This window comes from Streptomyces sp. enrichment culture (genome assembly GCF_964272855.1).
Taxonomy (GTDB): Bacteria; Actinomycetota; Actinomycetes; order Streptomycetales; family Streptomycetaceae; genus Streptomyces.
In genome coordinates this window covers 3372425-3598387 of record NZ_OZ186847.1, presented here as the reverse complement: position 1 = coordinate 3598387, position 225963 = coordinate 3372425, and the positions used below count along the sequence as shown (strand labels likewise).

Here is a 225963-nt window from a genome sequence, read left to right as displayed (position 1 = left end):
GCCGACGGCGTCCTCGGCTGGAAGGACGGGGTCACCGGCACCCTGACCATCACGTACACCGGTGGCGCGCTGGCCGACACCATGCGCCGCCTCGGGAGCGACTCTATGGAGGCCCGCTATCTGCCGGACGCTTACTACGCGCGGATGGGCGACGAGTTCGCCGCGCAGGCGGACGGCCGGCACTGGCTGAGATACGGCTACGAGGACCTGAAGGACGTCGCGGGCGGCTCCGGGGCCCAGCTGGGCGACCAGATGCGCGACTCGACGCCCGACCGGTCCCTGCGGCTCCTGCTGTCCTCCTCGGATGTGCGGGAGGTCGGCGAGGAGCGGGTGCGCGGACGGCGGACCACGCACTACTCGGGCACGGTCGAGGCGGCGGACGACGGCGTCTTTGAGCAGACCGTCGACGTGTGGATCGACGACCGGGACCAGCTGGTCAAGAAGGTGGAGAAGGCGCGGACCGCCGACGGCGAGCTGACCCAGACCGCCTTCTACGACGACTACGGCGCCGAGGTGAGGGCGGAGAGACCCCCGGCGGAAGACACCCGGGACGTTACCGAGCTGCTGCGGGGGACCGCCGGGAATTCGGGGGAGCCCGGTAAACCTCTGGGCTAAGCTCACTCCGCTTGCTTGTATTCGACAATCTGTTCCTTGTGTCCCTTGGGGGGAATCGATGGGGCTTTCCGTACGTACGCGGGGCGGGGCGACTCTCGCCGGGATCGCGGCACTGGTGCTGGCCGGCGGAGCCGTCGGCTGCGGTGCCGAGAAGAAGGACGGGGCGTCCGGCTCCGAGCGCACCGTTCAGCAGGTCCTGACGGCGGCCTACGAGAAGACCGCCGAGGCGAAGTCCGCCAAGGTGGAGATGTCCATGTCGATGCCGGCCGCGCTGGACGGCGGCGGCGACATGACCATGTCCGGCGTGATGGGCTGGGACCCGACCATCATGGACCTGACCATGAAGGGCTCCATGCTCGCCACCGAGCCGGACGCCCCGGAGCAGGTCCGGATGATCTGGCAGGACAACGTCATGTACATGGACATGGGCGCCGAGTCCGCCAAGGACATGGACGGCAAGCGCTGGATGAAGCTCGACCTGGGCGCCGCGGCGGAGGCCTCCGGTGACGAGGAGCTCACCAAGCAGATGACCTCCGGCCTGGAGAACATGAACCAGAACCCGGCCGAGCAGCTCGCCATGCTCATGGAGTCGCCCAACCTCAAGCACGTCGGCGGCGAGAAGATCGACGGCGTCGACACCGAGCACTACAAGGGCACGCTCACCGTCAAGGAGATGATGGAGAGCAACGAGAGCCTGGACGTCCTGAAGCCCAAGGAGCGCGAGCAGCTCCTGAAGAACATCGAGGAGTCGGGCATCAAGGGCTACGACACCGAGGTCTGGGTCAACGAGGACGATCTGCCGGTCCGGATGGACGTCACGATGGAGTCCCCGCAGGGCGACGTCGACATGAGCATGAAGTTCTCCGACTACGGCGCCAAGGCCGAGGTCGAGCTGCCGCCGGCCGACGAGACCTTCGACCTGTTCCAGATGCTCAAGGAGCTGGGCGAGATGTCCGGCGAGGAGGGCGCCTTCGACGAGGAGAGCACCTTCGACGAGGAGATGATCGACCTGGAGGGGCTGGAGTCGCCCTCCGGCGTGTAAGCCCCGCGGCCGCTCACTCGGGTGTCCGGTGGCCGGATTTGCTTGACGGCGATCCGGTCGGGTACCTTCCTTCAGAAGCCAAAGACCGCTGGTCGTTGCCGTGTGCTCGTTCGAGGGCACGGTGGCCGAAGGATCCGCTGAACTGCGGACGACCCGCGCAGGTGACAGTGGAAGTGCTCCCGGACCGGTTCTGTTCGACGGAACCCGACTGGTCGAGCTACGCCCCGTGCGCCTGCGCCGGGGCGTTTCGTTTTCCCCAGTCCTCCTTCGGGTCCGCGCGGTCCGAATCACCCGGAAGGAGGCCGAGGCTCTATGGCGAGGCCCGACAAGGCTGCCGCGGTTGCCGAGCTGACGGACAAGTTCCGCAGCTCCAACGCCGCCGTGCTGACCGAGTACCGCGGTCTCACCGTGGCGCAGCTCAAGACGCTGCGTCGTTCGCTCGGTGAGAACGCCCAGTACGCCGTGGTGAAGAACACGCTGACCAAGATTGCGGCCAACGAGGCCGGGATCACGCTGGACGACCAGCTCTTCGCTGGTCCGACGGCCGTCGCCTTCGTCACCGGTGACCCGGTGGAGTCGGCGAAGGGTCTCCGTGACTTCGCCAAGGAGAACCCGAATCTCATCATCAAGGGCGGTGTCCTTGACGGCAAGGCGCTGTCCGCCGATGAGATCAAGAAGCTTGCGGACCTCGAGTCCCGCGAGGTTCTGCTCAGCAAGCTGGCCGGCGCGCTCAAGGGCAAGCAGTCCCAGGCTGCCTCTGTCTTCCAGGCGCTGCCGTCGAAGCTCGTCCGCACCGTGGACGCGCTCCGTGCCAAGCAGGACGAGCAGGGCGGTGCCGAGTAATTCGGCTCGCTTTCTGATCCTCGCCGCCTGAGCGCGGCAAGGGTCGCAGCGGGCCCGACGTACGCCCGCCTTACCCAGTACATCCGGCACCTGCCGATTTAGTGGAAGGACCGCCATCATGGCGAAGCTCACCCAGGACGAGCTGCTTGCCCAGTTCGAGGAGATGACCCTCATCGAGCTCTCCGAGTTCGTGAAGGCCTTCGAGGAGAAGTTCGACGTCACCGCCGCCGCTGCCGCGCCGGTCGTCGTCGCCGGTGCCGCCGGTGCCGGTGCGGGCGCCGAGGCCGTCGAGGAGAAGGACGAGTTCGACGTCATCCTCACCGGCGCCGGTGACAAGAAGATCCAGGTCATCAAGGTCGTGCGTGAGCTGACCTCCCTCGGCCTGAAGGAGGCCAAGGACCTGGTCGACGGCACCCCGAAGCCGGTTCTCGAGAAGGTCAACAAGGAGGCCGCGGACAAGGCTGCCGAGGCCCTCAAGGGCGCCGGCGCCTCCGTCGAGGTCAAGTAAGACCTCGCGGGCTGTCCCGCATCTCCTGCGCGCTGAGTACGGCCTCCTAGGGCTGTAACGCGAACGCACCGAAGAGCGATCATCCATCCGGGTGGTCGCTCTTCGGCGTTCTCAGGGGAGGGGCCGCGGTTGCCTTGCGGCCTTCGTGACGGGGGGTAAGGTGATCTTCGTCGTGTCTCCGGAGCTCCTGGTTCCGGCCAAGGGGGCCTTGACGAACCGCACGCAGCGCGCAATTCTCAGGACGCGTCGTCACAACGGTCCGAATCCGAGGCATGGATCGACGACGAAGAGGGCAGTATCAACGTGCGTTGAGGGCAGGCATGGCGCAGGCGTTGAGAACAGATGGGTCTCCGAAATGTGGGACTGGACATCAGTGTGCCGAGTGGCTACACTGACCCTTTGCGCTGCCTGTTAGCTGTCCCCTGCCCGTCACCAGGGGTCTGCCCTCACCCGAGCACCGGCGACCGGATTCCCCCTGACCTGGGGATTCGAGTCCCACGCCTGGGGGAGGGGCCGGTACGCGCGTAGTGAGTCCGAGCCCTCGGAAGGACCCCCTCTTGGCCGCCTCGCGCAACGCCTCGACCGCGAATACGAACAACGCTGCCAGCACCGCCCCGCTGCGCATCTCCTTTGCAAAGATCAAGGAGCCCCTCGAGGTTCCGAACCTTCTCGCGCTCCAGACCGAGAGCTTCGACTGGCTGCTCGGCAATGACGCGTGGAAGGCTCGCGTCGAGGAGGCCCTCGAGAACGGTCAGGACGTCCCCACCAAGTCCGGTCTGGAGGAGATCTTCGAGGAGATCTCCCCGATCGAGGACTTCAGCGGGTCGATGTCCCTGACCTTCCGCGACCACCGCTTCGAGCCGCCGAAGAACTCGATCGACGAGTGCAAGGAGCGCGACTTCACGTACGCCGCGCCGCTCTTCGTCACGGCCGAGTTCACCAACAACGAGACCGGCGAGATCAAGTCCCAGACGGTCTTCATGGGCGACTTCCCGCTCATGACCAACAAGGGCACCTTCGTCATCAACGGCACCGAGCGTGTCGTGGTGTCGCAGCTGGTCCGTTCGCCGGGTGTGTACTTCGACTCCAGCATCGACAAGACGTCCGACAAGGACATCTTCTCCGCCAAGATCATCCCGTCCCGGGGTGCCTGGCTGGAGATGGAGATCGACAAGCGCGACATGGTCGGTGTCCGCATCGACCGCAAGCGCAAGCAGTCCGTGACCGTCCTCCTGAAGGCGCTCGGCTGGACGACCGAGCAGATCCTCGAGGAGTTCGGCGAGTACGAGTCCATGCGCGCCACCCTGGAGAAGGACCACACCCAGGGCCAGGACGACGCGCTGCTCGACATCTACCGCAAGCTGCGCCCGGGCGAGCCCCCCACGCGTGAGGCCGCGCAGACGCTGCTCGAGAACCTCTACTTCAACCCGAAGCGCTACGACCTCGCCAAGGTCGGCCGCTACAAGGTCAACAAGAAGCTGGGTGCGGACGCTCCGCTCGACGCGGGCATCCTGACCGTCGAGGACGTCATCGCGACGATCAAGTACCTGGTGAAGCTGCACGCCGGCGAGACCGAGACGGTCGGCGACAGCGGCGAGACGGTCGTCGTCGAGACGGACGACATCGACCACTTCGGCAACCGTCGTCTGCGCAGCGTCGGCGAGCTCATCCAGAACCAGGTCCGTACGGGTCTGGCGCGTATGGAGCGTGTCGTCCGCGAGCGCATGACGACCCAGGACGTCGAGGCGATCACGCCGCAGACCCTGATCAACATCCGGCCGGTCGTCGCCTCCATCAAGGAGTTCTTCGGCACCAGCCAGCTGTCCCAGTTCATGGACCAGAACAACCCGCTGTCCGGGCTGACGCACAAGCGTCGTCTGTCCGCGCTCGGCCCGGGTGGTCTGTCCCGTGAGCGGGCCGGCTTCGAGGTCCGTGACGTGCACCCGTCGCACTACGGCCGTATGTGCCCGATCGAGACGCCCGAAGGCCCGAACATCGGTCTGATCGGCTCGCTCGCGTCCTACGGCCGGGTCAACGCGTTCGGTTTCGTCGAGACCCCGTACCGCAAGGTCGTCGACGGCCAGGTCACCGACGAGGTGGACTACCTGACCGCCGACGAGGAGGACCGCTTCGTCATCGCGCAGGCCAACGCCACGCTCAACGAGGAGCTGCGGTTCTCCGAGGCTCGCGTGCTGGTCCGCCGCCGTGGCGGTGAGGTCGACTACGTCAGCCCCGAGGACGTCGACTACATGGACGTCTCGCCGCGCCAGATGGTGTCGGTCGCGACCGCCATGATCCCGTTCCTCGAGCACGACGACGCCAACCGTGCCCTCATGGGCGCGAACATGATGCGCCAGGCCGTTCCGCTCATCAAGGCGGAGGCCCCGCTCGTCGGCACCGGCATGGAGTACCGCTCCGCCGTCGACGCCGGCGACGTCGTCAAGGCCGAGAAGGCCGGTGTGGTCCAGGAGGTCTCCGCGGACTACATCACCACCGCCAACGACGACGGCACGTACATCACGTACCGCCTGGCCAAGTTCGCCCGCTCCAACCAGGGCACCTCGGTCAACCAGAAGGTCATCGTCCACGAGGGCGACCGGATCATCGAGGGCCAGGTCCTCGCCGACGGTCCGGCCACCGAGAACGGTGAGATGGCCCTCGGCAAGAACCTGCTCGTGGCGTTCATGCCGTGGGAGGGTCACAACTACGAGGACGCGATCATCCTGTCGCAGCGCCTCGTGCAGGACGACGTCCTCTCCTCGATCCACATCGAGGAGCACGAGGTCGACGCCCGTGACACCAAGCTCGGCCCCGAGGAGATCACCCGGGACATCCCGAACGTCTCCGAGGAGGTCCTCGCCGACCTCGACGAGCGCGGCATCATCCGCATCGGTGCCGAGGTCATCGCCGGTGACATCCTCGTCGGCAAGGTCACGCCCAAGGGTGAGACCGAGCTGACGCCCGAGGAGCGCCTGCTGCGCGCAATCTTCGGTGAGAAGGCCCGTGAGGTCCGTGACACCTCGCTGAAGGTGCCGCACGGCGAGACCGGCAAGGTCATCGGCGTGCGCGTCTTCGACCGCGAGGAGGGCGACGAGCTGCCGCCGGGCGTGAACCAGCTGGTCCGCGTCTACGTCGCGCAGAAGCGCAAGATCACCGACGGTGACAAGCTCGCCGGCCGCCACGGCAACAAGGGTGTCATCTCCAAGATCCTGCCCATCGAGGACATGCCGTTCCTCGAGGACGGGACCCCGGTCGACATCATCCTCAACCCGCTCGGTGTGCCGTCCCGAATGAACCCGGGACAGGTCCTGGAGATCCACCTCGGCTGGCTCGCCAGCCGCGGCTGGGACGTCTCCGGCCTCGCCGACGAGTGGGCGCAGCGCCTCCAGGCGATCGGCGCCGACTCCGTCGCCCCCGGCACCAACGTCGCGACCCCGGTCTTCGACGGTGCCCGCGAGGACGAGCTGGCGGGTCTGCTGCAGCACACCATCCCGAACCGCGACGGCGAGCGCATGGTGCTCCCGTCCGGTAAGGCACGGCTGTTCGACGGCCGTAGCGGTGAGCCGTTCCCGGACCCGATCTCGGTCGGCTACATGTACATCCTGAAGCTGCACCACCTGGTCGACGACAAGCTGCACGCCCGTTCGACCGGTCCGTACTCGATGATCACCCAGCAGCCGCTGGGTGGTAAGGCCCAGTTCGGTGGCCAGCGGTTCGGCGAGATGGAGGTGTGGGCACTCGAGGCGTACGGCGCCGCCTACGCGCTCCAGGAGCTGCTGACCATCAAGTCCGACGACGTCACCGGCCGTGTGAAGGTCTACGAGGCCATCGTCAAGGGCGAGAACATCCCCGAACCCGGCATCCCCGAGTCCTTCAAGGTGCTCATCAAGGAGATGCAGTCTCTCTGCCTGAACGTGGAGGTGCTGTCCAGCGACGGTATGTCCATCGAGATGCGCGACACCGACGAGGACGTCTTCCGCGCTGCGGAGGAGCTCGGCATCGACCTGTCCCGGCGCGAGCCGAGCAGCGTCGAAGAGGTCTGACGGGAGTACGGCCGGGGCTCACAAAGCCCCGGCCGGCCCCAGGACCCCCGTATCAGACCCCAAGACTCACGACCCTGAGAGGGATTGACGCATAGTGCTCGACGTCAACTTCTTCGACGAGCTCCGGATCGGCCTGGCCACCGCTGACGACATCCGCCAGTGGAGCCACGGCGAGGTCAAGAAGCCCGAGACCATCAACTACCGCACCCTCAAGCCCGAGAAGGACGGACTCTTCTGCGAGAAGATCTTCGGTCCGACCCGGGACTGGGAGTGCTACTGCGGCAAGTACAAGCGCGTCCGCTTCAAGGGCATCATCTGTGAGCGCTGTGGCGTCGAGGTCACGCGCGCCAAGGTGCGCCGCGAGCGGATGGGCCACATCGAGCTGGCCGCCCCCGTCACGCACATCTGGTACTTCAAGGGCGTTCCGTCGCGGCTGGGCTACCTGCTCGACCTCGCCCCGAAGGACCTGGAGAAGGTCATCTACTTCGCGGCGTACATGATCACGTACGTCGACGAGGAGCGCCGTACCCGCGACCTGCCCTCGCTGGAGGCCCACGTCTCCGTCGAGCGCCAGCAGATCGAGCAGCGCCGTGACGCCGACCTGGAGGCCCGCGCCAAGAAGCTCGAGTCCGACCTGGCCGAGCTGGAGGCCGAGGGCGCCAAGGCCGATGTGCGCCGCAAGGTGCGCGAGGGTGCCGAGCGCGAGATGAAGCAGCTGCGCGACCGCGCGCAGCGCGAGATCGACCGCCTCGACGAGGTGTGGAACCGGTTCAAGAACCTCAAGGTCCAGGACCTCGAGGGCGACGAGCTGCTCTACCGCGAGCTGCGTGACCGCTTCGGCACGTACTTCGACGGCTCGATGGGTGCCGCGGCGCTGCAGAAGCGCCTGGAGTCCTTCGACCTCGACGAGGAGGCCGAGAAGCTCCGCGAGATCATCCGTACCGGCAAGGGCCAGAAGAAGACCCGTGCGCTCAAGCGCCTGAAGGTCGTCTCCGCGTTCCTGCAGACCAGCAACAGCCCCAAGGGCATGGTGCTCGACTGCGTGCCGGTCATCCCGCCGGACCTGCGTCCGATGGTGCAGCTGGACGGTGGCCGCTTCGCGACCTCCGACCTGAACGACCTGTACCGCCGTGTCATCAACCGGAACAACCGACTGAAGCGCCTTCTCGACCTCGGTGCGCCCGAGATCATCGTGAACAACGAGAAGCGCATGCTCCAGGAGGCCGTCGACGCGCTGTTCGACAACGGCCGTCGTGGCCGCCCGGTCACCGGACCCGGCAACCGCCCGCTGAAGTCCCTCAGCGACATGCTGAAGGGTAAGCAGGGCCGCTTCCGTCAGAACCTGCTCGGCAAGCGTGTGGACTACTCCGCGCGTTCCGTGATCGTCGTCGGTCCGCAGCTGAAGCTGCACCAGTGCGGTCTGCCGAAGGCGATGGCGCTGGAGCTGTTCAAGCCGTTCGTGATGAAGCGCCTGGTCGACCTGAACCACGCGCAGAACATCAAGAGCGCCAAGCGCATGGTCGAGCGCGGCCGCACCGTGGTGTACGACGTCCTCGAAGAGGTCATCGCCGAGCACCCGGTGCTGCTGAACCGTGCGCCCACCCTGCACCGCCTCGGCATCCAGGCCTTCGAGCCGCAGCTGGTCGAGGGCAAGGCCATCCAGATCCACCCGCTCGTCTGCACCGCGTTCAACGCGGACTTCGACGGTGACCAGATGGCCGTGCACCTGCCGCTGTCCGCGGAGGCGCAGGCCGAGGCCCGCATCCTGATGCTGTCCTCGAACAACATCCTCAAGCCCGCCGACGGCCGTCCGGTGACGATGCCGACCCAGGACATGGTGCTGGGTCTGTACTTCCTCACCACGGACGCCGAGGGCCGCGACATCAAGGGCGAGGGCCGTTCCTTCGCGTCCGTCGCCGAGGCGATCATGGCCTTCGACGCCGGCGAGCTGTCGCTGCAGGCGCCGGTCGACATCCGCTTCCCGGTGGGCACCATCCCGCCGCGGGGCTGGGAGCCGCCGGTCCGCGAGGAGGGCGAGCCGGAGTGGCAGCAGGGTGACAGCTTCACGCTGCGCACCACGCTGGGCCGCGCGCTCTTCAACGAGCTGCTGCCCGAGGACTACCCGTTCGTCGACTACGAGGTCGGCAAGAAGCAGCTCTCCCAGATCGTCAACGACCTGGCCGAGCGCTACCCGAAGGTCATCGTGGCGGCGACGCTCGACAACCTGAAGGCGTCCGGCTTCTACTGGGCCACCCGTTCCGGTGTCACCGTGGCCATCTCCGACGTCGTCGTTCCCGAGGCGAAGAAGGAGATCGTCCGCGGCTACGAGGCGCAGGACGAGAAGGTCCAGAAGCAGTACGAGCGCGGTCTGATCACCAAGGACGAGCGCACCCAGGAGCTCATCGCGATCTGGACCAAGGCGACCAACGAGGTCGCCGAGGCGATGAACGACAACTTCCCGAAGATCAACCCGATCTTCATGATGGTGAACTCGGGCGCCCGAGGAAACATGATGCAGATGCGCCAGATCGCCGGTATGCGCGGTCTGGTGTCGAACGCCAAGAACGAGACCATCCCGCGGCCCATCAAGGCCAGCTTCCGTGAGGGTCTCTCCGTGCTGGAGTACTTCATCTCCACGCACGGTGCCCGTAAGGGTCTGGCGGACACCGCTCTGCGTACCGCCGACTCGGGTTACCTCACCCGTCGTCTGGTGGACGTCTCCCAGGACGTCATCATCCGCGAGGAGGACTGCGGCACCGAGCGCGGTCTGCGGCTGCACATCGCCACCCGTGGCGAGGACGGTTCGCTCCTCAAGGAGGAGAACGTCGAGACGTCCGTGTACGCGCGCTGCCTCGCCGAGGACATCGTCGTGGACGGCAAGGTGCTGGCACCGGCCGGCACCGACCTGGGCGACGTGCTCATCGACGAGCTCATCCGCAACGGTGTCTCCGAGGTCAAGACCCGCTCGGTCCTGACCTGTGAGTCCGCGGTCGGCACGTGCGCCATGTGCTACGGCCGTTCGCTGGCCACCGGCAAGCTGGTCGACATCGGTGAGGCGGTCGGCATCATCGCCGCCCAGTCCATCGGTGAGCCCGGTACCCAGCTGACGATGCGTACCTTCCACACCGGTGGTGTGGCCGGTGACGACATCACCCAGGGTCTGCCGCGTGTCGTCGAGCTCTTCGAGGCCCGTACCCCGAAGGGTGTCGCCCCGATCTCCGAGGCCTCCGGCCGCGTGCGGATCGAGGAGACCGAGAAGACCAAGAAGATCGTCGTCACCCCGGACGACGGCAGCGACGAGATGGCTTACCCCATCTCCAAGCGTGCCCGTCTGATGGTCAGCGAGGGCGAGCACGTCGAGGTGGGCCAGAAGCTCACCGTGGGTGCCACCAACCCGCACGACGTGCTGCGCATCCTGGGTCAGCGTGCCGTCCAGGTCCACCTGGTCGGCGAGGTCCAGAAGGTGTACAACTCGCAGGGTGTGTCGATCCACGACAAGCACATCGAGATCATCATCCGGCAGATGCTGCGCCGCGTGACGATCATCGAGTCCGGCGACGCCGAGCTGCTGCCCGGTGAGCTGGTCGAGCGCTCGAAGTTCGAGACCGAGAACCGTCGTGTGGTCCAGGAGGGCGGTCACCCGGCCTCCGGTCGTCCGCAGCTCATGGGTATCACCAAGGCCTCGCTGGCGACCGAGTCGTGGCTGTCGGCGGCGTCCTTCCAGGAGACGACCAGGGTCCTCACGGACGCGGCGATCAACGCCAAGTCCGACTCCCTGATCGGCCTCAAGGAGAACGTCATCATCGGTAAGCTCATCCCGGCCGGTACGGGTCTGTCCCGCTACCGCAACATCCGGGTCGAGCCGACCGAGGAGGCCAAGGCCGCGATGTACTCGGCCGTCGGCTACGACGACATCGACTACTCGCCGTTCGGCACGGGCTCCGGCCAGGCCGTTCCGCTGGAGGACTACGACTACGGTCCGTACAACCAGTAAGCGAGTCGCTTGAGTCGCTCGAGTGGCTTGAGACGAAGGGCGGTCACCCTCAGGGTGGCCGCCCTTCGGCGTGTCCGGGTTTTCTCCGGGTGGGACCCCGATGCCGGAAATGCCGCCTCGGCGGATGATGGAGGGACTTCGCGTTCCGGGAGGTGCCCGTGTCGCAGTCGTCGTATCCCTCGTGGCAGCACAGTGCCCCGTCGATGCTCGCCTCGCACGCCGACCGGGAGCGTGCCGTGGACGTGCTCAGAGCTGGTTACGGGGAGGGGCGGATGGAGCAGACGGAGTTCGAGCAGCGGGTCGCGCGGGCCTGTTCGGCTCGTACGGTGGGGGAGTTGGCGCTGCTGGTCGCCGACCTGCCGCAGGGCCCCGCACCGCATCCCTCGGCCCTCATGGCGGTGCCCCGGACCTTCATGCCGGTCCACCGGCCGAAGACGAACGGGAAGGCGCTCGGCGCCGCCGTCTGCGGGCTGCTCTGCCTGCCCACCATGGGCCTGACCGGCATACCGGCGGTCGTGCTGGGGCACGCGGCGCGATCCGAGATACGGCGCTCCGACGAGGGCGGCGACGGGCTCGCGCTGATCGGGCTGGTGCTCGGCTGGGTGTCCGTCGTCGGCTGGGCGCTGCTGGTGGGCCTGGTCGCACTGGTGACGGCCCTGTCGGGCCCGGGCTGAGCCCGGGCGGGCGGACCGGTCAGCGGTGCGGCTGGAGGTAGGCCTGCAGGTGGTGCAGCCGGGTGTGGTAGTCGGGGTGTGAGGCCAGCAGCTTGCTGACCGGGCTCTCGGCCAGCGGGACACCGCCGTTGGCGGCGGCGAGAGCGGCGGCCTGCTGCTGCTCCTCTTGGTGCAGCTTGTCCAGTACGGCGACCAGCATCGGGGCGAAGCCGAGCGCGGCGGCGTGCTGGTCGGCCCGCAGCTCGGCACGCCGGCCGACCGCCGCGAGCGCGTACGGCATGCCGAGGATCAGCAGCGGCAGTCCGTACAGGGTGCTGATGGTGGCCAGGGCGATACCGCCGACGAACAGGCCGAAGAACAGCACGCCGAAGCAGGAGAACACACGGGAGACCCGGAACAGCAGGCCCGTGGCCACGCGGAGCACCCGCCAGGCGATCCGGCCGGGCAGCGCGTACCAGTAGCCGAGCAGCCCCGACCAGGCGTGCCCGCCGACGTGGTGGCCCAGCTCGTGCGCCATGACGGCGGCCAGCTCGCCGTTGGGCAGCTCGTTCATGGCGAAGCGGGTGACGCCGACGATGTGGCCGGCGGCGGCGACCGCGTTGAGGCTGTCGCTGTCCTCCACCCACAGCTCGTAGTTCCGGCCCTCGACGCCGGCCCGGGCGGTGACCTCGCGCCAGACGGGTTCAAGTCTGGCTCGTTCTTGTGGAGTGGGGTAGCGCAAGCGGAGCAAATGGCGCGCGAGGGCGCTTTCGGTCGGCCGGTGGAAGACGAGTGCGCCGCTCGCGAGCCAGGCGAGCACGAGCAGGAAGCCTAGGTCGCCGAAGACGAGGGAGAGGAGGCCGACGACGAGGAGGCTGCACAGGAAGTTCGGCAGGTAGAGGAGCAGGTTGCCGACGGCGGTGGCGTCGGTGCGGCGCTGCTGGGCGGAGATGTGGATCCGGCTGCGGTCGGTGCTGATGTGGTGGGGGTGCGCGGGGTCGTCGGCGGAGAGGGTGGCCGCGGGAGCGGTTCCGGAGGGCGCGGGGGGTGCCGGGGGCGGGGTGATGCCGGGGGCGGGGTAGGCGGGGGCAGGCCCCGATGGGGTCGCGGTCGGGTATTGGGGAGGCGGAGGGCCGTATGCGGGGTGGGGCTGGGACTGGGTGGGGTGTTGCGGCTGGGGCTGCGCGTACGGCGGCTGCGGCTGTGGGTACGGCGGCTGGGGGTGGGGGTACTGCGGTGGGACCTGGGCTTGGGGCTGTGAGGGCTGTGGCTGCGGGTACTGCGGGGGCATGTGGGGCGGCTGCGCCTGGGTTGGCTGCTGCGGGTACTCCGGTGGGGACGGTGGAGGCTGCTGGGTCATCGTGGTTCCTTCACTTGGCCTTCGTTCGACTGGGGTGGCGGCGGACTCGGGGTCAGCCGATCAGCAGGGATGCGGGCAGCAGGAGCGTGCCGGTGCAGAAGGCGATCAGCCCGGCACGGATCCACTGGTGCTTGCGCCAGGCGATCCGGCTGGTCTCGGTGAGCGCCGCGACCAGGCCGGCCGTGGGGTCGGCCGCGGTGTCGGCGAGCGCGTCGTCCAGCCGGCCCGTCTGGACGGCCCGCCGGATGTCGCCGAAGTACGACAGGGGCTGCCCCGGCGCCCAGGACCCGGCCCGGTACCGGGGCAGCACGGCCAGGAGCAGCGCGACCAGGGAGAACGCGAGGGACGCGGTCCCGGCCCACCACAGCGCGGTGCCGGGCGCCGCGAGCGCGTTCGGGGTCCAGTCCCGCCCGGCGAGCAGGCCGCTGAACACGCCCGCGGTCATGCCGAGCGCGGCGACCAGGACCGCCGCCTTGCTGTCGGCCCGGGCGATCTCGGTACGGAGGTCGGCCAGCAGCCGCTCGCACACCTGGGTGCGGGCCGGACCGGTCGCGGGTGGGGTGGGCGTGCCGGTGGTCGGTGAGGGCACCGGGTCGACCGTGGTCATGAACCGGGGGTCTCCTTCGGGGTGCCGTCTTGGGGGGTGCCGTGCTGTGTGGTGCCGTCCTGCGGAGCGTCCGGTGCGGAGGCGACGGGCGGCGTCGCCGGGTCCGGCTGCGGAGGCGCGGTCGGGGTGGTGCCGTAGCCGGGCGGGGGCTGCCAGGCGGCAGTCGGCACGGGAGCTGCGGGAGGGGTGCTCGGCGTGGCCGGGATACCCGGCATCGGCCCGCCCGCGTAGGGCGGGTACGGGGCGGCGGGAGGGGCGTACGGGGCGGTCGGCTGTGCGTGCGGCACGACCGGCGGCTGTGCGTACGGCATGGGCGGCGGGGCGTAGGGCGTCGGCGTCGGTGTGGGGGGTGCCGGCTGCTGCGCGTACGGCGTCGGCGGACCGAATACCGCGCCGACCTGCGGTGGCGCGTCACCGGGAACGCTGGGAACGCTCGGAACCCCTGGAACACCTGGAGCCGACGTCTCGGGTGTGGCCTGCCCCGGCGCGGTGTCGCTCGCCCCGTCGGCCTGCCCCGCGTCCGGATGGGTGGGCGCCGCCGGAGGCAGCAGAGGGGGGTTCTGCGGTACGCCGGGGAGGCGTTGGTTGAGGATGTCGCTGACCGTGCGCAGGGCGAGCTGCTTGGGGCCCTCCAGTTCGAACTTCTCGGCGCCCTCGCCGCTCAGCAGTTCCTTCACCAGGTCCATCTGGGCCTGGATCATGCGGAGCTGGTCCTCGCGCATGCTGCTCATGACCAGCCCGGAGTCCTCGGGGTGCTGGGCGAGGTGCAGCGCCCACGCCTGGACGCCGCCCTGCTGGAGGTGCCACTGGTAGAAAGCGATCTTCTGGGCCTCGATCTGCTGGAGTTCCACCATGTGCTGCCCCTGGAGCAGCGCCTGCTCGTGCTGCCAGCGCTGCTGCTGGAGGATGAGTTCCTGCTGCTGACGGCCGTAGTCCATGGCCCGGCCGAGCTGGAGGGCGTCCTGCTGGCGGTGGCGGTGGTCCATCTCGACGTCGACCCGCATGCCCTGCTGCGCCGTGTGGATCTGCTCGGTCGCGGAGTGGTCGATGGCCTGGAGCCGCTGCTGGTGCTCGATGTTCGCCTGGTCGCGCCGCAGCCGCAGGGTCCAGGTGACCTGGAGTCCGGCGGGGGCGCCGAGTGGGCCGACGAGGTGGACCGCCTTCAGCAGTTCCGCCTCGGCCGCCGCGCTGTCGGCGATGCTGAAGCGGCGGGTGACGGGCCGGGCCGTCTGCTGCAGTTCGCCGAGCAGCAGCCCGGGTACGTCCCGGATCCCGCTGGCCACGAACCGGGCCGGGTCGAGCACCTGCCAGGAGACGTCCACCTCGGCGGTGAACTCGAACGCGTCGTTGTCGCTGGGCAGCGTCAGGGTGTCGGTGAAGGGATGCACGCCCATGTCCACCTCGTACACGGCGGTGTACCGGTGGGCCATGATCTCGCTGCGGGACGGCCGCTGGGGCGGCGGATAGGCCTCGTAGCCGCCCTTCGGGGTCGAGAAGACCAGCGCGTGGTCGATGCGGACCACATGCTTCAGCGACAGCTCGAAGCGCGACAGCTGCCGCACGGTGAGCACCGGGTCGATCAGCCGGGTGTGCCGGTCCGCCGGCTGCTGCCACTCCGGCTGGCGGTGGAAGGTGGGCATGGTGCGTGTCTCCTCGGGGACGTGCCGGGTCCGTCAGCGGACCGGGAGGGTGGTCTGCAGGCGGGCGGCGACCGGCGGCGGGGGGTTGCCGTCCTCGCCGGGCATGGTGCGCAGCAGGTGGCTCAGCCGCTGGTACTCGGGCGTGGTCGTGACGAGCCGTGGCAGGAGCGCGGCGAGCGCCCACTCGGTGGCCGTGGAACGGGCGGCGATCAGCACCCACTCCCGCAGCAGGTCCAGGGCGGGCCGGGTGGCGTTCGGGTCGCCCAGCGCCCGGCGCCACAGGAGCGCGATGCCGTCGGCGGCGGCCTCGTCGTCGGTCGTGGCGCGGGCGTACCAGCCGAGGACGAGCGGCAGGCCGTACCGCTCGTCGCCCTCGGTGCGGCGGCAGGCGTTGATGAAGCCGCCCAGGGTCAGATCGTGCACGGCCCGGTCGTCGTCGAGGTGTTCCCGCAGTTCGGCGAGGACCTGGGCGGCGGCGGGCGACAGCAGCAGCAGTTCCACGGCCTCGGCCAGCTCCGCCGCCATCTCCCGGTCGAAGTCGTCGGGGTCGCCGAGGTCGGCGTACAGGCGGCGGGCGGCCTGCCGCAGCGCGGCGAGGGCCTGCTCCGGCCGTTCCGGTCCGATGAGCGCGTAGGCGCGGACGGCGACCCAGCGCAGCCGGCGGTCCCCGTCCTCGGACCAGCCGTCGAGGATGCGCGGGATGTTGGGCGTGTCGATGAGGTGGGCGAGGGTGAGCGAGTTGACCGCGACGAGCCGGTGCCGGAACCGGTTGGAGAGCGCCCACGGTTCGATGACCAGCGCCATCGCGGACGGCAGGTCGGTGCGGGCGAGGACGGCGACGGTGGACGCGGCCCGGGTGCGGACCAGGGGGCGGCCGTCGTCGGCGAGCCGGCGCAGCCATTCGATCAGCGCGGGCCGGGCGGACGGGTGGCCCGTCCACACCTCGCGCAGCAGCACCAGCGAGACCCGGTCGTCGGCGAACGCCGCCTTCGTCTGGGTGACCGGGCCCCACTCGGTGTGCTCGTCGCCCTCGTACCGCTCGGCGCGCGCCAGTTGCAGGCGCTTGCCCATGTGGGTGCCGAAGACGGGGACCTCGGGGACGCGGGCCGGGTTCTCGGTCTTCTGGAGGAAGCGGTAGAGCAGGTCGCTGAGTTCGGCGGTGAGCGCGTACGGGCCGCCGTCGAAGGCGGCGAGAGCGACGAGGAACGCCTTGTCCCGCAGGTGGACGGCGCTCTCGTCCTCCTCGAACCACTCCTGGACCTGGTTCTCCAGGGAGACGAGGGAGAAGTCGGCGACGGCCTGCTCGGTGACCTCCCCGGCGGCGTACCGGCCGAGCAGCCGGGCGAACGCGGCGATCTCGCGCAACTGGTGGCCGCGGCCCAGGAACTCCTTGACGTCCGGCAGGCCGAGCAGGCGCCCGGCCGTCTCCTCGTCCGTGACGGCACGCAGGTGCGCGCTCAGCACGTCCTCGGCGGCGGGCGCCCGCCACTCGACGGCGGGCACGTCCTCCAGTACGGCGGTGGGACCGACGGTGATCACCAGGTAGGCGTCCTGCTCGGCGAGCCGGTCCCGGGCGGCGAGCACGTGCGGCTCGCGCAGCGGGCTGCCGCGCCGGGTCCCCAGGTCGCACAGGACGTAGCCGCGGGCGCCGCCGGCACCGTCGGCGGGTGCGGTCAGGCGCTCGGAGAGCGCGCCGGGGGACGTGTCGCGGTCCAGGACGTGCACGGGGGACGCGCCGAGCCGGTGCAGCAGCATCAGCGCGGCCGTGCGGCGGCCGGTGAAGCGGGCGCCGGACAGCACCAGGACGCGTTCGCGGCGCAGCCGGTCCAGCAGGCCCTCGACGGTCTCCTCGGCGGCTACGAAGGACTCGGCGAGCCGGTCCAGCCTGGCACGGGGGATCTCTCCGGAGGCGGTGACGGAGGCGGCCGCGGAGAGCCCGGAGAACGTCCAGTGGTGGATCTCCGTCTTGCTGCCCATGATGACGTCGCCGGTGACCCGGCCGCCGCTGACGCCGTGCTGGTCGCCGGCCGCGTAGCCGCCGCCGAAGCTGGTGCGGGCGCCGACGTTCATGGTGCGGGGGCTGTGGTCGACCAGGTCGCGCCGCGCCGACCAGGCGTTCTGCGGCTGGTCCCGCTCCTCGGACTCCTCGGCGCCGCCCTCCTTGCGGGCCTCGTCCGGGGCCGGGTCGCCGCCCTGGTCCGGCACGGGCCCGCCGCCGGGCGCCGCCGGTGCCGGGCCCTGCGGCTCCTGCCCGGCGGTCACGGCCGCTCACCCCGCTGCGCCTTGTCGCCCATGACGACCTGTTTGCCGCCCATCACGACGTCGCCGGTGACCTGCCCGCCGGACACCGCGTGCTGGTCGCCCGCGGCGTAGCCCCCGCCGAAGCTGACCGAGCCGCCGCTGATGTGCAGCCCGGAGCCCGGCGCCGGGGCTCCCGATCCGCCCGACGCGGGGCCGCTCTGGTGCCGCCCGTCGGCAGCGGAGGCCGCAGGTGCACGCCGCCCGTCACCGCCGGCGGCCCCCGGCGCGCGCTCGCCCTCGCCGGCCGCGGCCCCATGCGCCTGCCCCCCGTCGCCGACGGCAGCCGAGCGGGCCCGCTCGCCGTCGGCACCCGAAGCCGAAGCCGAAGCCGAAACCGAAACCGGAGCCGAAGCCGCAGGCGCCTGCGTGCCGTCAGTCGTGGGAGGCGCCGGGCGGTCCCCCGATCCGCCCGGCGCGTCCCCCTTCCCCCTCTCACCGTGGTCCGTGTGGGCCGCTCCGAAGTCGCCGGCGGGGAGCGGACCGTGCAGCCAGGCCGTCAGCGGCCCGTTCTTGCTGGCCACCGTCACCGCGTGGAAGCCGTCGGCCGGGATGCCCGGGTGGTCGTGCCGTACGACACCGGCGTACAGGCCGTCCGAGACGCACAGCGCGAAGTCGTCGGCGCGCTCGCGCAGCGCGGCGCGCAGCACGTCGGCGTCGAGCAGACGGCAGGCGTGGTTGAGGTCGGAGCCGACCCAGCCGTCCCGGTCGTCGACGGCGACCCAGCCGGAGGCGACCACACCGCGCAGCCGGATCTGCGCGGAGCGGGACGCCATGCGGTTGACCGCCCGCAGCTGGGCCGGCACTTCGGTGAGCAGGGCCCGCAGCAGTGCCGTGACGGGGGCGTTCGCGTCGATGAGCTCCATCACCGAGTCCCCGCGGTCGGCCCGCAGCCGCCGGGTCTCGTCGATGCCGGCGCGTTCCAGCGTGCGGTCGGTGATGTCGTAGAGCATGCGCCGCAGGTACGCCTGTTCCACGTCGTCCCGGTCGCTGAACCTCTCGATGTCCAGCAGCAGGATCGTGCGGCTCACGGGGTCGCTCATGGTCGCCTCTCGAACGGGGGTGGCGGGCATGCAGCAGAGTGGTCGTCCGGGGCGTGTGGTGGTGAGGGCGGATGACCCATTCGGAGTGTGACCGTGTGCACAGAAGGGCCCGTGGGACCTGCGGGTCACTGCTCGCGCGGCCCCGGCGGCGAGGGGATCCCGGGCGCCGGGGCCGCCGCGCCGATGCGGCGCAGGACGTCCGGACGGCGGATCAGCAGGGTGCGGCGGCCGGTGATCACGGCCTCCTTGTCCCGGAGTTCCTTCAGCAGCCGCTGCACCATCTCGCGGGAGGCGCCCACCGAGCCGGCCAGCTCCTGCTTGCTGAGCGGTACGGCGAGTTCGACGCCGTCGGGGGTGCGCCGGCCGTGGGTGCGGGCGAGTTCGAGGAGCAGGACGGCGAGCCGTTCGCGGACGCTCATCGACGCGAACTCCAGCCGGCGCCGGTCGGCCGCCCGGGTGCGGTCCGCGGTGAGGCCGAGCAGGGCGAACGACGCGGCGGGGGAGCGGCCCAGGAAGTCGCGGAAGCGTTCACGTTCCACGGCCACCGCCCGCACCGGTTCCAGCGCGGTGACCGTGGCGGAGCGCGGCCGCCCGGTCAGCGCCGCCGACTCGCCGATGATGTCGCCGGGGCCGCGCAGCGCCAGCAGGGCCTCGTAGCCGTTGGCGGCCGACGCGGTGACCTTCGTCCAGCCGTCCACCAGGAAGAGCACGTGGGAGGACGGCTCGTGCTGGTGCAGCAAAATCGTGCGCCGGGTGAAGGAGAGGGTGCGGCCGAGGGCCAGCAGCGCGGAGCGGTCCTCGCTCTCCAGCCGTGCCAGGAACGGCACCCGGTCGTCCAGGCCGCCGTCGTCCGGAGCGTACGTCCGTATTGTCATGCGCATTCCCCCGTTTGTCGCCGCGGGCGGATCAACGTACTGAACGTGCAAGACCGCCGACGCGGAAAGAGCGGGTTTCGGCCATCGGCGCGACGGGAGGACGAAAGGCAGGTATGGAGGTGAGAAGTCCGGCGTGTCGGGGTGGGCTCCATTTGTTTTGACCGAAGTCCGTGAGGTAGGTACGCTCAGACCTTGTGCCTGGGGTGTGCCTTGGCTCTCCTGCGTGCCTTCAACCGCATAGGGAGCTGTGACCGGCCACCGTGATCCGCGCCTCTTTCTGCCTTGCGGCGGGAGTCCGCAGGATTCGACACACCCGACCGCGTGGGTCGGCGACGTTCCAGGTTAGCTGTACCCATCGGCACACAGAAACCGGAGAAGTAGTGCCTACGATCCAGCAGCTGGTCCGTAAGGGCCGGCAGGACAAGGTCGAGAAGAACAAGACGCCCGCACTCGAGGGTTCCCCTCAGCGTCGTGGCGTCTGCACGCGTGTGTTCACGACCACCCCGAAGAAGCCGAACTCGGCCCTGCGTAAGGTCGCGCGTGTGCGTCTGACCAGCGGCATCGAGGTCACGGCCTACATTCCGGGTGAGGGACACAACCTGCAGGAGCACTCCATCGTGCTCGTGCGCGGCGGCCGTGTGAAGGACCTGCCGGGTGTTCGCTACAAGATCATCCGCGGCTCCCTCGACACCCAGGGTGTCAAGAACCGCAAGCAGGCCCGCAGCCGTTACGGCGCCAAGAAGGAGAAGTAAGAATGCCTCGTAAGGGCCCCGCCCCGAAGCGTCCGGTCATCATCGACCCGGTCTACGGCTCTCCTCTGGTGACCTCCCTGATCAACAAGGTGCTGCTGAACGGCAAGCGCTCCACCGCCGAGCGCATCGTCTACGGCGCCATGGAGGGCCTGCGCGAGAAGACCGGCAACGACCCGGTCATCACGCTGAAGCGCGCTCTCGAGAACATCAAGCCGACCCTCGAGGTCAAGTCCCGCCGTGTCGGTGGCGCCACCTACCAGGTTCCGGTCGAGGTCAAGCCCGGCCGTGCCAACACCCTGGCGCTGCGCTGGCTGGTCGGTTACTCCCGCGCCCGTCGCGAGAAGACCATGACCGAGCGTCTGCTCAACGAGCTCCTCGACGCGTCCAACGGCCTCGGTGCCGCTGTGAAGAAGCGCGAGGACACGCACAAGATGGCCGAGTCCAACAAGGCCTTCGCGCACTACCGCTGGTAGTCGCAGACCCCATCGAGACCGAGAGAAGACTGAAGCCTTATGGCTACCACTTCGCTTGACCTGGCCAGGGTCCGCAACATCGGGATCATGGCCCACATCGACGCGGGCAAGACGACCACCACCGAGCGGATCCTGTTCTACACCGGCGTTTCGTACAAGATCGGTGAGGTCCACGACGGCGCTGCCACCATGGACTGGATGGAGCAGGAGCAGGAGCGTGGCATCACGATCACCTCTGCTGCCACCACCTGTCACTGGCCGCTGGAAGACGTCGACCACACCATCAACATCATCGACACGCCGGGCCACGTCGACTTCACCGTCGAGGTGGAGCGTTCGCTCCGCGTGCTCGACGGTGCCGTGACGGTGTTCGACGGCGTCGCCGGCGTTGAGCCGCAGTCCGAGACCGTGTGGCGTCAGGCGGACCGCTACGGCGTTCCGCGTATCTGCTTCGTCAACAAGCTCGACCGCACCGGTGCCGAGTTCCACCGCTGCGTCGACATGATCTCCGACCGCCTGGGCGCGCAGCCGCTGGTCATGCAGCTGCCGATCGGTGCGGAGGCGGACTTCAAGGGCGTCATCGACCTCGTGACGATGAAGGCCCTGGTCTGGTCGGCCGAGGCGACCAAGGGCGAGATGTACGACACCGTCGACATCCCGGACACCCACATCGAGGCTGCCGAGGAGTACCGCGGCAAGCTGCTCGAGGCCGTCGCCGAGAACGACGAGGAGCTCATGGAGCTGTACCTGGAGGGCACCGAGCCCTCCGTGGAGCAGCTCTACGCCGCGATCCGTCGTATCACCATCGCGTCCGGCAAGGGCGGCGGCACCACCGTCACCCCCGTGTTCTGCGGCACCGCGTTCAAGAACAAGGGCGTCCAGCCCCTGCTCGACGCCGTCGTGCGCTACCTGCCCTCCCCGCTCGACGTCGAGGCCATCGAGGGCCACGACGTCAAGGACGCGGAGCAGGTCATCGCCCGCAAGCCGTCGGACGACGAGCCGCTCGCCGCGCTGGCGTTCAAGATCATGAGCGACCCGCACCTCGGCAAGCTCACCTTCGTCCGCGTGTACTCCGGTCGCCTGGAGTCCGGCACCCAGGTGCTGAACTCCGTCAAGGGCAAGAAGGAGCGCATCGGCAAGATCTACCGCATGCACGCCAACAAGCGTGAGGAGATCGAGTCGGTGGGCGCCGGCGACATCGTCGCCGTCATGGGCCTGAAGCAGACCACCACCGGTGAGACGCTGTCGGACGACAAGGCCCCGGTGATCCTGGAGTCCATGGACTTCCCGGCGCCGGTCATCCAGGTCGCCATCGAGCCCAAGTCGAAGGGCGACCAGGAGAAGCTGGGCGTCGCGATCCAGCGCCTGGCCGAGGAGGACCCGTCCTTCCAGGTCCACTCGGACGAGGAGACCGGCCAGACCATCATCGGTGGTATGGGCGAGCTGCACCTCGAGGTGCTGGTCGACCGTATGCGCCGTGAGTTCAAGGTCGAGGCCAACGTCGGCAAGCCGCAGGTCGCGTACCGCGAGACCATCCGCAAGTCGGTCGAGAAGGTCGAGTTCACCCACAAGAAGCAGACGGGTGGTACCGGCCAGTTCGCGCGCGTCATCATCGCGATCGAGCCGATCGAGGGCGGCGACGCCTCGTACGAGTTCGTGAACAAGGTGACCGGTGGCCGTATCCCGAAGGAGTACATCCCTTCGGTCGACGCCGGTGCGCAGGAGGCCATGCAGTTCGGCATCCTCGCCGGTTACGAGATGACCGGTGTGCGCGTGACGCTGCTCGACGGTGCCTACCACGAGGTGGACTCCTCCGAGCTCGCGTTCAAGATCGCCGGTTCGCAGGCCTTCAAGGAGGCCGCGCGCAAGGCCAGCCCCGTGCTGCTCGAGCCGATGATGGCCGTCGAGGTCACCACGCCCGAGGACTACATGGGTGAGGTCATCGGCGACATCAACTCCCGCCGTGGTCAGATCCAGGCCATGGAGGAGCGGGCCGGTGCCCGCGTCGTGAAGGGCCTCGTGCCCCTGTCGGAGATGTTCGGCTACGTCGGAGACCTCCGCAGCAAGACGTCGGGTCGCGCAAGCTACTCGATGCAGTTCGACTCCTACGCCGAGGTTCCGCGGAACGTCGCCGAGGAGATCATCGCGAAGGCCAAGGGCGAGTAACGCACAGCGTTCCCACGCTTTAGGCTTGACTCCGGAGCCTCACGGGGCAAACAGCCGCAAACACGGATGTTCGCCCCGGGTTTCCGGGCTTTAACAGCAAAGATCACCTGGCGCCGATGAAGTAAGGCGTACAGAACCACTCCACAGGAGGACCCCAGTGGCGAAGGCGAAGTTCGAGCGGACTAAGCCGCACGTCAACATCGGCACCATCGGTCACATCGACCACGGTAAGACGACCCTCACGGCCGCCATTACCAAGGTGCTGCACGACGCGTACCCGGACCTGAACGAGGCCACCCCGTTCGACAACATCGACAAGGCTCCTGAGGAGCGTCAGCGCGGTATCACCATCTCCATCGCGCACGTCGAGTACCAGACCGAGGCGCGTCACTACGCCCACGTCGACTGCCCGGGTCACGCGGACTACATCAAGAACATGATCACGGGTGCGGCGCAGATGGACGGCGCCATCCTCGTGGTCGCCGCCACCGACGGCCCGATGCCGCAGACCAAGGAGCACGTGCTCCTGGCCCGCCAGGTCGGCGTTCCGTACATCGTCGTCGCCCTGAACAAGGCCGACATGGTGGACGACGAGGAGATCCTGGAGCTCGTCGAGCTCGAGGTCCGTGAGCTCCTCTCCGAGTACGAGTTCCCCGGCGACGACGTTCCGGTCGTCAAGGTCTCCGCTCTGAAGGCCCTCGAGGGCGAGCAGCAGTGGGTGGACTCCGTCCTCAACCTGATGAACGCCGTCGACGAGTCGATCCCGCAGCCGGAGCGCGACGTCGACAAGCCGTTCCTCATGCCGATCGAGGACGTCTTCACGATCACCGGTCGCGGTACGGTCGTCACCGGCCGTATCGAGCGTGGTGTCCTGAAGGTCAACGAGACCGTCGACATCATCGGCATCAAGACCGAGAAGACCACCACCACGGTCACCGGCATCGAGATGTTCCGCAAGCTGCTCGACGAGGGCCAGGCCGGTGAGAACGTCGGTCTGCTCCTCCGTGGCATCAAGCGCGAGGACGTCGAGCGCGGCCAGGTCATCATCAAGCCGGGCTCGGTCACCCCGCACACCGAGTTCGAGGCCCAGGCCTACATCCTGTCGAAGGACGAGGGTGGCCGCCACACCCCGTTCTTCAACAACTACCGCCCGCAGTTCTACTTCCGTACCACGGACGTGACCGGCGTTGTGCACCTCCCCGAGGGCACCGAGATGGTCATGCCGGGCGACAACACCGAGATGCGCGTCGAGCTGATCCAGCCCGTCGCCATGGAGGAGGGCCTGAAGTTCGCCATCCGTGAGGGTGGCCGGACCGTCGGCGCCGGCCAGGTCACCAAGATCGTCAAGTAAGTTCCGCTTGCTTGAGGGTCCTGTGACCCGGTAGCTCCAGCTGCGAGCTCCTGAAGGGGCCCGTACGACTTCGGTCGTACGGGCCCCTTTGTCATGGGCTACGAGGCGTTACGAGGTCTCCGGTGCGGGCTGGGGGCCAAGGGCCATCAGGGCCAGGACAGTCCCCCGGACGATGACGCCGCCGAGCAGGGCGGTGAGGAAGCCGTCCACATGGAGGCCGTAGTCCATCTGGGAGCCGATCCAGGAGACCAGCAGCCACAGCAGCGTGTCCTGGACGACGCCGAACGCGGCGAGGAGCAGCAGCGCGACCGGCGGGGCGCTGCGGATGGCGCTCGGATAGCTGTAGATCAGCTGGTTGACGATGAGGAAGACGGCGCCGGCCAGGATCGCTTCCCAGGGCGGACTGTCGAGTATCGAGGTGATGCCGGGGAGCAGGGCGGCGGCCGCGGCGACTCCCAGATAGGTGCCCAGAAGGCGTCTTCGCTTGTACATGGCCGGATCTTGAGGTCCCGGCGCCGCCGCTGACAAGGCCCGGGGATGAAACCTGATGAAACCTTCTGCGGCGGTTTGGGGAGAGTTCCGTCAACTTCCGTGACCGTGTGGGGGGATTGTTCTTTTCTGTCCTCGTGGGGGCGGATCGTGCGGTCGTAGCGTGAGCCGTCGGCATACGACACGAGGTTTGCTGGGGTTTCTTGATGCACGGGGTTGCACTCGCCGATCGGCCGGCACGGACGGTGCCCACGGCCGCGCGGAAGCCGGTCACAGCGTCCGGCGGCCGGACCCGTCCCCGCCTGTACGTCCTCGACGGCATCCGCCTGCTCGCCGCGCTGCTGGTGGTCCTGCACCACTACGCGGGGACGAACCGAGTGAACCAGCCCGGCAACGCGATCTGGGGCCGGCCGGTCTCGGAGCTGATGCCGAGCTGGTTCCGGGTGGCGTCGTTCGGCTGGATCGGCGTCGAGATCTTCTTCGTCATCAGCGGCTTCGTCATCTGCATGTCCTGCTGGGGCCGTACGCCGAAGGACTTCTTCGTCTCGCGGGTGATCCGCCTGTACCCGGCGTACTGGTTCGGAGTCCTGTTCACGACGGCGGTGCTGGTGGCCCTGCCCGGTGTCTGGGAACGCCTTCCGGTCCGCGAAGTCCTGTTCAACCTGACCATGCTCCAGCAGGGCTCCGACATCCCCAACGTCGACCTCGTCTACTGGACCCTCTGGTCGGAACTCCGCTTCTACCTCCTCTTCCTCGTCGTCGTCGCCATGGGCCTGACCTACCGGCGGGTGGTGGTGTTCTGCTGCGTCTGGGGCGCCGCCGCGATGCTCGCGCCGGTGTCCGAGTTCCCGCTCCTCGTGCTGGCCGCCGATCCGAGCGGCGCCTGGTACTTCATCGCCGGCCTCGCCCTCTACCTCATGCACCGCTTCGGCCAGGACCTGCTGCTCTGGGGCATACTCGCCATGTCCTGGCTGATGGGCCAGCTGGAGCTGGGCGAGCGGGTGGCGTACGAGCAGGTCAGCAGCTGGCGGGGCGCGGTGCTGATCTACACGGCGTTCCTGCTGTTCATGGCCGCCGTGGCGCTCGGCCACACGGACCGGGTTCGCTGGAAGTGGCTGGCGACGGCGGGCGCCCTGACGTATCCGCTGTACCTCACCCACTACCTCGCCGGTACGGCGATCATCCACCGCTTGCGCGACACCACGGACCCACGTCTGCTGGTCGTGGGCGTGACGGCCGGGTTCCTGATGCTGAGCTGGTTGGTGCACCGGGTGGTGGAGCGGCCGGTGGCGCGGGTGCTGAAGCGAGGGCTGGACAGGTCGTTCACGCGGTTGCGGGCGTTCCAGCGGGCTGCCTGAGGCACTGACCCGGCGCGGGGATCGTGGGCTCGGGGCGCCGGGATCGAGGTGTCGGGATCGAGGACGCGGGGCTCAGGGCGCGGTGGAGGCGGTGGCACCCTCGCCGGTGACGCCGTACTCGTGGCGGACGCAGCCGCCGTCGGCGCGCAGGACGGGCTGCTCCGAGTACCAGTCCGGGGCCAGGGTCAGTTCGATCCCGCCGTCGGTGGCGGTGACGCCCGGGAGGCCCGAGTCGTCGTCCGGAGCCAGGCGCCGCACGTCGACGCCCCGCGCGGTCCAGGTCCGGCGGAGGTCCTCCACGGCGGCGAGATAGGCGGCGCGGTCGGCGAAGTCCAGCTTCCACTCGTAGGCCGGCCGGTCGCGGGTGACCCCGGTGTCGTCGAAGCCGAAGTCGTCGACGCAGGAGCCGTCGGCCTCCTCCAGGGAACCCTCGTCCGCCGTGGGCAGCGGGTCCAGGTCCCGAAGGACCCGCTCGCCCGCCGCCTCCGTACGCGCCACCCGCTCCCGGTACTCCGCCGCCGACAGCACCGGCCCGCCCGCCAGCTCCTGGCAGGCGGCCGAGCCGAAAGCGATCAAGAGGGCGACGGCGATGCCGGTCGTGGCCGGGATGACGCCTCGGGGGAACGCGGGATGGAGCCGGGACCTGGGTGCGGGCATACGTCGATCCAAGCCGCGGGGCGGGTGCGACGGGAGGGCGGAGATACCCGGTCCGGATGAGTAGAAGTCCCCATGTTTCCGAAAGCGCTTGTGCGAGCGGTGGTACTCGCCTAGGAATGATCACGGACAGGCCGGGTCCGTCCGATCCACCGGACATCCCCCGGACCCTCCCGGCCGCCCCTCCCGAGAGAGTGAGCCCGTGAGCACCGTCCCGCCGTCCGAGCAGCCCGACGAGCAACCGTCCATATCAGACGAGCAGTTGGCAGCCTTCCTGCGCGAAGCCGCGGAGGGCGGCGGCACCGCCGCGCCGAAGGAGCCCTCGGCGCGGGCGCGGATGGTGACCCAGCGGCTGCGGGAGCAGGGCGACGCCCCGCCGCCGGGCTGGCGGACGGGCCCGGCGTCGCACGAGGTGAACGGCCGCACCCGCCGCAGACGCAGACTGGGTGCCGTGCTCGGCGTACTGCTGGTCGCGGGTCTGGCAGTCGTCGCGATCCGCCCCTCGCTTCTGCTGGACCAGCTGCCCGGCGCAAGCGACGACAAGCCGGAGGCCGGCGCTTCCGTTTCCGCGTCCCCCGTCACCGGGGGCGGGCCGACCCTGGATGCCCCGTTCCGTGGCTCCCCGGCCCGCTCCTGGGCCGAAGGCGCGGACGCGATCGAACTCCCGGCCGCCAAGGCGGTCGGCGACATGAGCGAGGAGCAGGTGGAGCAGGCCCTGCGCCGGACCAAGGACTTCCTGGTCGCCTCCAACCTCGACCCGGCCGTACGGCGCGGCGCCCAGCCGGCGAAGGCACTCTCGTTCCTCGACCCGAAGCAGCCGGACATGCTGCCGGACGCACGCCGGGCCCTTCGCTCGCCGGACCGCGAGCACGACCCCGTGAACCTGTTCACCCGCTTCGACCCCGACGAGGTGCGCCCGGTCGGCGACGTGGTCAAGGTGCGCGGCCGGATGACGTACGAGGCCGGCGAGCCCGGCCAGGTCCGGGTGCGCGCCGACTACACCTTCGTCTACCCGATGGCGAAGGCCGAGTCCGGCGCCGACCGCATCTCCCGCACGATCGTCCGCCGCGGCCTGACCATGGTCCTGTCCGACCCGGCCCGCTGGGATGTCACGGCGGGGAAGCTCCTCGTGGAGCGCTACGACGCGGCGTACTTCAACGTCGCGTGCGAGAACGACGGCGGCTTCCTGCACCCGTCCTTCCCGACGGTCGCCCCCACCGACAGCCCGCCGACCGGTGAGGCCCGCGACCCGTACGACCTGGACACGCCGCTGGGTGAGGTGTTCGACGGGGAGGCGTGCGGGACGGTCACGCGGAGCTAGTGCTGTGACCGCGTAGGTTCGCCGGGCCAGGGCATGGCCCTGCCCCGAAGGCACGGAGCACTCGTGCAGGGAACCCTTGTGACGGGGACGGCAGGTGTCACCGAGAGTCAGGTGACACCTGGTGTCGCGAGAGGGTCAGCCTGCGCCGTTCTCGGTCGACGTCCGTGACGACGACGGTCACCTCGTCGCCGGCCTCAACGACGTCCCGTGGAGTTGCCGCGGGCGTCGAGGTGAGTTCTTGAAGATGGACCAGTCCCTGAACGCCGTCGGCGACCTGGACGAAGACGCCGAACGGGACCACTTTGGTGACCTGTCCCTGCAGAGTCTGGCCAACCGCGATGCTGTCGGCGAATGCCTGGAAGGGGTCCGGCTGCGTCGCTTTCAGGGACAGCCTGGCCTCTCCGTTCCATGTGTCGAACTGGAGGAACTCGCACGAGACGCGCTGCCCGACCTGAACGACGTCCGAAACTGCTTCGATGTGTCGCCACGACAGTTCGGGAATCGTGATGAACCCGACGCCGGGGAAGACCGGATGGTCGGGGCCGTCGTCCAGCGCCACGAACACCCCGAACGGTTCGACGGCCGTGATCGTGCCGGAAAGGATCTCGCCGCGGTGACGTGATTTCAGGAACGCCCACAGTTCCGGGTTCTCGGTGGCGGTCATTGCCAGCCGGGCGTGGCCCTCATCCAGATCAATGGCGATCACCTCGGCGGTGATCCGCTGGCCGACCTTCACGGCCGCAGACTGATTCCAACTCCAGGAGACGTCCAAAGGCCAGATGGTCCCCAGCGGGCGTGCGGAGAATCCGTCCAGGGTGACCGTCACCCCGCGAGATCGTGTCACCTCTGCCACAGTCCCGCTGCAGAGGTCACCGATGCGGATTCCTGCCAGGAACTCCCGACAATCCTGATCGCCCGACGCTGCCCCCATGCCGTCCAGCCTCTCATGAAGAGCCGTGCGCTGGCTCGGCGATGGGTGTCAGGCTGCGGGCTTGCGGGCGCGTCCGCCCCAGCGGCTGCCTTTCTCACTGAGGACCCGGGCGCGCTCACGGCGTTCGGCAGCCAGGACGTCCCGGTGGCGGGCGTTGGCGTTGCGCCACCGAAGGTATGCGTGCAGTGGTTAACCGGTGGATCACGTCCCGGACGGTGTCCTCATCGGCCTGCACCAGCTGGGCGATCACCGCTCACTTCCCTGCCACGGTCAAGACATTGTCATGCGGCTGAAGTAGTCAGGCGAGCGTTGCGGCAGTCGCGGCAGTAGGTGCCTGGGCGCGGAGTCCGGATTGCGCGTTCGCAGCCCTCGCAGTTGTGGAAGGGGGGAGGGGCGGCCGGCCTGTCGGCGGGTGGTGGTGCCGTGGGTGCTGATGGTGGCAGTAGGTCGGTGAGGCGGTGGGCCAGTAGGGCCGGCGGGTTGCGCAGGGGCTCGCGTGGGAGGTTCGCGGCCAGGGTGTGGCGTACGGCGTCGGGGTGGGCGCCGCGTTCGAGCCAGGCGCCGACGGCTGGGGCGAGACGGCGGACGGCGCGCTCGGAGAGGAGCAGGCGGGGGTCGTGGTGGTGGAGTGTGGCGAGGAGGGCCGTGGCCGTGCGGTGACGGTCCAGGTCGGGTGCTTCGGGTTCGGGGAGTGGTGGCTTGAGTGAGGGTGAGGGTGCGGTTGCGGCCTCGTCCTCCGGCTTCGGCTCGGGTTCACGTCGGTGCGGCTGCGGCGGCGTCGTGTCCCTCGGCGGTGGTGGGGGAGTGGGAGTGGGAGTGGCCTCGATGGGCTGCGGCTGGTTGTACGACACCGTGTGCGTGACGATGCGGCCGCTGGGAAGGCGTTCGCGGACTCGGGCCAGGTAGCCGTGGGCCTCCAGCTCCCGCAGGGCTGCGGCGATGCGGGTCTCGCCCTCGGGGAAGCGAGCGGCGAGGGTCTTGATGTCCACGCGGGCGCGGTCGGGCAGCGACTGGATGTGGGCGGCCAGGCCGATCGCGGTCAGCGAGAGGCTGCGGTGTTGGGTCAGGTGGTTGCCCACGACCGTGAAGCGGTTCGTGTGCGGGGTGTTGATGTGGGTGATACCGCGCGGATTCAGCGGCTGCGCGCACGCGGGCGCGCTAGGGTGCTGCGTATCCATCGGGAAGTCCTCCAACTTCCTCGGTGGTCAGGCCCTCGATCGGGATGCCAGTCCCGGCCGGGGGCCGTCGCATGTCTGCTGTTGTGGTCGCCGCGGCGAGCATATGCCAGCCAACCAGGCGCGAATCCAGCCGAGTCGGGCAGCGCCACTCTTCCGGGTGACAGGGGTGCCTGGGGACCTTCGGTGGGGTCGGGTGGGGTGGGGTTTGGTTGGTTCTTCTTCCCAGGCGTTATGGAAAAGCTTTGATCACGCGCCGGGCCGGGCCGCGGCTGACCGGGACGGGGTCGGTCGCGATCCGGTCTCTCCGGTCCTCACTTCCGCCCATACGGTCTTGCGCGGAGGCGGGCCCTCCGTGACTCCCCAGCGGTCCGCAAGTGCGTCCACGATCAGCAGGCCGCGGCCCGATTCGGCGTCGGGCGCGGCCGGGGCGGTCTGCGGCAGGCGGTCGGCCCGCGTGTCGGTCACCTCGATACGCAACGTGTCGTCGACGACGTAGAGCAGCAGCCGGAAGTCCCGGCCGGGGGCGCGGCCATGCGTCGCGGCGTTGGCCGCCAACTCCGCCACGATGTGCTCCGCCGGGTGCAACGGCAGTCCCCAGGACCGGAGTTGTTCCGTTGCCAGCAGGCGAGCCAGGCGGGCGCCTCGTGGCGTGGGGGACAGTTGCAGGCTGAAGTTGCGGACGGCGATTTCCTGATTCACGTCACTCAGCGTTGCGGGACTTGCCTACCGTGTTGAGTGACAGCGGCGATACGTAGAGTCACTGTCCAGCCCTTGTCCGGCCGTGTCCAAGCTTGTCGGCTCGGGCGACGCGGGTAGTGCGGCGTTGAAGTGGCGCGGGCGACGGAGGGGCGCGGCATGGTGGCGGTCGACAGTGACGCGGGGCGGGTCAGCGGCATCCGCGAGGCGGACGAGCCGGGGTGGGAGGTGGACCCGGACGACGAGTGGGGGCTCGCGGTCATCGCCACCGTCGGGCGGCAGCTCAGGCTGCGGCGCGAGGCGGTGGGCATGCGGGTCGCCGAGTTCGCGACAGCGGTCGGGTACGGGGAGGACCTGGTCTACAAGATCGAGGCCGGGAAGCGGATTCCCCGCCCTGAGTACCTGGACAGGGCCGATGAGGTGCTGGGCGCGGGCCGCTTGCTTGCCGCGATGAAGGAGGACGTGGGCAAGGTCCGGTACCCGAAGAAGGTGCGGGAACTGGCGAAGTTGGAGGCCCAGGCGGTCGAGATCGGCGTCTACGAGTGCAACATCATCGCCGGGTTGTTGCAGACGCCCGAACACGCGCGGGCGGTGATCGGTGCGGCACAGCCGCCGTACTCGCCGGACGACGTGGACCGCATGGTCGCGGCTCGTCTGGCCCGGCAATCGGTCTTCGCACGTGACCCGGCGCCTGCGCTCAGTTTCGTCCTGGAAGAGGGGGCCGTGAGGCGCCCCATCGGGGGCACAATGGTTTGGCGTCACCAGCTCGAACGGCTGCTGGAGGTGGGGCGGTTGCACAACGTCGTGCTCCAAGTGATGCCGATGAATTGCGACACCCACTCCGGTTTGGACGGCCGTATCGAGCTGCTGAAGTTCGCGGATGGCGCGGCGGTGGGCCGCTCCGACGGCGCGTTCAACGGTCGACCGGTGCACGACCCAAAGCACCTGCGCATCCTTGAGCTGCGGTATGGCACCATCCGGGCTCAGGCGCTCTCGCCCCGGGAGTCGCTGGCCTTCATTGAGCAACTGCTGGGAGAGACATGATGCGCAAGCCCGCTGCCGGGGACGCCTCCGAGCTGGTGTGGTTCAAGAGCAGCTACAGCGGTGGCAACGACGGCAACTCCTGCGTCGAGGTCGCCATAGCGCCCCGCACCGTCCACGTCCGTGACTCCAAGAGCCTCGCCGGCCCCGAGCTCGCGCTCCCCGCGGCCGCGTGGACCGACTTCCTCGCCTACGCGTCACGGGGTGCCTGAAGCATGATCGGCGAGCCCACCGCCGGAGACTCCTCTGCACTGGCCTGGTTCAAGAGCAGTTACAGCGGCGGCACCGATGGCGAGTCCTGCGTCGAGGTCGCCACAGCGCCCCGCACCGTCCATGTCCGTGACTCCAAGAGCCTCGGCGGCCCCCAGCTCGCGCTCCCCACGGCCGCGTGGACCGACTTCCTCGCGCACGCCCGTCAGTCCCAGTAAGCGGACTCCGCCGGCAGCTTCACCCCCGTGCAACCACGCCGCTCCGCGACATCGGCGACGTACGCCTCGAACAGCGCCTCGCGGCGGTCCGCGATGACGCCGTCGTAGGTGTAGCTGATCGTCAACGTGTGCAGTGCGGGCTCGCCGGCGCAGGTGGAGGACGCCCACAGGATGCCGCTCTCGTGGCCGCCGGCGGTGCCGGGGCGGAGGTGTCGCAGGTCGCCGCCGTAGTCCTCGTAGCCGACCGACCGCGCGTCCGCGCCGAAGTACGAGGCCGTCCGCATCCACCAGGGCGAGTGCGTGAGCGCGCTGTCGCCGTAGTCGGCCGCGTCCTCAGGGCCGCTCCACCGCACGGCTCGGGCGCGGTCGGGGCTCATGGCCAGCAGGCAGGTCTCCTCGGTGGCCCGGGGCGCGGTGGGCAGGCCCAGGGCGCGGTCGGGGAGCCGGCTCTGCCCCGTGCGGTCGAGGTACGGGCCGTACCAGGCGCATGAGCCCTTCGCGGTGTCCGCCGCGCGAAGGGTCCGGGACGGCGGGTTCAGGCGGTCCGGGAGGTCTGGGAGGCGGGTCTCGCAGCCGAGCGCTGTGGCGGCCCGTTCCGCGGCCCCGTGGGTGATGGACGCCAGCCGGGAGAGGTCCTCGCCGGAGACGTCGTCGTAGTCGGCGCGCGCCGTGACGGTCAGCAGGTCGGGGGTCTCGTCCGAGCCGGGGGAGGCGCAGTCCGCGCGTACGGTGACGGACTGGTCCGTGTACGAACCGAGCGTCCCCTCGCCCAGGGACCGGCCCTCGGGCCGGTCGGCGCGCCGTGTCACGTCCTGCTCACCGGAGTCGTAGGAGAAGGGCTCCGAGGCTGTCTCGTCCCCCACCGTGTGCACCGGCGCCCCGTCGGACGACGTGCGGACGCTCAGCGTCAGCAGGCCGTCGGACCGGTCCGGTCCCGGCACGCCGTAGACGCGGCACCAGCCGGGCGCGGGCGCCTCCAGGTCGATGGTCCGGTCGGTCGTGGCCCGCACCGTCCCGCCGTCGAGGTCCATCACGTCCTCGCCGGACACCAGCCCCGCGCACGCCTGCGCGATCTCCCGTTCGCTCGCCGCGCGGTCGCGGCTGTCGTCGTACGTCAGCCAGAAGGCCCAGAGCGAGGCTCCGATGCCCAGAACCGCCGTGCCGCACCACAGCCGGGTAAGCATGCTCATGCCCGTCAGACTGCCAGGTGTTTGACCTGCGTCACGCTCGGGGTATTCTTCCCGGCTCGATTGGCGTCTGCCGTGCCTGCTATGGCAGACTGTCCGAGTTGCTCGGTCGAGTGTTGATGCTGCGCGCCTCCCGCCGGGAGGACCGGAAGCGAGTCCCACAGTACTCGTCGCCCCTGATCAGGGGCGGACGTACGGGAATCTTCCGGGAAGTGTCGGTGCGGCACCGGCCAGGCACCCGGTGGGCTTCTCGTCCCCGGCTTGCGGTTCCGGCAGGGCCGTGTGCATTCCCCGCAGGGATGTTCGAACAAGGGACATCTGTGTCAGCGGGAGCGCGACACGCCCGACCGCGTGGGTCGGAGAAGAGCAACGGAACACCGGGTTCCAGAGCGTTAGAGAGACAGGACTACTGAGTAGCCATGGCGGGACAGAAGATCCGCATCCGGCTCAAGGCCTACGACCACGAGGTCATCGACTCCTCGGCGAAGAAGATCGTCGAGACGGTGACCCGCACTGGTGCGTCGGTCGCGGGCCCGGTGCCGCTGCCCACTGAGAAGAACGTGTACTGCGTCATCAAGTCGCCGCACAAGTACAAGGACTCGCGCGAGCACTTCGAGATGCGCACGCACAAGCGCCTGATCGACATCCTCGACCCGACCCCCAAGACCGTTGACTCTCTGATGCGACTCGACCTCCCGGCCGGTGTCGACATCGAGATCAAGCTCTGAGGCCGGTGATCTGAGAGATGGCTAAGCAGATCAAGGGCATCCTGGGCGAGAAGCTCGGCATGACGCAGGTGTGGGACGAGAACAACCGTGTTGTTCCGGTCACCGTCGTCAAGGCCGGCCCCAACGTCGTCACCCAGGTCCGCACGAACGACGTCGACGGCTACGAGTCCGTCCAGATCGCCTTCGGCGACATCGACCCGCGCAAGGTGAACAAGCCCCTCAAGGGTCACTTCGCCAAGGCGGACGTCACCCCGCGTCGTCACCTCGTGGAGATCCGCACGACGGACGCCGCCGAGTACACCCTCGGCCAGGAGATCACCGCTGAGGTGTTCGAGGCCGGCGTGAAGGTCGACGTCACCGGCAAGAGCAAGGGCAAGGGCTTCGCCGGTGTCATGAAGCGCCACAACTTCCGTGGTCTCGGCGCCGGTCACGGCACCCAGCGCAAGCACCGCTCCCCCGGTTCCATCGGTGGCTGCGCCACCCCGGGCCGTGTGTTCAAGGGCCTCCGCATGGCGGGTCGCATGGGCAACGAGCGGGTCACCACCCAGAACCTGACCGTCCACGCCGTTGACGCGGAGAAGGGTCTGCTGCTCATCAAGGGCGCGGTTCCCGGTCCGAACGGCGGCCTCGTCCTGGTCCGCACCGCGGCCAAGGGGGCCTGAGGTAACCGATGAGCACTGTTGACATCCTTTCGCCGGCGGGCGACAAGGCCGGTTCCGTCGAGCTCCCCGCGGAGATCTTCGGCGTTGAGAAGGTCAGCGTTCCGCTGATCCACCAGGTCGTCGTCGCGCAGCTGGCCGCTGCCCGTCAGGGCACGCACAAGACCAAGACCCGTGGCGAGGTCCGTGGTGGCGGCAAGAAGCCGTACCGCCAGAAGGGCACCGGTCGCGCCCGTCAGGGTTCGACCCGCGCGCCGCAGTTCGCCGGTGGTGGCGTCGTGCACGGTCCCGTGCCGCGCGACTACTCGCAGCGCACCCCGAAGAAGATGAAGGCTGCCGCTCTGCGTCACGCCCTCACCGACCGGGCGCGTCACAACCGCATCCACGTCGTCACCGGCGTGGTCGAGGGCGAGACCCCCTCCACGAAGGCCGCGAAGAGCCTGTTCGGCAAGATCAGCGAGCGCAAGAACCTGCTCCTGGTCGTCGACCGCGCCGACGAGGCCGCGTGGCTGTCCGCCCGCAACCTGCCCCAGGTCCACATCCTGGAGCCGGGCCAGCTGAACACGTACGACGTTCTCGTCTCCGACGACGTGGTCTTCACCAAGGCCGCTTTCGAGTCCTTCGTGTCCGGCCCGAAGGCTGCTGACACCGAAGGGAGCGAGGCCTGATGGCTATCCGTCACCCCGCCATTGCCTCCAAGGCCGCCAAGGCCGCCAAGGCCGCCCGCGTCGCCAAGGCGCGTCGCCACGCCGCCGAGGGCAAGAACACCGTCGTCACTCCGGCGAGCAAGGCGTACACGGACCCCCGTGACGTCCTGATCAAGCCGGTCGTGTCCGAGAAGAGCTACGCGCTGCTCGACGAGAACAAGTACACGTTCATCGTCGCGCCGGGCTCCAACAAGACCCAGATCAAGGAGGCCGTCCAGGCGGTCTTCTCGGTCAAGGTCACCGGGGTCAACACGATCAACCGCCAGGGCAAGCGCAAGCGGACCCGTACCGGCTTCGGCCAGCGTGCGGCGACCAAGCGCGCGATCGTGACCCTCGCCGAGGGCGACCGTATCGACATCTTCGGCGGTCCGACCGCCTAAGGGCGGTCCGGATCGTCCGATATCGGACGAGGACTGAGAAATGGGAATCCGCAAGTACAAGCCGACTACGCCGGGCCGCCGTGGCTCCAGCGTCGCCGACTTCGTCGAGGTCACGCGGTCCACGCCGGAGAAGTCGCTGGTCCGTCCCCTGCACAGCAAGGGCGGCCGTAACAATTCCGGTCGTGTGACCGTTCGCCACCAGGGTGGCGGGCACAAGCGCGCCTACCGCGTGATCGACTTCCGTCGTCACGACAAGGACGGCGTGCCGGCGAAGGTCGCGCACATCGAGTACGACCCCAACCGCACCGCGCGCATCGCGCTGCTGCACTACGCCGACGGCGAGAAGCGCTACATCCTCGCCCCGCGCAACCTGCAGCAGGGTGACCGCGTCGAGAACGGTCCCGGGGCCGACATCAAGCCGGGCAACAACCTGGCCCTCCGCAACATCCCGGTCGGTACCACGATCCACGCGATCGAGCTCCGTCCCGGTGGCGGTGCCAAGTTCGCCCGCTCCGCCGGTGCCTCCGTGCAGCTGCTCGCGAAGGAGGGCGCCTACGCCCACCTCCGCATGCCGTCCGGAGAGATCCGCCTGGTCGACGTGCGCTGCCGCGCCACCGTCGGCGAGGTCGGCAACGCCGAGCAGAGCAACATCAACTGGGGTAAGGCCGGCCGTAAGCGCTGGCTGGGCGTTCGCCCGACCGTCCGTGGTGTGGTCATGAACCCGGTCGACCACCCGCACGGTGGTGGTGAGGGTCGTACCTCCGGTGGCCGCCACCCGGTCTCCCCGTGGGGCAAGAAGGAAGGCCGTACTCGTTCGCCCAAGAAGGCGTCGAACAAGTACATCGTCCGCCGCCGCAAGACGAACAAGAAGCGCTAAGGACGGGTTGAGATGCCTCGTAGCTTGAAGAAGGGGCCCTTCGTCGACGACCACCTGATGAAGAAGGTGGACGCCCAGAACGAAGCGGGCACCAAGAACGTCATCAAGACCTGGTCCCGTCGCTCGATGATCGTGCCGGCCATGCTCGGCCACACGCTCGCGGTGCACAACGGCAAGACCCACATCCCGGTGTTCGTCACCGAGTCGATGGTCGGCCACAAGCTCGGCGAGTTCTCGCCGACGCGCACCTTCCGGGGCCACGTCAAGGAAGACCGGAAGTCGAAGCGCCGCTAGTAGCGGATCGCATTCAGACACGTAAGTAACTGAAGGGACAACCATGGAAGCCAGGGCCCAGGCGCGGTACATCCGCGTCACGCCCATGAAGGCCCGCCGCGTGGTGGACCTCATCCGTGGCATGAACGCCACGGAGGCCCAGGCTGTTCTGCGATTCGCTCCGCAGGCAGCCTCCGTGCCGGTCGGCAAGGTGCTCGACAGCGCCATCGCCAACGCCGCGCACAACTACGACCACACCGACGCTGACAGCCTCTACATCTCCGAGGCCTACGTCGACGAGGGCCCGACCCTGAAGCGGTTCCGTCCGCGTGCCCAGGGCCGTGCCTACCGGATCCGCAAGCGGACCAGCCACATCACCGTGGTCGTCGCCAGCAAGGAAGGAACCCGGTAATGGGCCAGAAGGTAAACCCGCATGGGTTCCGGCTCGGTGTCACGACCGACTTCAAGTCGCGTTGGTACGCCGACAAGCTGTACAAGGACTACGTCAAGGAAGACGTCGCCATCCGTCGGATGATGACGTCCGGTATGGAGCGCGCCGGCATCTCGAAGGTCGAGATCGAGCGCACCCGTGACCGCGTCCGCGTCGACATCCACACCGCGCGTCCCGGCATCGTCATCGGTCGCCGCGGCGCCGAGGCCGACCGCATCCGCGGTGACCTGGAGAAGCTGACCGGCAAGCAGGTCCAGCTGAACATCCTCGAGGTCAAGAACCCGGAGACGGACGCTCAGCTGGTGGCCCAGGCCGTCGCCGAGCAGCTGTCCTCCCGTGTCTCCTTCCGCCGCGCCATGCGCAAGAGCATGCAGTCGGCGATGAAGGCGGGCGCCAAGGGCATCAAGATCCAGTGCGGTGGCCGCCTCGGCGGCGCCGAGATGTCCCGCTCGGAGTTCTACCGCGAGGGCCGTGTGCCCCTGCACACGCTCCGCGCGAACGTGGACTACGGCTTCTTCGAGGCCAAGACGACCTTCGGCCGCATCGGTGTGAAGGTCTGGATCTACAAGGGCGACGTCAAGAACATCGCCGAGGTCCGCGCCGAGAACGCTGCCGCCCGTGCGGGTAACCGCCCGGCCCGCGGTGGCGCCGACCGCCCGGCCCGTGGTGGCCGTGGTGGCGAGCGGCGCGGTCGTAAGCCGCAGCAGGCTGCCGGCGCCGAGGCCCCCAAGGCCGAGGCCCCCGCGGCTGCCGCTCCGGCTGAGAGCACCGGAACGGAGGCCTGACCGAAATGCTGATCCCCCGTAGGGTCAAGCACCGCAAGCAGCACCACCCGAAGCGCAACGGTATGTCCAAGGGTGGGACGCAGGTTGCGTTCGGCGAGTACGGCATCCAGGCGCTGACCCCGGCGTACGTCACGAACCGCCAGATCGAAGCGGCTCGTATCGCCATGACCCGTCACATCAAGCGTGGCGGCAAGGTCTGGATCAACATCTACCCGGACCGTCCCCTCACCAAGAAGCCTGCCGAGACCCGCATGGGTTCCGGTAAGGGTTCGCCGGAGTGGTGGATCGCCAACGTCAAGCCCGGACGCGTCATGTTCGAGCTGTCGTACCCCAACGAGAAGATCGCCCGTGAGGCGCTGACTCGTGCCGCGCACAAGCTGCCGATGAAGTGCCGGATCGTCAAGCGCGAGGCAGGTGAAGCGTGATGTCGGCCGGTACCAAGGCGTCCGAGCTGCGCGAGCTGGGCAACGAGGAGCTTCTGGCGAAGCTCCGCGAGGCCAAGGAAGAGCTGTTCAACCTCCGCTTCCAGGCGGCGACGGGCCAGCTCGAGAACCACGGTCGGCTCAAGGCCGTCCGTAAGGACATCGCGCGGATCTACACCCTGATGCGCGAGCGCGAGCTGGGCATCGAAACGGTGGAGAACGCATGAGCGAGAACAACGTGACTGAGCAGAACACCGAGGCGCGCGGCTTCCGTAAGACCCGTGAGGGCCTGGTCGTCAGCGACAAGATGGACAAGACCGTCGTCGTCGCCGTCGAGGACCGCGTCAAGCACGCGCTGTACGGCAAGGTCATCCGCCGTACGAACAAGCTCAAGGCGCACGACGAGCAGAACGCCGCGGGTGTCGGCGACCGCGTCCTCCTCATGGAGACCCGGCCGCTGTCCGCGACGAAGCGCTGGCGCGTCGTCGAGATCCTCGAGAAGGCCAAGTAGGTAATTCCCGCAAGGGAATTCCAAAAAGTACGTTCCTGCGGGGCATCCCTCGCAGGACAGTTCCGCCAGGCTCCGGGGGCCGCTCGCTGAGCGGCCCCCGGGGAACCGGCAGACAAACAGGAGATAGACGTGATCCAGCAGGAGTCGCGACTGCGTGTCGCCGACAACACTGGTGCGAAGGAGATCCTTTGCATCCGTGTGCTCGGTGGCTCCGGTCGCCGCTACGCGGGCATCGGTGACGTCATCGTCGCCACCGTCAAGGACGCGATCCCCGGTGGCAACGTGAAGAAGGGTGACGTCGTCAAGGCGGTCATCGTTCGCACCGTCAAGGAGCGCCGCCGTCCGGACGGCTCGTACATCCGCTTCGACGAGAACGCCGCCGTCATTCTGAAGAACGACGGCGACCCTCGCGGCACCCGTATCTTCGGCCCGGTGGGCCGTGAGCTGCGCGAGAAGAAGTTCATGAAGATCATCTCGCTCGCGCCGGAGGTGCTGTAAGCATGAAGATCAAGAAGGGCGACCTGGTCCAGGTCATCACCGGTAAGGACAAGGGCAAGCAGGGCAAGGTCATCGCGGCCTACCCCCGCGAGGACCGCGTCCTGGTCGAGGGTGTCAACCGGGTCAAGAAGCACACCAAGGCCGGTCCGACCGCTCGCGGTTCCCAGGCCGGCGGCATCGTGACCACCGAGGCGCCGATCCACGTCTCCAACGTCCAGCTGGTCGTTGAGAAGGACGGCAAGAAGGTCGTCACGCGTGTCGGCTACCGCTTCGACGATGAGGGCAACAAGATCCGCGTTGCCAAGCGGACGGGTGAGGACATCTGATGGCTACCACCACCACTCCGCGTCTGAAGCAGAAGTACCGCGAGGAGATCGCGGGCAAGCTGCGTGACGAGTTCAAGTACGAGAACGTCATGCAGGTGCCCGGCCTCGTCAAGATCGTGGTCAACATGGGTGTCGGCGACGCCGCCCGTGACTCGAAGCTGATCGAGGGCGCGATCCGCGACCTGACCACCATCACCGGTCAGAAGCCGGCCGTCACCAAGGCCCGCAAGTCCATCGCGCAGTTCAAGCTGCGTGAGGGCCAGCCGATCGGTGCCCACGTCACGCTCCGTGGCGACCGCATGTGGGAGTTCCTGGACCGCACCCTGTCGCTCGCGCTGCCGCGCATCCGCGACTTCCGCGGCCTGTCCCCGAAGCAGTTCGACGGCCGTGGCAACTACACCTTCGGTCTCACGGAGCAGGTCATGTTCCACGAGATCGACCAGGACAAGATCGACCGCGTCCGGGGTATGGACATCACCGTGGTCACCACGGCGACCAACGACGCTGAGGGCCGCGCGCTCCTTCGTCACCTCGGCTTCCCGTTCAAGGAGGCGTGAGCGAGATGGCGAAGAAGGCTCTGATCGCTAAGGCTGCTCGCAAGCCCAAGTTCGGTGTGCGTGGCTACACCCGCTGCCAGCGCTGCGGCCGTCCGCACTCCGTGTACCGCAAGTTCGGCCTCTGCCGCGTGTGCCTTCGTGAGATGGCTCACCGTGGCGAGCTGCCGGGCGTGACCAAGAGCTCCTGGTAATCCCCGTACATAGGGATTCCTGGACCTCTCGGTAAGCAACTGGGTCGGCGGAGGCCCACACCTTCCATGCCTTAGGCTAGGAGGGTTGGGCCTCTGCCGCCCTGGATCGACTTACTACGCCGTAGGTCCCCGCGCCGCACCCGTCCCGTCTGAAGAAGTACGGGGAGAGGGATGGCGCATATAGGAAACCCCGGCGAGAAAGGCCACAGGCCAATTCATGACCATGACTGATCCGATCGCAGACATGCTGACGCGTCTGCGGAATGCGAACTCGGCGTACCACGACTCGGTGTCGATGCCGCACTCCAAGATCAAGTCCCACATCGCGGAGATCCTCCAGCAGGAGGGCTTCATCACGGGCTGGAAGGTCGAGGACGCCGAGGTCGGCAAGAACCTCGTCCTCGAGCTGAAGTTCGGCCCGAACCGTGAGCGCTCCATCGCGGGCATCAAGCGGATCTCCAAGCCCGGTCTCCGGGTGTACGCGAAGTCCACCAACCTGCCGAAGGTGCTCGGCGGCCTGGGCGTGGCGATCATCTCCACGTCGCACGGGCTCCTCACCGACAAGCAGGCCGGCAAGAAGGGCGTGGGTGGGGAAGTCCTCGCCTACGTCTGGTAGCAGAAGGGAACGGAGGAAACAGCTATGTCGCGCATCGGCAAGCTCCCCATCGCGGTTCCCGCCGGCGTGGACGTCACCATCGACGGCCGCACGGTCAAGGTCAAGGGCCCCAAGGGCGAGCTGACCCACACCGTTGCTGCTCCGATCGACATCGCCAAGGGCGAGGACGGCACCCTGCAGGTGACCCGCCCCAACGACGAGCGTCAGAGCAAGGCCCTGCACGGCCTGTCCCGCACGCTGGTGGCGAACATGATCACCGGCGTGACCCAGGGTTACGTGAAGAAGCTCGAGATCAGTGGTGTCGGTTACCGCGTGACCGCCAAGGGCGCCAACCTCGAGTTCGCGCTCGGTTACAGCCACCCGATCGTGGTCGAGGCCCCCGAGGGCATCACCTTCAAGGTGGAGACCCCGACTCGTTTCCAGGTCGAGGGCATCGACAAGCAGAAGGTCGGCGAGGTTGCGGCCAACATCCGCAAGCTGCGCAAGCCCGACCCGTACAAGGCCAAGGGCGTCAAGTACGAGGGCGAAGTCATCCGCCGCAAGGTCGGAAAGGCGGGTAAGTAAGCCATGGCATACGGGCAGAAGATCCTGAAGGGCGACGCCTACAAGCGCGCCGCGATCAAGCGCCGTCACATCCGGATCCGCAAGCGGATCTCCGGTACGGCGGAGCGTCCCCGTCTGGTCGTGACCCGCTCCAACCGCCACATCGTGGCGCAGGTGATCGACGACCTGAAGGGCCACACCCTGGCGTCGGCGTCCACCCTGGACGCTTCGATCCGCGGTGCCGAGGACAAGTCCTCGCAGGCCAAGAAGGTCGGCGCCCTGGTCGCCGAGCGTGCCAAGGCCGCCGGTGTCGAGGCTGTCGTGTTCGACCGTGGTGGTAACCAGTACGCCGGGCGCATCGCCGCCCTGGCGGACGCCGCCCGCGAGGCCGGACTCAAGTTCTGAGTCCTGGTTCCGTAGCTAGCGGAGACAGAGAGAGGTAATTCCAATGGCTGGACCCCAGCGCCGCGGTGGCGGTGCCGGTGGCGGCGAGCGGCGGGACCGGAAGGGCCGTGACGGCGGCGCAGCTGCCGCCGAGAAGACCGCGTACGTTGAGCGCGTTGTCGCGATCAACCGCGTCGCCAAGGTTGTGAAGGGTGGTCGTCGCTTCAGCTTCACCGCGCTGGTCGTGGTGGGCGACGGTGACGGCACCGTGGGTGTCGGATACGGCAAGGCCAAGGAGGTGCCGGCCGCCATCGCCAAGGGCGTTGAGGAGGCCAAGAAGCACTTCTTCAAGGTCCCCCGGATCCAGGGCACCATCCCGCACCCGATCCAGGGTGAGAAGGCTGCCGGCGTCGTGCTGCTCAAGCCCGCGTCCCCGGGTACCGGTGTTATCGCCGGTGGTCCGGTGCGTGCCGTGCTCGAGTGCGCCGGTATCCACGACGTGCTGTCGAAGTCGCTCGGCTCCGACAACGCGATCAACATCGTGCACGCCACCGTGGAGGCCCTGAAGGGCCTGCAGCGTCCCGAGGAGATCGCGGCCCGCCGTGGTCTGCCGCTCGAGGACGTCGCTCCCGCGGCCCTGCTGCGTGCGCGTGCCGGGGCGGGTGCGTAATCATGGCGCAGCTCAAGATCACGCAGGTCAAGTCCTACATCGGCAGCAAGCAGAACCACCGTGACACCCTGCGGTCGCTTGGTCTCAAGGGGATCAACACCGTGGTCGTCAAGGAGGACCGCCCCGAGTTCCGCGGCATGGTGCACACCGTCCGCCACCTCGTGACGGTCGAGGAGGTCGACTGATCATGGCGGAGCAGAACCCGCTGAAGATCCACAACCTCCGTCCGGCCCCCGGCGCCAAGACCGCCAAGACCCGTGTCGGTCGTGGTGAGGCGTCGAAGGGTAAGACGGCCGGTCGTGGTACCAAGGGCACGAAGGCCCGCTACCAGGTTCCGGAGCGCTTCGAGGGTGGCCAGATGCCGCTCCACATGCGCCTCCCGAAGCTGAAGGGCTTCAAGAACCCGTTCAAGACCGAGTACCAGGTCGTGAACCTCGACAAGCTGGCCGCGCTGTACCCGGAGGGTGGCGAGGTCACCGTCGAGGGTCTGGTCGCCAAGGGTGCCGTTCGCAAGAACAGCCTCGTCAAGGTGCTCGGCCAGGGCGAGATCTCCGTGGCGCTGCAGGTGACGGTCGACGCCGTCTCCGGCTCCGCCAAGGAGAAGATCACCGCCGCCGGCGGTTCCGTCACCGAGCTCGTCTGAGTCCTTCAGGCGTCTCGATGACTTGAGCGATCCCGACCGGGGATACCCCACAAATGGGGTATCCCCGGTTGGTCGTTCCTAGGGTGGCAGTCTCGCCGGTAAGGTGGCCTGCACTGCCAACTTTCACCGGGTGCCGCACCTTCGGGCACTCGGAGCGGCAGTCGACCGTTACGTATTTCGTTGTCCATCGGAATCTCAAGACCGTCACCCTTGACGCAGATGCGCGGGGGTCGCAGGAGGCACCGTGCTCACCGCGTTCGCCCGGGCGTTCAAGACGCCCGACCTGCGCAAGAAGCTGTTCTTCACGCTCGGCATCATCGTGATCTACCGGATCGGCACACATATCCCGATCCCCGGCGTCGACTACAAGAGCGTCCAGATCTGCATCGACCAGGCGAACGCCAACCAGGGCATCTTCGGTCTGGTCAACATGTTCAGCGGCGGCGCGCTCCTGCAGATCACGATCTTCGCGCTCGGCATCATGCCCTACATCACGGCGAGCATCATTCTGCAGCTGCTGACCGTGGTGATCCCGCGCCTGGAAGCCCTCAAGAAAGAGGGACAGTCGGGTACGGCAAAGATCACCCAGTACACCCGCTACCTGACGGTCGCGCTGGCGATCCTCCAGGGCACCGGTCTGGTGGCCACCGCCCGCAGCGGCGCGCTCTTCGCGAACTGCTCGGTCGCCGGCCAGATCGTGCCGGACCGCTCGATCTTCGCGACCGTCGTCATGGTCATCACCATGACCGCGGGCACCGCCGTCGTCATGTGGCTGGGTGAGCTGATCACCGACCGCGGCATCGGCAACGGCATGTCGATCCTGATGTTCATCTCGATCGCCGCGACCTTCCCGTCCGCGCTGTGGGCGATCAAGCAGCAGGGCACCCTGGCCGACGGCTGGATCGAGTTCGGCACCGTGATCCTCGTCGGCCTGTTCATGGTCGGCCTGGTGGTCTTCGTCGAGCAGGCCCAGCGCCGCATCCCGGTCCAGTACGCGAAGCGCATGATCGGCCGCCGGTCCTACGGCGGTACCTCGACGTACATCCCGCTGAAGGTGAACCAGGCCGGTGTGATTCCGGTCATCTTCGCGTCGTCGCTGCTCTACATCCCCGCGCTGATCGTCCAGTTCTCCAACTCCACTGCTGGCTGGGCCGGCTGGATCCAGGCGAACCTGGCGGACACCGGGGCGCCGGTTCACATCACGATCTACTTCTTCCTGATTGTCTTCTTCGCGTTCTTCTACGTGGCCATCTCGTTCAACCCCGAGGAAGTCGCGGACAACATGAAGAAGTATGGTGGCTTCATCCCGGGCATCCGGGCTGGCCGACCGACCGCTGAGTACCTGTCGTACGTGCTCAACCGGATCACCTGGCCGGGTTCGCTGTATCTGGGTCTGATCGCTCTCGTGCCGACAATGGCGTTGGCTGGTTTCGGGGCAAACCAGAACTTCCCGTTCGGCGGGACCAGCATCCTGATCATCGTGGGTGTCGGTCTCGAGACCGTGAAGCAGATCGAGAGCCAGCTCCAGCAGCGCAATTACGAAGGGTTCCTCCGCTGATGCGAATCGTCCTCGTCGGGCCGCCGGGTGCCGGTAAGGGAACGCAAGCCACGCGCCTTGCCGAGAAGCTGTCGATCCCGCACATCTCCACGGGCGACCTGTTCCGCGCCAACATCAGCCAGCAGACGGAGCTCGGCAAGCTCGCGAAGTCCTACATGGACGCCGGCAACCTCGTGCCGGACGAGGTCACCATCGCCATGGCGAAGGACCGCATGGAGCAGCCGGACGCCGAGAACGGCTTCCTCCTGGACGGCTTCCCGCGCAACGTCTCGCAGGCGGAGGCGCTGGACGAGCTGCTGACCACCGAGGGCATCCAGCTGGACGCGGTGCTCGACCTGGAGGCTCCGGAGGACGAGGTCGTCAAGCGGATCGCCGGCCGCCGGATCTGCCGCAAGGACTCCAGCCACGTCTTCCACGTGACGTACAGCAAGCCGAAGACCGAGGGTGTCTGCGACGTCTGCGGCGGCGAGCTCTACCAGCGGGACGACGACTCCGAGGACACCGTCCGCACACGGCTCGAGGTCTACCACACGCAGACCGAGCCGATCATCGACTACTACAAGGCCCAGGGGCTGGTCGTCACCATCTCCGCGATGGGTGCGGTGGACGAGGTCACGGGGCGCGCCCTGGAGGCGCTGAAGCGTGAGGACGACGGCAAGTAGCCGTCGGAGCGGTAGCGGCCGTGGCACCCCGAGGGGCGTCACGGCCGTACTGTTGTGTAGGTAACCGGTTGACGTGAGTGACGGAGAGCGCAGGGCCCCCATGGTGCAGATCAAGACCCCCGAGCAGATCGCCAAGATGCGTGCGGCGGGGCTGGTCGTCGCAGCCATCCACGCGGCCACCCGGGAGGCCGCGGTGCCCGGCGCCTCCACGAGGGATCTCGACCAGGTCGCCCGCAAGGTGCTCGCCGAGCACGGGGCGAAGTCGAACTTCCTCGGCTACGGCGGGTTCCCCGCGACCATCTGCACCTCCGTGAACGACGTCGTCGTCCACGGCATCCCCTCCGAGGACGTCGTCCTCAAGGACGGGGACATCATCTCCATCGACTGCGGCGCGATCGTCGACGGCTGGCACGGTGACGCCGCCTACACGGCGTTCGTGGGCTCCGGTCACGCCCCGGAGCTTGTCGAGCTCTCCCGGGTGACCGAGGAGTCGATGTGGGCCGGCATCGCGGCCATGAAGCAGGGCAACCGGCTCGTCGACATCTCCCGGGCCATCGAGACCTACATCCGCCGCCAGCCGAAGCCGGGCGGCGGCCGTTACGGGATCATCGAGGACTACGGCGGCCACGGCATCGGCACCGAGATGCACATGGACCCGCACCTGCTGAACTACGTCGACCGCCGCCGCGGCAAGGGCCCCAAGCTGGTCCCCGGCTTCTGCCTCGCCATCGAGCCGATGGTCTCCCTGGGCACCCCGAAGACGGAGGTCCTGGAGGACGACTGGACGGTCATCACGACCGACGGCACCTGGTCCTCCCACTGGGAGCACTCCGTGGCGCTCACCGAGCAGGGCCCCCTGGTCCTGACCGCCCCGGACGGCGGCAAGGCGAAGCTGGCGGAGTACGGGGTCACCGCGGCGCCGGACCCGCTCGCATAATGATCTCCGGCGTGGGGCAGACTGCCTCGATTCGTGTTTCCGGGTGCGCTGACGTAGACTGACTCGTCGGCTCTTGTGTACCCGCATGTCTGCATGCGCTCGCACTGAGTCGATCAAGGTAGTCGATTCGAAGGGCGAAGCGTGGCCAAGAAGCAAGGTGCCATCGAGATCGAGGGCACTGTCGTCGAGTCTCTGCCGAACGCCATGTTCAAGGTCGAGCTCCAGAACGGCCACCAGGTCCTGGCACACATCAGCGGCAAGATGCGTATGCACTACATCCGCATCCTCCCTGACGACCGGGTCGTGGTGGAGCTGTCTCCGTACGACCTGACGCGTGGCCGGATCGTCTACCGGTACAAGTAGATCTTGCCCGAGCCCCGTGCTCTCCCTGTGCACGGGGCCGCCGGCAACTGACCCGGAGAACCTCACATCCCATGAAGGTCAAGCCGAGCGTCAAGAAGATCTGCGACAAGTGCAGGGTGATCCGCCGTCACGGCCGGGTCATGATCATCTGCGAGAACCCGCGCCACAAGCAGCGCCAGGGCTGATCGCAACCTGATCACACCCTCTGCATCGACATCGCAGAGACTTCGCGCGACGCGAGCTGAATATGTTCATACGCAGGACCCAAGCCCTCGGCTTGACACCCCCGGTTCGGAGGCCGGGGACCCAGTTCGTACCTGGTACGGCGGCTGGGATCCGGTTCTGTGGAAGACCTCCGAAGATCAACTGGAGCCATTGAATGGCACGCGTTTCCGGTGTTGACATCCCGCGCGAAAAGCGCGTGGAGATCGCCCTCACCTACGTGTTCGGCATCGGCCGGACCCTCTCCCAGCAGACGCTGGCCGCCACCGGCGTGGACCCGAACACCCGTGTTCGTGACCTCTCCGAGGAGCAGCTGGTCGCGATCCGCGAGTACGTCGACAACAACATCAAGACCGAGGGTGACCTCCGTCGCGAGATCCAGGCCGACATCCGCCGCAAGGTCGAGATCGGTACCTACCAGGGTCTGCGTCACCGTCGCGGTCTGCCCGTCCGCGGTCAGCGCACCAGCACCAACGCCCGTACCCGCAAGGGTCCGCGTCGCGCCATCGCCGGTAAGAAGAAGCCGGGCAAGAAGTAGTCCACAGCGGACGCCTGTCCACGGTCTTCGCTGTAGGACCGACCACCTCCCGTAGGAGTTATAGATGCCCCCCAAGGGTCGTCAGGGCGCTGCCAAGAAGGTGCGCCGCAAGGAAAAGAAGAACGTCGCTCACGGCCACGCGCACATCAAGAGCACGTTCAACAACACGATCGTCTCGATCACGGACCCGTCCGGCAACGTGATCTCCTGGGCCTCCGCCGGCCACGTCGGCTTCAAGGGCTCCCGGAAGTCCACGCCGTTCGCCGCGCAGATGGCCGCCGAGTCGGCTGCCCGCCGCGCCCAGGAGCACGGCATGCGCAAGGTCGACGTGTTCGTGAAGGGCCCGGGTTCCGGTCGTGAGACCGCGATCCGCTCCCTGCAGGCCACGGGCCTCGAGGTCGGCTCCATCCAGGACGTCACCCCGACCCCGCACAACGGCTGCCGTCCGCCGAAGCGCCGCCGCGTCTGACGCGAGGCTGCTTCGCGCAGACCGAGGTTCCGGGCGGTACGGCTCCGAAAAGGGCCGTATCGCCCGTACCCTTGCAGTACCCGCCTCTTCTTGTCGGGGGCGGTTCAAGTCGGGCGTCAAATAGCGGGCGCCCACGACTGAAGGATCTGATCCACACATGCTGATCGCTCAGCGTCCCTCGTTGACCGAAGAGGTCGTCGACGAGTTCCGCTCCCGGTTCGTGATCGAGCCGCTGGAGCCGGGCTTCGGCTACACCCTCGGCAACTCCCTCCGCCGTACCCTCCTCTCCTCGATCCCGGGTGCCGCCGTCACCTCGATCCGGATCGACGGTGTCCTGCACGAGTTCACCACTGTGCCGGGCGTCAAGGAGGACGTCACCGACCTGATCCTCAACATCAAGCAGCTGGTCGTCTCCTCGGAGCACGACGAGCCGGTCGTGATGTACCTGCGCAAGCAGGGTCCGGGTCTGGTCACCGCCGCCGACATCGCGCCCCCGGCCGGTGTCGAGGTGCACAACCCCGACCTGGTCCTCGCCACGCTCAACGGCAAGGGCAAGCTGGAGATGGAGCTGACGGTCGAGCGCGGCCGCGGTTACGTCTCCGCCGTGCAGAACAAGCAGGTCGGCCAGGAGATCGGCCGCATCCCGGTCGACTCCATCTACTCGCCGGTGCTCAAGGTCACGTACAAGGTCGAGGCCACGCGTGTCGAGCAGCGCACCGACTTCGACAAGCTGATCGTCGACGTCGAGACCAAGCAGGCGATGCGTCCGCGTGACGCCATGGCCTCCGCCGGTAAGACGCTGGTCGAGCTGTTCGGTCTCGCCCGCGAGCTGAACATCGACGCCGAGGGAATCGACATGGGTCCGTCCCCGACGGACGCCGCGCTCGCCGCCGACCTGGCGCTGCCGATCGAGGAGCTGGAGCTCACCGTTCGGTCGTACAACTGCCTCAAGCGTGAGGGCATCCACTCCGTGGGTGAGCTCGTCGCCCGTTCCGAGGCGGACCTGCTCGACATCCGCAACTTCGGTGCGAAGTCGATCGACGAGGTCAAGGCGAAGCTGGCCGGCATGGGCCTGGCCCTCAAGGACAGCCCGCCCGGATTCGACCCGACCGCTGCCGCGGACGCGTTCGGCGCGGACGACGACGCGGATGCCGGGTTCGTCGAGACCGAGCAGTACTGAGAGCTCGGGCCAGACGGTCCGTTTTCGGGTGCGGGTGCGCTGTGCTTGATCGCGCCGTTCCCCGCGCCCCTTCCGGAGGCGCCCCTTGGGGGCCGCCTCCGGATCTCCGACAGGCGACCGCCTGCTCGGATACTGACCCCGGTACCTGATACGGCCGGGGCAGACACACAGGAGAAGAACCATGCCGAAGCCCACCAAGGGTGCCCGTCTGGGCGGCAGTGCCGCGCACGAGAAGCTGCTGCTCGCGAACCTCGCGAAGAGCCTCTTCGAGCACGGCAAGATCACCACGACCGAGGCGAAGGCCCGCCGCCTGCGCCCGTACGCCGAGCGTCTGATCACCAAGGCGAAGAAGGGTGACCTTCACAACCGCCGTCAGGTGCTCCAGGTCATCACGGACAAGAGCATCGTCCACACGCTCTTCACCGAGATCGGCCCGCGTTACGAGAACCGTCCGGGTGGCTACACCCGCATCACCAAGATCGGTAACCGCCGTGGCGACAACGCGCCCATGGCTGTCATCGAGCTGGTCGAGGCGCTGACGGTGCAGCAGAAGGCCGTGGGTGAGGCCGAGGCCGCCACCAAGCGTGCGGTCAAGGAGGCCGACGAGGCCAAGGCCGAGGAGACCAAGGTCGACGAGACCGAGGTCGCGGAGGCTCCCGCCGAGGAGTCGAAGGACGCGTAAGCGTTCCTCGCGCGCCTACAGGGCGTTGGCGGGCCCGTTCCTTTCGAGGAGCGGGCCCGCTTCTGTGTTCTGAGAGGATCAGTACGTGAGTGAAGAAGCAGCGCCGGGCCGCGTCCGTGTCCGCCTCGACGTGTCCTACGACGGCACGGACTTCCACGGCTGGGCCAAGCAGGCCGGCGGGAAGCGGACCGTGCAGGGGGAGATCGAGGACGCCCTGCGGACGGTCACCCGCTCCCGGGAGACGTACGAGCTGACGGTCGCCGGACGCACCGACGCCGGGGTGCACGCGCGCGGGCAGGTGGCGCACGTGGATCTGCCCCGGGAGGTCTGGGCCGAGCACAAGCAGAAGCTGCTCAAGCGGCTGGCGGGGCGGCTGCCGAAGGATGTGCGGGTGTGGGCGCTGCGGGAGGCGCCCAGTGGCTTCGACGCGCGGTTCGCGGCGATCTGGCGGCGCTACGTCTACCGGGTCACCGACAACCCGGGCGGCGTGGATCCGCTGCTGCGGGGGCACGTGCTGTGGCACGACTGGCCGCTGGACGTCGCCGCGATGGACGCCGCGGCCAAGTCCCTGATCGGTGAGCACGACTTCGCGGCGTACGCGAAGAAGCGCGAGGGCGCCACGACGATCCGCGAGATCCTCGACTTCGGGGTGAGCCGGGGCGCGGACGGCGTCGTCGCGATCGAGGTGCGCGCCGACGCCTTCTGCCACAACCAGGTGCGTGCCATGGTCGGCGCGCTGCTGTTCGTGGGCGACGGGCACCGCGGCGTGGAGTGGCCGCGGAAGGTGCTCGACGCGCGGGTCCGGGACAGCGCCGTGCATGTCGTCCGGCCGCACGGGCTGACGCTGGAGGAGGTCGGCTATCCGGCGGACGAGCTGCTCGCGGAGCGGCAGCGGCTGGCGCGCCGGCGGCGGGACGAGGCGACCACCGAGAAGGCGATGTGACGAGGGCCCTGCGGCGAAGTCGCCGCGGGGCCCTGTCCGGGCGCGTGGAGCCGCGGCGGGTCTACCCCTCGGCCGCGGCGGCGGACGCCTGGGCCTCGCCGCGGCGGCGGATCTGGCGGAAGGTGAACTCCGCCAGGTCGTCGCCGGTCTGGAAGACCTCGGTGTCCTTGGTGGTGACGTCCTTGCCGTCGGTGAAGCCGGCGATGGTGAAGTAGGCGTACCTGCCGTAGGAGTTGGTCGTGGTGCGGCAGACGGCGGACTCGCAGAAGGCCTTCACACCGCCCCCGTTCAGGGACTTCACGATGCTCTTGTCGTCGGCCTGGGTCTTGGCCTTGGCGGCCTGCGCCTCGGTGTCGAAGACGGCCACGCCGACGGTGACCGCCATGCCGTCCTTGGTGTAGGTGACCCGGAGCATGCGGGTGCAGTCGTTGGCGTCGAGGACCTTCGGCAGGGTCTGCCGGGCGGCCGACGCGCAGCTCTTGGTGTCGGCGGTCGGGCCCTTCTTGTAGACCGTGTCGCCCATGGTCAGCTGGGTGCCCGGGAAGAGGATCTGCGGGCTGAGCGGGGCGGTGTCCTTCTTCGCGCTGGAGACGAAGTCCTTCGGGTCCAGGGGCGGCGGGGCGCTGGTGGGGGCGAAGGAGGGGGCCGGGCCGGTGGACTCGCTGGGTATGTCCGCGGTCGCGGGCAGCTGGGAGGTCTGGTTGCCCGCCTGCCCGCCGTCGCCGTTCGCCGAGACCACGGCCATCGCCACGGCCGTGCCGATCGCGACGGTGGCCAGCGCGCCGCCGCCGATGAAGAACAGGCGGCGCCGCTTGTGACGGGCCTCGGAGGCCTCGGCGAGCGCGGCCCAGTCCGGGGTCTGGTCGGCCCCGCTGTTCCAGGGCTGCTGCGATTGCGGTGTCCAGGGATCCCACTGAGACTGGGGTCCCCCCTGCCCAAAGCTCATGGGGCGCATCTTAGACGGGCCGGGCGGCGTGCTGGTCCGCCTCGGGCGGCCCCGGAACCCCTAGCGTGCCCTGCATGAAATCCGGCAAAAACAGCAGTAAGTACGACATCTCCGGGTGGCTGGCGCGACGGGCGACCTGGCATCTGTGGGCGGTGCCGGCGATCGTGCTGGGCGCCCAGGCGGTGCGGGTGGCACGGCTGACCTCGGACGGCGGCATGGACAACGCCATCGTCGTCCGCGCGGCGCGGACCTGGCTGGCCGGCGGCTCCCCGTACGACGACCCGCACTTCCTCTATCTGCCGAGCGCGGTGCTCGCGGCCGCCCCGCAGGCCCTGCTGCCCCAGGTGTGGCTGCGGGTGCTGGTGCCGCTGACGGTGATCGCCCTGCTGACCGGTGCCTGGGCCTGCGCGCTGCGGCTGCACCGCCTCCCGCTGGGCAGCCGGTTCGCGGCGCTGGGGCTGGCCGGGCTCGCGGCCGGGTTCGCGCCGTTCGCGCATCTGGTGTCGCTGGCGAACTGGACGGTCACCGCCGCACTGGCCCTGCCGCTGGCGCTGCTGCTCGCGGCCCGCGGGCGGTGGACGGCGGCGGGCGTGGTGATCGGCGCGGCGGTGGCGCTGAAACCGCTGCTCGCGCCGATGGCCCTGCTGTTCCTGTTCGCCCGCCGCTGGCCGGCGCTGGCGGCGACGCTCCTGGTCCCCGCGGCGGCCTCGGCCGGGGCGGGGCTGCTGATGCCGGACCCGGCGGGCTTCCTCACCCGCACCCTGCCCTTCCTGCTGCGCGGCGACGACGCGTTCGTACGGCTCTACGAGGCGTCCCCGGCCGCCGTGCTGCCGCGCCTCGGGGTGCCGCCGACGCTCGCCGGGCTGCTCGCCGCGGCGGCGGCCGGGGTGGGCGTGCTGTGCGCGTACCACCGGTGGCGCCGGGCCGACGCCGGCCCGCTGCGGCTGACGGAGACCGCGGCGGGCCTGATGCTCTCCGCCTTCCTGGTGTCCAGGCCGTCGTACGACCACTACCTCGTGGTCGTGCTGCCGCTGCTGCTCGCCGGGCTGCCGTACCCGGGGTCGGTCGCCCGGCGTCCCTGGTTCTGGCTCGCCCTGGCCCCGCAGCTGCCGTCGCTGACCCTGCCCTACCTGGAACCGCCCCGCCGCCGTGCCTTCAAGGACGCGCTCACGCTCTGCGTCCTCGCCGCCACCGTCGCCGCGCACGGCGTCCGCAACGGGCCGGCCGGCGCGCCCGGCCGTCTCGTCACTCCGCGACGGGAGCGGTCCGGTGGTGCGGCTCGCGTACCCTGGAAGCGTGCAGGCGCCGGGCTCGACGCCCGGTGATCGCGCGTTTTGACCCGTCCGGGCCGACGCGGGTATCCTGCATGTTCGTTGTGTATTGGCTTGCTCATTCTCACGGGACGGGCCCTTACACCGGTCCACCGGGCCGATGACCAGCGACCAGCACGCGGTTTGCGTCACCGCAGTGCGGTCAAGGCTGTCGTGATCGTTTCGGTGACCTGTTCAGGACCATTCACTCGAAGCGAAGGCTACGAACCGTGCGTACGTACAGCCCCAAGCCCGGCGATGTGACGCGCCAGTGGCACGTCATTGACGCTCAGGACGTCGTCCTGGGCCGTCTCGCCTCCACTGCCGCGACCCTCCTCCGGGGCAAGCACAAGCCGATCTACGCGCCGCACGTCGACGCTGGTGACTTCGTCATCATCATCAACGCCGACAAGGTGCACCTGTCCGGCAACAAGCGGACCCAGAAGATGGCGTACCGCCACTCCGGCTACCCGGGTGGTCTGCGCTCCGTCCGTTACGACGAGCTGCTCGACAAGAACCCCGAGAAGGCCATCGAGAAGGCCGTCAAGGGCATGCTCCCCAAGAACTCCCTGGGCCGTCAGATGCTCTCGAAGCTGAAGGTCTACAAGGGTGACCAGCACCCGCACGGCGCGCAGCAGCCGCAGCCGTACGAGATCACCCAGGTCGCGCAGTAAGTCCGGCCACCCCCTAAGACTGAAGAGAATCTGAGGAGAATCGTGGCCGAGACCACTGCCGAGCAGCCGCTCGAAGAGCTTGACATCGACAGCTACACCACCGAGTCCGAGGTCCCCGTCGAGGGCGAGTACACCTCGGAGTCCCTGGCCTCCCGCTTCGGCGAGCCGCAGCCGGCCGCCGGCCTGGGCCGCCGCAAGAACGCCATCGCCCGCGTCCGGATCGTCCCGGGCACCGGCAAGTGGAAGATCAACGGTCGCACCCTCGAGGACTACTTCCCGAACAAGGTGCACCAGCAGGAAGTCAACGAGCCCTTCAAGGTGCTGGAGCTCGAGGGCCGTTACGACGTCATCGCCCGCATCGCCGGTGGCGGTGTCTCCGGTCAGGCCGGTGCGCTCCGTCTCGGTGTCGCCCGTGCGCTGAACGAGGCCGACGTCGACAACAACCGCGGCCCGCTGAAGAAGGCCGGCTTCCTCCGCCGCGACGACCGCGCGGTCGAGCGGAAGAAGGCCGGTCTGAAGAAGGCCCGCAAGGCTCCGCAGTACAGCAAGCGCTAATCACAGCTGCCTGCTCGTACTCCGAACGCCCCGGCGGCACGCCACTGTGCCGCCGGGGCGTTCGTTTATCACAACCACAGGCGTATAACGGCACAAGACGCTCAAAGGCTTGTGTGATCGGATGGCCGGGCAGGGTGTCGCTTCGCCCGGGATCACGGGAGCCGCCTGCCCGGGCCGCACCGGCGGTGGCTTTCCGGAACTGATGCTTCCTCAGGAGGACAAGTGGGACGACTCTTCGGCACGGACGGTGTGCGCGGTGTCGCCAACGCGGATCTGACCGCCGAGATGGCGCTCGGACTGTCCGTCGCGGCGGCCCACGTACTGGCCGAGGCGGGCACCTTCGAGGGTCACCGGCCGAAGGCGGTGGTCGGACGGGACCCGCGCGCGTCCGGGGAGTTCCTGGAAGCCGCCGTCGTCGCCGGCCTCGCCAGCGCCGGCGTGGACGTACTGCGCGTCGGCGTGCTGCCGACCCCCGCCGTGGCCCACCTCACCGGCGCCCTCGGCGCCGACCTGGGCGTCATGCTCTCCGCCAGCCACAACGCCATGCCCGACAACGGCATCAAGTTCTTCGCCCGGGGCGGCCACAAACTGCCGGACGACATCGAGGACCGCATCGAGTCCGTCTACGAGGAGCACCGCACCGGCGCGCCCTGGGACCGGCCCACCGGGGCCGGCGTCGGCCGGGTGCGGACCTACGAGGAAGGCGCCGACCAGTACGTCGAGCACCTGCTCGCAGTGCTGCCCAACCGGCTCGACGGGCTGAAGATCGTCCTCGACGAGGCGCACGGCGCGGCCGCGCGGGTGTCGCCGGAGGCGTTCACCCGGGCCGGCGCCGAGGTGATCACCATCGGCGCCGAGCCGGACGGGCTCAACATCAACGACGGCTGCGGGTCGACGCACCTCGGGCAGCTCAAGGCCGCGGTCGTCGAGCACGGCGCGGACTTCGGCATCGCCCACGACGGGGACGCCGACCGGTGCCTCGCCGTCGACCACACCGGTGCGGAGGTCGACGGGGACCAGATCCTGTCCGTGCTGGCCCTCGCCCTGCGGGAGCGCTCCGAGCTGCGGGCCGACACCGTCGTCGCCACCGTCATGTCCAACCTGGGCTTCAAGCTCGCCATGGAGCAGGCGGGCATCCGGCTCGTCCAGACCGCGGTCGGCGACCGGTACGTCCTGGAGGAGATGAAGCAGCACGGCTTCGCACTCGGCGGCGAGCAGTCCGGGCACGTGATCATCCTCGACCACGCGACCACCGGCGACGGCACGCTGACCGGGCTCCTGCTGGCCGCCCGGGTCGCGGAGACCAAGCGGTCGCTGCGGGAGCTGGCGGGCGTGATGGAGCGGCTGCCGCAGGTGCTGATCAATGTGCCGGACGTGGACAGGTCCCGGGTCGGGACCTCGGTCGAGCTGGGTGTGGCCGTCGCCGAGGCCGAGCGGGAGCTGGGGGCGACGGGACGGGTGCTGCTGCGTCCCTCCGGGACCGAGCCGCTGGTCCGGGTGATGGTCGAGGCGGCGGACATCGAGCAGGCGCAGTCCGTCGCGGGGCGGCTGGCCGATGCGGTGAAGTCCGCGCTGGGGTAGTCGTCCGCGCCGGGTTCGGGGTGCCGGGTTCTGCCGTCGCCCCTGACCGGCGTTCCGCTACACGGCGATCTTCTTGCGGACCTTCTTCGACCACAGGGCCTTCTGGGCCAGGAGGGTCAGGGTGCCCGCGAGCATGATCCCGGCCAGGTTCAGCAGGAGCTGTTCCGATGAGCCCCAGGCCTGGCGGTACTCGTCGTAGCTGAAGGCGACCGCCGCGTTGGCCGCGGCCGGGACCGTGGTGACCGAGATGGCGACGCCGACCAGGGCGCCGGACTTCGCCGAGGTCAGGGAGAGGGTTCCGGCACAGCCCGCCAGGACCGCCACGACGAAGGAGAACCAGTCGGGGCGGTAGATGAAGTTGGTGTTGGGGCGTTCGGCGTCCAGGGCCTCGGCGGTGAACAGGTCGACGGCGTCCATGAAGTGGCTGAAGCCGACCGTCACCAGCATCGCCACGGCGAAACCGGCCAGCAGGGCGACCAGGGAGCGCAGCGCCAGGCGGGGGCGGCGCTGGACGAGAGACGTGCAGACGCCGGCCAGCGGGCCGAACTCGGGGCCCACCGCCATCGCGCCCACGATCAGGATCGCGTTGTCGAGGACCACACCGCAGGCCGCGATCATCGTCGCCAGGGTGATGAACGCGAGGTAGGTGACGGAAAGCGTCGATTCCTCGTGCGTCTCCTCCACGAGGTGCTCCCACAGGACGGCGTCCGCGGCCTCGCCAGGGGCCTCCTCCTCCGCCTTCTCGGCGCGTTGGGAGAGAGACAGGTCGATGTTCTCGACCGCGATCGAGCCGGACTCGTCGAGCCCCAGCCGACTCAGTGCCGTGATGAGTTCGTCGGCGGCCTCACGGGCGACGTCGCACAGCACGACGTCGCCGACCGGGTCGCGGGCGGCGCCCGGCAGCACGACCAGGTGCGCGGTGCCGACCGTGTCCTCGATCAGGCGGGCCACGGCGTCCGTCCGGTCGGACGGCGTGATCAGGCGCAGATGCAGCATGCCGCCCTTTCTAACAGCCCTCGGTGACGGGGTTACAGCTTTCGCAGGCTCAGGCGCTGCACCTTGTGGTCCGGTCCCTTGCGCAGGACGAGGGTGGCCCGGCCGCGGGTGGGGGCGATGTTCTCCACCAGGTTGGGCTTGTTGATGGTGCGCCACATCGTGCGGGCGTAGTCCAGGGCCTCCTCCTCCGACACCTGCGTGTACTTGCGGAAGTAGGAGGAGGGGTTCTGGAAGGCGGTCGCGCGCAGCTTGCGGAACCGGTCGAGGTACCAGTGCTCGATGTCCTCGGTGCGCGCGTCGACGTACACACTGAAGTCGAAGTAGTCGGCGAGGCCGACCCGGGTGCGGCCGTCCTTGCCGGGCAGGGCGGGCTGGAGGACGTTCAGGCCCTCGACGATCAGGATGTCGGGGCGGCGCACCACCAGGCGCTCGCCGGGCACGATGTCGTAGATGAGGTGGGAGTAGACGGGGGCGCCGACCTCGCCCTTCCCGGCCTTGATGTCGGCGACGAAACGGGTCAGGGCGCGCCGGTCGTAGGACTCGGGGAAACCTTTCCGCGACATCAGGCCGCGGGCCTGGAGCTCCCTTGTCGGCAGCAGGAAGCCGTCCGTGGTGACCAGCTCCACGCGCGGGTGCTCCGGCCAGCGGGAGAGCAGGGCCTGGAGCAGGCGGGCGACCGTGGACTTGCCCACGGCGACCGAGCCGGCGACCCCTATGACGAAGGGGGTGCCGGACTGGGAGCCCTGTTCGCCGAGGAAGGTGTTCAGCGCGCCGCGCAGGCCGTCGGTGGCGCCGACGTAGAGGTTGAGGAGCCGGGACAGCGGGAGGTAGATGTCCCGCACCTCGTCGAGGTCGATGACGTCGCCCAGGCCGCGCAGCTTCTCGACCTCCTCGGCGGTCAGTGGCAGCGGCGTCTTGTCACGCAGCGCGCTCCACTCGGCGCGGGTGAGATCGACGTAGGGAGTCGCCTCCGGGCGGGGCCGGTGGGCGCTCCGGGGCATCGAGGAGACCGGAGAGATCACAGTCCATTGTTACGGGAGTACGAACGGAAGGTGGGGTGGCATCCGTCACGCGGGGCTCCGGAGCGCTCCGACGGCCTCGTACCCCCGTGGGAATTTCCGATTTCGGGCACGCTACGGCAGGTTCGGAGCGCGAAACGACCGTAGGCTGCCGCTCATGTGCGGAATCGTGGGATACGTGGGAGCGCAGTCGGCGCTCGATGTCGTGATGGCCGGACTGAAGCGGCTGGAGTACCGGGGCTACGACTCGGCCGGTGTCGCCGTGCTCGCCGACGGCGGGCTGGCGGCGGCCAAACGGGCCGGGAAACTGGTCAACCTGGAGAAGGAGCTGTCCGAGCGACCGCTGCCGACCGGCTCCACCGGCATCGGACACACCCGGTGGGCCACCCACGGCGGACCGACCGACGCCAACGCCCACCCGCACCTCGACAACGCGGGCCGGGTCGCCGTCGTCCACAACGGCATCATCGAGAACTTCGCCGCCCTGCGGGCCGAGCTGGCCGAACGCGGACACGAGCTGGCCTCCGAGACGGACACCGAGGTCGTGGCGCACCTGCTCGCCGAGGAGTTCTCCTCCTGCGCCGACCTCGCCGAGTCGATGCGGCTGGTGTGCCGGCGGCTCGAAGGGGCGTTCACGCTGGTCGCGGTGCACGCCGACGAGCCGGACCTGGTCGTCGGCGCGCGCCGCAACTCGCCGCTCGTCGTCGGCGTCGGCGAGGACGAGGCGTTCCTCGCCTCGGACGTCGCCGCGTTCATCGCCCACACCCGCTCCGCGATCGAGCTGGGCCAGGACCAGGTGGTGGAGCTGCGCCGGGACGGGGTGACCGTGACCGGCTTCGACGGCAGCCCCGCCGACGTCCGCTCGTACCACGTCGACTGGGACGCGTCCGCCGCCGAGAAGGCCGGCTACGACTACTTCATGCTCAAGGAGATCGCCGAACAGCCCAAGGCGGTCGCCGACACCCTGCTCGGACGCATCGACGCGGCGGGCTCGCTGACGCTGGACGAGGTCCGCATCCCGCCGGGGGTGCTGCGGGAGGTCGACAAGGTCGTCATCGTCGCCTGCGGTACGGCCTTCCACGCCGGGATGATCGCCAAGTACGCCATCGAGCACTGGACGCGGATCCCCTGCGAGGTCGAGCTGGCCAGCGAGTTCCGCTACCGCGACCCGATCCTCGACCCGCAGACGCTGGTCATCGCGATCTCCCAGTCCGGGGAGACCATGGACACCCTGATGGCGCTGCGGCACGCCCGCGAGCAGGGCGCCAAGGTGCTGGCGATCTGCAACACCAACGGGTCGACGATCCCGCGGGAGTCCGACGCGGTGCTCTACACGCACGCCGGGCCGGAGGTCGCCGTCGCCTCGACGAAGGCGTTCCTGACCCAGCTGGTCGCCTGCTACCTGGTCGCCCTGTACCTGGGCCAGGTGCGCGGCACCAAGTGGGCCGACGAGGTCCGGGACGTCATCCGGGAGCTGTCGAAGATCGCCGACGGGGTCGAGCGGGTCCTGGAGACCATGGAGCCGGTGCGGACGCTGGCCCGCAGCCTGGCCCACAAGAACACCGTGCTCTTCCTGGGCCGGCACGTCGGCTACCCGGTGGCCCTGGAAGGCGCCCTCAAGCTGAAGGAACTCGCCTACATGCACGCCGAGGGCTTCGCGGCGGGCGAGCTGAAGCACGGGCCGATCGCGCTGATCGAGGAGGACCTGCCGGTCGTGGTGGTGGTGCCGTCACCGCGCGGCCGGTCCGTCCTCCACGACAAGATCGTCTCCAACATCCAGGAGATCCGCGCGCGCGGCGCCCGCACCATCGTCATCGCGGAGGAGGACGACGAGGCGGTCGTGCCGTACGCCGACCACCTGATCAGCGTCCCCGCCACCCCGACGCTGCTCCAGCCCCTGGTGGCCACGGTGCCGCTCCAGGTCTTCGCCTGCGAGCTGGCCACGGCCCGCGGCAACGAGGTGGACCAGCCGCGGAACCTGGCGAAGTCCGTGACCGTGGAGTAGCGGCCGGGCGGGCCGCGCCGTCAGCGGGCTCCGCGGCGCGGCTCGCGCAGCAGCTTCCACGTCACGAACAGCAGCGGCAGCTCCAGCGCCCAGATGCCGATCACCGCGTCCCACTCGGGACGGGCGGCACCCGCCTCGTCGAGCGTGACCAGGGCGCACAGCAGACCCCACACGAAGGTCAGCGCCGAGCTGATCCAGAACCCGGTCTGCCAGGCCCAGGCGGTTTTGCTCCGGCCCCCGGGCGCGCGGCCGGAGCCCTTCGGGCGCTCGCTCGGCCGGGGGATGTCCTCCGGGTCCCTGGCGGGGAGGCGGACCACCACACCCGGCGGGACGGCCGCGTCCAGGGCCGCGATCCGGTCCGGGGTGACACCCCGGTAGAGGGTGGGCTCCACGGTCACGGAGAAGCCGTCGTGCCCGGTGAGGCCGCGTGCCCCGTCGGGCCGGACGGACATCGCCGCGCACGCGTCGTACCGCACGGTCACCGGGCCGCCCGGCGTCAGCAGGCTGACGCCCTCCGCGCCGATGACCAGGGTGACCCGCTCGTCCTCCAGCGAGGCGTGCCGGGTGCCGGTGACCGCGTCCGGCGAGTACTGCGGGGCCAGGGTGAGGCCCGCCCAGTCGGCGCCCCGGCCCGGCACCTGGAGCAGGCCCGCGTCCCAGGCCTCCCGGGCCACCTCGCGCAGATCGTCGACGGTCACCGCATCCAGCTCGGCCCGGTGCTGGTCCGGGGAGAGGATGCGGTGGCCGAGCAGCAGGCTCAGCGCGTACGACGGCAGCGCGGCGGCGCCCAGGTCCGGCACGTCGTACATCTTCAGGATCTTGGCCCGTACGGCGTCCAGCTCCGCCTGCTCGATGCGGCCGGCGCGCAGGCGCGCGAGCGTGTCGACGAACCCGCCGACGACCGCGTCCTGCTTCTGCGGCAACGCGTCCGCGTACGCGGTGAGCGTGGCGAAACCGGCGTCACGCGGGCTGTAGTCGGCCTCCGCCGTGTACGAGTAGCCGCCCTCCTGGCGCAGGTCCTGGAACAGGGCGCGGCCGAGGACGTCGGCGAAGACGGAGGCGGCCGTGGTCCGGCGCAGCACCGAGGTGAACACGACATGGCCGTCGTCGCCGTGGATGTACGCCGGGGTGACCGGCAGGGCGCTCGTCGCGGCCGGGGCCGGGATGCGGGTGCCGGCCGGGAGCGTGAGGTCCAGGCCCGCCGGGACGTGGTCGCTGGTGATCCACAGCACTGCGTTGTCCCGGGTGAACCGGGTCTGCGCCCAGTGCCGGACCTGGTCGGCGGTCAGGTTCCAGGTGCCGAGCTCGCGGTAGCTGGACAAGCCGTAGCCCTGGGCGCCGTAGCGCCACAGCGGCATCTGCGAGTTGGGTCCCTGGCCGCGGCCGGCGGCCTCCGTCCGAAGGATCTCCTTCTCCGTCTCCAGCCGGTCCAGCGGCAGGTCGCGCAGCGCCGCGCAGACGGCGTTCAGATGGGCGACGACCTCCTCCTCGCTGCCGGTGACGTGGAAGAGGGTGTACGCGTTGGCCGTGGCGCCGTTGTAGTGCAGGTCGGACAGGCCGAGGCGGTGCAGCGCCAGATGCTCCACCAGGTGGGTGATGCCGCTGGTGGCGAGGGTCTCGTCGGCGCGGCCCACACGGAAGAAGAGGCCGGCGGTGATCTCGCTGCCCTGGGCGGGGGCGTGGAGAGTGGGGATGCCGTGGGTCGTGGTGTGCGAGATCAGGCCGGAGAGGGCGTCGAGGCCGCCCGCGATGTCGGTGGTCATGTGTGCCGCCCCCTCAGAACGTCGCCAGCGCGGACTTGCGGTACTTGATGAACGCGGCCTTCGGATCCGACATGTACGACCAGGGGAACTCGCTCGCCCGGTCGCCGAGGACCGCGAAGTGCCGGTGGGCGTCCTCGAAGTGGCCGCCGAGGGAGAAGGCCATCGCGAACGCGCTGTGCGCGCCGATCCAGTGCCAGCCCGGCCGGTAGTCCGCGTGCAGCACGGAGACCTGCGCCGCCAACCGCAGGTCGTCGCGGACCGGGACGCCCCGCATGTACGCGGTGCCCTCGGCGCCGTCCAGGTCCAGCCAGCGCTCCAGGTGGGCGAGCGCCACCAGGGCGCCGGTGTGCGAGCCGTCCGGGGCGGCGGTGGTGGCCTCGCGGGCGAAACCGTGCGCGGCGTCCCAGGAGCCGCTCCACTTCGGGCACAGCTGCTGGAGCAGCTGCATCTGCGCCGGGTAGTGGTGCGGGTGGTGCGCGCTGAGCCGGTCGTAGCGGCGGCGGGCCTCGGCCTGGCCGAGCTGCAGCCCGCGCGCGGTGATCAGCCGTACGGTCCAGGCGGGGGCGTACCAGGGATGCTGGGCGCACACCTCGATGAGGATCTGCTCCGCCTTGCGCAGCCAGTCGTGGAACTGCGCGAACTGGTCCCGGGAGACGTGCTGGGCGCGCAGATCGCTGCGGATCGCCCAGCCGATGCGGACATAGCGGTCGGCGAGCAGGGTGCGCGGCAGCGGATCCGCCGGATGCTCGGCGGCGACCCGCTCCAGCATCGCCTCCACACCGTCCTCCTCGGCGAGCAGGCCGACGGCATACGTCACCTTCTCAGGCGAGTCGAGCGAGGCGAAGTACGCCCGCACGGCGGCCCAGTCGCCGTCGCGGGCGGCGGTGCGCAGCGGGAGGAGTTCGGGGAGGGTGTCGTACGGGTCGAAGTACGGCCCCGTCCCGGGCACCGCGCCCGGTATGCCGCTGGTGGTCCTGCTCATGCCTCCGCCCCCTGGCGTGCCGTGACAACGCCGGGTGCGCGAACTGGCCCCCCAGGGCGCGCCGGCGTGTGAAGTGTGAAGTCGCCGCAGGCTAGCAGCCCGGAGCGGGGGCGTCCGACCGTAGGGTGCTCGGCATGAGCATCATCGGAGTCGGTATCGACGTCGCCGAGATCGACCGCTTCGCGGCGGCCCTGGAGCGCACCCCCGGCCTGGCGCAGCGCCTCTTCCGGGACAGCGAGTTGCTGCTGCCCGGCGGCCAGCGCCGGGGCATCGCCTCCCTCGCCGCCCGCTTCGCGGCCAAGGAGGCCGTCGCCAAGGCCCTGGGCGCACCGCCCGGCCTGCACTGGACGGACGCCGAGGTGTACGTCGAGGACAGCGGGCAGCCCCGGCTACGGGTGACCGGAACCGTGGCGGCCCGCGCGGCGGAACTCGGCGTACAGAGCTGGCATGTGTCCCTCAGCCACGACGCGGGGGTGGCTTCGGCGGTGGTGGTGGCGGAGGGGTGAACGTTTCCGCTTGCCTCGAAAGGATGAACGGACGCTGATCGCCGGGGCGGAGTGCGCGGGACCCGGCAGAGTTCCGCGCATGGTGACATCCACCCACGAGGCATCACACCGGATCTTCCAGGACCATCCGGAAGTCCTCGCCCCCATCTTCGAGGCGTTGGGCCTGCCGCCGCCGGCGAAGGCGGTCATCGAGCCGGTCACGCCCGACACCACGGAGATCAAGCCACTCGAACGGCGCGTGGACACGGTCCTGAAGGTCGAGCCGTCGGACGGCGACGGCTTCCTGCTCGCCATCGAGGCCCAGACGCGCAAGGCCGGCACTGGCGACGTTCAGCGCGATCGTGCACAGCGAGAGCGACGGAGTCGACGCCATACTGGAGCTGCTGGCTCGCGGAATGCGGTCGTTCGACCCTGAGACCGTCGGCTACTGGGCGGAACTGATCGAAGTCGGCCTGGAGGGCACTCCGGCCAGGGAAACGTGGAGAGAGCTGGGGAAAATGGTCGTCAGTCACTTCCCGGGTAGGGGCACCCTCATCGAAGAGGCGTATCTGGAGGGCGAGGCCGCGGGGAAGGCCGCGGGGAAGGCCGCGGGGAAGGCCGTGGGCAGGGCGGAGGCGGTCGTGGCCGTTCTGGAAGCACGCGGGCTCGCTGTCCCGGAGGCCGTGCGGGATCGCCTCTTCGCCTGCGCGGATCTCGCCAGCCTCGACACCTGGCTCGCCCGGGCCGTGACGGTCGGGCGGGCGGAGGAACTGTTCGGGGAGGACTGAGCCCTGCGCGTCGCCGGTCGCCCCGCGGCACGGGGCGACCGGCGGGGCGTCAGCAGATCGACTGGGTGCTGTTCACCAGGGTGATGTTGCGGAAGTTGGTGTTCTCGCCGCAGGGGCTCTCCCGTGTCGACGAGTTCGTCACCGTCAGGTTCTGGAGGGTGATGTCCTTGTTGTTCGGGAACTCCGAGCGGGCCGCCAGGCGAACTTCGCCGCCGCCGGTGATGGTGCGGGACTGGGCGGCGAGGGTGACGTTGTAGCAGTTCTCCACGAGGACCGCGTTGTTGCCGGTGCCGGAGAGGGTCACCCGGTCGATGACCGCGCCGCCGCTCTCGGAGACGCAGAAGACGCCGCGTCCGCCGCCGCGGGCGACGACCTCGCCGACGCGGATGTTCGTCGGGTACGAGCTGCCGACGCGGCCGTTGCGGTTGGCCATGCGGAAGGCGGCGTAACCGGTGCCGGTGCCGGCGTTCTGGGCGTCGACCTCGGTGACGGTGGCGTTGACGGTCTGGTTGAGGAGGAGCCCCGACTCGCCGACGTCGCGGGCCGTGACCGTGCCGACGGTGAGGCCGTCGACGCCGTAGGTCTCCACGGCGTGGCTGGAGGCACCGGAGACGTACACCCTGTCGATGCGCACGTTGCGGGTCCACTGGCTGGTGTCGCCGCGGTTGTCGATGCGTACGCCGAGGCCGGAGGAGAGGCGCATGTCGATCTCGCCGAGGGTGGCCTTCTGCCCTGTCGAACCGGTTCGACTGAATCGATTCATATCGGGGGGGCGGCGAGTGTGGCGATGCGCTGGAGGGCGTCAATGGGTACGACGTGACCGAAGTGGTCGACGAGGTGCTGGAGAGGTGGACGGATGCGGACCGCGTACGGCGTGGAGACGGTCAGGGCGGCGGAGCGGGAGCTGATGGCCCGGTTGCCGGAGGGGACGCTGATGCAGCGGGCGGCGGCCGGACTCGCCACCGCCTGCGCGCAGGTGCTGGGACGGGTGTACGGCAGCCGGGTCGTGCTGCTGGTGGGCAGCGGTGACAACGGGGGTGACGCCCTGTACGCCGGGGCGCGGCTCGCGCGGCGCGGTGCGGGTGTCACCGCCGTGCTGCTGTCGCCCGGGCGGGCGCACGCCGGAGGGCTCGCGGCGCTGCGGCGGGCCGGAGGCGCCGTCGCGGAGGCCGGTGCCGGGGAGGCGCTGATCGAGCGGGCCGACCTCGTCGTCGACGGGATCGTCGGCATCGGGGGGAAGGGCGGGCTGCGGGCCGAGGCCGTACCGCTCGCCGAGGCCGCCGCGCGGGCCCGGGCCGCCGTCGTCGCCGTCGACCTGCCGAGCGGCGTCGACGCGGACACCGGAGAGGTGCGGGGCGCGGCGTTGCGGGCCGATGTGACGGTGACGTTCGGGACGCACAAGCCGGGGCTGCTGATCGATCCGGCGCGGGAGTACGCCGGGTCGGTACGGCTCGTGGACATCGGGCTGGAACTGCCCGCCGACGCCGAGGTGGAGGCGCTGCAGCACGCGGACGTCGCGGCGCTGCTGCCGGAGCCGGCGGGGGAGAGCGACAAGTACCGGCGCGGAGTCGTCGGCGTCGCCGCCGGGTCGGCTCGGTACCCCGGGGCGGCGGTGCTGGCCGTCGCGGGCGCGCTGCGGGGCGGGGCCGGGGCGGTGCGGTACGTGGGGCCCGCCGGGGACGCGGTCATCGCCCGCTTCCCCGAGACGCTGGTGTCGGACGCGGGGCCGAAGCGGGCCGGGCGGGTGCAGGCCTGGGTCGTGGGGCCGGGGGCCGGGGACGACGCGGGGACGGTCGCGGAGGTGCTGGCGGCCGACGTGCCGGTGCTGGTCGACGCGGACGGGCTGCGGCTGGCCGACGCCGGGGTGGTACGGGCGCGCACCGCACCCACCCTGATGACGCCGCACGCCGGGGAGGCGGCCGCGCTGCTCGGGGTGAGCCGTGAGGAGGTCGAGGGGGCTCGGCTGTCGGCGGTGCGGGAACTGGCGGGGCGGTACGGGGCGGCCGTACTGCTGAAGGGGTCGACGACGCTGGTCGCCGGGGCGGGGGGCCGGGGCGTGGTGCGGGTGAACCCGACCGGCACCGCCTGGCTGGCCACCGCCGGCAGCGGGGACGTGCTGTCCGGACTCGCCGGGTCACTGCTGGCAGCCGGGCTGCCGGCGGTCGACGCGGCCAGCGTGGGCGCGTACCTGCACGGCCTCGCCGGGAGGTTCGCGGCGGAGGGGGCGCCGGTGGGGGCGGGGGATGTGGCGGAGGCGGTGCCCAGGGCTTGGCGGGGGGTCAGGGGGGATTGAGCTGGGCTCGGGGGTGGGGTTGGCCGGGGGTTGTCGGGTGGACGGGTCCGTGTGGGCGTGTTGTGCGACACGCCCATGTCGTGCCTGGCCTGTGCGGCCGCCCGGGCCGGTGGGGGCCTCTGAGAGACTGGCCCCGATGAGTACGACTGCACATCTGCCGACCGCCCCGTTGCGCGCTCGTGCCGAGATCGATCTGGGCGCGCTGCGCGCCAATGTGCGGGCCCTGCGCGGCCATGCTCCCGGTGCGGCTCTGATGGCCGTGGTGAAGTCCGACGCGTACGGGCACGGGGCGGTGCCGTGTGCCCGGGCGGCCGTCGAGGCGGGGGCGACCTGGCTGGGTACCGCCACGCCCGAGGAGGCGCTGGCGCTGCGCGCGGCCGGGGTGGTGCCCGCGGAGGTGCGGATCCTGTGCTGGCTGTGGACGCCGGGCGGGCCCTGGCGGGAGGCCGTCGAGGCCGACGTCGACGTGTCCGTGAGCGGGATGTGGGCGCTGCGGGAGGTCACCGAGGCCGCTCGGCTCGCGGGGCGGCCCGCGCGGGTGCAGCTGAAGGCGGACACCGGGCTCGGGCGTAACGGGTGCCAGCCCGGCGGCGACTGGCGGGAGCTGGTCGGTGCGGCGCTGCGGGCCGAGCGCGAGGGGCTGGTGCGGATCACCGGGCTCTGGTCGCACTTCGCCTGCGCCGACGAGCCCGGCCATCCCTCGATCGCCGCGCAGTTGACCCTGTTCCGGGAGATGGTGGGGTACGCGGAGGAGCAGGGGGTGCGCCCCGAGGTGCGGCACATCGCCAATTCTCCGGCGACCCTCACCCTGCCCGAGACCCATTTCGACCTGGTCCGTACGGGTATCGCTCTCTACGGCGTCTCGCCCAGCCCCGAGATCGGCACCCCGGCCGACTTCGGACTGCGCCCGGTGATGACCCTGGTGGGCTCGCTGGCCCTGGTGAAGCACGTTCCCGGCGGGCACGGCGTCAGTTACGGCCACCACTACACGACTCCCGGGGACACCACTCTCGGTCTGGTCCCGCTCGGTTACGCGGACGGCATTCCGCGGCACGCCTCGGGGACCGGTCCGGTGCTGGTCGGCGGCAAGTGGCGCACGGTCGCGGGGCGGATCGCGATGGACCAGTTCGTCGTGGACCTCGGCGGCGACGAGCCCGCGCCGGGTGACGAGGCCGTGCTGTTCGGGCCGGGTGACCGCGGGGAGCCCACCGCCGAGGACTGGGCGCAGGCCGCGGGGACCATCGCGTACGAGATCGTCACCCGCATCGGAACCCGTGTTCCCCGCGTCTATGTGGACGGCGATGTGAACGGCGATGTGAACGGCCCGGGGAACGGGTAACCGATAAGCGACCGGTCAGTAGTGCGTGAGTCCGTGAGGAGCGGTACGTGAGCGAGAGCAGCGCGGAGGCCGTCGCGGACGTCGTCTCCGCCGCGGGGGCGGCCGGGAACTGGCGCCGGGCGACCGGGATCGCGGGCGCCGCGATAGGCGTACTGGCCGCCGGCGCGGCCGCCGGCGTCGCGGTGGAGCGGATGACGGTCGGGCGCGGCATGCGCCGCAGGGCCCGGCTCGCCCTCGACTCGGCCGGGCCGTACGGGGCGCTGCGCGGCACTCCCAGCAAGGCGTACGCCGACGACGGCACCGAGCTGTACTACGAGGTCGACGACGTCCAGCCGGACACGGGTGCCGCAGTCAGCCCGCGCCGGCGACGGCTCTTCGGCCGCAAGGCGCCCGCTCCCGTCACCGTCGTCTTCAGTCACGGCTACTGCCTGACCCAGGACTCCTGGCACTTCCAGCGGGCCGCGCTGCGGGGCGTCGTACGGACCGTGCACTGGGACCAGCGCAGTCACGGGCGGTCCGGGCGCGGGGCGGCGCAGCTGACGGAAGGGGTGCCGGTCAGCATCGACCAGCTGGGCCGCGACCTGAAGGCCGTCATCGACGCGGCCGTGCCCGAGGGGCCGATCGTGCTGGTCGGGCACTCCATGGGCGGGATGACCGTGATGGCGCTGGCCGACCAGTACCCGGAGCTGGTCCGGGAGCGGGTGGTCGCGGTGGCGCTCGTGGGGACGTCGTCGGGACGGCTCGGCGAGGTCAACTTCGGGCTGCCGGTCGCCGGGGTGAACGCGGTGCGGCGGGTGCTCCCGGGGGTGCTGAAGGTGCTCGGGCAGCGGGCCGAGCTGGTGGAGAAGGGGCGGCGGGCGACCGCCGATCTGTTCGCCGGGGTCATCAAGCGGTACTCGTTCGCGTCCCGGGACATCGACCCGGCCGTCGAGCGGTTCGCCGAGCGGATGATCGAGAGCACGCCGATCGACGTGGTCGCCGAGTTCTACCCGGCGTTCACCGAGCACGACAAGACGCAGGCGCTGGCCCATTTCGCGGAGCTGCCGATGCTGGTGCTGGCCGGGGTCCGGGACCTGGTGACGCCCAGCGAGCACAGTGAGGTCATCGCCGATCTGCTGCCGGACGCCGAGCTGGTGCTGGTGCCGGACGCCGGGCATCTGGTGATGCTGGAACACCCGGAAGTGGTCACCGACCGGCTCGCCGACCTGCTCACCCGCGCGGGTGCCGTGCCCGCAGGGGCTACCGTGGGTGGCTATGGAAGCACCAGCGGCACCGCACGACCCGGCTGAGACCGAGCTGACCGTCACCTCCCCCGACCAGATGCGCGAGCTGGGCCGCCGGCTCGCCAAGCTGCTGCGCGCCGGCGACCTGGTGATGCTCACCGGTGAGCTGGGTGCCGGCAAGACCACGCTGACCCGCGGACTCGGCGAGGGGATGGGCGTGCGCGGCGCGGTCACCTCCCCGACGTTCGTGATCGCCCGGGTGCATCCCTCGCTCGGCGACGGCCCGCCGCTCGTCCACGTGGACGCCTACCGGCTGTCCGGCGGGCTGGACGAGATGGAGGACCTGGACCTCGACGTGTCGCTGCCCGACTCGGTGATCGTCGTGGAGTGGGGCGAGGGCAAGGTCGAGGAGCTGACCGACGACCGGCTGCACGTCGTCATCCACCGGGCCGTGGGCGACACCACCGACGAGGTGCGGCACGTGACGTTCACCGGGATCGGGGAGCGCTGGACGGCGGCCGACCTGAGCGCGCTGTCCGCCTGAGCGGGGATTCCGAGCGGCCCGACGGCGGTTTCCGATGGCCCGGTGACGGTTTCCGACAGGACGTCGGGAAGATATTGCGCTGGGCCCGTCGGGCGTGGTCACATGGTATCCCGTCCGTAGTTAGGTCTACCTAACTACGTCCGCCCCCAGAATCCAGGAGGCGTCCATGTCGGCCACGGAACGAGACGAGACACCGCCGCGCGCGGCTGCCCCCCTGTCCCCGGTCCCGCCGTTGTCCATGCGTGACCTGCTGGCGTCCTGCGCCGCGGCCACCGCCGTCTCGACCCCGCCCCGCGAGCCCCGCCTGCCGGAACCCGAACGGCTGACCCGGCAGCGGAAGGCCGCGTAGGGCAGGCCCTGGTCGCCCTAGCGGATGACGACAACCTGCTGGCCGATCGTCGCGAAGTTCCACATCGCGTTCCCGTCGGCGCGGGACTGCCGGATTCCGCCGGTCAGCGTGCCCGGCTCCGGGGGCGGGGTGGAGCCGTCCACCGCCGCGCTGAAGCCGATGGTCACGTGGTCGACCGAGGCGAACCGGACGACGTGCTCGACGGGGGTGCCGTCGGAGCCGGTGGTGCGGTTCGAGCGGGACGTCACCTCGTACACGCCGGGAACCGGGTCCAGCTCGCTCGGGGTGACCTCGAAGGTGCGCCGGACCTTGTTGTCCGCGCCGACCAGCCACACCCGGTCGTCGTCCAGCGAGTACACGACGCGCTTGCCCCGGCCGGAACCCGCGGGCAGCGCGGCCGGGTTCAGCTCGTCGCGGGGCGCCTTCGAAGCCGCCGCCGGGAGGGTGCCGCGCGCGTGCTTCCCCAGCACCGGAGGCACCGTCGCCGCCGCCTGGAAGGCGAGGAACCCGATCGTCCCGATCGCCGCCGCCGTCAGCCCGGTCACGATTCCGGCGCTGCTGCTGGCCACGGGCGTCCACCTCCGCCTCGTATGTCCACAGACGTACCGTAACGGGACGTGACGGTAGCAGTCGGTGAGTGAGGGAACCGGGACTTCCGACACGGGCCGCCGGGAGCCGTAGGCTGTTGGCGTGCTCTTGCTCGCTCTGGATACCGCCACGCCCGCCGTCACCGTCGCCCTGCACGACGGAACGGATGTCATCGCCTCGTCCAGCCAGGTGGACGCGCGACGGCACGGTGAGTTGCTGCTGCCCGCCGTCGACCGTGTGCTCGGCCGCGCGGGGCTCGCGCTCGACGCCGTGACCGGCATCGTCGTAGGGACCGGGCCCGGCCCGTACACCGGGCTGCGCGTCGGCCTGATGACCGCCGACACCCTCGGGCTCGCCCTCGGCGTCCCCGTGCACGGCGTGTGCACGCTCGACGGCCTCGCCTACGCCACCGACCTCGAAGGCCCCTTCGTCGTGGCGACCGACGCCCGGCGCAAGGAGGTCTACTGGGCGCGGTACGCGGACTCCCACACCCGGGTCACCGACCCGGCGGTGGACCGCCCCGCCGACATCGCCGAGCAGGTCGAGGGCCTGCCCGCGGTCGGCGCCGGGGCGCTGCTGTACCCGGACACCTTCCCCAGCGCGCACGAGCCCGAGCACGTCTCCGCCGCGGCGCTCGCCTCCCTGGCCGCCCGCAGGCTGGCCGCGGGGGAGGAGCTGCCCGCACCCCGGCCGCTGTACCTGCGCCGGCCCGACGCCCAGGTCCCCAAGAACTACAAGGTGGTCACCCCCAAGTGACCGGCACCGAGACCCCCCGACTGCGTGAGATGCGCTGGTGGGACATCGACCCCGTACTCGAACTGGAGCGGGACCTCTTCCCCGAGGACGCCTGGTCGCGGGGCATGTTCTGGTCCGAACTGGCCCACTCCCGCGGGCCCGAGGCCACCCGGCGGTACGTCGTCGCCGAGGAGGAGACGGAGCAGGGCGGCAGCCGGATCGTCGGCTACGCCGGACTCGCCTCCGCCGGTGACATCGGCGACATCCAGACCATCGCCGTCGCCCGCGACCAGTGGGGCACCGGCCTCGGCGCCCGGCTGCTCACCGAACTGCTGCGGGCCGCCACCGCGTTCGAGTGCGCCGAGGTGATGCTGGAGTGCCGGGTGGACAACGTCCGCGCGCAGAAGCTGTACGAGCGCTTCGGCTTCGAACCCATCGGCTTCCGGCGCGGCTACTACCAGCCCGGCAACGTGGACGCCCTCGTGATGCGCCTGACCACAGCGCCTGACAGCGGCCCGGCCGCGGGCACCGAAACCGAAGAAGGAACCCAGAGCAATGGCTGACGAACCCCTCGTCCTCGGTATCGAGACCTCCTGCGACGAGACCGGCGTCGGCATCGTCCGCGGCACCACCCTGCTCGCCGACGCCGTCGCCTCCAGCGTCGACGAGCACGCCCGTTTCGGCGGTGTCGTCCCCGAGGTCGCCTCCCGCGCCCACCTGGAGGCGATGGTGCCCACCATCGACCGCGCCCTGAAGGACGCCGGGATCAGCGCCAGGGACCTGGACGGCATCGCCGTCACCGCCGGTCCGGGCCTCGCGGGCGCGCTCCTGGTCGGCGTCTCGGCGGCGAAGGCGTACGCCTACGCCCTCGGCAAGCCGCTCTACGGCGTCAACCACCTCGCCTCCCACATCTGCGTCGACCAGCTGGAGCACGGCCCGCTGCCGGAGCCGACGATGGCGCTGCTGGTGAGCGGCGGACACTCGTCCCTGCTGCTCTCCTCCGACATCACCTCCGACGTCCGCCCGATGGGCGCCACCATCGACGACGCGGCCGGCGAGGCCTTCGACAAGATCGCCCGAGTGCTGAACCTCGGCTTCCCCGGCGGCCCGGTCATCGACCGGTACGCCCGCGAGGGCGACCCGGAGGCGATCGCCTTCCCGCGCGGGCTCACCGGGCCGCGCGACCCCGCCTACGACTTCTCCTTCTCCGGTCTGAAGACCGCCGTGGCCCGCTGGATCGAGGCCAAGCGGGCGGCGGGCGAGGAGGTGCCGGTGCGCGACGTGGCAGCCTCCTTCCAGGAGGCGGTCGTGGACGTGCTCACCCGCAAGGCCGTGCGGGCCTGCAAGGACGAGGGCGTCGACCACCTGATGATCGGCGGCGGGGTGGCCGCCAACTCCCGGCTGCGGGCGCTCGCCCAGGAGCGGTGCGAGGCGGCCGGGATCCGGCTGCGCGTGCCACGCCCCAAGCTGTGCACGGACAACGGCGCGATGGTGGCCGCGCTGGGCGCCGAGATGGTCGCCCGCAACCGGGCCGCGTCCAGCTGGGACCTGTCGGCGGACTCGTCCCTGCCGGTGACGGACCCGCACGTCCCCGGGCACGACCACGACCACGTGCACGAGGTCAGCAAGGAGAACCTGTACTCGTGACGGTCGCGTTGATGTGGGAGGCGCGGGCGGTCCCCGGCAAAGGCGGGGAACTGCTGGCCTGGGCCCGCGCCCAGGAGCTGACCCCGGCCCCGCTGCGGCGGGAGACCTTCCGAGCCCCGCAGGACCGGGTGCTCGTCGTCACCTGGTGGGACGCCGGCTACGACGCCGAACTGCCCGAGCTGCCGGAACCGGCCGGTGAGCTGGTGACCCGCGCGGTGCACCGCTGGCGGTTCGAGTCGGTCGGCGTCGCCCCCGCCGGCTGACCGCCGCTCAGCCCCCCGGCAGCCGGCCCAGCGAGGTGACGAGGGCGACCACGCCCGCGCTGGTGGCGGCGCCCTCCCGGGTCATGATCAGCCAGTTCCGCACCCGGCCCCGGTCCACCGGCTCGCCCGCGATGCCCGCTGCACCTTCGATATGAACGCGTCAATCCAGCCGGTGCACCTCCGTCTCGCAGCGCAGTCGCCGCTCCGGCCCCAGCACCCGTTCCGGCCCGGTCAGGGTCAGGTCCGCCGTGTGCCGTACGTCCGCGCTGGACGCCGCCAGCCGGAGCTGGAGGGCACCCGGTTCGACCACGCGGCGGCCGGTGCGGTCGGTGAACGCGGAGAGGTCGGCGGGGAAGCGGAACGTCACGCGGGCCGCCTCGCCGGGCTCCAGGGCCAGCCGCTGGTAGCCGACCAGCCGCACGTCCGGGCGGGTGACGCGGGCGACCGGGTCGTGCAGGTAGAGCTGGACGACCTCCGCGCCCGCCCGGTCACCCGTGTTGCGGACGGTGACGGACAGGTCGTACGAGCCGTCCGTGCCGATCTCCGGGCTGCCGCCGGTGACGTCCTCCCAGGAGAACGTCGTGTACGAGCGGCCGTGGCCGAAGGGGTACAGCGGCGTCGGGTCGAGGTTGCTGACCTCGCCCGCCAGGCCCAGCGGCGGCTGGAGGTACGTCCACGGCTGGCCGCCCGGGTCGCGGGGCACGCTCACCGGGAGCCGGCCGGACGGGTTCACCCGGCCCGACAGGACGCCCGCCAGCGCGGGGCCGCCCTCCTCGCCGGGGAAGAAGGCCTGGACGGCCGCGCCGAGCCGGCCGTGCCAGCGGCCGAGCGCGTAGGGGCGGCCGGTGAGCAGGACCAGGACAACCGGGACGCCCGTCGCGACCAGGGCGTCCAGCAGTTCGCCCTGCACGCCGGGAAGCGCGAGGTCCAGGGCGTCGCAGCCCTCGCCCGAGGTGCCGCGCCCGAACAGGCCCGCCCGGTCGCCGAGCACGGCCACGCAGACGTCGGCCTCGGCCGTCCGGGCCACCGCCTCCTCGAAGCCGGAGGTGTCCGGGTCGGAGGTGTCGCAGCCCCGCGCGTGGGTCACCTTCGCGTCGGGGAGTTCGGTGCGCAGGGCCTGGAGCAGGGTCGGGATCTCGATGCCCATGGGGGTCTCGGGGTGATGGGCGCCCACATGGGAGGGGAAGGAGTAGCAGCCCAGCATGGCCAGCGGGTCGTCGGCGCGTGGGCCGACCACCGCGATCCGGGTGTCCGGCGGCAGCGGCAGCAGGCCGTCCGGGTCGGACAGCAGCACCACCGACTCCTCCGCCAGGCGGCGGGCCAGGGCGCGGTTCGCCGCCGAGTCCAGGTCGATGGGCCCGGCCGGCTCGGGCGTCCAGTCCTCGTCGAGCAGGCCCAGCTCGCACTTCTGGGTCAGCACCCGGCGCACGGCGCGGTCGACGAGTTCCTCGGGGACCTCCCCCGCCCGGACCGCCTCCAGCAGCGGCTTGCCGTAGCACTTCACCGTCGGCAGCTCCACGTCGATGCCCGCCGCGAGCGCGGCGTGCGCCGCCTCGGCGTCCGAGCCGGCGACGCGGTGCAGGCTCTGCAGGAAGCCGACGGCGAAGTAGTCGGCGACCACCGTGCCGGTGAAGCCCCACCGGTCGCGCAGGAGTTCGGTGAGCAGCCCGGGGTCCGCCGAGGCGGGCACGCCGTCCGTCTCGGTGTACGCGGCCATCACCGAGCGCGCCCCGCCCTCGCGCAGCGCGTGCTCGAACGGCGGCAGGGTCACGTCCGCGAACTCCCGGATCCCGGCCCGGACCGGGGCCAGGTTGCGGGCGCCCGCCGAGGACGCGTACCCGGCGAAGTGCTTCAGCGTGGCCACGATCCCGGCCGACTCCAGGCCCCGCACATAGGCGGCGCCGACCGTGCCCACCAGGTACGGGTCCTCGCCGATGGTCTCCTCCACCCGGCCCCAGCGCAGATCCCGTACGACGTCCAGGACCGGGGCGAGGCCCTGGTGGACGCCGACCGAGCGCAGGTCGCGGCCGATGTGCCGGGCCATCTCCTCCACCAGTGCCGGGTCGAAGGCGGCGCCCCAGGCCAGTGGCACCGGGTACGCCGTCGCGCCCCACGCGGTGAAGCCCGCCAGGCACTCCTCGTGGGCCAGCGCCGGGATGCCGAACCGGCCGGCCGCGGCGATCCGGCGCTGGGCGCTGGCCAGGGAGCGGGCGCCGGCCTCCGGGTCGACGGGGGCGGTGCCGAAGGGGCGGGTGAGCTGGCCGAGGCCGTGGGTGATCAGCTCGTCCCAGTCATAGTCGACGGTCATGTCGTGCTGGTGGGGTGCGACACCGGCGCCGTCCGTGGCCGCGCCCACCCACACGCCGTACAGCTGAGCCGTCTTCTCCTCGAGGGTCATCCGTGCGAGCAGGTCCTCGACGCGGGCGGCGGTGGGCAGAGCGGGGTCACGCCAGGGGCTGGTCATGAAACTCCTGTCGGTAAGGGCGGATGCGCGGGCCGGGTTCACTTGCCGCCCACTCCCATCAGGCCGCTGACGAGGGCTCGGCGGGCCACCAGGTAGACGGCGAAGATGGGGATGCCGGAGAGGACGACCGAGGCGAGGAGCGCGGGGACGTCGACCCCGAACTGGCTGACGTAGTTGAAGAGTCCGAGGGTGAGGACCCGGGGGCCGTCCGACTGGGTGAAGATCAGCGGGAAGAGGAAACCGTTCCAGGCCTGGAGCGCGGAGTAGATCACCACGGTGCTGATGCCGCCCTTGGCCAGCGGGATCACCAGCTGGAACAGCATCCGCAGCGAGGAGGCGCCGTCCAGGGCCATCGCCTCGTACAGCTCCTCCGAGATGTCCCGCAGGGTGCCGGTGAGGATCAGCACCGAGACGGGCATCGCGAACGCCGCCGTCGGCAGGATCACGGCGGGCAGGGTGTCGTACAGGCCCAGCTTGGCGATCAGCAGGTACAGCGGGACGACGACCGCCTGCGCCGGGATCGCCACGCCCAGCAGGAACAGCCGGAACGCGGCCCCTGACCAGCGGTTGCGGGTGCGGACCGCCACGTACGCCAGCGGCACCGCCAGCACGAGGACGAGGCCGACGACGGCGATCGCGGCGATCGCCGTGTTGCCCAGCAGCTGGCCGAAGCCGCTGTTCAGGACGGTGCCGTAGTTGTCGAGGGTGGGGTCGCCCGGCGGTTTGAGGGGGTTGCCGGTCAGGGACTGGTCCTGCCGGGTCAGCGAGGCCGAGAGCATCGCGTAGATCGGGACGAGGACGACCACCAGCCAGATCAGGGCCCCGAGGCCCGCGACCGGGTTGGGGCGCTTCGTCCAGTGCCGTCGGCGGCGGTGGGACCTCACCGGCTGCCGGGCGGGCTCCCGGAGCTTCGCGGGACGCGGCAACGTATCGTGTGACACTCCGTCACATCCCTTCGCGCGTGCTGCGCATGGTGCCGAAGCCGGTCAGCCTGACCAGCAGCAGTGACAGACCGGTGGCCGCCAGCACCAGGAACGAGGCGATGGCGCTGGCGTAGCCGAAGTCGTACGTCTTGAAGCCCGCCTCGTACATCAGGTACGGCAGGATCGCCGTGTCCGTGCCGGGGCCGCCCTTGGTGAGGATCAGGACCGTCTCGAAGTACGTCAGGGAACCGACGACGATCAGCACGCTGGACGTGGTGACGGTGTGCCGCAGCTGCGGCAGGGTGATCGAGAAGAACTGGCGGTAGCGGCCGGCGCCGTCGATGGCCGCCGCCTGGTAGAGGACCGCGGGGATCTGGCGGGCGCCGCCCTGGTAGATCAGCGTGTGCAGCGGCATGAACTGCCAGCCGCCGACGAACACGATCGCCAGGAACGCGCCGCTCGACGAGCCCAGGGTGTCCTTCTGGATGATGCCGAAGTTCGGGTCGAGCAGGGCGTAGAACAGCACCGCGATCGCCGTGGAGGACAGCAGCAGCGGCAGGAAGAAGATCGCGGAGAGGACCGCCCGGTTGCGCTGCGGGCCGGCCGCCCAGACGCCGAGGAGCAGGGAGACGACCGTCTGGAAGAGCCAGCTGCACACCGTCAGCAGGACCGTCAGCCACAGGGACTGGGTGATCCGGGGATCGTCGAGCAGCTTCCGCCAGTTGTCGAGGCCGACCGGCCGGGGGTCGCCCAGGCCGTCCCACTCGGTGAAGGACAAGTAGAAGGCCAGCGCCATCGGGACGACCGCGAAGAAGGCGAAGAAGAGCACCCCGGGCAGGGCCCAGGCGGCGTGTGGACGCCCCGCCCGGGCCTTGGCCGTCCGCGTCGGCGTGGACTTCACGGGGGTGGTGCCGCTCACTTCAGCCCCTTGCAGGCCGCAACGAACTGGCTCGGCGACGACTTCCCCGCGAACAGCTTGCCGATCTCGGTGTGCATCCTCGTGCCCAGCTCATCGCCGAGCGCCTGGTCCCAGGACAGGGTGAACGCGGGGGCGCTCTCGACCATCTGGTACTGGAAGCGGGCGTACTCCGGGTTGGGCGCGTCGCCCAGCAGCAGCGCCGCGTTCGAGGTCGTCGGCACGTCGCCGTTGGCCACCAGCGCCTTGGCGTACTCGCGGGACGCGCTCTCCTTCAGGAAGGCGATCGCCGCGTCCTGGTTGCCGGCGCGGGCGTTGACCGACCAGTAGTTGGTGGGGTTGCCGACCACGTTGCGGGCGTCGCCGGAGCCGTCCTCGATCTTCGGGAACGCGGCCCAGCCCAGGTGCTTCTTCGCGAAGTCGGGGAACTTGCCGAGCTGCGTGGAGTACTCCCACGAACCCATCAGGTGCATCGCCGCCTTGCCCTTGGCGAACACGGCGGGGGCGCCGCCGTTGACGTACGACACCGAGGTGAACTTCGAGCCGAACGCGTCGGCGTCGATCAGCTCCTTCACCATCTCGGCCGCCTTCAGCACCGCCGGGTCGCCCCAGCCCTCGGCGTCGCCGTCCTGGATGCGCCGGAAGACCTCCGGGCCGCCGAGGCGGTCGACCAGGTACTCCAGCCACATCAGTTCCGGCCAGATGTCGGAGCCGCCGAGCGCGAAGGGGGTGATGCCCGCCTTCTTCAGCTTGGTGTTGACGTCGAGCAGCTGGTCCCAGGTGGTGGGCGGTTGCAGCTTGTGCTCGGCGAACACGGACTTGTTGTAGAACAGGATCACGGGCTGCATGCCGCGCATCGGGATGCCGTAGTGGCGGCCCTTCAGGTCGCCGGCCGCGAGCACCGAGGGCAGGAAGCCGTCCTTCAGGACCGGGTCGCCTTCGATGATGTCGGTCAGGTCGACGAGCTTGTCCGCCTCCACGTACGGCTTGATCGAGCCGCCGCCCCAGTTGAAGAACACGTCCGGGGCGCTGGGCGAACCCATGGCCGTGCGCAGCTTGGGGGCGTAGTCCGAGCCGGGGATCTTCTGCAGCTTGATCTTGCCGCCCGCCTTCTCGGCGGCGGCCGACTTGTTGAACCGGTCCACGGCCGCCTGCTGCACCTTCACCGCGTCGTCGCCGTAGACGAAGGCGGTGAGCGTGCCGCCGTCGCCGCCGGAGCCGCTGCCGGAGCCGCAGGCGGTCAGACCGGTGGTGAGCAGGGTGGTGGCGCCGGCGCCGAGCACCCAGCGTCTGCTGAACGAACGTCCGCCGTTGGACGTGTGGGACCCCATGGCAGCAACCTCTCGGCTTGCGTGGACGCCCGGATCGGGCGAGATCGGGCGACTGTTTCGGCGAATGTTTCGGACTGGATGTCGAATGTTCCGGGAAACTATGGCGCCGCGCGGGGTCCGTCAAGAGGTCGCGCAGAGATACGATCGCGGGCATGACTCCACCGGAACGCGCTCGAACCCAGACGGCACGGCGGTCCACGCAGACCGCTACGCTCGCGGAGATCGCCCGCGAGGCGGGCGTGTCCGCACCGACTGTTTCGAAGGTCCTCAACGGGCGGGCGGACGTCGCCCCGGCGACCCGCAACCGCGTGGAGGAGCTGCTGCGCGCCCACGGATACCGGCGCCGCCGGGCCGAGGCGACCCGGTCACCCCTCATCGACCTCGTCTTCCACGAGCTGGAGAGCGCCTGGGCGCTGGAGGTCATCCGGGGCGTGGAGAACGTGGCCCGGGACGCCGCGCTGAGCGTCGTGCTGTCCGAGAGCGCGGGACGGCTCAGCCCCGGCCGGACCTGGGCCGACCAGGTCGCGGCGCGGCGGCCGCACGGGGTGATCCTGGTGCTGTCCGAGCTGGACGAGTCGCAGCGGGCGTTGCTGACCAGCCGGTCGATCCCGTTCGTGGTGATGGACCCGGCCGGCGACCCGGGGTCCGACGTGCCGTCGATCGGCGCGACGAACTGGCAGGGCGGCCTCGCCGCCACCCGGCACCTCGTCGACCTGGGGCACCGCCGCATCGGGGCGATCAGCGGGCCGTCGCGGATGATGTGCAGCCGGGCCCGGATCGACGGGTACCGGGCGGCGCTGGAGACCGCCGGGGTGCCGGTGGACCCCTCGCTGATCAAGGGCGGGGACTTCCACCACGAGTCCGGCTACCGGCTGGGCCTCGAACTGCTGCGCCGCCCGGACCGCCCGACCGCTGTCTTCGCGGGCAACGACCTCCAGGCGCTCGGCCTGTACGAGGCGGCGCGGGAGCTGGGCCTGCGGGTGCCGGAGGACCTGAGCGTGGTGGGCTTCGACGACCTGCCGGTCGCCCGCTGGGTGGGCCCACCGCTGACGACCGTGAAGCAGCCCCTGACCGAGATGGCGGAGGCGGCGGCACGGCTGGTGCTGGAACTGGGCCGCGGCGGCGACGCGACACCGGCCGCCACCCGCGTGGAACTGGCCACGAGCCTGGTGGTCCGCAGCAGCACGGCGGCACCGGCGGGGCGGTGAGCCGGGGGCTGCTGCCGAGCCGGGGGCTGTGCCTGAGCGGGCGGCGCGGCCCGTGCAGGCGGCTTGGCCGAAAGTTGCCGTATTGACGCCTGGCCGCTCGCACCCAACACTCCTCCGCAGCCAATCGGTTATACGACCGAAACTTTCGGAGGCACCCGCATGAGATCTCTGAGATCCGGCTTCTCCCTGGCGTCCGTGGTGGCCGGCGTCGCCGCCACTCTCGGCGCCCTGCTCACCGCCGCTCCCGCCGCGCAGGCCGCCGACGTGCCGCTGCGCGATCTGGCCGACGCCAAGGGCAAGGTCATCGGCACGGCCATCGGCGGATCCCACCTCACCGGTACCCGCGGCGAGATCGCCGCGCGGGAGTTCAATTTCGTCACCCCCGAGAACGCCATGAAGTGGGAGGCGGTGGAACCCAGCCGCGGCTCGTTCAACTGGGCCGAGGCCGACCAGATCGTGAACTTCGCCCAGACCAACGGGCAGCAGGTGCGCGGTCACACCCTCGTCTGGCACAGCCAGAACCCCGGCTGGCTGGCCAACGGCTCCTTCACCCCCGCCGAACTGCGGACCATCCTTCAGGACCACGTCACCACCGAGACGACCCGGTACAAAGGCAAGATCGCCGCCTGGGACGTCGTCAACGAGGCGTTCAACGAGGACGGCACCTACCGGCAGTCCCTCTGGTACAACAACCTCGGCACCGACTACATCGCCGACGCCCTGACCTGGGCCCGCGCCGCCGACCCGAACGCCAAGCTGTACATCAACGACTACAACGTCGAGGGCGTCAACGCGAAGAGCACCGCCCTGTACAACCTGGTCAAGTCGCTGAAGGAGCGCGGCGTCCCGATCGACGGCGTCGGCCTCCAGGCGCACCTGATCCTCGGCCAGGTCCCCTCCACCCTGCAGCAGAACATCCAGCGCTTCGCCGACCTCGGCGTCGACGTGGCCATCACCGAGCTGGACATCCGGATGCAGCTCCCGGCGACCGAGGCCAAGCTGACCCAGCAGGCCGCCGAGTACAAGGCGGTCATGAACGCCTGTCTCGCCGTCGACCGCTGCACCGGCGTCACCGTCTGGGGCTTCAACGACGCCGACTCCTGGGTCCCGGACGTCTTCGACGGCTACGGCGCGGCGACACCGTACGACGAGAACCTGGCGGCGAAGCCGGCGTACCACGCCATCGCCGAGTCGCTGGGCGGAACCGGTCAGGAGCCCGGCCCCGGCGACGGGTGCACGGCGACGTACAGCGTCGTCAACCAGTGGAACACCGGCTTCACGGGCCAGGTGCGGATCGCCTGCGACGGTGCCGCGCTGTCCTCCTGGAAGGCGAACTGGACGTTCACCTCGGGCCAGCGGATCAGCCAGGCCTGGAACGCGAACTGCACCCAGTCCGGCACCGCCGTCAGTTGCTCGAACCTGTCCTACAACGGAACGGTCCCGTCCGGAGGTTCGGTGACATTCGGGTTCAACGGCACCTGGAGCGGGAGCAATCCGGTGCCCGCGGTGACCCTGGGCTGACGCGGAATCTGAGATTTTCCCAAGAAAAGGCGGCCTGGCGTTCCTGCTCGTAATAATTCGGACTTACGTTCCTGTCTGTGGCGGGACTTGACGAACACGGGGACGAGGGCAGACCAGTGGGCCGGCGGTCGACATTGCTGAAGACCGCCGGCCTCACCCTCGCGGCCCTGCTGGTGCTGGGCGCCGGAGCGGCCGGCTGGGTCTACTGGCAGCTCGACGACAACATCACCGGCGTCGACATCAACAGCGCCCTCGGCGACAACCGCCCCCCGCGGCCCCTGGTCACCCCGTCCGCCGACGCCTCAGCCTCCGCGCTGCCCAGCGGCGCCCTGAACATCCTGGTGCTGGGCTCGGACTCGCGGGACGGCGCCGGGAACCGGGAACTGGGCGGCGGCGAGGGCGGCAGCGCCCGGTCCGACACGGCGATGGTCGTCCACCTCGACGCGGGGCGCACCGCGGCGACCGTGGTGAGCATCCCGCGCGACACCCTGGTCACCCGGCCGTCCTGCCCGCTGGAGTCCGGCGGCGAGTCGGCCGAGACGTACGGCGCGATGTTCAACAGCGCGTACACGGTGGGCGGTCCGGTGTGCGCGGTGAAGACCGTGGAGACGCTGACCGGCGTCCGCATGGACCACTACCTGGAGATCGACTTCTCGGGCTTCGCCGAGCTGGTCGACGCCCTCGGCGGGGTCACCGTCACCACCGAGGAGGACATCGACGACGAGCAGAGCCATCTGCGCCTGGACGCCGGCACCCACCACCTCGACGGCGAGCAGGCCCTGGGCCTGGCCCGCACCCGGCACGGCATAGGCGACGGCAGCGACCTGGGCCGGATAGAGCTCCAGCACACCCTGGTCAAGGCCCTGCTGGAGCGGATCTCGGCCCTCGGCCTGCTCACCGACGCCGCGCGGCTCTACGACGTCGCCGACGCGGTCACCGGCAGCCTCACCACCGACACCGGCCTCGACTCGCTCGGCGAGCTGATCGACCTGGGGCGGAGCCTGCACGGTCTGTCCGCCGACGACGTCACCACGGTGACCATGCCGGTCGTCCCGGCCCCCGCCGACCGCAACCGGGTCGTCGCGGACGAACCGGAGGCGGGCGAGCTGTGGGAGTCGCTGCGCTGAGCCGAGCGGGGAGGACTCAGGCGGGCCGGCCGAGCAGCATGGCCGGCGCGCCCGCGACCCGGGTGAGGAACACCGTGGCCGACCCGGGCCCGTGAGGCTTGGGCAGAACCTTGCGGCGCAGCTCCTCCGGCTCGACCGCCGAGCCGCGCTTCTTCACGGTCAGCACGCCCACCTCCCGTTCCCGCAGCAGCGCCTTCAGCTTCTTGACGTTGAAGGGCAGATGGTCGGTGATCTCGTACGCCGAGGCGTACGGCGTCGGCCGCAGCTCGTCGGCCGTGACGTACGCGATGGTCGCGTCGAGCAGCCCGCCGCCGACCTCCTCGGCCACCTCGGCGACCAGATGCGCGCGGATGACGGCCCCGTCCGGCTCGTACAGGAAGCGTCCGACGGGCCGTACGGCCGGGTCGGCGAGGCCGCGTCCGGTCAGTGTGCGCGGCCCCGGCAGCAGGGTGGCCCGCACCAGTCCGGGCTCCGTGCCGAACCACAGCACGGCCTCCTTCACGTCCCCGCCGTCCGAGATCCACTCGGCCTCGGCGGTGTCCGGCACCGCCTCGTGCGGGATGCCGGGCGCCACCTTGAGGGCGGCGTGCCGGGCCTTCCCGGCGGCCTCGACGGCCCAGGACAGCGGCGGCGAGTAGGCCTCCGGGTCGAAGATGCGCCCACCCGCCGCCCGGCCACCGCCCCTCACGGACGCGCTGCGCGCGGCCCCTCTCGATGGTCCGCCGCGCCTGGCCGGGTCGACGAACACGGCGTCGTAGCCGGCCGTGTCCACCTCGGTGACGTCCGCCTCCCGCACCTCGACCAGGTCCGCCAGCCCCAGCTCCTCGGCGTTCGCCCGCGCCACCGCCGCCGTCAGCGGGTCCCGGTCGACGGCGAGCACCCGGATCCCGGCCCGCGCCAGCGCGATCGCGTCGCCGCCGATCCCGCAGCACAGGTCGGCGACGGAGGCCACGCCGAGCTCGCGCATCCGCCGCGCCCGGTACGCGGCGACGCTCGCCCGGGTGGACTGCTCGACTCCGTTCGGCGTGAAGAACATCCGCCCGGCGTCCTCGGCCCCGAACTTCGCCGCCGCCCGCTGCCGCAGCCGCGCCTGGCCGAGCGCCGCCGAGACCAGCTCGGCCGGGTGCTCGCGGCGCAGCCGGGTGGCGACGGCGAGTTCGTGGGCGGGGTCGGTGCCGCGGACCTCGTCGAGGAGGGCGGTGCCTTCCGGGGTGCGCAGGGCGTTCAGGTCGTTCACCGGGTTGTTCACCGGCTCATTGTCGGCCAGTCGGTGGACGGTGGCCCGTCGGTGGCGGTGTCGGCGGGGGATCGGGAATGCCTGCTGGGAAGATCCGGCCTCATGCGACTAGTAGTACAAAATGAAAAAGGCGGGGCATATGCCCGTCGTCTCCGTGCCGCCGCCACCGTCCTCGCCGCCGCGGCCGTCGCCTCCGGCTGCACCCTGATCGGCGACACCAGGCGCGGCAACCCCGCCCCCGAGCGGGAGAAGCCCCTCCAGGCGCCCGAGGCCCGCGCCCTCGACCGCTACGCCTCCCGGCTGCGGACCGACCACGCCGCCCGCGCGGCCGCCGCCAGACGCTGGGGCCTGGAGCAGGTCCCGCTGCAAGCCCCGCCACCCCCGGCGAGGAAGCCGGAGATCACCACCCGCGAAGGCTTCGAGGTCACCGGACACGACGAACTCGGCCTCCCCCCGGTCTTCACCACCGTCCCCACCGAGCACAAGGTCGTCTTCCTCACCATCGACGACGGCGCCGAGAAGGACCCGGCGTTCCTGCGGATGATGAGCGAACTGGACATCCCGTACACCGCCTTCCTCAGCGACTACCTCGTCAAGGACGACTACGGCTACTTCAAGCGCATGCAGGAGCGGGGCGCGCCCCTCAACAACCACACCCTCCACCACCCCTACCTGCCGGGCCTGTCCCGCTCCGGCCAGCTGCGTGAGATCTGCGGCATGCAGGACGTCATGGAGGAGAACTTCGGCAAGCGCCCGCGCCTGTTCCGCCCGCCCTTCGGCAACTACGACCGGGACACCCTGCGTGCCGCCAAGGCCTGCGGGATCACGCATGTGCCACTGTGGAACGAGGAGGTCTTCGTCGATCGCTGGGAGTACCGCGAGTGGGACCAGCGGATCCGTCGCGGCGACATCGTCCTCACCCACTTCCGGGGCGAGGACCACTGGGAGGGATCCATGCCCGACATGATCCGGCGGTTCCTCGACAAGGTCACGGCAGAGGGGTACGCCGTGGCCCGCCTGGAGGACTACCTGTGAGGCCGCGCCGGTCCGGTCCGGCCGTCGCCCTGCTGCTCCTGCTGTGCGGCTGCACGGCCACGCACGGGCTGCGGGGCGCACCGGGCCCGGCGCCCGACCGTCCGGAGCCGTCCTCGTCCCCGTACCTCCGCTGGGGCCTCACCGAGCCGCTCCGCACACCCCCGAAGACCCCACGGCGGCCCACCCTGCCCGCCGACGGAGACCTCCCCCCGGTCCTCGACCGCGTCCCCACCCGCGACAAGGTCGTCTTCCTCACCTACGACGACGGCGCCGAGAAGGACCCCCGCTTCGTCGACCTGGTCCGCGAACTGCGCCTGCCCGTCACCATGTTCCTCACCGACAGCGTCGCCGGCCCCGGCTACGGCCACTTCGCCCGCCTGCGCTCGGTCGGCGCCGGCCTGCAGAACCACACCCTCGACCACGCCGCCCTGCGCGGCCTGCCGTACGCCGGGCAGCGCGCCGAGATCTGCGGCCAGCAGCACAAACTCCGCGCCCGCTTCGGGGTGCGCCCCCACCTCTTCCGCCCGCCCTACGGCACGTACGACCGCACCACCCTCCGCGCGGCCGCCGACTGCGGTGTCCGGGCGGTGATCCTCTGGCGCGCCACGATGACCGGCACCGACCTCACCTTCACCACCGGCACCCACCGCCTCCGCCCCGGCGACATCATCGCCGTCCCGGCGACGGAGACGCTGACGCCGAGTCTGAGGGAGCGGACGGTACGCCTGCTGCGCCGCGTCCAGGAGGCGGACCTGACGGTCGGAAACCTGGAGGACTACGTGGGCGTTCACGGGCGGCCCCGCGGACGCGCCGCACGGTAATTGGCACTCCGCTTGACCGAGTGCTAACCACGGTCATAGTCTCGGCTCTGGCACTCCCCCCTGGAGAGTGCCAAACACGCGACGGGCAGGTCCGGCACCCGCGACGACGGATCCACCTGGTCGCCACCTCAGACAGTTAACCCCGTGAGATCTCCGAAGGGGGAGGTCGGATCGTGACGACCGCCAGCTCCAAGGTTGCCATCAAGCCGCTTGAGGACCGCATCGTGGTCCAGCCGCTCGACGCCGAGCAGACCACGGCCTCCGGCCTGGTCATTCCGGACACCGCCAAGGAGAAGCCCCAGGAGGGCGTCGTCCTGGCCGTGGGCCCGGGCCGCATCGAGGACGGCAAGCGCGTCGAGCTCGACGTCAAGGTCGGCGACGTCGTGCTCTACAGCAAGTACGGCGGCACCGAGGTGAAGTACAACAACGAGGAGTACCTCGTTCTCTCGGCTCGCGACGTCCTCGCGATCATCGAGAAGTAAGCCGCTTCACCGAAGCACATTTGCCTTGAGCTGCGCCCCTGGCCCCCGCGACCGATAACGAAGCCGGGCGCCCGGGGCGCAGTCGCTTTACACCCGAGATTTCCGAGAGGGCTCCCGCTGCCATGGCGAAGATCCTGAAGTTCGACGAGGACGCCCGTCGCGCCCTCGAGCGCGGCGTCAACAAGCTTGCCGACACGGTCAAGGTGACGATCGGCCCCAAGGGCCGCAACGTCGTCATCGACAAGAAGTTCGGCGCCCCCACCATCACCAACGACGGTGTCACCATCGCCCGCGAGGTCGAGGTCGAGGACCCGTACGAGAACCTCGGCGCCCAGCTGGTGAAGGAGGTGGCGACCAAGACCAACGACATCGCTGGTGACGGCACCACCACCGCCACCGTCCTGGCCCAGGCCCTGGTCCGCGAGGGTCTGAAGAACGTCGCCGCCGGCGCCTCCCCGGCCGCCCTGAAGAAGGGCATCGACGCCGCCGTCAAGGCCGTCTCCGACGACCTGCTGGCGACCGCCCGCCCGATCGACGAGAAGTCCGACATCGCCGCCGTGGCCGCGCTGTCCGCCCAGGACCAGCAGGTCGGCGAGCTGATCGCCGAGGCGATGGACAAGGTCGGCAAGGACGGCGTCATCACCGTCGAGGAGTCCAACACCTTCGGTCTGGAGCTGGACTTCACCGAGGGCATGGCCTTCGACAAGGGCTACCTGTCGCCGTACTTCGTGACGGACCAGGAGCGCATGGAGGCCGTCCTCGACGACCCGTACATCCTGATCCACCAGGGCAAGATCTCCGCCATCGCGGACCTCCTGCCGCTGCTGGAGAAGATCATCCAGTCGAACGCCTCCAAGCCGCTGCTGATCATCGCCGAGGACGTCGAGGGCGAGGCCCTCTCCACCCTCGTCGTGAACAAGATCCGCGGCACCTTCAACGCCACCGCCGTGAAGGCCCCCGGCTTCGGCGACCGCCGCAAGGCGATGCTCCAGGACATGGCGGTCCTCACCGGCGCCACGGTCATCTCCGAGGAGGTCGGCCTCAAGCTCGACCAGGTCGGTCTGGACGTCCTCGGCACCGCCCGCCGCGTCACCGTCACCAAGGACGACACCACGATCGTCGACGGCGCCGGCGCCAAGGCCGACGTCGAGGGCCGCGTCGCCCAGATCAAGGCCGAGATCGAGGCCACGGACTCCGACTGGGACCGCGAGAAGCTCCAGGAGCGCCTCGCCAAGCTGGCCGGCGGCGTGTGCGTGATCAAGGTCGGCGCCGCCACCGAGGTGGAGCTGAAGGAGAAGAAGCACCGTCTGGAGGACGCCATCTCCGCGACCCGCGCCGCGGTCGAGGAGGGCATCGTCTCCGGTGGTGGCTCCGCCCTGGTCCACGCCGTGAAGGTCCTGGAGGACAACCTCGGCAAGACCGGCGACGAGGCCACCGGTGTCTCCGTCGTCCGCCGCGCCGCCGTCGAGCCGCTGCGCTGGATCGCCGAGAACGCCGGCCTCGAGGGCTACGTCATCGTCTCCAAGGTGGCCGAGCTCGAGAAGGGCAACGGCTACAACGCCGCCACCGGCGAGTACGGCGACCTGGTCAAGGCCGGCGTCATCGACCCGGTGAAGGTCACCCGCTCCGCCCTGGAGAACGCCGCCTCCATCGCCTCCCTGCTGCTCACGACCGAGACCCTGGTCGTCGAGAAGAAGGAAGAGGAGCCGGAGCCGGCGGGCCACGGCCACGGTCACGGCCACGCGCACTGACGCACCGCTCACGCAGGAAGGCCCGGCACCCGATGAGGTGCCGGGCCTTCCCGTTTCCCCTCGCGGGTCTCTCCGGCAGCTCTCAGCGCTCCATCTCCTCGAAGACGCCGAGCTGCTCCATCAGCCCCATCCGGTCGTACTCCCACCAGCCCTCGGCGAGCTTCCCGTCCACACCGCACCGGAAGACGGTCGTACCGCTCATCGAGACTTCCTTCCCGGTGGCCGTGATCCCCAGGAACTCCCCCTTGTGGGTGCCCTTCCAGAACCACCGCGCGCACACCCGGTCGGCCTCCGCGATCAGGTCCTCGATGCTGAACTCGAAGTCGAAGCCGTCCCGCCACACCCGGATCTCGCGCCGGATGTGATCCATCCCGATCGCGTCCTCCGGGTTCGCCGGATTGTGGTCGTGATAGTGCTCCACCATCACCTCGTCCAGCGGCGGCAGCTCCCCGGGCGCGGCCACCAGCTCGAAGAACCGCCGGACCGTCGCCGTGGACAACTGCTCGTCCCGCACCACGTCCAGATCCGTGAACGTCGGCGTCTCGTCACAGATCGAGACCATCTCCCGGAAGATCCGATCGGTCTCCGGCAGCTCGGAGTTCCGCATCGCCTCCTCGTACGACGGAAACTCCACGATCTCGATGAAGTGCGACGCGTCCGACCGGTCCTTCCCGATCAGACTGTGCGTCGCCGTGCGTTTTCCCTTGGTCTGCTCGACCCACCTGTCCATCAGCCGGTCGATCTCCTCGAAACGGCTGGTCTTGCAGTCGATGACCTGCACAAATGTCATGGCGCAGCCTCCGGCCCCCCTGGGTCCGGGTGAACAGCTACATTCTCCCACCGGCCCGGGCAACCGGCGGCCGGGCCACGAACCGGTGCGGGCCGGAAGCGCGCTAGCGCTGCCCCCGGTGCTCCGGCCCGTACTTGCGCCCCGCCCGCGAGCTGATTCCCCCGAGCATCCCCCGCGGCACCAGCTTGGTCGCGCCCATCAGGACCTTGTAGCGGGGGTCCGGGATGGACAGGGACTTGCCGCGGGAGAGGTCCGTGAGCGCCGACGCGACGAGTTTGTCCGCGTCGAGCCACATCCAGCCGGGGATGTTGTCGGTGCCCATGCCGGCCCGCTGGTGGAACTCCGTGCGGACGAAGCCGGGGCAGAGGGCCATGAGGCGGACGCCGCTGCCGGCGAGGTCCTTCGCGGCGCCCTGGGTGAACTGCACGACCCACGCCTTGGAGGCGCCGTAGGTCCCGCGCGGGAGGAAGGCGGCCACGGAGGCGACGTTGATGACGCCGCCCCGGCCGCGCTCGCACATGGCCTGCGTCGCGGCGGAGGTGAGGCGCAGCACCGCCTCGCAGTGCACCTTGAGCATCTTCAGCTCGTCGGCCATCGGCACGTCGAGATAGCGGCCCTTGTTGCCGAAGCCGGCGTTGTTGACCAGCAGGTCGACGGGGTTCTTGCGGTCGGCGAGGCGCGCGGCGACCGCCTCGATGCCGTCATCCTGCGCCAGGTCCGCCGTCAGCACCTCCGCCTCGATGCCGTGCCGGTCGTGCAGTTCGGTCGCCTGCTCCCTGAGGCGCTTGGTGTCCCGCGCCACCAGGACGAGGTCGTGTCCGTCAGCCGCCAGCCGTCGTGCGAAGGCGGCACCGATTCCCGCGGTCGATCCCGTAATCAGAGCCGTTGTCATGCGCCAAGGGTAGTGACCTGGACGGACGGCGTCCGCTCCCGTGACGTCCGTTCAGGAGCTGTTCGCGCGAGGGTGCTTCGCCACGTACGTCCGGGCCGCCGCCAGCGACTCGGGGTGCAGCGCCTCGCCCGCCGCGAGCAGGCGCGGCAGCAGCTCCCGCTCGGTGGTGACCGCGCGGAACTGGAGCGCGACCGTCACCTCGTGGCCGGGGCGGTGGACGATCCCGACGGGATCGCCCGCGCGGATCTCGCCCGGTTCGATCACCCGCAGGTACGCGCCCGGCGCCCCGCGCAGCGTGAACCGCTTCACCCAGCCCTGTTCACCCAGATGGCCCTGGAAGGTGCGGCAGGGTATCCGGCCGCAGGTGACCTCCAGGACCACCTCGCGGCCGATCCGCCAGCGCTCGCCGATCAAGGCACCGGAGACGTCGAGGCCCGAGGTGGTCAGGTTCTCGCCGAACGCGCCGTCGGCCAGCGGTCGGCCCAGCTCCCGCTCCCACTCGTCGAGGTCCTCGCGGGCCACCGCGTACACGGCTTGGTCGTTCCCGCCGTGGTGGCGGGTGTCGCAGACCGCGTCCCCGGCCAGTCCGCTCGCCCCGACGCCCTTCGGACCGGGCGCCGCCACCCGCACCGGCCCGTCGACCGGGCGCTTGTCGATGCCGGTCAGACCCTGCGGGTGGTCGGTGTAGGGAACGGTCCGCGGCCGGCCCAGGTTCACGGAGAGAAGCCTCATGGCGGCACGGTAGGCCGCGTCGACCAAAGTGTCGACGCATTATTCGCCCTCGTATCCAAGATTCGCTTATGCTCGAAGGGTGATCGAGGCCCGTCATCTGCGCGTGCTGCGCGCCGTCGCCGCCACCGGCTCCTTCTCCGCCGCGGGGCGCGAACTGGGCTGCACACAGCCCGCCGTCAGCCAGCAGATGAAGGCCCTGGAGACGTCCGTGGGCACCCCGCTGCTCGTGCGCAGCGGGCGGGAGATGCGGCTCACGCAGGCCGGTGAGGCGCTGGTGCGGCACGCGGCCGGGATCCTGGCCGGGCTCACCGCGGCGGAGGAGGAGGTCGCCGCCATCGCGGGCCTGCGCGCGGGCCGGGTGCGGCTCGTGTCCTTCCCGAGCGGCAGCTCCACCCTGGTCCCCACCGCCCTCGCCGCGCTGCGCGCCGCGCACCCCGGCACCCGGGTCTCCCTGGAGGAGGCGGAGCCGCCGCGTTCGGTGGAACTGCTCCGCGAGGGCGACTGCGACATCGCGCTCGCCTTCCGTTACGAGGGGGCCGCGGGCGCCGAGGAGTGGGACGACCTCGTCGTACGGCCGCTGCTGACCGACCCGCTGGTCGGTCTGGTCCCGGAGCGGCACCGGCTGGCCGGTGCGGCATCCGTCCCGATCGCCGAGCTCGCCGACGAACCGTGGATCGCGGGCTGCCCGCGCTGCCGCGGTCAGCTGGTGGAGGTGTGCGAGGCGGCCGGCTTCACGCCCCGCATCGACTTCGCCACCGACGACTATCCGGCGGTGGTGGGCCTGGTGGGCGCCGGTCTCGGCGTGGCCGTCCTGCCCCGGCTGGCGATCGAGTCGGTACGGCCCCGGGGGGCCCGGACGGTGTCGCTGGAACCGGCGGTGCGGCGGGAGATCGTCGCCCTCACCCTGCCCGACCTGGCACAGGTGCCGGCGGTGGCGGCGACGCTGCGGGAGCTGGGGCACGCCGCGGCGCGCTGACGGCGGGCCCGAGTGCGTGCAGAAACGTTCCTTCAGGTGTTCGAGGCGGCGCTCCCGCCGGCCGTCGACGCCGACACCAGGCGGTGGCGCGCCCGCCCCATGAGCTCTTCTCGCTCGTCTTCGGTCAACCCGCCCCACACGCCGTACGGTTCGCGTACCGCCAGCGCGTGAGCCGCGCACTGCGCGCGGACCGGGCACCTCATGCATACCTCTTTGGCCGAGTTCTCGCGGGCGCTCCGTGCAGCCCCGCGCTCACCCTCCGGATGAAAGAAGAGTGAGCTGTCCACCCCGCGACAGGCAGCCAGCAGCTGCCAGTCCCACAGGTCCGCGTTCGGTCCGGGAAGGCGGGAGAAATCTGCCATTGCGTGACCCCTTGCAGCCGTTCTGAGCGGATACGGTGCCCACGACCGTACATCTACGATCTAAGGAGATGAAAATATGACTCATTGCGAATCTAGCCCCAGACACCACCAGATAGGAAGAAATAGGGCTAAATGGGGCATGGTTGTGATGAAACCTTGAGGGTCTGCCCCGCGTGTCTGCACCGTGTCCGCGCCCTCACGTAGAGTGCCGAAGATGACACACAGCCCCGTAACTCTTTCGAGTGACCATCGTTGAGAGGGCGGAGGCGGTTGAAAACACAAGCGCTCGGGCAGGCGTCCGAGACGGTCGACCGCACAGGTGACGATTTCGTACCAGCCTGGAGGCTCAAGGTGACGCGCATCAGCTGCGGAGGGCGGCCATGACTTCCGTCCTCGTCTGCGACGACTCCCCGCTTGCCCGAGAGGCGCTTCGCCGCGCGGTCGCGACCGTGCCCGGCGTGGAGCGCGTGACGACGGCGGCCAACGGCGAGGAAGTCCTCCGCCGCTGGGGCGCCGACCGCTCGGACCTGATCCTGATGGACGTACGCATGCCCGGTCTGGGCGGCGTCGAGACCGTGCGGCGGCTGCTGTCCGCCGACCCCGGTGCGCGCATCATCATGCTCACCGTCGCCGAGGACCTGGACGGCGTGGCCCTCGCGGTCGCCGCCGGCGCCCGCGGCTACCTGCACAAGGACGCGTCCCGCGCGGAGCTGCGGGCCACGGTGACGCAGGCCCTCGCCGACCCGACCTGGCGCCTGGCGCCGCGTCGGCTGCGCTCCGCCGAGATGGGGGCCGCGCCGACGCTCACCGCGCGTGAGATCCAGGTCCTCGAAGGCATGAGCCACGGCCGCTCCAACGCCGAGATCGGCCGCGAGCTGTTCCTCTCCGAGGACACCGTCAAGACCCACGCCCGACGGCTCTTCAAGAAGCTCGGCGCCTCGGACCGGGCGCACGCCGTGGCACTCGGCTTCCGCTGGGGTCTGGTTCGCTGAGGCGCCGCGTTCGGCCGGACCGACCGCGGTCCGGGCCGGCGACGCCCGGCCGCGCGGTCGAGCGGGGGCCATCGGCCGCCCCCGCGCGAGCGGTCCGTACGGCGCGGGAGCATCCGGCCGCGAGGCGGAGGAGGGAGTCGACGCGATGGGGACATCCCTCTGCGCCGGCCGCGCCGCGAGCGGGCGCGCGACGGCACCCGCCGATGACCCGCGCGGGGCGGGCCGCGGACGCGGCGGCGTCCGCGCGGTGTGTGTCCGAGCCCCGCGAGGCGCACCCGGTGGTGCTCCGCCGAAGCCGGATGACCGCTGGTCGGCGGCGTGCGGGGGCCGTGGGAACGGGGCCGGTGAGAGGGTGCTGAGGGTGCCCGCTGCTCGTTTCGCCGCGGATGCCGCATCCTTGAGGTGTGGAGTTCCTCGGGGACGAGTCGGTCGAGCGGAAGGGGAGGGCGCAGGGGATGAGTTCCGGCGCACCTGCTCATAACGCTTCGGTGCACAACAACGGAGGCGGTGCCGCGGAGCGCGCGGCCGCAGGGCACGATGGACCGATGCGCGACGACGAGGCGGTCACTGCCCCCGGATCGTTCGGTGCGCTCGTCCACCGCGCCGTCGACGGGGACGAGCAGGCCACGCACGATCTGCTCGCCCATGTCCATCCGCTCGCGCTGCGCTACTGCCGGACCCGGCTGTCCCGGCTGCCGGGCGATGCGCGGCACTTCGTGGAGGACCTGGCGCAGGAGGTCTGCGTCGCCGTCCTGCTCGCCCTGCCGCGCTACAGGGACACCGGCCGCCCCTTCGAGGCGTTCGTGTTCGCCATCGCCGCCCACAAGGTCGCCGACCTGCAGCGGGCCGCGATGCGGCACCCTGGTTCCACGGCGGTGCCCTCCGACGAGATGCCGGAGCGCCCCGACGACTCCCTCGGGCCCGAGGAGCGGGCGTTGCTCAGCAGTGACGCCGAGTGGGCCAAGAAGCTGCTGGCCAACCTCCCCGAGAACCAGCGCGAGCTGCTGCTGCTGCGGATCGCGGTGGGCCTCACGGCGGAGGAGACCGGCCAGATGTTGGGAATGTCACCCGGCGCCGTCCGGGTCGCCCAGCACCGCGCGCTGAGCAGGCTGCGCGCACTCGCCGAGCAGTAAGCGGCGCCGTACCGGCCCCCGATGAACCGGCCGGACCATATTTCCGTACGAACATACGAAGCCGCAGGGTGCCTCGTACCGTGGAATGAGACGGGTTCATCTCCCGTTAGCATGGACATCCGCACCGATCAAGGCCATTTGGGGAAGGTGTCATGACTGCCAACGTCGACGGAGTGCCCGGAAAATTCGCGACACTCGGGCTGACCTACGACGACGTGCTGCTGCTGCCGGGCCCGTCGGACATGGCACCCGACGAGATCGACACCGCCTCGTACGTCTCCAAGAACGTGCGGGTGAACATCCCGCTGCTGTCCGCCGCCATGGACAAGGTCACCGAGTCGCGCATGGCGATCGCGATGGCCCGCCAGGGCGGTGTGGGCGTGCTCCACCGCAACCTGTCCATCGAGGACCAGGCAAACCAGGTCGACCTGGTCAAGCGCTCCGAGTCCGGCATGGTGACCGACCCGATCACCATCCACCCGGACGCCACGCTCGCCGAGGCCGACGCGCTGTGCGCCAAGTTCCGCATCAGCGGCGTCCCGGTCACCGACGGCGACAAGAAGCTGCTCGGCATCGTCACCAACCGCGACATGGCGTTCGAGAGCGACCGCGCCCGCCGGGTGCGCGAGGTCATGACGCCGATGCCGCTGGTCACCGGCAAGGTCGGGATCTCCGGCACGGACGCGATCGAGCTGCTGCGCAAGCACAAGATCGAGAAGCTGCCGCTGGTCGACGACGACGGCGTCCTCAAGGGCCTGATCACGGTCAAGGACTTCGTCAAGGCGGAGAAGTACCCGAACGCCGCCAAGGACGCCGACGGCCGCCTCCTCGTGGGCGCCGCGGTCGGTGTCGCCGGTGACGCGTTCGAGCGCGCCCAGGCGCTGATCGAGGCGGGCGTCGACTTCATCGTCGTCGACACCGCGCACGGTCACTCCCGGCTGGTCGGCGACATGATCGCCAAGATCAAGTCCAACTCCTCCGGCGTCGACGTCATCGGCGGCAACGTCGCCACCCGCGACGGCGCCCAGGCCCTGGTCGACGCGGGCGCGGACGGCATCAAGGTCGGTGTCGGCCCCGGCTCCATCTGCACCACCCGCGTGGTCGCCGGCGTCGGCGTCCCGCAGGTCACCGCGATCTACGAGGCCGCCCTCGCTGCCAAGGCGGCCGGCGTCCCGGTCATCGGCGACGGCGGTCTGCAGTACTCCGGCGACATCGCCAAGGCCCTGGTCGCGGGCGCCGACACGGTGATGCTGGGCTCGCTGCTCGCGGGCTGCGAGGAGTCCCCGGGCGAGCTGCTGTTCATCAACGGCAAGCAGTTCAAGTCGTACCGCGGCATGGGCTCGCTGGGCGCCATGCAGACCCGCGGCGACCGCCGGTCGTTCTCCAAGGACCGCTACTTCCAGGAGGGCGTCGCCTCCGACGAGCAGCTGATCCCCGAGGGCATCGAGGGCCAGGTGCCCTACCGCGGCCCGCTCGCCTCCGTCGTCCACCAGCTGGTGGGCGGTCTGCGCCAGTCGATGTTCTACGTCGGCGGCCGGACCGTGCCGGAGCTCCAGGACAACGGCCGGTTCGTGCGGATCACCTCGGCGGGTCTGAAGGAGAGCCACCCGCACGACATCCAGATGACGGTCGAGGCGCCGAACTACAGCCGCAAGTAGTCACGAGGCTCGGTCAGGGGCGGCTCCGGGAACTCCGGGGCCGCCCTTGTCGTACCCGTCGGGGATACTGGAAGGCGCTGAAACGCATCAGGGAAAGGCCACACACGTGACTGAGATCGAGATCGGGCGCGGCAAGCGCGGCCGCCGGGCGTACGCCTTCGACGACATCGCCGTCGTCCCCAGCCGCCGTACGCGGGACCCGAAGGAGGTCTCGATCGCCTGGCAGATCGACGCCTACCGCTTCGAGCTGCCCTTCCTGGCGGCCCCCATGGACTCGGTCGTCTCGCCGGCCACGGCCATCCGGATCGGCGAGCTGGGCGGCCTCGGCGTGCTGAACCTCGAAGGCCTGTGGACGCGGTACGAGGACCCGCAGCCGCTGCTGGACGAGATCGTCGGCCTGGACGCCGAGACGGCGACCCGCCGCCTCCAGGAGATCTACGCCGCGCCGATCAAGGAGGAGCTGATCGGGCAGCGCATCAAGGAGGTGCGCGACGCGGGCGTGGTCACCGCCGCCGCGCTCTCTCCGCAGCGCACCGCGCAGTTCTCCAAGGCCGTGGTCGACGCGGGCGTGGACATCTTCGTCATCCGCGGTACGACCGTGTCGGCGGAGCACGTCTCCGGCTCGCACGAGCCGCTGAACCTGAAGCAGTTCATCTACGAGCTGGACGTCCCGGTGATCGTCGGCGGCTGCGCCACCTACACCGCCGCCCTGCACCTGATGCGCACCGGCGCGGCGGGCGTGCTCGTGGGCTTCGGCGGCGGCGCGGCGCACACCACGCGCAACGTGCTGGGCATCCAGGTCCCGATGGCGACCGCCGTGGCGGACGTGGCGGCGGCCCGCCGCGACTACATGGACGAGTCCGGCGGCCGGTACGTGCACGTGATCGCGGACGGCGGCGTCGGCTGGTCCGGCGACCTGCCCAAGGCGATCGCCTGCGGCGCCGACGCGGTCATGATGGGCTCCCCGCTGGCCCGCGCGACCGACGCGCCCGGCCAGGGCCACCACTGGGGCATGGAGGCCGTCAACGAGGAGCTGCCGCGCGGCAAGAAGGTCGGCCTCGGCACGGTCGGCACCGTCGAGGAGATCCTCACCGGCCCGTCCCACACCCCGGACGGCTCCATGAACTTCTTCGGCGCCCTGCGCCGCGCCATGGCCACCACCGGCTACAGCGAGCTCAAGGAGTTCCAGCGGGTCGAGGTCACGGTCGCGGACTCCCAGCACAGCCGGTAGTCCCCGCATCGGAAAGGGGCCCGTCCACCTGGCGTGGACGGGCCCCTTCCGGGTTTCTGCGAAGTCTGCCTACGCCGCTGCCTTCTTCGCACCCGAGAACGCCGCGACGGCGCCGATGGCGAAGAACAGGAAGGTCATGGCGTCGGCCGTCTCCTTCCAGGCATCGGTGAGGAGGCTGAAGTTCTCGGTGAACATCTCGACGGCGGAGATGCCGGTGATGTCGGCGGCCAGCATCGCGACACCGATCAGCTGGCCCAGGTAGACCGCGCCGAGCGAGAGGACCGCGCTGATCACGGGCAGTACCGGGTGGGAGCCGCCGACCTTGCCCGAGGCGAAGCCGACGAGGAAGCCGACGCCGATGGCCGCGTAGCCGATCTCGTACTCGGTGGCGCCGACGATCGCGCCGTAGACACCGGCCGTGACCAGGGCCACGACGACGGCGGTGACCACGCCGAGGGCGATGTTGCCGCCGCGGGCCGGGGCGACCGGGGCCGGGGGAACGGCACCCGGCTGCTGGGCGAACGGGTTGCCGTCGGTCGGCTGCGGCGGAACTGACTGGGTCATGACAGAGATCCCCCCACGGGACTGGTGTACGAGCGGAGTGTGCGCACGGCTGTGCGACGGAGACGCCGCAGGTTAGCAGGCGCACCGACTCCGGCCACCAGCGAATTCCGCGGCGGACGGCCGCGTGCGGGGCCTCAGAGCCGGTGCGCGGCGCCCGTCGGGGTCGCCCCCCGGGTGTCCAGCAGCAGCTGCGCCTTCACGGACAGGCCCTGGAGGTCGTACGTCCGGTGGTGCTGGAGGAGGATCGTCAGGTCGGCGTCGGCCGCGGCCTCGTAGAGGGTGTCCGCGCGGGGCACCGGCCGGTCCAGGACGCTCCAGGACGGCACGTGCGGGTCGTGGTAGCTGACGGCGGCGCCCAGCTCCATCAGCCGTACGGCGATCTCCCGCGCGGGCGTGCCCTGCCGGTCGCCGAGGTCGGGCTTGTAGGCGACGCCGAGCAGCAGCACGCGCGCGCCGCGGGCCGACTTGCCGTGCTCGTTGAGCAGCGTGGCCGCGCGCTGGACGACGTACCGGGGCATGTACTCGTTGACCTGCCGGGCCACCTCCACCACGCGCAGCCCGCGCCCCGCCTGGCCGATCAGGTCCTGCGGGTCGGCGTGGCCGCCGACGCCGGGGCCGGGGCGGAACGCCTGGAAGCCGAAGGGCTTGGTCTCCGCGCAGCGGATGACGTCCCACAGGTCGACGCCGAGGTCGTGGCAGAGCACGGCCATCTCGTTGACCAGGGCGATGTTGACGTGCCGGTAGTTGGTCTCCAGGAGCTGGACCGTCTCCGCCTCGCGGGTGCCGCGCGCGCGGACCACCTTGTCGGTGAGGCGGCCGTAGAAGGCGGCGGCCGACTCGGTGCAGGCGGGGGTGAGGCCGCCGATCACCTTGGGGGTGTTGGCGGGGGTGAAGGCGCGGTTGCCGGGGTCGACCCGGCTGGGGGAGTAGGCCAGATGGAAGTCGCGGCCCGCGCGGAGCCCGGATCCCTTCTCCAGCAGCGGACGCAGGAACTCCTCCGTGGTGCCCGGGTGCACGGGCGACTCCAGGATGACCGTGGTGTGCGGGCGCAACCGCGGGGCGAGGGTACGGGCGGCCGACTCCACCTGTCCGAGGTCGAGCCCGCCGTCCTCGGCGCGCGAGGTGGGCACGCAGATGACCGCCGTGCGCACCCGGCCCAGCTCGGCGGCGCCGACGGCGTGCCGGAAGCCCCCCGAGAGCATCCGGCGCAGCTCGGCGGGGCTGAGGGAGTCGGGCTCGGGGCCGGTCCGGTAGCCGACGGTGGGGATGCCGGCGGCGACGGCGGCCTGGGCCAGCGGCAGGCCGAGCGGGCCGAGTCCGATGACGGCGAGATCTGCGGGCATGGCGTGGGCCGTCCTTCCCAGTAACCGAAACGGGACAGGTGCGCAAGCCGTGTGGACAGGAAGAGCGAGCGCGCAATGTCAGACTAGGAGTAAATATGACCGTTTTGCGGTATTGGGCGCCCGAGTTTCGGTGAGTGTTTCCGTGAGTGTTGTCCACAGGCTGGGGGCGAGTGGTGGCTGAAGCCGGGCATCCCGGTGAGAATCTGGGCAGGGGGTAACCGAACCGGGCCCGCCCCGAGTGGTGCGGCCGGCGCGACGCGATGAGCGGGAGGCAGCGGTGAGGACAGGGACCCTGGGGCCGGCGCAGCGCGCCGAGTCACTGGCATCGATGGCCGAGCGCGAGCTGGACGTGCTGGTCGTGGGCGGCGGAGTGGTCGGCGCGGGCACCGTGCTGGACGCCGCCACCCGCGGCCTGTCCACCGGCCTGGTCGAGGCGCGTGACTGGGCGTCCGGCACGTCGAGCCGGTCAAGCAAGCTGATACACGGCGGCCTGCGCTATCTGGAGATGCTCGACTTCGCGCTCGTGCGCGAGGCACTGAAGGAACGCGGACTGCTGCTGGAGCGGCTGGCCCCGCACCTGGTGAAACCGGTGCCGTTCCTGTACCCGCTCCAGCACAAGGGCTGGGAGCGGTTGTACGCGGGCTCCGGCGTCGCGCTCTACGACGCGATGTCGATGGCGCGCGGCCACGGCCGGGGCCTGCCCCTGCACCGGCACCTGACGCGCGGTCAAGCGCTGCGCGTGGCGCCCTGCCTGAAGAAGGACGCCCTCGTCGGCGCCCTGCAGTACTACGACGCGCAGATGGACGACGCCCGCTTCGTGACGACCCTCGTGCGCACGGCCGTGGCGTACGGGGCGAAGGCCGCCAACCGCGCGCGGGTTACCGGCTTCCTGCGCGAGGGCGAACGGGTCGTCGGCGCGCGCGTGCAGGACGTCGAGGCGGGCGGGGAGTACGAGATCCACGCCAAGCAGATCGTCAACGCCACCGGCGTGTGGACCGACGACACCCAGGCCATGGTCGGCGAGCGCGGGCGGTTCCACGTGCGGGCCTCCAAGGGCATCCACCTGGTCGTCCCCAAGGACCGCATCCACTCCACCACCGGCCTGATCCTGCGCACCGAGAAGTCCGTGCTGTTCGTCATCCCGTGGGGCCGGCACTGGATCGTCGGCACCACCGACACCGACTGGGACCTCGACAAGGCCCACCCGGCCGCCTCCAGCGCCGACATCGACTACCTGCTGGAGCACGTCAACTCCGTGCTCGCGGTGCCGCTCACCCGCGACGACGTCGAGGGCGTCTACGCCGGCCTGCGCCCGCTGCTGGCCGGCGAGTCCGACGCCACCAGCAAGCTCTCGCGCGAGCACACCGTCGCCCACCCGGTGCCGGGGCTGGTCGTGGTGGCGGGCGGCAAGTACACGACGTACCGGGTCATGGCCAAGGACGCGGTGGACGAGGCGGTGCACGGACTCGACCTGCGGGTCGCCGAATGCGTCACCGAGGACATACCGCTGCTCGGCGCGGAGGGGTACCGCGCGCTGTGGAACGCGCGGGCGCGCATCGCCCAGCGCACCGGCCTCCATGTCGTCCGTGTCGAGCACCTCTTGAACCGGTACGGCTCACTGGCCGAGGAGCTGTTCGAACTCATCGCCGACGACCCGTCCCTGGGCGAGCCGCTGCCCGGCGCCGAGGACTATCTGCGCGCCGAGGCCGTCTACGCCGCCTCCCACGAGGGCGCCCGCCACCTGGACGACGTCCTGACCCGCCGCACCCGCATCTCCATCGAGACCTTCGACCGCGGCACCCGCTGCGCCGGCGAGGCGGCCCGGCTGATGGCCCCGGTCCTCGGCTGGGACGAGGGCCAGATCGAACGCGAGGTCCAGCACTACGAGAAGCGGGTGGAGGCCGAACGCGAGTCGCAGCGTCAGCCCGACGACCTGACGGCCGACGCGGCACGCCTGGGCGCCCCGGACATAGTGCCCTTGTAGGCCCTGTCGTCAAATTCCCGCCTGCCCGGCGACGCCATGCGCGCACTCTCGCCGCACCGGGCCCTGGCCCACGTACATCCGGTACGAGGACCAGGGCCCGGCACGCCGAGAGCACGCACCTGACGCCACCGGGCCCGCCCTCCGGGCGGACGACGGGAATTTGACGACAGGGCCTAGCCCGGTCCGGCGGGCCCCGGGAACGGCGCGGGACGCGCGGCGAGCGCCGCCCGCGCCCAAGTCCCCTCAGGAACTCACTCGAACGAGTGTGGCGAATCGGGATCTCTGTTCGGAACCGTCTCGTTCTACGGGTGCGGGGACAGAACCCCGCAGCGCAAGGGGCGGGGAGCCACCCTGGGCGTCGAGCACTTGTCGGGTGAGGGACAATGGAGGCTCTGTCAGGGCGGGTTGTATGAGGGGACGCATGTCGGAGGCGGAGCGGGCGGGGACATCCCGTCAGGACACTCGTCAGGACAACCGCGAGCGTCTCCTCGCCGGTCGGTACCGGCTGGGGGACGTGCTCGGCCGGGGCGGCATGGGCACGGTCTGGCGCGCCGTGGACGAGACCCTGGGCCGGACGGTCGCCGTCAAGGAGCTGCGGTTCCCGTCGAACATCGACGAGGAGGAGAAGCGCCGGCTGATCACGCGCACGCTGCGCGAGGCCAAGGCCATCGCGCGGATCCGCAACACCAGCGCGGTGACGGTCTACGACGTGGTCGACGAGGACGACCGCCCCTGGATCGTGATGGAGCTGGTCGAGGGCAAGTCGCTCGCCGAGGTCATCCGCGAGGACGGCCTGCTGGACCCCCGGCGCGCCGCCGAGGTCGGCCTCGCCATCCTCGACGTGCTGCGCTCCGCGCACCGCGAGGGCATCCTGCACCGCGACGTGAAGCCGTCCAACGTGCTCATCGCCGACGACGGCCGGGTCGTGCTCACCGACTTCGGCATCGCCCAGGTCGAGGGCGACCCGTCCATCACCTCCACCGGCATGCTCGTCGGCGCCCCCTCCTACATCTCCCCGGAGCGCGCCCGCGGCCACAAGCCCGGCCCCGCGGCCGACCTGTGGTCGCTCGGCGGCCTGCTCTACGCCTCGGTGGAAGGCACCCCGCCGTACGACAAGGGCTCCGCGATCGCCACCCTCACCGCGGTGATGACCGAGCCCCTGGAGGAGCCGAAGAACGCCGGCCCGCTCCGGGACGTCATCTACGGCCTGCTCACCAAGGACCCCGCCCAGCGGCTCGACGACGCGGGCGCGCGGGCGATGCTCAAGGCCGTCATCAACGCTCCCGACGAGACGGAGCCGGAGCACCCGGCCGACGCCACCAAGGTGGTCCCGCTGCCCGCCCGGCCCGACGCCCCGGCGTCGACCGGGAGCAAGCGCGGCGAGGAGGCGGCCGACCGGCTGCGCGGGGCGCTGCGCTCCGCGCGGAAGGCGGCGGCAGCGGCGGGCACGGCCGGCGCGGCGGCGGTGAGCCGCGGCTCGTCCGGCACCGGCACGCCCACGACGCCCGGCACGCCCACCACGGCGGTCTCCCCGTCGGTGTCCGACGCGGCCGGCGCCTCCGGCTCGGCGAACGGCGACAGCGGCGCCCGCAGTTCCGGCTGGCCCGTCGTGCCCCCGCCGGACCTGCCGCCGCGGCCCGCGCCCCGGGCGCCGCTCACCGACGTGGTGCCCCGGCGAACGCTGCTGATCATCGCGGTCGCCGTGGTCGTCGCGGTGCTCGGCATCGTGCTGGCGCTCACGCTCGGCGGTGACGACGACGGCTCGTCGCAGTCGCGGGGCAGCGGCAAGGAGACCGCCGCCGGCGCGAACGCGGGCAGCGACACCAAGGACGACACCGAGGGCGGAGTCCACACGGACGGCGCGGCGTCCGGCTCGGCCGACGCCAGCCCGGACGGCACGCCGAGCGGCGCCGAGTCCGGCGACACCGAGGACGCCTCCGCGGGCGATGAGTCCGGCAAGGAGTCCGGCGAGGGAAGCGGCAAGGAGTCCGGCAAGGACGACGACATCGCCGCCGACTCGACCCACCAGGGCGGACAGGGCTACTCGATCGGTCTGCCCGAGGGCTGGAAGTACCAGTCGTCGGACCGGGCCGGCGACCGTTTCACCGGCCCCGAGGGCCAGAAGCTGCTCGTCGCCTGGACCAGCACGCCCAAGGGCGACCCGGTCGCGGACTGGGAGAACCAGGAGCGCTACATGGTGCGCTCGCAGTACGACAAGATCCGTATTGAGAAGGTCGACTACCGCGGCTGGAACACGGCCGACTGGGAGTTCACCTACGTGGACGGCGGCACCAAGTACCGGACCATCGACCGCGGGTTCGTCGTCGACGACGACCAGGGCTACGCGCTGATGTACACGGCGAAGGCCGCCAAGTGGGACGGCGAGCTGCGCCGGATCACCTGGCGGACGCTCACGAAGACCTTCGAACCCAAGGCGTGACCGGGCCGCGGCAGGGTTGGGCATGTGATATCTCCGATCCCCTCCGTGTGAGTTGCCTCCGGCACGTATCGTGAGTGCTTGCGAACCGTACGCATCCGGAACCGGCGTATCCGCAACAGGCCGGAACGGGGCGCCGGACGAGCGGAATTGACCAGCAGGGCGGCCGGGGGAGGCAACGTGGACGACTATGCGGGACGGGTCCTCGCCGACCGCTACCGCCTGCCCCTGCCCCCGGCCGACGAGTACGAACTCACCGAGACCCGGGCCTTCGACACCTACAGCGGGCAGGAAGTCCTGGTCCGCCAGGTGCCGTTGCCGGAGGTCGTCGAGGCGGAGGTGCTGGACGCCGACGGACTCCCCGAGGGCTTCACGGCACGGGACCGCGGGGTCCGGCGACCCGACCGGGGGCGCGCCGCCGGGGGAGTGCGGCGATCGGCGGATCCGGCGGTTCGGCGGGCGGTGGAGGCCGCGCAGGCCGCGGCCCGCATCCCCGACCATCCGCGGCTCGACCAGGTATTCGACGTGTTCGCCGAGGGCGGCTCGCTGTGGATAGTGAGCGAGTTGGTGCCCGCGCGGCCGCTGGCGGCACTTCTCGCGGAGCAGCCGCTCACCCCGTACCGGGCGGCGGAGGTCGCCTCCGACGTCCTCATGGCCCTGCGTGTGCTGCACGCCCACGGTTGGGTGCACCGCAACATCACCGCCCGCACGGTCCTCGTCTGCGACGACGGCCGGGTCATGCTGACCGGGCTCGCGGTCGGTGCGGCCGAGGAGGCGCTGTGCGGGTACGACCCGGTGCCGGCGGAGGAGACCGAGGAGGGCGACGGACCCGGGGGCGGCAGCTGGAGCGGCCCCGCAGGGCCGCAGGGACACGGCGGAACGGGCGGCCCCGACCGCGGACCCGGACGTGAGCTGGAGCGCGGCGCCCCGGGCGGGCCCGGTGGCTTCCGGGGCGTGCCCGGCAGCCTGCCCGGCGCCGACCCCGAGGCCGCGCGGCGCGCCGCGATCGAGGCACGGGCGGCCGGTGGACTTCCGGGCGCCGACGCGGGCAACGGCACGGGCACGCCGGGCGGTGCGGGAGTGCCCGCCCGCGGGACGCCCGAGACCGGCGGGGACATCAGGGCCGCGCGGGCCGGGGCGATCGCCGCCTACCGCGCCGGAGCCCGGGCAGCGGCCCGCGTCCAGGAGGGGCAAGCCGGCCGCGCCGCCCTGCCCGGCGCCCGCCCCGCCTCCGACGACGGCCACGGAACGGCGCAGGGGCAGCCGTACGAGGGCGCCCCCGGCACCCCCCGCACACCCGGCGATGTCACCGGCACCCCGCCCGGGCAGATCGCCGACCCGTACGGCGTCCGCGCGACGCCGTGGCACGGAGCGTCCCCGCGCGGACAGGGCGCGCCCGGCACCCAGGGCGCCCCCGGCGCTCACGGCACCGGCCGGCCACCGGCCCTCGGCCAGGCAGGGCCCAACGGCCAGGCGGCCCAGGGCTACGCCCGGCACCCAGGCGACAGGCAGGCACTGCCGTACGTACCGCAGCCGCAGCCACAACCACAGCCGTACACCACCGGACCCGGCACCGGCACGCCCCGGACCGGCGACCCGGCGGGCATCCACGGTCACCCGGCGGGCCCGCACAGCCGCGCCGCGCTTCCCGCGAGCGGCGACCCGGGTCTCGCCCCGGCCGGTGACCCCGCGCAGCCGACCGGTCGTTGGGACGAACCGTCGGCCGGTGCCCCCGCGCGCCGCGGCCCCGCCACCGCGCTCGCCGCCGAGCGGGCGCGCCAGGCCCGGATGGCGGTGGTCGGGCCGGTGACGGAACGCTGGGCGCCCGAGCAGGCCGGCCCGGTGCACGAGAACTGGCAGCTGGCGCCGCCCATCGGCCCCGCGACCGACCTGTGGGCGCTGGGCGCGCTGCTCTTCCGCGCCGTCCAGGGGCACGCGCCGTACCCCGAGGAGTCCACGGCCGAGCTGGTGCAGCTGGTGTGCGCGGAGCCGCCCGCCTTCGCCGAGGAGTGCGGCCCGCTGCGTCCGGTCGTCGAGTCGCTGCTGCGTCAGGACCCCACGGAGCGGCTGGACTTCGAGGAGCTGCGCGGCTGGCTGCGCTCCCTGGTGCGTTCGGCGCCCGAGCCCGAGGCCGGGGTGCACGTGGTCGCCGCGCCGCCCGCCGGCACCGGCCGGCTGCCCGTCGTACGCCGCCGGGGCGAACTGGTGCGCAGGCGGCGCGCCGGGCTGCCCGTGCATCACGGCCGGCACAAGCGGGACAAGGAGAGGGAGCGTTCGCCGCGCAGCCTCGGCCGGACCCTGCTCCTGCTGGTGCTGCTCGGTCTGGGCGCGGCGATCGCGTACGCGATGCTGTTCATGCCGAAGGCGGAGTCGAGCGGCGGCGCGGACGGGGTGGAGCGGACCGGCGCCGCGGGACAGGCGAGCCAGGCGCCCGCCGAGTCGCCCGGCACCGGCAGCGAGCCCACACCCGACCAGGCAGGACCCACGACGGGCGGCCCGTCCGGATCGGGCGGTTCCACCCACGCGCAGACCACCGGCCCGGAGGTCGCCGACGGCTTCACCCTGCGCACGGACGAGGAGGGCTTCGAGGTCGCCGTCGCCGAGGGCTGGCAGCGCACGCCGAAGAACGGCAGCGGTCAGGTGGTCTACGCCAAGGGCGACTTCGAACTGGTCGTCGTCCCCGGACGGGACGCGGCCGACGAGTACGGGAACGACCCGATGGCGTACCAGCGGGAGCGCGAACCGGAGTTGCGGCCGTACCGCGAGTCGAGCTGGGCCACCGCCACCGGACTGAAGTCGATCCAGGTCGGTGAACGGAACATGGCCGAGGGCCAGTTCACCTGGACCGGTGAGGACGGCACCGAGCTGTTCGTGCGCAACCTCGCCGTTCTGACCGGCGGGCGATACCACGTACTGCAGGTGCGCGGCCCGGAGTCGGAGCGCGACGAGGTGACCCGGCTGTACGAGCAGGCGGCGGCGACCTATCAGGTCACCGGCTGACCACACCGCCGTAAAGCGGAGTTGGGCGATCGGTTCCCGGTCGGCGGCGAAAGCGAAAACCGTCACAGTGCGGTTTCCGTGCCGCCCCCGCGGTTCCCCGGACGAGTGCGGGTCCTTACGCTGACCCTGTCAAGTGCATTGCGGGGAAACGTGTATCAGATGCAGGGCCTGCTCCTGGGGGGCCGCTACCGGCTCGAAGACGCCATCGGCAGCGGTGGCATGGGCCGGGTGTGGCGCGCCCGCGACGAGGTGCTGCACCGGGCCGTCGCCATCAAGGAGTTGACCGCGGCGCTCTACGCGTCCGAGAGCGACCAGGCCGTACTGCTGGCCCGCACCCGCGCCGAGGCACGCGCGGCCGCCCGCATCAACCACTCCGCCGTCGTCACCGTGCACGACGTCCTGGAGCACGACGGCCGCCCGTGGATCGTGATGGAGCTGGTCGAGGGCCGCTCGCTCGCCGACGCCGTCAAGGCGGACGGCCGCCTGGAACCCGCCGAGGCCGCCCGCATCGGCCTGTGGGTGCTGCGCGCCCTGCGCGCCGCGCACACCGCCGGTGTCCTGCACCGCGACGTCAAGCCCGGCAACGTCCTGCTCGCCCACGACGGCCGGGTGCTGCTCACCGACTTCGGCATCGCGCAGATCGAGGGCGACACCACCATCACCCGCACCGGCGAGGTCGTCGGCTCGGTCGACTACCTCGCCCCCGAACGCATCCGCGGCCACGACCCGGGCCCCGCCTCCGACCTGTGGGCGCTCGGCGCGGCGCTGTACACGGCGGTCGAGGGCACCTCGCCGTTCCGCCGCACCTCCCCGCTGTCCACCATGCAGGCCGTCGTCGAGGAGGACCTCGACGAGCCGCGTCACGCGGGGCCGCTGGCACCCGTCATCGCCGCGCTGCTGCGCAAGGACCCCGCCGCCCGGCCCGACTCGGCCGGCGCCGAACGCCTGCTCGCCGAGGCGGCCGAGGGCCGGCGGCCGCAGGTCGCGGCGTACGAGGTGACGCGCCCCGTGCAGCCGGCTCGCACGGGGCCGGACACGCGGGCCCACACCTGGCCGGGCGCGCCGGTGCCCGCCGCCGCTCCGCCCCGGCGCCGCCGGCTGCGCACGCTGGCCCTGGTCGTCGCCGTCGCCGCGATCGTCGGCGGCGGAAGCGTCGCGGCGTGGCAGACCTGGGGCGGCGGCACCGAGGGCGGGGCCACGCCCTCGCCGTCCCCCTCCGTGTCCGTGCCGGACTCGTCGTCGCCGGGCCCGGTGACCGGCAGCCCCGTCCCGGACGGCTGGGTACGGACGGACGACCCGGTGGGTTTCGGCCTCTCGCTGCCGAGCGCCGACTGGAAGCGGAGCGTGTACGGCGACGACGGCGAGCTGACCCAGATCGACTACTCGCCCGACGGCGGGGTGCACCTGCTGCGCGTCGCCGTCGACCGCGCGCCCGACTTCGACGACGCGCGCGAACACCAGCTCGACCTGGAGGAGCAGGTCCGGCGGCTCGCCGAGTACCAGCGGGTCTCCTTGCGGGAGAACGTCTACCGGGACCGGCAGGGATCCCTGTGGGAGTACACGTGGACGGCGCTGGAGAAGGACCCCGGCACGTACGTCGGTCCGCGCCGCGCCATCGACCAGATGTACCTCACCCGGGACGGCGTCGAGTACGCCATCTACATGGCCGGTCCGGTGTCCGACTGGGAGACCACGAGGGAACAGTTCGACGCGGTGCTGCGGAGCTGGCGGCCCGGCCACAGCTGAGCCGTGTGGCTGACGGACCGTCGGTTGTCGGCCAACCTGCGTCTTTTCCCCCGGAGGGGGTGCCTCCGGCTGGGGCATCATGGGCGCATGGGGACCGAGCGGACGGACGGCCGGGTCATCGCGGGGCGGTACCGGCTGGAGGCGTTGCTCGGACGCGGCGGCATGGGCGTCGTATGGCAGGCCACCGATCAACTGCTCCGGCGCCGGGTCGCGGTCAAGGAGATCGCCCAGGACGCCTCCCTCTCCCCGGAGGAGGCGCGGCGCCAGTGCGACCGCATCCTGCGTGAGGCCCGCGCGGTGGCCCGCTTGAGCCATCCGCACGTCATCGTGGTCCACGACGTCGTCGTCCACGAGGAGCGCCCGTACATCGTCATGGAGTTGATCGAGGGCGGTTCGCTCGCCGACCGGATCTCGGCATGCGGGCCCGTCGACGCGGACGAGGCCGCCCGGATCGGGGTCGACCTGCTCGGCGCGCTGCGCACCGCGCACACGGCCGGTGTGCTGCACCGCGACCTGAAGCCGGCCAACGTGCTCATCGAGTCCGGCACCGGCCGGGTCGTGCTCACCGACTTCGGTGTCGCCCAGGTGCCGGGCGCCACCACGCTCACCGAGTCCGGGTCCTTCGTCGGTTCGCCCGAGTACACCGCGCCGGAACGGATGTCCGGGGCCGGTACCGGGCCCGCCTCCGACCTGTGGTCGCTGGGCGTGCTGCTGTGCGCGGCGGTCGGCGGCCGCTCGCCCTTCCACCGGGACACCCTGGGCGGCATCCTGCACGCGGTGGTGGACGACGAGATCCGCCCGCCCGCGCAGGCGGCGCCGTTCCTGCCCGTCGTCCAGGGCCTGCTGGAGCGCGATCCGCAGCAGCGGCTGGACGCGGCCGAGGCCGAGCGGATGCTGCGGGCCTTCCGGGAGACGGGGCGGGTGCCGCCGCCCCGGACGGGACGCGCCCCGCGGGACAGGCTGATGACCGCGCTGCTGGTCGCCGCGATGGCCGCGGCGGGCGTGTCGGCGGCGGCGCTGCTGATGACCGGGGGCGGCGGTGACGGCGGCGGTACGCCGTCGAGTCCCACGCCGAGTGTGACGGTGACGGAGACGGTCACGTCGTCGGCTTCCTCCAGTTCCTACGACTCTCGTATGAACGGGAGATAAGCCGCGTCCTGGGTCACGGCTCTGTGACTGCGCACCCCCCGCGGTGGATGCCTGAGTGCCCGGCGCGATATGCATGACCGTATGAGCAACAACGGGGGAGCCCGCTACGGGGCTGACGAGCCGACGAGTTTCGGACTGCAACCACCGAATCCGAACCCGCCCACAGGCGTGCCGCATCCGGGCAACCCGTACGCGGCGCCGACCCAGGTCGTGCCGCAGCAGCACCCCGGGCACCAAGCGTCGCAGCCGCCGTCGCAGCCGCCGGCACAGTCGGCCTCGCAGCCGCCCGCGCAGCCGGCCGCCGCTCCCGACCCCGGTACCGGTCGGCTGATCGCCGGGCGCTACCGGCTGCTCGCCAAGCTAGGGCACGGCGGCATGGGCACGGTCTGGCGGGCCAAGGACGAGACGGTGGACCGCGAGGTCGCCGTCAAGGAGCCCCGGGTTCCGGACCATCTTCCCGAGCGGGAACGCGCCAACGCCTTCGAGCGGATGCGTCGCGAGGCGCGCGCCGCGGCCCGGCTGGACCACCCGGCGGTCGTCAACGTGCACGACGTGGCCGTGGTCGACGGCCGGCCGTGGATCGTGATGGAGCTGGTCCAGGGCCGCTCCCTCGGCGACGCCCTCCGCGAGGGCACGCTCGGCGCGCGCGACGCCGCCCGGATCGGCCTGGAGGTGCTGGGCGCGCTGGAGGCCGCGCACGCGGCCGGGATCCTGCACCGAGACGTCAAGCCGGACAACGTCCTGCTGGGCCGGCACGGCCGGGTCGTGCTCACCGACTTCGGCATCGCCCAGATCGAGGGCGAGACCAATCTGACCGACACCGGCGGCTTCGTCGGCTCGCCCGAGTACATCGCCCCGGAGCGGGTCCTGGGCCAGCGCCCCGGCCCGGCCGCCGACCTGTGGTCGCTGGGCGTCGTGCTGTACGCGGCGACCGAGGGCGTCTCGCCGTTCCGCCGCAGCAACACCCCGGCCACCCTCCAGTCCGTCCTCAACGCCACGCCCGCGCCGCCCGCCTCCGCACAGGGCCCGCTCGCCGAGGTCATCAACGGCCTGCTCCAGAAGGACCCGGCGCACCGGCCGGGCGCCGCGCAGGTGCGCGCCCTGCTGGAGGCCGCCGCGAACCCACCGGCGCCCCTGCCGCCCGCCCCGACGCACGTGGTGTCCGCCCCCGGCGACTCCGGCCCCCGGGACGGCATCCGGATCAGCCGCAAGACGCTGTTCGGGCTCGGCGCGACGGTGGTCGCGGCGGTCGTCGCGGCGGCGGTGACGGCGTATCTCGTCATCGCCGACCCGTTCGCCGGCCCGCTGCCGGAGCACTGGGACACGAAGGAGGAGAAGGCGCTCGGCGCCACGCTGGCGGTGCCGGAGGGCTACAAGCGCAGCGCGCCCGAGGAGGACGACGACAGCCACTGGGTGTCGTACACCGACCTGAGCGGCAGCATCTGGCTCGGCCTCACCCTCGACAAGAAGGCGGAGGACACGGGCGGCGAGATCGCGGGCTCGGCCGAGGCCGAGATGTACGAGGACGAGGCCGCCTACAAGGAGAGCGGCAACTACGACCTCGGCATGCCCGAGAACCCGAGGACCAAGCCCGACGACGGGGCCACGTACAAGGACCGGCCGGCCGCCGAGAACACCATCAACTACACCACCACCGACACCCAGAACCCCCGCCCCCGCGAGCTGCGGATCTTCTACTACAAGACCAAGGGCGGCGACATGTACAAGCTCACCGTCAGCTACCCGGGCGGGGGCGACTTCACGGAGCGCGGGCGCGAGGTGGCCGAGACGGCGATCGCCAACCTGGAGATCACCAAGCCCTGATGCACCGCATGAGCGACGGCGGTGAACAGCGGCGCGACGGGCGGGTGGTCGGTGGGCGCTACCGGCTGGTCGAGCGGATCGGCTCCGGCGGGATGGGCACCGTCTGGCGGGCCCACGACGAGACGGTGGGCCGCGAGGTCGCGGTCAAACAGCCTCGGCTGCCGGGTGACCCCGAGGACGAGGTCCACCGCCGGGCCGCCCGCCGCCTCTACCGGGAGGCCCGCGCCGCCGCCCGCGTCGACCACCCCTCCGCCGTCTCCGTCCACGACGTCGTGGAAGAGGACGGACTGCCGTGGATCGTCATGGAGCTGGTGCGCGGCGAGTCCCTGCACGAGGTGCTGCGGCGGGGGCCCCTGAAGCCCGCCGAGGCCGCCCGCGTGGGTCTCGCGGTCCTCGGCGCGCTGCGCGCCGCGCACGCCGTCGGGATCGTGCACCGTGACGTGAAGCCCGCCAACGTCCTGCTCGGCCCCCACGGCCGGGTGGTGCTCACCGACTTCGGCATCGCCCACGTCCAGGGCGAGGAATCCCTCACCGCGAGCGGCGAGTTCGTGGGCTCGCTGGAGTTCGTCGCGCCCGAGCGGATGTCCGGCCGGAGCGCGGGACCCGCCTCCGACCTGTGGTCCCTGGGCGTGCTGCTGTACGCCGCCGTGGAGGGCTGGTCCCCGTTCCGCCGTACGGCGGTGGAGTCGACGCTCGCCGCGATCCTGACCACGGACGCGCCCGACCCGGAACAGGCCGGCGCGCTCGGTCCGCTCCTGGTCCGGCTGCTGGAGAAGGATCCCGCCCGGCGACCGGCCGCGGAGGACATCACCGCGGTCCTCGAGGCGGCCGCGCGCGAGGCGGGGCCTGAGGAGTGGCCGACGCTGCCGGACGGCCCCGCACCGCAGGACGCCTCGGCGCTGGCGGAGTTCGGGGACGACGTCGGGACGGTACGGCTGGGGGCGCGGCGGGCAACGGCTGCGGTTCGGCTGGGGGCGCGGCAGGCCGGGACCGACGCGGACGCGGACACCGTGTCGGCCGACGGTGCCACGGCCGCCGAGCCGGAGGACGACGCGGCGCCCGCCCCCGTGCCCGTCGTACGACGCCCCTTCGCCCGCCGCGTCCTCGGCCCGGGCACCCCCGCCGGGCGGCGACCGCTCCACCGCCGCCCCGTCCCGCTCGCCGCCCTCGGCGCCCTCCTGGCAGGCACCGCCTGGCTCGGCGTCTCCGTCCTCACCGGCCTGGACGGCGGCGCGGTCGCGGACAACGCGAAGACCACCGGTGCCGGCCGGGCGGCCGACCGACCGGCCTCCCCGAAACCCAGCTCCGAGCCTGGTGGCGGCCCGGCCCTCGGCGGCTGGACCCCGCACCCCGAAAAGGACATGGGCGCCACCCTCGCCCTCCCTCCCGAGTACGAGGAGTTCGCCCGCCAGGGCAGTGCGAGCTTCCAGCCCCGCGTGGTCGAGTACGCGCACGCCACCGGTTCCGTCCAGGTCCGCCTCACCCAGTGGGACAGCGCCCCCGGGACCCTGATGAGTCAGGCGAAGCAGCACGCGGCGACGCTCGAGTTCTTCGGCGACGCCGAGACGCGTCACACCTCCACCCGCTTCCAGGCCTGGGACGCCGTGCGGTCCGACAGCACCTACGGCGAGGCGGGCGCCCGGCGCCGGGTCATCGAACTCTTCGTCCGCACCGACGACGACCGGCTCTACGAGCTGCGCGTCGAGATGCCCGAGGGCACGGCGGAGGAGAAGGAGGGCGTGGCGGTCTTCCAGGGCGCCCGCGACCGGCTGGATCTCACATCACCCTCATCAGCCGCACAACGCCCCTGATCAGCATGTTTGTTGCCAGTGATCACTGGCGGCATGTGTGCACTCCGTGAATCCCGATTACCGACGGGTACACAAAGCCCGCGCCGGGGCATACCCTGCGGCTCATGACCGACGCGCAGGCTCCTGAGAAGGCCGGTACCGGCACCAACCCCGTCGCCCCCGCCCCGGAGGGCGTCCGCACCGCCGCCGATGTGGTCACCCCCGAGCTGGTCGCCCAGCTCACCAAGGGCGTGGTCGGCTCCGGACGAACCGCCAACCACACGCCGTTCACCGGCGAGAAGCTGGCCGACCTGCCCGAGTCGACGCCCGAGGACGTGGAGAAGGCGTTCCAGGCGGCCCGCGCCGCGCAGCCGGTCTGGGAGCGCACGCCGGTCCGGGACCGCGCCGCCGTCCTGCTCCGCTTCCACGACCTGGTGCTGGAGCGCCAGGCCGAGGTGCTGGACCTGATCCAGCTGGAGACCGGCAAGGCCCGGCTGCACGCCCACGAGGAGGTGCAGGCCGTCGCGATCGCCGCCCGCCACTACGGCCGCAAGGCCGCCTCGTACCTGCGTCCCAAGCGGCACGCGGGCGCCATGCCGACCCTGACCAAGGTCGTCGAACTGCGCCACCCGCGCGGGGTGGTCGGTCAGATCGCCCCCTGGAACTACCCGCTGGAGCTCTCCGTCGGTGACGCGCTGCCGGCCTTCGTCGCGGGCAACGCGGTCGTGATGAAGCCGGACACCGAGACCTGCCTCACCGCCCTGTGGGCCCGCGACCTGCTCATCGAGGCCGGACTGCCCGCCGAGGTCTTCCAGGTCGTCCTCGGTGACGGCCCGGTCGTCGGCCCCGAGGTCGTCCGCCACGCCGACTACGTCTCCTTCACCGGCTCCACCCGCACCGGCCGCGAGGTCGCCCAGGGCGCCGCCGCCCGCCTCGTCGGCGTCTCCCTGGAACTCGGCGGCAAGAACGCCATGCTGGTCCTGGAGGACGCCGACATCGAGAAGGCGGCGGCCGGCGCGATCCGCGCCTGCTTCTCCTCCGCGGGCCAGCTGTGCATCTCCATCGAGCGGCTGTACGTCCACGAGTCGGTCGCCGACGCCTTCGCGGAGCGCTTCGCCGCCCGCACCAAGGCCATGCGGCTCGGCAAGTCCCTGGCGTACGGCGCCGAGATGGGCTCCCTGGTCGGCGAACGCCAGCTCGAAACCGTCAAGCGGCATGTCGAGGAGGCCGTCGCCAAGGGGGCGAAGGTGCTGGCCGGCGGGGTGGCCCGCCCGGACGTCGGCCCGTACTTCTACGAGCCGACCATCCTCGACGGCGTGACCGAGCCGATGGCGGTGTGCACCGAGGAGACCTTCGGCCCGGTCGTCTCCCTCTACCGCTTCAAGACCGAGGAGGAGGCGATCGCCCATGCCAACTCCACGCCGTACGGCCTGAACTCGTCGGTCTGGACGAGGGACGCGCGCCGCGGCCGCGCCGTCGCCGCCCGGCTGCGCACCGGCACCGTCAACATCAACGAGGGCTACGCCCCCGCGTACGGCAGCGTCCAGTCCCCGATGGGCGGCATGAAGGACTCCGGCCTGGGCCGCCGCCACGGCGCCGAGGGCATCCTCAAGTACACGGAGGCCCAGACCGTGGCCCACCAGCGCCTGCTGCCGATGGCGCCGTCGCTCGGCATGGACGACGAGAAGTACGCGGCGCTGATGAGCCGCAGCCTCCGGCTGATGAAGGCGTTCCGGTTCCGGTAGAGCCCAGCCCCACCCGGCCAGTTCTCAACGAGGAGAGCACGTGTACGACTACGACGTCATCGTCGTCGGATCGGGCTTCGGCGGCTCGGTCACCGCCCTGCGCCTGACGGAGAAGGGTTACAAGGTCGGCGTCCTGGAAGCCGGCCGCCGCTTCACCCGCGACACGCTGCCCAGGAACTCGTGGGACCTGAAGAACTACCTCTGGGCGCCGAAGCTCGGCATGTACGGCATCCAGCGCATCCACCTGCTCGGGAATGTCATGGTCCTGGCAGGAGCGGGGGTGGGCGGCGGGTCGCTGAACTACGCCAACACCCTCTACGTTCCGCCGAAGCCCTTCTTCGACGACCCCCAGTGGCGGCACATCACCGACTGGCAGGACGAGCTGAAGCCGTACTACGACCAGGCCCAGCGCATGCTCGGCGTACGGCTCAACCCGACGATGACCCCCTCCGACGTCCACCTGAAGGACGCCGCCCAGCGCATGGGCGTCGGAGACACCTTCCACATGGCGCCGGTCGGGGTGTTCTTCGGCGACGGCAAGGACGCCGACGGGAAGGTGAGGGCCAAGCCCGGCGAGGAGGTCGCCGACCCGTACTTCGGCGGCGCGGGCCCCGCCCGCAAGGCCTGCGCCGAGTGCGGCGAGTGCATGACCGGCTGCCGCCACGGCGCCAAGAACACCCTCAACGAGAACTACCTCCACCTCGCCGAGAAGGCGGGCGCGGTCGTCCACCCGATGACGACGGTCGTCTCCGTCACCGACGACTCCCGCGGCGGCTACGCCGTCGCCACCCTCCCGACCGACGACAGGAAGAAGGGCAAGGGCCGCGTCCTCACCGCCCGCCAGGTCGTCCTCGCGGCCGGCACCTACGGCACCCAGACCCTGCTGCACCGCATGAAGGCCGGCGGCCGGCTGCCGTACATATCCGACCGGCTCGGCATGCTCACCCGCACCAACTCCGAGGCCCTGGTCGGCGCCCAGACCACCGACCGGCGCTACCGCAAGGCCACCGGCGAGCGACGCGCCGACTTCACCCGCGGCGTCGCCATCACCTCCTCGATCCACCCGGACGACAGCACCCACATCGAACCGGTGCGCTACGGCAAGGGCTCCAACTCGATGGGCGGCCTGTCCATCCTCCAGGTCCCCTACGCCGAGGGTTCCTCCCGCGTCCTCGCCTGGCTCGGCAACGCCGCCCGCCACCCGGTGCTCGTCCTGCGCTCCCTCTCCAACCGCCGTTGGTCCGAGAAGACGATCATCGGCCTGGTGATGCAGTCGCTGGACAACTCCCTGACGACGTATCTGAAGCCGGCCGGCGTCGGCAAGGGCCTGCTCACCGCCCGCCAGGGCCACGGCGCCCCCAACCCCAAGCAGATCAAGGCCGCCGCCGAGGGCGCCTCGGCACTCGCTGCCTCCATCAACGGCTTCGCCGGGTCCAACGTCGGCGAGCTGATGGGCACCCCGCTCACCGCGCACTTCCTCGGCGGCTGCCCGATCGGCGACTCCCGCGAGACCGGCGTCATCGACCCGTACCACCGGCTCTACGGCCACCCCGGCATCTCGGTCGTCGACGGCGCGGCCGTCTCCGCGAACCTCGGCGTCAACCCGTCGCTGACCATCACCGCGCAGGCCGAGCGGGCGATGTCGTACTGGCCCAACAAGGGCGAGGCCGACCCGCGTCCGTCCCAGGGGGCGGCGTACGAACGCCTGCAGCCGGTCGAGCCGAAGCAGCCGGCCGTGCCCGCGGACGCGTTCGGCGCGCTGCGGCTGCCGTTCCTGGGGATGCCGGCGATGCCGCCGAAGAAGCAGGACGCCTGAGCGGGCGGCGGGCCCGCCCGGGCAACACGCTTGAACGCATGTAAAGAGGGACCTGTGCCCCCCTCCGAGCGCAGGTCCCTCTTCGTCTTTACGGCCGTGAGGCTTACGCCTCGGCCTTCTTCCGGCGCACCACGTACACCGCGCCCGCACCGGCGACGACGGCGAGACCGCCGACCAGGCCGATCATGGGCAGTGCCGAGCCGGCGCCGGTCTCGGCGAGGCTGCCGGTGGCCTCCACCTGGCTGACCTCGTCGAGGTCGGACATGCCGCCCTGCGGCTTCGGCTCGGCCTCGCCCGGGTCACCGGCGTCGGAGCCGGCTTCCAGGATGGCGAACTCGTAGATCCAGCCGTTCGGGTCGTCGGCGAGCCAGCAGCCCTCGTCGTCCGAGTACTGCGCGAAACCGCCGGTCAGGCCGATCGCCTCGGGCACGTCACCGCTGACGCTCAGGCGCATCGGGAACGAGACCGACTGGCCCGCGCCGAGCGAGAACGCCGGGAAGGTGCCCCCCTCGCCCGCGGCACCGGCGATGGTCTGCCAGCCGTTGGCCTTGTCGTAGACCTGGACGGTGATCTCGCCCGAGTAGTCCTGCTCGTCCCAGCCGATGGCGGCGACGCCGACCAGCGGCACGATGTCCTTGATCTCGTCGTCCCCGTTGTTGGAGACGTCGAAGGAGAACTCCTCCCAGCCGCTGCCCGCGACGATCGTGTCGGCCAGGCCGGACAGACCGCTGCTGAGGTCCTCGCTGAGGCCCATGGAGTCGCCGTCGGGGTCGGCGCAGAAGTCGGGCTCCGGGTCGGTGGACTCGCTCGCGGACGGCGAGGGCGAGGCCGACGTGGAGCCGGTCGGCTCGGGGGCCGACTCGCTGGCGGAGCCGGTCGGCGCCGGGGCGGACTCGCTGGCCGAGCCCGTCGGGGCCGGGGCGGACTCGGTGGCGGAGTTGGTCGGGTCAGGCGTGGTCTCGCCGGTCGACGTGGTCGGGGACGGCGTGGCGGACTCGGACACCGTCTCCGTCGCGGTCACGCTCGGAGACGCAGACGGCTCGTCGGACGCGAACGCGGCCGGTGCGGCGAGCAGGGCCAGCGGGGCTATCGCTGCCGTCGCGGCCGCTGCCGCCATGGCGCGGCGAAGCTTCATGAGGACCTCGAGATGTCCGGTGCTGCGTCACGCAGCACGCGTGGGGCGGAGGGCCCCGCGTGTGGGGCGCGGTTGGTGACCCTGGATTCAGGAGGTTTGATCCGCGAGTCGTGGGAATGGTTGTCCCTCGTTTCACAGAATTCTTATGTGGCTTGAGTCACATGTGATGTGGCTGTGGCGCGGGGGGGGGGCATGTGGGGCGCGGGGCGTGCTCTTGGGGTCGGCGCCCGGACATGAAGAAGGGCCCCGCGGGACGGAGCCGCGGGGCCCTTCTTTGGTCAGCACCGGCGTCAGGGCAGCGCCGGTGCCTGGGGAGCGGCGCCGGGGGGTTGCGCCGCTGGTCTCGATCCATGGCGGTTACTGACGGTATGGCACCGGGGTGCGCATGCGGGGCCTGTGGGATGCAAGACCCTTGTCCGCTCCGGGACTTGAGGGGGACGAGGGCTGCTCTCGGGCTTTCTCCGCATCGTGCTGGTTCGTCATGGTCTGCGCAACCTTCCGGCCCAGCTTCGGACGATTCCGCCGGCCGGCCCCGGGCGTCCCCGGAGCCGACCGTTCTCTTGGGTGACCGGGCTGCTGTCCCCTGCCGTCCGGTCACTTCCCTGGAGCGAGGTCCCACGACGCACAGCACGATCCGTACGCCTCATCGCTCCAGCGAGCCACGCGTGGTTCTTTCGGGCCCGCCCCTGGCTGGCACGGACACCGGGACCAACGAAGGGGTGCCGGTGCCGGTCACGCGCCGTACGGGTGAGAGGTGATGCGTACGTACGTACAAGGAACGTGGACTTCCCTGTCAGATCTTGCCGCGGCAGAGCTCCAGCAGCGTCATCGCGAGGGCGGTGCCGGGCTTGCCCAGCTCCCGCCGGAAGCGGTCCAGGATCTCCATCTCGCGGGAGAGGTTCACCCGGCGGCCGCCGGAGGTGATGCGGGCCTCCTGGATGACGGCCGAGACGGCCATCCGTTCCTGGATCAGCCCGATGATCCGGTCGTCGAGCGCGTCGATGCGCTCGCGGGCGCCGCTGATCACGTCGGCGGCCTCGGAGGTACGGGCACCGGTGACGTCGAGGGCGGTCATGTGGAGCTCCTTGGGGGAAGGGGTGCCCCGGAGCGGCAGGACCCGGAAACGACAGGCGCCCCGGGCCTTGTCGGCCCGGGGCGCCTGGGAAGTCGCTTGTCAGTTGCTCAAGCAGCACGACCATGGCAGCCGGCGGGCCGGATGCCATAGGTAAAGAGGAAGGTCGAGTGCGTGAGCATGGGGTCAGTATGCCGTGGCCCTCCGTGAGCGCCAACCCGGTTCGTATCCTGAGACGAGAGTCGTCCGCCGCCACCCCGGTAGAATCGGACACACAGCCCTTGTCAAGCCGCCGGAAGGCAACCCGTGTCACCAGCGACCCCCGCTGCCGCCGCCCCCGACACCGTTCTGGTCGTCGACTTCGGCGCGCAGTACGCACAGCTCATCGCCCGTCGAGTCCGCGAGGCCCGGGTCTACAGCGAGATCGTGCCGAGCACCATGCCGGTCGACGAGATGCTCGCCAAGAACCCGGCGGCGATCATCCTCTCCGGCGGCCCCTCGTCGGTGTACGAGGAGGGCGCCCCCCGGCTCGACCGCGCACTCTTCGAGGCCGGCGTCCCCGTCTTCGGCATGTGCTACGGCTTCCAGCTGATGGCGCAGACCCTCGGCGGCACCGTCGACAACACCGGCGCCCGCGAGTACGGCCGCACCGACCTGCACGTCTCCCGCTCGTCGTCCACCCTCTTCGAGGGCACCCCGGCCGAGCAGGACGTGTGGATGTCGCACGGCGACGCCTGCTCCGCCGCCCCCGAGGGCTTCTCCGTCACGGCGTCCACGGACGTCGTCCCGGTCGCCGCCTTCGAGAACGACGAGAAGAAGCTCTACGGCGTCCAGTACCACCCCGAGGTCATGCACTCCACGCACGGCCAGCAGGTCCTGGAGCACTTCCTGTACCGCGGCGCCGGCCTGGAGCCGAACTGGACGACCGGCAACGTCATCGAGGAGCAGGTCGAGGCGATCCGCGAGCTGGTCGGTGACAAACGGGCCATCTGCGGCCTGTCCGGCGGTGTGGACTCCGCCGTCGCCGCCGCCCTGGTCCAGAAGGCCATCGGCTCCCAGCTCACCTGCGTCTACGTCGACCACGGCCTGATGCGCAAGGGCGAGACCGAGCAGGTCGAGAAGGACTTCGTGGCCGCGACCGGCGTCCAGCTGAAGGTCGTCGACGCGGAGGAGCGGTTCCTGAAGGCGCTCGCCGGGGTCAGCGACCCCGAGGAGAAGCGCAAGATCATCGGCCGCGAGTTCATCCGCGTCTTCGAGCAGGCGCAGGCCGAGATCATCGCGGACGAGGGCCCGGCCGTCGAGTTCCTGGTCCAGGGCACCCTGTACCCCGACGTCGTCGAGTCCGGCGGCGGCACCGGCACCGCCAACATCAAGTCCCACCACAACGTGGGCGGTCTGCCGGAGGACCTCGAGTTCAAGCTGATCGAGCCGCTGCGCAAGCTGTTCAAGGACGAGGTCCGGATGGTCGGCCAGGAGCTGGGCCTGCCGGAGGAGATCGTCCAGCGCCAGCCGTTCCCGGGTCCCGGCCTCGGCATCCGGATCGTCGGCGAGGTCACCAAGGAGCGCCTGGACCTGCTCCGCGAGGCCGACGCCATCGCCCGCGAGGAGCTGACCGCGGCCGGCCTCGACCGGGACATCTGGCAGTGCCCGGTCGTCCTGCTCGCGGACGTCCGCAGCGTCGGCGTCCAGGGCGACGGCCGCACCTACGGCCACCCGATCGTGCTGCGCCCCGTCTCCTCCGAGGACGCCATGACCGCCGACTGGTCGCGGCTGCCCTACGACGTCCTCGCCCGGATCTCCACCCGGATCACCAACGAGGTCCGGGACGTCAACCGGGTCGTCCTCGACGTCACCTCCAAGCCGCCGGGGACGATCGAGTGGGAGTGACTCCCGCGTGCGCTTGACCCCTACGTGCGCTTGACCGTGCGCAGGGGAGCGCCGGGCTTCCAGACCTGGAGGACGAGGTACTCGTCGTCCTCCACGCAGGTCCGTGTGACCTCCGTCAGCTCGGTGCGGAAGAGGTGGAACGGCTCCGGCGGTTCCACCTCTTTCGTGTACGCGGCCTTCACCTCCGGATCGTCCACCTCGACCGCCCGCCCGCTGATCCGGACGTCCCCGCCGCCCATCCCGGTGCCCTCCCCGGGGTTCGCCTGGAGCGCGAACCGCGGGTCGCGGCGCAGGTCGAGCGCCTTCAGCGAGTCCGGCATCATGCCGAACCACAGCTCACCGCCGAGAAAGCGCACCTCCAGCCCGGTCGTCCGGGGCGAGCCGTCCTTGCGGAGCGTCGCGAGGACGTGATGGGTGAACGCGCCGAAGCGCGCCTCGACGGTCGCCGCCAGCTCCGGTTCCGCCGCGGAGAAGGCCGCCCAGTTCGATTCCGTGGTCTCTGCCATACGACGAGTGTGACGGCGAAACCCGACACCTTCTGTCCGATATCCGTCCGGTGCCGCAGGTGTCGGACGAGAGCTGTTCACTCGGGCTGACCGGGGGTAACTTCCGCCTCGTACCGCAACCCGGCAAACACCCAGCGCTGGAGGACGTATGCACGGGACGCCCCGGCCCACTCCGCCCCCGCCCCTGCCCACCGACCGGCTGCAGTTCGCGATGCCGCCCATGCACGAGAGCGTCGAGGACGAACGCCGGCACCGCAGGGAACGGCTGGCCGGCGCCCTGCGGATCTTCGGGCGGCTCGGCTTCGAGGACGGCGTCTCCGGGCACATCACCGCACGCGACCCGGAATTCACCGACTGCTTCTGGGTCAACCCCTTCGGCATGCCGTTCAAGCACGTCACCGTCAGCGACCTGGTGCTGGCCAACGCCGACGGACAGGTCGTCCAGGGCCGTTACCACGTCAACCAGGCCGCCTTCACCGTCCACGCCCAGGTCCACGCCGCCCGCCCGGACGTCGTCGCCGTCGCCCACTGCCACTCCGTGCACGGCCGCGCCCTGTCGGCCCTCGGCGACCTGCTGGACCCCATCACCCAGGAGAGCTGCGCCTTCTACGAGGACCACGGCCTCTACGACTCCTACACCGGCGTCAACGTCGACACCGAGGAAGGCCGCCGCATCGCCTCCGCGCTCGGCTCCCGCAAGGCGCTCGTCCTGCGCAACCACGGCCTGCTGACCGTCGGCGACTCCGTCGACGCGGCCGCGTGGTGGTTCCTGTCGATGGAGCGGTCCTGCCAGGTGCAGCTGACGGCGCAGGCGGCGGGCCGCCCGGTGCTCATCGACCACAAGGCGGCGGTGGCGACCCGCGAGCAGCTCGGCGGCGACCTCGTGGCCTGGATCAACTACCAGCCCCTGTGGCAGGACATCAGCCGCAGCGAACCCGACCTGCTGAGCTGACCCCCCTGCCCGTTCTCGGCCATATCGGGATTCTCCCAGCCGGGTCAACACGGCGACCGGAATTTCACTCGCCCTGACCAGACTTGTGACCCGTACACGGCGTGTCGTACGGCACAATTCGCTGTCGTCGTAGGGGAGTTGTACGGCGGCGTCGGACGGGCGTCGCGAGGCGGTGGCCGGGAAAGGCAGGCGTCGGGCGTGGCGGTGCAGGAGGCGAGGCAGAGCGCGGAGCCGGGAGCGTACGGAGGTCCCCACGGGGGCGGCTGTACCTGCGGGGGCTGCCCGCACGGGGCGCGCGAGGGACACCGGCGGGCCGTCGCCGCGTTCCTGCTCAGACGCGACGAGTTCGCGGCCGGACAGGGGTTGCCGGCGGCGGTGGTGCACTCGGCCTCGGCGTCCAGGCAGTGGATCTCGGACGAGCTGACCCAGTCCGCCCAGCTCGTCGCCGAACGCGGGCGCGCCGAGGGCGCGGCCTGGCTGGCCCGGCTGTGGCGGCGAACGACGATCACGGTGTGGGCGCTGGTCCTGCTGTTGCTGCTGGTGCAGTCGCTGACCGCGATCGGCGCCGGCTGGACGGCGGCCCGCACCGCCGGGCTGCTCGCCGCGCTGGTCGCGGCCGGGGCGCTGACGGCGGCGTCCTTCTTCCACCGGGCGCGCGGCGGAGCGCTGGCGCCGGTGATCGGTGAGGACAACCGGCTGTCCACCTCCCGGGCCGTGGCCGCGGCGTGGGTGCTGTTCGTCGCCTACGCGGTGCTCTTCCTGGCCGGCCGGCTCGCGGCCGCCTCGGATCACGAGGAGCGTGACGCGCTGATCGCCGGGCTCGAACTCGCCCGGGGCGCCGGAGCGGTGACCGTCCTCGCCGTGGTCTGCGCGATCGCCGTGCTGGTGCGGCGCGTGGTCGGGCTGCGGGTGCTCGGCCAGCGGCTGCAGAAGGTCCGCGCGGACCGGCCCCGGCCGGCCGACCTGCTCACCGACGACGCGGGCCGGGGCAGCTTCGCCGACCTGCAGTACGTCGTGATCAGCGCCGTCGCCCTGGTGTTCGGCGTGGTCCGGCTGGCCCGCCGCCCGGACCAGCTGCCCGACCTCCCGTGGGGGCTCGCGGTGGTCGTCCTGGTCTCCGCCGCGACCTACCTGGCCGGCAAGTACGCGGAGGGCGGCCGCCCGGTGATCCTCTCCGTCGTGCGCGCCCGGGAGGCGGGCGACCTGGACGCGCCGATCCGCACCGGCGAGGACATCGAGATCCGCGGCGCCGGTTTCGTCCCGCTCGGCGCGCAGGGTGCCGAGCGGCTGTCGCGGATGGCGGTACGGATCGGGGCCGTGCACGTCCATGTGCCGCTCGTACCGGTGGCCGGCGGCTTCAGCAACCCCACCGACACACTGCTCACCGTGCCCGTACCGGTCGACGTCGAACCCGGCCGGGTGACCGTCCAGGTGGTCACGGCGGCGGGCGTGGAGACGAACCCGTACGTGATCGAGGTGACGGACTAGACGGCGGGGCCGGATGTGATGAAGGAGGCCAAGGGGGCGAAGGGGACTGGACAGGATACGTCGGACGCGGGAGCGGAAGCGGGCCACATGCCTGAAAACCGACCGGAACATGAGTGAGAGAGTCCTCTTCTGCGTACGTATCGTCTGATGAGGAGTCACGGCACGGCGGGCGAGAGGCGGCTATCAGCGATGACTCAGGGTATTCGTCCCGACACCCACATCTCACGCTACGGTGGCGGCGGCACCCGGCGGGTGCGGGACACCGCCACCCACTACGCCCTGCTCCCCCTGCGCGTCTTCCTCGGCGTCACCTTCATCTACGCCGGCCTCGACAAGCTCACCGACAGCGCCTTCATGCAGAGCGCCGGATCCGGTTCGGTCGGCGACCTGATGCGCTCCGTCCGCGACTCCTCGGCCATCCCGGCCCTGGTCGACCTCGCCCTGAAGAATCCCGTCGGCTTCGGCTACGCCATCGCCCTCGGCGAACTCGCCGTCGGCATCGGCACCCTCCTCGGGCTTTTCGCCCGCCTCGCCGCGCTCGGCGGCGCGCTGATCTCCCTCTCCCTGTGGCTGACCGTGAGCTGGGCGTCCGACCCGTACTACTACGGCAACGACCTCGCCTACCTCATGGCGTGGACACCCCTCGTCCTCGCCGGCGCGCCGTACCTGTCCGTGGACGCGGCCCTGCGGACACGGCGACGCCTGTGGGCGGACGGGGACCGGTAGCGGGCGCATCCGCGATCGACGGCGTACCCCCGCTTCCGTCCGGTGGGGGCGTCGTCGTCAGCCCCGTGCCTCCGGTCGGGCCTCGCCGGGGCGGGACCGGGCCGTGCCCCGGCGGCGTATCGCTCTGCCGAGTATGCCCGTCGCGCCGGCCAGGAAGAGACCGCCCACGACCAGGGGGATCACCACGAACCACGGTGTCTCCCAAGCGCCGCCCGCGTCCCCGGCGTACGTGACACCCGCAATGGCGAGGAAGATCCCCGCGACGAGCCTCCCCGGCTGGAACTCATGACGCAGCACGGCTCACCTCCACCTGTCCCACTCCGACCCGGAGGTCGAGAGCGATCGTGCCGGTGCCCTTGGCGCCCGCCTTCGGCGGGATCGTCACCTGCTTGTACTTGCCCGGCGCCACGTCGACGTCCTGGGTCTTGTCACCCGGCAACTGGATGTCGCCCACTCCCACGTCGATGTCCGCCTTCAGCGTCACGTCCGGCGGCAGGATCACCCGCAGCTTCCCCACGCCCACCTCGGCCTCCGCTGCCAGCGTCTGCCCCTCGGCCGGGTCCAGCCGGGACAGGTCCAGGGTGCCGACGCCGGTCCCCACGTGGTACTTGTCCCGCACGTCCGCCACCGCGGCCGGTTGCCACGTCGTCCGTATCCAGTCCGTGCCGATGTCCTTGGGCAGCGCCGCCGAACCGGCGAGCAGCGCGGCCGTGACCACCGCCATGAACACCGAACCCGCCCCGGTCCGGCCCAGGAACGCGCTGAGCGCGATGCCGAGACCGAAGACGGCGAGCGCACAGGACAGACCGGTCTGCAGGCTGGTGCCGAGCGGATGCTCGTCCCACGTCAGGCCGGTGCCCAGGCCACCCGCGACGAGCGCGAGGAGGAAGACCCAGCCGCCGATCCAGCGGGGACCGCGCGGCTTCGGCGCCGGCCCGCGGGTGCGGCCGGTGTCGCGGCCGTGCGGGTAGTCGTCGAGGTCGAGGCCCACGGTCGCCGCGATGTCCTGCTCCCGGGAGTCCCGAGGACCCCACAGATAGCCCGTGCCGCCGACATGGGTGCCGTCCTTGACGATGGGGTCGCGCCACCACGAGTACGCGGCGAGCACCGGCGGGGCCTGCGCCTCCGGCGGGGCGTCGGCGGCGGCCTGCGCCGCCAGCGGATCGGGGTCGGGCGCACCGCGCCGCTGCGACCAGTAACCGGCGCCCGCGAGAAGCAGGGAGAGCACGACGGCGAAGGTCAGCACGCCGCCGTTGTTCAGCATCGACAGGAAGACGCCGCAGCCGACCAGCGCGAACAGCACCGCCGCAAGGGCGTGGCCGTCGACGCGGCCGGTCAGCAGTTTGCGGACCTCGTTCTCCTCCTCGTCGTCGTACGGGACGAAGAGCCAGGCGAAGCCGTAGAAGATGAGGCCGATGCCGCCGGTGGCCGCCAGCACCGCCAGCGTGATCCGGAAGATCACCGGATCCATGTCGCACTGCCGTCCCAGCCCGGAACAGACACCGGCGATCATCTTGTGCCGCCGGTCCCGCCGGAAGCTCAGCGGCCCGTCGCCGGCCTGCGCCTCCGCCGGCGCGTCGGCCGTGCCCGGCTGTCCGTCCTTGCCCAGCCCCGCCGACGCGTCCCCTTGATCGCGCGCGCCCGCCCGCCCCTGCGTGCCCGCGCGCTCGTGCGCGCGCGATTCTGCAGCGGCGGAGGCCGTGGTCGCCGGGTCGGACGCGGAGCCCGTGTCGGGCCCGGTGTCCGCGGCGTGCTGGTGATCAGTCATGTGTCCATGGTGACCGCTGAGCCGCGCCGGCGGCAGTCGGAACGACCCTGGCCCGACCCTGATATCGCCCCTGACACGGTGCGAGGGCTCCGGGCGCCGGGACGTTCGCTCGGAGATCAGGGGAGTTTCGGGGGGCGACCCTGATGCCCGAGGCCGCCCGGCGTGTGACCATCGATGGCATGCCGGAAGCCGCGCCCACAGCAGCGCCACTCGTCGAACCGCGGCCGCCGCGCAAGCTCTACCGCAGCAGTGACGGACGCTGGCTCGGTGGCGTGGCGCGGGGGCTCGCCGGACATCTCGGGCTGCCCGTGATCTGGGTGCGGCTGGTCTTCGTCGGCCTGTTCATGGCCAACGGCCTCGGCGCGCTGCTGTATGCCGCGTTCTGGTTCTTCGTGCCGCTCGGCGTCGGAGGCGTCGACGCGGAGAAGCCGCCGTCCTTCGTCACCACCGAGACCTCGCCCGACGGCCGCCGCAGACGCGTCACACGCAAACCCGACCGGGGCCAGATCGTCGCGCTGCTGCTCATGGTCGTCGTGGCCATGGTCTTCGTCAGCAGCGTGAACCTGGGCAGCGGAGCCAAGGCCTATCTGCTGCCCGCCGTCCTCGTCGGCGCCGGTGTCGCCCTCGTCTGGCGCCAGGCGGACAACGCCCGCCGGGCCCGCTGGGTCGAGGTCGGGCGGCGTCGGCGCACGCTCACCCTGCTGCGCGCCGGGGCCGGCGTCCTGCTGGTGACGGCCGGCGTCTCCGGCATCTTCGTCCTGCAGGGCTCCGCCGCTCACCTCGGCTCGGTGCTGCAGGCGGCCCTCGCGGTCCTCGTGGGCATCACGCTGCTCGCCGGTCCGTATCTGGTGCGCATGACGCAGGACCTCTCCGAGGAACGCCTGATGCGCATCCGCGCCCAGGAGCGTGCCGAAGTCGCCGCCCACGTGCACGACTCGGTGCTGCACACCCTGACGCTGATCCAGCGCAACGCGGAGAACGCGAGCGAGGTGCGCCGCCTCGCCCGTGCCCAGGAGCGCGACCTGCGGACCTGGCTCTACAAACCGGAGGGCACCGGCAAGGACGAGGCGGACGAACCCGCCACGCTCGCCGACGCGGTGCGACGCAACGCGGCGGAGGTCGAGGACAAGCACGGCGTGCCCATAGAGGTCGTCGTCGTCGGTGACTGCCCGCTCGACGAGGGCACCGGCGCACAGATGCAGGCCGCGCGTGAGGCGATGGTGAACGCCGCCAAGTACGGTGGCGAAGGCGGCGCCGTCCAGGTCTACGCCGAAGTCGAGGGCAGGACGGTCTTCGTGTCCGTCCGTGACCGCGGCCCCGGCTTCGACCTCGACTCGATACCCGCCGACCGCATGGGCGTTAGAGAATCAATCATCGGCCGCATGGAGCGCAACGGCGGCACGGCCCGGCTGCGGGCGGTGCCCGGTGGCGGCACGGAGGTCGAGCTGGAGATGGAGAGGGCGGAGAAGACGTCATGAGCGACCCGACCGAGGCGAACGGGACGGCGGGAGCGGCGGAACCGGCCGAGCCCGCGGAGTCGGCCGGCCAGAGCACCGGTGAGCGTCGGGTGCGTGTCGTCCTGGTCGACGACCACCGGATGTTCCGTACGGGCGTCCAGGCCGAGATCGGCCAGACCGAGCAGACCGGTGTCGAGGTCGTCGGCGAGGCGGCGGACGTCGACCAGGCGGTCACGGTCATCACCGCGACCCGCCCCGAGGTCGTCCTGCTCGACGTGCATCTGCCCGGTGGCGGCGGCGTCGAAGTGCTGCGTCGCTGCGCTGCGTTGACGGGGGACACCGAGCGGCCGGTCCGCTTCCTCGCCCTGTCCGTCTCGGACGCGGCGGAGGACGTGATCGGGGTGATCCGGGGCGGCGCGCGGGGTTACGTCACCAAGACGATCACGGGCTCGGACCTCGTCGACTCGATCTTCCGGGTCCAGGAAGGGGACGCGGTCTTCTCTCCGCGTCTCGCCGGGTTCGTCCTCGACGCGTTCGCCTCCACCGACGCGCCGCCGGTCGACGAGGACCTCGACCGCCTCACCCAGCGCGAGCGCGAGGTGCTGCGGCTCATCGCCCGGGGGTACGCGTACAAGGAGATCGCCAAGCAGCTGTTCATCTCCGTGAAGACGGTCGAGTCGCATGTCTCCGCCGTCCTCAGGAAGCTTCAGCTCTCCAACCGGCACGAGCTGACGAGATGGGCGACGGCGCGGCGGCTGGTGTGACGGCCGCCGGGGCGGCGCCTATCGCCGGAGCCGGAGCCGGAGCCGGAGCCGGAGCCGGTGCGGGGACCGGAGCCGCTCAGCGGTGCCCCGGCTGCGGCGCCGGCACGGCTCGCAGAGCCCACCGGTAGTGCCGTACGGCCTTCGTCACGCCGATCAGCCCCGTCACCCAGAGGATCAGGCCGATGCCCATGCCCAGGGCGGCGTCGTAGTAGGCCGACCGGCCGGGTTCGGCCTCCGCCGCGGCCGCGAAGGAGGCCCACAGGCCGATCGCGCAGATCAGCATGGAGGAGAGCAGCCAGAAGAGACTGAGGCCGGGGGAGCGCAGGCGGGCGTCGGTCGGCGGGTGGGTGTCCAAGGCCAGCCAGGCGTCGATGAGTTCCTGTATCCGCCGGTCACGGCGGATGGCGAGGGCGACCGCGATGACGGACGGGGCGAGTGAGGCGAGGCCGAGGAACGCGAAGACCGGGCCGAGGATGAGGCCGAGAGGGTCCTTCTCCTCGATCTGCTGGAGCGGCAGTACCAGCAGCGACCAGCCGATGATCGCCGCGACTGCCAGCAGCCACAGCAGCAGGACCCGGTGCACCCCGAGGCTGCGCCGCCGCAGGTCCTCCAGCGCTCTCCCCCGGTCGGCCAGCAGCGCCGCCCGGTCCGGCCAGGTCCGGATGTGGGGCGGCGGCGGAGGCGGAGGCAACGGGGAGCGGGGCATCGGGACCTTCCGGCGGACGGGGACTGCGTGGACGTGGGAAGCGGCGCACACCGCCTCGGCGCCCGACGCTACCGTGCCGCCGTGCTCATGCCATGCCCGTGTCGATCCCGTGTGGCGTGTTCACACGACGCGCGTGGCGCCCGCGAACGGCATCTCGTCGATCGGTGCCACCCGTACGGGAGCCGAGGGGTTGGGGGCGTGGACCATCTGCCCGTTGCCGACGTAGATGCCGACGTGGCTGATGCCGGAGTAGAAGAACACCAGGTCACCGGGGAGGAGTTCGGAGCGGGTGACACGGCGGCCGGCGCCGATCTGGGCGTAGGTCGTGCGGGGCAGGCTGACGCCGGCGGAGCGGTAGGCGGCCTGGACCAGTCCCGAGCAGTCGAAGGCGTCGGGGCCGGTGGCGCCCCAGACGTAGGGGCTGCCGAGCTTGGAGTAGGCGTAGGAGACAGCCGACGCCGCACGGGAGCCGGGTGCCGTGACCGCCCCGCCCGGGGCCGTCAGGCCGTCCCGGGCCGCCGTCGCGTCCCGTGAGGCGCGGTCGGTGCCGGTGCCGTCCTGCGCGAACCGTGCCCGCTCCTCGGCCGTGAGCCGGGACAGGAGCCGGCGGGCGGCGTCCAGCTTGCCAGTGACCGTCTTCTTGTGCCGCTCCAGTTCCGCCTGACGCGAGGCCAGCGAGGCCACCTCGACGCGGGCGGCACCGCGCAACTGCTCCAGTTCCCGTAGTTGTTCGCGGACGCTGGAGACGGTGGTGGTCTGCCGGTGCTCGGCCCGTTCGGCGAGCGAGGCGCCGTCGAGGTACCGGTCGGGGTCGTCGGAGAGCGCCAGTTGCAGTGCGGGGGAGAGGGCGCCGCGGCGGTACTGTGCCGCGGCGATGGAACCGAGGCTGTCCCGTTCCGCGTTGAGCCGTTCCGCCCTGCGGGCCGCCTGGTCCTGCAGGCTGGACAGCCGCCGACGGGCCGCCTCCGCCTTCTCCTTGACGCCGTTGTACTTCTCGGTGGCCACCTCGGCCTCCTGGTACAGCTTCTCCACCTTGGCCTTGACCTGCGCCGGCGTCAGCTCCGGCTCGGCGTGCCCGGTCCCGTCGAAGGCCGTCGCGGTGGCCGCGCCCGCCAGCGCGATGGTCGCCGCCGTACGGGCCCTGTGGCCGCCGGCCAGGCGCTTCCGGGGCTTGCGGTGCGCTGCCACGTGGACTGCACGTCCTTTCCATGACCGGGGATCCGCGCGGTCCGGCGGTGGTCCCGCACACGGGAGCGGGACCGCCGCCGGGCCTTCTCGGCGGAGACGTCCGGCTGCCGCCCCTGGCCCGGGCGGCGGTGGGGAGCCGGACGCCTGGTGGAGGACGCTAGGCCCGGCTGTATCGGGACGGTAACGGGATGTGCGGAAGTGACGGGAGCGGGCCGCCGGACGACCGGATGCGACCGCGATCTCGTCGCGAAAGCGTCGATGGCACGTGGGGACCTGACCGAAGTGACGATTCTGTGAGCCGCGTGAGGGGCGGGATGCTATGCGCCGCATATATCCACTCGTCCACTCGTGACAGCCGCGTATCCACCGGTGCCGGCCTCCCGTGCCCGGGTGCCTTCGGGCGTCCCGGCGCCGGGGCGGTGTCGGGCGACCGGTGACCGCCTCGTTAGGCTCCGGCCTCATGGACGTACTCATCCATCTCTTCGTCGGCCTGCACATCATCGGCATCGCCTCGCTCCTCGGCGGCTTCCTCACCCAGATGAAGGCGATGGGCCAGGGCACCGCCCGCTTCGTCCCGGCGATGCTGCACGGCGCGCTGACGATGCTGGTCACCGGCGTGATCCTGGTCGGTCTCAACCAGGCCGACGACCAGACGGTGAACAACATCAAGATCGGCGTGAAGCTGGCCCTGCTGATCGTCATCCTCGGCCTCGTCTACGTGAAGCGGGACGACGAGAAGGTGGACAAGGGCCTGTTCGGCCTGGTGGGCCTGCTGACGACGGCGAACGTCTTCATCGCGGTCCTCTGGACCTGAGGCCCGCCGCGCCCTGCCGCGGCGTCCGGGGCCGTACGGCGGCCCGGGCGGCCGCGGCCGCGCCGACGGCGACCGCCAGCCAGGCGGCCACCGTCACCCACAGCAGCACCTCGCCCGGCCACGCCAGCCAGGAGACGCCGACGGCGGATGCCACGGACAGCGTCGCCGCCGCCGTCATCCCCATCGGGAACACCGTGGACCAGCGGCGCACGTCGTATAGCAGCCGGGGCCGGACGATCTCGGCGGTGAGCAGGACGGCGTACCAGGACAGATCCAGCACGAGCAGTGCGAGGGTCACGTCGTGCAGGACGCCCCGGTCGTCGACGTTCCACAGGGAGAGGTCCGGGCCGTCTGCGGCGATGAGCTTCGAGCCCGCCAGCGCCGAGATCGCGAGCGCCCCGCCCGCGACCCAGTGGTCCCCGCCGCCCTCGATCACCTGCCGTGGATCGAAGCGGGTCAGGGCGAGCCCGTAGATCACGATCCCCAGCCAGAACAGCACCAGAGCGGTGTGCGCGAGCCAGGCCGCAGACTCCGTCGCGGCGAGGGTCGCCGCGAGCACCGCCAGGCCCTGCGTCGCCACGCACGCCAGGAACACCGAACCCGGCATACGCCTGCGCCAGTGTCTCACGCTCAGCACCAGCAGCACCGGCCACAGTACGGCGGCCAGTGCCAGCAGCGCCCCCGCCGAAAGCGTCCAGCCCAGCGCGGCGAAGCGGGTTCCCAGCACCGTCGTCGCCGCCACGGCGGTCAGCGCGGCCGGTGTGCCCGCCTGGATCAGCCACTGCTTCCGCTGCCCCAGCAGGAGGACGAGGAATTCCGCCGCCAGCGCCAGCCAGGCGGCGCCGGCCACCACCAGGAAGACGCGGGAGACGACCTCGCGGCCCGCCAGGTGGAGGCCGACCGAGACGATTCCGGTCGCCATCACGGCGGCCCCGGCCGCCGGCGCGCGCCGCGCCCACCAGTCGAGGAGGGGGGAGGTGCCGGGCATGGCCCGATGCTATGGAGCCCTGCGCGCCCTGCGAGCGGGGCACGCGCGCGGGCGCGGGGAAATGCACGCGGGCGCGTGCAACCGGGTGCGCACCCGCGCTCGCGTCAGGCCGGACGCACCACGCTGTGGATGGACGACTCGCCGTCGTAGTAGATCGACTCCTCCCGGACGTACGCCCCGGGCTTCGGCGCGTGGATCATCATCCCGTTGCCGATGTAGATGCCGACGTGGGTGACGTCGTCGTAGAAGAAGACCAGGTCGCCGGGCTGGGCGGCGCCGATCGCGACGGTGGTGCCGGCGTTCACCTGGTCGTAGGTGGTGCGGGGGAGGGTGACACCGGCGGCCTTCCAGGCGGCCTGGGTGAGGCCGGAGCAGTCGTACGAGCCGGGACCCGTGGCCCCCCAGACGTACGGCTTGCCGATCTGCGCGCGGGAGAAGGCGATCGCCTTCTCGGCCTTGGCCGCGTACGTGGAGTCGGTCGAGGTGGAAGTGTCGCCGGTGCCGGTCTCCGCCTGAGAGGTCTCTTCCTGCGCGGTCTCCTGCTGGGCGGCCGCCGCTTCCTCCGCCTCCTGCTGCCGCCGCTGCTCCTCCGCCGCCTGCTGCTGACGGGCCAGCTCCGCGGCCTTGCGGGCCGCCTCCTCCTGCTTGCGCTTCTCGATCGCCGCGAGCCGCGCCTTCTCCTCGGCGGTCAGCTGCGACAGCAGTTCCCGCGCGTCGGCGAGCTTCTTCTGGACGGTCGCCTTGGCCGTCCTGAGGTCGGTCTGCGACTCGGTGAGCGTCTGGAGGCTCTCGCCGGCCTCGCGACGCTTCTCCATCGTCTCGGCCTGCTGGTCGAAGTAGTCGTCGACCGCGTCCTTCTGCCGGCTGGTCAGCCGGCCCATCAGCTGGTTCTGGTCGAAGTAGTCCTGCGGGGAGTCCGCGAGCAGGAAGGTCGCGGTGTCCGGCACGGCGGACCCGGTGCGGTACTGCGCGGCGGCGTACGACCCCAGCTCCTCACGTGCCTCGTTGAGCTTCTGGGTCCGCTTGGCGACGTCGTCCAGGAGGGCGTCGACGCGCTTGCGCTGCTTGGTGGTCTTCTCCTTGACCGCGTTGTACTTCTCGGTCGCCGACTCCGCCTGGCGGTAGAGATCGTCGACCTTCTTCTCGACCTCCTCCAGGCTCGGCTTGTCGTCGGCCGAGGGGGTGGCGCCGGCGGTCTGCGAGAGCAGGGCCACGGAGGTGAGGGCCGCGGTGGCGAGGGCGGGGGTGCGTATGCCGGCCACGCGCGGGGTGGGACGCGACTTGCGGTGCGACGCCAAGGGAGGCGACTCCTTCCATCGGCCGCCTACCGGGTTAGCTGTCGGGTTCGGGCGGGTCGTTCGGAAGGGTTGCCCTACGGCTCCTCCCTGAAAGGGAGGGGCCGATTCACCCCAGAGTCGGTTGGGTCCCCGGCTCCGGTCGCCGTACGGGCGCGCCGGACTCGGCGGAGGCCGCGCGGCCCGGCGAGGTTCGCCGGTGGGGGTCGTACGGCCTGCCCGGCACGGTAGCCAACTCGTGTGGCTGCTGTGAAGGTTGGTGGGTGATATGCCCGATACATTTCCGTGACCTTCCGAAAGGTGTCGCTCGCCGTCGCCGAGCCTGAGCACCCCGTGTCCGACCTGCGCGGTAGCCGGGTGGACGCGGTGCGTGACGCGCCCGGTTCCCCGGTGACCGCCGGACCGCGGCGGCTGTGATGTTCTGCGGGCGGCCCTCGGTTGTCAGTGGGGCGCCCTAGACTCGGAGAGCGATGAGCAGCCTCTTTGACGACAGCTTCCTGGCGGACCTCCAGGCCCCGCGGGCCCACGCGGAGGAACCCCCGCCGCCGCCCGAGGACGATCACGTACCGGAGCCGATCCCGGACGATCTGTTCGGCGGGAAGTTCGACGTGCCCCCGGACCGGGACGAGTACTACCGCGACGGCGCCCCCCGCCCCGCCGTGGACTCCGCCGCGCTCCTGGAAGGGCTGAACGAGAACCAGCGCGCCGCCGTCGTCCACTCCGGCTCCCCGCTGCTCATCGTGGCCGGCGCCGGCTCCGGCAAGACCCGCGTGCTCACCCACCGCATCGCCCACCTGCTGGGCGAGCGGGGCGTCCACCCGGGCCAGATCCTCGCGATCACCTTCACCAACAAGGCCGCGGGCGAGATGAAGGAGCGCGTCGAGCAGTTGGTGGGCCCGCGCGCGAACGCGATGTGGGTGATGACCTTCCACAGCGCGTGCGTGCGCATCCTGCGCCGCGAGAGCAAGAGGCTCGGCTTCACCTCCTCCTTCTCGATCTACGACGCCGCCGACTCCAAGCGCCTGATGGCCCTGGTCTGCCGTGATCTGGACCTGGACCCCAAGCGCTTCCCGCCCAAGTCGTTCAGCGCCAAGATCAGCAACCTCAAGAACGAGCTGATCGACGAGGAGGACTTCGCCGCCCAGGCCTCCGACGGCTTCGAGAAGACCCTCGCCCAGGCCTACGCCCTGTACCAATCGCGGCTGCGCGAGGCGAACGCCCTGGACTTCGACGACCTGATCATGACGACGGTCAACCTGCTGCGCGCCTTCCCGGACGTGGCCGAGCACTACCGCCGCCGCTTCCGCCACGTCCTGGTCGACGAGTACCAGGACACCAACCACGCGCAGTACGCCCTCGTCCGCGAGCTGGTCGGCACCGGCACGTACGATGAGGACGTCCCGCCGAGCGAGGGCGACATCCCGCCCGCCGAGCTGTGCGTCGTGGGTGACGCCGACCAGTCGATCTACGCCTTCCGCGGCGCGACGATCCGCAACATCCTCCAGTTCGAGGAGGACTACCCGGACGCGACGACGATCCTGCTGGAGCAGAACTACCGCTCCACCCAGACGATCCTCTCCGCGGCCAACGCGGTCATCGAGCGCAACGAGTCCCGCCGCCCCAAGAACCTGTGGACCAACGCCGGCCAGGGCGCCCGGATCACCGGCTACGTCGCCGACACCGAGCACGACGAGGCCCAGTTCGTCGCCGACGAGATAGACCGCCTGACCGACGCGGGCGACGCGAAGGCCGGTGACGTCGCCGTCTTCTACCGCACCAACGCCCAGTCCCGTGTCTTCGAAGAGGTCTTCATCCGCGTCGGCCTGCCCTACAAGGTCGTCGGCGGTGTCCGCTTCTACGAGCGCAAGGAGGTCCGGGACGTCCTGGCCTACCTGCGTGTCCTGGCCAACCCCGAGGACTCGGTGCCGCTGCGCCGCATCCTGAACGTGCCCAAGCGCGGCATCGGCGACCGCGCCGAGGCGATGATCGACGCGCTCTCCCAGCGCGAGAAGATCAGCTTCCCGCAGGCGCTGCGCCGCGTCGACGAGGCGTACGGCATGGCCGCGCGGTCCACGAACGCGGTCAAGCGGTTCAACGCGCTCATGGAGGAGCTGCGCACGATCGTCGAGTCCGGCGCGGGCCCGGCGACGATCCTGGAGGCGGTGCTCGAACGCACCGGCTACCTCGCCGAACTGCAGGCCTCGACCGACCCGCAGGACGAGACCCGGATCGAGAACCTCCAGGAACTCGCCGCCGTCGCCCTGGAGTTCGAGCAGGAGCGCGCCGAAGGCGAGACGGGCACGCTGGCCGACTTTCTGGAGCAGGTCGCGCTGGTCGCCGACTCCGACCAGATCCCCGACGAGGAGGACGGCGACGGCGTCATCACCCTGATGACCCTGCACACCGCCAAGGGCCTGGAGTTCCCGGTCGTCTTCCTCACCGGCATGGAGGACGGCGTCTTCCCGCACATGCGCGCCCTCGGCCAGACCAAGGAGCTGGAGGAGGAGCGCCGGCTGGCGTACGTCGGCATCACGCGCGCGCGGGAACGGCTGTATCTGACGCGGTCGTCGATGCGCAGCGCCTGGGGCCAGCCGCAGTACAACCCGCCGTCCCGCTTCCTGGAGGAGATCCCGCCCACGTATGTCGACTGGAAGCGCACCGGGGCCGTCGCGGCTCCGGCGGGCCCGGTCTCCGGTGTGGCGGCCTCGCTGTCGTCGTCCCGCTCGCGCTCGTCGGCGTCCGGCGCCTCCGGGTTCGCCACCAGCCGGACCGCGGAGAAGTCGGTGGTGTCGCTGTCCGTCGGCGACCGGGTCACGCACGACCAGTTCGGGCTCGGCACGGTGGTCGCGGTCAAGGGCACCGGCGCCAACGCCGAGGCGACGATCGACTTCGGCGACGCCAAGCCCAAGCGCCTGCTGCTGCGTTACGCGCCGGTGGAGAAGCTCTGACGTGAGAGAGCCCCCGCCGGACACGGCGGGGGCTGCGGCCCGGAGCGGGCGGGGGTTGCGGCGCAAAAGGCTAGGAGGGCTCCAGTCCGTGGCTGCGCAGCCAGGACAGCGGGTCTATGGCCGAGCCACCGCCCGGGCGGACCTCGAAGTGCAGGTGCGGGCCGGTGGAGTTGCCGGAGTTGCCGGAGTACGCGATCGGGTCGCCGGCCTTGACGGTCGTACCGGAGGCGACGCGGTACGTGGAGAGGTGGCAGTACCAGGTCTCCGTGCCGTCCTTGGCGGTCACGATCATCATGTTGCCGTAGGCGCTGTTCCACTCGGTGCGGACGGTGCCGTCGGTCGCGGCCATCACGGTCGTGCCGTAGGCCACCGGGAAGTCGATGCCGGTGTGCAGGGACATCCAGTTGATGCCGGACTGGCCGTAGTAGGCGCTGAGTCCGTGCTGGGCGACCGGGAGGGCGAACTTCGGGCGGAGCCGCTCCTTGCGGGCGGCCTCCTCGGCGGCGCGCTTCCGCTCGGCCTCCTGCTGGGCCTTGAGGTCGATGCGCTCCTGGGTCCGGCTGGCCCGGTCGGCGAAGTCGTCGGCCTCGGCGGAGAGGCTTTCCAGCTGGGTGTCCAGCTTGTTGTTGGCTGCGGACGGTTTCACCGGCTGGGCGTCGGCCGCGGTCGTCGAGGACTCCTGGGCGTCGTCGGAGGAGAAGGTTCCGACGGAGGCGGCCGCGATGCCCGCGACGCCCATCACACACGCCGACGGCACGGCGACGGTCAGCAGCGCGGACCGTTTGGCGGGCGTACGGCGGCGGGAGCGGGAGCCGCTGCGGGAGGCCGCGCGCGAGACCGGGGCGGGGGTGCTCTCCTCCTGGTCGTCGAGGAGCGCGGTGACGGTGGGAAGTTCGCCGGTGGCGGCCGGGCCGTCCTCCGGAGGAACGGTTTGCCCGTGCTCCTCGTAGGAGGTGCCGTCGTCGTAGCCGGAACCGGTGGCGTCCTCGTAGGACGGGGTGTCCTCGTACGCGACCTGGTCGAAGGACGCCGTCGCCTGCTGCTCGGGCTCGCCGCCGTCGGTGTTCCACTGCGTGGCGTCGTACGCCCCGGTGTCGAAGACCTGCGTGCCCCACTCCCACTGCTGGGTCTGGTCGGCCGGGCCGCCAGTCTGCTCGGGCTGCAGCCAGGCGCTCGCGTCCCACTGGCCGCTGACGTCGGGCGCCGTGGCCTGGTGCGGGATGCCGCCGAACTGCTGGTAGCCGGTCGCCCAGGTGGTGCTGTCGTAGGCGCCCGTGTCGTAGGCGGCGTGGTGCTGGGCCGCGTACGGGTCCTGGCCGAGGGTCTGGTGGCTGCCGGTGGACCACTGGGTCGCGTCGTACGCGCCGGTCTCGTGGCCGCCCGCGTTCAGATCGCCGAAGAGCGGGTCCGCCTGGAACGTCGTGGTGGGCCCGGTCGGGTGGCCGGCGGCGTCAAAACCGCTGGCCTGATAGCCGCCGTATGTGGTGAGGTCGCCGTAAGGGGCTTCCTGGGTGCCGTACGACGCATAGGGCGCCGAGGCGGCGTCGGAAGCCGGAGCCGGGGTGGTCATGCTCCCCGACGGGTGACGGTCGTTCACCAACTTCTCTTTCGCCTCGACAACAGGGGCTGCCAGAGCAGTGCGGCGACTGTACCCGGCGGTACGCGGGCACGACAATCTTCGGCAGGTTTCGTGCGCGGGGGAAACGGGCATTCGGCCGTGTTTCGGGGGAGGGCGGGCACGACTTTGGCTTTGTGTTCGGTGAGCGTTCGATTTTTTACGGCTTTTCGACGTCGGTGAACGGGCTGTGACAACCGGGTGTTGAGGTCCCTTAAGACATTCCTGGGGTGGGGGATGCTCAGGCCACGGTGATGCCGCCGGTGCCCGGAATGGCGTCCGCGGTGGCGTCCGCGGGGGTGCCCGAATCCGTCTGATGCGCCTCGTCGAGAACCTGCCGTACGACGGAGGCGACGGCCGGGTGCACGGGCAGCGCGAGATGCCCGATGCCGGTCACCCGGATGTTCCGGGTCGCCAGATCGGGGTGGTCGAGGCGGGCGGCCTCCGGCGGGTCCATCACATGGTCGAGATCGCTCCAGAAGCTGACGAACCGCGTACGGCAGCCGGGCGCGGGCCCCGCCAGTTCCTCCAGCACGTCGGAGCCGGGGCGCATCTGCCGTGCGATCGGGTGCGCGTTGGCGAGCCGCGCGACCCGGGTGCCGGAGTGCGGGGTGCCGAGCGTGACCAGCGTGCGCACGCGGTGGTCGCCGCCGAGCCGCTGCACGTAGTAGCGCGCGATCAGGCCGCCGAGGCTGTGGCCGACCACGTCCGCCCGTTCGCTGCCCGTGCGCTCGCAGATCTCCTCGATGTGCCGGCCGAGCAGGGCGGCCGCGGTGCGGATGTCACAGGTGAGCGGTGAGTAGTTGAGCGATTCGACCCGCTGTCCGCCGTGCTGGGCGAGGCTGCGGCGCAGCAGGACGAAGACCGAGCGGTTGTCGATGAACCCGTGCAGCAGGACGACCGGCGGCCGGTCCTGCGTCGGCAGCCGCAAGGGCGCCGTCTCGGGCGACCGTGAAGGCGATGGCGGGGCCGGGGGGCGGCGTTCCTGGGTGATGCCGGAGGGATAGAGCAGGAGGTGGCCCGCGAGGATCGCGATCTCCAGGGCGGTCGCCTTCAGGAGCGCCGTGGACAGGCCGGTCAGGCCGCCGGGGAGGAGGCGGCAGACGGGTGGCAGCGGCAGTGAAGGAAGGGGCGGAAGCGCCCCGATGATCGGTAAGGCCTTCATGGCCGACCTCCTGTCGGCACGCGGGAGGACGGCTCCGGCCCCCGTATGCCCTTGGGGGAGGCCGCGGCGGAGGTGGACGACGCGGCTCCCGTCGCGCAGGGTCCCGGCCCGGCCCGCGGGCCGTCGGCTGCCGCGGCGGGTGGGTCGCGACGGCTCGGAACGGTGCGCTGCGAATGTGTCCCACGTGTGATTTCCCCCTCGCTCTCCACCGCGAAACTGCCGGTTGCGGGATGCTGGAGATAACGTTCGTTCACTTCCCGGTGGTGGCGGACCGCGCGGTGCGCGCGCAGCGCGTGTGTGAGGGGCGCCACAAGTGCGGCATATGTGATGTGTGCGGTGCTTGACGGTACGGATGGATGTAGTCGCTTCATGGAGGCAGTGATGGGTGTGGCAGCCGGTCCGATCCGCGTGGTGGTCGCCAAGCCGGGGCTCGACGGCCACGATCGCGGGGCCAAGGTCATCGCGAGGGCGCTGCGCGACGCCGGTATGGAGGTCATCTACACCGGGCTCCACCAGACTCCCGAGCAGATCGTCGACACCGCGATCCAGGAGGACGCCGACGCGATCGGGCTGTCCATCCTCTCCGGCGCGCACAACACGCTGTTCGGGGCGGTGATCGACCTGCTCAAGGAGCGTGACGCGGCGGACATCCTGGTCTTCGGCGGCGGGATCATCCCCGAGGACGACATCCCTCCGCTGAAGGAGAAGGGCGTCGCGGAGATCTTCACGCCCGGCGCGACGACGGCGTCGATCGTGGAATGGGTGCGGGCGAACGTGCGGCAGCCGGCCGAGGCGTAGCCCCTCGTCAGGCGCCGGACGGAGCTTCGCCGCCGACCGGCGCCGGTCCCAGTTCCTCGGCCATCGCCGCCCGCAGCCGCAGCGTGGTCACCAGACGCTGGAACGCCTCGGCCCAGTACCCGCCCGCCCCCGGTGACGCGTCCTCCGCTTCCTCCGGTGCGGCCAGGAGGCCGTCGAGGCGGCGCGCCTCCGACGGGTCCAGGCAGCGCTCGGCCAGTCCCATCACCCCGCTGAAGCTCCACGGGTAACTCCCCGCGTCACGCGCGATGTTCAGCGCGTCGACCACCGCCCGCCCCAGTGGCGCGGCCCACGGCACCGCGCACACCCCGAGCAGCTGGAACGCCTCCGACAGGCCGTGGGCCGCGATGAACCCCGCCACCCACGCGGCCCGTTCGTCCGCGTCGAGCGTGCCCAGCAGCTTGGACCGCTCGGCCAGGGACACCGCCCCCGGGCCGCCCGCCTCAGGCGACGAGGGGGTGCCGAGGAGGGCTCTGGACCACTCGGGGTCCCGTTGCCGGACCGCCGCCCGGCACCAGGCGGCGTGCAGTTCGCTCCGCCAGTCGTCCGCGACCGGCAGGGCCAGGATCTCCCTGGGCGTACGGCCGCCCAGCCGGGCCGGCCAGGTCGCGAGCGGCGCCGACTCCACCAGCTGTCCGAGCCACCACGACCGCTCACCCCGCCCCGCCGGGGCCTTGGCGATCACGCCGTCGCGCTCCATGCCGGCGTCGCACTCGTGCGGTGCCTCGACGACGAGCGTCGGGGTGTCGGCGGTGTGGTCGACGGCCACGCAGGCCGCCGCGCGGGACGCCATCCGCCCGGCCAGCGCCGAGCCCGGCAGCGCCGACAGCAGTTCCGCCGCCGTCGCCCGGACGTTGCGGCTCCGGTCGGCGAGCGCCTGCTCCAGGAACGGCTCGTCCTCGGGGCTCAGCCCGGTGCGCAGCGAGTCCAGGAACATCAGCCGGTCCTCCGCGCGCTCGGTCGGCCAGGTTCCGGCCAGCAGCTCGCGCGCGGCCGCCGGATCGTGCGCCCGGACCGACGCCAGCAGGGCGACCCGCTCGGCGAAGAGGCCCTCCTGCCACAGCCGCCGCACCCCGTCCGCGTCCGTCGGCCGGGGGAGCGCCGTATCGCCTCCGGGTGCCGAGCGCAGGGCGAACCGCCAGTCCGGGTTCAGCCGGGCCAGCCACAGGGCGCGCGGCCCCGCGAACGCCAGCGCCGCCGGCCGCAGATCCGTGCGCCCCCGGGCCGCGTCCAGCAACGCGGGCAGGGCTTGCGGGGGCGCCGCGAAGCCGCGGGCGTTGGCCGTCGCCAGCCACTGCGGCAGCAGCTCCATCAGATCGGGTGCGGTGCCCCGGCGCCCGCCGCCCGCCGTGCCGGACCGGTCGGCGAGCAGCATCGCGAGCCTGCGGGCCGCCGGGGCGGGCAGCGCCGGGCGCGGGTCCTCGGGTGCCGGTTCCGGGCGCCGCGCTGCCCGCGCGGGGCGCAGCCCGGCACGTCTCCGTACGGTCTCCACGGCGGCCGCGTCCAGCAGCGCCGCCGGCGCCTGGGGGCCCGGCGCGACGCCGGGTGGCGTACGGCGCTCCGTGCCGAGCAGCGCGGCGGTGACGAGCTCCTCCCAGGCGCCCGGGGCGGGCGGATGCGCGGGAGCGGAGGTCCTGGTCACGAGGTTCCTTTCCTCCGGGCGCTTGCCGGAGTGGTCGAGGGCCCATCGGTGGCGGGTGTCCGCTCGGCGGGACGGACACGCCTGCCGGGACGGCAGGAGGAGGGCTGCGGCCTCAGTGCAGGGGCACCGCCTCCCCGGCGCCCCGCGGCCAGGCCGTCAGGGGGGTGAAGCCCTGGTGGCCGCACTCCCCGAAGACGGTGACCGGGGCGCCGCCCGAGAGCGCGACCAGGCGCCACAGGCCGGGCCGGGAGCGGGCCGACGGCGTCAGCGGCAGGGCGGTGTCCTGGTCCGCGTCGGCCAGCTGCCAGGAGTCGCCGTCCGGGGCCGGCACGACCCGGTCGAGGGTGACCGGGACCGAGTCCAGCCACGGGTCGTCCCGCAGCGCCTCGCCGTAACGGGCGGCAGCCTCGGCCGTCGTCACGCCCGGTGGCCGTATCGCCGACGGCGCGGGGGGCGCGAACCGTTCGCCCAGGGACGCCCGCGGCTGCCCCGCGCCCGGGTAGGCGGACAGCTCCGCGTCCAGGGTGAGCCCGACGGGCAGCGCAAGCTCCGGCACGCGGCCGGCGGCGCCGTACGACAGGAGCAGCGCGGTGCGGCGCGACTCGGCGCCGTACAGCCAGATACGGCGGGTCGTCAGGCGGCTGTCCGCCACGTCGTACTGAGCGAGGACCAGCCAGTGGTCGCGCACCGGCGGGCCGTCCGCCGACGCGGGCAGCCCGACACGGGAGCGGACCGTCGCCGCCAGGGCGCCCGGCAGGCGCTCGCGCCGCAGCCAGCCCTGGTCGAGGAGATGCAGCAGCGCGCACTCCTCCAGCAGACGCACCGGCCAGTCCGGCCCCGACGCCGGGATCGCCCCCAGTTCCCGGACCCGTGAGGCGAGGCCGGGAGCCTGGGCGTCGACCATGCGGGCCGCGGTCTCCTCCCACAGCCCGTACCCCGCCTGCTCGGCCGCGGCCAGGCCGCCGCGCAGCAGGTCCGTCAGACGCTGCTCCAGCTCCGTCGCGCCCGCCGTGACCCGCTCGGCCCGGCGCGCCGCCCGGCGCCGCGCCGCCTCCGGATCACCCGGACCGGGCGTGGAACCCCCCGCGTCGGCCGCGTCCCGCTCCGCCGCGCGCCGTCGTCTGGCGGCCAGCCACTCCCCGGCCCAGTCCGGTGCCCGGCCCTGTGCCTCCGCGACGTCCCCGCCGACCCACAGCAGCAGCAGTCCGAGCGCGTGCTTGCACGGGAACTTCCGGCTCGGGCAACCGCACGTGTACGCGGGGCGCGACGCGTCCGTGACATCGACGACCGTCTGATACGGCTTGCTGCCGCTGCCCTTGCACAGCCCCCACACCGTCCCCCCGTCCGTCCCCGTCTCGGACCACGGCCCGGCCGCGCCGAGTTTGCCGCCCGCCTTGCGTGACGCGGCGTCAGGCGCCAGTGCCAGCACCTGGTCCGCCGTCCAGCGCACCCCCTGCTGAGTCATGTCATCGAAGGTAAGTCCCGCCACTGACAATCGGCTCGGCGAGCGCCGCCGTGAGCGCGTTTGCGCAGGTCGGAACGGATTGTCAGTGGCGTGGTGCACGGTTGATGGCAGACCGAACCGGCCGAGCTGGAGGGGGATCTTCGCCATGTCCGTGTCCGTGGAACCGACACCCGTGCGACCGGCGGCGGGAGAGGCGTTGCGGCCGCACGCCGAGGACGCCTTCGCGGACGAACTCGCCGCGCTCGCGGCGCAGGACGACCGGCCGCGCCCGGCCCGCTGGAAGCTGTCGCCGTGGGCCGTCGCGACCTACCTGCTCGGCGGCACACTGCCCGACGGCACGGTGATCACACCGAAGTACGTGGGCCCGCGCCGCCTCGTCGAGGTCGCCGTCACCACCCTCGCCACCGACCGTGCCCTGCTCCTGCTCGGTGTGCCCGGCACCGCCAAGACCTGGGTCTCCGAACATCTCGCCGCCGCGGTCAGCGGCGACTCCACCCTGCTCGTGCAGGGCACGGCCGGCACCCCGGAGGAGGCGATCCGCTACGGCTGGAACTACGCGTCCCTGCTCGCCCAGGGCCCGAGCAGGGACGCGCTGGTGCCCAGCCCCGTCATGCGGGCCATGGCCGAGGGGATGACGGTCCGCGTCGAGGAACTGACCCGTATCCCGGCCGACGTGCAGGACACGCTGATCACCATCCTGTCGGAGAAGACGCTGCCGATACCGGAACTGGGCCAGGAGGTGCAGGCGGTCCGCGGCTTCAACCTGATCGCCACGGCCAACGACCGCGACCGCGGGGTCAACGACCTGTCCAGCGCGCTGCGCCGCCGCTTCAACACGGTGGTGCTGCCGCTGCCGGAGAGCGTCGAGGCGGAGGTCGACATCGTCTCGCGGCGCGTCGGCCAGATCGGCCGCTCCCTCGACCTGCCGGCCGTGCCCGACGGCATCGACGAGATCCGCCGGGTCGTGACCGTCTTCCGCGAACTGCGCGACGGCGTCACCGCCGACGGCCGGACGAAGGTGAAGTCGCCCAGCGGCACCCTGTCCACCGCCGAGGCCATCTCCGTCGTCACCAACGGCCTCGCTCTCGCCGCCCACTTCGGCGACGGCGTGCTGCGGCCGGGCGACGTCGCCGCGGGCATCCTCGGCGCCGTGGTCCGCGACCCGGCGGCCGACCGGGTCGTCTGGCAGGAGTACCTGGAGGCGGTGGTCCGCGAACGCGAGGGCTGGACCGATTTCTACCGGGCGTGCCGGGAGGTGAGCGCGTGAACGGCAACGGCGGCGAGAACAGCGGCAACGGCGGCGGCAACGGCAGTGGCAACGACCTGGGGTGGCCGCGGAGGCGAGGGGGGACGGTGTGACGGGCGTCGACGGGGGTGAGGCGGTAGGGAACGGCGGGAACGGCGGTATTGGCGAGGCTGTCGGGCGTGGCGGGACGGCGGCTCCGGGTGGACGGCCCGGTTCCGTCGAGCCGTTGCTGCTCGGCGTAAGGCATCACGGGCCCGGGTCGGCGCGGGCCGTGCGGGCGGCGCTGGACGCGGCACTGCCCCGGGTCGTGCTGATCGAGGGCCCGCCCGAGGCCGACGCGCTGATCCCGCTGGCCGCCGACGAGGAGATGCGGCCACCAGTCGCCCTCCTCGCCCACGCCGTGGACGAACCGGGCCGGTCCGCGTTCTGGCCGCTGGCCGAGTTCTCCCCGGAGTGGGTGGCCGTCCGCTGGGCGCTGGACCACGACGTCCCGGCCCGCTTCATCGACCTGCCGGCCACGCACACACTGGCGTGGGGCGTGGACACGGCGGAGGAAGCCGCGGGGGAGCCGTCCGCCGCCGGTGCCGATGTGCGGGTCGATCCGCTGGCCGTGCTCGCCGAGGCCGCCGGTTACGACGACCCCGAGCGCTGGTGGGAGGACGTGGTCGAGCACCGGGGGGCCGGTGACGGGGACCCGTTCGCGCCGTTCGCCGCGATGGAGGAGGCCATGGGCTCGCTGCGGGAGGTGTACGGCGTCGGGGGCCAGGACCGGGACCTCGTGCGGGAGGCGTACATGCGGCTGCAGGTCCGGGCGGCGCGGCGCGAGTTCGGGGGCGGTGTGGCCGTGGTCTGCGGGGCCTGGCATGTGCCCGCGCTGCGGGAGAGGACCACCGTCGCCGCCGACCGGGCCCTGTTGAAGGGGCTGCCCAAGGTCAAGGCGGACATGACCTGGGTGCCGTGGACGTACCGGCGGCTGGCCAGAGCCGGCGGGTACGGGGCGGGCATCGACTCGCCGGGCTGGTACGGGCATCTGTTCGCCGCGCCGGACCGGCCCGTCGAACGGTGGATGACCAAGGTGGCCGGGCTGCTGCGGGACGAGGACCGGCTAGTCTCCTCGGCCCATGTCATCGAGGCGGTCCGGCTGGCCGAGACGCTCGCCGCACTGCGCGGCCGCCCGCTGCCCGGGCTGGGCGAGACCACCGACGCCGTCCGCGCGGTGATGTGCGACGGCTCGGACGTGCCGCTGGCGCTGGTGCACGACCGGCTGGTGGTGGGCGACGTCATGGGGCAGGTGCCGGCGTCGGCGCCCGCCGTGCCGCTGCAGCGGGACCTCACCCGGCTCCAGCGCAGGCTGCGGCTCAAGCCGGAGGCGTCGGAGCGCGAGCTGGAACTGGACCTCCGCAAGGAGACCGACGCGGACCGGAGCAGGCTGCTGCACCGGCTGCGGCTGCTGGGCGTGGCGTGGGGCGAACCGGCGGTCTCGCGCGGCGGCACCGGCACCTTCCGGGAGACCTGGCGGCTGCGCTGGGAACCGGAGTTGTCGGTGCGGGTCGCGGAGGCCGGTGTGTGGGGGACGACGGTGCTCGGGGCCGCGACCGCCAAGGCCGAGGCCGACGCGGTCAGTGCGCGGGGCCTCGCCGAGGTCACCGCGCTGGCTGAACAGTGCCTGCTGGCCGAACTGCCGGACGCGCTGCCGACGGTGATGCGGGTGCTCGTCGACCGCGCGGCCCTCGACACCGACGTCGGCCATCTCGCGCAGGCGCTTCCCGCGCTCGTCCGTTCCCTGCGCTACGGCGATGTGCGCGGCACGGACACCGGGGCGCTGGCCGAGGTCGCCGCGGGTCTCGCCGAGCGGGTCTTCGTCGGCCTGCCCTCGGCGTGCGCCGCGCTCGACGCGGACGCGGCCGAGGAGATGCGGCGTCATGTGGACGCGGTGCACGGGGCGGTGGGGTTGCTGGGCGAGACGGCATCCGCCACCGAGCCGCGTGACGACCGCAAAGGCCTGCGGGGGCGTTGGCAGGCGGTGCTGGGGGTGCTGTCCGCGCGGGACACCGTGCCCGGTGTGCTCCGGGGCCGGGCGGTGCGGCTGCTGCTGGACGACGGGGCGCTGGAGCAGGAGGAGGTGGCGCGGCTGATGGGGCTCGCGCTGTCACCGGGGACACCGCCGGGGGACGCGGCCGCGTGGATCGAGGGGTTCGTCGGGGGCGGCGGGGGCGGCATGCTGCTCGTGCACGACGAGCGGCTGCTCGGCCTGGTCGACGGCTGGCTGACCCGGGTGCCGGCGGAGGCGTTCACGGATGTGCTGCCGCTGCTGCGCCGTACCTTCTCGGCGTACGAGCCGGGTGTGCGCAGAACCCTGGGCGAGCTGGTGCGGCGCGGGCCCGGTGCGCGGGGGAGCGTGGCCGGCACCGGGAGCGGCCTGCCGGGGTTCGCGCCCGAGCCGGACGCCGAACGGGCGGACGCGGTCGTGCCGGTGGTGCGGCTGCTGCTGGGGCTGGACAGCGAGGAGAACCGACCGGCGGGGGTGGGCACATGACGACCGAGGCGACCCAGGCGGCCCAGATGATCAATCCGACCGAGCCGACCGAGCCGACCGAGCCGAGCGAGCCGACCGAGCCGACCGAGGCGACGGGTGCGGCGGAGGAGCGGTTGCGGCGCTGGCGGCTGGTGCTCGGCGGGGAAGCGGCCGACGGCACCGGGTACGCGCTCGGCGGGCCGGACGCCGCGATGGACGGCGCGCTGAGCGCGCTGTACGGGAAGTGGGACAGGGCGTCGACGGGGAAGGACCGGGCGGCGGGGCTCGGGGCGTCGGCGCCGTCCGTGGCGCGGTGGCTCGGGGACATCCGGACGTACTTCCCGTCCTCCGTGGTCCAGGTGATGCAGCGGGACGCCATCGACCGGCTGGGGCTGTCCACGCTGCTCCTGGAGCCGGAGATGCTGGAGGCGGTCGAGGCCGACGTGCACCTGGTCGGCACGCTGCTCTCGCTGAACAAGGCGATGTCCGAGACGACGAAAGAGACGGCACGGGCGGTCGTGCGCAAGGTCGTCGAGGACCTGGAGAAGCGGCTCGCCACCCGTACCCGGGCCACCCTCACGGGCGCGCTGGACCGCAGCGCCCGCGTCGGCCGTCCCCGCCACCACGACATCGACTGGAACCGCACGATCGCGGCGAACCTCAAGCACTACCTGCCCGAGCACCGGACGGTCGTGCCGGAGCGGCTCATCGGGTACGGGCGGGCCGCGCGGTCCGTGAGGAAGGACGTCGTCCTGTGCGTCGACCAGTCCGGGTCGATGGCGGCGTCGGTGGTGTACGCCTCGGTGTTCGGTGCGGTGCTGGCGTCCATGCGGTCGATCAGCACGCGGCTCGTCGTCTTCGACACGGCCGTCGTCGACCTCACCGACCAGCTCGACGACCCGGTCGACGTGCTGTTCGGCACCCAGCTGGGCGGCGGCACGGACATCAACCGGGCCCTGGCGTACTGCCAGTCGCAGATCACCCGGCCCGCGGAGACGGTGGTCGTGCTGATCAGCGACCTCTACGAAGGCGGCATACGCGACGAGATGCTGAAGCGGGTCGCGGCGATGAAGGCGTCGGGCGTGCAGTTCGTGGCACTGCTCGCGCTGTCGGACGAGGGGGCGCCCGCGTACGACCGGGACCACGCCGCGGCGCTGGCGGCGCTCGGGGCACCGGCGTTCGCCTGTACGCCCGACCTCTTCCCGGAGGTGATGGCCGCGGCGATCGAGAAGCGGCCGTTGCCGATACCGGACACGGTGTGACGACCGGGAAGCACGGTACGAGACCTGCGGGAAAGGGGACATGACTACCCATCGGTAACAGGGGGCTTGCGCAACCTCAGGAGTCCCGTGCGAGGATCGACGCCTCCCAGGGCTTTCACTGACGTCTGCCGCCCTGCCCCGCCGCCCCGCCCCGTCGCACGGAGGAACCTTCCCCTCTTGACCTGGTCAGCAGTCCTGCCTGGTGCCGCTGCGCGTGTGCTGCGCGCCGCGGCCGGGTGGCGTGCGCTGCAGTTGGCCATGCTGGTCGGAGGTTTGTTCCTGCTCGGGGTGTTGTGCGGAGAGCAGGCCGAGGCGGCTGAGGGTTCGCCGGTGAGCGCCGAGAGGGTCACGGAGGCTTCGCCGGAGGCCCAGGCCCCGACCGAGGCCCAGGACGAGCTCAAGGCCAAGGTCCAGGCGGGTGTCGGGGCCGTACAGCCCCTCCGGGGTGTCGTCGAGTCGGTGACGCGGACGCTGGCCGAGGGGCGGACGGCGGCGCCGTCGTTGCCCTCGCTCCCGTCCATCCCCCGTACGCCGGACGACCCGTCCCTTCCGGACCTGCCCGAACTCCCGGAGCAGCCGGTTCCGACGCCGGTCGACGTCCTCCCGGAGCCACAGGAGCCGCAGCAGCCGTCGGAACCGCAGCCGGAACTGCCGGAGTCGTCGGCCCCGGGCGGGTCCGGTGACCGCGAGGCGGTGTCTTCCCACCGGGCGGACGACTCCGGAGAGCCGCGCCCTCAGTACGGGCCGCACCGCACCATCACCCTCACCGCCACCACCGCACCCGCGCCCGTCGAACTCTCCGCCGACGGTGACTCCATCGGCGTCGGTACTGGCGCCGGGCACGCCCCCGCCCACCCCGCGCCCGCGGACGGCGGCAACGGCGTCCTCGGCAGTCGTACCGCCGCGGACAACGGCAGCTCGCGGCACGGTGACGCGTACGCCGTGACCGTGCAGCACCGGCCGGCGCTGTCGCTCGTGCCGGGCGGTCTCGCGCGGGCCGAGGCGGGCGAGACGCGGGATCGGTACCGGGACATTCCCGTCTTCCCCGGCTAGGCAGGCCCTTCCCCCGCCCTGACCTGCCGCGCGGGGGCGGAACAGGTCTGCCCAGCCACCCGGAGTTCCCACCTCCGGAATGTCCCCAAGCCCGGAGTCCGTCCGGTTCCCGGCCGTCGCCTCGCCGAGCCGACGGACTCCCCGGCGTCGAACCTCGAAGGAACAGACGCACGCAATGAACAAGAACATCCGCCGCTCGATCGTCATCGCCGCCGGAGTCACCGGCGCGTGGGCACTCGGCTCCACCGTCGCCAGCGCCGACGAACTGCCCGCCTCCTCCCTCTCCCTGCCGGACGCCACGGACGCGACGGTCACTGCCGACGTCACCGAGACGCTGGACGGCACCGTCTCCGGCGTGACCTCGACGGTGGCCGACACCCTCGGCACCGCCGAGCAGACGGTCGGGAGCGTCACAGCGCCGACCGCCTCCTCCGCCGACCAGGCCCGCCGTTACGTCGACGCCCAGATCTCCGTCCCGAAGGCCACGCATGCCACGCAGGCCGCGAAGACCACGACGGCCACCACCACAATCACCAACGTCACCGAGGCCACGAGGCCCACCAAGGCCACCAAGGTCCGAGGCGCCCAGGCCATCCAAGGAGCCCACGCCGCGCGCGCCGCAGCCGAGGGCCGGGCCGCCGGCACCGCCGAGGCGGTCCGGGACGCGCTGCCCGACGCCCCCGCCACCCCGCACCACACGATCGACTACCTCTTCGGCCCCCTCTCGGCCTTCGCGCCGGAGCTGGAGCAGGCCCTGGCGGGCGCGCAGACGCGCCTGCACCGCACGCAGTCGGCGGCGCGTGCGGGCGCGGGCCGTACGGCCGTCGGCGCGCAGGGCGCGGCGCAGGCCGGGCTCGCGGGAATCCGGTCCCACCTCGCCGGAGCGGCCACCGTCGCCCGCGCGGAGGCCGGCGAGACGGGGACGGCCGCCCAGGCCTCCGTCGCCTCCGTGCCGAGCCACGTCACCGGCCAGGTGAGCACCGTCGGCGCCACGGCGGCCGCCCTCCCCGCCCAGGTCGCCCCGGTCGTCCACGAGACCGGCGCCTCCGCGATCCCCCCGCTCGTCACCTCCGCGGTCCACGGCGTGCAGCCGGTGGCAGGCGAGGCGGTGCACGGGGTGCGGCCCGTCGTGGCGCACGTGGTGCAGGGTGTGGGGCCGGTGGCCACCGGTGCCGTCCAGGGCGTGCGGCCGGTCGCCGGTGACGCCGTGGCGGGCGTCACGCCTGTCGTCACCGACGCGGCGCACGGCGTCACGCCCGTCGCCACGCAGGCCGTGCACGGTGTGACCCCTGTCGCCACGGACGCCGTCGCGGGTGTCGAGGGCACCGCGACGCACGCCGTGGAGGCCGCGACCGCGGTCGCGTACGGCGTCGTCGCTGATGTCCGGCCGGTCGCGGACGGTGTCGTCCAGGGCGTCCAGCCGGTCGCCGGCGACGCGGTGGCCGGTGCCCAGCCCGTCGTCGCGCACGCGGTGCACGGGGTGTACCCGGTGGCCGCCGGTGCCGTCCAGGACGTGCGGCGGATCGCCGGGGAGGCCGTCGCCGGTGTGTGGACGGTGGCCGACGGCGCCGTCGCCGAGGTGCCCGGATACGCGGCCGGGGTCGTCGCGGACGTGCCGCCGTACGCCACGGGGCTCGTCGGCCAGGTCGACGCGGATGCCGTGCTGCCGCCGGTCGCGCACACCGCCGTGCGCGGAGTGGTGCCGGTCGCCGGGCAGGCCGTCGCGGACGCGGGCGGGCTGACGTACGGCGTGACGGGCGACGTGCGCGGCTTCGGGGAGGGCGTCGCCGCTGACGTACCGCCCTTCGCTAACGGCGTGACCGGGCAGGCAGGGGGCTTCGCGGAGGGTGTCGCGGGGGCCGTCCAGCCGGTCGTGGAGACCGTGTACGACACCGTGCGCCCGGTCGTCGACGGCGTCCAAGGGATCGGCGGCAGTGGCGCGACGCTGGCGTACGGCGTGACGGGTGAGGCGGCCCCGTTCGCGGGCGGTGTCGCGGGTGACGTCAGCCCCTTCGCCGGGGATCTGACCGGCACCGTTCACTCCTCCGGCGGAGCCCTCGCCGGGCACGCGGTGACCGGCCTGCACGGCATCGCCCGATCGGTCACCCCGGGGTACGCCCAGGACGCCCACGACGTGTACGGCGCCTGACCCACAAGCCCCGCGGGGCTACGCGCCGGACGGCCGAAAACCGTCGGTCCGGCCGGGCGGACGCCCCGCGGTGAGGGCCCGGCGATCCCCGTTGGGGTGGGGATCGCCGGCCCGAGCCCCGAGAGGGACGGCCGTTCGTCCCCCTCGGGGCCTGTACGAGGAACCTCACCGGGTCCACCCCAACCCGGTGAGGTTCCGCCCCGTTCGCAAAGGCCCCGGCACGCCGTGCCGCGGATCGCGGCATCATGTGACAGGTATCACCGCTCGTGTGTGACTCGCGATTTAGATAGCCCCCGCAACCGGCGATAACCTGCGAGACGGACATGCCGCGCGCTCGGACACCGTGTGCGCCTCCCTAGTGACAGCGGACGTCACGTTGCCCTTCGCGGCACGCCCACGCATCCAACGAACCGCGAGATCACTGATAGGGACGGAAGCGCGTGGACCTGTTCGAGTACCAGGCGAGGGACCTCTTCGCCAAGCACGATGTACCGGTGCTGGCCGGTGAAGTCATCGACACGCCTGAGGCGGCGCGCGAGATCACCGAGCGTCTGGGCGGCAAGTCCGTCGTCAAGGCGCAGGTGAAGGTCGGTGGTCGCGGCAAGGCCGGTGGCGTCAAGCTGGCCGCCACTCCGGACGAGGCCGTCGCCCGTTCGACGGACATCCTCGGCATGGACATCAAGGGCCACACGGTCCACAAGGTCATGATCGCCGAGACCGCTCCGGAGATCGTCGAGGAGTACTACGTCTCCTTCCTCCTCGACCGTGCCAACCGCACCTTCCTGTCCATCGCCTCCGTCGAGGGCGGCATGGACATCGAGGAGGTGGCGGCCACCCGTCCGGAGGCCGTCGCCAAGACGCCGGTCGACGCCATCGACGGCGTGACCCCGGAGAAGGCCCGCGAGATCGTCGAGGCCGCGAAGTTCCCGGCCGAGGTCGCCGACAAGGTGGCCGACGTGCTGGTCAAGCTGTGGGACGTCTTCATCAAGGAGGACGCCCTCCTCGTCGAGGTGAACCCGCTGGCCAAGGTCGCCTCCGGTGAGGTCATCGCCCTCGACGGCAAGGTGTCGCTCGACGACAACGCCGAGTTCCGCCACCCCGACTTCGAGGAGCTCCACGACAAGGCCGCGGCCAACCCGCTCGAGGCCGCCGCCAAGGAGAAGAACCTCAACTACGTCAAGCTCGACGGCGAGGTCGGCATCATCGGCAACGGCGCGGGTCTGGTCATGTCGACCCTGGACGTCGTCGCGTACGCCGGTGAGGCCCACGGCAACGTCAAGCCGGCCAACTTCCTGGACATCGGCGGTGGCGCCTCCGCCCAGGTCATGGCCAACGGCCTGGAGATCATCCTCGGCGACCCGGACGTCAAGTCCGTCTTCGTCAACGTCTTCGGTGGCATCACCGCCTGTGACGAGGTCGCCAACGGCATCGTCCAGGCCCTGAAGCTCCTCGAGGACCGCGGCGAGGAGGTCACCAAGCCGCTGGTCGTCCGCCTCGACGGCAACAACGCCGAGCTGGGCCGCCAGATCCTCACCGACGCCAACCACCCGCTGGTCCAGCGCGTCGACACCATGGACGGCGCGGCCGACAAGGCCGCCGAGCTGGCCCACGCCGCCAAGTAAGCACTCAGGACGAGGACACCAACACACCATGGCTATCTGGCTCAACAAGGACAGCAAGGTCATCGTCCAGGGCATGACCGGCGCCACCGGCATGAAGCACACCAAGCTCATGCTCGGTGACGGCACCAACGTCGTGGGCGGCGTGAACCCGCGCAAGGCGGGCACCACCGTGGACTTCGACGGCACCGAGGTACCGGTCTTCGGCACCGTCAAGGAGGCCATCGAGAAGACCGGTGCCAACGTCTCCGTGATCTTCGTGCCGGAGAAGTTCACCAAGGACGCGGTCGTAGAGGCCATCGACGCGGAGATCCCGCTGGCCGTCGTGATCACCGAGGGCATCGCCGTGCACGACTCGGCCGCCTTCTGGGCGTACGCCGGCAAGAAGGGCAACAAGACCCGCATCATCGGCCCGAACTGCCCCGGCATCATCACCCCGGGCCAGTCGAACGTCGGCATCATCCCGGGCGACATCACCAAGCCGGGCCGCATCGGCCTGGTCTCGAAGTCCGGCACGCTGACGTACCAGATGATGTACGAGCTGCGCGACATCGGCTTCTCGACCGCCGTCGGCATCGGTGGCGACCCGATCATCGGCACCACCCACATCGACGCCCTCGCCGCGTTCGAGGCCGACCCCGAGACCGACCTGATCGTCATGATCGGCGAGATCGGCGGCGACGCCGAGGAGCGGGCCGCCGACTTCATCGCGAAGAACGTGACCAAGCCGGTCGTCGGCTACGTCGCGGGCTTCACCGCGCCGGAGGGCAAGACCATGGGTCACGCCGGCGCCATCGTCTCCGGTTCGTCGGGCACCGCCCAGGCGAAGAAGGAGGCGCTGGAGGCCGCGGGCGTCAAGGTCGGCAAGACGCCGACCGAGACGGCGAAGCTGGCCCGGGAGATCCTGGCCGGCTGAGGCCCCCTTGGCTGACCGGCGGTGGGCCCGTCCCCTGTGTGGGGGCGGGCCCACCGCCGTTTTCTCGCTCGCCGGGCTCACCCGGCTTCAGGAACCAGCCTCTCCGGCCCGCTCGCCAGTTCCTCGCGGAGCTTTTTCCGCAGCTTCAGCTCTCGTGCCGACAGCGGGCCCGGTGCCGCGCGCGAGGGCACCCCGCGGACCTTCTCACCGGGCGGTACCGGCGGCTCGTAGTGCGTCGGCGCGGTACGGGCCGTCAGGGCGGTCGCGCCGATCAGCGTCGCGGTGAAGGCGATGGCGGCGCGGGTCCAGAAGCGCGCCCGGCGCTCGCTGCCGCCGCGCACCACGGGGGGCCGGGCGGCGCGCAGCCGCTCCGCCGAGGCCAGTTCCGCGAGCCGCCGGTGCAGTACGGCCGGGTCAGACAGCTCCGGCAGCCGCGTGGCAACCTCCTCGCGCGCGTGCAGCAGCCGGTTCGCCGCCGCCGGGGTGCTCGCCTCCGTCTCCGCCGCGGTCTCCGGCAGTCCGAGGCCGACCCCGTCGAACAGCACGAGCGTGCGGCGGTAGGACGGCGGGAGGGCCAGCAGGACGTCCAGCAGCGCCCTGTCCGAGGCGTTCGCGAGGGGCGGCTCGGGGTGCCGGTAGCGGGGGCGGAAGCGGTGCCAGGGCGAGAGGGCGTAGTCGTACGCCGCCGCGCGCACCCAGCCCGCCGGGTCCGGGTCGACGGCCACCTCCGGCCACCGCTGCCAGGCCTGCTGGAACGCCCGCTCCACGGACTCCCGGGCGAGTTCCCGCCGCCCGGTGAGGAGGTACGCCTGGCGCACCAGGGCGGGAGCGCAGAAGGCGTAGAGGGCGTCGAAGGCCTGGGCGGGGGTGAGGGGAGAGGCGGCGGGTTCGGAGTCTACGAGGGTGCTGAGAGGCTCCGCTGAGGGAGCTGAGACAGATGATGTCGTCGGCACGATCGGGGCGGTCGATACTTCTGGTACTGCTGGTGCGGCCAGCTCGGCCAGTAACTGCGCGTACGCCTCCAGCCTGGAGCCGCGCGGCGTCGCGCGGCCTGACTCCCACGCGCGCACCGTGTGCCGGCTGACGCCCACCCGGTCGGCGAGCTGAGCCTGCGACAGCGACGCGGCCTCCCGCAGGCGTCGGCGCTCCTTGGGCGGGGGAAGCGGGGATGCGGGACTCCGAGTCACCGGTCGCCGCCCCTCCGTACGAAAAGGCACATAAGCACATATTGAGCGACACGGCGGGGGTTCGCCTGTTACAACGGAAAAGCGCGTGTCGTTGGGAGCATGACGGGCGTGAACCGGATGACCGAGCGCCGACCGTCGTTGTCGCCCCTGCTCACCCCGCTGACGGCCCGGCTGCCCGGGCTGGCCGACGGCCTGCTGGGCGGCGCCCTCGCGGCCGGGCTGGGGCTCGGCTCGATCGCCGTCCTGGTGATGGTGCTGTGGATCAGCTCGCCGTACCCCGACAGCGGGCCCGGCGGCGCACTGCACATCGCCGCCGCGCTGTGGCTGCTGGCACACGGTGCCGAGCTGGTCCGCCCCGACACCCTCTCCGGCGTACCCGCCCCTGTCGGCGTCACCCCGCTGCTGCTGTTCGCCCTCCCCGTGTGGCTGCTGCACCGGGCGGCGCGGGACGCGGCCGAGGGGGAGGACGACACCGGGCCCATGGTGGAACCGCGGACGGCGTGGACCGGGGTGGTGCTCGGCTATCTGGCCGTCGCGACCGGTGCCGTGATCTACACGGCGGGCGGGGCGCTGCGGCCCGCGTGGCTGTGGACGGTGCTGTGGCTGCCGCTGGTCGCCGCGGTGGCGGCGGGCCTCGGCGTGTGGACGGCGTACGGCCGTCCCATCGACCCGCTGGACCGGCTGCTGGTGCGGCTGCCGCGCGGTGTGCGCCGCTTCGTCCGGGGCCTCAGGAGACGGGCGGGCCGCGAGCGGCTGGCGCTCGCGGTACGGGCCGCCGGAGCCGGGACCGCGGCGTACGTCGGGGGCGGGGCGCTGCTGGTGGCGGTGTCGCTGGTGTGGCACGGCGGGGCCGCGCGGATGTCGTTCGCGCAGCTGACGGAGGGCTGGTCGGGGCGGTTCGCGGTACTGCTGCTCTGCGTCGTGCTGGTGCCGAACGCGGCGGTGTGGGGCGCGGCCTACGCCCTCGGCCCCGGCTTCATGCTCGGCGTCGGCCGGGTCACGGGGCCGCTGTACGCCGACCCGGCGCCGCCGCTGCCGCCGTTCCCCCTGCTGGCGGCCGTGCCGGACGGCGGTCCCGGAACGCCGCTGCACTGGGCGACCGGGGTGGTGCCGGTGGCGGCCGGGGTGACGGTGGGGTGGTTCGTGGGCCGGGCGGCGCGGCCCCGCTGGTCGCTGGGGCGTACCGTCGCCGGGGCGCTGCGCGCGGCCGTGCTGGGCGCGGCGCTGCTCGCACTGCTGGCCGCGCTGGCGGGCGGCCCGCTCGGCGTGGGAACGCTGGCCCGCTTCGGGCCGGTGTGGTGGCAGGTGGGAGCGGCGGCGCTGGCGTGGACGACGGTCGTGGCGGTCCCGCTGGCGGTGGTGGTGGCGGCGTGGCGGAGACGGGCCGCGCGGCGGCAGGCCGAGGCCCCCGAACCCGCCGAGCCGCAGGTCCCGGGTTCCCGAGGCGCGGAGCCCAGGTCCACGAGAACGAGGCTCGCGGCACCCGAGGCCGCCCAGCCGCCGGTCACCGAGCCGCCGGACGACCCCGGAAGAACACCGAGCCCGGCCCCGACGGCCCCGGACGCCGACGAGCCGTACGACTTCCTCCCCACCGACCCCTGGCGCGACGAGGGCGCCGTGCACGAGGCCCGCTTGGCGGCACTGAAGCAGGCCTCGACGGACACCCCGCAGTCAGAGGACTCACAGGAGCCGGAGAAGCCAGAACAGCCGGAGAAGCCCGAAGGGCCCGAAGAATCAGCAGAGCCGGTAGGCCAAGGCAAGCCGGACGAGCCGGAGGACAGAGACGAAGAGAAGTCAGAGGCGGCGGAGAATCCCGGGGTTCACGAGAATCCCGGGGCCCTGGAGAACCCCGAGAGCCCGGAAACCCCGGAAGACCCCGAACCGGAACCCCCGGAGACGACCCCGGCACCTCGGAAGCGACCGAAGCAATCCCCGAACCGCTGAGAACCCCTTAGCCGCTGTTGCCCAGAACCCCCCGCAGCTCCTCCGGCAGCAACTGCTTGCACGCCTGCTTCGACTCGTTCGTCAGCGCGTCGTTCACGCACGTGTAGTAGTCCTGGTAGACCAGCTGCGCCGTGAAGGACGCCGCGACCAGGGCGATGGCGAGGGACGCGGTGACGAGGCCGCTGATCGCGGCGGCGGTCTGCGGGCGGGCGGGCGGCACGGGGGCCGGGGCGTCGGGGTCCGGCGTGCGGGGCTTGGCGCGCAGCGCGCTGACGCCCCAGTACAGGGAGAGCGCGCCGAGCAGCAGGGCGACGTACGCCCAGGAGAAGAGGGCGAAGAAGAAGGCCCACATGCCGGCGAGCAGCGCGTACCGCGCGCGGCGCTGGGCGGGGTCCGTCGGGTCCCAGCGGAGCCCGCCGGGGCCGCCGCCCTGCCCGTCCGGACCGCCGCGGGGCCGCTCGCCGAAGCCGCCGGGGGAGCGGCCGGGCTGCCGGTCGCTCCACTGGCTGCCCCACGACGGACGGCCGCCGCCCTCGCCCTGCGATCCCTCGCCGTCGGCCGGCCGGCGCGGCTGCCAGGGCCGGTCGGGGGTGCCCTCCGGCGGCGGGGCGAACGGGTTGTCGTCCTTCCCGGCGTCACCGCGCTCGTCGCCGTCGGGCCTGACCTGGGGCGCGTCGGGCGGGGAGGTGGGGCGCTCCCGCAGCAGCACGCCGCTGCGCTGCCCTCCCTGCGCCGACTGCGGGGTGAGCGTGAGGAGTCGCAGGCTGCGGTCCGGCATCAAGTGAGCGTCTTCCCCTGGTGAGTGCGGCTGAGTACGAACGAGTACTACTGACTTGAGACAACTGACGGATACGGCTGGGACGAGGCCGTCACCTTACGAACGCGCCGTGCGCACCGCGCGTTCCCGCCCCGGCTCTCCCAGACGCTACCTTCCGGCCACGCCCCCGTCCCATGGGGGCCGCCCGGAGTGCCGGTATCGTTGCTGACGGTCGGCCGCTTCGTAGGCTTCCCCGTATCCGGGGGCGCGATGCATTCGTACGAACGCACATACGGCGCCGTACTCGGCCGACCGTACCGTCGTACCCCCGAGAAAGGGCCCCACCGTGGCCGCCAAGCCCGTGGCCAAGCGCCTCGTCGTGCTGGTCTCCGGATCCGGCACCAACCTCCAGGCGCTGCTCGACGCCATCGCGACGACCGGCGTCGAGGCGTACGGAGCCGAGATCGTCGCCGTCGGCGCCGACCGCGACGGCATCGAGGGGCTGGCCCGGGCCGAGCGCGCCGGACTGCCCACCTTCGTGTGCAGGGTCAAGGATCACGCCACCCGCGAGGAGTGGGACGCCGCCCTCGCCGAGGCCGTCGCCGCGTACGAGCCCGACCTCGTGATCTCCGCGGGGTTCATGAAGATCGTGGGCAAGGAGTTCCTGGCCCGCTTCGGCGGGCGGTTCGTGAACACCCACCCCGCCCTGCTCCCCAGTTTTCCCGGCGCCCACGGTGTCCGTGACGCGCTCGCGTACGGCGCCAGGGTCACCGGCTGCACCGTCCACTTCGTCGACGACGGCGTCGACACCGGGCCGATCATCGCGCAGGGCGTGGTGGAGGTCCGGGACGAGGACGACGAGAGCGCTCTGCACGAGCGCATCAAGGAAGTCGAGCGAAGGCTGCTCGTCGAGGTCGTGGGGCGGCTCGCCCGCAACGGCTATCGCATTGAGGGACGAAAGGTAGTTATCCAGTGACCGCCGACAGCACTGTCATGGCCGAGGGCGACAAGCGGGCCATCCGCCGCGCGCTCATCAGCGTCTACGACAAGACCGGGCTCGAGGAATTCGCCCGGGGGCTGCACGAGGCCGGCGTCGAACTCGTCTCCACCGGCTCCACCGCCGCCCGTATCGCCGCCGCCGGCGTCCCCGTCACCAAGGTCGAGGAGCTCACCGGCTTCCCCGAGTGCCTGGACGGCCGGGTCAAGACCCTGCACCCCAGGGTGCACGCGGGCATCCTGGCCGACCTGCGCCTGGAGGACCACCGGCGGCAGCTGGAGGAGCTGGGCGTCGAGCCGTTCGACCTCGTCGTCGTCAACCTCTACCCGTTCCGGGAGACCGTCGCCTCCGGTGCCTCGCCCGACGAGTGCGTCGAGCAGATCGACATCGGCGGCCCGTCGATGGTCCGCGCCGCCGCCAAGAACCACCCGTCCGTGGCGGTCGTCACCGACCCCGGCTCCTACGCCGCGGTCCTCCAGGCGGTCCGCGAGGGCGGCTTCACGCTGGGGCTGCGCAAGCGGTTCGCCGCCGCCGCGTTCCGTCACACCGCCGCGTACGACGTGGCCGTCGCCGGCTGGTTCGCCGAGTCCTACGCCCCCGACGACGACAGCGGGCTGCCCGGCTTCCTCGGCCAGACCTACACCCGCCAGAACGTGCTGCGCTACGGCGAGAACCCGCACCAGCCGGCCGCGCTCTACGTCTCCGGCACCGGCGGCCTCGCCGAGGCCGAGCAGCTGCACGGCAAGGAGATGTCGTACAACAACTACACGGACACGGACGCCGCCCGCCGTGCCGCGTACGACCACGACGAGCCGTGCGTCGCCATCATCAAGCACGCCAACCCGTGCGGCATCGCCGTCGGCGCGGACGTCGCCGAGGCGCACCGCAAGGCGCACGCCTGTGACCCGCTGTCCGCGTTCGGCGGTGTGATCGCCGTCAACCGCCCGGTGTCGAAGGAGATGGCCGAGCAGGTCGCCGAGATCTTCACCGAGGTCATCGTCGCGCCCGACTACGAGGACGGCGCGCTCGAGGCCCTCACCAAGAAGAAGAACATCCGCGTCCTGCGCTGCCCCGAGGGCCCGGCCAACCCCGTCGAGGTCAAGCCCATCGACGGCGGCGCCCTCCTCCAGGAGACCGACCGTCTCCAGGCCGCCGGCGACGACCCGTCGACCTGGACCCTGGCGACCGGCGAGGCGCTGAGCGAGGCGGAGCTGGCCGAGCTGGCGTTCGCCTGGAAGGCCTGCCGCGCGGTCAAGTCGAACGCGATCCTGCTCGCGAAGGACGGCGCCTCGGTCGGCGTCGGCATGGGTCAGGTGAACCGGGTCGACTCCGCGAAGCTGGCCGTGGAGCGGGCGGGCGCCGAGCGCGCGCAGGGCTCGTACGCCGCGTCCGACGCGTTCTTCCCCTTCCCCGACGGTCTGGAGATCCTCGTCGAGGCCGGCGTGAAGGCGGTCGTCCAGCCGGGCGGCTCGGTCCGTGACGAGCTGGTCGTGGAGGCCGCGAAGAAGGCGGGCGTCACGATGTACTTCACGGGGACGCGCCACTTCTTCCACTGAGGCACTGAAGCAGTGAGGCACTGAAGCAGTGAGGCACTGAGGTCCGAAAGCGTGTAGGCCCGCCGGTTCGATGACCGGCGGGCCGACGCGTGCCGCGGGTCGTCGGGTCAGCAGGACGGCAGCGGGTCCGTCTCCGAGACGATGTCGTTGTCGCTCATCCAGCCCCACTCGCCGTTGTCCGCCTGGGTGTGGACCCAGCGGTTGGGGTGCGGGCCGCCGTGGTTCTGGCCGCCGTCGAACTTGCAGACGAAGAAGGACGGGTTGGAGTACATCCGGCCGACGACCTGGTTGCTGTTCGCACCCGCGTAGACGTTGGCGCCGGTCGCGTTGTTGCAGTACCAGACGGAGCCGTCCTGCCAGCAGGGCGCGGCGGCCTGGGCGCTGCCGGCGGCGGTCAGGGTGAGCGCGGCGCCGGCGGTGACGGCGGCGGCGCCGAGGGCGAGGGTCTTGCGGAGCATCGTGGTCATGACTGTTCCCCCAGTCGTTGTACGGGTGGTACGGCGGGCGGCCCCGGCACTCCCCCGAGAGAGCCGGGACCGCCCTCGGTCGTACTCCACCGTGCCGCCCCGCCGCCCGCTGGGGTACCTCGGAACTCTGAGGGTCACTTCGCGCGCGGTGGCGTGTACTCCTTGAGGTAGTGGGCGACACGTTCGGCGTAGGCGCGGGCCTTCGGCGGCACCCCGCCCGTCTCGTTCACCGTCTTGTACGACGTCCGGTACGCGGCGGCGGCCAGCACCCGCCGGTCCCCGGGCAGGGAGGACTTCAGCCGTGGCTCGACGAAGCAGAGGTAGCGGCCCATCGCCGGGATCGACTCGGCGGGGGTGATGGGCGGCCTGGGCGTCTCGGAGGCCGGGAGCCCGTCCTCGCGGATCCACCAGCGCAGCACCCGCGGCGTCCAGCGGGCGATGCCGTACTCGTCAAGCGTCGGATCGGCGAGGTCGGGGTCGAAGTCGCTCTCCACCTTCAGCATCGCCGCGATGAGCGGCGGGGTGATCTCCGGCTGGGTGCAGGCGTGCGCCGCGTCGACGATGAGCCGTCGGTAGGCGACCGGGATGCCCTTGTCGGTGCGCAGCTCACGGGCGCCGTGAGCCGCCGCGGCGGTGGCACCCGCCCGCCCGGCACCCGCACCGGTGTCATCCGTCCAGGCGGTGACGCCGTAGCCGAGCGCCACGGCCGCGGCCGTCGTTGCCGCCGCGGCCAGTACGGCGGTACGGCCGCGGGGGCGGAGGCGGCGCGGGCGGGCCTCGCCCGCAGCCTCCCGGACCCGCCGCAGCAGTGCCTCCCCGCCGATCCGCTCCCGGTGCGTACGGGCCAGACAGGCGCCCACGATCTCCCGCCAGTCCTGCGGCAGGTCCGGGGCCAGGCGCAGCTCGTCGGTGCCGCGCGCATACGCGGCGGCCGCGTCGCGGCGGGCCGCCGGGGTGCCGCCGGGCAGCGGGAAGGCCCCGGTGAGCACCAGGTGGGCGAGGACGCCGAACGCCCAGACGTCGGCCGACGGGCGGATCCTGCGGCCGCGTTCGCCGATCTCCGCCCACAGCAGTTCGGGCGGGGTGTAGTCGGGGGTGGAGAAGGCGGGCGTGTAGGCGTGGGTGCCCTCCAGTTCGGCGGCCATGTTGAAGTCGGCCAGCCGTGCCGAACCGTCCCTCATCAGCAGCACGTTCGCCGGTTTCAGATCGCCGTGCACCCAGCCCGCCGCGTGCAGCTGGTGCAGACCCTCGCAGATCTGCGCCAGCAGCGCGGGGCCGGCGGGCGGGCGGGGCGTGCGGGCCAGCAGCCCCGCCAGGGAGCCCTCCGCCCGCTCCAGCACGAGGACGGTCGCGCCGTCGAGCCCGGGGCGGCCGGGGTCGTCGACGGTCAGCGTCTCGTACATCCGGATCAGCCGGGGCCGGGCCACCCGGCGGTGCAACTCGACCTCGCGGTCGACCAGTTCGCGCAGGTGGGCCAGGTGGCGGGGCGTGCTGGTGCCGGTCGGCAGGAACTTCAGGGCGGCGGTCCTGGGCAGCCCGTCGCCGGTCCGCCGCCCCTCGTAGACGCTGCCGAACGCGCCGGTCGCGATCGGCCCCCGGACCTCCCAGGCGCCCACCCGGTACCCGCGCGGCACCGGTACCGCGTACGGCCCGTCCCGTCCGGTCACCCGGTGGCCCGGCCGGTGGCCGTTGCCGTGGCCGTCGCCGGGGGCCGGGCGGCGAGGACGCACAGGTCGTCCTCGCGGACCAGGTCGAAGCGGAGCGCCAGGGACACCAGGGACTCCTTCTTGCCGTTGAGCCGGGGCCCCGGGTCGGCGGTCTCCGGGGCAGGCTTCAGCCGCAGCTTCACGGCGAGGTAGTCGATGTTCCACTGCACCGAGGTGCGGGAGGCGGCCGGCCAGCCCGGACGCAGCCGGTCCACGACCTGGTCGACGGTGGGCAGCGGGGCGTGCGGTTCGCCGCGCAGCCGGGGCTCGCACAGGGCGGCCAGCACCGCGAAGTACCGCTTGGTGGGGTCCAGGGAGAAGGCGGGCGCGGTCGTCGCGCCGTCCGCACCGGACTCGGGGCGCAGATAGTCGTGGCGCGGCGCCCACACCTCCACCGGCAGCAGATCGCCGGCGGCGGGCAGCACGATCCGGGAGAACTCGAACGGCACGGGGGCGTCGAGCCGCCCCGGCCCGACCTTGATGTGCTCGCCGGCCCCCTCCGGGTTCTCCACGACGTACGTCTGGTCCCGGCTGAGGTTGCTCAGTATCCAGAAGGCGCCCTGCGCGGCGATCTCACCGGCTCTGCGGGAGACCCCTTCGTGGGCGATCAGCAGCTCGTTGCCGGCGCCGCGTCCGAAGGACAGCCGCTCGCCGGGGGCGAGCCGGAACCGGTGGTCGCGGCGCTCGCCCTCCTCGGCCGGCGGAGGTACCACGATGATGCTGTACAAGGTCCGTCTCCCGTGCCCCGACCCGTTGCCCGACACTCGTCGGGCCCGACAGCTACCCAGGCCGGGGCGGGGTGACGCACCAGGGCCGTGTCCCCCCTCGAACGGGTGAGACACGGCCCTTGGGTGTGAACGGCGACCGTACGCTCAGTAGCGCGGGCGGGCGAACCAGGCGGTGCCGCTGGGGACGACCGGCGCGGCCGTGATGATGGCCGCGAAAGAGACCCACAGCAACGGGAAGATCACGGCGGATGCCAGACCTGTGTCGATTCCGACGAAGAGGTAGATGGCACCGACAATGAACCCGAGTGCCCCGTAGATCACCGTGGTGATCCGGATGCCCTGGCCGCCCTTGCCGAACTTCACGCCGAGCGTGATGGAGAGCGCGGCGAGACCCAGCGCGATCAGCGCGAAGAAGACCATCACGCCGGCCGCCATGTCACCGCCCTCGCCGATCGCGCTGAACGGGTCGTCGGAGGAGGTCGACAGGTCGTCGGCGGCGTCCGTGACGTCGTTGACGAAGGCCGCGAACCAGAGGAAGGCCAAGCCGATGAAGATCTGCGCCGCGGACACGAGGTAAAGGAGGACACGGGCGGTGGTCAGCAGACCCGGCATGGACTGCGGGCCCATCATGTTGGCGCCCGGGTAGCCGGGGTACGCCGGCTGCTGCGGGTAGCCGTAGCCCTGCTGCGGCGGTACGCCGGGCGGGGGCGGGGACTGCTGCGGGTAGCCGTAGCCCGGTGCGGCCGACGGCGGCTGCTGGGGCGGCTGCCCGTAGGGGTTGTTCGGGTCGCCGAAACTCATGGCGGTCTTTCCTCCGTTTGCCGAAGTGCGGGGACGACGCGCGGCGCGATGCGGAGGAAGGTTCTACAGATGCGGTTCGTCCCCCCGGTACTGCCCGCGGCACTGTGGCCACAATCGTTCTTCAGCCACCGGTCGATTGTCCAGCCGCGCCCTCCAGGTGTTGTGCAAGTGCAACAAGGTCACGACTCGGGAACCGAGCACCCGGATTGGAACCGGGGGCAGGTCATCCGGGAGGATGGGGGCCATGACCGCCCAGATTCTCGATGGCAAGGCCACCGCAGCCGCGATCAAGTCCGATCTGACCGCCCGCGTGGCGGCGCTGAAGGAGAAGGGCGTCACGCCCGGCCTCGGCACGATCCTCGTCGGGGACGACCCCGGCAGCCAGAAGTACGTCGCGGGCAAGCACCGCGACTGCGCCCAGGTCGGCATCGCCTCCATCCAGCGCGAACTGCCGGCCACGGCGACGCAGGAGGAGATCGAGGCAGTCGTCCGCGAACTGAACGAGGACCCCGCCTGCACTGGCTACATCGTCCAACTGCCGCTCCCGAAGGGCATCGACGAGAACCGGATCCTGGAACTCATGGACCCGGACAAGGACGCCGACGGCCTGCACCCGATGAACCTCGGCCGTCTCGTCCTCAACGAGCCCGCCCCGCTGCCCTGCACCCCCAACGGCGTCCTCACCCTGCTGCGCCGCTACGGCGTCGAGATCAAGGGCGCCGAGGTCGTGGTCGTCGGCCGCGGCGTGACCATCGGCCGCCCGATGCCGCTGCTGCTGACCCGGCGCAGCGAGAACGCCACCGTCACCCAGTGCCACACCGGCACCCGTGACCTGTCGGCGCACCTCAAGCGCGCGGACATCATCGTCGCCGCCGCCGGTTCCGCCCACCTGATCCGCGCCGAGGACGTCAAGCCGGGCGCGGCCGTCCTCGACGTCGGTGTCTCGCGCAACGCCGAGGGCAAGATCGTCGGCGATGTGCACCCCGACGTCGCCGAGGTGGCCGCCTGGATCTCCCCGAACCCCGGCGGCGTCGGTCCGATGACCCGGGCCCAGCTGCTGGTCAACGTGGTCGAGGCGGCGGAGCGCAGTGTCGGCTGAGGAACGCGGCGCGGACGGCACCACCGGCGCCGACGAGCCGCGGATCACCGGCAGCACCCCCGAGACCGTCGAGGTGCGGGAACCGGTCAGCGCGCCCGACGCCGACGGCAGGCCGCGCCGGGCCACCCGTCGTTTCCCGCTGTTCACCCGGGACACCGCCCGGCCCGAGGGCGGCGGCCGGGCCGCGTCCGGGGCCGCCCCGGCGCCCGCGCGGCAGTGGCCGATGCTCGCCGTGCTGGCGACGGTCGGCCTCGGACTGCTGCTGACCGCCTTCGACGCGTTCCGGCTCGGCACCCTGCTGGTGGGTGTCGCGCTGCTCGGCGGCGCGGTGCTGCGCTGGCTGCTGCCTGGTGTCGGCATGCTCGCGGTGCGCTCCCGTTTCACGGACATCGCGACCTACGGCCTGCTGGGCGTCGTGATCGTCCTGCTGGCGTTGATGGTGCAGCCGAAGCCCTGGCTGGAGATCCCGTTCCTGAAGGACACGCTGCACTTCACGGTCAGCGGCTGAGCGCCGGTACGGCGGCCCGTCCCCACCCCCGTTGGGGGACGGGCCACCGCCCACGAACAACCTCCCGCACCTCGAACAGCCCGTTCAACGTCTGTCAGTTCGCTGTGGCACGGAAGTGACCGTTCCGCTACGGTGTCCGCGCGTTGGGGCTCCCGATACGGACGAGACGGACCATGTGTCCCCGTTGTGGTGATGTTCTGACAAGTTCGAGGATGTATAGCCAAGGCGCTGCACAGCGTGGCTAATGTGTCCCATCGGGCAATAAGGTCGGGCAATCTGGACGGCGCGGGGGTGCGCCGCCGCCGGGGGAACTGAGATCCTGACGACGCGCATCCCAGTGGGCGGGGGAAGAGCAAGCACCTACCGGGGGAAGAGGGGGAAGCAATGCCTCGTTGGAAGGCCTTGCCGGACGAACTCGATCCGCAGATCAGGGAGTTCACCAGCCAGCTGCGGCGGCTGGTGGACCGCAGCGGCCTCAGCGTCGCCGCGGTCGCCGACCGCACCGGTTACAGCAAGACGTCCTGGGAGCGTTACCTGGGCGGCCGGCTGCTCGCCCCCAAGGGCGCGATCGTGGCCCTGGCCGAGGTCACCGGCGCCAACCCGGTCCATCTGACCACCATGTGGGAACTCGCCGAACGTGCCTGGAGCCGTTCGGAGATGCGCCACGACATGACCATGGAGGCCATCCGGATCTCCCAGGCGCGCGCCGCGCTCAGCGAGTTCGGCCCGCCGCCCGCGAACGCCAAGGGCGGCAAGACCGCCCGCCGCGGCGGCAGCGCCACCGCCACACCGGGCATCGCCGGCCCGGCGGGCGTCGCCCCGACGGTGCCGCCGCAGCCGACCGCGTCGGACGCGGACACCCGGACGCCGCCGGCCGGCCAGGGTTCCTCCGGGGGCAACTCCTGGGGCCTCGCGGGATACACGGGCCCGTCCTCGGCGGGCGGCCGGACGGCGGGGGGCCGGACGGCGGATGCCGGTTCGGGTGCCGGTTCCGCCTCCGTCGCCGCCGCCTCCGGATCGGGCGGCAGGGCCCCCGGCGGTACGACCGCTCCCGCCGGACCCGCCGGACCCGCTTCCCCCGGCGGTGGCAAGCGGCAGCTGACGATGTTCCTCGCGGGCGCCGTCGGCGCGCTGGTCGTCATCGCGGGCGCGTTCTGGGTCACCAAGGGCGGCGACGACGGCAAGGCGAACGCGAAGGCCTCACCCTCACCCTCCGTCACCACGGACGCCGCGCTGCCGCCCGGCGTGGAGTGCAGCGGCGCCGGCTGCACCGGCAAGGACGCGGAGCTGATGGGGTGCAGCGGCGACCTGGTGACCACCGCCCGGACCGCCACCGTCGGCACCACGGTCCTGGAGGTGCGGTACAGCGAGACCTGCGGCGCCGCCTGGGGCCGTATCACCCAGGCGGCCCCGGGTGACGAGGTCGTGGTGACCGCGGGCAAGGTCCGGCAGAAGGGCTCGATCACCGTCGCCGGCGACACCATCGCGTACACCCCGATGGTGGCCGTGAAGGACGCGGGCGAGGCGGTCGCGTGCGCGACGCTGACGACGGGCGAGAAGGGCTGCACGCAGCAGCCGTAGCGGACGGATTCCCGCAGGCGATCCCGCGGGGGCTCCCGGAGGGGAACCGGCCGGTGGAAATCGGCCGGGCGAAACAGGCATGGCCGTGCGGATCCCGGGCAGGCGGAAAGTACCCCCACGGGAGTCCGGCAAGAATTCGGTACCCCCGCACGGCGGCCGCCTTCGTCTCCCCTCTCCCGGACGGGCGGCCGCCTTTCTTTGTGGGGCCGCCCCGTCCGGCAGTCGGGCGGTCTGTGGGCTGGGCCACACCCACCCGGCGGTCCGTGATCCCGGATGCGCGATAGCCTGACCCGCGGATATCTCTTGACGCCAAGAGATCGATCATCCGAACCCCCGGGGCAGGGACGCCCCACCGCCAGCTGTCATACGGAGAACGCCATGACCCGCACTCCCGTGAACGTCACCGTCACCGGCGCGGCCGGCCAGATCGGTTACGCCCTGCTCTTCCGCATCGCCTCCGGCCAGCTGCTCGGCGCGGACGTGCCGGTCAAGCTGCGCCTCCTGGAGATCACCCCCGCGCTGAAGGCCGCCGAGGGCACCGCGATGGAGCTGGACGACTGCGCGTTCCCGCTGCTCCAGGGCATCGACATCAGCGACGACCCGAACGTGGCCTTCGACGGCGCCAACGTCGCCCTGCTGGTGGGTGCCCGCCCGCGCACCAAGGGCATGGAGCGCGGCGACCTGCTGGAGGCCAACGGCGGCATCTTCAAGCCGCAGGGCCAGGCCATCAACGCCCACGCCGCGGACGACATCAAGGTCCTCGTCGTCGGCAACCCGGCCAACACCAACGCGCTCATCGCGCAGGCCGCCGCCCCGGACGTACCGGCGGAGCGCTTCACCGCGATGACCCGCCTGGACCACAACCGCGCGCTGACCCAGCTCGCGAAGAAGACCGGCTCGACGGTCTCCGACATCAAGCGTCTGACCATCTGGGGCAACCACTCCGCCACCCAGTACCCGGACATCTTCCACGCCACCGTCGCCGGCAAGAACGCCGCCGAGGTCGTCAACGACGAGAAGTGGCTGGCCGAGGACTTCATCCCGACCGTCGCCAAGCGCGGTGCCGCCATCATCGAGGCCCGCGGCGCCTCGTCGGCCGCCTCCGCCGCCAACGCCGCCATCGACCACGTGTACTCGTGGGTCAACGGCACCGCCGAGGGCGACTGGGTCTCCATGGGCATCCCGTCGGACGGCTCCTACGGCGTCCCGGAGGGCCTGATCTCCTCCTTCCCGGTCACCTGCAAGGACGGCAAGTACGAGATCGTCCAGGGCCTGGAGATCAACGAGTTCTCCCGCGCCCGGATCGACGCCTCCGTCAAGGAGCTGGAGGAGGAGCGCGAGGCGGTCCGCGGCCTCGGCCTCATCTGATCCCACCGCTTCACCCGCGAAGGCCCCGTCCCCGGACGGGGCCTTTTCGTGCCTGATGTGCCCTATATGCCCGCATTTTCAGTGACGCAGCGCACGTTCGACCGTGAATTCCGCATGCAATCGAGGGCCAAGGGCAGGTGCTCCCGGTCCTGAACGGGGGACGCACAGGAACGGAAGGCAGCACCAGGCATGGCGGACAGTACGGAACTCGACACCCGGAAGAGCATCCACGCGGCAGGCGAATGGCGGCACGCCGTCTCCGGAGCCACGCGCGAGATCCTCGACCCCGCGGACGCCGCACCGTTCGCCCTGGTCGCGGAGGGCGACGAGAAGGACGCGGACCTCGCGGTCGAGGCCGCCCGCAGCGCCTTCGACGGCGGCGCCGGCGCATGGCCGCGCACCCCGGTCGCGGAACGCGCCGCCCTGCTGCGCCGCGTCGCCGACCTCCTCGTACGCGGCCGGGAGGAACTGGGGCTCCTGGAGAGCCGCGACGCGGGCAAGACCGTGGAGGAGGGCCGCGTCGACATCGACTGTGTCGCCGACGCCTTCCGCTACTTCGCGGACCTCGTCGCCGCCGAGGCTCCGGGCCGGGTCGTCGACGCGGGCTCGCCCGACGTCCACAGCGTCGTCGTCCACGAGCCGGTCGGCGTCTGCGCGCTGATCACCCCCTGGAACTACCCCCTGCTCCAGGCCAGTTGGAAGATCGCCCCGGCGCTCGCGGCCGGCAACACCTTCGTGGTCAAGCCCAGCGAGATCACGCCGATGACCACGATCGCCCTCATCGAGCTGCTCGCCGAGGCGGGACTGCCCGCCGGTGTCGCCAACATCGTCACCGGCCCCGGTCACACCGTCGGCGCCCGGCTCGCCGAGCACCCCGACGTCGACCTGGTCTCCTTCACCGGCGGCCTGGTCAGCGGCACCAAGGTGGCCCAGGCCGCCGCCCCGACCGTGAAGAAGGTCGCCCTCGAACTCGGCGGCAAGAACCCCAACGTCGTCTTCGCCGACGCCTGCGCCACCGAGGAGGGCTTCGACACCGCCGTCGACCAGGCCCTCAACGCGGCCTTCATCCACAGCGGCCAGGTCTGCTCCGCGGGCGCCCGCCTCATCGTCGAGGAGTCCGTCCGGGACCGCTTCGTCACCGAACTCGCCCGCCGGGCCTCGCGGATCCGCCTCGGCCGAGGCACCGCCGACGGCGTGGAGTGCGGGCCGCTGGTCTCAGAGCAGCACCGGGCGAAGGTCGAGGCGTACGTCGCCTCCGCGCTGGCCGAGGGCGCCGTACTGCGCACCGGCGGCAAGCGCCCCGAGCCGTCCGCCGAACGGCCCGCCGCCGGCTACTTCTACGAGCCGACCGTCCTCGACGCCTGCCACCGCGAGATGCGGGTCGTCCGCGAAGAGGTCTTCGGACCGGTCCTCACCGTCGAGACGTTCCGCACCGAGGACGAGGCCGTCGCCCTCGCCAACGACACCGAGTACGGCCTCGCGGGCGCCGTCTGGACCGCCGACGCGGGCCGGGCCCGCCGGGTCGCCGGCCGGCTGCGGCACGGCACCGTCTGGATCAACGACTTCCACCCCTACCTGCCGCAGGCCGAGTGGGGTGGCTTCGGCAAGAGCGGAACGGGCCGCGAACTCGGCCCCGCCGGGCTCGCCGAGTACCGCGAGACCAAGCACGTCTACCAGAACCTCGTCCCGCGGCCGGTGCGCTGGTTCGCCGGCTGAGCCCACGACCCCGGCCCCCCTTCTTCGTTCTTCGACCCCCCACTGGAGTACGACCCATGTCCGAGAACACCCACGTCTACGACTACGTCGTCGTCGGCGGCGGCACGGCGGGCTCCGTCATCGCCTCCCGCCTCACCGAGAACCCCGACGTCACCGTCGCCGTCATCGAGGGCGGCCCCAGCGACGTCGGCCGCGACGACGTGCTCACCCTGCGCCGCTGGATGGGCCTGCTCGGCGGCGAACTCGACTACGACTACCCGACCACCGAGCAGCCACGCGGCAACTCCCACATCCGGCACAGCCGTGCCCGGGTGCTCGGCGGCTGCTCCTCCCACAACACGCTGATCGCGTTCAAGCCGCTGCCGTCCGACTGGGACGAGTGGGAGGAGGCAGGCGCCAAGGGCTGGGGCTCGGTGCCCATGGAGGCGTACTTCGCGCGCCTGAAGAACAACATCGTCCCCGTCGACGAGAAGGACCGGAACGCCATCGCCCGCGACTTCGTCGACGCCGCGCAGAGCACGCTCGGCGTGCCGCGCGTCGAGGGCTTCAACAAGAAGCCGTTCAACGAGGGCGTCGGCTTCTTCGACCTCGCCTACCACCCGGAGAACAACAAGCGGTCGTCGGCGTCCGTGGCGTACCTCCACCCGGTGATGGACGAGCGGCCCAACCTGACGATCCTGCTGGAGACCTGGGCGTACCGGCTGGAGCTGGCCGGCACCCGCGCCGAGGGCGTCCACGTGCGCACGAAGGACGGCGAGGAACTGCTGATCCGGGCCCGCGACGAGGTCGTGCTGTGCGCGGGCGCGGTCGACTCCCCGCGGCTGCTGCTGCACTCCGGCATCGGCCCGAAGGCCGACCTGGAAGCGCTCGGCATACCGGTGGCGCTCGATCTGCCCGGCGTCGGAGAGAACCTCCTCGACCACCCCGAGTCGGTGATCGTCTGGGAGACCCACGGACCCATCCCGGAGAACTCGGCGATGGACTCCGACGCGGGCCTGTTCGTGCGCCGCGACCCCGAACACGCGGGCCCCGACCTGATGTTCCACTTCTACCAGATCCCCTTCACGGACAACCCGGAGCGGCTGGGCTACGAACGGCCCGCGTACGGGGTGTCCATGACCCCGAACATCCCCAAGCCGAAGAGCCGCGGCCGGCTGTACCTGACCAGCCCCGACCCGGCCGTGAAGCCCGCCCTCGACTTCCGCTACTTCACCGACGAGGACGACTACGACGGCCGCACCCTCGTCGACGGCATCCGCATCGCCCGCGAGATCGCCAAGTCCGAGCCACTGGCCGGCTGGCTCAAGCGCGAGGTGTGCCCCGGCCCGGAGATCGTGGGCGACGCCGAGCTGAGCGAGTACGCCCGCAAGGTCGCGCACACCGTCTATCACCCGGCGGGCACCTGCAAGATGGGTGCCGCCGACGACGAACTGGCCGTCGTCGACCCCGAGCTGCGCGTCCGCGGCCTGGAGGGCATCCGTGTCGCCGACGCCTCCGTCTTCCCGACCATGACGGCCGTCAACCCGATGATCGGGGTGCTGATGGTCGGGGAGCGGGCCGTCGACCTGATCGGTGGTGACGCCCGATGAGTACCGCCAACCCGAAACCCGAAACCCTCACTCCTCCCGTGTTCTCCGTCGAGAACCTGTGGAAGGTGTTCGGCCCGAAGCCCGACCGCGTCCCCGCCGACCCCGAGCTGGCCGCCCTCACCCCCGCCGAACTGCGCTCCCGCACCGGCTGCACGGCGGCCGTCCGGGACGTCACCTTCGACGTCCGCAAGGGCGAGGTCTTCGTCGTCATGGGCCTGTCCGGCTCCGGCAAGTCCACGCTGGTGCGCTGTCTGACCCGGCTGATCGAGCCGACGTCCGGCACGATCGCCATCGACGGCGAGGACGTCCGCGCCATGGACAAGGCCCGGCTGCGCGAACTGCGCCGCCACCGCGCGGCGATGGTCTTCCAGCACTTCGGCCTGCTCCCGCACCGCACCGTCCTCGACAACGTGGCCTACGGCCTGGAGATCCAGGGCGTGGGCAAGGCGGAGCGGCGCGCGAAGGCCGCCGAGGTCGTCGCCAAGGTCGGCCTCGCGGGCATGGAGCAGCGGCGTCCCGGGCAGCTGTCGGGCGGCCAGCAGCAGCGGGTCGGGCTCGCGCGGGCGCTGGCCGTGGACCCCGAGGTGCTGCTCTTCGACGAACCGTTCAGTGCCCTCGACCCGCTGATCCGGCGGGACATGCAGGACGAGGTCGTCCGGCTGCACCGCGACGAGGGCCGCACGATGGTCTTCATCACCCATGACCTCAGCGAGGCCCTGAAGCTCGGCGACCGGATCGCGCTGATGCGCGACGGACGGGTCGTGCAGCTCGGCACGCCCGAGGAGATCGTCGGCTCCCCGGCCGACGACTACGTGCGCGAGTTCGTCCGTGACGTCCCGCGCGAACAGGTCATCACCGTCCGTACGGCGATGCGGCCCGCGTCGGCGGACGAGGCGGCCACGGGTCCGGCGGTGGCCCCGCACGCCACCGTCGCCGAGGCCATCGAGGCCGTCGCCCGCAGCGGCGAACCCGCCCGCGTGATGGACGGGCCACGCTGCGTCGGGGTCGTGGACCACGAGGGGCTGCTGGATGTCGTGGCCGGGGTGACCGGCGTGGCTGCGGACAGTCGTGCCGACGGGGTGGCACGGGCGGGCGCCGGGGACATCCCCCGCCCGAAGAACTCGGGGGAGGCACCCCGCGGGCGCGGGGAAGCGGCACGCCCCGACGCCAGCCCCCACGCGGAGGCGGTCTGATGGCGACGATCACCGCAACGCCCGCACGCAGACTCCCCGCACTCCTGGGCAACCGCGCCGCGGCCAAGCTCGCGCTGCTCGCCCTGATCGCGGCGATACTCGTCCCCTTGGCCCACGCCCGTTGGGCGTCCGGCACCTGGCCCGACGCCCTGACCGTCGACCTGACCGCCCCCCTCACCGACACCAGCGACTGGATCATCGACAACCGGGACAGCCACCCGCTCTTCCTGTACTTCTTCGGCCACGTCAGCAACGCGGTCGTCCTCTCCGTACGCGCCGTCTACCTCGCCCTCCTCGCCGTCGGCTGGGCGGGCGTGACGGCACTCGGCGCCTTCGTCGCCTGGCGGGTCGCGGGCGTGCGGCTCGCGCTCGGCACGGCGGCCGCGTTCCTCGCCTGCGGGCTGCTCGGCATGTGGGTGCCGACCATGCAGACGCTGGCCCTGATGACGGTCGCGGTGCTCGCGTCGGTCGTGGTCGGCGCCCTGCTGGGCCTCGCGGCCGGACTGTCCGACCGGATGGACCGGATGCTGCGTCCCGTCCTGGACACCATGCAGGTGCTCCCGGCGTTCGCCTACCTCCTGCCCGTCGTCCTGGTCTTGGGCATCGGCGTGCCCGCCGCCGTCCTCGCCACCGTCGTCTACGCCGCCCCGCCGATGGCCCGCCTCACCGCGCTCGGGCTGCGCGGCGCCGACCGGGGCGTGCTGGAGGCCGTGGAGTCGCTGGGCGCGACCTCGCGGCAGCGGCTGCTGACCGCCCGGATCCCGCTGGCCCGCAAGGAACTCCTGCTCGGCGTCAACCAGACGATCATGATGGCGCTGTCCATGGCGGTGATCGCCTCGGTGATCGGCGCCGGTGGTCTCGGCGACCGCGTCTACCAGGCGCTGGCCTCGGTCGACGTGGGCGCGGCGCTGGCCGCGGGCATCCCGATCGTGCTGCTCGCGGTCGTCCTCGACCGGGTGACGGGCGCGGCGGGCGGCGACACCCGCGGCGCCGGGCGAGCCGCCCGGCCGTACGCCCTGGCCGTCGTCGCCGCCGTGGCCGTGGCCGTGGCTGTCGCCGGGCGCCTGGCGGGCCGGGCCGAGTGGCCCGAGGCGTGGACGGTGAACATCGCCGAGCCCGTCAACCGGGCCGTCGACTGGATGACCGCCCACCTCTACTCCGGTGTGCCCGTCATCGGCGGCACCGCCGACTGGGCTGGGCACTTCACCACCTGGGTGCTCGACCCGCTGCGGGACGGCCTGCAGTGGCTGCCGTGGTGGTCGGTGCTGCTGGTGGTCGCCGCCCTCGCCTGGCTGATCGGCACCTGGCGCACCGCGCTGACCGCCGTGCTCGCCATGGCCGCGATCGGCGTGCTCGGGGTGTGGGAGCCGTCGCTGGACACGCTGTCGCAGGTGCTGGCGGCCGTCGCCGTGACCCTCGTGCTGGGTGCCGCGACCGGTGTCGTGGCGGCCCGCAACGACCGCTTCGAGCGGCTGCTGCGGCCGGTCCTGGACGTCTGCCAGACGATGCCGCAGTTCGTGTACCTGATCCCGGTCGTCGCCCTCGCCGGTGTCGGCCGCGCGCCCGCCGTCGCCGCGGCCGTCGTCTACGCGCTGCCGGCCGTCGTCCGCATCACCACGCAGGGCCTGCGCCAGGTCGACCCGGCCGCCCTGGAGTCGGCCCGCTCGCTCGGCGCGACCGGCGCACAGCAGCTGCGGCAGATCCAGCTCCCGCTGGCCCGGCGGTCCCTGCTCCTCGCGGTCAACCAGGGCGTGGTGCTCGTCCTCGCCGTCGTCATCATCGGCGGCCTGGTCGGCGGTGGCGCGCTCGGCTACGACGTCGTCTTCGGCCTCGCCCAGGGCGACCTCGCGACCGGCCTGGTCGCCGGTGCCGCGATCGTCTGCCTGGGGCTGATGCTCGACCGGGTGACCCAGCCCACCGACCGCCGTACGACGAAGGGAGCGTGACATGTTCCGTCGCGCCACACGCCGTACGGCCCTGATCGCCTCGGCGGCCGCCTTGCTGACGCTGGCCACCGGCTGCGGCGCCGCCGACATGACCCGGCAGGCCTCGCCGTTCGCGAACGCCCGCGGCTCGAAGACCATCACCCTGTCCGTGCAGTCCTGGGTGGGCGCCCAGGCCAACGTGGCCGTCGCCCAGTACCTGCTGGAACACGAACTGGGCTACCGCGTCGACACCGTCCAGGTCGACGAGGTCCCCGCCTGGGACGCCCTCAGCCAGGGCCGCGTCGACGCGCTCCTGGAGGACTGGGGCCACCCCGAGCAGGAACAGCGGTACGTCAAGGACAAGAAGACCATCACGCCCGGCGGCGACCTGGGCGTGACCGGGCACATCGGCTGGTACGTCCCCACGTACCTCGCCGAGCAGCACCCGGACATCACCGACTGGAAGAACCTGAACAAGTACGCCGGCCTGTTCCGCACCCCGGAGAGCGGCGACAAGGGCCAGCTCATGGACGGCTCCCCGTCCTACGTCACCAACGACAAGGCGCTGGTGGACAACCTGGACCTGGACTACAAGGTCGTCTTCGCCGGGTCCGAGGCCGCGCAGATCACCCAGATCAAGCAGTTCGCCAAGGAGAGGAAGCCCTTCCTGACGTACTGGTACTCCCCGCAGTGGCTGTTCGAGAAGGTGCCGATGACGGAGGTGAAGCTGCCCGCCTACGAGGAGGGCTGCGACGCCGACCCGGCGAAGGTCGCCTGCGCCTACCCGCACACCCCGCTCCAGAAGTACCTCAACACCGACTTCGCCGAGAACGGCGGCGACGCGGCGGCCTTCCTCAAGAAGTTCGAGTGGAGCACCGAGGACCAGAACGAGGTCTCCCTGATGATCGCCGAACAGAAGCTCAGCCCCGAGGAGGCGGCGAAGAAGTGGGCGGAGCGGCACGAGTCGACGTGGAAGGCGTGGCTGCCGTGACCGCCGTCAGGTGACGAGGCCTTCGGCGATCTCCCGCAGCGCGGCCGTCGCTCGCCGCTGGAGACCCGGCCCGAAAGTGATCCGGGTGGCCCCTCGCGCGCCGAGTTCGGCGAGCGAGGGGCCCTCGCCGTCCAGGCGCGCGACGACGTTCAGCGGCCCCTCGATGCCCGCCCGCAACCGCGGCAGCACGTCCGCCGGGGCGCCGATCGGAAAGACGCAGTCGGCGCCCGCCGCCACGTACCGCCGCGCCCGTCCGACCGTCTCCTCCAAGTCCGGGACCTGCCGTACGAAGGTGTCCACGCGGGCGTTGAGGAACAGCCGGTCTCCTGCCACCGCCCGCACCTCGGCCAGCCACTCGGCGTGCTCCCGCGGGTCCTTGAGGACGCCGTGCCGGGAGTCCTCCAGGTTGCACCCCACGACGCCCGCCTCCAGCAGCCGCCCCACCAGCTCCTTCGGCGCCAGTCCGTAGCCGTCCTCGACATCCGCCGACACCGGCACGTCCACCGCCCGCGCGATCCGCGCGATGGCCGCGAACATCTCGTCGGCGGGTGTCTCGCCGTCGGCGTGGCCGAGGGCGGCGGCGACTCCCGCGCTCGGTGTCGCCAGCGCCGGGAAGCCCGCCGCCACCAGGGCCTTCGCGGAGGCCGCGTCCCAGGGACCGGGCAGCACCAGCGGGGTGGCGCGGTCGTGGTGGAGCGCGCGGAACGCCTCGGCCTTGGTCACCATGCCGTGCTCCCCGGCGGGATCCGTCGGCTGACCATCAGCCGGTTCCAGCCGTTGACGACGGTGATCAGGGCGACGAGGTGCGCGAGTTCGGCGTCCTCGAAGTGCTTCGCCGCCCTCTCGTACACCTCGTCCGGGACGAAACCGTCCGTGAGGACGGTGACCGCTTCGGTCAGCGCGAGCGCGGCCCGCTCGCGCTCGTCGAAGACGTCGTCCCCGGCCTCCTGCCAGACGGCGAGGAGATCGAGCCGGCGTTCGCTCACGCCGTGCCCGCGGGCGATCGCCAGATGCATGTCCAGGCAGAACGCGCACCGGTTGAGCTGCGAGGCGCGGATCTGGACGAGTTCGGCGAGGGCCGGGTCCCCGAAGCCGTTCTTCGCGGCGGCGCTCAGGGACCGCATCGCCGAGCGTACGGCGGGGGCGAGGTGGGTGGTGCGCGCGGTCACTTGTGACCGGCCGGCTCGTAGTGGCCGGGCGTCATCCGGCAGGTCACTCCGAACCGGTTCCAGGCGTTGATCACTGTGATGGCGGCGATCAGCTGCGCCAGCTCGGCCTCCTCGAAGTGCTCGGCGGCCTTCTCGTACACCCCGTCCGGCACGAACCCGTCCGTCAGGACGGTCACCGCCTCCGTCAGCTCCAGCGCCGCGAGCTCCTTCTCGGTGTAGAAGTGGCGGGACTCGTCCCAGGCGCTGAGCTGGATGATCCGCTCCACGCTCTCTCCGGCCGCGAGCGCGTCCTTGCTGTGCATGTCGATGCAGAGGGCGCAGTGGTTGATCTGGGAGGCGCGGATCTTCACCAGCTCGTACAGCTTCAGGTCCAGGCCCTGCCGGGCGGCCGTGTCGAGCCTGATCATCGCCTTGTAGACATCGGGGACCAGCTTGGCCCACTCAAGGCGCGGGGTGGACTCGGGGGCGTATCGGACGGTCTCGGGACCAGTCGATGCGGTCGCACCGGTCGTTGTCGTCATGCCTCGACCCTAGAAACCCGGCGGCCCAGGCGTATGGTCCATTTCCATGGCGAAACCATGGGCCACTCTGGGCATCGACCTGCACCTGGAACCGGCCGGCGGCGGAGTGCGCCGCGGCCTCACCGACGCCCTGCGCGACGCGGTCCGCACCGGCCGGCTCGCCCCCGGCACCCGGCTGCCCTCCTCCCGCACCCTCGCCGTCGACCTCGGACTCGCCCGCAACACCGTCGCCGGCGCCTACGCCGACCTGGTCGCCGAGGGCTGGCTCACCGCCCGCCAGGGCTCCGGCACCCGGGTCGCCGACCGCGCCGTACCGCCGCCCACCCGGCGCCCGGCCCCCTCGCCGAACCGCACCGGCCGCCCCGCGTACAGCCTCGTCCCGGGCACCCCCGACCTCGCCTCCTTCCCCCGCGCCCAGTGGCTCAGGGCCGCCCGCCGCGCCCTGGCCACGGCCCCGAACGACGCCCTCGGCTACGGCGACCCGCGCGGCCGCGTCGAACTGCGCACCGCCCTCGCCGGCTACCTCTCCCGCGCCCGCGGCGTGCGCACCGACCCTGACCGGATCGTCGTCTGCGCCGGGTTCGCCCACGGGCTGCGGCTGCTCGGCCAGGTCCTGCACGCCCGCGGCGAACGCGCCCTGGCCGTGGAGTCGTACGGCCTCGACGTCCACTGGGACCTGGTCGAGCGGGCGGGGCCGCGGACGGTGCCGCTGCCGTTCGACGCGGCCGGCACGGCACTCGACGGGCTGGACGGAACCGGCGCCGGAGCCGTCCTGCTGACCCCCTCCCACCAGTTCCCCATGGGCGTGGCGCTGCGCCCCGAGCGGCGAGCGGCCGTCGTCGACTGGGCCCGCCGCACCGGCGGACTGATCCTGGAGGACGACTACGACGGCGAGTTCCGCTACGACCGCCAGCCCGTCGGAGCCCTCCAGGACCTCGACCCCGACCACGTCGTCCACCTCGGCACCGCCAGCAAGTCCCTCGCCCCCGGCCTGCGGCTGGGCTGGATGGTGCTGCCGCCGTCGCTCGTCGACGAGGTGACCGCACTGGGCGGCTCCGCGGTGGCCGCCCTCGATCAGCTGACCCTCGCCGAGTTCATCACCTCCGGCGCCTACGACCGTCATGTCCGCGCCGCCCGGCTGCGCTACCGGCGCCGCCGGGACGCCCTGGTCGCCGCCGTCGCCGCCCGCGCCCCCGAGGTGACCGTCACGGGGATCGCCGCCGGACTGCACGTGCTGCTCCAACTCCCGCCCGGCACCGAACAGTCCGTGGTCCGCGCGGCCGCCTGGCAGGGCCTCGCCGTGCACGGCCTCTCCCGCTACCGCCACCCCCGGGCCGCCGGCCGGCCCGTCGACGCCCTCGTCGTCGGCTACGGCACACCGCCCGACCACGCCTGGGCGGGAACCCTGGAGGCGTTGTGCAACGTCCTGCCCTGAGGTGACCGTGCTCAGTCACGCCCCGTATGATCGCGGGCCGACGTGACGACGGCACGGCGCGCGACACTCGCGAAACGGTGAACGGGGAGAAGACGGACATGGCAGAGACCCGTCGACGGCTGCGCTCCAGCACCGTCGTACTCGGCGGGATGGGCGTGATCGCCGCGGCCCTCACCTCCTGCGGCTCGGACCCCGACCGCCGCTGCGTCGACCGCGACAGCTACGACTACATCAACGGCTACAAGATCATCGCCGACAAGAACTGCAAGTCCGGCTCCTCCTCGTCCGGCAAGTCCGGCAAGTCCGGCAAGGGCAAGAAGACCGGCAGCGGCAGCGGCAAGCGCGTCGACGCCGCCTGGTACTACGACGCCGAGGTCAGCGGCGGCTACGCCGACTACGGCACCTTCAGCCGCGACGAGGCCGTCGACCGCGGCGGCTTCGGCTGCTCCGGCTCCGGCAGCAGCGGCGGCTGACGGACCCCCGCGCCATGGAACGCCGCACCATCGAACCCCGCCCCGGCTGGCAGCAGACCGTCGAGGAACAGGGCCTGATCTACCCCCTCACCCGCTACCCCGACGACTCCCTGCGCCCCTACTGGGACGAGAGCGGCTACTACGTCTTCTCCCTCGACGAGGTCGAGGCCCTGGAGGAGGTCGTGGAGGAACTGCACCGCATGTGCCTCGCGGCGGCCGACCACATCGTCACCACCGACCGCTTCGCCGACCTCGGCATCACCGACCCGCGCGTCGCGCAGGCCGTCGCCGAGGCCTGGCACCGCCGCGCCGAACTCCCCTCCGTCTACGGCCGCTTCGACCTCCGCTACGACGGCCGCGGCCCGGCCAAGCTGCTCGAGTACAACGCCGACACCCCCACCTCCCTCGTCGAGGCCGCCTCCCCCCAGTGGTTCTGGATGGAGGAGCGCTTCCCCGGCGCCGACCAGTGGAACTCCCTCCACGAACGCCTCGTCGACGCCTGGCGCAAACAGGCTCCGCTCCTCCCGCCCGGCAGCCCCCTGTACTTCGCCTACTCCGACGCCGACGAACTCGGCGAGGACCTGATGACGGTCGCCTACCTCAAGGAGACCGCCGAGCAGGCCGGCCTGGACACCGGCTGGATCTCCATGGAGGAGATCGGCTGGGACCGCCTCTCCGGCCGCTTCGTCGACCGGCAGCTCCGCTTCATCCGCAGCTGCTTCAAGCTCTATCCGTGGGAATGGCTCACGACCGACCGCTTCGCCGACCACGTCCTCGACACCCTGGACAACGGCGGCGGCACCGGCACCACCCTGTGGATCGAGCCCGCCTGGAAGATGCTGCTCAGCAACAAGGCCCTCCTCGCCATCCTCTGGGAGCTGTACCCGGACCACCCCAACCTCCTCCCCGCCTACCTCGACGGCCCCCGCGACCTGGCCACGACCACCGGATACGTCGCCAAGCCGCTGCTGGGCCGGGAAGGCGCCGGCGTGACCGTCCACGAGCCCGGCACGCCCCCCGTCGTCCGCGACGAGCCCTGCTGCTACCAGGAACTCGCCCCACTGCCCGACTTCGACGGCAACCGCGTCGTCCTCGGCGCCTGGGTCGTCGAGAACGAGTCGGCAGGCCTCGGCATCCGCGAGTCCTCCGGCCTGATCACCGACGAGTACGCCCGCTTCCTGCCACACGTGATCCTCTGACCCCACGGACGGGCCACTGCCGGCTGCACCCGGCCTCGCGCCCGCTGCCCGACGGACCGGCAACCGCTCCCTCGCGGGCGCATGGCCGCTCCCGGCGGGGCCGCTGCCGCTTCCCGGCAGGCCCGTTGCCGCTTCCCGGTGGGCGCATGGACGCCTATCGACGGGCGCACGGCCGACCAGCGGCGGGCGCGGGAGGTTTTCCCGGTGGGCGCTTGGACGCTTCCCGGCAGGCCCGTTGCCGCTTCCCGGTGGCCGCACGGACGCCTATCGACGGGCGCATGGCCGGCCGCCCAGCGGCGGGCCCGGGACGTTTCCCGGCGGACGCACGGCCGACCGGCGACGGGCCCGAGACGTTTCCCGGCGGGCCGCATGGACGCCCATCGACGGGCGCACGGCCGGCCGCCCAGCGGCGGGCCCGGGACGTTTCCCGGCGGGCGCACGGACGCCTACCGGCGGCCTGCCGCCCGCTTCCCGGCGGGCCCATGAACGCTCCCCGACGGGCCCGCGGACGCCCATCGGCGGGCCCGCGGACGCCGACCAGCGGGCCCGCCAACACCCACCGACGCGCCGTCGGCGCCCAGAGGTGTCGCTAAACCCCCAGCACGCCCCGCAGCTGCGCCACCCCCCAGTCCAGGTCCTCCTCCTCGATCACCAGTGGTGGCGCGATGCGGATCGTCGAGCCGTGGGTGTCCTTGACCAGCACACGCCGGTCCATCAGCTTCTCCGAGATGTCACGCCCCGTCCCGTACCGCGGATGCACATCCACGCCCGCCCACAGTCCCCGCCCCCGCACCTGCGTCACCCGCCCCGTCCCGGTCAGCTCCTCCAGTTGCCGGTGCAGGCGCTCGCCCAGCTGCGCCGCCCGGGCCTGGTACTCGCCCGACCGCAGCATCGCGATCACCTCCAGCGCCACCGCGCACGCGAGCGGATTCCCGCCGAACGTCGACCCGTGCTCCCCGGGCCGGAACACCCCCAGCACCTCGGCCGACGACACCACCGCCGACACCGGTACGATCCCGCCGCCCAGCGCTTTCCCCAGCACATACGCGTCCGGCACCACCCCCTCGTGCTCACAGGCGAACGTCCGCCCGGTCCGCCCCAGCCCCGACTGGATCTCATCCGCGACGAACAGCACGTTCCGCTCCCGCGTCAGCTCCCGCACCGCCGGCAGATAACCGGCCGGCGGCACCAGTACCCCCGCCTCGCCCTGGATCGGCTCGATCAGCACCGCGACCGTGTTCTCCGTCAGCGCCTGACGCATCGCCGTCAGATCCCCGTACGGCACGATCTCGAACCCCGGCGTGTAAGGCCCGTAGTCCGCCCGCGCCTCCGGATCCGTGGAGAAGCTGATGATCGTCGTCGTCCGCCCGTGGAAGTTGCCGCCCACGACCACGATCTTCGCCATCTCCGAGGGCACGCCCTTGACCCGGTACCCCCACTTCCGAGCCGTCTTCACCGCCGTCTCCACCGCCTCCGCCCCGGTGTTCATCGGCAGCACCATCTCCATCCCGCACAGCTCGGCGAGCTGCTCGCAGAACGCCGCGAACCGGTCGTGGTGGAACGCCCGCGACGTCAGCGTGACCCGCTCCAGCTGCGCCTTCGCCGCCTCGACCAGCCGCCGGTTGCCGTGCCCGAAATTGAGCGCCGAGTAACCGGCCAGCAGATCCAGATAGCGCCGGCCCTCCACATCCGTCATCCACGCGCCGTCGGCACTCGCGACCACCACCGGCAACGGGTGGTAGGTGTGCGCGCTGTGCGCCTCGGCGGCGGCGATCAGGTCGTCCGTAGCGGTCACGGCACCTCCAGAAGGTGAACCAGAAGCTCAGGGCGCCCTCCTTCCTATCCTCGCTCGCATGGTGGACGCGGGAACTTCGCTCTTCGGCGCGCCCGGTAGGCTGAACCACGGGCCGTGACTGGCGCGCTAGGGATGGGACCGACCATCGGGGAGCGGCCCGAACGGGAAACTGTGCCGTGCGCCTGGGCCGAACCGTGTACGCCGAACGCCACGTCCGGAGGTCCCTGATGTCTGACACGTCTGCGCCCCTCTCCACCGAGTCCACCGCCTTCCGAGCCGCCCTCGACGTGATCCGCGCCGTCGAGCCGCGCGTGGCCGACGCCATCGGCCAGGAGGTCGCCGACCAGCGCGAGATGCTCAAGCTGATCGCCTCCGAGAACTACGCCTCCCCGGCCACCCTGCTGGCCATGGGCAACTGGTTCAGCGACAAGTACGCCGAGGGCACCGTCGGCCGCCGCTTCTACGCCGGCTGCCGCAACGTCGACACCGTCGAGTCCCTGGCCGCCGAGCACGCGAAGGCACTCTTCGGTGCCCGCCACGCCTACGTCCAGCCGCACTCCGGCATCGACGCCAACCTCGTCGCCTTCTGGTCCGTCCTCGCCCAGCGGGTCGAGGTCCCCGCCCTGGAGAAGGCGGGCGCCCGCCAGGTCAACGACCTCTCCGACGCCGACTGGGCCGAGCTGCGCCGGGCCTTCGGCAACCAGCGGATGCTCGGCATGTCCCTGGACGCCGGCGGCCACCTCACCCACGGCTTCCGCCCGAACATCTCCGGCAAGATGTTCGACCAGCGCTCCTACGGCACCGACCCCGCCACCGGCCTCCTCGACTACGAGGCCCTGCGTGCCACCGCCCGCGAGTTCAAGCCGCTGATCATCGTCGCCGGCTACTCGGCCTACCCCCGCCTGGTGAACTTCCGCATCATGCGCGAGATCGCCGACGAGGTCGGGGCGACCCTGATGGTCGACATGGCCCACTTCGCGGGTCTCGTCGCGGGCAAGGTCCTCACCGGTGACTTCGACCCGGTCCCGCACGCCCAGATCGTCACCACCACCACCCACAAGTCGCTGCGCGGCCCGCGCGGCGGCATGGTCCTGTGCGACGACTCCCTCAAGGACCAGGTCGACCGCGGCTGCCCGATGGTCCTCGGCGGCCCGCTCCCGCACGTCATGGCCGCCAAGGCCGTCGCCTTCGCCGAGGCCCGTCAGCCCTCCTTCCAGGACTACGCCCAGCGCATCGTCGACAACTCGCGCGCCCTCGCCGAGGGCCTGATGCGTCGCGGTGCCACCCTGGTCACCGGCGGCACCGACAACCACCTCAACCTGATCGACGTCGCCTCCTCCTACGGCCTCACCGGCCGCCAGGCCGAGGCGGCGCTCCTCGAGTCCGGCATCGTCACCAACCGCAACGCCATCCCCGCCGACCCGAACGGCGCCTGGTACACCTCCGGCATCCGCATCGGCACCCCCGCCCTGACCACCCGTGGCCTGGGCACCGCCGAGATGGACGAGGTCGCCGGCCTCATCGACCGCGTCCTCACCACCACCGAGGCCGGTACCACCAAGTCCGGCGCGCCCTCCAAGGCCGCCCACGTCCTCGACCCGAAGATCGCGGACGAGATCTCCCGCCGCGCCACCGACCTCGTGGCCGGCTTCCCGCTGTACCCGGAGATCGACCTCGGCTGACCCGGCTCACACGTCGATCAGTTCCTGACGTGACCCCCCGTGCGGCGGCCCGGCATCCGGCCGGCCCGCCGCACGGCGTATCAGCAGCGAACCGCCGCCCCCGCGCGGCGGCCCGGCGGCCGGTCCCGGTACCGCCCGCTTCCAGCGCCGCCTCCCGGCCGGCGAGCGTGCGCCGGCGCGCCGCCGTCCGCACTGTGTTCCTCGTCTCATCGGCGACGACCGACAGCAGCCACGGCGACCGATCGGGTCCCACCTGTTCCCGACCAGTTCCGGAGCGACCCCCGCGCTCTGAGAGAATGGTGAGCATGGCCTCTGATCGACCCCGTGTGCTCTCCGGAATCCAGCCCACCGCAGGCTCGTTCCACCTCGGCAACTACCTCGGCGCCGTTCGTCAGTGGGTGGCCCTGCAGGAGTCCCACGACGCCTTCTACATGGTCGTCGACCTGCACGCGATCACGGTCCCGCAGGACCCGAAGGAGCTGCGCGCCAACACCCGGCTCGCCGCCGCGCAGCTGCTCGCGGCCGGGCTCGACCCGGAGCGCTGCACCCTGTTCGTCCAGAGCCATGTGCCCGAGCACGCGCAGCTCGGCTGGGTCATGAACTGCCTCACCGGCTTCGGCGAGGCTTCCCGGATGACGCAGTTCAAGGACAAGTCCGCCAAGCAGGGCGCCGACCGCGCCTCCGTCGGCCTGTTCACGTACCCGGTCCTCCAGGTCGCCGACATCCTGCTGTACCAGGCGAACGAGGTGCCGGTCGGTGAGGACCAGCGCCAGCACATCGAGCTGACCCGTGACCTCGCCGAGCGCTTCAACGGGCGCTTCGGCCAGACGTTCACGGTCCCGAAGCCGTACATCCTCAAGGAGACGGCGAAGATCTACGACCTCCAGGACCCGGCGATCAAGATGAGCAAGTCGGCGTCGACGCCGAAGGGCCTCATCAACCTGCTCGACGAGCCGAAGGCCACCGCCAAGAAGGTCAAGAGCGCGGTCACCGACACGGACACCGTGATCCGCTTCGACGCGGAGGCCAAGCCGGGCGTCAGCAACCTCCTCACCATCTACTCGACCCTCACCGGGACGGGAATCGCGGAACTGGAGCAGCAGTACGCCGGCAAGGGCTACGGTGCGCTCAAGACCGACCTCGCCGAGGTCATGGTCGAGTTCGTGACGCCGTTCCGGGAGCGCACCCAGCAGTACCTGGACGACCCGGAGACGCTGGACTCGATCCTGGCCAAGGGCGCGGAGAAGGCCCGCGCCGTCGCCGCCGAGACGCTGGCGCAGGCCTACGACCGGGTGGGTTTCCTGCCGGCCAAGCACTGAGCCGGGCACCGAGCCGGGTACGTGGCCGTAGTGCGCCGCGTACGCGGTGGAGTGCCGGGCCGCGTGCGGGTCGTGCGCGAAGATCACGGTCCGGTCCGCACCACGCACAGCGCTGCACATCACTACGGCTGCGCCTGCCCAGGGCACAGCCGTGGCCGTACAGTCGATAGCCGGGCGACCGCACCGCGGCCGCCCGCGTCCGCACAGGCGTACGTACCGACACGACGACAGGAGACGACGTGGGGACCGTAACGATCGGTGTGTCGATCGCGGTCCCGGAGCCGCACGGCAGCCTGCTCCAGGAGCGGCGCGCGGGCTTCGGCGACGCCGCGGCTCACGGCATCCCCACGCATGTCACCCTGCTGCCGCCGGCGGAGATCGACGACAGCGAGCTGCCGGCCGTGGAGGCGCACCTCACGGCGGTCGCCGCGGCCGGGCGCCCGTTCCGGATGCGGTTGTCCGGGACGGGCACGTTCCGGCCGCTGTCGCCGGTCGTGTTCGTGCGGATCGTCGACGGCGCCGAGTCCTGTGCCTGGTTGCAGCAGCAGGTCCGTGACCCGTCCGGTCCGGTGGCACGCGAACTGCAGTTCCCGTACCACCCGCACGTCACGATCGCGCACGGCATCGCCGAGGAGGCGATGGACCGCGCGTACGAGGAACTCGCCGACTACGAGGCCGAATGGTCCTGCACCGGCTTCGCGCTGTACGAGCAGGGCGTCGACGGGGTCTGGCGCAAGCTCCGCGATTTCGTCTTCGGCGGCGGCTCGGTGGTACCGCCGCAGGCGGCTCCCGCGGAACGCGGCACGATTCCCAGCTGGTAGCCCTCCCGGGACGGCGTGGCTAGATCGGCAGTCGGCGGAACACCGCGCGGGGCGTGTGGCGCAGCGCCGACATGGTCAGGCGGAGCGCCCCCGGGACCCACACCGTCTCCGAACGCCGGCGCAGCCCCAGTTCGACGGCCGTCGCGACGGCGTCCGGGGTGGTGGTGAGGGGCGGCTCCTCCAGGCCCGCCGTCATCCGCGAACGGACGAAGCCGGGGCGTACGACCATGACGTGGACGCCGGTGCCGTGCAGCGCGTCGCCCAGGCCCTGGGCGAAGGCGTCCAGGCCGGCCTTGCTGGAGCCGTAGATGAAGTTCGAGCGGCGGGCGCGTTCACCGGCGACGGAGGAGAGGAAGACCAGCGAGCCGTGGCCCTGGGTCTGCAGCGCTCGCGCGGTGACCAGGCCGGCGGAGACCGCGCCGGTGTAGTTGGTCTGCGCGACGCGCACCGCGCTCGCCGGTTCCCGCTCGTCGCGTGCCTGGTCGCCGAGCACGCCGAAGGCGAGCAGCACCATGTCGATGTCGCCCTCCGCGAAGACCTTGCCGAGGACCGTCTCGTGCGACTCGGGGTCGAGCGCGTCGAAGGCGACGGTGCGTACGTCGGCGCCGAGGGCGCGCAGTCCTTCGGCGGCCTCCTCCAGGCCGGGCGAGGGGCGGCCCGCCAGCCACACGGTGCGGGTGCGGCGGCCGATCAGGCGGCGGGCGGTGGCGAGCGCGATCTCCGACGTGCCGCCGAGGACGAGCAGGGACTGGGGGAGGCCGAAGGCGTCCTTCACGGCGGCTCCTAGAGGGTGAGTCGACGGGCGAGATCGGAAACGAACACCCCGCGCGGGTCGAGTTCCGCGCGCAGGGCGCGGAAGTCGTCCAGGCGGGGGTACATCGCGGCGAGCAGGTCGGGCCGCAGCCGGGAGTCCTTGGCGAGGTAGACACGTCCGCCCGCGCCGGCCACCTCCTCGTCCAGTTCGTCGAGGAAGGCGTCGAGGCCGGGCAGGGCGGCCGGGATGTCCAGGGCCAGGGTCCAGCCGGGGGCGGGGAAGGAGAGCCAGCCCGGGTCGGCCTCCCCGAAGCGTTTGAGGACGGCCAGGAAGGACGGGCAGCGGCGTTCGGAGATCCGGCGCACGATGCGGCGCAGGGCCTCCTCCTGGCCGTGTCCGACGACGAACTGGTACTGCACGAAGCCGCTGCGGCCGTAGATCCGGTTCCAGTGCGGCACGCCGTCCAGCGGGTGGAAGAAGGTGGAGATCTTCTGCAGTTCGCCGGCACGCGCGCGTGGGGCCCTGCGGAACCAGAGTTCGTTGAACAGGCCCACCGTCCGCCGGGTGAGCAGGCCCTCGGGGAGGACGGCGGGGGCGGCCGGCAGCTGGGAGGGGCGGAAGGCGAGCGGGTCGCGCCGCGCGCGCGTGCCCTTCGGCAGCGCCTCCAGGGGCGCGTGGTCGCCGCGGGTGAGCACCGCGCGGCCGGTCGCCGCGCCGCGGGCCAGCAGGTCGATCCAGGCGACCGAGTAGCGGTAGTGGTGGTCGGTGGCGGTCAGACGGGCCATCAGGTCGTCGAGGTCCGCGGCGCGCTCGGTGTCGACCGACATCAGGGAGGTCTCGACCGGCTGGAGCTGGATCGTCGCCGTCAGGATGACCCCGGTCAGGCCCATGCCGCCCGTGGTCGCGTCGAACAGGGGGGTGCCGCGGCTCACGCCGTGGACGCCGCCGTCGGCCGTCAGCAGCTCCAGGGAGAGCACATGGCGGGAGAAGGATCCCGAGGCGTGGTGGTTCTTGCCGTGGATGTCGGCGCCGATCGCCCCGCCGACGGTCACATAGCGGGTGCCGGGCGTCACCGGCACGAACCAGCCGAGCGGCAGCAGCACCTGCATCAGCCGGTGCAGGGAGACCCCGGCGTCGCACAGCACGGTGCCGGCGTCGGCGTCGATGGCGTGCACGCGGTCCAGGCCCGTCATGTCGAGCACCGCCCCGCCGGCGTTCTGTGCCGCGTCCCCGTAGGCCCGTCCCAGGCCCCGCGGGATGCCGCCGCGGGCTCCGCAGTCACGGACGGCGGCGACGGCCTCCTCGTAGGACCGCGGGCGGATCAGACGGGCGGTGGTGGGAGCGGTGCGGCCCCACCCCGTGACGGAAACGGTCTCGGCAGGCATGTCGGTGACCGTATCGCCCCTATGGGGGCTATTAGGTTTGAAACCTGCACCTCTCCCCGAAATGGGTGATTAATGGGATGTCGCTCAATATTGCCGGAGTTCCGGCGGTGGGGGCGTGAACAGTGAGTCCACATGGACGACCTCGACGACATGGACCACCGAATCCTTTCGGCGCTCCGGGCCTACGGCTCCGACCCGCGTGTCGCCGCGGCCGCGCGCGCCCTGTCGTGGGCCGGTGAGCACGGGGCGCTGTGGCTCGCGGCGGGTCTCGCGGGAGCCGCCGTGGACGGCGCACGGCGTGGCGCCTGGTTGCGTGGAACGGCACTCACCGCGGGCGCGCACGTCGCCAGCATGGGTGTGAAACGGATCGTGCGGCGTCCGCGCCCCGAGCATGTCGAGCCCCTGGTGCGCACCGCCGGACGGCACTCCTTCCCGAGCTCCCACGCCGCCTCCGCGGCCGCCGCGGCCGTCGCCTACGGCGCGCTCGGCACGCTGGGCGCCCAGGTGTTCCCGCCCCTCGCCGTCGCGATGTGCCTCTCACGCCTGGTGGTGGGGGTCCATTACCCCTCCGACGTGGCGGCCGGCGCGGCACTCGGAGCGCTCGCCGCGCGCATGGGGGCGCCCTGGGTGCAGCGGGGCGTGCCCAACGGCCTGGGCGTGAGCGGGTGCGCCGTGACAGGGAGCGCGCATGACTGAGGCAGCGCCCATGACGAACGGCACGCGCACCACCGACCCGGCACCCCATGACGTCACCGCGTGGGCCCCCGAATCCCTGCCCCACGACGTCACCGCGCGGACCCTGGGCTCCGCGCCCCAGGCCGACACCGCGCGGACCCCCGAACCCGCCCTCCGGGAGCCGCGTCCGCCCCGCCCGCGACACGCCGAACAGCCCCGCGGAGGCGGCCTCCTAGGGGGCCTCGTCAGGACCGCGCGGCCCAAGCAGTGGGTCAAGAACGTCCTCGTCGTGGCCGCCCCGGCCGCCGCCGGACAGCTCTTCTCCCAGCAGGCCCTGGTCCGGCTCCCCCTGGTCTTCGCGCTCTTCACCGCGTGCGCCGCGGCCGTCTACCTGATCAACGACGCGCGGGACGCGGAGGCCGACCGCGCGCACCCGACCAAGCGGCACCGCCCGGTCGCCGCCGGGCAGGTCCCGGTGCCGGTCGCCTATGCCGTCGGCGGCGGGCTGGCCGCCCTCGCGCCGGCCGCGGCGGCGTTCCTGACGTCGCCGGTCGTCGCCGCGCTGCTCACGGCGTACGTCGGCATGCAACTGGCGTACTGCGTCGGCCTCAAGCACGTCCTGGTCGTCGACCTCGCCGTGGTCACGACCGGGTTCCTGATGCGGGCGATGGTCGGCGGGCTGGCGCTCGGCATCCCGCTGTCGCGCTGGTTCCTGATCACGACCGGGTTCGGGGCGCTGTTCATGGTCGCGGCGAAACGGTACTCCGAGGCCGTGCAGATGGCCGGGAAAGCGGGCGCCACACGCCCGCTGCTCACCGAGTACACCGTCGGATACCTGCGCTTCGTATGGCAGTTGGCGGCCGGGGTGGCCGTGCTCGGCTACTGCATGTGGGCGCTGGAGGAGGGCGGCGACCCGCACACCGGGCTGCTGCCCTGGCGGCAGCTGTCGATGGTCGCGTTCATCCTGGCGATCCTGCGGTACGCCGTCTTCGCCGACCGGGGCACCGCGGGCGAGCCCGAGGACGTGGTCCTGCGCGACCGCGCGCTCGCCCTGATCGGTCTGGTGTGGCTGGCCATGTACGGCCTGGCGGTGGCCGATTGGTGAGCCGGCCGGTGACTCACGCACCCGCCCGCGCGGATCCCCGTCCACGCCCGCACCGCCGGGAAGTCCTCTCCTTCGCCGCCGTCGGCCTGCTCGCCTACGCGGCGGACCTGGCTCTCTTCACCTGGCTGCGCGGCCCCGTGGCCCTGGACCCGCTCACCGCCAAGGCGCTGTCCTTCGTGGCGGGTTGCACGGTCGCCTACGCGGGCAACGCGCTCGGCACCTACCGGGGGACCGCGCCGGGCTCGCCCTGGCGGCGGTACGCCGTGTTCCTCGCCGTGAACCTCGCCGGCGCCCTGGTGCAGCTGCTCTGTCTCACCGTCAGCCACTACGGCCTCGGCTTCACCTCGCAACGCGCGGACACGGTCTCCGGGGCGGGAATCGGCATGGCACTGGCCACGATCCTGCGCTTCTGGGGAACCCGGACATGGGTCTTTCACAGCGAGGGCGAGGGCAAGGTCGGATCATGGACTGGCTGAAAAACCTCCCGGTCATCGGCCCGTGGGCCGCCCGTCTGATGACCACGCACGCGTGGCGTTCGTACGAGCGCCTGGACCGCGTGAAGTGGACCAGGCTGGCCGCGGCGATGACGTTCACCAGTTTCATCGCGCTGTTCCCGCTGCTGACCGTGGCCGCCGCGATCGGCGCCGCCATGCTCAGCACCGACCAGCAGAAGGAGCTGGAGGACAAGGTCGCCGAGCAGGTGCCCGGCATCTCGGACCAGCTGAACATCGGCGCCCTGGTCGACAACGCCGGCACCGTCGGGATCATCGCGGGCGCCGTGCTGCTGTTCACCGGCATCAGCTGGGTCGGCGCGGTGCGGGACTGTCTGCGCGCGGTGTGGGAGCTGCCCGACGAGGCGGAGAACCCGGTTCTGATCAGGGCGAAGGACGGCGGTGTCCTGGTCGGCCTAGGGGGCGCGGTCCTCGTCACCCTGGCCACCTCCACGGTCGCCTCGGCGGCCGTCGGCTGGATCTCCCGCCAGCTCGGTCTGGTCGAACACGGCTGGGGCAGCCTGCTGTTGCGGATCGCCGCGTTCGCCGTCGCCGTCCTCGCCGACTTCCTGCTGCTGCTGTACGCCCTGACGCTGCTGCCCGGCGTCGAGCCGACCAGGCACCGGCTGGTGGTCGGGGCGCTGATCGGCGCGATCGGGTTCGAGCTGCTGAAGCTGCTGCTGAGCGGCTACCTGCAGGACGTGGCCACGAAGAGCATGTACGGCGCGTTCGGCGTGCCGGTCGCCCTGCTGCTGTGGATCAACCTCACCTCGAAGCTGCTGCTGTACAGCGCCGCCTGGACGGCGACGCCCAGCAAGGACGCGGAGGGCGTCACCGCCGGCGACGCACCAGGTCGGGCAGCGGCCAGCGACGGTTGACCAGGAACGCGGCGCCGCCGAGCAGCAACAGCAGCCCGCCCGCGATCGCCAGGGCGGTCGCGATGCCGCTCGAACCGTTCTCGGCGGTGGCGCTCGCCACCGGCTTGTCCGAGGTCCCGCCGGCCGCGGCGCCCCCGGCCTCGCCCGCGCCCGGCGCGGCGGCCGTGGCCCCCGGCTCGGCGCCGGGCCGGGCCGCGCCCTTGGGCGGCACCAGCTCGCCCACCGGATCGACCTTCCCGGACGCCTTGAAGCCCCAGTCGAAGAGCCTCGCGGTCTCCTTGTAGACCTCGTTGTGGTCGCCCTTCTGCGGGTTCATGACGGTGACGAGCAGCACCTTGCCGCCGCGTTCGGCGACGCCGGTGAAGGTGGCGCCGGCGTTGGTGGTGTTGCCGTTCTTGACGCCCGCGATGCCCTGGTACTGGGAGATGTCGTAGTCGCCGGTGAGCAGCCGGTTGGTGTTCTGGATCTCGAAGGACTCGCGGACCGTCTTGCCCTTCTTGTTCTTCTTGGTCTCGCCGGGGAACTTCGCGGTCACCGTGGAGCAGTACTCGCGGAAGTCCTTCTTCTGGAGCCCGGAGCGGGCGATCAGGGTCAGGTCGTAAGCGGAGGAGACCTGCTCGGGGGCGTCGTAGCCGTCGGGGCTGACCACGTTCGTGTCGAGGGCCTGGAGTTCCTCGGCGTGCGCGTTCATCTCCGCGACGGTCTTCCTGACGCCGCCGTTCATCGCGGACAGCACGTGCACCGCGTCGTTGCCGGAGCGCAGGAAGACACCGAGCCACAGGTCGTGGACGGTGTACGTCTCCTCCTCCTTTATCCCGACCATGCTGGAACCGGCGCCGATGCCTTCCAGGTCGGAGAGGGCGACCTTGTGCTTCTCGTTGCGCGGGAACTTGGGCAGCACGGTGTCGGCGAACAGCATCTTCAGCGTGCTGGCCGGGGCGAGCCGCCAGTGCGCGTTGTGCGCGGCCAGCACCTCGCCGGACTCGGCGTCGGCGACGATCCACGACCGCGCGGTGACGTCCTTCGGCAGCACCGGCACGCCCGGCGCCAGATTGACCTGTGTCCCCGGCTGCCCCAGCCGCTCCCCGCCGACGGTCGACATCTTCGCCGGGGGAGTGGCCGACGGGCTGGCGCTCCCACTCGCCGACGGGGTGGGCTTGGGCGCGGCGAGCGCGGCCGGAGCGGTCAGCGAAAGGGACAACACGGTCGCCGAAGCGACCAGCAGGGATCGACCGGCGATCTTCATGGGTGCGGGCACGAGCGAGAAAGTACAGGGCGGGTTCGCGGAAGTCCCACCCCCCTCTCCACCCCGGACAAGGAACCGGACAGCCGACGGCGATACTGAACGCATGAAACTCAGCCGCCCGATCTCCTGGTTCCTGCTCGCCTTCGGGGTGTGGAGCTGGGTCATCTGGGTCACTTTCGTCAAGAACCTGATCAAGGACGGCAGCGGGCTGGCCTTCGACGACGGTCACCCGACGGCGTACTTCTGGGTGCACCTGCTGCTCGCGGTCGTCTCCTTCGTATTGGGGACGGTCATCGGGGTCATCGGGTTGCGCGGACTGCGTGCACTGCGCCGAACGTCATAGCGGTCGCCGGACCGCAACCACCCCGCCTCAGGAGAGAGCAACGGCATGGTGATCGTCTTCCTGCTCGTCACGGTGAGCGTCCTCGTGGCGGCCAACTGGTACCTGTGGCGCCGCCTGTTCCGGGACACCACGCGCGCCCCGGGACCGGCCCGCCGCGCGGGCGCGGCGCTGATCGCGGGCGGCTGGGTGCTCGCGATCTGCGCGCTGGTCGCCGAACGCGCGGGCGCCCCGTTCTGGCTCCAGCGCACCCTGGCCTGGCCGGGCTTCCTGTGGCTGGCGCTGTCGATCTACCTGCTGCTCGCCCTGCTGGTGGGCGAGGCCGTACGACCGCTGCTGCGCCGTTACCTGGAGCGCCGGGACCGCGCCCCGGAGCCCGTCGCCACGGACGTGCGGCAGCCGGAGCCGATACCGGCGGGCGCGCCGCCCAAGGAGGCCGCCGGGACGCCGGACACGGACCCCGCGCGGTCGCCGTCCGACGACTCCGGGCCGCCCCGGGAGGACGGCCCCGAGCAGGCGCCGGCCGGTCCCTCCCGCCGTCTCTTCGTCTCCCGCGTGGTCGCGGGCGCGGCCGCCACGGCGGCCCTGGGGACGGTCGGCTACGGCTCGTACGGCGTGCTGCGCGGCCCGCGCGTGAAGCGGGTCACCGTCCCGTTGGCCAAGCTCCCGCGCGGGGCGCACGGTTTCCGGATCGCGGTGGTCAGCGACGTCCACCTGGGCCCGGTGCTCGGCCGGGGCTTCGCGCAGAAGGTCGTCGACACCATCAACGCGACCCAGCCCGACCTCATCGCGGTCGTCGGCGACCTCGTTGACGGCAGCGTGAAGGACCTCGGCCCGGCCGCGGCACCCCTCGCCCAGCTGAAGGCCCGTCACGGGGCCCACTTCGTCACCGGCAACCACGAGTACTTCTCCGGCGCCGAGCAGTGGGTCGACGAGGTGCGGCGGCTCGGCCTGCGCCCGCTGGAGAACGACCGCACGGAACTGCCCTACTTCGACCTCGCGGGCGTCAACGACGTGGCGGGCGAGAGCGAGGGGCAGGGCCCCGACTTCGCCAAGGCGCTCGGCGACCGGGACACCGCGCGGGCGTGCGTGCTGCTCGCCCACCAGCCGGTGCAGATCCACGACGCGGTCGAGCACGGTGTCGACCTCCAGCTCTCCGGCCACACCCACGGCGGCCAGCTCTGGCCCGGCAGCCTCCTCGCGGCCGCCGCGAACCCCACGGTGGCGGGCCTGGAGCGGTACGGCGACACACAGCTGTACGTCAGCCGGGGCGCGGGCGCGTGGGGGCCGCCGACCCGGGTCGGGGCGCCCTCGGACATCACCGTGGTGGAACTGGCGTCGCGCCAGGCGTGACCGACCGGCCGGGCGTGGGCCGTCCCCGCCCTGGCCGGTTTTCGCCCTGGCCGGTTCTCGCGGTCCCGCGCGGTCGTGAGAACGCCGCATCCGCACAACGGGCACCACGCGGCCGTTCCGCATCGCACCATGTGTCAGAGGTGTGTGGGGGGTGAGGAGCGAACGTGGTGAGGCGCTACTCCTTTCGGCTGCCCAGGCATCCGGCGTCCGTGGGGCTCGCCCGGCGCCGGGTGCGCGACCATCTGGGCGACTGGGGGCACGGCCCGGACGATCCGGCGCTCACGGACGCCGTGCTGCTGGTGTCCGAGCTGGCCACCAACGTCGTACGGCACGGCGCCCGCGCGGAGGGCGAGTTCGAGGTGACGGTGACCGCGCTGGCCGACGGTTCCTGTCTCGTCGAGGTCTCCGACGAGGACCGGGCCGTCCCCCGGATGCGCACCCCGGACCCATGGGAGGAGAGCGGCCGGGGTCTGCACCTGGTGGAGCACGTCGCCGCCGCGTGGGGCGTGTGGAGCCGGGGGAGCCATGGGAAGACGGTCTGGGCGCTCGTCCACGCGCGCCCCTAGGGGACGTCTCGCCGATCATGCCGGGCTCGCGGCGTCTGGCACCGCGCCTCGCCGCGTTGTCGTCGGTCCCCGATTCCCCCAAGCTCTCGGCTCCGCTCGAGCAGGGAGGGACCCCCATCGCATCGGCTCCCTCCTCCGCCTTGCGACGCACGGCACCAGACGCCGCTCCCTCATCCGGCCTGATCGACGAGACACCCCCTAGGTCGTCCACCGGGTCATTCAGAATCCCTACCGGGTCCTTCAGGACCTCCGCCGGGTCGTTCCGCGGACTTGCCACCGGGGGCGGGCAGCATCCGCGTCATCCCGGGCAGGAAGTCCGTGAACAGCTCGTGCACCTCCCGCACCAGCGGCCGCAGCACCCGGAAGCGGGCCAGCGAAACGCCTCGCGCGGTGAGCCGGGCGCCGCGCTCGGCGAGCCGGTAGCTGCGTTCCCGGCCCTCGGTGCGGTCGAAGATCCAGTACAGGCAGAGTCCCATCTGGGACAGCCACATCAACTCGGGCAGAACGTCCCGCAGTTCCTCTGGCACCTTGGTCTTCGTCGCCCCGGCGAGCACCTGCCGGTGGACGCTGATGGCCTCCACGCGCGCGTGCTCCGACTCGGGGGAGAACGGGCTGAGCGGGCTGTCCGGGTCGGCGGCGTTCTTGAAGAACTGCACCGCGAACTCGTGGTACGGCGTGGCCACGTCCAGCCACGCCTTGAGCACGCCCGCCAGCCGCGCCTCCAGCTCCGTCTCCCGGTCCAGGACTTCGCGGACCGCGGCCTGGTGCTCGGCGGCGATCCGGTCGTAGAAGCCCTGGATCAGGTGTTCCTTGCCGGCGAAGTAGTAGTACGCGTTGCCGACGGAGACCCCGGCCTCCTTGGCGATGGCCCGCATGGTCGTCTTGTCGTAGCCGCGCTCCTGGAACAGCCGCATGGCCGTCTCCAGGATCAGCGCGCGGGTCTGCTCGGACTTGGTGGGCGTGTCGCCCGCACCGGGGCTGTCGTTCTTCGCAGGCACGGTGGAAGAGCCTAGTCAGTGGCCCGGGTCTCCAGGGGGCCAGGCCTCGCCGCCGCAGCCGGGCGGGTCGTACCGCCAGCCGACGCCGGGGTCGTACACCCATCCGTCCGCGCGGCGGTAGGCCCGCCCGGCCCACTGCCCGTCCTGCCGCCGCCCGCGCCTCCCCCGCGCGCCCCGCAGCTTCGCGGCGGCCAGGACCGCGCCGCGGGCCAGCAGCGCCCCCGACGGGGTGCTGAGGCGATGCGCGAGTCCCCTGTGCTCGCGCAGCGCCCACAACGTGACGATCCACGCGGCCGTCCCCTGATACACCTGTCCGGCGTCCCCGACGACGGTGATCTCGTCGAGCGTGCCGCCGTGGTCGAGGCCGGGGAAGCGCCGCCGCGCCTCGTCGGAGCCGGCGGTCACCACCTCCAGCGGGACGAGCTGGGGCTGCCGTACCAGCCAGTCGCGCAGGAAGCCGCACAGGCCGCACTCGGCGTCGTACAGCACGGTGAGCCGGCGGACCGGGACGCGCGCGGCGTCCCGGCCCCAGGCGGTGGCGGCCACCGCGTCCACCCCGTCCACCGCGTCGACAGCGCTCACCGCGTTCACGCCCCGGCCGTGGGAGCGGCCCAGCTCTGAGGGGCGACCGGCGGCAGCTGCTCGCGCTCCATCACGCCGCGCCGCCGGATGCGGTTGAGCACGTACACGTTGCCCAGGTGCATGACGCCCAGCACCAGCAGCACCACGCCCAGCTTCGTCGACAGCGCCTCGAAGATCCCGCGGGTGTCGGTGAGGGTCTCGTCGTCGCTCAGGTACAGCGCCACGAAGCCGAGGTTGACGAGGTAGAAGCCGACCACGAGGAGGTGGTTGACGGCGTCGGCGAGCTTCTCGTCGCCGTGCAGCACGTCGGCGAGGAAGACCCGCCCGTTGCGGCTCAGCGTGCGGGCCACCCAGATGGTCAGGGAGATGCTCACCAGCAGGTAGATGACGTAGGCGACGACCGTACGGTCCATGTCCCCCACCCTTTCTTGAACGCGTTCAAAACGCTGACAGGGGAGACTGTAGACCTGTTTTTGAACGCGTTCAACGCAGAAAGGAGTGCTGCCGATGTGACGCCCGCCTCAGGGGCGGCGCCCCAGTTCCGGCCGCTTGCTGTAGTCCGTGAACCCCAGGACGTTCCCCCAGGGGTCGGCGATCTCGACCGTCCATCCGGTGGCCACGGGGGAGGGTTCGTCGAGCAGGGTGATACCTGCGCCGGTCAGTGCCCGCGCCGCCGTACGCGCGTCCGGCACCTCCAGCCACACCCGTGGCGTCGGCCACGGCGGCGGCCGGTGCCCGAACTCCTCCTCCTGTCGCAGCAGCAGGCCGGGCGTCTCGCCCCCGACCTTCAGCAACGCGATCCCGGCCTCGTCGATCCGGAAGGCCGTCGTGAACCCGGCGCGCTCGTAGAACGTCACCGCCTCGGCGAGGTCGCCGACGGGCAGCAGCACGTTGTCGAAACCGAGCAGCTCGTACGACTGGTTGTCTGACATAACGTCAGAATAAGAGGCAAATTGCCCAAACCCCGGCATTGTGCCGCCCGTAGACACGCCAGGGCCCCGCCCCCAGTGCTGTGCACCGGAGACGGGGCCCTGGGCCACGTACCCGAAAGAGGGTCAGTAGCGGCGCGTGATCAGCGCCCTCTTCACCTCGGCGATCGCCTTCGTGACCTCGATACCGCGCGGGCAGGCGTCCGTGCAGTTGAAGGTCGTACGGCAGCGCCAGACGCCGTCCTTGTCGTTCAGGATCTCCAGGCGCTGCTCGCCGGCCTCGTCACGCGAGTCGAAGATGAACCGGTGCGCGTTGACGATGGCCGCCGGGCCGAAGTACTGCCCGTCGTTCCAGAACACCGGGCAGGAGGACGTGCAGGCGGCGCACAGGATGCACTTCGTGGTGTCGTCGAAGCGCTCACGGTCCTCGGCCGACTGCAGCCGCTCACGGGTCGGCTCGTTGGTGTCCTTCGTGATCAGGAAGGGCATCACGTCCCGGTACGCCTGGAAGAACGGCTCCATGTCCACGACCAGGTCCTTCAGGACCGTCAGGCCCTTGATGGGCTCGATCGTGATCGGCTTCTCGGGGTTGATGTCCTTGATCAGCGTCTTGCAGGCCAGACGGTTCTTGCCGTTGATCCGCATGGCGTCCGAGCCACAGATGCCGTGGGCGCAGGAGCGGCGGAAGGTCAGCGTGCCGTCCAGGTCCCACTTGATCTTGTGCAGACCGTCGAGGACGCGCTCCTTGGGGTCGATCTCCAGCTGGAAGTCTTCCCAGGTCGCCTCCGCCGAGACCTCCGGGTTGAACCGGCGGACCCGGAAGGTGACGGTGATGTACGGCGAGGCCGCGGACCCCGAGTCGGGGGTCTCGACCTTGTCCAGAACAGGGGTAGCCATCAGTACTTACGCTCCATCGGCTGGTAGCGGGTCTGGACGACCGGCTTGTAGTCGAGACGGACGGTTTCCGACCCGTCGGCGCCGACCTCGCGGTACGCCATGGTGTGGCGCATGAAGTTGACGTCGTCGCGGTTCGGGTAGTCCTCGCGGTAGTGACCGCCGCGGGACTCCTTGCGGGCCAGGGCGGAGACCGCCATGACCTCGGCCAGGTCGAGCAGGTTGCCCAGCTCGATGGCCTCCAGCAGGTCCGTGTTGAACCGCTTGCCCTTGTCCTGGATCGCGACGTTCTTGTAGCGCTCGCGCAGCTCGGCGATCTTCTCGACGGCCGTCTTGATCGTCTGCTCGGTGCGGAACACCATGACGTTGGCGTCCATGGTCTCCTGCAGCTCCTTGCGGAGCTGGGCGACCCGCTCGTTGCCGGTGGAGTTGCGCAGCCGCTCGATCTGCTCGACGACCAGGGACTCCGGGTTCTCCGGCAGCTCGACGAAGTCCGCCTTCTGGGAGTACTCGGAGGCGGCGATGCCCGCGCGGCGGCCGAACACGTTGATGTCCAGCAGCGAGTTGGTGCCCAGGCGGTTGGCGCCGTGCACCGAGACGCAGGCGACCTCGCCGGCGGCGTACAGGCCCGGCACGACGGTGGTGTTGTCCGCCAGGACCTCACCCTCGACGTTGGTCGGGATGCCGCCCATGGCGTAGTGCGCGGTCGGCTGGATCGGGATCGGGTCCGTGTACGGCTCGATGCCGAGGTAGGTCCGCGCGAACTCGGTGATGTCCGGGAGCTTGGCGTCCAGCTGCTCCGGCGGCAGGTGCGTGAGGTCCAGGTAGACGTGGTCGCCCTCGGGACCGCAGCCGCGGCCCTCACGGATCTCCGTGTAGATGGAGCGGGACACGACGTCACGGGACGCGAGGTCCTTCATGACCGGCGCGTACTTCTCCATGAAGCGCTCGCCGTCCTTGTTGCGGAGGATGCCGCCCTCACCGCGGGCGCCCTCCGTCAGCAGGATGCCCATGCGCCAGATGCCGGTCGGGTGGAACTGGAAGAACTCCATGTCCTCCAGCGGCAGACCGCGACGGTAGACGGCGGCCTGGCCGTCACCGGTCAGCGTGTGCGCGTTGGACGTCACCTTGAAGAACTTGCCGCAGCCGCCGGAGGCGTAGATCACGGCCTTCGCCTGGAAGACGTGGATCTCACCGGTCGCCAGCTCGTACGCGACGACACCGGCCGACTTCTTGACGCCGTCGACCTCGGTGATCAGCTGGTCCAGGACGTAGAACTCGTTGAAGAACTCCACGCCCTCCTTGACGCAGTTCTGGTACAGCGTCTGGAGGATCATGTGGCCGGTGCGGTCCGCGGCGTAGCAGGACCGGCGGACCGGGGCCTCGCCGTGGTTGCGGCTGTGACCGCCGAAGCGGCGCTGGTCGATCGTGCCGTTCGGGGTGCGGTTGAACGGCAGGCCCATCTTCTCCAGGTCGAGGACCGAGTCGATGGCCTCCTTCGCCAGGATCTCGGCGGCGTCCTGGTCGACCAGGTAGTCACCGCCCTTGACCGTGTCGAAGGTGTGCCACTCCCAGTTGTCCTCCTCCACGTTGGCCAGCGCGGCGGCCATGCCGCCCTGCGCGGCGCCCGTGTGGGAGCGGGTGGGGTAGAGCTTGGTCAGGACCGCGGTGCGGCTGCGCTTCGTCGACTCGATGGCCGCGCGCATACCGGCGCCACCGGCGCCGACGATGACGGTGTCGTACTTGTGGATCTTCATGATTCTCGCAGCCCCGTGCCTAGCGGATGTTCGGGTCGAAGGTGAAGATCACCAGCGTGCCCAGCAGGATGGTGAACACCGTGGCGGTGTAGAGCAGGCCCTTGAGCCACAGCCGGGTGTTCGCACGTTCCGCGTAGTCGTTGATGACCGTGCGCAGGCCGTTGGCGCCGTGCAGCATCGCCAGCCACAGCATCAGCAGGTCCCAGACCTGCCAGAACGGGGAGGCCCAGCGGCCGGCCACGAAGGCGAAGCCGATCTTGGAGACGCCGCCGTCGAGCACGAGCTGGATCAGCAGGTGGCCGATGACCAGGACGACCAGCACCACGCCGGACAGGCGCATGAAGAGCCAGGCCGCCAGCTCGAAGTTGCCCCGCGTGGACTTCGGGGTCTTCTTCGTGCGCTTGCGCGGGGCCTCGATGTAGGGCGCCGGGTTGTCGACGCTGTAGCCGCCCTCGACGGGGCCGACACCGGATGCGGTGGTCTCAGTGGTGGACATGGGCGTCAGCTCCCGAACAGTTCACGAGCGGCGTGGCCGAGGACGGGGTAGATCGCCCCGAGCATCAGCACGACCCAGATGCCTACGACGGTCCAGAGCATCTGCTTCTGGTAGCGCGGGCCCTTCGACCAGAAGTCGACGGCGATGACGCGGAGGCCGTTGAGCGCGTGGAAGAGGATGGCGGCGACGAGGCCGTACTCCAGCACGGCGACGATCGGCGTCTTGTACGTGGCCACGACCTTGTCGTAGGCCTCTGGGGAGACACGCACGAGTGCGGTGTCCAGCACGTGTACGAACAGGAAGAAGAAAATGAGGACGCCGGTGACTCGGTGAGCCACCCAGGACCACATTCCTTCCCGTCCGCGGTACAGCGTTCCAGCCGGCACGGAAGAACCCTCCGGGAGCGGGATTGGGGCCTGCCGGCTTCGGTGGTCGGACGGGCCCGGCCGGGTACGGTCCACCGGCCCCCAGCATCGTAGCGACGGTTGCCTGCGGCGCTTACGCGGGGCCTACCGGTGTGATCAAACTGGCACGCGGATGGGTTAGGGTGCGGCTTCTGTCGCGGGGTGTCCTGTTATCCGCCGGTTGCGTCGCCATTGTGGCTGGTCGCGCCCATGCGGCGGCAGTCGCAGGATCGATTACGGCCCCGCGTCCCTGAGGGCGTCCGCCAGCCGCCCCTTTGCCAGGCGCCGGAGTTCCTCCGCCACCACCAGGCGTTCGTCCTCCGGATCGTTGGCCAATCGTGACCGGATGGCCGTCAGGGCGTGGTTGAGCGCCTCGTCCGGTGATACGTCGTTCACGCAGATGACGAAGACATGACCGAACTTGGCCTCGTAGGCGGCGTACGCGGCGTTCAGGGCGGTATGTGCCGCCTCGTACGTTCCCTCCGGAAGCTCCGGCAGGGACTCCGCCGCCAGGGCCTCCGTCACGTCCGCCGGTGTCAGGTCGTACGCCGCCTCGTCCGCCGCGGCCAGGAGGGAGCCGAGGTCGGGGTAGGGGCGGTGGGCGGCGACGCGGTCGGCCCAGCGGTGGCTGTGCAGGCAGGTGAGAAGGGTGTGCCGGACGGAATCGGCGGGTGCGGTGTTGAAGGCGGCCGGCGGGGCACCGGTGTGGCGGGGCCGATCCGGTATGGCGAGCCGGCTGGGGAGGTCGGGGAGACGGTGCGCGGGCAGCGTGGGTCCTCGAGGAAGGTGTGAAGGATGTGTGCTCACGTTATCGAGAGTGGTCACGGCGTGTCCGACGGTTGCCCGAATTTCACCCGCACGGGAGAGTTTAGGAACGTTTGGTGGACGCGTCGCGTCCGCTTCCGGCGTACGTTGGCGGCGTGAGCCAGCACAGGCGCCGGGCGCCGGCGAGGAGGGCGAGGCGGACGCGGACGGCTGCGGTGGCCGCCGGCGCCGCCGTCGTCGTCGTGGCGGCCGGGGTGGGCCTGGGAGTGTGGGCCGGCGGAGGTGACGACGGGCGCGGCGAGCCGGTCGGCTCGGCCCGCTTGCCGTCGGCCGGGCAGTCCGCGCGGGCGCCCGCCCCGGCGGAGCCGAGCCCGACGCCCACCCCCAGCCGGAGCTACCCGCTGTCCTCGGCGCCGGACACCATTCCCGCCGTACGGGCGCACACGCCGGCGCGCGGGCCCGGTTGGCAGCCCGAGCGCGGGTACCGGGTGGTGGTCAGCGACGCCGCCCTCGAGGACGAGGGGCGGCTGATCGCCGACGAACTGGGGGTGACGTACGGCGGGCGGAAGGGCGACCTGAAGGCCGGGGACGTACGGCTGGCGCTGAACGACGACGAGGGCGCCGACCCGGAGTCGTACACCATGACCGTGCGCGGCGGCCGGGTCACCATCACCGCCCCCGACGACGCGGGGGTCTTCTACGGCACCCGCACCCTGAAGCAGGCCGTGCGCGGCGGCGGGAGCGCCCCGGAGGGCGTGGTGCGCGACGAGCCGGCCAAGCCGCAGCGCGGGTTCATGCTGGACATCGCGCGCAAGCACTTCGACGCGGGCTGGATCGAGGACCGGGTACGGGAGCTGGGGGACCTGAAATACAACCAGCTGGGCCTGCACTTCTCCGACGACCAGGGCTTCCGCATCCAGTCCGACACGCACCCGGAGATCGTGTCGGAGGACCACCTGACGAAGGCGCAGGTGCGGAAGATCGTCGAGCTGGCCGAGAGCCGGCACATCACCGTGGTGCCGGAGATCGACTCGCCGGGGCATCTCGGCGCGGTCATCGACGCCCACCCCGACCTCCAGCTGCGCAACGCGCAGGGGGTCGCGGCGCGCGGCGCGGTCGACATCTCCGACCCGAAGGCCGCCGAGATCGTCGACGACCTGCTGAACGAGTTCGCCGGCCTCTTCCCCGGCACGCCCTGGCATCTGGGCGGCGACGAGTACCTGGCGCTCACCGCCTCCGACCCCGAGGCGTCGTACCCGCAGCTCGCCGCGGCCGCGCGGGAGGCCTACGGCGCCGGCGCGACCGTCGCCGACCTGGCCACCGGCTGGCTCAACGACCGCGCGCTGACCGTCCGGGTCCACGACAGGACGCCGCGCGCGTGGAACGACGGGTTCTACGAGGGCACGTCCGTGAAGGCCGACGAGAAGATCCAGGTCGCGTACTGGACGGGCAAGGAGATCGGGGCCCGGCAGCCGGTGGAGTATCTGAGCACCGGACGCCAGGTGATCAACTACAACGACGAGTTCCTGTACTACGTGCTCGGCGAGCCGCAGACCTTCGTCTATCCGACGGGGGAGCGGATCTACGAGCAGTGGACACCGCGGGTGCTGCGCGGCACGGAGGCCGTTCCCGAGCGGTACGACGGGCAGATCCTCGGCGGCACGTTCGCCGTCTGGTGCGACCTGGCCGGCTCGCAGACGCAGGAGCAGGTCGCGGCGGGCATCCGAATGCCCCTGCGCGCCACCGTGCAGAAGCTCTGGAACCCGGGCGAACCCTCGCTTTCCTGGGCGGAGTTCAGGAAACTGGCGGACAGGCTCGGCTGATTCCGCGGTACCGCTGCGGCGTCCGGCGGGGCTGTGGTTGTTCGGGCCGGGCCGACAGTGCGGGGGCGGGACATGGGCTACTGGGGGTACTTCGTCGTGGGCCGCGCCGAGCGGCCGCTGGACGGGCTGACGGCGCTGGCGGGCATGGAGGGGCTGCGGCCGCACGCCACGGCGCCGGGCGGCTGGCAGGTGTGGGAGTGGCCCAGCGCGGACGGTGAGATCGCCGGGATGGGCGCGCTGGCCCGGGAGACCGGGGCGCCCGCGCTCTTCGGCTACGTCATGGACAGCGCCTGCGTGGTCCTGGAGGCCGCCGGCGAGGAGAGCGGGGTGTGGACCGGCTGTCTGGCGCGGGCGGCGACGGCCCGGTACCTCGGCGCCGAGAGCGAGGGGCTGACCCTGGAGGACTACTTCCTGCCGCCCCGCGACGCCGCCGAACGGGCCGTCGCCTGGGCCGCCGAGGCGGGGCACACCGTCCCCGCCGAACCGCTCCACGACGTGCTGACCGCCGAGCCCGACCCCTTGGCCGAAAACCTCTTCTTCCGCCTCCTCGACCGGCTGGGTGTCGTGCCGCTGTGACAGAACTCGGCGGTCGCACGCAGTAAGGGGAAGTGCGGGCTCCGTTAAGGTCGGTGCCCATGACAGGCCGCAGACGGGCCCGAAAAGGGAGGCGTGGATGAGCCTGGTGGAACTGATCGCTCAGGCCGACGAACGCGGGCTGGCCGCCAGCGGACTGGCTTGTTTGGATCGGTGCGTGCCCCTGCTGGGCGCGGACGACGAACTGCTGCGCCCGCTGTGGGCGAACCTCGTGGACGGCGGCGACGCCGGTGCCTGGGGCGCCCTGCTGGACCGGGTGCGTGCCGAACTGGGCGTCGCGGATGTCGTGGACGCCGAGGACGCCGAGGACGAGGCCGCCCTGCTCGTCCGGCGGATGCTGGCCGCCGCCCCCGCCATCAGGTCCGCCCCCGAGGCGCGGGCGTGGGCCGATGCCTGCTCCGTCGCCGCCCTCCAGGTCCACCGGATGCTCGACTCCGCCGACGACGCCGACTCGGTCGACTCCCGGCGGGCCGGCCGCACCGACGGCATGCCCCCGCTCGTCGCCGCCGAACTGCGCCGCCAGGTCACCGTCCTGGAACTGCTCGCCGAGCACGGCACCGGCGGCCTGCGCCGCGCGCTGGACGTCTCCACCGAGGGCCGCCGCGTGCTGCGCGCGGTGGTGTCACGCCGGGCCCGGCACGCGTAAACCCCCGACCGCGCGGAAATCCTGTGACCGTTCCGGGGGCGAGTGGGGCGGTCCTGGGCCGGTTGCGGGGAAGGCGCCGCATCCGGGTGACGGAACTCCGGCTCTGAGCGCTTACCCCCATGTGACGACGACACAGCAGGAGATCAGGCCCTCCGCCGCGGCGAAACCGGTGCGGTGGGCGGGAGACGCGGTCGCGGCGATGCGGGAGGGGGCGCGGGTGCGCCTCGACTACTCGGCGCAGAGCCTGTGGCGCGTCGACCGGTTCATCGCCGATCTGCGCCGCGAGCAGCCGCCGTACGCCGCCGTGCAGGCGGTGCTGCGGGGGTTCGGGGCGTACGCGGGCGAGGTGATCGTCCGGCAGACGGGCGCGGAGTGGTGGGCGACCGGCGGCGACCACTGGGTGCGCACCCCCGACGGCCGGCTGTGGGACCCCATCGAGGAGGCCCGCCGCTGCTTCTCGGGCGACGGCTCGCTGCGGCTGCTGTGCCGGGACGCGACGGACGACGTCGCGCTCCGGCACTGAGCGGCCGGGTCAGGGGGCGGTCGGCACGGTGAGCCGGCGCGCGTCCGCGGCGAGGACGCGGATCGCGGGCAGGTCGCCGTAGAGGCTCTGGCCGGGGCAGTCGGTGGGGTAGCCGTCGCGGTGGCCGGAGATCCGGTACAGGGTGACCTTCTGGCCCGCGGTGTACCTGCCGTTGTCGGCGCCGGCGGTCAGTGTCACCGTGTCGGACGGGTCGCGGTCGTACAGACCGAGCTTCCAGGCGGCGACCTTCGCGATCGACGCGCGCGCCGCGGCGCTGACGGCCTTCGTGTTGTGGTCGCCGAGCACCGAGATGCTGCTCGTGGCGGTGTTGAAGCCGTAGGTGTGCGCGCCTTGCACCGGCTTGTCGATGCCGCCCGCGCGGCCCTCGAAGACGGTGCCGCACTTGTCGACGAGGAAGTGGTAGCCGATGTCGTTCCAGCCGTTGCTCTGCACGTGGTACGTGAAGATGCCGCGGACGATCGACGCCGACTCGTCGCAGGTGTAGTCGTTGGTGCCGGCCGTGTGGTGGACGAAGATCGCCTGGGTGCCGGTGGTGTAGGTCGGCGGGTTCTGGACCAGCGACTCGTCGGCGCCCCAGCCCGCGCGCGAGGTGACGGCGGGCCGGTCGGCGGTGGGCAGCGGCGTGCCAGCGCCCGTGCCGGTGTCGGAGGGCGTGCCCGTGCCGGCGGACGTGCCCGTGCCCGTGTCGGAGGGCGTGTCCGGGTCGTCCCCGTCGGGGTCGACCAGCTCCACCCGCATGCCCTCGGGCAGTCGCAGGCCCGACGCCCGCACCTGCACCCCGTCGGCGAGGCCGGTCCACAGCGGCTGGGTGCCGCCGCGCACCCCGGCGCGGATGTGGTCGGGGCCCGTCTCGGGGGTGCGGGCGTCGGTGTCGAGGGCGCGCCAGCCGGTCCACTCGCCGGTCGCGGCGGAGCGGGTGCGGACCTCGATGGTGCCCTCCAGGGCGGTGTGCGGGTCGTCCCAGGTGACGCCGACCATGCGGAACGGCTGTGTGGCGCGCCGGGGGACGGCCCGGTGCATGGGGTCGGAGCCGAGGATGTCGATGGTGTGGACGGTGCCCGTCCCCTCGGCGTGCGCCTGCCCGGCGGGACCGGTCAGGCCGAGGGCGGCGAGTGCGAGGGCGGTCGCGACGACGGTGCGCGGCAGAAGACGCATCAGGGGGTGACCTCTTCCTACCCGGCTGGAACCGGCTGGCTGTAACGCATCGGGAGAAGCCGTTCCCGCCCCGGGGCCACCGTGGGGGCACCTGCCGTGAAAGCTCACCCGAACGGAGCGGCCGCGGCACCGCCGCCACGGATCCGTCACGAGCGACGACCGAGACCGTCAAAGGTTGTACAGGGCCTGTGATTTGCCAGTGTGCGAATGGACACGCCCGTGCCCCGTGATGTTCCGGTGGCGGCGGGCGCTGGATCATCCGGGGGAGCCGGAGCGGGTTCCCCGGATGAGCGAAGGGACGGGCTCGTGAACGCGGCGGCTACCGGCGGGAGAACACCGTGCGCGCGAGAGATGCGCCCCTACACCACGGCCTTCGTCAGGCGCGTCACCGCCCGCAACCGGCTGCCGCTGGACTACTCCGTGGCCAGCCTGCGGGTGGTCGACTTCCTGCTCGACGGACTGCGCAAGGGCGGAGCCGAACGGGAACGGCCCGCGGAGACGCTGTTCGGGCTCGGCGGGTACGTCGGTGAGGTGCTGGTGCGCCGCGCAGGGGCGGTCTGGGTGGACTTCGACGCCCACCAGCGCGCGTACTTCGGCCAGCCGGTCGGCGTCCGCATGCCCGACGGACGGGTCTGGAACCCGCTCGGCAAGGTGCACAACCGCTTCGACTCCGGCGCTCCCGAGGAGTCCCTCCAGACGTTCTACCTGACCCTCCACGGGCGGGCGCGCAGGGCTGTGGCATAGGGACGGGCAGGCGCCGCCGGGCGGCTGACGAGCTGTGACACTTCTGTGCGGCCCGGCGCTGATGACCGTGGGGGACACGGGTGGGCAAGGGCGGCCGGTTCCCCGGTGCGGATCCGCCACGACCGGTAAAGGGCGAGGACAGTTCTTGGGCCAGGGAGGGGAACCCCGCGGAACGCAGGCGTACGACGGGGAACTGGGCGCGGCCGTCGCGCGGGCCCAGGACGGTGACGAGGCCGCCTTCGCGGTCGTCTACCGGCTGGTGCAGCCCGGGCTGCTCGGCTACCTGCGCGGCATGGTCGGCGACGACGCCGAGGACGTGGCGTCCGACGCCTGGCTGGAGATCGCCCGCGACCTCCGGCGGTTCAAGGGGGACGGAGCGGGCTTCCGGGGCTGGAGCGCCACCATCGCCCGGCACCGGGCGCTGGACCACCTGCGCCGGCAGCGGGTACGGCCCCGCGCGTCGGCGCTGGAACAGGACGTACTGGACCTGCCCGGCCCGCACACCACCCACGACCAGGCCCTGGAGTCCATCTCCACCGAGCAGGCCCTGGAACTGGTCCGCGCGCTGCCGCGGGAGCAGGCCGAGGCCGTGCTGCTGAGGGTCGTCGTCGGCCTCGACGGGCCGGCCGCCGCGCGCGTCCTCGGCAAGCGGCCCGGCGCGGTGCGCACCGCCGCCTACCGGGGGCTGAAGCGGCTGGCCGGGCAGCTGGCCGACCGGGGTGTGACGGATGTCGGCCGCGGGACGCTGGGTGAGTCGAAATGAACAGTGACGACGACGGCGAGGGCGAAGGATCCGGCCGCGCGGGTCGCAGAGGTCGGACGGGACGGGAAAACGGACATGGGTGAACGGCTCAGCGGTGACGGAGCCCCCGACCGTCTGCACGCGCACCACCCCGGCACCTCCGCGTCCGGCCCGCTGGACGAGGACACCGGCCGTCTGGAGGCGTGGCTCGCCGCCACGATGCGTACGAACGGTGTGGACGCCGAGGCCGAGGGACGGGCCGTGGCCGCGTTCCGGGTCGCCCGGGAGACCGGCGCCCGGCGTCCCCGCACCCGGCGCCGCGACGACTGGCGGCCCCGCACCCGGCCCGGACTCGCGCGCTCGGCGAAGGCGGCGCTGTCGCTGTTCGCCGTGAGTCTCACGCTGGGCGGTGTCGCGGTCGCGGCGATCGGCTCGGCCGGCTCCTCCGGTCGGGACACCGCCGGCGACCACCGCCGCGCCACCCCGTCCCACAGCGCTCGCTCCCAGCCCGCCGACCCGACGGCCGACCGGCCCTCCGCCCGGCCGTCGGCCCCGGCGTCCGGCACCGGACCGGCCCGCCCGGACCGTCCGGACGCCGCCGCTGACACCGAGGCCCAGTGCCGGGCCTTCGAGCAGGTCGGGGGTCGCGGCAACGCCCTGGACGCGACGGCCTGGCAGCGGCTGATCGCCGCGGCGGGCGGCGCGGAGAAGGTCGCCGCGTACTGCGCGGCGCTGGGCGAGGACGCCCGGACGAAGCCGGACGAGCAGGGCAGGCCGGACGGGACGGGAGCGGACACGGGCACGTCGACGCCCCCCGGCGACCAGGCGAAGCCGGACGATCAGGGCGAGCAGGCGGGGCAGAGCGAGAAGAACGAGCCCGGGCAGGCGAAGGGGAAAGAGGAGTAGGCCGGGCGGGTGACTCCTCGCCGCGGGGGCTCCGCCGGTGCTGCCCGGGCAACGGCCGGGGCCGCCACCCCCCACAGGAGAGGCCCCGGCCGTCGCGCGGCACGGGCCGCGCGGCGACCCGTACTTCCTACAGCGCCACGGATGCGTTTTCTGTCACACCCGGGCCGCCCCCAGGGCCGTATCTCGGCGTCGTCCCAGCTCCCGCGCCCGCGCGCAACCATCGAGTCACGAGTTAGTTGCATCTTCTACCGACCTTCTGGGGGCGTGGACGGGGAGCGGTTTCACGCCGTAACGTGCCATTCGCGCCGGGCCGCGGACAGATGGAAGACGGACAGAGCGAGACGTGGCAGACGCCCGCGCGAAAGCGGCGCCGGTGTGGCGCAGAGGGAGTGCGGTGCTGGGGGACGACGCGGAGCTGACGGCCGCGGTGCTTGCGGCACAGGACGGGGACGAGACCGCGTTCCGTACTGTGTACCGCGCGGTGCACCCGCGGCTGCTCGGATACGTACGGACGCTGGTCGGCGAACCCGACGCCGAGGACGTGGCGTCCGAGGCCTGGCTGCAGATCGCCCGGGACCTCGAACGGTTCAGCGGGGACGCGGACCGCTTCCGCGGCTGGGCCGCCCGCATCGCCCGCAACCGCGCCCTGGACCACATACGCATGCGCGGCCGCCGCCCCGCGATAGGCGGCGACGAGACGGAACTGACGGGGAAGGCCGCCGAGTCCGACACCGCCGGCGAGGCCATAGAGGCGCTGACCACCGACCGCACGCTCTCCCTGATAGCCCGCCTCCCGCAGGACCAGGCCGAGGCCGTCGTGCTGCGCGTGGTCGTCGGCCTGGACGCCAACACCGCCGCCGAGACGCTCGGCAAGCGGGCCGGCGCGGTACGGACGGCGGCGCACCGCGGACTGAAGCGGCTGGCCGAACTCCTCGGCGACCCGAGCGGCGATCCGGAATCGGCCGGGGTGCTCGACGCCCTGCCGCCCCAGCGAGAACCGCGCGGCCGCGCGGTGACGTCCGCGAGTGTGACGCATACGCGCGCGCGGACGCAGAAGGACATGTGATGGCCGACGAGCAGTACCCGTGGCTGGACCGTGAGACGGTGGAGCGTCTGCTGAGCGGCGAGTCACCGGGCACAGCCGGCGCCGACGCCCGCATCCAGGCCGAGCGGCTCGCCCAAGCACTCGGCGCGCTCGCCGCCACACCCCCGCCGACCAGCGACGAACTCCCCGGCGAGGCCGCCGCGCTGGCCGCCTTCCGCAAGGCCCGGGACCAGCGCGAGGAGCACGTCGAGGCACCCGCCACCGCCGCCCGACCCGCCCGCGGCCACCTGTCCGACGCCGGGCTGTTCCGCATCGGCGCCCGCCCGGACGACCGTACGACGACCGGCCGCGGCGCCCGCCGGCACCGCCCGCTGCGTCTGGCGCTGGCCGCCGCGCTGGCCGCCGGCATGATCGGCGGGGTGGCCTTCGCGGCCGGAACCGGAGTGCTGCCGACGCCGTTCGACGAGGCCGAACCGGCCCCCGGAGCCTCGGTGTCGGCCGCCGCCACTCCGAACCGCCCGCTGATCACGCCGTCCCCGGAAGGCACCCACGGCGGTACGTCCGGCCTGGCCACCCCCGACCCGGGGGAGCCGTCGGGAGAGTCGCCCGAGCGTGAACCGGAGGCCGGCCGGGACGGCGAGGACCGGGCGACGCCCCCTTCAGGCGACGGCGACTCCGGCCGCTCGTGGACCGAGCTCGCCGCGGCCTGCCGTGCCGTGCGCGACGGCCGCGGCCTGGACGCCGACCGCAGACGCGCCCTGGAGGAGGTGGCGGGCGGCTCCTGGCGGGTGACGCGGTACTGCGAGAACGTCCTGCGGCACGCCCCCGGCGGGTCCACCGCCGGCAAGGGCAACGGCAAGGGCGACGACAACGGCGAGGGCACCGGCAAGGACGAGGGCAAGGGCGACGGCAACGGCGGCGGCAACGGCCAGGGCCACGGGGCCGGCGACAACGGCAACGGCCAGGGCGACAACGACGACGACGGCCACGGCATAACCCGCCCCGGCGCGCACGGTCACGACGGCGACGACGACGGCCCCGGCGGCGACGACCGCCGGGAGCGCCCCGGCCGGGCGTCCCTCTCGCCGCGCCCCTCCTTCACGCCGCCGTACACCACCGGCTGACAGCACCGGCCGGCACCACCTGGCAACCTGGCCTGACCTGCGCTTTTGTATTTCGCTCAACTTTTTTTCGCGAAGGTGTGACGTTTTCCGTCGCCTCGGCGCAGTACAGAGTGAGCCGACTGGTCATCGGCCGTTGCACCGAGCCGGGGTTCCCCCCGTACCCGCGGCTCGTGCACCTGGCGCGGGCGGGACACGTTCCCCCGGTCCCGCCCGCGCCCCGCATCCTCACCAGTGGACGACGACCTTGTCGCCGGTCCGCACCTCCTCGAACAGCTCCGCGATCGCCGCCTCGTCCCGTACGTTGACGCAGCCGTGCGAGGCGCCCGCGTAGCCGCGCGCGGCGAAGTCGGCGGAGTAGTGCACCGCCTGACCGCCGCTGAAGAACATGGCGTACGGCATCGGCGAGTCGTAGAGCGTGGAGTGGTGGTGGCGGGACTTCCAGTAGACCTGGAACTCGCCCTCGCGGGTCGGGGTGTACTCCGAGCCGAACCGCACCGGCAGCGTCGACACCGTCCGCCCGTCGATCATCCAGCGCATCGTGCGGCTCGACTTGCTGATGCAGAGCACCCGCCCGGACAGACAGCGCGGGTCGGGCGCGTCGGCGGGCTGCCCGCCCATCAGATACAGCTCCCACTGCCCCGGTTCACGCGTCATGTCCAGCAGCCGCTGCCAGGTGACGGTGTCCGTCTCGCCGGTCCGCGGCAGTCCGCGCTTGCCCTGGAAGCCTCTGACGGCCTGCTCGGTCAGATCGTCGTACGTCCCCGTCGGGCCGTCGTACAGCCAGGCGACCTGCCGGAGTCTGGCCTGGAGCTCGCGGACGTCGGGCCCGTTGTCGCCGGGGGACCACAGCACCGGGGGCGGGGGCGCCGGCGCGGCGGGCGCGGTGCTCGGCTTGTCGTCCTCGGGAACGGCGGGCGACGGGGTGGAGCGGGCCGGGGCGGACGGCGCCGGGGTGGCCGGGGCGGTGCCGGTCACCTCCATGTGCACGGGCCCGCGCGGACCGCCGTCGGCGTCCACCGCCTGTGCCGTGCAGCCGCCCACCGTCAGCAGCGCCGCCAGCGCGGCGACCGCCCGTGCCCCACCCGTCGTACCGCGCATGACAGCCCCCCTGTCGTCGCACCGCCGTGCCCCGCGCACCGCACTGGTGTCACCTGAGATGTTCCCCGCGCGTGACGGGTTGCGAACGGCGCGGCATCGTTGTGAGGAAGGTCCCAGTACGCAGAAGCGCGGAGGCACGCCATGGCACGCGAGTCGGAGTCCGGACTGCCCATCGAGCCGGTTTACGGCCCAGAGGCGCTGGAGGGCTGGGACCCGGCGGAGAAGCTGGGGGAGCCGGGCGCGTATCCCTTCACGCGCGGCGTGTACCCGTCGATGTACACGGGCCGCCCCTGGACGATGCGGCAGTACGCGGGGTTCGGCACGGCGGTGGAGTCCAACGCCCGCTACCGGCAGCTGATCGCCCACGGCACCACGGGCCTGTCCGTCGCCTTCGACCTGCCCACCCAGATGGGCCACGACTCCGACGCGCCGATCGCGCACGGCGAGGTCGGCAAGGTGGGCGTGGCGATCGACTCCATCGACGACATGCGGGTGCTGTTCGGCGGGATCCCGCTGGACAAGGTCTCCACGTCGATGACGATCAACGCCCCGGCGGCGCTGCTGCTCCTGCTCTACCAACTGGTGGCCGAGGAGCAGGGCGTCGGCGCGGACCAGCTGACCGGCACGATCCAGAACGACGTGCTGAAGGAGTACATCGCGCGCGGCACGTACATCTTCCCGCCCAAGCCCTCCCTCCGGCTGATCGCCGACATCTTCAAGTACTGCAAGGCCGAGATCCCGAAGTGGAACACCATCTCGATCTCCGGCTACCACATGGCGGAGGCGGGCGCGTCCCCCGCGCAGGAGGTCGCGTTCACGCTGGCGAACGGCATCGAGTACGTGCGCACGGCGGTCGCGGCGGGCATGGACGTGGACGGCTTCGCGCCCCGCCTGTCCTTCTTCTTCGTGGCCCGTACGACGCTCCTGGAGGAGGTCGCCAAGTTCCGGGCCGCCCGCCGCATCTGGGCGCGGGTGATGAAGGAGGAGTTCGGCGCGCGAAACCCCAAGTCGCTGATGCTGCGCTTCCACACGCAGACCGCCGGCGTGCAGCTGACCGCGCAGCAGCCCGAGGTCAACCTGGTGCGGGTCGCCGTCCAGGGCCTGGCCGCCGTCCTCGGCGGCACCCAGTCCCTGCACACCAACTCCTTCGACGAGGCGATCGCCCTGCCCACGGACAAGAGCGCCCGTCTGGCGCTGCGCACCCAGCAGGTGCTGGCCCACGAGACCGACGTGACGGCGACCGTCGACCCCTTCGCGGGCTCCTACGTCGTCGAGAGGATGACCGACGACGTCGAGGCGGCGGCGCTGGAGCTGATGCGGAAGGTCGAGGACCTGGGCGGCGCCGTCACCGCCATCGAGCACGGCTTCCAGAAGAACGAGATCGAGCGCAACGCCTACCGGATCGCCCAGGAGACCGACTCCGGCGAGCGGGTCGTCGTCGGCGTCAACCGCTTCCGGCTCGACGAGGAGGAGCCCTACGAGCCGCTGCGCGTCGACCCCGCCATCGAGGCCCAGCAGGTCGAACGCCTGAGCAGGCTCCGCGCGGAACGCGACCGGCAGGCGGTGGACACCGCCCTCACCGCCCTGAGGAAGGCCGCCGAGGGGCAGGACAACGTCCTGTACCCGATGAAGGACGCGCTGCGGGCGCGGGCGACGGTGGGGGAGGTGTGCGGGGCGTTGCGGGAGGTTTGGGGGGTGTATGTGCCGGCGGATGTGTTCTGAGCTGGGCAGTTACTTCGAACGAGTGAACTGGGTGGGAAGCGGCACATCCGCGGTTACGCTCATGGAGGGTGTTCCCGAACGGAGGGTGCCGTGGCTGTGATGCTGCACGAGTCGTCGCTTTCCGATGCTGCCGACTGGCTCTGGGAGGAGCTGCCCGGGCACCGGGTGGAGATCCTCAACGGGAGCATCGTCGTGACACCGCCGCCGGATGGGCCGCATCAAGTGCCACTGTCTTGGTTGATCGTGGAATGCCACAGAGCGGGAGACCGGCAGGCCGGACTGAGAACGGTGTCGGGGATCGGCCTTTGGCTGCCGACGGGACCCGAGGATTACGCGGTACCGGACTTGTCCATTGTCGATGCCGACTACAAGGACGCCGGCGTCGAGAAGAACTGCTACGCCCCGCACATCTTCCGTCTCGTCCTGGAGGTCACCTCCTCCAACTGGACGAACGACACGGCCACCAAGGTCGATGTCTATGCCCGGGCCAACATTCCCGTCTGCATCATCGCGGATCGCAAGCACGACGAGGTCCTCCTCTACCAGAACCCGATCGACGGCAAGTACCCCGACCCTCAGCGCTTCGAGCGAGGTCAGAGCGTGCCCGTCCCCGAGTCCGTCGGCGTCACCCTCGACCTCCCCGTGGACACCCTCCTCGACGGCGACGACTGACCGTCCCACCCTCTGAGACCCGGCATGCGGTGTCGTACCCCCGTGCGACACTCCATGCCATGTTCGGCGTCATCGATCTCCCCACCTACCTGGCAGGCCTCGTCCTGATCGTCCTGCTCCCCGGGCCCAACTCGCTCTACGTGCTGTCCGTCGCCGCCCGCAAGGGCATCCGTACCGGTTACGCGGCGGCGGCCGGGGTGTTCACGGGGGACGCGATCCTGATGACGCTGGCGGCGCTCGGCGCCGCCTCGGTGCTCACGACGACGCCGCTGCTGTTCCTGGTGGTGAAGTACGCCGGTGCCGCGTATCTGGCGTGGATGGCGTACGGCATGCTGCGCTCCGCGTGGGCCATGTGGAAGGCGCGGGGGCAGCAGACCGAGGCGGCGGCCGTCGCGCCCGTCGCGGAGTCCGCCGAGGAACACCCGTACCGCCGCGCCCTGGTGGTCTCCCTGCTCAACCCGAAGGCGATCCTGTTCCTGATCTCCTTCTTCGTGCAGTTCGTCGACCCGGACTACGCCTACCCCGCGCTCTCCTTCGTCGTCCTCGGCGCGCTGCTCCAGACGGCGAGCTTCCTCTATCTCTCGCTGCTGATCTTCGGCGGCACCCGCCTGGCCGACGCGTTCCGCCGCAGGCGGCGGCTGGCGGCGGGGGCCACCTCGGCCGCGGGGGCGCTCTTCCTGGGCTTCGCGGTGAAGCTGTCCGTGGCGAGCGCCTGACCCTGCCGCCCGCCCCTTGCCGCTACCGCGCGAGGCCCATCCGCGCCGCGTACTCCGGCAGGCCCGCCGCCGTGTCCCCGGCCCAGCCTACGTAACCGTCGGGGCGGACCAGGAACACCCCGGTCCCGTAGGGGGCGTACGCGGGGATCCGTACGACGGGTGCCGCGAGCGCGGGCAGTTCGGTGTCCGTGCCCACGGTGAGCAGCGTCCAGTGCGGCCCCCGGAAGGCGTCGAACAGCCGTACGCCGTCCCGGGTGCCGTCGGGCGCGCGGTCCCCGGCGCGCAGCGCGCCGGGTGCCTGCCGGGTCTCCCGGGTGAGTGCCGACTCCCGGTAGCCGATCCCGAGTTGCCGGGTCGCGTCCCCGCGCCGCTCCTCCCCGCGGTGCACCCGGGTGGACAGGCCCAGCATGTCGGCGGCGACCGGGCGCCGTTCCGCCTCGTACGTGTCGAGCATGCCCGCGTCCACCCCGTCCCGCAGCACCGCGCCCAGCTTCCACCCCAGGTTGTACGCGTCCTGCACGCTGGTGTTCAGGCCCTGGCCGCCGGCCGGTGAGTGCACGTGCGCGGCGTCCCCCGCGAGGAACACCCGCCCGGCCCGGAAGCGGTCCGCCAGCGCCGCGCGCGGCCGGAAGTCCGACGCCCAGCGCACCTCGGTCACCGCCTCGGGGGCGAGGTGGGACCGGCCGGCGATCACCTTGCGCACGCCGTCCGGGGAGACGTCCACCGTGCCGCCCTCCGGGAAGCGGGCCATCACCTGGAAGTCCTCGGTTCCCGCGAGCGGGCAGACGGCGAGGAAGCCGTCGTCGTCCCCGCGCGGCGGGAAGATGTGCCAGTTGTCGCTGTCCAGGCCGGTGATCCGGACGTCCGCCACCAGCATCGGGCCCGGGTCGACGAGTTCGCCGGTCATGCCGATGCCGAGCGCGGCGCGCACGGCGGACCGTCCGCCGTCGGCGGCCACGACGTACCGGGCACGCAGTACGGAACCGTCGGCGAAGCGGGCCGTGACGCCGTGCGCGTCCTGGGCGATGCCGGTCACCTCCCGGCCGAACGCCACCCGCCCGCCCAGTTCGGCGAGCCGCGCCCGCAGGATCTCCTGGGTGCGCCACTGCGGCACCATCCACCCCTCCGCGTACGGCGCGTCCTCGGTCGGCTCGACCGGGTCGAACATCCGGTGCTCGCCTACCTTCGCGCCGTCCTGCCAGATCGCCCCGACCGGGTACGTGCCGCCCGCCGCGCGGATCGCGCCGAGGACGCCGAGGTCGTCGAAGACCTCCATGGTGCGGGGCTGGATGCCCTTGCCCCGCGATCCGGGGAACAGCCCGTCGGCCCGCTCGACGAGGAGCGCGTCGACGCCGCGCCGGGCGAGGTCGATTCCCAGGGTGAGCCCGGTCGGGCCGGCGCCGACGATCAGGACGTCCGTGTCGACAGCAGTGGTCATGAGGTCTCTCCTTAACGTTGTTAAGTGCGCCTGCCTCCGAGAGTCCCCTTAACGTTGTTAAGTTGTCAAGCGGGCCGCGCGATAAGTTGGCTCCCGTGAGCACGGAACGACGAGCCCCCCTCGACCGCCGCCGCGTCGCGGACGCCGCCCTCGAACTGCTGAACGAGGTCGGTCTGGAGGGCCTGACCCTGCGCGCCATCGCCAAGGAACTCGACGTCAAGGCCCCCGCCTTGTACTGGCACTTCAAGGACAAGCAGGCGCTGCTCGACGAGATGGCGACGGAGATGATGCGCCGGATGTCCGCCGAACCGGCCCCCGGCACGGACCCGGCCGACGGCGACTGGCGGGAGACCCTCCTGCTCCGCATGCGCGGCCTGCGCGCCCACCTGCTGCGCTACCGGGACGGCGCCAAGGTCTACGCGGGCACCCGCTTCACGGATCTGTCGTACGCCGAGCCCATGGAGGCCCACCTCCGCGCGCTCGTCCAGGCGGGCTTCACCCCGCAGGCCGCCGCCCGCGCCTGGTTCACCGCGTACAGCTACACCATCGGCTTCGTCATCGAGGAACAGTCGATGGGCCCCGACCCGGCCGACGGAGCCGGGGGATACGACCTCGACGCGCGCGCCGAACGGCTCGCCGACTACCCGCTGGCCGCCGCCTCCGGCCGCGAGTTCTTCCAGAACCGCGACCAGGGCTTCGAGGCCGGGCTGCGCACGATCGTCGAGGGCGTGGCCGCGACCCTGCTCTGACGGCGCCGCCCGCCCGGCGTCACCGCAGCGCCCGCCGCAGCGCGGGCGTCGCCCGCGTCTCCACGTAACGGTTGACCAGCCAGGCCAGCAGCAGCATCAGCGTGACGGTCGAGGCGGCCGTGAGCCAGGACGGCAGGCCGAGGTCCTGGTGCAGGACCTCGATCACGACCCACCCCAGATGCTCGTGGATCAGATAGAACGGGTACGTCAGGGCGCCCGCCACCGTCAGCCACCGCCAGTCGGCCCGGCGCAGCCGGCCCAGGGCGACGGCGAGGACCGCCAGGAAACCCAGGGTGACGATCAGGATGATCACCAGGGACGAGCGGTGGGAGAACTGGCCCGGGCCCGGCGGATGCCACAGGCTCCGCACCGCGTAGTGCTGCCCGGTCAGCCAGCTCACCACCACGACACCCCACGCGGTGACGTCCCGCCGGTCACGGTGCAGCAGGTAGATGCCGACACCGCCGATGAAGAACGGCGCGTACTCGGGCATCAGCAGCAGCGACAGCAGCGGTTCGCCGGCGGCCCGCGCGACGGCCGCCGCCGCCGTCCACACCGCGCAGAACAGCAGGACCCGCCGGCGGTCGGCGCCCGGCACCACGACGAACAGGGCGAACAGCGCGTAGAAGCGGACCTCCACCCACAGCGTCCAGTCCACGCCGAGCACCCGGTCCGCGCCCAGCGGCTCCTGAAGCAGGGTCAGGTTCAGCAGCGCGTCGCTCGCCGACACCGCCGGGAAGGCCACCACGGGCAGCGCGGACACCGCCGCCACGAGGGCGACCGCCACCCAGTACGCGGGCAGCAGCCGGGCGGCCCGCGAGGCGAGGTAGGCGCGCGGCGACCGGCCCCAGCCGCTCATGCAGATGACGAAACCGCTGATCACGAAGAAGACCTGGACGCCGAGGCAGCCGTAGGCCAGCAGCGGGTGCAGGGTCGGGAACTGCACCTTCGGCGACGACCCCCAGGCCCCGGTGACGTGTCCGCCCCGGCCGCCGTAGTGGTACGCCGCCACCATCAGCGCGGCCAGCAGCCGCAGCCCGTCCAGGGCGCGGAGCCGGCCGCCCGCGTCCGCGTCCCGCCGCGCCGGCTCCCGTGTGTCCGGGGAAGACGCGGGCCGCCCGGCCGGCGCGTCCCCGAGTGCCGTGCTCCCGACCGTTTCGGTCACGCTGACCCCTCGTGCCGTGTCCGCGGAACGTACACGTCAACAGTAGGGGCCGGAGATCAGGAAGCCCGCAGATACGCCGAGAGCGCGGCCTTTCCCAGGTAGGTGAAGCGGGTCTCGCCGGTCAGGTGCTTGTCCAGGGCGTCCTTGATGCCGGGCCACTTCGGGTCGCCGTAGTCGTCGAGGACGACCACCGCGCCCGGCGCGGCGATCTGTTCGGCCCACTGCAGGTCGGCGAGGACGCCCTCGGCCGAGTGGTCGCCGTCGACGACGATCACGCCGTAGGAGCGGTCGGAGACGGCCGCGCGGGTCCCGGGGTCCTCGGAGAAGCCGCGCTGGATCCGGGCGGCGGCGCCCGCCGGGCCGGCCAGGGCGAGGTTGGTGCGGACGGCGTGCTCGTCGACCGGGGCGCCGGTGGGGTCGGGGCGCTGCGGGGTGCCGGGCTGGAGCTGCACACCGGCGAACGGGTCGACGATCGTCACGCTGGGGGTGCGGCCGGCCCGCTCCATCATCCGGATCAGCCCGGCGGAGAACATGCCGTACAGCGTGCCGATCTCCAGGATCTCGTCGTTCTCCGGCGGGGCGAGCAGCGGGATCGTGCCGAGCTTGCCGCAGATGTTCATGGTGCCGCCGGCGATCCGGCCCACCCCCAGCGACTCCAGCGCCACCAGCAGCCGGAACGCGGTGGCGACATTGCGCTCGGCGGCGTCCCGGTCCCCGGCCAGCGCCGCCACGTCGGCCTGCAGGCGCTCCAGGGGGCCGGGGCTCACGATCCGCGACAGGCCGCGCGCCCGGGACCCGAGCAGGAGGTCGAGGGTGAGCTGGTGCTGCTTCATCAGTTCGACGGCGTCACGCAGCCGTTCCCGCTCGGCCGCGTTCGCCGCCGCGGCCGAGCGGATCCGCCGGTCGATGCGCTGATCGATGAGATCGGCGACCGGCCGGAGCAGACGCCGGGATGCCGGACTGGTGAGCAGGGTGCGCCTTTTCATGGAACCGAGAACCTCAATCCGTCGCGAGTCGAGTCGGAGTGTTGCGGTCCGAGACTCCAGTCAGGCTAGGTGGGCGGCACCTGACGGGAAGGCGTACGGAGTTGACCGGTCGGTTAACACCTGGCGAACGCGGTCAGCCGAGCAGCCGCCGCAGATTCAGCCTGCCCCACAGCAGGCTGGCGGCGAACGACAGCGCCATCACCGTGGCCACCAGGCCGACCAGCAGCAGCCCCGCCACCGGACCGCTCAGGTCGGGCGACACCAGCGGCCGGACGATCTCCTCGACGAACAGCACGTGCACCATGTACGCGCCGAGGGCGGCTCCCGCCAGCTTCTTCAGCAGGGGCCGGCGCTTCTCGGGCACCCGGATCCTGCTGATCAGCAGCAGTACGCAGATGCTCATCGCGGCGACGAACAGGTGCGCGTTGGGCATCACGTAGTGGATCTGCGTGTTGTACCAGAGGCTCCCGGCCATGGTGAGCGGCAGCAGCAGCATCAGCGCGCGGCGCCACCGCACGGTGACGCGGGGAAGCGCGAACAGCAGGGCCCCGCCGACCGCGTACACCAGCGAGTAGGTGCCGAAGCCCCAGGCGACGGTCGGCATCTCGTGGCCGGTGACCTCGGAGACCGTGGTCATGACGCTCGGCAGGACCGCGATGCCGAGCAGTACGGCGCCCAGCCGCCAGGGCCGCTGCCCGGCCTTGATGAGCATCGCGAAGGCCAGCAGGATGATGATCGGGATGTAGGTGTACATGAACCACAGGTGGTACGCGGGCTGTACCGAGGCGAAGAGGGAGTCCGTCGCCAGCTCGGTCATGGGCTCGTCGTTGCGGTTCCGCAGCCAGGCCCAGACCAGGTAGATCGCCGTCCACGCGAACAGCGGCACGGTGTTACGGACGATCCGCTTCCACATCTTCCCGGTGTCGCGCGGGGGCGCCCCGACCAGGACGGCCCAGCCGGCGATGGCGAAGTACATCGGGACGGCGTACGGGTTGATCGCCTCGGCCACATGCCCGGCCCAGTACGATCCGGCGCCGTTGGCCGGGTCGTTCTTCGTCGCGAGGATGAACTGGGCACCCACGTGCCCCAGCATGATCGTGGCGGAGCAGATCAGCCGCATCAGGTCGATGTCGTAGCGGTGTTCGCGCTGCTGGGCGGACTGCTCGGACTGCTCGGACGTGCCCTGTCTCTGCTGCGGCAAGCGTACGGCTGCGTTGTTCGGCACCGCGCACCTTTCCTGGGGGGTGAGCTGGGGAGGTCGAAGCCCGTGGGGGCGGGTCACTTCCGGGCGCCGCCGCGGCGCACCGCCCGGCGTACGACGCGCTTGGCGCGCCGCACCTGGAGCTTCGCGCGCACCTGCGGGCGGCTGCCGGGCAGGCCGAGCTCGGCCAGCCGCAGCTCGGGGAAGTACTGGCGAGGGGTGTCCGCCAGGTGGTCGCGCAGCCAGGCGACCGTCGGCTCCCGCAGCTTCTTGTACGCGTCGGGCTGCATGCAGAAGCCGATCGCCCGCACCAGCGGCGACAGGGTCTCGGGGGCCGCGCCGACGACGGCGGGCGTCGCACCGCGCTCCAGGTCGGGCACCACGTGGTCGATCACGGCGAGCGGCACCCGGTTGCTGTTGGGATACGGCTTCAGACGCTCCATCACCAGCCTGGTCCCCACCCGGCCGACGGGCACGCCGTAGTAGGCGGAGGCGGTCACCATGGCGGTGGAGAAGCAGCCGACGACGAGTTCCGGCTCGGCGTGCCGGTACAGCGTCTCGGCCAGCAGGGGCGCGTCCAGCACGGTGAGCCGGACGCCGGCCTCCGCGGCCGCCTTGCTCAGCGCCGCCGAGTAGCTCGCGGGCGCGGTCGGGTGGGGCTTGAAGACCACGGACCGGTGTCCGGCCCGCGCGGCCCCGGTGAGCATACGGACGTGGAGGTCCTCCTCCTCTTCCGCGCTCAGGATGTTGATCGCCGCCAGGTACTGGCCCAGCAGCACGGCCGTCGGCTTCTCCGCCAGGGCCGGCGCGAGCCGCGGGTCGTCCGCCGTGTCCTGGGAGATCTCGTCGAGCACCCGGCGGAACGCCGCGTCCGGGACGACCTCCGACTCGACGCCGTACTCGGACAGCAGCAGCGGGGCGAGGCCGGGTATCAGGTCGAGGTGCAGCAGCCGCCGGATGCGGCACGCGATGGTCAGCGGCAGCTTGTCCCGGGTCGGGCCGTAACTCATCAGGCCGTCGGCGTACACGTGGATCGCGGCCTCGGAGAAGATCGCCGCCAGCGCGCGGCCCGGGTTGACCTGGATCGACTCGACGGCGAGGTCGATCCGGTCGCGTTCGCCGATGCCCCAGGCGAGCCGGAACGCCCGCTGCCAGATCACCGTGTCGTTGCCCCGCGGGCCCCAACTGCTGGGGTGGTACGGGCGGATCGCCTCGTTCCAGCTGACCACCGTGTCGAACCGGCCGGCTATGCGCTCGTAGCCGTGCATCTCGTCGAGGCGCAGCGCGGTCTCCGGTATCGCGGCGTTGTTGGAGACCAGCAGGATGCGCCGGGCCTCGGCGCGCGGTCCGAACCGGCCCGCGTCCAGCGCCGCGGCGAGGGTGGCCGCCCCGTAGAGGGTCGAGACCTGGAAGATCTGGGTTCTGTGGGCCATGGATCAGGCAGCCTTCCGCCCGTCACGCAGGCGGCTGAGCAACCTGCTCCTGGTGCTGTCGATGGTTCTGAGGGTCTCCTCCAGCGCGTGCTCGGGCATGCGACGGAGGGCGGCGCTCGCCTCGCGCCGCAGCCGCTGGGCCGCCGTGGGCTCGTACTCGTCGGCCTTGCCGATGTGGAAGGCGATCATGGCGCAGTAGGTGCGCACGGCCTTGAGGAGGAAGCGCTCGGACTCCCGGTCGTTCAGGACGTCCTGCAGCAGCGCGTCGTAGGCCGGGATGAAGTCCAGCTGACGGGAGTCCTTGATCTGGGTGAGCGAGGTCGCCACGCCCCGCCGGTAGAAGATCCCGTGCAGGCCGACGGAGGCGTAGGTCCGGGCCTTCAGGTGCAGGCGCCAGATCCACAGCCGGTCCTCGGCGGTGCGGAGTTCGGTGGCGAAGCGCATCCCGCCGTCGTCGAAGAGGTGCCGCCGGTAGATGCCCGCCCAGACGAAGGGATAGTCGACCATCGTCTCCATGTCGGCCGGCGCGATGCCGTCGCGCGGATCCATCACGGTGTCGCGCATCCGGGCCGGGGGACGGCGCAGCACCCGGTCCTTGCCGGTGACCTGGACGTGGTCGGTGCGGGCGAAGTCGCAGCCCAGTTCCTCGATCGCGTCGACGAGCCCGGCCAGGTGGCCGGGCCCGTACCAGTCGTCGCCGTCGAGAAAGGTGATGAACTCCCCGTTCGCCGCGTCGATTCCGCTGTTGCGCGCCTGGGCTATGCCCATGTTCTGCTCGTGCCGGATCACCTTGGCGCCCGGGAGTTTCTCTGTCCAGCGGTCGATCACCCATGGCGTGGAGTCCGTGGAGCAGTCGTCGACGAGCAGGAACTCGAAGTCGTCTTCCGCATTGCCGGCGAGACTCCGCAGCGTGCTCTCGGCAAAGGCCCCCACATTGTGCATGGGCACGACAACGGACAGTTTCGGCACAGGGCCCTCTCATGTTCGAAGGGTGTTATTAGAACAGGCTAACTAGGGCCCCGAAGTCGCCGGTGTCGCCCGAGGTGCGGACAGGTGAATTCCGCGCTCGGTAAACGTGAATTCCTGGTGTCTCAGGCCTGACCGAAGATCTCCCGGAGTTCCTCGATGTTCGAACGGGTGGTCTTCCACAGCAGGTCCTGGGCACTGTGCACATCCGCCACGGCGGCCGTGTGGTCGTCCAGTACCGCCGCCGCCCGCTCGGCGAGCCGGGGGCCCAGCGACCGGTCGTGCACGGACAGCCCCCACTCCGGCCGGCCGATGTCGGCGAGGAAGTAGGCGAGTTTGGGGTGGGAGACGAGGCTGAGGATCGGGGTGCCGCAGCCGAACGGGATCATCCCCGCGTGCCCGCGCATCCCCACCACCAGCCGGGACCGGCGGTACAGATCGCGGATCCCGTCGTTCGACATGTCGTACAACTGTTCCACGGGCAGCGTGATGCCGTGCTCGCGGCGCAGGTCGTGCACGAACTTCTCGTCGGCGGGCATGTGCGCCGCGTACCGCACGTCCGCTCTGCCCCGCAGCTGCCTCAGCGCGGTGGCCATCTCGGCGAGGAAGTGGCCGTAGTCGTGGCCGAACCGCAGGCCCGCGCGGTCGTACGCGCAGTTCACCAGGACGGTGTCGGAGCGTTCCGCCGGGTCGGTCCAGCCCGGCACCAGATGCCGTGCCACCGTGGTCGGGCAGGGCTGATAGCGCACCCGGTCGCGCAGCCCGGCGGGCAGCAGCTCACGCACACGTTCGATCGAGCCGTGGTTGCGCAGCCCGAAGAACGCCGAGCGCTCGACGAGCGCCCGCAGGCTCTCCGCGAACCGGCCCCGGCGGTAGAGCTGTCCGTCGAACACGTTGTAGCCGACCGCGAACACCGCCAGCGGCGCGGTGATCCGGGCCAGCACGTCGTCCGGGATGTTCCACTGCCAGTGGCTGTTGCCGTTCGGGGAGGTGTCCGGCAGGAACAGCCCGCCGCCGCCCACGATCACCCCGCGCCGCGCGTTCAGCTGCTCCAGCGCCGCCTCGTCGACCAGCCGGTGCACCGGCTGTTGGTACCAGCGCCGCGGGCCGGTGTCCGTGTCGAAGCACATGCGCACGGCCTCGGGCAGGACCTTGTCACCGGCGTTCTCCTGCCCCTCGGCGAACAGCGCCACGTGCGCCAGCTGCTCGGCGGCCGGCGCCGGTTCCGGCTGCTCCGGCCGTCCCGGCGCGTCGGGACGGGTGCGGACGAACCAGGCGTGGCACCCGGCGTCGGTGGGGTCGGCCTCCAGACCGTCGCGGGCGTAGGCGTGCGCGTCCTCCTCCCGCCCGCACAACCAGGCCAGACGGGCCAGCTGGGCGAACGCGCGCGGGGCGACGTCGGGGGACGCCGCCGCCAGCAGCAGATGGGCCTCCGCCTCGTCGTAGCGGGACAGCGCCATCAGGCACAGGCCGAGCGTCTCCTGGCAGCGCGGCGCGTCCAGCCGGTCGCGCAGGACCGGGGCGAGGACGTCGACGGCCTCGTCGTAGCGGCCCTGCCTGCGGTACCCGTCGGCGACCGTCCGGGCCAGGTCGAGCGAGGGACGCGCCCGCAGCAGGGGCGGCGCGAAGTGCGCGAGGAGATCGGGGTGCTTGCCGCCCGGCAGGGCGCGGTAGGCGGCCCGGAAGTCCTCGTCGCTCATCTCGAAGCGGCGCCGCGCCTCGGTGGCCGGGCCGTACCCGGGCTCGTCGAAGGGGCCGGTGAAGCGCAGGACGGCGACGTGCGCGGGGACGGGCGTGTCGTCGTGGAGCCGCCGGGTGAGGAAGTCGTACCGCGCGTCGACCGGGACCAGGACCTCACCGAGCACGGCGTCCAGGTCGGCGTCACCGGTGAGCCGGTCCGCCACGGCGTCGGCCACGTCGGCGCGCTGGACGACCAGCAGGCCGTCCGGCCGGACGGAGCGCCCCCCGTCATCCGCCAACTGCGGAACCACACCGACTCCGTGACGCATCCGCAGCAGCTCGCCGAGGTCCCCGAGGACCACCATGGACGAGGTGAGGGCGATGACGGTGTCGTAGTCCGCCAGCCGGAAGACGTCCGTACGGCTGTCCGCGTGGCGCGTGACGATCCGCGGGTGCAGGGCGCGCAGCGCGTCGAACGCGGAGTCGGGCAGCCCGGGGTGCAGGACCACGAAGTCCTCGCACACGTCCGGGTTGGTCAGCGCCAGGCTGCGGATCAGCGGGGCGAGGTGGGGCAGCCGTTCGGCGTCGGTGTGGACGGCGAAGGCGATCCGGCGCTTGCCGGTGATGGTTCTGCGGTCGTCCGCGGAGGAGTGGGTCATCGCAGGGCGATCCTCATCTTGCTGTCGTCGACATGCGTCGCACGGTCCATGACCCACTCGGCCTCCCTCGGCCGCAGCCGGCCGGGCGGCTGGAAGCCGATGAGGTCCAGGCGGGGGCTGACGTCCAGGAAGTCCAGGAGCCGCAGGGTGGTGAAGGCGGTGCCGGTCCCGGCGTCCCAGCCGGTCTCACCCAGCAGTGCCGGGTCGGTCAGGGGCCGGCGCAGGGAGGCGTCACCGATGTGCTCCTGCGCCCCGGGGGAAAGGCGCTGCCGGACGGCGCGGCGCCACCCGGCGGCCGGGTCGCCGAACACCAGCCGGATCCCCGTCGGCCGGGTCCAGGCGGGCCCGTTCCACGGCGCGTCGCCCCGCAGCGTGACGGCGTGCAGGTCGGTGCGCTCGCCGGTGCCCTCCGCGCGGAGGCGGAAGGAGTCGCAGCGCACCACCAGGTCGTAGCGGTCGATCTCGGC

General features: G+C 71.6%; 214 protein-coding genes, 2 pseudogenes and 2 riboswitches (2 of these 218 only partly in view). Of the genes and pseudogenes, 140 read left to right on the top strand and 76 right to left on the bottom strand.

The genetic code is table 11. From position 1 onward, the window contains the following. The 7 genes from ACSU6L_RS15320 to ACSU6L_RS15290 all read left to right on the top strand — a co-directional run. A protein-coding gene (locus ACSU6L_RS15320; protein ID WP_437057241.1) for a hypothetical protein crosses the window boundary here: on the top strand, positions 1 to 615 show its 3' portion. Its footprint begins 237 nt before the window's first position; the window shows 615 of its 852 coding nt (coding positions 238-852); the start codon falls outside the window, past its left edge; its stop codon occupies positions 613 to 615. Positions 616 to 673: 58 nt separating this feature from the next. Beyond that, positions 674 to 1657, top strand: coding sequence for a hypothetical protein (locus tag ACSU6L_RS15315; protein WP_437057239.1), 984 nt, complete (start codon positions 674 to 676; stop codon positions 1655 to 1657). Positions 1658 to 1969: 312 nt separating this feature from the next. After that, a complete protein-coding gene (gene rplJ / locus ACSU6L_RS15310) occupies positions 1970 to 2500 on the top strand; it encodes a 50S ribosomal protein L10 (protein ID WP_043503298.1) in 531 nt (176 codons plus the stop codon). 118 nt (positions 2501 to 2618) lie between these two features. Beyond that, a complete protein-coding gene (gene rplL / locus ACSU6L_RS15305) occupies positions 2619 to 3008 on the top strand; it encodes a 50S ribosomal protein L7/L12 (protein ID WP_437057237.1) in 390 nt (129 codons plus the stop codon). Between the two features lie 557 nt (positions 3009 to 3565). Beyond that, on the top strand, positions 3566 to 7051 hold the full coding sequence (gene rpoB / locus ACSU6L_RS15300; protein WP_437057235.1) for a DNA-directed RNA polymerase subunit beta: 3486 nt from the start codon (positions 3566 to 3568) through the stop codon (positions 7049 to 7051). Positions 7052 to 7145: 94 nt separating this feature from the next. After that, positions 7146 to 11045 (top strand): DNA-directed RNA polymerase subunit beta', encoded by a 3900-nt coding sequence (locus ACSU6L_RS15295; protein ID WP_437057233.1) that lies wholly within the window; start codon positions 7146 to 7148, stop codon positions 11043 to 11045. A gap of 203 nt (positions 11046 to 11248) precedes the next feature. Beyond that, complete coding sequence (locus tag ACSU6L_RS15290) at positions 11249 to 11719, top strand: DUF1707 and DUF4190 domain-containing protein (protein ID WP_437064903.1); 471 nt, start codon at positions 11249 to 11251, stop codon at positions 11717 to 11719. Positions 11720 to 11738: 19 nt separating this feature from the next. Here ACSU6L_RS15290 and ACSU6L_RS15285 read toward each other — a convergent pair whose 3' ends face one another. The 6 genes from ACSU6L_RS15285 to ACSU6L_RS15260 form a co-directional block, all read right to left on the bottom strand. Continuing rightward, complete coding sequence (locus tag ACSU6L_RS15285) at positions 11739 to 13058, bottom strand: M48 family metalloprotease (RefSeq protein WP_437057231.1); 1320 nt, start codon at positions 13056 to 13058, stop codon at positions 11739 to 11741. 52 nt (positions 13059 to 13110) lie between these two features. Then, entirely contained in the window at positions 13111 to 13665 is a 555-nt protein-coding gene (locus tag ACSU6L_RS15280) for a Pycsar system effector family protein (RefSeq protein WP_437057229.1), read from the bottom strand. After that, on the bottom strand, positions 13662 to 15305 hold the full coding sequence (locus tag ACSU6L_RS15275) for a hypothetical protein (protein ID WP_437057227.1): 1644 nt from the start codon (positions 15303 to 15305) through the stop codon (positions 13662 to 13664). The genes ACSU6L_RS15280 and ACSU6L_RS15275 overlap by 4 nt, the downstream gene beginning before the upstream one ends. A gap of 33 nt (positions 15306 to 15338) precedes the next feature. After that, positions 15339 to 17567 (bottom strand): hypothetical protein, encoded by a 2229-nt coding sequence (locus tag ACSU6L_RS15270; protein WP_437057225.1) that lies wholly within the window; start codon positions 17565 to 17567, stop codon positions 15339 to 15341. Continuing rightward, on the bottom strand, positions 17564 to 18646 hold the full coding sequence (locus ACSU6L_RS15265) for a hypothetical protein (protein WP_437057223.1): 1083 nt from the start codon (positions 18644 to 18646) through the stop codon (positions 17564 to 17566). The genes ACSU6L_RS15270 and ACSU6L_RS15265 overlap by 4 nt, the downstream gene beginning before the upstream one ends. Positions 18647 to 18771: 125 nt before the next feature. Beyond that, positions 18772 to 19521 carry a Crp/Fnr family transcriptional regulator gene (locus ACSU6L_RS15260; RefSeq protein ID WP_437057221.1) on the bottom strand — a complete coding sequence of 250 codons (750 nt, stop codon included), beginning with the start codon at positions 19519 to 19521 and terminating at the stop codon, positions 18772 to 18774. Between the two features lie 380 nt (positions 19522 to 19901). Between ACSU6L_RS15260 and rpsL the strand changes: the two genes are divergently transcribed. From rpsL to tuf, 4 genes are all read left to right on the top strand, one after another. Continuing rightward, entirely contained in the window at positions 19902 to 20273 is a 372-nt protein-coding gene (gene rpsL, locus ACSU6L_RS15255) for a 30S ribosomal protein S12 (RefSeq protein WP_003948652.1), read from the top strand. 2 nt (positions 20274 to 20275) lie between these two features. Next, positions 20276 to 20746 carry a 30S ribosomal protein S7 gene (gene rpsG / locus ACSU6L_RS15250; RefSeq protein WP_003998848.1) on the top strand — a complete coding sequence of 157 codons (471 nt, stop codon included), beginning with the start codon at positions 20276 to 20278 and terminating at the stop codon, positions 20744 to 20746. Positions 20747 to 20785: 39 nt separating this feature from the next. Then, a complete protein-coding gene (gene fusA / locus ACSU6L_RS15245) occupies positions 20786 to 22912 on the top strand; it encodes an elongation factor G (protein WP_437057219.1) in 2127 nt (708 codons plus the stop codon). Positions 22913 to 23069: 157 nt separating this feature from the next. Beyond that, complete coding sequence (gene tuf / locus ACSU6L_RS15240; RefSeq protein ID WP_437057217.1) at positions 23070 to 24263, top strand: elongation factor Tu; 1194 nt, start codon at positions 23070 to 23072, stop codon at positions 24261 to 24263. Positions 24264 to 24371: 108 nt separating this feature from the next. Here the strand turns inward: tuf and ACSU6L_RS15235 are convergent, their stop codons facing one another. After that, complete coding sequence (locus ACSU6L_RS15235; RefSeq protein ID WP_365506614.1) at positions 24372 to 24755, bottom strand: phage holin family protein; 384 nt, start codon at positions 24753 to 24755, stop codon at positions 24372 to 24374. Positions 24756 to 24958: 203 nt separating this feature from the next. Here ACSU6L_RS15235 and ACSU6L_RS15230 point away from each other — a divergent pair, with 203 nt between their 5' ends. Continuing rightward, entirely contained in the window at positions 24959 to 26110 is a 1152-nt protein-coding gene (locus ACSU6L_RS15230) for an acyltransferase family protein (protein ID WP_437057214.1), read from the top strand. 72 nt (positions 26111 to 26182) lie between these two features. Here ACSU6L_RS15230 and ACSU6L_RS15225 read toward each other — a convergent pair whose 3' ends face one another. Then, positions 26183 to 26767 (bottom strand): hypothetical protein, encoded by a 585-nt coding sequence (locus ACSU6L_RS15225; RefSeq protein WP_437057212.1) that lies wholly within the window; start codon positions 26765 to 26767, stop codon positions 26183 to 26185. Between the two features lie 199 nt (positions 26768 to 26966). On the opposite strand from ACSU6L_RS15225, the gene ACSU6L_RS15220 reads away from it, so the two are divergent. Further along, a complete protein-coding gene (locus ACSU6L_RS15220) occupies positions 26967 to 28085 on the top strand; it encodes a hypothetical protein (RefSeq protein ID WP_437057210.1) in 1119 nt (372 codons plus the stop codon). Between the two features lie 97 nt (positions 28086 to 28182). Here the strand turns inward: ACSU6L_RS15220 and ACSU6L_RS15215 are convergent, their stop codons facing one another. The 3 genes from ACSU6L_RS15215 to ACSU6L_RS15205 form a co-directional block, all read right to left on the bottom strand. Continuing rightward, entirely contained in the window at positions 28183 to 29016 is an 834-nt protein-coding gene (locus ACSU6L_RS15215) for a S1 RNA-binding domain-containing protein (RefSeq protein WP_437057209.1), read from the bottom strand. A gap of 281 nt (positions 29017 to 29297) precedes the next feature. Continuing rightward, complete coding sequence (locus ACSU6L_RS15210) at positions 29298 to 30194, bottom strand: helix-turn-helix domain-containing protein (RefSeq protein WP_437057207.1); 897 nt, start codon at positions 30192 to 30194, stop codon at positions 29298 to 29300. Positions 30195 to 30440: 246 nt separating this feature from the next. Then, positions 30441 to 30893: an ATP-binding protein gene (locus ACSU6L_RS15205; RefSeq protein ID WP_437057205.1), complete on the bottom strand. Its 453-nt coding sequence runs from the start codon at positions 30891 to 30893 to the stop codon at positions 30441 to 30443. Positions 30894 to 31049: 156 nt separating this feature from the next. Here ACSU6L_RS15205 and ACSU6L_RS15200 point away from each other — a divergent pair, with 156 nt between their 5' ends. The 3 genes from ACSU6L_RS15200 to ACSU6L_RS15190 are packed head-to-tail and all read left to right on the top strand — an operon-like array spanning position 31050 to position 32359. Further along, positions 31050 to 31934 carry a helix-turn-helix domain-containing protein gene (locus tag ACSU6L_RS15200; protein WP_437057203.1) on the top strand — a complete coding sequence of 295 codons (885 nt, stop codon included), beginning with the start codon at positions 31050 to 31052 and terminating at the stop codon, positions 31932 to 31934. Beyond that, positions 31931 to 32143 carry a DUF397 domain-containing protein gene (locus ACSU6L_RS15195; protein ID WP_437057201.1) on the top strand — a complete coding sequence of 71 codons (213 nt, stop codon included), beginning with the start codon at positions 31931 to 31933 and terminating at the stop codon, positions 32141 to 32143. Before ACSU6L_RS15200 ends, ACSU6L_RS15195 begins: the two co-directional genes overlap by 4 nt. Before the next feature lie 3 nt (positions 32144 to 32146). Further along, positions 32147 to 32359, top strand: coding sequence for a DUF397 domain-containing protein (locus ACSU6L_RS15190; RefSeq protein ID WP_437057199.1), 213 nt, complete (start codon positions 32147 to 32149; stop codon positions 32357 to 32359). On the opposite strand, the gene ACSU6L_RS15185 is transcribed toward ACSU6L_RS15190, so the two are convergent. Further along, complete coding sequence (locus ACSU6L_RS15185; RefSeq protein WP_437057197.1) at positions 32347 to 33549, bottom strand: hypothetical protein; 1203 nt, start codon at positions 33547 to 33549, stop codon at positions 32347 to 32349. The two genes, ACSU6L_RS15190 and ACSU6L_RS15185, sit on opposite strands and share 13 nt — an antisense overlap. Positions 33550 to 33965: 416 nt before the next feature. Between ACSU6L_RS15185 and rpsJ the strand changes: the two genes are divergently transcribed. The 31 genes from rpsJ to truA all read left to right on the top strand — a co-directional run bounded on the left by rpsJ (position 33966) and on the right by truA (position 51321). Continuing rightward, entirely contained in the window at positions 33966 to 34274 is a 309-nt protein-coding gene (gene rpsJ / locus ACSU6L_RS15180) for a 30S ribosomal protein S10 (RefSeq protein WP_003948644.1), read from the top strand. Between the two features lie 17 nt (positions 34275 to 34291). Then, the gene (rplC, locus tag ACSU6L_RS15175) at positions 34292 to 34936 is read left to right on the top strand and encodes a 50S ribosomal protein L3 (RefSeq protein WP_437057195.1); all 645 of its coding nucleotides are present in this window, start codon (positions 34292 to 34294) and stop codon (positions 34934 to 34936) included. Positions 34937 to 34944: 8 nt separating this feature from the next. Beyond that, positions 34945 to 35601: a 50S ribosomal protein L4 gene (gene rplD, locus ACSU6L_RS15170; protein WP_073940535.1), complete on the top strand. Its 657-nt coding sequence runs from the start codon at positions 34945 to 34947 to the stop codon at positions 35599 to 35601. Beyond that, positions 35601 to 36020 (top strand): 50S ribosomal protein L23, encoded by a 420-nt coding sequence (rplW, locus tag ACSU6L_RS15165; RefSeq protein ID WP_073940534.1) that lies wholly within the window; start codon positions 35601 to 35603, stop codon positions 36018 to 36020. Before rplD ends, rplW begins: the two co-directional genes overlap by 1 nt. A 40-nt stretch (positions 36021 to 36060) precedes the next feature. Beyond that, positions 36061 to 36897 carry a 50S ribosomal protein L2 gene (gene rplB / locus ACSU6L_RS15160; protein ID WP_073940533.1) on the top strand — a complete coding sequence of 279 codons (837 nt, stop codon included), beginning with the start codon at positions 36061 to 36063 and terminating at the stop codon, positions 36895 to 36897. Positions 36898 to 36909: 12 nt separating this feature from the next. Continuing rightward, positions 36910 to 37191 carry a 30S ribosomal protein S19 gene (gene rpsS / locus ACSU6L_RS15155; RefSeq protein WP_030233885.1) on the top strand — a complete coding sequence of 94 codons (282 nt, stop codon included), beginning with the start codon at positions 36910 to 36912 and terminating at the stop codon, positions 37189 to 37191. A gap of 43 nt (positions 37192 to 37234) precedes the next feature. Further along, the gene (rplV, locus tag ACSU6L_RS15150) at positions 37235 to 37582 is read left to right on the top strand and encodes a 50S ribosomal protein L22 (RefSeq protein ID WP_437057192.1); all 348 of its coding nucleotides are present in this window, start codon (positions 37235 to 37237) and stop codon (positions 37580 to 37582) included. Then, positions 37582 to 38406 (top strand): 30S ribosomal protein S3, encoded by an 825-nt coding sequence (rpsC, locus tag ACSU6L_RS15145; RefSeq protein ID WP_010036723.1) that lies wholly within the window; start codon positions 37582 to 37584, stop codon positions 38404 to 38406. The genes rplV and rpsC overlap by 1 nt, the downstream gene beginning before the upstream one ends. A 5-nt stretch (positions 38407 to 38411) precedes the next feature. Then, positions 38412 to 38831 (top strand): 50S ribosomal protein L16, encoded by a 420-nt coding sequence (gene rplP / locus ACSU6L_RS15140; RefSeq protein WP_009190136.1) that lies wholly within the window; start codon positions 38412 to 38414, stop codon positions 38829 to 38831. Continuing rightward, positions 38831 to 39055: a 50S ribosomal protein L29 gene (rpmC, locus tag ACSU6L_RS15135; RefSeq protein WP_007494763.1), complete on the top strand. Its 225-nt coding sequence runs from the start codon at positions 38831 to 38833 to the stop codon at positions 39053 to 39055. Before rplP ends, rpmC begins: the two co-directional genes overlap by 1 nt. After that, entirely contained in the window at positions 39052 to 39339 is a 288-nt protein-coding gene (gene rpsQ, locus ACSU6L_RS15130; protein ID WP_020941675.1) for a 30S ribosomal protein S17, read from the top strand. Before rpmC ends, rpsQ begins: the two co-directional genes overlap by 4 nt. Positions 39340 to 39468: 129 nt before the next feature. Further along, the gene (gene rplN / locus ACSU6L_RS15125; protein WP_003998823.1) at positions 39469 to 39837 is read left to right on the top strand and encodes a 50S ribosomal protein L14; all 369 of its coding nucleotides are present in this window, start codon (positions 39469 to 39471) and stop codon (positions 39835 to 39837) included. Positions 39838 to 39839: 2 nt separating this feature from the next. Beyond that, positions 39840 to 40163: a 50S ribosomal protein L24 gene (gene rplX / locus ACSU6L_RS15120; RefSeq protein WP_073940530.1), complete on the top strand. Its 324-nt coding sequence runs from the start codon at positions 39840 to 39842 to the stop codon at positions 40161 to 40163. Continuing rightward, on the top strand, positions 40163 to 40720 hold the full coding sequence (rplE, locus tag ACSU6L_RS15115; RefSeq protein WP_019753095.1) for a 50S ribosomal protein L5: 558 nt from the start codon (positions 40163 to 40165) through the stop codon (positions 40718 to 40720). Before rplX ends, rplE begins: the two co-directional genes overlap by 1 nt. Before the next feature lie 5 nt (positions 40721 to 40725). Beyond that, positions 40726 to 40911, top strand: coding sequence for a type Z 30S ribosomal protein S14 (locus ACSU6L_RS15110; protein WP_003948630.1), 186 nt, complete (start codon positions 40726 to 40728; stop codon positions 40909 to 40911). A 217-nt stretch (positions 40912 to 41128) separates the two neighbouring features. Continuing rightward, positions 41129 to 41527, top strand: coding sequence for a 30S ribosomal protein S8 (gene rpsH / locus ACSU6L_RS15105; protein WP_014674378.1), 399 nt, complete (start codon positions 41129 to 41131; stop codon positions 41525 to 41527). 24 nt (positions 41528 to 41551) lie between these two features. Then, positions 41552 to 42091 carry a 50S ribosomal protein L6 gene (gene rplF / locus ACSU6L_RS15100; protein ID WP_073940529.1) on the top strand — a complete coding sequence of 180 codons (540 nt, stop codon included), beginning with the start codon at positions 41552 to 41554 and terminating at the stop codon, positions 42089 to 42091. Between the two features lie 3 nt (positions 42092 to 42094). Next, a complete protein-coding gene (gene rplR, locus ACSU6L_RS15095; RefSeq protein ID WP_073940528.1) occupies positions 42095 to 42475 on the top strand; it encodes a 50S ribosomal protein L18 in 381 nt (126 codons plus the stop codon). A gap of 43 nt (positions 42476 to 42518) precedes the next feature. Further along, positions 42519 to 43124, top strand: coding sequence for a 30S ribosomal protein S5 (rpsE, locus tag ACSU6L_RS15090; RefSeq protein WP_009190144.1), 606 nt, complete (start codon positions 42519 to 42521; stop codon positions 43122 to 43124). A 2-nt stretch (positions 43125 to 43126) separates the two neighbouring features. Continuing rightward, positions 43127 to 43309: a 50S ribosomal protein L30 gene (rpmD, locus tag ACSU6L_RS15085; RefSeq protein WP_003998814.1), complete on the top strand. Its 183-nt coding sequence runs from the start codon at positions 43127 to 43129 to the stop codon at positions 43307 to 43309. Positions 43310 to 43311: 2 nt separating this feature from the next. Beyond that, complete coding sequence (gene rplO / locus ACSU6L_RS15080) at positions 43312 to 43767, top strand: 50S ribosomal protein L15 (RefSeq protein WP_019753100.1); 456 nt, start codon at positions 43312 to 43314, stop codon at positions 43765 to 43767. Between the two features lie 244 nt (positions 43768 to 44011). Beyond that, positions 44012 to 45325 carry a preprotein translocase subunit SecY gene (gene secY / locus ACSU6L_RS15075; protein ID WP_437057187.1) on the top strand — a complete coding sequence of 438 codons (1314 nt, stop codon included), beginning with the start codon at positions 44012 to 44014 and terminating at the stop codon, positions 45323 to 45325. After that, positions 45325 to 45987 carry an adenylate kinase gene (locus tag ACSU6L_RS15070; RefSeq protein WP_437057185.1) on the top strand — a complete coding sequence of 221 codons (663 nt, stop codon included), beginning with the start codon at positions 45325 to 45327 and terminating at the stop codon, positions 45985 to 45987. The genes secY and ACSU6L_RS15070 overlap by 1 nt, the downstream gene beginning before the upstream one ends. A 100-nt stretch (positions 45988 to 46087) precedes the next feature. Beyond that, positions 46088 to 46924 (top strand): type I methionyl aminopeptidase, encoded by an 837-nt coding sequence (gene map / locus ACSU6L_RS15065; RefSeq protein ID WP_073940524.1) that lies wholly within the window; start codon positions 46088 to 46090, stop codon positions 46922 to 46924. Between the two features lie 141 nt (positions 46925 to 47065). Next, positions 47066 to 47287, top strand: a complete 222-nt coding sequence (gene infA, locus ACSU6L_RS15060; RefSeq protein ID WP_003948620.1) for a translation initiation factor IF-1 — start codon at positions 47066 to 47068, stop codon at positions 47285 to 47287. A gap of 71 nt (positions 47288 to 47358) precedes the next feature. Continuing rightward, on the top strand, positions 47359 to 47472 hold the full coding sequence (rpmJ, locus tag ACSU6L_RS15055) for a 50S ribosomal protein L36 (RefSeq protein WP_004984509.1): 114 nt from the start codon (positions 47359 to 47361) through the stop codon (positions 47470 to 47472). Positions 47473 to 47666: 194 nt separating this feature from the next. Beyond that, on the top strand, positions 47667 to 48047 hold the full coding sequence (gene rpsM, locus ACSU6L_RS15050) for a 30S ribosomal protein S13 (protein ID WP_004984507.1): 381 nt from the start codon (positions 47667 to 47669) through the stop codon (positions 48045 to 48047). A 64-nt stretch (positions 48048 to 48111) separates the two neighbouring features. Then, positions 48112 to 48516, top strand: a complete 405-nt coding sequence (rpsK, locus tag ACSU6L_RS15045) for a 30S ribosomal protein S11 (RefSeq protein WP_003956432.1) — start codon at positions 48112 to 48114, stop codon at positions 48514 to 48516. 157 nt (positions 48517 to 48673) lie between these two features. Continuing rightward, on the top strand, positions 48674 to 49696 hold the full coding sequence (locus ACSU6L_RS15040; protein WP_003966937.1) for a DNA-directed RNA polymerase subunit alpha: 1023 nt from the start codon (positions 48674 to 48676) through the stop codon (positions 49694 to 49696). Between the two features lie 181 nt (positions 49697 to 49877). After that, a complete protein-coding gene (gene rplQ, locus ACSU6L_RS15035; RefSeq protein WP_073940523.1) occupies positions 49878 to 50378 on the top strand; it encodes a 50S ribosomal protein L17 in 501 nt (166 codons plus the stop codon). A gap of 85 nt (positions 50379 to 50463) precedes the next feature. Next, positions 50464 to 51321, top strand: a complete 858-nt coding sequence (truA, locus tag ACSU6L_RS15030) for a tRNA pseudouridine(38-40) synthase TruA (RefSeq protein WP_437057182.1) — start codon at positions 50464 to 50466, stop codon at positions 51319 to 51321. Positions 51322 to 51382: 61 nt separating this feature from the next. Here truA and ACSU6L_RS15025 read toward each other — a convergent pair whose 3' ends face one another. Beyond that, a complete protein-coding gene (locus ACSU6L_RS15025; RefSeq protein WP_437057180.1) occupies positions 51383 to 52267 on the bottom strand; it encodes a hypothetical protein in 885 nt (294 codons plus the stop codon). A gap of 74 nt (positions 52268 to 52341) precedes the next feature. Here ACSU6L_RS15025 and ACSU6L_RS15020 point away from each other — a divergent pair, with 74 nt between their 5' ends. From ACSU6L_RS15020 to glmM, 4 genes are all read left to right on the top strand, one after another. Then, entirely contained in the window at positions 52342 to 53592 is a 1251-nt protein-coding gene (locus tag ACSU6L_RS15020) for a glycosyltransferase 87 family protein (RefSeq protein WP_437057178.1), read from the top strand. Between the two features lie 215 nt (positions 53593 to 53807). Then, a complete protein-coding gene (rplM, locus tag ACSU6L_RS15015) occupies positions 53808 to 54251 on the top strand; it encodes a 50S ribosomal protein L13 (RefSeq protein ID WP_031118775.1) in 444 nt (147 codons plus the stop codon). A gap of 42 nt (positions 54252 to 54293) precedes the next feature. Next, entirely contained in the window at positions 54294 to 54806 is a 513-nt protein-coding gene (gene rpsI, locus ACSU6L_RS15010; RefSeq protein ID WP_003998795.1) for a 30S ribosomal protein S9, read from the top strand. A gap of 222 nt (positions 54807 to 55028) precedes the next feature. Further along, positions 55029 to 56387: a phosphoglucosamine mutase gene (glmM, locus tag ACSU6L_RS15005; RefSeq protein ID WP_437057175.1), complete on the top strand. Its 1359-nt coding sequence runs from the start codon at positions 55029 to 55031 to the stop codon at positions 56385 to 56387. 57 nt (positions 56388 to 56444) lie between these two features. On the opposite strand, the gene ACSU6L_RS15000 is transcribed toward glmM, so the two are convergent. Further along, on the bottom strand, positions 56445 to 57383 hold the full coding sequence (locus ACSU6L_RS15000; protein WP_437057173.1) for a DUF389 domain-containing protein: 939 nt from the start codon (positions 57381 to 57383) through the stop codon (positions 56445 to 56447). Between the two features lie 32 nt (positions 57384 to 57415). Continuing rightward, a complete protein-coding gene (gene coaA / locus ACSU6L_RS14995; RefSeq protein ID WP_437057171.1) occupies positions 57416 to 58384 on the bottom strand; it encodes a type I pantothenate kinase in 969 nt (322 codons plus the stop codon). A gap of 175 nt (positions 58385 to 58559) precedes the next feature. On the opposite strand from coaA, the gene glmS reads away from it, so the two are divergent. Next, the gene (gene glmS, locus ACSU6L_RS14990) at positions 58560 to 60407 is read left to right on the top strand and encodes a glutamine--fructose-6-phosphate transaminase (isomerizing) (RefSeq protein WP_437057169.1); all 1848 of its coding nucleotides are present in this window, start codon (positions 58560 to 58562) and stop codon (positions 60405 to 60407) included. Positions 60408 to 60427: 20 nt separating this feature from the next. Here the strand turns inward: glmS and ACSU6L_RS14985 are convergent, their stop codons facing one another. Continuing rightward, positions 60428 to 62170, bottom strand: coding sequence for a M16 family metallopeptidase (locus ACSU6L_RS14985; protein WP_437057167.1), 1743 nt, complete (start codon positions 62168 to 62170; stop codon positions 60428 to 60430). A gap of 13 nt (positions 62171 to 62183) precedes the next feature. Further along, positions 62184 to 63152 carry a hypothetical protein gene (locus ACSU6L_RS14980; protein ID WP_437057165.1) on the bottom strand — a complete coding sequence of 323 codons (969 nt, stop codon included), beginning with the start codon at positions 63150 to 63152 and terminating at the stop codon, positions 62184 to 62186. 134 nt (positions 63153 to 63286) lie between these two features. Here ACSU6L_RS14980 and ACSU6L_RS14975 point away from each other — a divergent pair, with 134 nt between their 5' ends. The 3 genes from ACSU6L_RS14975 to ACSU6L_RS14965 all read left to right on the top strand — a co-directional run bounded on the left by ACSU6L_RS14975 (position 63287) and on the right by ACSU6L_RS14965 (position 64425). After that, positions 63287 to 63658, top strand: a complete 372-nt coding sequence (locus ACSU6L_RS14975) for a holo-ACP synthase (RefSeq protein ID WP_073940781.1) — start codon at positions 63287 to 63289, stop codon at positions 63656 to 63658. A gap of 79 nt (positions 63659 to 63737) precedes the next feature. Next, on the top strand, positions 63738 to 64073 hold the full coding sequence (locus tag ACSU6L_RS14970) for a hypothetical protein (RefSeq protein WP_437057163.1): 336 nt from the start codon (positions 63738 to 63740) through the stop codon (positions 64071 to 64073). Next, positions 64054 to 64425, top strand: a complete 372-nt coding sequence (locus ACSU6L_RS14965; RefSeq protein WP_437057161.1) for a hypothetical protein — start codon at positions 64054 to 64056, stop codon at positions 64423 to 64425. The genes ACSU6L_RS14970 and ACSU6L_RS14965 overlap by 20 nt, the downstream gene beginning before the upstream one ends. A 49-nt stretch (positions 64426 to 64474) precedes the next feature. Here the strand turns inward: ACSU6L_RS14965 and ACSU6L_RS14960 are convergent. After that, positions 64475 to 65155 (bottom strand): annotated as a pseudogene (locus ACSU6L_RS14960) (hypothetical protein); the annotation flags it as partial. Positions 65156 to 65281: 126 nt separating this feature from the next. On the opposite strand from ACSU6L_RS14960, the gene ACSU6L_RS14955 reads away from it, so the two are divergent. The 5 genes from ACSU6L_RS14955 to ACSU6L_RS14935 all read left to right on the top strand — a co-directional run bounded on the left by ACSU6L_RS14955 (position 65282) and on the right by ACSU6L_RS14935 (position 70173). Next, positions 65282 to 66718, top strand: a complete 1437-nt coding sequence (locus ACSU6L_RS14955) for an NAD(P)H-hydrate dehydratase (RefSeq protein ID WP_437057159.1) — start codon at positions 65282 to 65284, stop codon at positions 66716 to 66718. A 136-nt stretch (positions 66719 to 66854) separates the two neighbouring features. Further along, the gene (gene alr, locus ACSU6L_RS14950) at positions 66855 to 68057 is read left to right on the top strand and encodes an alanine racemase (protein ID WP_437057157.1); all 1203 of its coding nucleotides are present in this window, start codon (positions 66855 to 66857) and stop codon (positions 68055 to 68057) included. A 47-nt stretch (positions 68058 to 68104) separates the two neighbouring features. Further along, positions 68105 to 69346, top strand: a complete 1242-nt coding sequence (locus ACSU6L_RS14945; RefSeq protein WP_437057155.1) for an alpha/beta fold hydrolase — start codon at positions 68105 to 68107, stop codon at positions 69344 to 69346. After that, on the top strand, positions 69312 to 69824 hold the full coding sequence (gene tsaE / locus ACSU6L_RS14940; protein ID WP_437057153.1) for a tRNA (adenosine(37)-N6)-threonylcarbamoyltransferase complex ATPase subunit type 1 TsaE: 513 nt from the start codon (positions 69312 to 69314) through the stop codon (positions 69822 to 69824). The genes ACSU6L_RS14945 and tsaE overlap by 35 nt, the downstream gene beginning before the upstream one ends. A gap of 166 nt (positions 69825 to 69990) precedes the next feature. Continuing rightward, a complete protein-coding gene (locus ACSU6L_RS14935) occupies positions 69991 to 70173 on the top strand; it encodes a hypothetical protein (RefSeq protein WP_437057151.1) in 183 nt (60 codons plus the stop codon). Between the two features lie 17 nt (positions 70174 to 70190). Here ACSU6L_RS14935 and ACSU6L_RS14930 read toward each other — a convergent pair whose 3' ends face one another. Further along, positions 70191 to 70742 (bottom strand): hypothetical protein, encoded by a 552-nt coding sequence (locus ACSU6L_RS14930; protein WP_437057149.1) that lies wholly within the window; start codon positions 70740 to 70742, stop codon positions 70191 to 70193. A 121-nt stretch (positions 70743 to 70863) separates the two neighbouring features. Between ACSU6L_RS14930 and tsaB the strand changes: the two genes are divergently transcribed. Genes tsaB through ACSU6L_RS14910 form a run of 4 tightly spaced genes read left to right on the top strand, consistent with a single transcriptional unit; the run spans position 70864 to position 73406 of the window. Beyond that, on the top strand, positions 70864 to 71517 hold the full coding sequence (tsaB, locus tag ACSU6L_RS14925) for a tRNA (adenosine(37)-N6)-threonylcarbamoyltransferase complex dimerization subunit type 1 TsaB (protein ID WP_437057147.1): 654 nt from the start codon (positions 70864 to 70866) through the stop codon (positions 71515 to 71517). Next, on the top strand, positions 71514 to 72059 hold the full coding sequence (gene rimI, locus ACSU6L_RS14920) for a ribosomal protein S18-alanine N-acetyltransferase (RefSeq protein WP_437057145.1): 546 nt from the start codon (positions 71514 to 71516) through the stop codon (positions 72057 to 72059). The genes tsaB and rimI overlap by 4 nt, the downstream gene beginning before the upstream one ends. Beyond that, a complete protein-coding gene (gene tsaD, locus ACSU6L_RS14915) occupies positions 72052 to 73143 on the top strand; it encodes a tRNA (adenosine(37)-N6)-threonylcarbamoyltransferase complex transferase subunit TsaD (RefSeq protein ID WP_073940506.1) in 1092 nt (363 codons plus the stop codon). Before rimI ends, tsaD begins: the two co-directional genes overlap by 8 nt. Then, positions 73140 to 73406: a hypothetical protein gene (locus tag ACSU6L_RS14910; protein ID WP_437057143.1), complete on the top strand. Its 267-nt coding sequence runs from the start codon at positions 73140 to 73142 to the stop codon at positions 73404 to 73406. The genes tsaD and ACSU6L_RS14910 overlap by 4 nt, the downstream gene beginning before the upstream one ends. A 160-nt stretch (positions 73407 to 73566) precedes the next feature. Here the strand turns inward: ACSU6L_RS14910 and ACSU6L_RS14905 are convergent, their stop codons facing one another. From ACSU6L_RS14905 to ACSU6L_RS14890, 4 genes are read right to left on the bottom strand one after another with little or no spacing between them, the layout of a single operon-like run. Continuing rightward, complete coding sequence (locus tag ACSU6L_RS14905) at positions 73567 to 75870, bottom strand: glycoside hydrolase family 3 N-terminal domain-containing protein (RefSeq protein WP_437057141.1); 2304 nt, start codon at positions 75868 to 75870, stop codon at positions 73567 to 73569. 38 nt (positions 75871 to 75908) lie between these two features. Further along, positions 75909 to 76811 (bottom strand): carbohydrate ABC transporter permease, encoded by a 903-nt coding sequence (locus ACSU6L_RS14900; protein WP_437057139.1) that lies wholly within the window; start codon positions 76809 to 76811, stop codon positions 75909 to 75911. A gap of 4 nt (positions 76812 to 76815) precedes the next feature. Continuing rightward, positions 76816 to 77712: a carbohydrate ABC transporter permease gene (locus ACSU6L_RS14895; RefSeq protein WP_437057137.1), complete on the bottom strand. Its 897-nt coding sequence runs from the start codon at positions 77710 to 77712 to the stop codon at positions 76816 to 76818. Beyond that, on the bottom strand, positions 77709 to 79040 hold the full coding sequence (locus ACSU6L_RS14890; RefSeq protein ID WP_437057135.1) for an ABC transporter substrate-binding protein: 1332 nt from the start codon (positions 79038 to 79040) through the stop codon (positions 77709 to 77711). Before ACSU6L_RS14890 ends, ACSU6L_RS14895 begins: the two co-directional genes overlap by 4 nt. Positions 79041 to 79192: 152 nt before the next feature. Here ACSU6L_RS14890 and ACSU6L_RS14885 point away from each other — a divergent pair, with 152 nt between their 5' ends. The 3 genes from ACSU6L_RS14885 to ACSU6L_RS14875 all read left to right on the top strand — a co-directional run bounded on the left by ACSU6L_RS14885 (position 79193) and on the right by ACSU6L_RS14875 (position 82896). Further along, entirely contained in the window at positions 79193 to 80248 is a 1056-nt protein-coding gene (locus ACSU6L_RS14885) for a LacI family DNA-binding transcriptional regulator (protein ID WP_437057133.1), read from the top strand. Positions 80249 to 80407: 159 nt separating this feature from the next. Next, positions 80408 to 81769, top strand: a complete 1362-nt coding sequence (locus tag ACSU6L_RS14880; protein ID WP_437057132.1) for an endo-1,4-beta-xylanase — start codon at positions 80408 to 80410, stop codon at positions 81767 to 81769. A gap of 77 nt (positions 81770 to 81846) precedes the next feature. Then, positions 81847 to 82896 carry an LCP family protein gene (locus ACSU6L_RS14875; protein ID WP_437057130.1) on the top strand — a complete coding sequence of 350 codons (1050 nt, stop codon included), beginning with the start codon at positions 81847 to 81849 and terminating at the stop codon, positions 82894 to 82896. A gap of 16 nt (positions 82897 to 82912) precedes the next feature. On the opposite strand, the gene ACSU6L_RS14870 is transcribed toward ACSU6L_RS14875, so the two are convergent. Continuing rightward, positions 82913 to 84133, bottom strand: coding sequence for a class I SAM-dependent methyltransferase (locus tag ACSU6L_RS14870; protein ID WP_437064901.1), 1221 nt, complete (start codon positions 84131 to 84133; stop codon positions 82913 to 82915). Positions 84134 to 84235: 102 nt separating this feature from the next. Between ACSU6L_RS14870 and ACSU6L_RS14865 the strand changes: the two genes are divergently transcribed. The 4 genes from ACSU6L_RS14865 to groL all read left to right on the top strand — a co-directional run bounded on the left by ACSU6L_RS14865 (position 84236) and on the right by groL (position 88222). Continuing rightward, positions 84236 to 85168: a polysaccharide deacetylase family protein gene (locus tag ACSU6L_RS14865; RefSeq protein WP_437057128.1), complete on the top strand. Its 933-nt coding sequence runs from the start codon at positions 84236 to 84238 to the stop codon at positions 85166 to 85168. Continuing rightward, positions 85165 to 85989: a polysaccharide deacetylase family protein gene (locus ACSU6L_RS14860; protein WP_437057126.1), complete on the top strand. Its 825-nt coding sequence runs from the start codon at positions 85165 to 85167 to the stop codon at positions 85987 to 85989. The genes ACSU6L_RS14865 and ACSU6L_RS14860 overlap by 4 nt, the downstream gene beginning before the upstream one ends. Before the next feature lie 173 nt (positions 85990 to 86162). Continuing rightward, on the top strand, positions 86163 to 86471 hold the full coding sequence (gene groES, locus ACSU6L_RS14855; protein WP_071364926.1) for a co-chaperone GroES: 309 nt from the start codon (positions 86163 to 86165) through the stop codon (positions 86469 to 86471). Between the two features lie 122 nt (positions 86472 to 86593). Continuing rightward, on the top strand, positions 86594 to 88222 hold the full coding sequence (gene groL, locus ACSU6L_RS14850; RefSeq protein ID WP_437057121.1) for a chaperonin GroEL: 1629 nt from the start codon (positions 86594 to 86596) through the stop codon (positions 88220 to 88222). Positions 88223 to 88304: 82 nt separating this feature from the next. Here the strand turns inward: groL and ACSU6L_RS14845 are convergent, their stop codons facing one another. The 3 genes from ACSU6L_RS14845 to ACSU6L_RS14835 form a co-directional block, all read right to left on the bottom strand. After that, positions 88305 to 89012, bottom strand: a complete 708-nt coding sequence (locus ACSU6L_RS14845; RefSeq protein WP_437057119.1) for an ester cyclase — start codon at positions 89010 to 89012, stop codon at positions 88305 to 88307. Positions 89013 to 89115: 103 nt separating this feature from the next. Next, positions 89116 to 89904, bottom strand: coding sequence for an SDR family NAD(P)-dependent oxidoreductase (locus ACSU6L_RS14840; RefSeq protein ID WP_437057117.1), 789 nt, complete (start codon positions 89902 to 89904; stop codon positions 89116 to 89118). A 51-nt stretch (positions 89905 to 89955) separates the two neighbouring features. Continuing rightward, a complete protein-coding gene (locus tag ACSU6L_RS14835; RefSeq protein ID WP_437057115.1) occupies positions 89956 to 90636 on the bottom strand; it encodes an MOSC domain-containing protein in 681 nt (226 codons plus the stop codon). 79 nt (positions 90637 to 90715) lie between these two features. Here ACSU6L_RS14835 and ACSU6L_RS14830 point away from each other — a divergent pair, with 79 nt between their 5' ends. Further along, complete coding sequence (locus ACSU6L_RS14830) at positions 90716 to 91612, top strand: LysR family transcriptional regulator (RefSeq protein ID WP_437057113.1); 897 nt, start codon at positions 90716 to 90718, stop codon at positions 91610 to 91612. Between the two features lie 32 nt (positions 91613 to 91644). Here ACSU6L_RS14830 and ACSU6L_RS14825 read toward each other — a convergent pair whose 3' ends face one another. Then, entirely contained in the window at positions 91645 to 91974 is a 330-nt protein-coding gene (locus ACSU6L_RS14825) for a WhiB family transcriptional regulator (RefSeq protein ID WP_073940491.1), read from the bottom strand. Between the two features lie 380 nt (positions 91975 to 92354). Between ACSU6L_RS14825 and ACSU6L_RS14820 the strand changes: the two genes are divergently transcribed. From ACSU6L_RS14820 to ACSU6L_RS14805, 4 genes are all read left to right on the top strand, one after another. After that, complete coding sequence (locus ACSU6L_RS14820) at positions 92355 to 92966, top strand: response regulator transcription factor (RefSeq protein WP_003948568.1); 612 nt, start codon at positions 92355 to 92357, stop codon at positions 92964 to 92966. A gap of 545 nt (positions 92967 to 93511) precedes the next feature. Further along, positions 93512 to 94099: a sigma-70 family RNA polymerase sigma factor gene (locus ACSU6L_RS14815; RefSeq protein ID WP_073940490.1), complete on the top strand. Its 588-nt coding sequence runs from the start codon at positions 93512 to 93514 to the stop codon at positions 94097 to 94099. A 152-nt stretch (positions 94100 to 94251) separates the two neighbouring features. Then, a complete protein-coding gene (gene guaB, locus ACSU6L_RS14810; protein WP_437057111.1) occupies positions 94252 to 95757 on the top strand; it encodes an IMP dehydrogenase in 1506 nt (501 codons plus the stop codon). A gap of 106 nt (positions 95758 to 95863) precedes the next feature. Next, the gene (locus ACSU6L_RS14805) at positions 95864 to 96988 is read left to right on the top strand and encodes a GuaB3 family IMP dehydrogenase-related protein (RefSeq protein ID WP_365506791.1); all 1125 of its coding nucleotides are present in this window, start codon (positions 95864 to 95866) and stop codon (positions 96986 to 96988) included. Between the two features lie 69 nt (positions 96989 to 97057). Here the strand turns inward: ACSU6L_RS14805 and ACSU6L_RS14800 are convergent, their stop codons facing one another. Both ACSU6L_RS14800 and ACSU6L_RS14795 read right to left on the bottom strand, forming a co-directional pair. Then, entirely contained in the window at positions 97058 to 97552 is a 495-nt protein-coding gene (locus tag ACSU6L_RS14800) for a hypothetical protein (protein ID WP_437057108.1), read from the bottom strand. A gap of 134 nt (positions 97553 to 97686) precedes the next feature. After that, the gene (locus ACSU6L_RS14795; protein WP_437057106.1) at positions 97687 to 98895 is read right to left on the bottom strand and encodes a nucleotide sugar dehydrogenase; all 1209 of its coding nucleotides are present in this window, start codon (positions 98893 to 98895) and stop codon (positions 97687 to 97689) included. 277 nt (positions 98896 to 99172) lie between these two features. Here ACSU6L_RS14795 and ACSU6L_RS14790 point away from each other — a divergent pair, with 277 nt between their 5' ends. The 9 genes from ACSU6L_RS14790 to ACSU6L_RS14750 all read left to right on the top strand — a co-directional run bounded on the left by ACSU6L_RS14790 (position 99173) and on the right by ACSU6L_RS14750 (position 116386). Further along, positions 99173 to 100879, top strand: coding sequence for a glycerol-3-phosphate dehydrogenase/oxidase (locus ACSU6L_RS14790; RefSeq protein ID WP_437057104.1), 1707 nt, complete (start codon positions 99173 to 99175; stop codon positions 100877 to 100879). A gap of 421 nt (positions 100880 to 101300) precedes the next feature. Beyond that, complete coding sequence (locus ACSU6L_RS14785; RefSeq protein WP_437057102.1) at positions 101301 to 103319, top strand: protein kinase domain-containing protein; 2019 nt, start codon at positions 101301 to 101303, stop codon at positions 103317 to 103319. Between the two features lie 177 nt (positions 103320 to 103496). After that, the gene (locus tag ACSU6L_RS14780; RefSeq protein ID WP_437057100.1) at positions 103497 to 106316 is read left to right on the top strand and encodes a protein kinase; all 2820 of its coding nucleotides are present in this window, start codon (positions 103497 to 103499) and stop codon (positions 106314 to 106316) included. Between the two features lie 159 nt (positions 106317 to 106475). After that, entirely contained in the window at positions 106476 to 108062 is a 1587-nt protein-coding gene (locus ACSU6L_RS14775) for a serine/threonine-protein kinase (protein ID WP_437057098.1), read from the top strand. An 87-nt stretch (positions 108063 to 108149) separates the two neighbouring features. Beyond that, a complete protein-coding gene (locus tag ACSU6L_RS14770; RefSeq protein ID WP_437057096.1) occupies positions 108150 to 109211 on the top strand; it encodes a serine/threonine-protein kinase in 1062 nt (353 codons plus the stop codon). An 81-nt stretch (positions 109212 to 109292) separates the two neighbouring features. Beyond that, on the top strand, positions 109293 to 111035 hold the full coding sequence (locus tag ACSU6L_RS14765; protein WP_437057094.1) for a serine/threonine-protein kinase: 1743 nt from the start codon (positions 109293 to 109295) through the stop codon (positions 111033 to 111035). An 8-nt stretch (positions 111036 to 111043) separates the two neighbouring features. Continuing rightward, the gene (locus ACSU6L_RS14760) at positions 111044 to 112846 is read left to right on the top strand and encodes a protein kinase domain-containing protein (protein WP_437064900.1); all 1803 of its coding nucleotides are present in this window, start codon (positions 111044 to 111046) and stop codon (positions 112844 to 112846) included. A gap of 104 nt (positions 112847 to 112950) precedes the next feature. Next, positions 112951 to 114570: a succinic semialdehyde dehydrogenase gene (locus ACSU6L_RS14755; protein ID WP_437057092.1), complete on the top strand. Its 1620-nt coding sequence runs from the start codon at positions 112951 to 112953 to the stop codon at positions 114568 to 114570. 40 nt (positions 114571 to 114610) lie between these two features. Then, on the top strand, positions 114611 to 116386 hold the full coding sequence (locus tag ACSU6L_RS14750; RefSeq protein WP_437057090.1) for a GMC family oxidoreductase N-terminal domain-containing protein: 1776 nt from the start codon (positions 114611 to 114613) through the stop codon (positions 116384 to 116386). Between the two features lie 103 nt (positions 116387 to 116489). On the opposite strand, the gene ACSU6L_RS14745 is transcribed toward ACSU6L_RS14750, so the two are convergent. Together ACSU6L_RS14745 and ACSU6L_RS14740 are read right to left on the bottom strand one after the other, a co-directional pair. Next, positions 116490 to 117521 carry an LPXTG cell wall anchor domain-containing protein gene (locus ACSU6L_RS14745; RefSeq protein ID WP_437057088.1) on the bottom strand — a complete coding sequence of 344 codons (1032 nt, stop codon included), beginning with the start codon at positions 117519 to 117521 and terminating at the stop codon, positions 116490 to 116492. Positions 117522 to 118314: 793 nt separating this feature from the next. Then, positions 118315 to 118635 carry a chorismate mutase gene (locus tag ACSU6L_RS14740; RefSeq protein WP_437064898.1) on the bottom strand — a complete coding sequence of 107 codons (321 nt, stop codon included), beginning with the start codon at positions 118633 to 118635 and terminating at the stop codon, positions 118315 to 118317. Positions 118636 to 118899: 264 nt separating this feature from the next. Here ACSU6L_RS14740 and guaA point away from each other — a divergent pair, with 264 nt between their 5' ends. Then, positions 118900 to 120480 (top strand): glutamine-hydrolyzing GMP synthase, encoded by a 1581-nt coding sequence (guaA, locus tag ACSU6L_RS14735; RefSeq protein WP_437057086.1) that lies wholly within the window; start codon positions 118900 to 118902, stop codon positions 120478 to 120480. A gap of 20 nt (positions 120481 to 120500) precedes the next feature. Here guaA and ACSU6L_RS14730 read toward each other — a convergent pair whose 3' ends face one another. Continuing rightward, the gene (locus tag ACSU6L_RS14730) at positions 120501 to 120986 is read right to left on the bottom strand and encodes a pyridoxamine 5'-phosphate oxidase family protein (RefSeq protein WP_437057084.1); all 486 of its coding nucleotides are present in this window, start codon (positions 120984 to 120986) and stop codon (positions 120501 to 120503) included. Positions 120987 to 121134: 148 nt separating this feature from the next. Between ACSU6L_RS14730 and ACSU6L_RS14725 the strand changes: the two genes are divergently transcribed. The 3 genes from ACSU6L_RS14725 to ACSU6L_RS14715 all read left to right on the top strand — a co-directional run bounded on the left by ACSU6L_RS14725 (position 121135) and on the right by ACSU6L_RS14715 (position 124152). Continuing rightward, positions 121135 to 121938, top strand: coding sequence for a class II aldolase/adducin family protein (locus ACSU6L_RS14725; RefSeq protein ID WP_437057082.1), 804 nt, complete (start codon positions 121135 to 121137; stop codon positions 121936 to 121938). A 198-nt stretch (positions 121939 to 122136) separates the two neighbouring features. Beyond that, a complete protein-coding gene (locus tag ACSU6L_RS14720) occupies positions 122137 to 123426 on the top strand; it encodes a hypothetical protein (RefSeq protein WP_437057080.1) in 1290 nt (429 codons plus the stop codon). A gap of 189 nt (positions 123427 to 123615) precedes the next feature. Beyond that, a complete protein-coding gene (locus ACSU6L_RS14715) occupies positions 123616 to 124152 on the top strand; it encodes a DoxX family protein (RefSeq protein WP_437057079.1) in 537 nt (178 codons plus the stop codon). A gap of 57 nt (positions 124153 to 124209) precedes the next feature. On the opposite strand, the gene ACSU6L_RS14710 is transcribed toward ACSU6L_RS14715, so the two are convergent. Then, positions 124210 to 124449 (bottom strand): hypothetical protein, encoded by a 240-nt coding sequence (locus ACSU6L_RS14710; protein ID WP_437057077.1) that lies wholly within the window; start codon positions 124447 to 124449, stop codon positions 124210 to 124212. Continuing rightward, complete coding sequence (locus tag ACSU6L_RS14705; RefSeq protein ID WP_437057075.1) at positions 124436 to 125920, bottom strand: PspC domain-containing protein; 1485 nt, start codon at positions 125918 to 125920, stop codon at positions 124436 to 124438. Before ACSU6L_RS14705 ends, ACSU6L_RS14710 begins: the two co-directional genes overlap by 14 nt. 143 nt (positions 125921 to 126063) lie before the next feature. Between ACSU6L_RS14705 and ACSU6L_RS14700 the strand changes: the two genes are divergently transcribed. Together ACSU6L_RS14700 and ACSU6L_RS14695 are read left to right on the top strand one after the other, a co-directional pair. Beyond that, positions 126064 to 127398, top strand: coding sequence for an ATP-binding protein (locus ACSU6L_RS14700; protein ID WP_437057073.1), 1335 nt, complete (start codon positions 126064 to 126066; stop codon positions 127396 to 127398). Next, complete coding sequence (locus tag ACSU6L_RS14695; protein WP_437057071.1) at positions 127395 to 128141, top strand: LuxR C-terminal-related transcriptional regulator; 747 nt, start codon at positions 127395 to 127397, stop codon at positions 128139 to 128141. The genes ACSU6L_RS14700 and ACSU6L_RS14695 overlap by 4 nt, the downstream gene beginning before the upstream one ends. A 76-nt stretch (positions 128142 to 128217) precedes the next feature. Here ACSU6L_RS14695 and ACSU6L_RS14690 read toward each other — a convergent pair whose 3' ends face one another. Together ACSU6L_RS14690 and ACSU6L_RS14685 are read right to left on the bottom strand one after the other, a co-directional pair. Continuing rightward, a complete protein-coding gene (locus ACSU6L_RS14690) occupies positions 128218 to 128847 on the bottom strand; it encodes a hypothetical protein (protein ID WP_437057069.1) in 630 nt (209 codons plus the stop codon). Between the two features lie 120 nt (positions 128848 to 128967). Beyond that, complete coding sequence (locus tag ACSU6L_RS14685; protein WP_437057067.1) at positions 128968 to 130035, bottom strand: NlpC/P60 family protein; 1068 nt, start codon at positions 130033 to 130035, stop codon at positions 128968 to 128970. 460 nt (positions 130036 to 130495) lie between these two features. Here ACSU6L_RS14685 and ACSU6L_RS14680 point away from each other — a divergent pair, with 460 nt between their 5' ends. Continuing rightward, entirely contained in the window at positions 130496 to 130849 is a 354-nt protein-coding gene (locus ACSU6L_RS14680; RefSeq protein ID WP_073940463.1) for a hypothetical protein, read from the top strand. On the opposite strand, the gene ACSU6L_RS14675 is transcribed toward ACSU6L_RS14680, so the two are convergent. Together ACSU6L_RS14675 and ACSU6L_RS14670 are read right to left on the bottom strand one after the other, a co-directional pair. Continuing rightward, positions 130827 to 131837, bottom strand: a complete 1011-nt coding sequence (locus tag ACSU6L_RS14675; RefSeq protein WP_437057064.1) for a tellurite resistance/C4-dicarboxylate transporter family protein — start codon at positions 131835 to 131837, stop codon at positions 130827 to 130829. The two genes, ACSU6L_RS14680 and ACSU6L_RS14675, sit on opposite strands and share 23 nt — an antisense overlap. 104 nt (positions 131838 to 131941) lie before the next feature. Beyond that, complete coding sequence (locus ACSU6L_RS14670; protein ID WP_437057063.1) at positions 131942 to 133135, bottom strand: NlpC/P60 family protein; 1194 nt, start codon at positions 133133 to 133135, stop codon at positions 131942 to 131944. 7 nt (positions 133136 to 133142) lie between these two features. Then, positions 133143 to 133312: riboswitch (cyclic di-AMP (ydaO/yuaA leader) on the bottom strand. A 105-nt stretch (positions 133313 to 133417) separates the two neighbouring features. On the opposite strand from ACSU6L_RS14670, the gene ACSU6L_RS14665 reads away from it, so the two are divergent. Together ACSU6L_RS14665 and pcrA are read left to right on the top strand one after the other, a co-directional pair. Beyond that, positions 133418 to 133549, top strand: coding sequence for a hypothetical protein (locus ACSU6L_RS14665; protein ID WP_437057061.1), 132 nt, complete (start codon positions 133418 to 133420; stop codon positions 133547 to 133549). A 53-nt stretch (positions 133550 to 133602) separates the two neighbouring features. Continuing rightward, positions 133603 to 136080 carry a DNA helicase PcrA gene (gene pcrA / locus ACSU6L_RS14660; protein ID WP_437057059.1) on the top strand — a complete coding sequence of 826 codons (2478 nt, stop codon included), beginning with the start codon at positions 133603 to 133605 and terminating at the stop codon, positions 136078 to 136080. A 70-nt stretch (positions 136081 to 136150) separates the two neighbouring features. Here the strand turns inward: pcrA and ACSU6L_RS14655 are convergent, their stop codons facing one another. Then, positions 136151 to 137677 carry a peptidoglycan DD-metalloendopeptidase family protein gene (locus ACSU6L_RS14655; protein ID WP_437057057.1) on the bottom strand — a complete coding sequence of 509 codons (1527 nt, stop codon included), beginning with the start codon at positions 137675 to 137677 and terminating at the stop codon, positions 136151 to 136153. 259 nt (positions 137678 to 137936) lie between these two features. Continuing rightward, a complete protein-coding gene (locus tag ACSU6L_RS14650; protein ID WP_437057055.1) occupies positions 137937 to 138860 on the bottom strand; it encodes an esterase/lipase family protein in 924 nt (307 codons plus the stop codon). Positions 138861 to 139241: 381 nt separating this feature from the next. Between ACSU6L_RS14650 and ACSU6L_RS14645 the strand changes: the two genes are divergently transcribed. After that, positions 139242 to 139658 carry a cobalamin B12-binding domain-containing protein gene (locus ACSU6L_RS14645; protein ID WP_073940457.1) on the top strand — a complete coding sequence of 139 codons (417 nt, stop codon included), beginning with the start codon at positions 139242 to 139244 and terminating at the stop codon, positions 139656 to 139658. Positions 139659 to 139665: 7 nt separating this feature from the next. Here the strand turns inward: ACSU6L_RS14645 and ACSU6L_RS14640 are convergent, their stop codons facing one another. Further along, positions 139666 to 141318: a DUF5691 domain-containing protein gene (locus ACSU6L_RS14640; RefSeq protein WP_437057053.1), complete on the bottom strand. Its 1653-nt coding sequence runs from the start codon at positions 141316 to 141318 to the stop codon at positions 139666 to 139668. A gap of 112 nt (positions 141319 to 141430) precedes the next feature. Then, a complete protein-coding gene (locus tag ACSU6L_RS14635; protein WP_437057051.1) occupies positions 141431 to 142783 on the bottom strand; it encodes an SWIM zinc finger family protein in 1353 nt (450 codons plus the stop codon). A gap of 145 nt (positions 142784 to 142928) precedes the next feature. Between ACSU6L_RS14635 and ACSU6L_RS14630 the strand changes: the two genes are divergently transcribed. From ACSU6L_RS14630 to sucD, 7 genes are all read left to right on the top strand, one after another. Further along, positions 142929 to 144050 (top strand): ATP-binding protein, encoded by a 1122-nt coding sequence (locus ACSU6L_RS14630; RefSeq protein WP_437057049.1) that lies wholly within the window; start codon positions 142929 to 142931, stop codon positions 144048 to 144050. A gap of 205 nt (positions 144051 to 144255) precedes the next feature. Then, positions 144256 to 146565 carry a DUF5682 family protein gene (locus tag ACSU6L_RS14625; RefSeq protein ID WP_437057047.1) on the top strand — a complete coding sequence of 770 codons (2310 nt, stop codon included), beginning with the start codon at positions 144256 to 144258 and terminating at the stop codon, positions 146563 to 146565. After that, the gene (locus tag ACSU6L_RS14620) at positions 146562 to 147806 is read left to right on the top strand and encodes a VWA domain-containing protein (RefSeq protein WP_437057045.1); all 1245 of its coding nucleotides are present in this window, start codon (positions 146562 to 146564) and stop codon (positions 147804 to 147806) included. Before ACSU6L_RS14625 ends, ACSU6L_RS14620 begins: the two co-directional genes overlap by 4 nt. A 330-nt stretch (positions 147807 to 148136) precedes the next feature. Further along, the gene (locus ACSU6L_RS14615) at positions 148137 to 148859 is read left to right on the top strand and encodes a hypothetical protein (protein ID WP_437057043.1); all 723 of its coding nucleotides are present in this window, start codon (positions 148137 to 148139) and stop codon (positions 148857 to 148859) included. A gap of 175 nt (positions 148860 to 149034) precedes the next feature. Further along, positions 149035 to 151008 (top strand): hypothetical protein, encoded by a 1974-nt coding sequence (locus ACSU6L_RS14610; RefSeq protein ID WP_437057041.1) that lies wholly within the window; start codon positions 149035 to 149037, stop codon positions 151006 to 151008. Between the two features lie 440 nt (positions 151009 to 151448). After that, the gene (gene sucC, locus ACSU6L_RS14605) at positions 151449 to 152630 is read left to right on the top strand and encodes an ADP-forming succinate--CoA ligase subunit beta (RefSeq protein WP_073940451.1); all 1182 of its coding nucleotides are present in this window, start codon (positions 151449 to 151451) and stop codon (positions 152628 to 152630) included. A 28-nt stretch (positions 152631 to 152658) separates the two neighbouring features. After that, entirely contained in the window at positions 152659 to 153543 is an 885-nt protein-coding gene (gene sucD, locus ACSU6L_RS14600) for a succinate--CoA ligase subunit alpha (protein WP_437057039.1), read from the top strand. Between the two features lie 77 nt (positions 153544 to 153620). On the opposite strand, the gene ACSU6L_RS14595 is transcribed toward sucD, so the two are convergent. Then, on the bottom strand, positions 153621 to 154730 hold the full coding sequence (locus ACSU6L_RS14595; protein WP_437057037.1) for a helix-turn-helix domain-containing protein: 1110 nt from the start codon (positions 154728 to 154730) through the stop codon (positions 153621 to 153623). 99 nt (positions 154731 to 154829) lie between these two features. On the opposite strand from ACSU6L_RS14595, the gene ACSU6L_RS14590 reads away from it, so the two are divergent. Further along, positions 154830 to 156674 carry a cell division protein PerM gene (locus ACSU6L_RS14590; protein ID WP_437057035.1) on the top strand — a complete coding sequence of 615 codons (1845 nt, stop codon included), beginning with the start codon at positions 154830 to 154832 and terminating at the stop codon, positions 156672 to 156674. Between the two features lie 7 nt (positions 156675 to 156681). On the opposite strand, the gene ACSU6L_RS14585 is transcribed toward ACSU6L_RS14590, so the two are convergent. Then, a complete protein-coding gene (locus ACSU6L_RS14585; protein WP_437057034.1) occupies positions 156682 to 157452 on the bottom strand; it encodes a hypothetical protein in 771 nt (256 codons plus the stop codon). 325 nt (positions 157453 to 157777) lie between these two features. On the opposite strand from ACSU6L_RS14585, the gene purN reads away from it, so the two are divergent. Together purN and purH are read left to right on the top strand one after the other, a co-directional pair. After that, entirely contained in the window at positions 157778 to 158407 is a 630-nt protein-coding gene (purN, locus tag ACSU6L_RS14580) for a phosphoribosylglycinamide formyltransferase (protein ID WP_073940446.1), read from the top strand. Positions 158408 to 158424: 17 nt separating this feature from the next. Further along, on the top strand, positions 158425 to 159984 hold the full coding sequence (gene purH / locus ACSU6L_RS14575) for a bifunctional phosphoribosylaminoimidazolecarboxamide formyltransferase/IMP cyclohydrolase (RefSeq protein ID WP_437064896.1): 1560 nt from the start codon (positions 158425 to 158427) through the stop codon (positions 159982 to 159984). Between the two features lie 107 nt (positions 159985 to 160091). Here the strand turns inward: purH and ACSU6L_RS14570 are convergent, their stop codons facing one another. From ACSU6L_RS14570 to ACSU6L_RS14555, 4 genes are all read right to left on the bottom strand, one after another. After that, entirely contained in the window at positions 160092 to 160451 is a 360-nt protein-coding gene (locus tag ACSU6L_RS14570; protein WP_437057032.1) for a hypothetical protein, read from the bottom strand. Positions 160452 to 160585: 134 nt separating this feature from the next. Next, positions 160586 to 162118, bottom strand: a complete 1533-nt coding sequence (locus tag ACSU6L_RS14565; protein WP_437064894.1) for a protein kinase domain-containing protein — start codon at positions 162116 to 162118, stop codon at positions 160586 to 160588. Then, positions 162115 to 162885: an FHA domain-containing protein gene (locus tag ACSU6L_RS14560; RefSeq protein WP_437057030.1), complete on the bottom strand. Its 771-nt coding sequence runs from the start codon at positions 162883 to 162885 to the stop codon at positions 162115 to 162117. Before ACSU6L_RS14560 ends, ACSU6L_RS14565 begins: the two co-directional genes overlap by 4 nt. Before the next feature lie 144 nt (positions 162886 to 163029). Further along, on the bottom strand, positions 163030 to 163686 hold the full coding sequence (locus tag ACSU6L_RS14555) for a hypothetical protein (RefSeq protein WP_437057028.1): 657 nt from the start codon (positions 163684 to 163686) through the stop codon (positions 163030 to 163032). Positions 163687 to 163930: 244 nt separating this feature from the next. Here ACSU6L_RS14555 and ACSU6L_RS14550 point away from each other — a divergent pair, with 244 nt between their 5' ends. From ACSU6L_RS14550 to ACSU6L_RS14510, 9 genes are all read left to right on the top strand, one after another. After that, on the top strand, positions 163931 to 164785 hold the full coding sequence (locus ACSU6L_RS14550) for a bifunctional methylenetetrahydrofolate dehydrogenase/methenyltetrahydrofolate cyclohydrolase (protein WP_073940443.1): 855 nt from the start codon (positions 163931 to 163933) through the stop codon (positions 164783 to 164785). A gap of 43 nt (positions 164786 to 164828) precedes the next feature. Continuing rightward, positions 164829 to 165293 (top strand): DUF3017 domain-containing protein, encoded by a 465-nt coding sequence (locus ACSU6L_RS14545; RefSeq protein WP_437064893.1) that lies wholly within the window; start codon positions 164829 to 164831, stop codon positions 165291 to 165293. A gap of 384 nt (positions 165294 to 165677) precedes the next feature. After that, positions 165678 to 166874, top strand: coding sequence for a DUF2690 domain-containing protein (locus ACSU6L_RS14540; protein WP_437057026.1), 1197 nt, complete (start codon positions 165678 to 165680; stop codon positions 166872 to 166874). A gap of 378 nt (positions 166875 to 167252) precedes the next feature. Then, positions 167253 to 168242, top strand: a complete 990-nt coding sequence (locus ACSU6L_RS14535) for a malate dehydrogenase (RefSeq protein WP_437057024.1) — start codon at positions 167253 to 167255, stop codon at positions 168240 to 168242. 189 nt (positions 168243 to 168431) lie between these two features. Continuing rightward, complete coding sequence (locus ACSU6L_RS14530; RefSeq protein WP_437057022.1) at positions 168432 to 169958, top strand: aldehyde dehydrogenase family protein; 1527 nt, start codon at positions 168432 to 168434, stop codon at positions 169956 to 169958. 56 nt (positions 169959 to 170014) lie between these two features. Further along, positions 170015 to 171547, top strand: coding sequence for a GMC family oxidoreductase (locus ACSU6L_RS14525; RefSeq protein ID WP_437057021.1), 1533 nt, complete (start codon positions 170015 to 170017; stop codon positions 171545 to 171547). Beyond that, positions 171544 to 172740 (top strand): quaternary amine ABC transporter ATP-binding protein, encoded by a 1197-nt coding sequence (locus ACSU6L_RS14520; protein WP_437057019.1) that lies wholly within the window; start codon positions 171544 to 171546, stop codon positions 172738 to 172740. The genes ACSU6L_RS14525 and ACSU6L_RS14520 overlap by 4 nt, the downstream gene beginning before the upstream one ends. Next, complete coding sequence (locus ACSU6L_RS14515; protein WP_437057017.1) at positions 172740 to 174686, top strand: ABC transporter permease; 1947 nt, start codon at positions 172740 to 172742, stop codon at positions 174684 to 174686. The genes ACSU6L_RS14520 and ACSU6L_RS14515 overlap by 1 nt, the downstream gene beginning before the upstream one ends. Before the next feature lies 1 nt (position 174687). Beyond that, on the top strand, positions 174688 to 175656 hold the full coding sequence (locus tag ACSU6L_RS14510; RefSeq protein ID WP_437057015.1) for an ABC transporter substrate-binding protein: 969 nt from the start codon (positions 174688 to 174690) through the stop codon (positions 175654 to 175656). A gap of 6 nt (positions 175657 to 175662) precedes the next feature. Here the strand turns inward: ACSU6L_RS14510 and ACSU6L_RS14505 are convergent, their stop codons facing one another. The 3 genes from ACSU6L_RS14505 to ACSU6L_RS14495 are packed head-to-tail and all read right to left on the bottom strand — an operon-like array spanning position 175663 to position 177346. Then, on the bottom strand, positions 175663 to 176382 hold the full coding sequence (locus tag ACSU6L_RS14505) for an isocitrate lyase/PEP mutase family protein (RefSeq protein ID WP_437057013.1): 720 nt from the start codon (positions 176380 to 176382) through the stop codon (positions 175663 to 175665). Continuing rightward, the gene (locus tag ACSU6L_RS14500) at positions 176376 to 176825 is read right to left on the bottom strand and encodes a carboxymuconolactone decarboxylase family protein (RefSeq protein WP_437057011.1); all 450 of its coding nucleotides are present in this window, start codon (positions 176823 to 176825) and stop codon (positions 176376 to 176378) included. The genes ACSU6L_RS14505 and ACSU6L_RS14500 overlap by 7 nt, the downstream gene beginning before the upstream one ends. Further along, entirely contained in the window at positions 176822 to 177346 is a 525-nt protein-coding gene (locus tag ACSU6L_RS14495) for a carboxymuconolactone decarboxylase family protein (RefSeq protein ID WP_437057009.1), read from the bottom strand. Before ACSU6L_RS14495 ends, ACSU6L_RS14500 begins: the two co-directional genes overlap by 4 nt. Before the next feature lie 46 nt (positions 177347 to 177392). Between ACSU6L_RS14495 and ACSU6L_RS14490 the strand changes: the two genes are divergently transcribed. From ACSU6L_RS14490 to ACSU6L_RS14480, 3 genes are all read left to right on the top strand, one after another. Beyond that, complete coding sequence (locus ACSU6L_RS14490) at positions 177393 to 178781, top strand: PLP-dependent aminotransferase family protein (protein ID WP_437057007.1); 1389 nt, start codon at positions 177393 to 177395, stop codon at positions 178779 to 178781. Positions 178782 to 178879: 98 nt separating this feature from the next. After that, positions 178880 to 179254: a hypothetical protein gene (locus ACSU6L_RS14485; protein WP_437057005.1), complete on the top strand. Its 375-nt coding sequence runs from the start codon at positions 178880 to 178882 to the stop codon at positions 179252 to 179254. A 14-nt stretch (positions 179255 to 179268) separates the two neighbouring features. Continuing rightward, entirely contained in the window at positions 179269 to 180453 is a 1185-nt protein-coding gene (locus ACSU6L_RS14480; protein ID WP_437057003.1) for a glutathionylspermidine synthase family protein, read from the top strand. A 589-nt stretch (positions 180454 to 181042) separates the two neighbouring features. Here ACSU6L_RS14480 and rocD read toward each other — a convergent pair. Continuing rightward, positions 181043 to 182248 (bottom strand): ornithine--oxo-acid transaminase, encoded by a 1206-nt coding sequence (rocD, locus tag ACSU6L_RS14475; protein WP_437057001.1) that lies wholly within the window; start codon positions 182246 to 182248, stop codon positions 181043 to 181045. A 104-nt stretch (positions 182249 to 182352) separates the two neighbouring features. Further along, positions 182353 to 182443: riboswitch (ZMP/ZTP riboswitch) on the top strand. 32 nt (positions 182444 to 182475) lie between these two features. Between rocD and ACSU6L_RS14470 the strand changes: the two genes are divergently transcribed. Further along, positions 182476 to 183930, top strand: a complete 1455-nt coding sequence (locus ACSU6L_RS14470; RefSeq protein ID WP_437056999.1) for a glycine hydroxymethyltransferase — start codon at positions 182476 to 182478, stop codon at positions 183928 to 183930. Positions 183931 to 184075: 145 nt separating this feature from the next. Here ACSU6L_RS14470 and ACSU6L_RS14465 read toward each other — a convergent pair. Then, a pseudogene (locus tag ACSU6L_RS14465) lies at positions 184076 to 184171 on the bottom strand (siderophore-interacting protein); the annotation flags it as partial. Positions 184172 to 184235: 64 nt separating this feature from the next. On the opposite strand from ACSU6L_RS14465, the gene trpS reads away from it, so the two are divergent. Then, positions 184236 to 185249 carry a tryptophan--tRNA ligase gene (gene trpS / locus ACSU6L_RS14460; protein ID WP_437056997.1) on the top strand — a complete coding sequence of 338 codons (1014 nt, stop codon included), beginning with the start codon at positions 184236 to 184238 and terminating at the stop codon, positions 185247 to 185249. A 239-nt stretch (positions 185250 to 185488) separates the two neighbouring features. Beyond that, entirely contained in the window at positions 185489 to 186070 is a 582-nt protein-coding gene (locus tag ACSU6L_RS14455) for a 2'-5' RNA ligase family protein (protein ID WP_437056995.1), read from the top strand. Positions 186071 to 186089: 19 nt separating this feature from the next. Here ACSU6L_RS14455 and ACSU6L_RS14450 read toward each other — a convergent pair whose 3' ends face one another. Beyond that, complete coding sequence (locus tag ACSU6L_RS14450; RefSeq protein WP_437056994.1) at positions 186090 to 186845, bottom strand: decaprenylphospho-beta-D-erythro-pentofuranosid-2-ulose 2-reductase; 756 nt, start codon at positions 186843 to 186845, stop codon at positions 186090 to 186092. Positions 186846 to 186853: 8 nt separating this feature from the next. Further along, complete coding sequence (locus ACSU6L_RS14445) at positions 186854 to 188209, bottom strand: FAD-binding protein (protein WP_437056992.1); 1356 nt, start codon at positions 188207 to 188209, stop codon at positions 186854 to 186856. Positions 188210 to 188341: 132 nt separating this feature from the next. On the opposite strand from ACSU6L_RS14445, the gene ACSU6L_RS14440 reads away from it, so the two are divergent. Genes ACSU6L_RS14440 through ACSU6L_RS14425 form a run of 4 tightly spaced genes read left to right on the top strand, consistent with a single transcriptional unit; the run spans position 188342 to position 191358 of the window. After that, a complete protein-coding gene (locus tag ACSU6L_RS14440) occupies positions 188342 to 188905 on the top strand; it encodes a phosphatase PAP2 family protein (RefSeq protein ID WP_437056990.1) in 564 nt (187 codons plus the stop codon). Then, a complete protein-coding gene (locus ACSU6L_RS14435; RefSeq protein WP_437056988.1) occupies positions 188898 to 189989 on the top strand; it encodes a decaprenyl-phosphate phosphoribosyltransferase in 1092 nt (363 codons plus the stop codon). The genes ACSU6L_RS14440 and ACSU6L_RS14435 overlap by 8 nt, the downstream gene beginning before the upstream one ends. An 8-nt stretch (positions 189990 to 189997) precedes the next feature. Continuing rightward, on the top strand, positions 189998 to 190465 hold the full coding sequence (locus ACSU6L_RS14430) for a GtrA family protein (RefSeq protein WP_437056986.1): 468 nt from the start codon (positions 189998 to 190000) through the stop codon (positions 190463 to 190465). Beyond that, entirely contained in the window at positions 190453 to 191358 is a 906-nt protein-coding gene (locus tag ACSU6L_RS14425; RefSeq protein ID WP_437056984.1) for a YihY/virulence factor BrkB family protein, read from the top strand. Before ACSU6L_RS14430 ends, ACSU6L_RS14425 begins: the two co-directional genes overlap by 13 nt. Here ACSU6L_RS14425 and ACSU6L_RS14420 read toward each other — a convergent pair. Further along, positions 191312 to 192616, bottom strand: a complete 1305-nt coding sequence (locus ACSU6L_RS14420) for a D-alanyl-D-alanine carboxypeptidase family protein (RefSeq protein WP_437056982.1) — start codon at positions 192614 to 192616, stop codon at positions 191312 to 191314. The two genes, ACSU6L_RS14425 and ACSU6L_RS14420, sit on opposite strands and share 47 nt — an antisense overlap. 91 nt (positions 192617 to 192707) lie before the next feature. On the opposite strand from ACSU6L_RS14420, the gene ACSU6L_RS14415 reads away from it, so the two are divergent. The 3 genes from ACSU6L_RS14415 to ACSU6L_RS14405 all read left to right on the top strand — a co-directional run bounded on the left by ACSU6L_RS14415 (position 192708) and on the right by ACSU6L_RS14405 (position 194863). After that, positions 192708 to 192947 carry an SCO4848 family membrane protein gene (locus ACSU6L_RS14415; protein ID WP_073940762.1) on the top strand — a complete coding sequence of 80 codons (240 nt, stop codon included), beginning with the start codon at positions 192708 to 192710 and terminating at the stop codon, positions 192945 to 192947. Between the two features lie 45 nt (positions 192948 to 192992). After that, positions 192993 to 194297, top strand: coding sequence for a metallophosphoesterase (locus tag ACSU6L_RS14410; protein ID WP_437056979.1), 1305 nt, complete (start codon positions 192993 to 192995; stop codon positions 194295 to 194297). A gap of 164 nt (positions 194298 to 194461) precedes the next feature. Continuing rightward, positions 194462 to 194863 (top strand): ATP-binding protein, encoded by a 402-nt coding sequence (locus tag ACSU6L_RS14405; RefSeq protein ID WP_437056977.1) that lies wholly within the window; start codon positions 194462 to 194464, stop codon positions 194861 to 194863. Positions 194864 to 195078: 215 nt separating this feature from the next. Here the strand turns inward: ACSU6L_RS14405 and ACSU6L_RS14400 are convergent, their stop codons facing one another. The 9 genes from ACSU6L_RS14400 to ACSU6L_RS14360 form a co-directional block, all read right to left on the bottom strand. Beyond that, positions 195079 to 195861, bottom strand: a complete 783-nt coding sequence (locus ACSU6L_RS14400; protein WP_437056975.1) for a TetR/AcrR family transcriptional regulator — start codon at positions 195859 to 195861, stop codon at positions 195079 to 195081. Positions 195862 to 195876: 15 nt separating this feature from the next. Beyond that, positions 195877 to 196407, bottom strand: a complete 531-nt coding sequence (locus ACSU6L_RS14395) for a thiol-disulfide oxidoreductase DCC family protein (protein ID WP_437064891.1) — start codon at positions 196405 to 196407, stop codon at positions 195877 to 195879. A 41-nt stretch (positions 196408 to 196448) separates the two neighbouring features. Continuing rightward, positions 196449 to 196856 carry a hypothetical protein gene (locus ACSU6L_RS14390; protein ID WP_437056973.1) on the bottom strand — a complete coding sequence of 136 codons (408 nt, stop codon included), beginning with the start codon at positions 196854 to 196856 and terminating at the stop codon, positions 196449 to 196451. Between the two features lie 108 nt (positions 196857 to 196964). Beyond that, entirely contained in the window at positions 196965 to 197375 is a 411-nt protein-coding gene (locus ACSU6L_RS14385) for a VOC family protein (protein WP_073940420.1), read from the bottom strand. 123 nt (positions 197376 to 197498) lie between these two features. Further along, positions 197499 to 198269 carry a succinate dehydrogenase iron-sulfur subunit gene (locus ACSU6L_RS14380; protein WP_073940419.1) on the bottom strand — a complete coding sequence of 257 codons (771 nt, stop codon included), beginning with the start codon at positions 198267 to 198269 and terminating at the stop codon, positions 197499 to 197501. Continuing rightward, positions 198269 to 200023, bottom strand: a complete 1755-nt coding sequence (gene sdhA / locus ACSU6L_RS14375; protein WP_437056971.1) for a succinate dehydrogenase flavoprotein subunit — start codon at positions 200021 to 200023, stop codon at positions 198269 to 198271. The genes ACSU6L_RS14380 and sdhA overlap by 1 nt, the downstream gene beginning before the upstream one ends. A 19-nt stretch (positions 200024 to 200042) precedes the next feature. Beyond that, positions 200043 to 200519 carry a succinate dehydrogenase hydrophobic membrane anchor subunit gene (locus ACSU6L_RS14370; protein WP_073940417.1) on the bottom strand — a complete coding sequence of 159 codons (477 nt, stop codon included), beginning with the start codon at positions 200517 to 200519 and terminating at the stop codon, positions 200043 to 200045. A gap of 5 nt (positions 200520 to 200524) precedes the next feature. Further along, on the bottom strand, positions 200525 to 200905 hold the full coding sequence (sdhC, locus tag ACSU6L_RS14365) for a succinate dehydrogenase, cytochrome b556 subunit (protein ID WP_073940416.1): 381 nt from the start codon (positions 200903 to 200905) through the stop codon (positions 200525 to 200527). A 252-nt stretch (positions 200906 to 201157) separates the two neighbouring features. After that, a complete protein-coding gene (locus tag ACSU6L_RS14360; protein WP_437056968.1) occupies positions 201158 to 201730 on the bottom strand; it encodes a 2-oxo-4-hydroxy-4-carboxy-5-ureidoimidazoline decarboxylase in 573 nt (190 codons plus the stop codon). Between the two features lie 113 nt (positions 201731 to 201843). Here ACSU6L_RS14360 and ACSU6L_RS14355 point away from each other — a divergent pair, with 113 nt between their 5' ends. The 4 genes from ACSU6L_RS14355 (at position 201844) to ACSU6L_RS14340 (ending at position 205274) form a co-directional block, all read left to right on the top strand. Continuing rightward, the gene (locus ACSU6L_RS14355; RefSeq protein ID WP_437056966.1) at positions 201844 to 203511 is read left to right on the top strand and encodes a family 20 glycosylhydrolase; all 1668 of its coding nucleotides are present in this window, start codon (positions 201844 to 201846) and stop codon (positions 203509 to 203511) included. Between the two features lie 72 nt (positions 203512 to 203583). Then, complete coding sequence (locus ACSU6L_RS14350) at positions 203584 to 204087, top strand: hypothetical protein (protein WP_437056965.1); 504 nt, start codon at positions 203584 to 203586, stop codon at positions 204085 to 204087. Positions 204088 to 204184: 97 nt separating this feature from the next. Further along, a complete protein-coding gene (locus tag ACSU6L_RS14345; RefSeq protein WP_437056963.1) occupies positions 204185 to 204751 on the top strand; it encodes a hypothetical protein in 567 nt (188 codons plus the stop codon). A 121-nt stretch (positions 204752 to 204872) separates the two neighbouring features. Further along, positions 204873 to 205274, top strand: a complete 402-nt coding sequence (locus ACSU6L_RS14340) for a hypothetical protein (RefSeq protein WP_437056961.1) — start codon at positions 204873 to 204875, stop codon at positions 205272 to 205274. 9 nt (positions 205275 to 205283) lie between these two features. Here the strand turns inward: ACSU6L_RS14340 and ACSU6L_RS14335 are convergent, their stop codons facing one another. Beyond that, positions 205284 to 206450, bottom strand: coding sequence for a peptidoglycan recognition protein family protein (locus ACSU6L_RS14335; protein ID WP_437056959.1), 1167 nt, complete (start codon positions 206448 to 206450; stop codon positions 205284 to 205286). Positions 206451 to 206801: 351 nt separating this feature from the next. Here ACSU6L_RS14335 and ACSU6L_RS14330 point away from each other — a divergent pair, with 351 nt between their 5' ends. From ACSU6L_RS14330 to ACSU6L_RS14310, 5 genes are all read left to right on the top strand, one after another. Continuing rightward, positions 206802 to 207194 carry a hypothetical protein gene (locus ACSU6L_RS14330; RefSeq protein WP_437056957.1) on the top strand — a complete coding sequence of 131 codons (393 nt, stop codon included), beginning with the start codon at positions 206802 to 206804 and terminating at the stop codon, positions 207192 to 207194. 145 nt (positions 207195 to 207339) lie between these two features. Next, positions 207340 to 207957 (top strand): RNA polymerase sigma factor, encoded by a 618-nt coding sequence (locus tag ACSU6L_RS14325; protein ID WP_437056956.1) that lies wholly within the window; start codon positions 207340 to 207342, stop codon positions 207955 to 207957. Between the two features lie 75 nt (positions 207958 to 208032). Then, complete coding sequence (locus ACSU6L_RS14320) at positions 208033 to 208842, top strand: hypothetical protein (RefSeq protein ID WP_437056954.1); 810 nt, start codon at positions 208033 to 208035, stop codon at positions 208840 to 208842. Between the two features lie 394 nt (positions 208843 to 209236). Further along, positions 209237 to 209908, top strand: a complete 672-nt coding sequence (locus tag ACSU6L_RS14315; RefSeq protein WP_073940408.1) for an RNA polymerase sigma factor — start codon at positions 209237 to 209239, stop codon at positions 209906 to 209908. Continuing rightward, entirely contained in the window at positions 209908 to 211011 is a 1104-nt protein-coding gene (locus ACSU6L_RS14310) for a hypothetical protein (RefSeq protein ID WP_437056952.1), read from the top strand. The genes ACSU6L_RS14315 and ACSU6L_RS14310 overlap by 1 nt, the downstream gene beginning before the upstream one ends. Before the next feature lie 225 nt (positions 211012 to 211236). Here the strand turns inward: ACSU6L_RS14310 and ACSU6L_RS14305 are convergent, their stop codons facing one another. Beyond that, complete coding sequence (locus ACSU6L_RS14305; protein WP_437056950.1) at positions 211237 to 212109, bottom strand: L,D-transpeptidase family protein; 873 nt, start codon at positions 212107 to 212109, stop codon at positions 211237 to 211239. 141 nt (positions 212110 to 212250) lie between these two features. Between ACSU6L_RS14305 and ACSU6L_RS14300 the strand changes: the two genes are divergently transcribed. From ACSU6L_RS14300 to leuE, 3 genes are all read left to right on the top strand, one after another. Further along, complete coding sequence (locus ACSU6L_RS14300) at positions 212251 to 213831, top strand: acyl-CoA mutase large subunit family protein (RefSeq protein WP_437056948.1); 1581 nt, start codon at positions 212251 to 212253, stop codon at positions 213829 to 213831. Positions 213832 to 213930: 99 nt separating this feature from the next. Then, positions 213931 to 214503, top strand: a complete 573-nt coding sequence (locus ACSU6L_RS14295) for a Uma2 family endonuclease (protein ID WP_437064889.1) — start codon at positions 213931 to 213933, stop codon at positions 214501 to 214503. 59 nt (positions 214504 to 214562) lie between these two features. Further along, positions 214563 to 215219, top strand: a complete 657-nt coding sequence (gene leuE, locus ACSU6L_RS14290; RefSeq protein WP_437056946.1) for a leucine efflux protein LeuE — start codon at positions 214563 to 214565, stop codon at positions 215217 to 215219. Positions 215220 to 215241: 22 nt separating this feature from the next. On the opposite strand, the gene ACSU6L_RS14285 is transcribed toward leuE, so the two are convergent. Beyond that, a complete protein-coding gene (locus tag ACSU6L_RS14285) occupies positions 215242 to 216657 on the bottom strand; it encodes an FAD-dependent oxidoreductase (RefSeq protein ID WP_437056944.1) in 1416 nt (471 codons plus the stop codon). 95 nt (positions 216658 to 216752) lie between these two features. On the opposite strand from ACSU6L_RS14285, the gene ACSU6L_RS14280 reads away from it, so the two are divergent. Beyond that, entirely contained in the window at positions 216753 to 217406 is a 654-nt protein-coding gene (locus ACSU6L_RS14280) for a TetR/AcrR family transcriptional regulator C-terminal domain-containing protein (protein ID WP_437056942.1), read from the top strand. A 19-nt stretch (positions 217407 to 217425) separates the two neighbouring features. On the opposite strand, the gene ACSU6L_RS14275 is transcribed toward ACSU6L_RS14280, so the two are convergent. From ACSU6L_RS14275 to ACSU6L_RS14245, 7 genes are all read right to left on the bottom strand, one after another. Further along, on the bottom strand, positions 217426 to 218571 hold the full coding sequence (locus ACSU6L_RS14275) for an acyltransferase family protein (RefSeq protein ID WP_437056940.1): 1146 nt from the start codon (positions 218569 to 218571) through the stop codon (positions 217426 to 217428). Positions 218572 to 218627: 56 nt separating this feature from the next. Continuing rightward, the gene (locus ACSU6L_RS14270; RefSeq protein ID WP_437056938.1) at positions 218628 to 219557 is read right to left on the bottom strand and encodes a class I SAM-dependent methyltransferase; all 930 of its coding nucleotides are present in this window, start codon (positions 219555 to 219557) and stop codon (positions 218628 to 218630) included. Between the two features lie 133 nt (positions 219558 to 219690). Next, positions 219691 to 220782 (bottom strand): acyltransferase, encoded by a 1092-nt coding sequence (locus ACSU6L_RS14265; RefSeq protein ID WP_437056936.1) that lies wholly within the window; start codon positions 220780 to 220782, stop codon positions 219691 to 219693. 53 nt (positions 220783 to 220835) lie between these two features. Continuing rightward, entirely contained in the window at positions 220836 to 222191 is a 1356-nt protein-coding gene (locus tag ACSU6L_RS14260; RefSeq protein ID WP_437056934.1) for a polysialyltransferase family glycosyltransferase, read from the bottom strand. A gap of 3 nt (positions 222192 to 222194) precedes the next feature. Beyond that, the gene (locus ACSU6L_RS14255; protein WP_437056933.1) at positions 222195 to 223160 is read right to left on the bottom strand and encodes a glycosyltransferase family 2 protein; all 966 of its coding nucleotides are present in this window, start codon (positions 223158 to 223160) and stop codon (positions 222195 to 222197) included. Positions 223161 to 223282: 122 nt separating this feature from the next. Continuing rightward, the gene (locus ACSU6L_RS14250; protein ID WP_437056931.1) at positions 223283 to 225496 is read right to left on the bottom strand and encodes a polysaccharide pyruvyl transferase family protein; all 2214 of its coding nucleotides are present in this window, start codon (positions 225494 to 225496) and stop codon (positions 223283 to 223285) included. Next, positions 225493 to 225963, bottom strand: partial view of a glycosyltransferase family 29 protein gene (locus ACSU6L_RS14245; RefSeq protein ID WP_437056929.1) — the 3' end only. Its footprint extends 798 nt past the window's final position; only the last 471 of its 1269 coding nucleotides appear in the window; its start codon lies off the right edge, out of view; its stop codon occupies positions 225493 to 225495. Before ACSU6L_RS14245 ends, ACSU6L_RS14250 begins: the two co-directional genes overlap by 4 nt.

Bases quoted from the DNA above. Each gene is read 5' to 3' on its own strand.
- ACSU6L_RS15315 (WP_437057239.1), top strand. From the start codon at position 674: ATGGGGCTTTCCGTACGTACGCGGGGCGGGGCGACTCTCGCCGGGATC.
- rplJ (WP_043503298.1), top strand. From the start codon at position 1,970: ATGGCGAGGCCCGACAAGGCTGCCGCGGTTGCCGAGCTGACGGACAAG.
- rplL (WP_437057237.1), top strand. From the start codon at position 2,619: ATGGCGAAGCTCACCCAGGACGAGCTGCTTGCCCAGTTCGAGGAGATG.
- ACSU6L_RS15290 (WP_437064903.1), top strand. From the start codon at position 11,249: ATGCTCGCCTCGCACGCCGACCGGGAGCGTGCCGTGGACGTGCTCAGA.
- ACSU6L_RS15285 (WP_437057231.1), bottom strand. From the start codon at position 13,058: ATGACCCAGCAGCCTCCACCGTCCCCACCGGAGTACCCGCAGCAGCCA.
- ACSU6L_RS15280 (WP_437057229.1), bottom strand. From the start codon at position 13,665: ATGACCACGGTCGACCCGGTGCCCTCACCGACCACCGGCACGCCCACC.
- ACSU6L_RS15275 (WP_437057227.1), bottom strand. From the start codon at position 15,305: ATGCCCACCTTCCACCGCCAGCCGGAGTGGCAGCAGCCGGCGGACCGG.
- ACSU6L_RS15265 (WP_437057223.1), bottom strand. From the start codon at position 18,646: ATGAGCGACCCCGTGAGCCGCACGATCCTGCTGCTGGACATCGAGAGG.
- ACSU6L_RS15260 (WP_437057221.1), bottom strand. From the start codon at position 19,521: ATGACAATACGGACGTACGCTCCGGACGACGGCGGCCTGGACGACCGG.
- rpsG (WP_003998848.1), top strand. From the start codon at position 20,276: ATGCCTCGTAAGGGCCCCGCCCCGAAGCGTCCGGTCATCATCGACCCG.
- fusA (WP_437057219.1), top strand. From the start codon at position 20,786: ATGGCTACCACTTCGCTTGACCTGGCCAGGGTCCGCAACATCGGGATC.
- ACSU6L_RS15235 (WP_365506614.1), bottom strand. From the start codon at position 24,755: ATGTACAAGCGAAGACGCCTTCTGGGCACCTATCTGGGAGTCGCCGCG.
- ACSU6L_RS15230 (WP_437057214.1), top strand. From the start codon at position 24,959: ATGCACGGGGTTGCACTCGCCGATCGGCCGGCACGGACGGTGCCCACG.
- ACSU6L_RS15225 (WP_437057212.1), bottom strand. From the start codon at position 26,767: ATGCCCGCACCCAGGTCCCGGCTCCATCCCGCGTTCCCCCGAGGCGTC.
- ACSU6L_RS15215 (WP_437057209.1), bottom strand. From the start codon at position 29,016: ATGGGGGCAGCGTCGGGCGATCAGGATTGTCGGGAGTTCCTGGCAGGA.
- ACSU6L_RS15210 (WP_437057207.1), bottom strand. From the start codon at position 30,194: ATGGATACGCAGCACCCTAGCGCGCCCGCGTGCGCGCAGCCGCTGAAT.
- ACSU6L_RS15200 (WP_437057203.1), top strand. From the start codon at position 31,050: ATGGTGGCGGTCGACAGTGACGCGGGGCGGGTCAGCGGCATCCGCGAG.
- ACSU6L_RS15195 (WP_437057201.1), top strand. From the start codon at position 31,931: ATGATGCGCAAGCCCGCTGCCGGGGACGCCTCCGAGCTGGTGTGGTTC.
- ACSU6L_RS15190 (WP_437057199.1), top strand. From the start codon at position 32,147: ATGATCGGCGAGCCCACCGCCGGAGACTCCTCTGCACTGGCCTGGTTC.
- ACSU6L_RS15185 (WP_437057197.1), bottom strand. From the start codon at position 33,549: ATGAGCATGCTTACCCGGCTGTGGTGCGGCACGGCGGTTCTGGGCATC.
- rpsJ (WP_003948644.1), top strand. From the start codon at position 33,966: ATGGCGGGACAGAAGATCCGCATCCGGCTCAAGGCCTACGACCACGAG.
- rplC (WP_437057195.1), top strand. From the start codon at position 34,292: ATGGCTAAGCAGATCAAGGGCATCCTGGGCGAGAAGCTCGGCATGACG.
- rplD (WP_073940535.1), top strand. From the start codon at position 34,945: ATGAGCACTGTTGACATCCTTTCGCCGGCGGGCGACAAGGCCGGTTCC.
- rplW (WP_073940534.1), top strand. From the start codon at position 35,601: ATGGCTATCCGTCACCCCGCCATTGCCTCCAAGGCCGCCAAGGCCGCC.
- rplB (WP_073940533.1), top strand. From the start codon at position 36,061: ATGGGAATCCGCAAGTACAAGCCGACTACGCCGGGCCGCCGTGGCTCC.
- rpsS (WP_030233885.1), top strand. From the start codon at position 36,910: ATGCCTCGTAGCTTGAAGAAGGGGCCCTTCGTCGACGACCACCTGATG.
- rplV (WP_437057192.1), top strand. From the start codon at position 37,235: ATGGAAGCCAGGGCCCAGGCGCGGTACATCCGCGTCACGCCCATGAAG.
- rpsC (WP_010036723.1), top strand. From the start codon at position 37,582: ATGGGCCAGAAGGTAAACCCGCATGGGTTCCGGCTCGGTGTCACGACC.
- rplP (WP_009190136.1), top strand. From the start codon at position 38,412: ATGCTGATCCCCCGTAGGGTCAAGCACCGCAAGCAGCACCACCCGAAG.
- rpmC (WP_007494763.1), top strand. From the start codon at position 38,831: ATGTCGGCCGGTACCAAGGCGTCCGAGCTGCGCGAGCTGGGCAACGAG.
- rpsQ (WP_020941675.1), top strand. From the start codon at position 39,052: ATGAGCGAGAACAACGTGACTGAGCAGAACACCGAGGCGCGCGGCTTC.
- rplX (WP_073940530.1), top strand. From the start codon at position 39,840: ATGAAGATCAAGAAGGGCGACCTGGTCCAGGTCATCACCGGTAAGGAC.
- rplE (WP_019753095.1), top strand. From the start codon at position 40,163: ATGGCTACCACCACCACTCCGCGTCTGAAGCAGAAGTACCGCGAGGAG.
- ACSU6L_RS15110 (WP_003948630.1), top strand. From the start codon at position 40,726: ATGGCGAAGAAGGCTCTGATCGCTAAGGCTGCTCGCAAGCCCAAGTTC.
- rpsH (WP_014674378.1), top strand. From the start codon at position 41,129: ATGACCATGACTGATCCGATCGCAGACATGCTGACGCGTCTGCGGAAT.
- rplF (WP_073940529.1), top strand. From the start codon at position 41,552: ATGTCGCGCATCGGCAAGCTCCCCATCGCGGTTCCCGCCGGCGTGGAC.
- rplR (WP_073940528.1), top strand. From the start codon at position 42,095: ATGGCATACGGGCAGAAGATCCTGAAGGGCGACGCCTACAAGCGCGCC.
- rpsE (WP_009190144.1), top strand. From the start codon at position 42,519: ATGGCTGGACCCCAGCGCCGCGGTGGCGGTGCCGGTGGCGGCGAGCGG.
- rpmD (WP_003998814.1), top strand. From the start codon at position 43,127: ATGGCGCAGCTCAAGATCACGCAGGTCAAGTCCTACATCGGCAGCAAG.
- rplO (WP_019753100.1), top strand. From the start codon at position 43,312: ATGGCGGAGCAGAACCCGCTGAAGATCCACAACCTCCGTCCGGCCCCC.
- ACSU6L_RS15070 (WP_437057185.1), top strand. From the start codon at position 45,325: ATGCGAATCGTCCTCGTCGGGCCGCCGGGTGCCGGTAAGGGAACGCAA.
- map (WP_073940524.1), top strand. From the start codon at position 46,088: ATGGTGCAGATCAAGACCCCCGAGCAGATCGCCAAGATGCGTGCGGCG.
- rpmJ (WP_004984509.1), top strand. From the start codon at position 47,359: ATGAAGGTCAAGCCGAGCGTCAAGAAGATCTGCGACAAGTGCAGGGTG.
- rpsM (WP_004984507.1), top strand. From the start codon at position 47,667: ATGGCACGCGTTTCCGGTGTTGACATCCCGCGCGAAAAGCGCGTGGAG.
- rpsK (WP_003956432.1), top strand. From the start codon at position 48,112: ATGCCCCCCAAGGGTCGTCAGGGCGCTGCCAAGAAGGTGCGCCGCAAG.
- ACSU6L_RS15040 (WP_003966937.1), top strand. From the start codon at position 48,674: ATGCTGATCGCTCAGCGTCCCTCGTTGACCGAAGAGGTCGTCGACGAG.
- rplQ (WP_073940523.1), top strand. From the start codon at position 49,878: ATGCCGAAGCCCACCAAGGGTGCCCGTCTGGGCGGCAGTGCCGCGCAC.
- ACSU6L_RS15025 (WP_437057180.1), bottom strand. From the start codon at position 52,267: ATGAGCTTTGGGCAGGGGGGACCCCAGTCTCAGTGGGATCCCTGGACA.
- ACSU6L_RS15020 (WP_437057178.1), top strand. From the start codon at position 52,342: ATGAAATCCGGCAAAAACAGCAGTAAGTACGACATCTCCGGGTGGCTG.
- ACSU6L_RS15000 (WP_437057173.1), bottom strand. From the start codon at position 57,383: ATGCTGCATCTGCGCCTGATCACGCCGTCCGACCGGACGGACGCCGTG.
- coaA (WP_437057171.1), bottom strand. From the start codon at position 58,384: ATGCCCCGGAGCGCCCACCGGCCCCGCCCGGAGGCGACTCCCTACGTC.
- glmS (WP_437057169.1), top strand. From the start codon at position 58,560: ATGTGCGGAATCGTGGGATACGTGGGAGCGCAGTCGGCGCTCGATGTC.
- ACSU6L_RS14985 (WP_437057167.1), bottom strand. From the start codon at position 62,170: ATGACCACCGACATCGCGGGCGGCCTCGACGCCCTCTCCGGCCTGATC.
- ACSU6L_RS14980 (WP_437057165.1), bottom strand. From the start codon at position 63,152: ATGAGCAGGACCACCAGCGGCATACCGGGCGCGGTGCCCGGGACGGGG.
- ACSU6L_RS14975 (WP_073940781.1), top strand. From the start codon at position 63,287: ATGAGCATCATCGGAGTCGGTATCGACGTCGCCGAGATCGACCGCTTC.
- ACSU6L_RS14970 (WP_437057163.1), top strand. From the start codon at position 63,738: ATGGTGACATCCACCCACGAGGCATCACACCGGATCTTCCAGGACCAT.
- ACSU6L_RS14965 (WP_437057161.1), top strand. From the start codon at position 64,054: ATGCGGTCGTTCGACCCTGAGACCGTCGGCTACTGGGCGGAACTGATC.
- ACSU6L_RS14955 (WP_437057159.1), top strand. From the start codon at position 65,282: ATGCGGACCGCGTACGGCGTGGAGACGGTCAGGGCGGCGGAGCGGGAG.
- alr (WP_437057157.1), top strand. From the start codon at position 66,855: ATGAGTACGACTGCACATCTGCCGACCGCCCCGTTGCGCGCTCGTGCC.
- tsaE (WP_437057153.1), top strand. From the start codon at position 69,312: ATGGAAGCACCAGCGGCACCGCACGACCCGGCTGAGACCGAGCTGACC.
- ACSU6L_RS14935 (WP_437057151.1), top strand. From the start codon at position 69,991: ATGTCGGCCACGGAACGAGACGAGACACCGCCGCGCGCGGCTGCCCCC.
- tsaD (WP_073940506.1), top strand. From the start codon at position 72,052: ATGGCTGACGAACCCCTCGTCCTCGGTATCGAGACCTCCTGCGACGAG.
- ACSU6L_RS14905 (WP_437057141.1), bottom strand. From the start codon at position 75,870: ATGACCAGCCCCTGGCGTGACCCCGCTCTGCCCACCGCCGCCCGCGTC.
- ACSU6L_RS14890 (WP_437057135.1), bottom strand. From the start codon at position 79,040: ATGGGGTCCCACACGTCCAACGGCGGACGTTCGTTCAGCAGACGCTGG.
- ACSU6L_RS14885 (WP_437057133.1), top strand. From the start codon at position 79,193: ATGACTCCACCGGAACGCGCTCGAACCCAGACGGCACGGCGGTCCACG.
- ACSU6L_RS14880 (WP_437057132.1), top strand. From the start codon at position 80,408: ATGAGATCTCTGAGATCCGGCTTCTCCCTGGCGTCCGTGGTGGCCGGC.
- ACSU6L_RS14865 (WP_437057128.1), top strand. From the start codon at position 84,236: ATGCGACTAGTAGTACAAAATGAAAAAGGCGGGGCATATGCCCGTCGT.
- groL (WP_437057121.1), top strand. From the start codon at position 86,594: ATGGCGAAGATCCTGAAGTTCGACGAGGACGCCCGTCGCGCCCTCGAG.
- ACSU6L_RS14845 (WP_437057119.1), bottom strand. From the start codon at position 89,012: ATGACATTTGTGCAGGTCATCGACTGCAAGACCAGCCGTTTCGAGGAG.
- ACSU6L_RS14840 (WP_437057117.1), bottom strand. From the start codon at position 89,904: ATGACAACGGCTCTGATTACGGGATCGACCGCGGGAATCGGTGCCGCC.
- ACSU6L_RS14835 (WP_437057115.1), bottom strand. From the start codon at position 90,636: ATGAGGCTTCTCTCCGTGAACCTGGGCCGGCCGCGGACCGTTCCCTAC.
- ACSU6L_RS14825 (WP_073940491.1), bottom strand. From the start codon at position 91,974: ATGGCAGATTTCTCCCGCCTTCCCGGACCGAACGCGGACCTGTGGGAC.
- ACSU6L_RS14820 (WP_003948568.1), top strand. From the start codon at position 92,355: ATGACTTCCGTCCTCGTCTGCGACGACTCCCCGCTTGCCCGAGAGGCG.
- ACSU6L_RS14815 (WP_073940490.1), top strand. From the start codon at position 93,512: ATGCGCGACGACGAGGCGGTCACTGCCCCCGGATCGTTCGGTGCGCTC.
- guaB (WP_437057111.1), top strand. From the start codon at position 94,252: ATGACTGCCAACGTCGACGGAGTGCCCGGAAAATTCGCGACACTCGGG.
- ACSU6L_RS14800 (WP_437057108.1), bottom strand. From the start codon at position 97,552: ATGACCCAGTCAGTTCCGCCGCAGCCGACCGACGGCAACCCGTTCGCC.
- ACSU6L_RS14795 (WP_437057106.1), bottom strand. From the start codon at position 98,895: ATGCCCGCAGATCTCGCCGTCATCGGACTCGGCCCGCTCGGCCTGCCG.
- ACSU6L_RS14785 (WP_437057102.1), top strand. From the start codon at position 101,301: ATGTCGGAGGCGGAGCGGGCGGGGACATCCCGTCAGGACACTCGTCAG.
- ACSU6L_RS14775 (WP_437057098.1), top strand. From the start codon at position 106,476: ATGCAGGGCCTGCTCCTGGGGGGCCGCTACCGGCTCGAAGACGCCATC.
- ACSU6L_RS14770 (WP_437057096.1), top strand. From the start codon at position 108,150: ATGGGGACCGAGCGGACGGACGGCCGGGTCATCGCGGGGCGGTACCGG.
- ACSU6L_RS14765 (WP_437057094.1), top strand. From the start codon at position 109,293: ATGAGCAACAACGGGGGAGCCCGCTACGGGGCTGACGAGCCGACGAGT.
- ACSU6L_RS14760 (WP_437064900.1), top strand. From the start codon at position 111,044: ATGAGCGACGGCGGTGAACAGCGGCGCGACGGGCGGGTGGTCGGTGGG.
- ACSU6L_RS14755 (WP_437057092.1), top strand. From the start codon at position 112,951: ATGACCGACGCGCAGGCTCCTGAGAAGGCCGGTACCGGCACCAACCCC.
- ACSU6L_RS14745 (WP_437057088.1), bottom strand. From the start codon at position 117,521: ATGAAGCTTCGCCGCGCCATGGCGGCAGCGGCCGCGACGGCAGCGATA.
- ACSU6L_RS14730 (WP_437057084.1), bottom strand. From the start codon at position 120,986: ATGGCAGAGACCACGGAATCGAACTGGGCGGCCTTCTCCGCGGCGGAA.
- ACSU6L_RS14725 (WP_437057082.1), top strand. From the start codon at position 121,135: ATGCACGGGACGCCCCGGCCCACTCCGCCCCCGCCCCTGCCCACCGAC.
- ACSU6L_RS14715 (WP_437057079.1), top strand. From the start codon at position 123,616: ATGACTCAGGGTATTCGTCCCGACACCCACATCTCACGCTACGGTGGC.
- ACSU6L_RS14705 (WP_437057075.1), bottom strand. From the start codon at position 125,920: ATGACTGATCACCAGCACGCCGCGGACACCGGGCCCGACACGGGCTCC.
- ACSU6L_RS14700 (WP_437057073.1), top strand. From the start codon at position 126,064: ATGCCCGAGGCCGCCCGGCGTGTGACCATCGATGGCATGCCGGAAGCC.
- ACSU6L_RS14695 (WP_437057071.1), top strand. From the start codon at position 127,395: ATGAGCGACCCGACCGAGGCGAACGGGACGGCGGGAGCGGCGGAACCG.
- ACSU6L_RS14690 (WP_437057069.1), bottom strand. From the start codon at position 128,847: ATGCCCCGCTCCCCGTTGCCTCCGCCTCCGCCGCCGCCCCACATCCGG.
- ACSU6L_RS14680 (WP_073940463.1), top strand. From the start codon at position 130,496: ATGGACGTACTCATCCATCTCTTCGTCGGCCTGCACATCATCGGCATC.
- ACSU6L_RS14675 (WP_437057064.1), bottom strand. From the start codon at position 131,837: ATGCCCGGCACCTCCCCCCTCCTCGACTGGTGGGCGCGGCGCGCGCCG.
- pcrA (WP_437057059.1), top strand. From the start codon at position 133,603: ATGAGCAGCCTCTTTGACGACAGCTTCCTGGCGGACCTCCAGGCCCCG.
- ACSU6L_RS14650 (WP_437057055.1), bottom strand. From the start codon at position 138,860: ATGAAGGCCTTACCGATCATCGGGGCGCTTCCGCCCCTTCCTTCACTG.
- ACSU6L_RS14645 (WP_073940457.1), top strand. From the start codon at position 139,242: ATGGGTGTGGCAGCCGGTCCGATCCGCGTGGTGGTCGCCAAGCCGGGG.
- ACSU6L_RS14635 (WP_437057051.1), bottom strand. From the start codon at position 142,783: ATGACTCAGCAGGGGGTGCGCTGGACGGCGGACCAGGTGCTGGCACTG.
- ACSU6L_RS14630 (WP_437057049.1), top strand. From the start codon at position 142,929: ATGTCCGTGTCCGTGGAACCGACACCCGTGCGACCGGCGGCGGGAGAG.
- ACSU6L_RS14620 (WP_437057045.1), top strand. From the start codon at position 146,562: ATGACGACCGAGGCGACCCAGGCGGCCCAGATGATCAATCCGACCGAG.
- ACSU6L_RS14610 (WP_437057041.1), top strand. From the start codon at position 149,035: ATGAACAAGAACATCCGCCGCTCGATCGTCATCGCCGCCGGAGTCACC.
- sucD (WP_437057039.1), top strand. From the start codon at position 152,659: ATGGCTATCTGGCTCAACAAGGACAGCAAGGTCATCGTCCAGGGCATG.
- ACSU6L_RS14590 (WP_437057035.1), top strand. From the start codon at position 154,830: ATGACGGGCGTGAACCGGATGACCGAGCGCCGACCGTCGTTGTCGCCC.
- ACSU6L_RS14585 (WP_437057034.1), bottom strand. From the start codon at position 157,452: ATGCCGGACCGCAGCCTGCGACTCCTCACGCTCACCCCGCAGTCGGCG.
- purH (WP_437064896.1), top strand. From the start codon at position 158,425: ATGGCCGAGGGCGACAAGCGGGCCATCCGCCGCGCGCTCATCAGCGTC.
- ACSU6L_RS14570 (WP_437057032.1), bottom strand. From the start codon at position 160,451: ATGACCACGATGCTCCGCAAGACCCTCGCCCTCGGCGCCGCCGCCGTC.
- ACSU6L_RS14555 (WP_437057028.1), bottom strand. From the start codon at position 163,686: ATGAGTTTCGGCGACCCGAACAACCCCTACGGGCAGCCGCCCCAGCAG.
- ACSU6L_RS14550 (WP_073940443.1), top strand. From the start codon at position 163,931: ATGACCGCCCAGATTCTCGATGGCAAGGCCACCGCAGCCGCGATCAAG.
- ACSU6L_RS14540 (WP_437057026.1), top strand. From the start codon at position 165,678: ATGCCTCGTTGGAAGGCCTTGCCGGACGAACTCGATCCGCAGATCAGG.
- ACSU6L_RS14535 (WP_437057024.1), top strand. From the start codon at position 167,253: ATGACCCGCACTCCCGTGAACGTCACCGTCACCGGCGCGGCCGGCCAG.
- ACSU6L_RS14530 (WP_437057022.1), top strand. From the start codon at position 168,432: ATGGCGGACAGTACGGAACTCGACACCCGGAAGAGCATCCACGCGGCA.
- ACSU6L_RS14525 (WP_437057021.1), top strand. From the start codon at position 170,015: ATGTCCGAGAACACCCACGTCTACGACTACGTCGTCGTCGGCGGCGGC.
- ACSU6L_RS14520 (WP_437057019.1), top strand. From the start codon at position 171,544: ATGAGTACCGCCAACCCGAAACCCGAAACCCTCACTCCTCCCGTGTTC.
- ACSU6L_RS14515 (WP_437057017.1), top strand. From the start codon at position 172,740: ATGGCGACGATCACCGCAACGCCCGCACGCAGACTCCCCGCACTCCTG.
- ACSU6L_RS14510 (WP_437057015.1), top strand. From the start codon at position 174,688: ATGTTCCGTCGCGCCACACGCCGTACGGCCCTGATCGCCTCGGCGGCC.
- ACSU6L_RS14505 (WP_437057013.1), bottom strand. From the start codon at position 176,382: ATGGTGACCAAGGCCGAGGCGTTCCGCGCGCTCCACCACGACCGCGCC.
- ACSU6L_RS14495 (WP_437057009.1), bottom strand. From the start codon at position 177,346: ATGACGACAACGACCGGTGCGACCGCATCGACTGGTCCCGAGACCGTC.
- ACSU6L_RS14490 (WP_437057007.1), top strand. From the start codon at position 177,393: ATGGCGAAACCATGGGCCACTCTGGGCATCGACCTGCACCTGGAACCG.
- ACSU6L_RS14485 (WP_437057005.1), top strand. From the start codon at position 178,880: ATGGCAGAGACCCGTCGACGGCTGCGCTCCAGCACCGTCGTACTCGGC.
- ACSU6L_RS14480 (WP_437057003.1), top strand. From the start codon at position 179,269: ATGGAACGCCGCACCATCGAACCCCGCCCCGGCTGGCAGCAGACCGTC.
- ACSU6L_RS14470 (WP_437056999.1), top strand. From the start codon at position 182,476: ATGTCTGACACGTCTGCGCCCCTCTCCACCGAGTCCACCGCCTTCCGA.
- trpS (WP_437056997.1), top strand. From the start codon at position 184,236: ATGGCCTCTGATCGACCCCGTGTGCTCTCCGGAATCCAGCCCACCGCA.
- ACSU6L_RS14445 (WP_437056992.1), bottom strand. From the start codon at position 188,209: ATGCCTGCCGAGACCGTTTCCGTCACGGGGTGGGGCCGCACCGCTCCC.
- ACSU6L_RS14440 (WP_437056990.1), top strand. From the start codon at position 188,342: ATGGACGACCTCGACGACATGGACCACCGAATCCTTTCGGCGCTCCGG.
- ACSU6L_RS14435 (WP_437056988.1), top strand. From the start codon at position 188,898: ATGACTGAGGCAGCGCCCATGACGAACGGCACGCGCACCACCGACCCG.
- ACSU6L_RS14425 (WP_437056984.1), top strand. From the start codon at position 190,453: ATGGACTGGCTGAAAAACCTCCCGGTCATCGGCCCGTGGGCCGCCCGT.
- ACSU6L_RS14415 (WP_073940762.1), top strand. From the start codon at position 192,708: ATGAAACTCAGCCGCCCGATCTCCTGGTTCCTGCTCGCCTTCGGGGTG.
- ACSU6L_RS14410 (WP_437056979.1), top strand. From the start codon at position 192,993: ATGGTGATCGTCTTCCTGCTCGTCACGGTGAGCGTCCTCGTGGCGGCC.
- ACSU6L_RS14390 (WP_437056973.1), bottom strand. From the start codon at position 196,856: ATGGACCGTACGGTCGTCGCCTACGTCATCTACCTGCTGGTGAGCATC.
- ACSU6L_RS14385 (WP_073940420.1), bottom strand. From the start codon at position 197,375: ATGTCAGACAACCAGTCGTACGAGCTGCTCGGTTTCGACAACGTGCTG.
- ACSU6L_RS14380 (WP_073940419.1), bottom strand. From the start codon at position 198,269: ATGGCTACCCCTGTTCTGGACAAGGTCGAGACCCCCGACTCGGGGTCC.
- sdhA (WP_437056971.1), bottom strand. From the start codon at position 200,023: ATGAAGATCCACAAGTACGACACCGTCATCGTCGGCGCCGGTGGCGCC.
- ACSU6L_RS14370 (WP_073940417.1), bottom strand. From the start codon at position 200,519: ATGTCCACCACTGAGACCACCGCATCCGGTGTCGGCCCCGTCGAGGGC.
- ACSU6L_RS14350 (WP_437056965.1), top strand. From the start codon at position 203,584: ATGGGCTACTGGGGGTACTTCGTCGTGGGCCGCGCCGAGCGGCCGCTG.
- ACSU6L_RS14345 (WP_437056963.1), top strand. From the start codon at position 204,185: ATGAGCCTGGTGGAACTGATCGCTCAGGCCGACGAACGCGGGCTGGCC.
- ACSU6L_RS14335 (WP_437056959.1), bottom strand. From the start codon at position 206,450: ATGCGTCTTCTGCCGCGCACCGTCGTCGCGACCGCCCTCGCACTCGCC.
- ACSU6L_RS14330 (WP_437056957.1), top strand. From the start codon at position 206,802: ATGCGCCCCTACACCACGGCCTTCGTCAGGCGCGTCACCGCCCGCAAC.
- ACSU6L_RS14320 (WP_437056954.1), top strand. From the start codon at position 208,033: ATGGGTGAACGGCTCAGCGGTGACGGAGCCCCCGACCGTCTGCACGCG.
- ACSU6L_RS14310 (WP_437056952.1), top strand. From the start codon at position 209,908: ATGGCCGACGAGCAGTACCCGTGGCTGGACCGTGAGACGGTGGAGCGT.
- ACSU6L_RS14305 (WP_437056950.1), bottom strand. From the start codon at position 212,109: ATGCGCGGTACGACGGGTGGGGCACGGGCGGTCGCCGCGCTGGCGGCG.
- ACSU6L_RS14300 (WP_437056948.1), top strand. From the start codon at position 212,251: ATGGCACGCGAGTCGGAGTCCGGACTGCCCATCGAGCCGGTTTACGGC.
- ACSU6L_RS14295 (WP_437064889.1), top strand. From the start codon at position 213,931: ATGCTGCACGAGTCGTCGCTTTCCGATGCTGCCGACTGGCTCTGGGAG.
- leuE (WP_437056946.1), top strand. From the start codon at position 214,563: ATGTTCGGCGTCATCGATCTCCCCACCTACCTGGCAGGCCTCGTCCTG.
- ACSU6L_RS14285 (WP_437056944.1), bottom strand. From the start codon at position 216,657: ATGACCACTGCTGTCGACACGGACGTCCTGATCGTCGGCGCCGGCCCG.
- ACSU6L_RS14270 (WP_437056938.1), bottom strand. From the start codon at position 219,557: ATGAAAAGGCGCACCCTGCTCACCAGTCCGGCATCCCGGCGTCTGCTC.
- ACSU6L_RS14260 (WP_437056934.1), bottom strand. From the start codon at position 222,191: ATGGCCCACAGAACCCAGATCTTCCAGGTCTCGACCCTCTACGGGGCG.
- ACSU6L_RS14250 (WP_437056931.1), bottom strand. From the start codon at position 225,496: ATGACCCACTCCTCCGCGGACGACCGCAGAACCATCACCGGCAAGCGC.